This is a genomic window from Pradoshia eiseniae (assembly GCF_002946355.1).
GTDB lineage: Bacteria > Bacillota > Bacilli > Bacillales > Pradoshiaceae > Pradoshia > Pradoshia eiseniae.
In genome coordinates this window covers 1-230,686 of the sequence record NZ_PKOZ01000004.1, presented here as the reverse complement: position 1 = coordinate 230,686, position 230,686 = coordinate 1, and the positions used below count along the sequence as shown (strand labels likewise).

The window sequence follows — 230,686 nt, the reverse complement described above, 5'->3', positions numbered from 1 at the left end:
GTCGGCGGGCGTTCGGACCATGTATTCCTCGGCTATAACCGCGCAACCCAGCTGAAAGCACAGCCTGGCTCAACGATGAAGCCGCTTGCTGTATATACACCGGCGCTTGAGGAGGGCTACGGGATAAAGGATTTGCTGCTTGATGAGAAAACCGAATTTGCCGGAGGGTATTCCCCGAAAAATAACAATAACCAATACGATGGTGAAGTCCCGATGTTTGAGGCTGTTTATAAGTCGAAGAATATTCCGGCTGTATGGCTCCTGAATGAAATTGGAATCCAAACAGGAATGGATGCGGTCGAACGTTTTGGCATCAAACTTGATAAGGGAAACAGGCAGCTCGGTCTGGCACTTGGCGGAGGCAGTATTGCCGTATCCCCGCTCAAAATGGCTCAAGCCTACTCAGCGCTTGCGAATGAGGGTGTCATGCATGAGGGCCATTTGATTAAGAGAATAGTCAATAAGAGCGGAGAAACAGTCGCTTCCTTTGAAGGGAAAGAGAAGAAGGTGACAACCAAGCAAGTGGCCAAAGATATGACGACGATGCTAAAGGGTGTTGTCGACCATGAGTCGGGGACTGGCCGTTATGCAAAGGTTGATGGATGGGATATAGCCGGCAAGACCGGGTCAACCCAGGTGGATGGAGTCACAGCAGCAAACGCTATAAAAGACCAATGGTTTGTCGGCTATTCTCCTAATCTTGTCGGTGCTGTATGGTCAGGCTATGACAAGACGACCTCTCAGCAATATTTAGTCCGTGACAGCACGAAAGGGTCAGCAATTATCTTCCAAAAAATCATGAGTGGTGCGCTGCCGAATGTTGAAAATGAAAAATTCGACGTTCCTTCTGTTTATGAGCTTGAAAAAGAGGTCGAGAAAAAGACCTTAAGGGAGCTGTGGGAAGAGCAGAAGAAGAAAATCAATGACAGCTTTAATGAATGGATAGACAGATGGAGAGGAAATTGATGATTGCAAGGCAGTTTATATAGGTATAGCACAGAGAGAGCTATTGATTTTAATAGCTCTCTTTGTGCTAAATGGGAGTTTTACCTTTTTGTTATTAGCCAGATAAGTGGTTGCAGGAATTCAGTGAGGATATTTGGATGACAGGGAGGAATTCAATCCTTTTTGAAGAAAAGAATTTAAGATAATAGATAGTATTAAGGAGTGGAGCTAAGTGGAGAAAAATCTCATAGAGCATATAAGATCTTTAGAGGAACGTCATTTGAAACCGGCAATAAGGAGCTCAAAGGAAGAAATGGATAAGATCCTTGCTGATGAGTTTACTGAAATCGGAAGCTCAGGAAGAATGTTTGATAAAGAAGACTGTATGAATCGTGATCTTTCACAAGATGATTTGTCCATGCATCAGTTTACTATGCAAGAAGTGGCGGCGGATATCGTTTTAACTACCTATTATCTAATAAACAAGACACTTGGGCGCCATACACTTAGAAGCTCTCTATGGAAACGAATTGATGGACGCTGGCAGCTGTACTTTCATCAAGGTACTGTAACCAAGCAAGAAATAATCAACGGAAAATAAATTAGCACAAGAAAACGAACGGAATAGTGTTCCATGCGTTTTCTTGTGCTAATCGCTATAATTGCTTAAATAAGGGATTCCTTAGAATTAGAAAATGTAACATAATCCGTATTGCCTGAAATACATACTTCCCTGATTTGGTTAATGGCAGATTGAACATTTGGCCCATTGACATGAATGCTTACATTTGAGCCTTTTCGGATTGTAAGGAAGAATGCAGTCAGAGCGGGAATATTGGTCATATTAATTTCTTGTCGTCCGCGGACAATCTTAATGGAGCCGCTATATGATTTTGCATAATCAGAAATGCACATCAATTGTTTTAATGTAATTGTATCATTAATGGGAAGTATCGAAGAAACGCTTTCTATCTTTTTCATTTCTTTCACCATTCCTTTGTATTTTTTATATTTAATCATATGTACCCGGAAATAGTTCAGGAAAAACTGGATTGGGTGGAATGAAATAGTTTTGTAATAAAGCAATATATATGTAAAATTTCTCTTTTTGAATTGAAACTATCAAAAAGGAAAAAACTTCTCTATGATATAATTTGTATTTTTTGAATTTTAAGCGCTATCATTTGACCGTTTGCTTCCAGACAGAGTATGTTTTTACTAGAAAGACTTTTTAGGGTGATAGGAGGATTTTACGTGGAATATCGGATTGAGAAAGACACCATGGGGGAAGTGAAAGTTCCTGCTGAAAGTTTATGGGGTGCACAAACGGAGAGAAGCCGCAATAATTTCAAAATTGGTGAAGAAATTATGCCGCTTGAGATTGTTCGCTCCTTTGCGCAATTAAAAAAGGCAGCTGCCCACACGAATTATGAATTGGGCAATCTAACAGACAATAAGAAGAACGCAATCTCAAAAGTATGTGACGAAATTATAGCTGGTCAATTAGACGAGCATTTTCCTTTGAAGGTTTGGCAAACTGGAAGCGGAACGCAAAGCAATATGAATGTAAATGAAGTCGTGGCATTCAAAGGCAATCAATGGCTTCGTGAACAAGGGATTGAAGAGGTCCTTCATCCAAATGATGATGTGAATATGTCTCAAAGCTCGAATGATACATATCCAACAGCCCTGCATGTGGCGACTTATTCCATCATCCAAGAGAGGGTCCTTCCTGAGGTTGCTGAATTCAAGAAAGTGCTTCTTGAGAAGGAAGAAGAATTTAAGGATATCGTAAAGATTGGGAGAACCCATCTTCAAGATGCGACACCATTGACACTAGGCCAAGAAATCAGTGGCTGGAGATATATGATTGAACGTTCGGAGCAAATGATTGAGGAAAGTGCCAATAAATTGCTTTCCTTAGCTATTGGCGGTACGGCAGTCGGTACCGGCATTAATGCCCATATTGAATTTGGAGAGAGGACGGCGGCCCATCTAGCAGAACAAACTGGCTACGATTTCACGTCATCTCCGAATAAATTCCATGCTTTAACAAGTCATGATGAAATCGTCTATGTTCATGGTGCCATCAAAGCCCTTGCGATGGATGCGATGAAGATTGCCAATGACATACGCTGGTTGGCGAGCGGCCCACGAAGCGGTATCGGTGAACTAACCATTCCAGCGAATGAACCAGGAAGCTCTATCATGCCTGGTAAAGTGAATCCGACACAAAGTGAAGCTTTAACCATGGTGGCTGTTCAAGTGTTTGGCAATGATGCAGCGATTGGATTTGCTGCAAGCCAAGGAAATTTCGAATTGAACGTATTTAAGCCTGTCATTGCCTATAATTTCTTGCAATCGGCAAGATTAATGGCTGATGCACTTGAATCTTTCCGTGTGAATTGTCTAGTTGGCCTAGAGGCTAATGTGGAGAGCATCGCCAAGAATGTAGAATCCTCACTGATGCTCGTTACGGCGTTAAACCCGCATATCGGCTATGAAAAAGCAGCCGCAATTGCGAAGCTTGCCTTTAATGACAATAGCACATTGAAGGAAGCGGCTATAAAGCTAGGACATTTAACAGAAGAAGAGTTCGACCAATGGGTCAACCCAAGTGATATGGTCAAGCAGAAAGGGTAACAAACATTCAGAACCCCCATCCGAATCATTCGGATGGGGGTTTTTTAGCCAGTATATTCAGTTAGATGATTATTTTTGACCGCTAATTTGCTGTTCACCCATGCGGACAAGGCGTTTTGTGATTTCTCCGCCGACTGAACCATTTGCACGAGAAGTTGTCTCTGCTCCTAGGTTCACTCCGAATTCACTGGAGATTTCATATTTCATTTGGTCAATTGCTTGAGCTGCTCCTGGTGTAAGCAATTGATTAGAGGAATTGCCTGAACTATTTTGTGCCATGATAGATATCCTCCTTAAAATTTGGTTTGGCTGGGTCAGCCGGAATCGAACCGGCTTGTCACAGAAGAGAACGGTGTTTTCTCCTGTATGCCCCTTGTATGGCTTGACCCAAAGTGAATGTTTGATTGTAATGATAGTATAGTTTCGACAGTCCTTTTTCATACAGAATTTAAAAAGAGAAATTATGGGATAGGTGGAATTGAGGAGATTTGGACATTCTAACAGGAGATTAATCGATAAAGGAGCGGTTTAGGATGGAATGTCCTTTATGCAATGGACTTTGTGTCATGGAGGAGACGTGTACATCATGCGGAACTGATCTTTCTGATATGGGAAGAGTGATGGATTATGATGATGATTACAGCGCTTACCTAAATATTGCCACGCAAAAGCAGAATGATGGGGATGTTCATTCAACTAAGGAAAACCTATGCTATCATCTTTTCTTTTGCAAGGGATGTGGAAAAGATCTAACCGCAGCAATAGTGGAGATTTAGGTACCATAAAAAAGCCGAATGGCGATGACCATTCGGCTCTTCACTATTAAGGACGAATCCTTGCTTCTGTTTCTTTATCGAAGAAATGGGCTTTATTTAAATCCAACCCTAATTGTAGTGTGTCCATCGGTTTGATATCAGAACGTGAATCAATCCGAGCTACAATGGATTGCCCTTCTATAGAAGTATAGAGCATTGTTTCTGCTCCCATTAATTCAGCCACTTCAATTTGGCATTTAACGCTCGTTTCAGGAGAGGCATTGATAAAGACGGGCTCATCATGGATATCTTCAGGACGGATGCCTAAAATGATGTCTTTATTGATATAGCCTTGGGCACGAAGGTAGCTTAGCTTTCCTTCAGGAACGGCGATACGTGTATCGCCTGTTACGAAATATCCGTCTTCTTTAATGGTTCCGTTCAGGAAGTTCATCGCAGGAGATCCGATGAATCCTCCGACGAAGACATTTTCAGGGTTTTCATATACATCTTTTGGCGCACCGACCTGCTGGATGAAGCCGTCTTTCATGACAACAAGGCGGGTGGCCATTGTCATGGCTTCTGTTTGGTCATGCGTTACATAGATAGTCGTTGTATTCAGGCGTTGGTGAAGCTTTGAAATTTCAGCACGCATTTGAACGCGTAGTTTGGCATCAAGGTTAGACAAAGGTTCATCCATGAGGAAAACCTTCGCATCACGGACAATGGCACGGCCAAGAGCCACACGCTGGCGCTGACCGCCTGATAAAGCCTTTGGCTTTCTGTTCAAATATTCTTCCAATCCAAGAATGCGGGCTGCGTCTTTCACGCGACGGTCAATTTCAGCTTTATCAAATTTACGAAGCTTTAATCCGAATGCCATATTATCATAAACGGACATATGCGGATATAGAGCGTAGTTTTGGAACACCATAGCGATGTCACGATCTTTAGGCGGAACATCGTTCACGCGTTTATCATCGATATAAAAATCGCCTTTGGAGATTTCCTCCAGTCCGGCAATCATACGAAGAGTTGTGGATTTACCGCAGCCGGAAGGCCCAACAAATACGATGAATTCCTTATCCTGTATGTGCAAATCAAAATCCGTTACAGCTGTTACTTTATTATCGTAAACCTTGTAAATATGCTCGAGTCTTAATTCTGCCATGCTAATAGCCTCCTTGACCGTATCTAAAATATGTAACCCTTTTCAGATACTATATTACTAATACATAGGGTAAAAATATATGGTCATGGTGCACAAAGAAATATCCAAGTTTTGGGCTATTTGCTTACTTCTCTTCCAATCCTTCCAGGAGGCGGATGGCTAGATAGGCGCTTAAGCTATCTTCAAATTGTCTCATATCCAGTCCGGTAATCTCGAGGAATTTGTCCAGACGGTAATTTAGGCTGTTGCGGTGCAGGTATAGTTTTTTTGCTGCTACTGTGGCATTTGCATTTGACTCAATATAAACCTTGATTGTCTCAACCAAATCCATTTCATTAACGATGGAGCCGAGCATATTTCGTGCCATTGACTGACAAAGCTGCTGGTTTTGTCCGGTGAGAATCAAATCAATAAAGGCTTGGGAAAAGCTTGTTACCCGCAATTTGGGATTCGCAATTGACAGGACATTGAAGCAGGTTTCTTCTGCCTGGAAATTCTGAACGATTCTTTCATCAACAGGATAGTACTTCCCGATAAAAAGGCGCAGATGGGCATATAAATCGCTTTCAAGAGTATCGATAATCGCACCAAAATCTTTGTTAGTCATCATGCTTACTGTCGACTGTTCTATGACCACGCCGCTGGAGCGATCTTTCCAGCAAAGAACAGCATCAGGAAAAAGTGTATGGATAGCCGCACTGAAATCAACTCGGCTGGTATCATTGCTAGCTAAATAAAAGTGGATAAATCGGTAGGAACCTGAACCTGCTTCCTCTAATCTATTTAGGTTTCCCCTATATACGAGATCATGCCAGATGTTTTGTACAGCTGTCATGTTTAATTGGTCAGTATTCAAGGTAAACGGTTCTAAGAAGAATTCAAGGACCGCTTTTTGGTCAGCATTTATGGATTCTTTCGGGATGCCGATATATCCGTGCTGTTTGTTCAAATACCAATGGTAGGAGGAGTCCTTCAAAGGGTAGGAAACCTGAATTAAATCTGGAAATAGCTCTTGTAAATCATTGTTCATGTCGACTAGCCTCCATAATGCGGTAATACATGCTATTGATTGTCATATACATGGTAAAGCATCAATTCATGAAGTCTTGATTCCAGCTCTTTAAGGGAGCTTTCGGACGGCAAGTTGTTTGTCCATTCAATGGAGCCATCCTTATGGTAGACACCAGTATAGCGTTTTCCTTCATAATAGAAAGAGAAAGACCAGCCTGGTATTTTCTCTGTTTGATAGAGTGATTGGAAAGTAAAATGACTAATCATAGTATAGTGCTCCTCATCTTTTCTTTAATGAATTGTTTAATCAATGAAATAGCTTATTTAATGGATATTCATATTCTTTTTTCTATTTTATGTGGGAAATGATTCTATTAGATGGTTTGATTATTGAGAATATAAATAGGTAAAAATTATCTGATTTTATTATAAAACAATTTCTTCCGATTAGGCTTCTATCAGGGTTTATAAATAAATGAAAAAGAGTGCCGTTTATATTGCAATTAATAGCTATTACCGTCTAAACTATTCTTTATTAGCTTTTAAAAGAAGAAGGAGCAAAAAATATGAACTACTTTGTGACAATCGCGACAGTGGTCATCGTTGGGGCAGTCATAGGCGGAATTACCAATGCTCTTGCTATAAAGATGCTGTTTCATCCATATGAGCCTAAATATCTTTTTGGGAGACGCTTGCCCTTTACCCCGGGTTTAATACCGAAAAGGCGTGATGAGCTTGCTGTCCAAATGGGAAGACTGGTTGTCCAGCATTTAATCACACCTGAAAGCATCAAACAGAAATTACTCACATCTTCCGTCAAAGTAGAGGCGAAAAGAATGGCTGAGTTGATGCTGGATCGGACCATTTTTTCGGAAATGACGATAGAGGATGCCTTTCGAAAAATGGGAATAGATGATATGCCTGACAGGCTTGTCCACCGAATCGCTGATAAATCGTCTAATTGGGTGGAAGGCTGGTATCAATCCAACCAAGAGAAACCGATTATCTCTTTCCTGCCTGAAAGTTTAGGAGAAAAGGTAGAAGAAAAGTTGCCGGATGTTTCCCAATATATTTTGGATAAAGGGATTGCCTTCTTTGTAAGTACAGAAGGAAAAGCGAGACTTCAGAAAATGGCTGATGACTTTATGATGGAAAGAGGCAAGCTCGGCGGTTTTATGCAAATGCTTCTAGGTAATGTCAATCTTGGGGAGAAGCTTCAGCCTGAAATCATTAAATTTCTTGCCAATCCAGGAACAAAGGATACACTTACACAGATACTCGTCAACGAATGGAATAAACTAAAGAACATGACCGTGTCGGAGGCAGAACAGTATTATTCCCTTGCTGAACAAAAGAATCTTATTCATAAGGGAATTTTCTATGCTTATGAGCAGCTCGACTTATCCGCTATGCCATTGTCCAAATTGACAGGTGAGTGGAGCGAGATAATCAAGGGGCGCGTATTGCCCGAATTGATTGAAACGGTATCAGAACGAATTATTAATCAGGTGCCGGTCATTATGGAAAAGTTCAGGCTTGAAGAGATTGTTCGTGATCAGGTTGCCTCCTTCCCGGTAACTCGCTTAGAGGAGATGGTCTTATCCATTACGAAAAGCGAGCTAAAGATGATCACCTATCTTGGTGCCTTGCTTGGTGGGCTCATTGGCTTATTTCAAGGAATCTTTATGATAATCATGAATTAAACGAACGCTTTCGAATAAACATGGGGTGTATTGATTCTTCAGTTAATGGTATAGTTATGGAGACTAATTAGCGTTTAGCAAACAGGAGGTTTCCCATGTCAGTAAATTTATATGATCTTGCATACACAGTTGAGAATGGAATTCGCCAAAGTGCAGAATATGCCGAGTTAAAGAAACAGTATGAAGCAGTCATGGCAGATGAAAGTGCCAGAACGATGTTCCATAATTTCCGTGATATCCAGCTTAAGCTTCAAGAAAAGCAAATGACTGGCCAAGAAATTACGGAAGAGGAAGTGCAGCAAGCGCAGAAAACCGTTGCTCTTGTCCAACAACATGAGATGATTTCGAACCTAATGGAGGCTGAGCAGCGCATGAGCGTCGTGCTTGGCGATTTGAATCGTATCATCACCAAACCGCTAGAGGATCTTTACGGAACTCAAGGTTAATAAAAAAAAGCTGATCTGACGATTGTATCAGATCAGCTTTTTTTATGGGTCTCCTGTATATCGTGTTCTAATTTCCTTGCCTGATTCATAGAGAATTATATGGGCATCATGAAAGGTGGCAAAGACATCATGGTATACAAACTGTTAATGATAAATATGGATGGTGCGCTTTTATCTTCAAAAGGGAAACTGAACCCAGTCACGAAAGAGTCACTCGAATATGTAGCCAATAAAGGTGTCGAAGTGGCACTTATTACATCGAATAATTATGACCATGCCTTTAGAACGGGAAAGGCGCTAAAATGCAACCCTCATATCATAGCGCATCAAGGCGGCTTTATCTTGGAGGATTTGCAGAGACCGATATATGTAAAACGGATTCCAGAAGAGACAACAATTGATATCGTCCGCTTTCTGGAGAATATCTCAAGCCATATCCGTCTCATTCATGAGGATGTCACGATTGGAAACAGGGAGGACCTGCCAAGTTCTTTGTTTGCGAGAATCAAATGGACTCCTGGCGATTCAGGCATCTATGCTCAGCAGTTTGTTGATTCTCTATATGATTACTTATTGAAAACACCTCTATCTCCATTACAGATTGATGTATATATTCAACATGAGAAAGAACGGAAGGATACACGAGCGGGATTGATGGCGATGTTTGAAAATGTTGAAATTCAGGAGAGTTTTCCCGGGAAATTAACACTTATCCCGAAATCTGTCGCCAAGACGACTGCGGCCAGATACTTAGCCAAAAGCAGGGGCATCGCCCTTGATGAGATGGTCATCATTGGGTGTGATCCGGATGAGGAGGAGCTTGTCCGTCATGCCGGTCTAGGTGTAGCAGTTTCCAATGCGGCTGATGAGGTAAAGCGGCGAGCAAAATGGCTAACTCGCACCAATGATGAGTTAGGTGTAGCCTATTTGATCAAAGAGGTATTCAGAAGACAGCATCCAATCGGATTCTTAAAGAAAATGAATATAAAGGTCGATAGATAACAATTGATTGCCCATGAAACCAGGCGGAAGTAACCGCTTGGTTTTTCTGAATGAACTGAACAGGGTCATGATTTTGCCCATGTATGGGAAATCTAACAAGCAAAAACTCATCTTTGGCAATTGACCAGCCCATACAGGCTTAGTAAACTGAAAAGGATTGAATCATGGAAAAAGGGGATCAGCATGCATATATACGTAAAAGGTATTGAAGATGAACGGTTAATCCGACCTTTATCTCTTATTGCGGATTTATTCTTTGAGGAATCCAATTTATCAACGGAAAATGACGGTAAAGCAGACATAGTTATCACTATTAAGCAGCAAAGAATAAACGATGAGATGAATATAACGGCTATCTTAGAGGCGAGCTCTGATGACCGGAACCATAAAGCGTCCTATCAGCTAGAACCGAATGGGCAGCTGGATGAAAAAGCATTTTTTAAGCTAATCAAGAATGCTTACTTATATGTTTTTTTAAAGGTACTAGAGGATTATACAGGTATCGTGCAGAAATGGGGCTTACTGACAGGAGTTAGGCCAACGAAGCTCTGGCATCAATACCGCAAGCAAGGAATCGAGCCCGAGCAAGCGAAAAGGCAATTAAAAGAGCAATACTCCATCTCAGAAGAAAAATTAGATTTACTGGAGCGGATTGTCGACCGCCAGCTCGAGGCAATTCCGGACCTATATGATTTAAAGAGGGAAATCAGTCTTTATATCGGAATCCCATACTGCCCGACGAAATGCGCTTATTGCACTTTCCCAGCCTATGCCATCAATGGGAGGCAGGGGAATGTCGAATCTTTCCTCGGCGGTTTGCATCATGAGATGAGAGAAATGGGACAATGGCTGAAAGACAAGAATGTAAAAATTACAACCATCTACTTTGGCGGCGGGACACCCACTAGTATCAGTGCACAAGAAATGGACATGCTCTATGAGGAGCTTTATGAATCCTTCCCTGATGTAGAGAATGTCCGAGAAATTACGGTGGAGGCAGGACGCCCAGATACCATTACGGAAGAAAAAATTGAGGTTATGAAAAAATGGAATATCGATCGTATCAGTATCAATCCGCAGTCCTATACGCAAGAAACCTTAAAGGCGATCGGCCGCCATCATACAGTAGAGGAAACGATTGATAAGTACAAGCTTGCGAAAGAATGCGGGATGGACAATATCAATATGGATTTGATTATTGGTCTACCGGGAGAGGGTGTACCAGAATTCAAGCATAGCCTTGATGAAACGGAAAAATTAATGCCAGAATCTTTAACTGTCCACACGCTATCCTTCAAGAGGGCATCCGAGATGACCAGGAACCGGACTCGCTATAAAGTGGCGGGACGAGATGAAGTGGAGAAAATGATGGAGGAAGCACAAAGCTGGACAAAAGCTCATGGCTATCACCCATACTACCTTTATCGACAAAAGAACATTCTCGGCAATCTTGAGAATGTCGGGTATGCGAAAGAGGGCATGGACAGCCTTTATAATATCCTCATCATGGAGGAGCAGCAAACCATTCTTGGGCTTGGCTGCGGGGCGGCAAGCAAGTTCGTCCACCCAGTCACTGGGAAAATCACGCATTTCGCCAACCCGAAGGATCCTAAATCCTATAATGAGGGATATGAGCATTACACCAGGAAGAAAATCGATATCCTAGAGGAAACACTGTTCTCTAATTAAACTAAATAGGCATTCCATATTCAATTGATATGGGATGCCTATTTTTGTCTTGGTTAAGTATCCGCAGTCATAGGTCACGGCCAAAGGCAGCTGAATCGTGATAATCAGTCCAATGCCATACCGCATGTAAAAAAATTAAAGGATTGGCTAACAATAATAAAAATACACATACTAACAGGTGAAAGCACAATAATGAACTAAGGAGTGTTTGTATGGGTATTCTAAGTGGCAATCCAAAAGATGAACCGATGCACTGCGGAGAAGTATATGGTCTATCTGCTCAATTGGCGGCAGCTAAAGCAGCGAAAGACGGTTATCAGGTTTATTGTAATCACGCAGGTGATAAGGATTTAAAACAATATATAAAAGGTGTTATTAAAAACAGTATAGAACCATCCATTGAAGAAGTAGAAGCGGTCTTAATTGCAAATGACATCGTAGTGCCTCCTACCCCAGCTGAAAGACCTGAAGTGGATGTTGAGCAAATTCCGGCAGGAGCGAGATTACAGGATGCTCAAATTGCTTATGCGATTGCAAAAGATATCGCTACAGGCATCACGGCCATGAGTACTTTGATCACCCAATGTATCCGAGAAGACATAGCCATGATGCTTACGCAACAAAATGCTAAAGCATTGAAAGACGGGGCTGCTTTACTTCAAATCATGAAGGAAAAAGGATGGCTAGTTCCTCCTCCGCTTCATATGGATACAAAAAATAAGGAATAAATGTATGTGTTGGAATCCTATCCTGAGCGATAGGATTCTTTATTTTAAAACTCTTCTATTACTCTAAGCTTTTTCTCCTCAGAATTCGTTGTGTTAAAATTAGTCGACTCCATCTCTATCGAAAAAAATTCGGAAATTTAACAAATTTTCATATTAAAACGCTTACATAAACCTATATAATGAATGTACATTCATATATATTGGAAGGAGTCGTTGTTAAGTGGAATCTGCCTCTGTCGTTAAGAGTGTCATTGTGCAAAAGGACGGATCTGTCGCCACTGTTTCGTTGAATCGCCCGGAGGTATTAAATGCTCTTAATAAAGAGATGATGCAAGAGTTAAACAAGGAACTCAAGTCACTTAGCTTGGATGATGATATCTCCATTATCGTTCTCAAAGGAAATGGAGGGGCTTTTTGCTCCGGCGGAGATATCAAATCGATGTTTGATTTAGGAACTGAGAAGGACTTCTATCACATTATGGATTGCATTAATGAGCTGGCCATGTGTTTGTATACGATGCCAAAGCTCACCATAGCCGCTGTCCATGGTGCTGCAGCTGGACTCGGCTTCAGCCTGGCGCTCGCGACAGACTGCATCATTGCTGAAAAAGACAGCAAGGTTGCCATGAATTTCATCGGTATTGGGCTGATTCCTGATGGAGGAGGACATTTCTTCCTTGAACGCCGTTTAGGGGAATTAAATACGATGAAGCTGATTTGGGATGGAGAGGTCTTGAAGGCGCCGCAAGCATTGGAGATGGGTCTGATAGACATCGTCACAGAAGGCGGGCTGGAAGAGACTGTGAACGAAAAGGTGGCAGAATGGAAGCAAAAGCCGCTGCAAGCAATGATCCGGACGAAGAAAATTCTTGCGGAAACGAAACGGCCGCAATTATTGAAGACGCTGGAGCTAGAAAAATGCTCTCAGTTTGTTATGAGGCAAACAGAGGATCATCAAGAAGGCATTAAGGCATTTGTTGAAAAGAGAAAGCCTGCCTTTAAGGGAAAATAAATAGGACTGCCCCATATAGCTAAAAAAACGAAACAGGTGGAGAAAACTGAATGGTTTTCTTCACCTGTTTTTGATTTACAGAAGGCTTTTGTGCGTCCTGCTTAGAACAAAGGCTTCACGATTGTTATAAGGGAGAAGTTATGGTTCACCAGTAACGAAAATGACCACTTCTACTTATGGGAGTTGAAAATGCGAAAGGAAGGGCTATCCAGCCACAGTCGAACTTCATTGGCTTATGGAATAGCCCCATTTTTACTTAGCGGTGAAATAAAAGCAGTTTTCCAGCTGGGGATGTTAAACGATGCGTCATTTCTTCATAGCCCTTTTCTTGAAGAAGCTTGGAACCGATGTCTTTGGCAGTATCATCATTAGCAGCTTCGATGGATTCATCCATTACTTTCTCACCATTTGGTTCGAACACAGTCAGCTTATAAATACTCATAAGTCCCCTCCTAGTTAATTACAAAGTATCCACTAGTATTTTCCCACAATAGTATAAAAAATGTAAAGTTTTGAACATTTTGATAGTTAAATCCGGTACACTATAATTAGAGGATTTCAGTCTTTTTCAGTTAAGCTGGATGACAATTATAGGATGGAAAAACGTCGAGGGGAGCTGGTCATTTGACTTTAACGATTCATGAAATCACCAAGAAGTTTGGAAGTTTTACGGCTGTGGACAATCTATCTCTTGAGATAGAGAAGGGCAGCATCTTTGGTATGCTTGGCGCCAATGGAGCTGGAAAGACAACGACTTTCCGGATGATTCTCGGGCTTATCGAGCCGACTTCGGGAGGCATTCTATGGGATGGCAACGCGATTGATTACACCAATAGCGCTCATATCGGGTATTTGCCGGAGGAAAGAGGGTTGTATCCGAAATTAAAAACAGGAGAACAGCTTATCTATTTGGCAAGATTGCGGGGAATGGACAAATCATCTGCCGAGAAAGAAGCAAAGGAATGGCTGGAGCGATTCAATGTACCGGACTATTGGGATAAGAAGGTCGGTGATTTATCAAAAGGCAATCAGCAGAAGATCCAATTCATTGCATCTGTTATTCATAAGCCAGACCTGCTGATTCTTGATGAACCATTCAGCGGGCTCGACCCTCTCAATGTCGAACTCTTGAAAAAGGCGGTCCAGGATTTGCGAAAAGCGGGTATGACCATCGTATTCTCAAGCCATCGGATGGAGCATGTGGAGGAGCTTTGTGAGAATTTATGCATCCTCCAGCATGGAGAAGCAATCGTAAAGGGAAGGCTGAAGGAAATTAAGCGCTCCTTTGGAAAGAAGAATATCGTCATTCATGCCGATTATGACTTAAGCTTCTTGAATGAGTATCCTGGCGTACTAAGGATGAAGGAAGTGACGGAAGGCGTGCATGTGCAAATCTCTAAGGAAGAGGATGCGAAGCTAATTTTGGAGGATACGGTCAAACGCGGATTTATCCGCAAATTTGAACTCGAGGAACCTTCCTTGCAGGATATCTTCATTGAAAAGGTGGGTGCTCGCTATGAGTAAGTTTTGGATCGTTGCCATGCATACATACATCAATAAAGTAAAAAGCAAGTCATTCATCATTTCTACAGCCGTCATTCTTCTATTCATTGCGGCATTTGCCAATCTCGACCGGATCATTGGGCTATTCGGAGATGAAGAAAAGCCAATTGGTATTGTAGAGGATTCTGTCGATTATGGTTCTTCCTTGCAGGAGCAATTGGCCGCAAGCGGCAGTGAATTGCAGCTGAAGGTCTATGAATCGGAAGCGAAGGCTAACGAGGCAGCGGAGGAAGGTAGTCTTGCCGGATACTTGCTTCTTTCAGAAGAAGATGGTATCCCGGTTGGAATCTATAAAGCAGAGTCCATTGCCAATTCAGCGGAAAGCACGGAGCTGCAGAATGCCCTCCAGCAAGTGCAAACAATGATTATGACAAAGCGGGCCAACATCACTGATGAGCAATTAGCGGCCATATACACACCTGTAAACTTTGAAGTGGTCGCCTTGAATGAGAATGCGAAGTCAGAGGATGAGTTGAACCAGGCGAGAGGACTGGTTTACATCATGCTGTTTGTGATTTATTTCTGTGTCATCGTCTATGCGGGGATGATTGCCAATGAAGTGGCAATTGAGAAGTCTTCCAGGGTTATGGAGATTTTGATATCAAGCGTCTCGCCTATTAAACAGATGTTTGCCAAAATAACAGGGATTGCTTTATTAACTTTGACTCAGCTGGTTATTTTTGTCGCTGCCGGCTACCTGGTCTTTAAGAATAATTCGGAAGTTGGTCATGTGCTTTCTTATTTCGGATTCGATAATGTCGAGGCTAAGACAGTTATTTATGCAGTGGTGTTCACCTTGCTTGGGTACCTGTTGTATGCGACGATGGCTGCTTTTCTTGGATCCCTTGTGAGTAAGCTTGAGGACTTGCAGCAAATGATTTTGCCGATGACCATGCTCGTAATCTTCGGCTTCCTGATTGCAATGAGCGGACTATCCACTCCAGAGGCAGATTTTATTACGATCACATCCTTTATTCCGTTCTTTACACCGATGATTATGTTCCTGCGCATTGGAATGCTCGATATCGCCCCGCTAGAGATTGCTATTGGCATCCTGCTTATGCTGGTGACGATTGGGATCTTAGCCTATTTTGGAGCAAAGGTTTATAAAGGCGGCGTATTGATGTACGGCAACTCTTCATCATTGAAAGATATTAAGAAAGCGATTGATCTAACGAAGAATAAATAGGTTTTTAATATGTGATATAGAGACTCTAGGGTGCTTCGCTCCCAGAGTCTTTTTTAGTTTAGGCCAAGGAATCAGACGATAGACTCTTGAAGTGATGTGAAGGTTCTTAATAAGCGGAAGAATCTATTTGTAAGGACAAGGCAGCAGTTGTCTTTTATAGTAAAATAGGAAGAGGGAGTGAAATGAAAATGAAGAATATAACATTTATCCATGCGGCTGACCTTCATTTAGGCGGCATGTTTTCAGGATTTCGGCATTTGCCCGATCCCTTATTTGAAAAACTGATAACAAGCAGCTATAAAGCGCTTAAGAATTTAGTCCAAACGGCCATAAAGGAAAAAGTAAATTTCGTTCTGCTGGCCGGTGACATTTATGATGTTGATCAACGCAGCCTAAAAGCGCAAATTCAATTTCAAAAAGCGATGGAGGAATTGAATAAGGCAGAAATACCGGTTTACTTGATTCACGGTAACCATGATTTTCTCGAAGGTAAATACTTCAATTTATCCCTTCCGCCAAATGTTCATGTATTCGGGGAGGAAGTGGAGGTTGAAGAATATAGAAAGAATGATGGAACTACTGTCATGCTCTATGGCTTTAGCTACGAAAAGAGACATGTGCGAGCTAGAATGATTGATGGCTATATTAAGCAGACAGTAGGGGACTTTCATATCGGTCTTTTGCATGGCAATCTTGAAGGAGAAACAGCTCATGGCAATTATGCGCCCTTTACGAAGAAGGATTTGCTTGAAAAAGGGTTTGATTATTGGGCATTAGGACATATCCATAAACGGATGGTTGTACTGGATAATCCGGCAGCGGTGTATCCTGGGTGTCTGCAAGGACGGAACAAGAAAGAGACAGGCGAGAAGGGATTCTACCTTATCGAATTATCTGATGTCGGAACGAAAATGGAATTCCGTCCGGCCTCTGTTCTGGATTGGCAAGAGGAGATAGTGGACGCAAGCGGTCTGGAGATGAGTGAGCTTGTTCGCCGCTTAAATGAACGGAAGGAGTATTTACGCGCAGAAGGTAAGGATCTATTACTTGAAATTACGCTTGATGCCGCTGATGCGAAGGAAGAGGATTGGCTCTATTCGGACCTGGATGAAATACTTGAAGCGGTTCAAGAGGGAGAAGAAACAGAAGCTCCGATGATTTGGATTCATTCCATCAAGGTTCGTCCGCCTGTTTGGCTTGAAGAAGACAAACAAGTATCGGTGTCTTTCTTAGCTGAGTTGTTAGACGTTTCCTCAAGCATCCGTATAGAACAATATGAGGATTTCACCGCACCTCTTTTCATCCATCCGACGGCAAGAAGATATTTGCAAGGGTGGAATCAAGAGACCCGGCAGGAGATTATCCTCGAGGCGAATATGGAGCTTATGAAAAGATTAAATAGGAAATAAGGAGACAGGTCACGTTGTTTATTAAGAGAATACATATATATGGATACGGAAGACTCGAGAATTACCAGCTTGATTTCTCTCCGGGCGTTAACGTCCTATACGGAGAGAATGAGGCCGGTAAATCAACCATTTTTTCATTTATTCACGCTATGCTATTTGGTTTTCCGCAAAGAAGCCAATCAGCACCCTCCTATGAGCCAAATGGCGGCGTTAAGTATGGTGGCAGGCTGACGGTTGAATTGCCCGATAACGGAGAAATTATCATAGAGCGCATCAAGAATACACAAGGCAGTGAATGCAGGGTTTATCAAGACGGAAGGCCAATCGGCAGTGAACAAGACTTGCAGGAATTACTGAAGGGAGTTGACCGCGGATTCTATGAATCCATCTATTCCTTTAACTTGGATGGAATCCAGGAGATTTCGCGTTTGAATGAAGAAGAAATCGGACGATATTTATTCTTCGCGGGTATTTCAGGAAGCGAGCGGCTTTGGGAATTGGAGAATGGATTGCAAAAGCAAATGGATCAGCTCTTTAAGCCAAGCGGGAAGAAACCGGAGATTAATCAAAAGCTCACCCAGCTAAAAGAAAGCAGCCGTCAATTACAAAAAGCCATAGAAAGGGAGAATGAGTACAATCAGTTCCTTGAAAGACAGGAGCAGCTTTCAAAATCCATTGCAGAAAATAGAGCTCTCCTGGAGGAATCAAAAGATAAGCTGGTGCATCTAAGAGACTGGAAGCGTCTTTTACCAGGTATCCAGGAGCTGTCCGCTATTAATTCGAGGCTGAGAGAGCTTTCGGAAGGTCATTTTCCAGCAGGCGGCATCAAGAGAATGGACACCATTGAAGCGGAGAGATTGGCGAAGGAAACTTTGTTCAAAAGCCAGTCGAGTAAGCTGGCGGCGCTGAAAGCTGAGAGACAGAAGATTACCTATAATGACCAATGGTCTCAGATGGAATCAGCGGTTCATCGGATGGAACGCGTTATAGACAATTGGGAAGTCCAAGAGGGAGAAATAAAGGCGAAATCAATTGAACTGGAGCATATAGAAGCGCGCATGTATAAGCTGCAGGACGAATTGCATATGAATCTAGAAGAGGCTAGGATTGTCTCTCTTGATACAAGTGTATTTCGTAAAGAAGAAATTAAGCAGCTGGAGCTTGAGATGCGTACACTGCAAAAGCGAAAAAGCGAGCTGGATTCGCAGTTTGAACAGGAGAAAATCAAGCTTGAACAACTAGAAAGGACGCTTGCTGTTTATGAGAGCAAGCTTTTGCCAGATGACGAAAGAGCACGGCTGGAAGAAAGATATAAGGCCTTTCAGAGGTCCTTGGGATTGGGCGGTGAGAAAGAAGCGCTTGAGACGCTGGAGCGTTTAAAAAATCGCCGTGAAAAAGTAAAGGGAGCAGAACGAAAAGCGGTGGCAAAACAGAAGCAGGCTCTCGGTCTTGCTGGGCTTCTTATTATTACTGTCTCCATTCTTTTAATCATTGTAAGCAATATGCTGCTTGGATTAGGGATTGGGCTTGGCGGTATACTGTTGCTCTTCCTGTTTAAACAGCTTATGGGCAGCCAGGCGAAATCGAGTGAGCTGGATGAGGAAATCCTTTATTTCGAGGAGAAGGTTGCCCAATCCTCAAGGAGCTTTGAAGGTAGAGGAGATATAGGGCTGACTGAAAGACTTCTCATGGAGGATGCTCAAATTCGTGACCAATATGAAAAGGGACTAGTCCGCAAAGAACAGCAGGAAGAAATATTTGAAGGATTAATCCAAGCTTTTGAGAAATGGGAGCGGGAAAAGCAGTTATGTGAAAGACGTCTCATTGCCCTTGGCAATGAGTGGTCAATTCCGGAGGAAATCTCACAATCCATGCTTTCGGAGGCATTTGAGCGCCTTGAGAGCATGAAGGAGATTATATTAGAGAAAAACAGGATTCAAGCGTCTATAAATGAAGCGAAAAATGTGATTGGGACTCATAAAGCCAAATTAGAGAATCTCGCCCAGATTTTTGATGTCAGTGCTGATCAGCCTAATAAGAGAGAAATTTATAGTCTAATCAAGCAAAAGCTTGAAGCAGCCCTTCGAGTGAAAAGCGAGAGCATTCGTCTCGAAGAGCGAATCCATGATTTGACGGAGGAATTGGAGCCGCTTGAGGAGGTTTGTAAGCGATTGATGGCTGAGCGAGAGAAGCTGCTGAAAGAAGCTCATTGTACCTCTATTACAGACTTTTATCAATGCGGCAAGGAGGCAGAGGAGCGGGAACAGCTATTGGCCGCAAAACGTCAATTAATGATACAACTTGGAGACTTCGCGGATACTGAGCGCTATGTGAGCGCAAGTGCTGCAGAGCTCGATGACCAGATCAGCGGTGAGGAGGATTACTGTTCGTCGCTTGAACAGCTAATCGAAACGGGGCGCAAGGAGCTTGCCGCCATTCAATATGATATTAAAAGGCTTGAGGAAGATGGGACAGTAGAAGCTTTACAGTTCAATCATCAAAAGCTGCTGGAAGATTTCGAGGATATGTCAAGGAAATGGGCGAAGCTTGCCGTGGCTAAAGGCATCTTGCAAGAGACAATCCAGAAATATAAGAATGAGCGTTTTCCTGTTATTCTGAATAAGACAAATGAGTATTTGTTTTATTTGACCAACGGCAAGTATGAAAAAATGTTATTCGCAGACAATGGGGCAGGACTGATGCTTCAAGATTATAACGGCGGCTTCATCCATGCCAGAGATTTAAGCAGAGGGACGGCGGAGCTTGCATATGTATCGATACGGCTTGCTTTAGCGTTGACGATTGAAGGAAGAAATAATTTGCCGCTTATGATGGATGATACATTTGTCAATTTCGATGACAGAAGAACCGAGCGAGTGCTTTCTTTGCTGAGGAAAATCGGACAAGAGAATCATCAAATTCTCTTTATGACCTGCCACCAGAAAATCAAGGAGAATTTCACTCCTCAAGAAGTTATCAGCCTAATGCGATAAACGATAAAAACCATTGCCTTGCATGCTATAATAAAAAAGGAACAGACTGGGAGGGATTGAGATGAAGGGAATTGCTCATCATGAGGTAGGAGATACAATCGATCTCCATTTATTCATAAAGAACGCCATTAAAGGAACAGCCAGCAATGGCAAGCCTTTTTTATCATTAATATTCCAGGATAAAAGCGGTGAGATTGAAGCAAAGCTTTGGGATGTTAAGCCGGAGGATGAACAAATATATGTTCCGGAAGCAATCGTCCGCGTGACTGGCGATGTGCAAAACTACAAAGGAAAGCTCCAATTGCGCATTCGTGCTATCCGATTGAAATATGATAATGAAGCTGTCAACATTGGGGATCTTCTGCCAACCGCGCCACTGGGCAAGGATGAAATGGCTGATACGATTACCAAATATATATTTGAAATGACAAACCCGAATATTCAGCGCATAACGAGGCATCTGGTTAAAAAGTATTCGAAGGAATTCCTTGAATACCCGGCAGCGACGAAGAATCATCATGAATTCTTCTCTGGACTCGCATACCATGTCGTATCCATGCTGGATTTGGCCAAAGCCATTGCGGAGCTATATCCTTCCTTAAATAAAGACCTGCTGTACGCAGGGGTCATCTTGCATGATCTCGGAAAGGTAATGGAGCTGAGCGGCCCAATTGCCACAACTTATACCGTCGAGGGCAATTTACTTGGACATATCTCCATCATGGTGAATGAAATTGGCAAGGTTGCCGATGAGCTCAATATCCAGGGGGAAGAAATTCTTATTCTGCAGCATATTGTGCTTAGTCATCACGGGAAGGCGGAGTGGGGCAGTCCAAAACCGCCTTTAGTAAAAGAGGCGGAGATTCTGCATTATATCGATAATCTCGACGCGAAGATGAATATGATGGACAGAGCGCTTGACCGCGTGAAACCAGGTGAATTCACAGAGCGTATTTTCCCGTTAGAGAACCGCAGCCTCTATAAGCCGAATTTCAAGTAAAACCCATCCGCATAATCATGGTGTGCCCGCATATAATGGTTGAAAAGGGCCTGTCCCTTTAAGAAGGGAGATTGTCTTTTATGCCATTTTTCATGTGGTTCATCGTAGCAGGAATTTTTGTTAGTGCCTACATGACGATCAGGTCAATGAAGGAAGACAGGGAATTTGATGAAGCGTTTATAGAGGATGAAGGCAAGGTATACATCGAACGGATGGAAGAGGAAAAGAAGAAGCGATCCTTAACAGAAAAGGCAAATTAAAAAACTCGGCTGAATAGCCGAGTTTTTCTTTATTCGAAAGAACCTTCCAGCTCTTTATCCTTTACCTTAATGTCTGAATCATCAATAACCTTTTGGATTGCTTCTTGAGCTTTAGCGGAATCCACTTTTGCTGTCTTGACGCTTCTTTCGACATCAGCCTTCGCATCTTCATAGGAAGGGCTGTCATTCTTCACGCGATCAGTCACTTGGATGATGTGGAAACCGTAATCAGACTGTACTGGCTCAGAAATTTCATCTACTTTCAAATTATATGCCGCTTCTTCAAAAGCAGGAACCATTTTGCCGACACCAAATTCTCCAAGGTCGCCGCCTTGTTCTTTCGATGCCTCATCAGTTGAATATTCTTTTGCCAAATCAGCGAATTTCTCGCCACTATCTAGCTTTTTCTTTACTTCTTTTGCTGTTTCTTCATCAGCAACAAGGATGTGTCTGGCTTTCAGGTTAACTGTATACTTGTTCTCGTAATAATCTTTCAGTTCATCTTCAGATACATCAACTGTTTCTAGGGCTGCCTTTTCTTGGGCTAACTGATACTTTAGCTCTTCCTTGAAGTCTTCCTCATTAGCATAACCATTTTGGGCGAGTGCACTTTCGAAATTATCACCAAGGTTTGCCTTTGTTTCTTCAAGGCGCTTGTCTACTTCTTTGTCACTTACCTTATACTGATCAGTGAAAACCTTCTTATAAACAAGTTCCTGAAGGACTTGGTCTCCATATTTGTCTTTCAATTCCTCATAGAACTCATCTTTCGTTACATTGCCTGATTTCGTTTCTGCGATTGTCTCCTTGGACCCATTGTCGCTATTGCAGGCGCTGAGGCCGATTAGCGTTGAGACCGATGCTACCGTGATTAACCATTTCTTCATCCCTTACACTCCTTTTAGCATATTGCCAAAACATCCCTATATTTATAACAAGCATAACTATACCACAATTCCTCTTCTAAAAAAAGGATAAGCAGGCTAATTTAGCCTATTAGGCGGAAGGCATAATCAATTTTCACTTGTTGAGCATAGGATAATGAGACATTAGGAAGAGAAGGGAGAGCCTTCGCTTCTGAATCGTCCAGTCAAAAAAGTGAGCATATAAGCAATCAGCCCATTCCTTTCTTGCCAAGGATGAATAGGATAGGGTAGCAGCTCAAAAGGAGGTGTTATCATGGGTCAAAGTTACGGAGGAGGATTTGCCTTCATAGTCGTGCTTTTCATATTACTCGTGATTGTTGGTGCATCTTGGATTTATTAAGAAGTATACCAATCCATCGTGATTGAAGGGAGGATACAACAATGTCTGGAGGATACGGCGGAGGTTTCGCTTTACTAGTAGTTTTATTTATCTTGTTGGTCATCATCGGGGCGTCCTGGATTTAATCGCAGGAAGAAGAAAGACGAGTGCATTGGCATTCGTCTTTTATGTTGCATATAATATTTCGAGATAGGTTGAAACTAGCAGGATCGTGATGAGTACATTGATAGTACGATAAAACCTATCCTGTCTTTCTTCTGGGATTTCTTTCTTTATACAGAAGCTGGTGGATAGTCTATTAATATAGTACAGGAAAAAGAGAGCAAAAAAGGAAAACCAAATAAGAAAAATCATCCTGCTAACCCCCCCTTGGCGCGTTATCTCTCTTACATTATCAAAAAACAACCTATACTGCAAAGAGTATGAGGGCGGATAATCGATTATTAACATATTGTGGGGTTGTTTGGTTTATATTCTTGGTGAGGAAAAAATTGTGAGAGGATGAGCAAAAGGTATCAAGGCAAAAGCGGATTAGAAAAAAGTCCGCTTTAAATGGGATTGTCCCCGTATTATTGAATTGGTTCTTTTTCTTGGTGTTCAATTTTTTCGAGAAAGCCATTCACATCGGTAAATTCATGCTCAAGATTTGCAAAGGATTTTTCAAAAATATTCATGAAATCATCCCCATAAATGTTCTTGACGATTGCCATCATTTCCATCATATCCGGGAATTTGCCGTATAGTTCTTTTAATGGCTGAGCTCCAAGATAGACGGAGTTTTTGGAGGAATCAAATACTCTGACAATCTCAAGCAAAAGCTCAACGCCTTTGTCAGTCAATTCAATATACGTATTACGTTTATCGTTTTCTTTCTTAGAAAAACGGAGCAATCCGCGTTCTTCAAGTTTCTTGGAGAAATTAAAGGCAGTTGATACATGCATGACCCCAAATTTAGCGACATCGGAAATGGATGCACCCTTTAAGTGGTAAGCTATCCAGAGAATATGGTGTTCATTGATATTCAAATTATAAGGCTTGATCCACTGTTGCCAGTCTTTTTCAATTGCTTTCCATAAAGCCTTGCTCAACTGTGCGACACGCTGCGTGAATAACATGGCTTCTTTGACTGAATTTAAATTTTCAGACATGATTCATTCACCTACTTTTCTTTTTTCATTATTATCCTTACAAAATATTAAATAACAAAAAAGGTAATTTGCCAAATTTTTAGAAACTTTTTTTGCAAATTTGTATCAATTTTTCTATATAATGTTTTATTTTGCCGGCGTTGGTGAAATGGCGGCCTCTAGCTCGCTGATGGCTGTTTCTACGTCTTTGATTTGAACCTGTATGGCTTCTGTATGCTGCTTAGCATCCTTATTCCATTCCTGGATCAATTCTTTTGCATCTTTGATGAACAGATTGACTTGTGCTTTACTGATGTTGGCGGCTGATATACAGTCATTTTTCAATTGAATGACCGCTTGTTGTACATCTTTAAGAAGGAGGACAGTTTCATCTTTTGTCTCCTTAATATTAGTGCGTACTTCTTTGCCGGATGCAGGGGTGCTAAGCAGTACACCAACTCCGGCTACGGCAAAACCAGATATAAAACCAATTACTAAAGAATTTGCTTTCATTTGTTATTCACCCCAATTTATTCTTCCTTTAACAAATTTCTACATAAACATAAAAATTCCTTTAAAAAATAGCCCTTATATTAAACATTTCCTTTTTTTATATCATTTTAAACGTGAAATGTTATTTTCAGAAACTATTTCTATCTAAAAATTCATGTTTTTAATGTAAATCATCTAAAATGCCTCAAACTTGCCCCTTCATATCGCGAACAAGCCATGCATAATATTGAAAAAACAAGGATGGAGGGGTTACTATTATGTTGGCGCCAGTCTTATTGCTCATCCTGGCTAGTGGTTCTTTTGGCGTAATGCTTCATTCGGTTTATGTGCTTGGTCAGGGAGGAGTATATCCATCAAAGAGAATTGTGATGAAGAGATTACAAATTAGCGGAGGAGCGTTTTTAGGGGCATTTTTCCTTCTTATAGTGTTATGGATAATATAATGAAATCAAAAAGAGGATAACGACTGGGTTATCCTCTTGTAATTATTTATGAGGTAATTGCTACATTGGTCCTTCTTAGGATATTCGCTGCAATCGGGTAAATGATGACCATCATCACGGTGTTTATGACGAGTGCAGGTAGGATGGCGCCAGCAGCTAAGGTCAAAAATGGACCTGGCAGACCGACAAGAAGATAAGCTGATGTTAAGAAAATTGTCCCAGAAAGCAGGGTGCCGATTAAGGTTAAAAATAGGCTAGCAACTGCTGGTTTAACAAATTTCTTGACCAATGCATAGATTGCGTAAATAATTAGCGCTGTCAAAATCTTATCGATGATATTCGGTATTTGTCCTCCTGGGAATGTGGTGGTTAATCCGGAAATGATTCCTGTGACCGCACCTATTAAGAGTGCATTCTTCAAGTCTGGCAGTAAAAAGATGCCGAGAAACATCATCAGAAGCATTAGATCCGGCTTCATTCCAAAGGCAAATCCAGGTACAACCGTGTGTAAGACTGCACCGATTCCGACTAGCAACGACAGGGTTACCAATGATTTTGTATTCATTTTATCTCTCCTCTTCTAAGCTCAACTGTCTATTCGCTTCTTCGGCTGTGCTCTCTATGCCAGCCGCAAAAAGCTTATTCAGATTATAACATCAAATGCAGGAAGAATATAGCCTAACTGTTTGTTTTTTGAAAATTTTTCATGAATTCCGCCAATGTCAAGCAATGTTCGAGTGGGACGGCATTATAGATGGAAGCTCTGCAGCCCCCGACCGAACGATGGCCGCTAAGCCCGATAAAACCCTCATTAGCTGCTTCCTGCAGAAATTGTTTTGTCAATTCGCTTGAAGGCAGTGTAAAAGTGATGTTCATATCTGATCGGCTGTCTCGATCAGCATGACCGGTGTAAAATCCGCTGCTTTCATCAATCGCATTGTAGATAAGTGCTGATTTTTCTTTATTAAGCTTCTCTATTTGGCTTACGCCACCATGATCCTTTGTCCACTCAAGCACTAACGATAAGAGGTAGATTGCAAAGGTAGGCGGTGTATTGTATAAGGAACGGGAATTCACGTGGGTATCATAGGAAAGCATGGTAGGCAAACTGTCATCATGCTTGATTAAATCCTTGCGTATGATGACGACTGTCACCCCAGACGGTCCAAGGTTCTTTTGAGCCCCAGCATAAATGAGGCCGAAGCGGGATACATCAATCTTCTTGCTCAATATATCACTCGACATATCAGTGATAAGCGGAATATGCCCAGTTTGCGGGAACTCCTTCCACTGAGTGCCATAAATTGTATTATTGCTTGTTAAATGTACATAAGACGTCTCCTGTTTCCACTGGATATCAGCGAGGGCAGGAATAGCATGATAGCCGGATTCCTTCGTTGAAGCGGCTACCTCGACCGGCCCAACCTTTTTGGCTTCCTTTAGCGCCTTCTCTGACCATGAGCCTGTAAGGATATAACTCGCTCCTAAATTCTTATCAAGCAAATTCATCGGCACCATGGAAAATTGAAGGGAAGCGCCTCCTTGCAAAAATAAAACTTCATAATCCTCGGGGATTTCCATCAACTCTCGCAGCAGTGCACTTGCTCTATCATGCACTCTGCTGTACTCCTTGCTGCGATGGCTCAGCTCCATGACAGACATATGACTTCCCTCAAAATCAAGAAACTCCTTCTGCGCTTTTAGTAATACTTCCTCGGGTAAAGCGGCAGGTCCTGCATTAAAATTGTAAGCTCTAACCATTCCAAAGCTCTCCTTTCTCGTGCTAGTGAATACGACAATTTTACTTAAGAACGATGAAAAAGTAAAATTGAATTCTGATAATTTAGTCGATTTAGGGTGGACCTTGCGATAATAAGCTTTTAATTGTGAATTCTGGGTGTTTAGGGGAACGGTTATAATAGGCGAAGTTTTATATAGATCATATTCTATACATGCATTCCGAACACTTTCGTGGGACAGAATTCATGATATTTGCTTTTAGAAGTTCGATATCCAGGTTAAATTGTAAGTGAGTCATCTTTATTCCTCTTTTCGATGTGTTTTTTGGTCAAAAAACATTGTTTCCAAGAGTGAATAAAATGACTCTTTTTATTTACATAATTATATGGACTTAATCGGGAATGCCCAGCCTATGGCCATGCTAAGGGTATGAAGGGTGGGGAAAGGGTGGACAAAAGGTGGGGAAAGCCAGGCAATGCCCAGCCTTTGCCCATGCTTAGTGTATGAAGGGTGGGGAAAGGGTGGACGAAAGGCGGGAGAAGCCAGGGAATGCCCAGCCTATGCCCATGCAAAGGGTATGAAGGGTGGGGAAAAGGTGGACAAAAGGTGGGGAAAGCCAGGCAATCCCCGCTCTTTGCCCATACTTTGTGTGTGAATAGGGAGAAAGACGGTATCGACAGGTAAAGTCCCCTTCCCCCCTATGCAAAGGGATATGAAAAGCCAGTAATCCATCGTAATCCCCTCGCATGATTAGTATAAAAAAAGCCTCCCGAAACAAAGGAGGCTTCCTGACCATTAAATTAACTTATATGCTGACCAATAGCACCGGCAATCTTTGTTAGATCTTCTGGTGTGTATTCGCTCGTATGTGTTTTCCATACGGCGCCAAAGCCGTCTCCTTCGCCATAGCGTGGCAAGAGGTGGATGTGGAAATGGAATACGGATTGCCCGGCGTGTTCGCCATTATTGTTTAATACGTTCATGCCGATTGGGTTGAATTCTTGTTTGATGGCACGAGCAATTTTTGGAACGGCCTCAAATACATGGGCAGCAATTTCTGGTGTTAGCTCGTACACATTTTCTTTATGTATTTTAGGAATGACCAGGGTATGACCTTTTGTTACTTGGCTGATATCTAAAAAGGCGAGTACGTGTTCATCCTCATAAACTTTGGAGGAAGGAATATCACCGTTAATGATTTTGCAGAAAATGCAATCTGACATGGCTTTACACCCTTTCTTTCATATTTTTTTTAGTGTAGCACAATTAATTAATGGAAAAAAGAACATGATGCATGTGAGAAAAATAAAGAGGACGCAGCATGATGCTGCGCCCCTTCAGAGAGGAAGCTTATGCCTTAACTGGTTTTAACAGACGCTTCTTGGTACCAGGTACTCCACATCGCTATGAGTGAAGCACTTTTTATACCTTAATGCTTTGTTTCCAACGCTACCATCCCCTTATAACTTGGATAGGTCCAATTTCAGGTAATATGGCCTTTGGCAAACACCTCATTTTTTAGAAGTTATGACTGATCTACCTTAGGGTAAAGCCTACATTATCGCGAACAAACACCCCCGCTTACTGGTTAAGTGTATGTCGTTCCTCTCTGATAATAGATTGCCCGCTTTGATGGATTATATACAGTTGATACAAAAAATAATTTAAAAAGGGGTTAATTCACCTTTCTTTTTTAGGGGATGACTTTTCCGTATGGCGGGGAGATTTGTTACAATGATAGCAAAGATAAAGAAAAGGAGAATGACCGATGTCCTTGCTTGAAATTAATCATGTTACGGGAGGCTATACGAGAACGCCTGTCCTGAAGGATGTGAGCTTTGAGGTTAAGCCGAATGAACTAGTCGCACTGATTGGACTGAACGGGGCGGGTAAGTCAACCATCATTAAGCATATCATTGGGTTAATGAACGCTCGTAAAGGTGATATCAAGATAAATAATAAGAAGTTTTCTGAGGATATGGAGGCTTATCGAAAACAATTTTCCTTCATACCGGAGATGCCGATTTTATATGAAGAGCTGACGCTTGAGGAGCATTTGAGGCTGACGGCGATGGCCTATGGACTTGATGAGAAGACATTCCAAGAGCGGTCGACCAAATTATTGAAGGAATACCGGATGGAGAAAAGGCTGAAATGGTTCCCGGCCCATTTTTCAAAAGGGATGAAGCAGAAGGTTATGATTATGTGTGCCTTCTTAGCTGAGCCTTCGCTCTATATCGTGGATGAGCCGTTTGTTGGCCTTGATCCGATTGCGATTCAGTCCTTGCTTGATATGATGCGGGATATGAAGGAGCAGGGAGCTGGCATCTTGATGTCGACCCATATTTTGGCGACTGCTGAGAAATATTGTGATTCATTTGTCATTCTTCATGAGGGAGAAGTAAGAGCGAAAGGGAACTTAGAAGAGCTTCGAAGCCAATTCCAAATGCCGGGCGCTTCCTTGGATGATATTTATTTGCAGCTGACAAAGGAAGATCGCCATGAAGATTGAGTCATTATGGAGAGACCGTTTTAATCACTATCTAAAGGAAACCGGGAAATATTTGAAATACATATTTAACGGCCATCTAGTATTCGTGATGATTATCTTGATTGGCGGAGCGGGGTATTATTACAGTGAGTGGGTTAAGACTCTCACACCTGATTTCCCTGCATCGTTCATTATGGCAATCATTCTTGGGCTTGTGGTGACGATCAGTCCGCTCACGACGTTTTTCCGGGAACCGGATATCGTTTTTTTGCTGCCGATTGAGACAAGACTTGGCGCCTATGTGAAGAAATCCTATGTGTTTAGTTTGGTGATGCAGCTGTATGTATTACTTATTGTTCAGGCTATATTGACGCCAATGTATAGCCAGGTAATGGGGGAAGAAGCGCTTTCATTCCTTGGTCTGCTCATTGTGCTGCTTGTCTTGAAGGCCATGAATCTGGCGGGCCGCTGGTTTGTTTTGTATGACAGGGAGCCATATGCGCCATTTGTCGATACGCTTGTACGATTGGCCCTCAATGCGGTTTTGGTGTACTTAATCGTAGGTGGAGCGAATTTGCTTTTCATTTTGTTTGCTTTTGCCTTATTGGCTGGGCTATGTCTCTACTATGTAAAATCCTCACGAAATGCGGTTTTGCAATGGGAGAGATTAATTGAGCTTGAAAATGGAAGGATGGCAGCCTTTTACCGGGTTGCGAATTTATTTACGGATGTGCCGAAGCTGCGGGAAAAGATAACGGAACGCAAGTGGTTATCAGGTATTGTTCGCTTGCTGTCAGGCAAAACAAAGAATCCGTTCAGTTACTTATATGCACGTACATTTGTCCGGGCAAATGATTATTTCGGCTTATATGTGCGCTTATCAGTGATTGCCTTCTTGGTGGTTGCCTTTGCGGACCTAGGCTGGGGATCTATCTTTGTGTCCTTGCTGTTTCTTTATATGACAGGTCTGCAATTGCTGCCAATCTGGCATCACCATGATCAGAAAATGACGCTTGAACTATATCCATACGATTCTTCCTACCGGAAAAAGGCTGTTATGGATTTATTGACTGTCCTCTTGGTCATTCAGTGCTTTTTCTTTGCTTTTGGCATATTAATTGGAGGGAGCCTCCAATCGGCTGGAGTATCACTGCTGTTAGGATTGGTGGTTATCGTCTTTTTCCGTTCTTATGCGAGTCATAAAATGGAGGCTTAAAAAGGGGGAATGTGCATGGCTGATTCCTATGAGCAAAGAGTGAACCGGGAGATTGCTATTTGGAAGAAAAAGCTGTTCGCCAAACCAGGCAAGATGGAGCGAATATCCAAAAACGCACAGAACTTCATCAGCGCGAAAATGCCGAAGAAAATTAATCAAGCCTTCAGTTATTCCATCAAAACAATGGTTGAGGGGGTGCTTAATGGCTCTTCCTATGTACCGAAGGCGCAGCAAAGCTATCATACGCTTGCAGAAATGGATGAGGCTGCTGAAGGAACATTCACAGCTTACCGAAAGACGGCTGTGGTCGAAGGTGCGGGAACAGGCTTTGGCGGAGGATTCATTGCCATGGCGGACTTTCCTCTTCTTCTGTCCATCAAGGTAAATTATTTATATGCTTTAAGCAGGATTTACGGCTATAATCCAAAAGACTTGAGTGAGCGGGTTTTTATCCTATTGGTTTTCCAGCTGGCTTTTTCATCGCCGGAAAAAAGGAAGGAGCTCCTCCCTGTAATCTTGAATTGGGAGCAGAGTAAGGAGAGATTTTCGGAAATTGATTGGAATAGTTTTCAGCAGGAGTACCGGGATACAATTGATTTGGTCAAGATGTTCCAGTTGATTCCAGGATTCGGAGCCGCGGTGGGGGCATACGCAAACCGACAGCTTCTCGACCAGCTTGGAGAAACAGCTAAGAATGCATTCAGAATCAGAGTTATGCAAGAAGGAGGGGCTCATTAAAAGCCCCTCCTTCTTGTATTTATGCTTAGAAATATCGCCATTCCTGAAAGCCAATTGCAGCATATCCAAGTGTTTTGGCAGCTATGAGCATGGCTTCTTCGTTAAAGTCAAACATAGGGTGGTGGTGAGGAAAAGGACAATCGGTGTTTGCTGGTGCAGCTCCTGTGAGGAAGAATGCGCCGCGCACAGCTTCTAGGTAATGAGAAAAGTCCTCTCCAATCATGAGCGGGTTCAATGGGTGGACATGCTGGAACCCGACAACATCCTCTGCTTTGCTAAGGATATAATCTGCTTCCTTTTCATGATTAATCGTAGGTGGGTACCCCTTGAAATAACGGAATTCATAATCGCAATCATGAACCGTGGAGGCACCTTTAACGATGCGCTCCATCTCCTCGATAATGAAATCTTGAAGTTCTGTCGAAAAAGTTCGCACTGTGCCCTCAAGATAGGCTTCGCTAGGGATGATGTTGAAAGCATTTCCTGCCTTGAATTGTCCAACAGAGACGACTGCGGAATCCATCGGGTTGATTTTTCTGCTAGTGATCAGCTGTAAAAGAGATACAATTTCCGTGCCAACGACAAGGGCATCTTTAGTTGTATGAGGCTCTGCGCCATGCCCGCCTTTGCCCTTGATGGTGATTTGAAATCTGTCGGCTGCCGCAGTGATGGGACCTGGGCTGCAATAGATTTCTCCTGTTGGGTATGGGGCCCATAAATGTGTGCCGAAAATGGCATCCACTCCTTCGAGACAACCATCCTCAATCATGGGCTTGGCACCGCCTGGGGCTAGTTCCTCGGCATGCTGGTGAATGAATACATAATTGCCTATTAGCTCATTTTCCATCTCTTTTAAGGCTTTCGCTAACACAAGCAGGAGGGCGGTATGCCCGTCATGTCCGCAGGCATGCATTACGCCCTTTACATTGGAACGGTAAGGAACCTGCTTTTGATCCTGGATGGGCAAGGCATCAAAGTCAGCGCGCAGGGCAACCGTTCGGCCAGGCTGCTTACCTTCAATTGTAGCAACAATTCCGCCACCTCCAACTCCTGTGCGGACAGGGATATTTAAGTTTCTATAATACGTTTGAATAAACCGTACCGTTTCCCTTTCCTGGAAGGAAAGCTCGGGGTTCATATGGAGGTGATGGCGGATGGAAACCATTTCCTCATAATACTTTTCGAGCTTTCTATTTAGGTCTTCTTCCATTTTCCTTCCTCCCTTAACGTGCATCTTACTACCTTATTCACAGATTTTACCATATTCAAACAAATTAGTAGATTCTAGTCTGTAAAAACTTATTCGTTGAATCTCTATGAAGTTACTATAGCAAAAACAGAAATTCAGGTATAAAAAAGAGCCCCAAAATAGCGGAGCTTCTTTTTGATCATTCTTTTTCTTTATAGGCGTGAAATTTTGCTGTGTAGGGCTTTCCGGTAAAGAGAACCTGGGTATTAAATAAGCTTTCGAGCTTTTTGTTTGTGAGAACCGTATTCTGGTCAAATCGCGCATAATCCTGTTCCTTTGCCCAGTTCGTCAGGACAATATAGGAATCGGAAGAGGTGGGACGCAGCAAGCGGAAGGCTTTAATGCCTGGCTGCTGATGAATGGATTTTGTAGCTGCCTTTAAATCGAACTCGAAGGCTGGCCGGTCTTCTGGGGAAACCGGGATATGGTGCAAGGCAAAAAAGCCTTCTTGCTCAAGCTGCCCAGATTGATCAATCACCTCAAATGAACGCGGGGACTGAAAAAAGCTCTTCCCGCTTCCTTCATGGAGAAGCATGGAGGTACTGGGGTTATTCAATAAGATGATTTGGGCTTCTTGATGTTTTGTTTGAATGATTTTCAAAAATGACAAAGTTCCTGTCGTAATATAGAAGTTCATCGTTTGCCCCCTGTTAAAATATTTTAGTATAATGGAATCGCAATTGAGAATAATAGTTGATCTCACTGGCTTGTTTCGGGTATTTTACCTCGTTAAATAATCCACTAAACTGTGAGAATGAATGACAGATAGAATAAATGCGTCTATTTAATGACAGTTAGGCAGGAATCATATACAACAACAGATAGAGAGGATATAGTTGTTGTTGATGCCTAAATCTAACAATTTGCGAACGATTATTTAAAATAGAACGAAGATTGTGAAAGGTGGAAGAAATTTGACGAAAAAATTCAATGATACCTTCCTCAAAGCCGCCCGGAATGAAAAGGTTGATCACACCCCGGTTTGGTATATGAGGCAAGCAGGACGCTCGCAGCCTGAATACAGAAAAATAAAAGAGAAATATTCCTTATTTGAGATTACCCACCAGCCTGAATTGGCGGCCTATGTAACAAGGCTTCCGGTTGAACAATATGGTGTGGATGCGGCTATTCTCTATAAGGATATCATGACCCCGCTTCCTGGAATAGGTGTTCAGGTTGACATTAAGTCAGGCATTGGCCCGGTTATTTCAAACCCTGTCAGAACACTCCAGGACGTGGAGCGGCTTGGGGAACTGAACCCAGAGGAGCATATTCCCTATATACTAGACACAATTAAGCTGCTGACAGAAGAACAATTGAACGTTCCGTTAATCGGATTTTCTGGAGCCCCGTTCACGATTGCCAGCTATATGGTCGAAGGAGGACCCTCCAAGAATTACACGAAGACCAAGGCGCTTATGTACGGCGATCCGAAAGCATGGTTTACATTAATGGACAAGCTTGGTGACATGATTATCGTTTACGTGAAAGCTCAAATCAAAGCTGGAGCGAGAGCTATCCAAATTTTTGATTCTTGGGTAGGCGCTTTGAATGTCCAGGATTATCAATATTATATTAAGCCAATCATGACAAGAATATTCACGGAATTGAGGGAAGAGAATGTTCCGTTGATCATGTTTGGTGTTGGAGCAACACATCTGGCGCTTGAATGGAATTCCCTTCCGCTTAATGTGGTGGGTCTTGACTGGCGTCTTTCCATCACAGAGGCCAGGGAGCTTGGGGTCAATAAGGTTGTCCAAGGCAATCTGGATCCAGCCCTTTTGAAAGCGCCGTGGGAAGTAATTGAGAAGAAGACTAAGGAAATCATTGATCAAGGAATTATGCACCCAGGCCATATCTTTAATCTCGGTCATGGGGTATTCCCGAGCGTGGACCCAGAAGTATTGAAGAGACTTACCGCTTTCATTCATGAGTATTCTGCAAGAATGAAATAAACATAAAGGAGACTAGAATCATGTCTGCACGCAAACAAATCGGCCTGTTGGTAATGGCCTATGGAACACCTTATAAAGAAGAAGATATTGAACGTTACTACACTCATATTCGTCATGGGAGAAAGCCGTCAGAAGAAAGCCTTGAAGATCTGAGGTCAAGATACGAAGCGATTGGCGGGCTTTCACCATTAGCCAAGACTACGGAAGAGCAAGCTGCGGCACTTGAGAAAGCATTGAATGAAGCGCAGGATGAGGTTGAATTTGTTGCTTATATCGGTCTGAAGCATATAGAGCCATTCATAGAGGATACCGTTAAGAAAATGCATGACGATGGGATTACCGAAGCGGTCAGCATCGTGCTTGCGCCTCATTACTCCACATTCAGCATTAAGTCATACAACGGACGCGCGAAAGATGAAGCTGATAAGTATGGCATGAGGATTTCCTCTGTTGAAAGCTGGTATACACAGCCTAAGTTTGTTCAGTACTGGGTAGAGAAGGTAAAAGAAACCTATGCGCAAATGCCTGAACAGGAAAGAGCGAATGCCGCGCTAATTGTATCTGCACACAGCTTGCCTGAAAAGATTATCAGCATGGGTGATCCATATGCCGACCAATTGGCTGAGACCGCTAAATTGATTGCAGAGGGAGCAGGAGTGGAGAATTATGCGGTTGGCTGGCAGAGTGCTGGTCAAACACCAGAGCCATGGCTTGGACCTGATGTTCAGGACTTAACGAGGGATTTGCATGAAGAAAAAGGCTATAAAGCGTTTGTATATACGCCAGTAGGTTTTGTGGCTGAGCATTTGGAAGTTTTATATGATAATGACTATGAGTGTAAGGTCGTAACAGATGAGGTTGGCGCTTCATACTATCGTCCAGCCATGCCAAATACCGATCCATTATTCATTAACGCAATGGTGGATGCTATCACTGAATTGATGGGACGCAAGTAATCATTGAGAAAGAGAAGTGGATAATACGTGGACTCAAACAATCAACATATAGCCATCATTGGCGGAGGACTGACGGGGTTGGCGGCAGCCTTTTATCTGCAAAGGAAAATAGAAGAAGAACAATTGCCCTATCAGGTTGTTCTGATTGAAAGCTCTGACCGTCTGGGCGGAAAGATGCAGACAGTTGTACGCGATGGCTTTGTGATCGAACGGGGTCCAGATTCCTTCTTGGCCCGCAAAAAGAGCATGTCACAGCTCGCTAAAGATGTAGGGATGCAAGAGGCGATTGTTCCGAATTCAACCGGCCAATCCTATATCTTGATTGATGATCAGCTGCTGCCGATTCCAGGCGGTGCGGTAATGGGTATCCCGACTGAAATTAGTCCCTTCATTAAAAGCCGTCTATTCACTCCGTTTGGGAAGGCGAGAGCCGCGATGGACCTTGTCCTCCCGCGCTCTAAGGAAACTGGGGACCAGCCGCTTGGACCTTTCTTAAGGAGGAGGCTTGGTGATGAGGTTGTAGAAAACCTCGTTGAGCCGCTCATGTCAGGCATATACGCTGGGGACCTTGATCAATTAAGCATCTTGTCCACATTCCCTGATATGCTCGAAACAGAGCAAAAGCATCGGAGTCTCATTCTTGGCACGAAGAAGAATCGTGCTAGGAAAGCCGCTCCGCAGACAAGTAAGGCTGATCACCGTATAGGAATGTTCCGTACATTTGAAAAAGGGCTGCAATCACTTATTGATGCCATTGAAGCTAAGCTTCCTTCTGAGATGGTGCGTAAGAATCTCTCAGTTGAAAGTGTAACGAAGAAAGAAAAAGGCTACATGATTGAACTAAGTGATGGGGAGTTTATGCAGGCGGCTGCGATAATCGTAACGACACCCCATCAGGCTATTCCACGTTTGTTCCCGGATTATTCAATTTTTGAGCCATTTAAGAAAATGCCGTCTACATCGGTTGCGACTGTGTCGCTTGCCTTTGATGAGCATGCAGTTAAGCAGGATATTAACGGGACGGGCTTTGTCGTCTCTCGCAACAGTCCTTGCCGGATCACGGCTTGCACATGGACTCATAAAAAGTGGGCGCATTCTGCGCCAAAGGGAAAGGCCCTTTTGCGCTGCTATGTTGGAAGGCCAGGTGATGAGGGAATTGTCGATCTTTCTGATGAAGAAATCGTTCAGATTGTTCTCCGCGATTTGAAACAAATCATGAAAATTACCGGGGAGCCGCAGTTTTATGTTGTCAGCCGCTGGAGAGAGGCAATGCCACAATACAGGGTTGGGCATACCTCTACCTTAAGAAGGATTGAAAGCTCAATGGCGGAAGAGCTTCCTGGTGTATATTTGGCTGGAGCCTCCCATAAGGGAGTCGGAATGCCGGATTGCATTGATCAGGGAGTGGCTGCAGTGGGTAAGGTCCTTCATTATATGAAACAAGTAAATTTAGAAAAAGAAATGGTCCACATGAAGTAAAGTAATCTAAAAAGCCATGGAATCCTTAAGGGGGATCCATGGCTTTTTTATTTGGATAGTAGCTAATATGACAATTAAAGATTATCATACTGATTTTTAGGGGAAATAAATGTAATTCGATTATATATGGGAAATGCAGCACAGTTTCCGCGGAAGGACTAATAAGACTGTACTTATAGTGTAAAGCTAGCTGACTTATTAGTGATTTAATAAGCAAAAAATAGTTGTTAATTGAGGGTGAAGATTCAGGGAAGGATGGGATTAGGCTATAGTAACAGAGCATTTCAAATTAGGAATATAGCAAATTAGATATATTCTAAATTTAACCTGTAACCTCTTATTGCATACCTCAAAGCGCTGTACGCACTATTACAGGGATGTGATGAACCCCTGTAATGGCCAAAGCACAGTGCCATTCAAAAGAAAGCAGTTAAAGGGGAATGAATGTATGGATACTAAAATCATCAAAGTGATTAAGGGATTAAACAAAGGTGATTGTAAGCATATCTGCTATATTTACAATAATCGCGGCGGATACCTGGAAAACTTGTTTTCCTTCATATTGACCCGCATAAACGACGGGGACCATGTTTTACTGGTTGAAAATGATAGAAATATACTAACGATCAATAAAAGATTACAGAACGAGTTGAGCAGGAACCAACTTGATAAGGTACATTATATAAATAATTTCAACTTTTATTTTTCAAATGAGACCTTCCATCCACAAACCGTTTCATCGCATTTCCTTCATTACATCCAACCATTTATAGAAAATAACGTTTCATTTAGAACTTGGGGACATATTGAATGGAGAGATGATAAAGACATTGAACGAGATATAGAGAAATACGAGAGGGAGGTTGACCAGATTACTAAAGACAAATGCATCATCTCAGTATGTGCATATCCGGCTGCCCAAACTTCAGATTCATTAAGAAAAAGGTTAGAGAATTGCCATGAGGTCGTATTAAAGGACTGATGAATAGCTTCCTTTAATATTAAGACACAACTAATTTTATGACCATTAAGAGCATTGATCCATGACGATTAATGCTTTTTTTAGTTGAGCTCTATGGAATATAGGAGCAGCCGGCAATAAGAAGATAAAGAAAAGCGTTTAGGTTTGATTATATTAATATTGGTTCTAATCACTAGGTAAGATCGGGATATTTCCTTAATTCTGTTTATAGCACGTCATAACTAGAAGGGCCAGTCTTTTTCTAATAGAAATAGTAATCAGGGATGCAAGCTTTTAATGAAAGAATCCTAATATTTAGATGCATCATTGTGGTTCCTGTGATAGATGACAATTATTGTATTTTCAATTTAAATATTGACATTGAGAATCATTATCAATAATCTTGTTATAGTGATTATTTACTTTGTAAGGTGAGTGACATATGGTATTAATGATGATCCATAAAATAGGTCTCATGCTCGCGATTGTGTGTGGGCTTATTTATTTTGCTAAACGGACGGAGCGGAGCAAAAAGCTCCATCAATTTTTCGGTTTACTGACGATAGCAAGCTTCCTTTTGGATATTATTGTGAAAAGTTTCACGAACATAGGCTATTTGCTTTATGCCCTCCTTCTGCTGATGGCAGGCATCAGTCCCTATTTTTATAAGAAAAGTGGGAAAGTAGCTGTTCACTTAAGTCTGGTCGGAGCAGCCATCGTTTGGCTCGTACTGATTCATATTATTTAGGAGAGAGTTGAAATCAATGAAAAAAAGAGTGTTCATCTTTTTAGGCTGGATATTTACAGGGCTTGCTTTGATTGGTGTTGTCCTGCCTATACTGCCGACAACGCCTTTTATTCTTCTTGCGGGCTGGCTCTTTGCGAAGAGCTCAGAGAGGTATGAACGTTGGCTCAAGAGCACACGTGTCTATAAACGATATGCAGTCCCTTTTATGGAGGCAGGCGGGTTAAGCTTTAGGAAGAAGGCTGAATTGTTGATTACAGTATATTCTGTGCTGATCGTCAGCGGTCTTTTGATTGCTAATACTCATGTGCGGATATTCTTAGGTATCTTGGCGATTGTGAAGTTCATCGTTATCTGCCGTATGCCGACGGTTGATCATAAAAAGGAAATGGTGAATTCATGATTCAAAAGGAAATGCTTCAGTTTGCAAAAAAATATAATGTCATACAAATTGTCATGTGGATTACAATTCTGCAAGTCATTAATCTTTGCGTAAATATTATGCTCGCTTTTCTAATTGCGAGTGTTCTAAGTGATTTGATGTTTGCGGAGGAATGGACAATCACAGGTGGCTATGTAGGCTTTATCGCTTCATTATTGGTCGTAAAGGCGGTCTGCCATTATGTGTCGACCTACTTGACCCACTATACATCTCATCAATTGAAATATGCGATTCGCAGGGATTTGTTCAAAAAAGTACTGTCCCTGAAGCCGGCTCAGGTAACAAAGCTGGAGATTAGCAAGATCAGTCAGCTGAGTGTCGAAGGAATTGAGAATATTGAGGTGTACTACAGCCGCTATTTGCCCCAATTTGTCTATAGCATTCTAGCTCCAATCCTTTTATTCGTTATTTTATCGGCGATAAGCTGGAAAATCGCTTTAGTATTGATGATAAGTTCCTTCCTTATCCCTGTTGCCATTGTTGCTGGGGTAAAGATTGGAAAGAGAGTGTTCCGCACTTATTGGAATAAGTATTTAAATGTTGGCAAGCGGTTCGTTGAAGGTGTGCAAGGTCTGCATATATTAAAAATGTTTGATACTGATACGGAATATCAAAAAATCATGGATAGGGAATCGGAGGATTTCCGCAAAATGACGATGCGCGTACTGACAATGCAATTGCAGTCGATTACCATTATGGATTTAATCGCCTATGGCGGTACGGCAATCGGGATTGCAATGTCTGTAATCAGTTATCAAAATGAGAATATATCCTTCCTCGGCTTTATTTGCTTCGCTTTGCTTGCTGTGGAGTTTTTCCTGCCGATGCGTTTGCTCGGTTCATACTTCCATGTCGGCTTGAATGGAGTAAGTGCGATGGAAGAATTACAGCATCTCCTCAATCTGCCAATCAATCAAGAAAAGGAAAAGAAGAGCATGGACATAGAAGGAAACTTAATGATCCAGGAGCTCTCTTACACGTATCCCCAGTCATCAAGCTCAATCAAGGCAGAGCTGCTTACCTTTAAAAAAGGTCATTTGACCGGGATTACCGGTGTATCCGGTGCAGGGAAATCGACCCTTAGTCATTTACTGCAGCGTTTCATTGAGCCGGATGAGGGAGCTATCTTCCTTGGATCTATGAATCTTCAGGACCTTTCAACAGATGAAGTGCATCAGCATATTGGCAGTGTTGCCAGCCAATCGCATATTTTTGAAGGAACGATCCTATCCAATCTACAGATAGCCAAGGATTCGTTGACGGAGAAAGAGGCGGATGAACTGCTAGCCTTTGTCAGGCTGCCAGAATTTCAAGGGAAATTAGACATGCGGGTCCTCAGTGAGGGAGCTAACCTCTCAAGCGGCCAAAGGCAAAAGCTTGCGGTGGCTCGCATGCTTCTCAAAGATCCTGAAGTGATGATCTTTGACGAGGCTACAGCCAATATGGACTCTCAAAGTGAGAGAGAAATCATGGAGACCATCGCTTCGCTTAAAGAACGCGGAAAGACGGTAATTGTCATCACTCATCATCTTCAAAACCTTGTCCTAGCAGATTCAATCCTTGTAATGGAGAATGGCGTAATTGCTGAACAAGGCACGCATCAAGCGCTCCTGCAAAAAGGCGGATCCTATGCTGGAATATGGGATGAACAGTGTTCATTAAATACACTTCGTGATGTTTTGGGGGCGTAGAGATTATGGAGAAATTAACATTCAAAGATATTAGGCAGCTAGTCAGTATTCTTAAACCATTGCAGCCTTTAATGCTTCTAACGATAACGTTGGGGTCATTAGGGTATTTGGCGATTACGGCCATTAGCTTTGCAGGAGGGATGGGGGTCCTGCAAATAGCCGGTGTACGGGAATATGGCTCTCTAACGACTCTGATATTCGTTATTCTTGCGGCGGGTGTGTTAAGAGCGGTCTTTCGGCTTAGTGAGCAATATTGTACGCATTATATCGCTTTTCGACTCCTTGCTATCATTCGCGAGAAGGTGTTTAAAAGGCTTCGTTTATTGACGGAGAACCAGTTAAAGGAGATTCGCAAGGGTGAATTGATGAATATTGTCACCAAAGATGTCGAACTGCTCGAGGTCTTCTATGCCCATACGATAGCCCCCGTGTTCATTTGGGTGACGACTATGATTATTTATGGAATTGTATTATATAGCCTGCACCCATTGTTTGCGCTAATGGGGGTAGTAAGTTATTGGATGATTGGCTATATCATTCCATTCGCCGTCTATCGATTTGGACAGAAAACGGCAGAGGCTTATCGGAAGAAGTATGGTATGCTAAGCAGTTTTTTGATGGATTCGTTAAAAGGTATCAAGGAAATCATCATCTTTGGCAAGAAAAATCACACCCTGAATTCCATTGATGCATACAGCGATGAGCTCAATCATACGACGAAGAATTTGAAAAGGCATGAAGGACTCTTAAAATCCTTGAGCGATATGATGATCTATAGCACTGTCTTTGCGCAGTTATTCATATCAGCTTATCTCATTATGGGAAACAAAGCAGATATAGGAATGGTCCTGCTGGGATTGCTTGTCCTGTTCTCCTCTTTTGGACCAAGCCTTGCTCTTTCACAGTTAAGTGCTAGTTTGGTTCATACATCTGCCAGTGCTAAACGGGTACTGCGCCTTCTCAATCAACAGCCAGATATTATTTATAGTGGAAACAAGGAGCTAACGAAGGTTGAGAGCATCCGCTTTGATAATGTGAAATTTGGCTATGAAAATGGTCAGGAGTTATATCGCAACGTAAACCTTACTTTTCATAAGGGAGAGATTACAGCTATAAAGGGAGAGAACGGAACAGGTAAAACTACACTAATTTCCTTATTGCTGCAAAATCTGATTCCTAAAGAGGGGAGCGTATTGCTAAATGAGCATCCAGCTGTGAACTTTACCCATGAGAGCTTGCGGGAAAATATTGGGGTTGTAACAGCATCAACGATTGTATTCACTGATACGCTGCGCAATAATCTGACTCTCTACCAAAATGGTTATACGGATGAACAGTTAAAACAGGCTTGCTTTAAGGCGGGGCTTTCCGAGTATGTGGAAAGTCTGCCTGAAGGGCTTGATACCTTCATGGAGGAATATGCCGGCAATATGTCTAGTGGTCAATTGCAGAGGCTTGCTTTGGCAAGAGTGTTTCTGAAGGACTCCGCTATCCTTATTCTTGATGAACCGACGAGCAATCTGGATGCATTGAATGAAAAATCAGTGCTTGGGTCAATCAGGCGTCAAGCAGCTGATAAAATCGTCATTCTGATTAGCCATAATCAAGATGTGCTGGAACTGGCCGATAAAGTATATAAGATAGAGAATAAAACTATTCATATAGCATAATGAAAAGAGAGCCTGCTTGTTTAGAGGCTCTCTTCCTTTGTGTCCGCATTATCCGATGTGAGAGTAATGCTTTCTTGGAGCTTGTATAAGTAGCGGGTAATCGCTTCCTCTAGGATTACATAAAGAAGAAAAATTCCAATAGCGATTAGGATCCATTTCATCATATTGTTTCCCTCCTTGCTTCAGTTTTTATTTACCCAATAGACATTAAATTAAAATATTGCTTAACTATTGAGGTTGTTGTCTGCTTATAGTCATGTTCTGATTATATTTTGCCCTTAGCGGTTTTATTGCTAAGATCAAGCTTGTTTTGCCATACCACAACCAGTGCCAGAACTTTGCTCCCAGTAGACCAAGAAGTGGATGGGACGATAACTGACCGTATAAGAAAAGGAAGCTCCTCTCTATTAAATAGGATGTATTGCAACAAAAACAGCCTCAGTTAATGGAAATGGTTATCCGTTAACTGGGGCTTTGTTTTATTCAGGAATAGGAAAAAGTAAGACAAAAAAAACAGGCATTCATCTGAAAGCCTGGCTTTGCATCTGCAAATTAAAGGGAATTTTTAAATGAACCAGGACTGTTGTACAGTCCATTTACACCATCCTAACATAGGGGCGCTTGCGCATTTATAATCAAGGGATAATCCCGTTGATTCTTATTCAGATACATGACGCAGGCATCGATCACAGACGATTCCGTAGCATTCGTGCTGTTCTTCGATATTATCACCACATTCTGCGCATTTCTTAGGGGGCAAGTTTCTGAAGAATTCCATTACGTTTCGTACCATGCTCATAACCTCCATTTAATTGATTTATAACAGTTTTGTTTTTGGGAAACTGTTATATAACTATTTGTTAATAACAGTGTATTATAACAGATGTGGAATGTCAACACTGTTTTAAAACAATTTAGAAAAAGATGAAAAAATAGGCATTTTAGTTTATAGTGATTAAGGGAGATAGCACGTTTTGTAAGGAGGAATTTGATGCAATTAACGGTGGTTGGATTTTGGGGCGGGTTTCCTGCTGCAGGTGAAGCCAGCTCAGGGTATTTATTGGAGCATAAGGGGTATAAGCTGCTGCTTGATTGCGGAAGCGGGGTCTTGTCACAACTTCAATCCTTCGCATCACCTAGCGAGCTTGATGCTGTTTTGCTGACCCATTCACATCCGGATCATACAGCGGATATAGGTGTTTTGCAGCATGCGCTGCTGATAGGGCATATGTCCGGAGGCAAGGAAAGATGCTTGCCGATTTATACCCATTCAGATGATGCCCAGTTTATTGAAACACTTAACTATAAATCTTACACAAGGTGGGAGCCGGTTGCAGCGGGTACGACTGTCCAAATTGGACCTTTTGCGGTCACGGCTATGAGAACCAAGCATTCTGTCCCTTGCTTTGCCTATCGGATTGAAGCGGGAGGCCGCATTTTCGGATATACTGGTGATACAGCATTTAAAGAGGAGTTTGCTTCTTTTTTTCATGGGACACATGTCTTACTGAGCGAGTGCAATTTCTACAAAGGAATGGAAGCAGCTGAGAGAGCAGGTCATCTAACGAGTGAGCATGCCGCCGTGATTGCGAGGGATGCAAAAATAGAGCGATTGATTTTGACGCATTTGCCTCATTTCGGGAATATTAATCAGCTGAAGGATGAGGCAGCTGATATTTTTGACGGAGAAATTGGACTGGCCAGCACGGGGTTAACCATCGAAATATAAAACTAGTGGAGGTACTGGAAATGATTTTTTTAGATAACAGGGGAATTACAGACCCGCGCATTAACTTAGCAATTGAGGAATATGCGTTAAAGAATTTAGATATTAATGAATCTTATTTGCTGTTCTATATTAATCAGCCTTCCATCATCATTGGAAGGAATCAAAATACAGTAGAAGAAATTAACCAAGACTATGTGGATGAGAACGATATTATTGTCGTCCGCCGTTTATCTGGGGGCGGAGCGGTTTATCATGATCTTGGGAATTTGAACTTTAGCTTCATTACGAAGGATGACGGTGAGAGCTTCCATAACTTTAAGAAGTTCACTGAGCCTGTCGTAGATGCGTTGAAGGAGCTTGGGGTAGAGGCTGAACTTAGCGGTCGGAATGATTTGCTTGCAGGAGGCAGGAAGATTTCAGGAAATGCCCAATTCGCAACGAATGGAAGAATGTTCAGTCACGGCACATTGATGCTTTCAAGCGAGATTGAGAATGTCGTTTCTGCATTGAAGGTGAATAAGGATAAAATCAAATCTAAGGGGATTAAATCCATTCGCAGCCGTGTGGCCAATATCTCCGAATTCCTTGCCGAGCCAATTGGCATAGAAGAGTTCAAACAAAGAATCCTTGAACATATTTTCGGAGGACTGGACAAGGTCGAGCGCTATGAATGGACAGAAGAAGACTGGAAGAAAATCATGGAAATCTCAGAGAGCCGCTATCAGCAATGGGATTGGAATTATGGCAAATCTCCTAAATTTAATGTCCAGCACTCACAGCGCTTTGAGGGTGTTGGCCAAATTGATATCCGCCTAGATGTGGCCAAAGGCCAAATCGAGAATTGCAAAATCTTTGGAGATTTCTTTGGGGTTGGCAGTGTAGGGGAAATTGAGCAAAAATTACATGGTGTCCGCTTCTCAAAGGCTGAGATTGAAAAGGCGCTTGAGGATGTTAATATCAAGCATTATTTCGGTAATTTAACGAAGGAAGAGTTCGTCAAATTATTGTATTAAGGAATATAAGAGACAGGGGCAAATCTGCAGATCAGGCAGGTTTGCCTTTTTCTTATGGGTTTATTCCATTTTTGAAACAAAATTTCAAAATTTTGGTTGTAGAACGAAACTTTATTTTATATACTGAATAGTAAGAAAATTAATCAGAAGGATGCGACATACAGGTGATTTTTATTGAAGAGAGCTTTCATACATTTAAGCCGACCGAGAAGAAGGCAGCTGAATTTATCCTGCAGAATCCAAATATGGCGGTCAATCTTTCTATCCAGAAGTTAGCCGAACGAGCTGAGGTGAGTGAAGCATCTATTATCCGGCTCGCCAAGAAAATGAATTGCACAGGCTTTAAGGATTTAAAGCTGAAGCTTGCCTATGAGCTTGCCAAGAATGAGCATAAGACGGATCAATATGAGGATATTCCAGATGATGGCTCTATCAAATCTTACATACAATCAATCTCACAAAATAATATCCAGGCTATTGAGAACACAATGGTGCTGATGTCGGAAGAAACAATTGAAACGGCCATCTCGCTAATCACTGGCGCCCGTATGGTTGCAGTGTATGGAATAGGAGCTTCTGCAATCATTGCCCAAGATTTCAAACAAAAGCTGACCCGGATTAATTATTGGTGTGAGGCAGCCATTGACGGGGATACCCAGCTGACCGTTTCAGCCAACTTAGGTCCGCAGGATGTCGTATTTGGGATTTCCTATAGCGGGTTGACGAAAGACATTTGTGATTCAGTCTCATTAGCCAAAGAGAATGGCGCCAAAGTCATTACCTTGACGAAATCAGGAGATAACCTGCTTTCCCTAATGGGAGATGCCTGTCTATATACGACATCACTCGAGAGGAATATCAGAAGCGGTGCTACTAGCTCACGCATTGCCCAACTGAACGTCATTGATATTTTATTTGCCGGCATTACAAAGACAAACAAAGAGAAGAATATAGAGGCTCTGGAGCGGACACGCAAGGCAGTCGGGCGCTCTAAAAGAGAGGGATAACCGTTCATTTTCTTACAGTTCTATTGCTTCTTGTTGCTTTACTTCACTTTTATATAAAGGTGGAGCTAATAATAATATATGGGAGGTCACATGAATGAAGAGGATGGGGAAGGCTTGGCTGGCTGCTGTCATGGTATGCTTGGCCCTTGTCGCTGCAGCTTGTTCACAGGATGAGGAAACAGCTACGGGGAAGAAGGAAGACACGGTTAATTTGACGATTGGCAGCTGGAGAACGGAAGACACGGAAGGCTATAAGAAAGTCATTGAAGCCTTCGAAAAGAAAAATCCAGATATTCATGTAGAGTTTAAGCCGTCGAAGAATACGGAATACAACACAATCTTGAATACGGCGCTAAAAAGCGGTGAAGGCCCTGATATCATTCATTTGCGTCCTTATGCTCCTGGAATCGCGCTTGCTGATGGCGGTTATTTAGAGCCGCTTGATGATATAAGCGGGCTTGATATCTTTACAGAGGAAGCACTCGCGGCATCAAAGGGGTCTGACGGAAAACAGTATGGTGTACCTATTAATATGAGTACCACCCAAGTATTTTACAATAAGAAGATTTTCAAAGAATTAAAGCTTGAGGAGCCGAAGACATGGGATGAGTTTATTGAAGTGAATGAGAAGCTGAAGGATGGCGGTTATATTCCGTTGGCGCTTGGAACGAAGGAAGGCTGGCTACTGTCACTTACTCATGGAATTTTCGGTCCGGCTGTATACGGCGGCACGGAGTTTGTTGAAAAGGTTCAAAAGGGAGAGAAAAACTTCACAAGCAAGGAATTTGTTCAGTCCATCAAGGTGATGGATGACTTGAAGAAGTATTTCCCCGATAATTATGAAGGCGTTGGCATGGAGGATATGAGGACGATGTTCTTTACGGAACAGGCAGCGATGTTCCCGCTCGGCAGCTGGGAAATTGAAGTTGTGCGCGGAATGAATCCTGATCTTGATTTCGGCTACTTCCCGATGCCGCAGCAAAATGGCGGAGAACCGGCAATAACAGCATGGGTTGATGGATCGTATGCCGTGAATGCCAACTCTAAGCATAAAGAAGCGGCAAAGAAATTCGTGGAATTTATGGCAACGGAGGAATTTGGAAAGCTATTCACAAATGAGTTTAAGATGATTAGTGCTATTCCTGGTGTCACGTCAGAGGATGAGCTTGTGAACAGTCTTGGAAAAGCGATTACGGAGAATTCCACTCCATATATGATGGTTATTGATTTCGCGGAGGGAAATCCAACAACGAAGGCTACTTTTGAAACTGAGCTTCAAGGAATGTATCTTGGGGATCAAACGCCTGAGGAAGTGGCGAAGAAGGTGCAGGAAAGCGCAAAGAGTTGGTATAAACCGTTCCAATAATGAGCAGGAGGCGGGTAAGCTATGCAGCCGGAACCGATTATCGCAGAAGTGAGAAATCAACAAAGCAAGAAGCGCAGGAGATGGAAGATTCATCTCCTGCCCATTCCCGCCCTTATCATCTATGGGCTATTCATTGTCTATCCTCTTCTGGCCGCTTTAACCTATAGTTTTTTTGACTGGGAGGGAATAAAGCAAGGGGCCTTTATCGGGCTAAGCAATTATAAGGATTTATTTACGCTTGAGCCATTTCGCGGCATGTTCTGGAATGCCTTTGGCCATAATATCCTTTATTTTGTCATCCAAATGATTGTCCAAAATGGCATTGCCTTTTTGCTGGCGCTTGTTCTTTATCAGAAGATACGAGGGATGGAATTTTTTAAGATTGCCTATTTTCTGCCAAGGCTGCTATCAGTGATTGTTGTCGGATTCCTATGGAAGCTGATATTAAATCCGAATTATGGAGCCTTAAATATTTTGTTAGGGAAGTTCGGATTAGAATCCTTGCAAAAGGCGTGGCTTGGTGACCCGGATACAGCCTTAATAGCCATCATTTTGGTGAATTGCTGGTTTGGTGTCGGCTTTGCAGTTCTTATTTTTCTCGCAGGCTTACAGGCCATTCCGCATGAATTGATTGAGGCAGCTAGATTGGACGGGGCTAGAGGATTGACGCTAATCCGAAAAATCATGCTTCCATTGATGGTGCCTTCCTTGATGATTATGACCGTTCTGACCTTTATTCAATCATTCGAGGCATTCGAGCTTGTTTATGCGATGCAAGGCTCTCAAGGAGAACCATATCGCTCGACAGATACACTGGCGGTTTATTTCTACCGATTGGCCTTTGGGGGAAGCAGTGGAGATTCGACGGCTGTAGGTCTTGGGTCCGCACTTGCTGTTGTGCTGTTTATTTTTATCTCGTCTATTACGGCCATCATGCTGAAGTTTATTAATAAGAAGCAAATCGATTTATAGGAGGGAAACAGAATGAAAGCAACGATTTGGACAAGGCCATTTTATTATGTGATTGCATTCTTGTTTGCCTCCATTAGCTTGTATCCCATCATATTGATGGTGCTGTCCTCCTTTAAACCGAGTGCGGAGATATTCATGAATCCTCTCTCTTGGCCTGAGCAATTTAGTCTTGATACATACCGGACACTGCTCGAGCGCATTCCTTTTATGACCTACTTCTATAACAGCGTATTTACGAGTGTGGTTTCTGTTCTTCTCATTGTCATTACGACAAGCTTGGCCGCCTTTTACATTGCGCGATATACATTTTGGTGGAACAATCTCCTGTTCTTCTTCTTTTTGATGGGGATGATGATTCCCATCAAGCTTGGGATTGTTCCGCTCTTTTTGTTAATGAAGGATTTGGGATTGACGAACTCTTTATGGTCCTTGATTTTCATGTATACCGCCCAGGGAATTCCTTTATCCATCCTAATTTTGACCGGTTTTTTCCGGACGATGCCTATCGAGCTTGAGGAAGCAGCCCGAATTGATGGAGCCAGTGATTTACGAATCTTGTGGAATGTGTTATTGCCCATTATGCGCCCGGCACTTGCAACCGTCATCATCATCAATTTCATCCAGGCGTGGAATGATTTCTTCTTTCCGCTGATTTTCATTTCAGATGAAATGAAGAAGACGATTCCGGTCGGCATGCTTTCACTCTTTGGTGAGTACTCAGCCGATTGGGGATCCTTGTTTGCGGGTCTGACACTCTCCTCCTTGCCAATGATTGTGCTGTTCTTTATCGCCTCAAAACAATTTATGGAGGGAATGACTGCTGGTGCCGTTAAATAAGGAAATCATTCTTGCAATTGATGGGGGAGGGACTAAGACAGACTTGGCGGCAGGCGACATAAACGGCAATATCGGTTTTCTGGTAAGTGGCCCTTCAACAAATTTAAAATCTAGGCCAGCCGCTAAGGTGAAGGAAGACCTCTTTCGAATGCTCGATAGCCTGTTTAGGAATATAGGTGATCGCTCAAATGATATTGCGGGTGTGAGCGTGGCTGCAGCCGGTGGAGATAGACCTGAAGATCAAGCAAAATGGAAAGAGTGGTTTCATCAATATGGAATTAAGCCTAAGTCTATCACGGTCATGAATGATTGCCTTGCGCCGCTTGCGGCAGCGACTAAGAAAAGGGAAGGACTGGTCTTAATCGCTGGCACTGGTTCTATCGCCTATTATTTTAAGAAAAATGGGGAAACAATCAGAGCGGGAGGCTGGGGATATTTATTTGGTGATGAGGGCAGCGGCTACGATATTGGCAATCAAGCCTTGCGCCGTGTCCTAAAGGAGCATGATGGGAGGAGATATGATGGAGGGGCTTTATCTTTGCCGGTATTGGAGCATTTCGGGCTCGAGCATCCGATGGAGCTTATTACTCATCTATATGAAGCAAGTTACCCGAGGGAAGCCATCGCAAGTCTTGGAAGAAAAGTCATAGAACTGGCGAGTGCAGGAAATAAAGATGCGCTGGAAATAATGTTGGAGGCCATTCATGAGTTAGAGATGCTTCTGTCGGCTATTCATGCGAAGGATGAGGAAAGCAAGAATAGCTCACTCGTAATCTCTGGCGGGCTGTTTCAGTCGGCTTTCTTTAAGGAAGCATTCGAATCATCTATCAAAGGTACTGGAGCGGTTCAGACGATCGTTCAAGCAGACTATCCTCCAGTCATTGGAGCTTATATATGCGCTCTGCTGGATTTGGTCGGCGATATTCCTGATAAGGTCGAAAAGAGTATAGAGATGTCCTGGCAAACTGCTAAAAGAATAAAGATAGATGGAGGCCTGGATAATGAATGAGGGACAACGAAAAATGGTTACGGAGATGAAAAACGAAAATTCAGAGGGACTGCATCTTTTCTCGACCATGGAAATTATCGAATTGATGAATCGGGAGGATAAGACAGTTGCCGCTGCTGTTGAAAAGGCGCTCCCGCAAATAAAAGCTGCCATAGATGCGGCTGTCAGCCGTCTCGAAAACGGAGGGCGCCTCTATTATATTGGTGCCGGAACCAGCGGCAGGCTTGGTGTTCTCGATGCATCTGAATGTCCCCCAACCTTTGGAGTACCAGCCGAATTGGTGAATGGAATCATTGCTGGCGGTGAGATGGCTGTAAGGATACCAGTGGAGAATGCAGAGGATAATTGTGAGGAAGGACGAATGATTGTCAAGGAGCTGCTGGTGAAAGAGGATGTGCTTGTCGGTATCGCTTCGAGCGGGCGAACACCTTATGTGCTCGGAGCCATTGAGCAGGCAAATGAATTAGGCTGCCAGACAATCGGATTTTCCTGTAATTTGCAGACAAAGCTCTCTAAAGCGGCTGATATTATGATTGAAGTACCTGTAGGGCCGGAAATCATAACGGGCTCAACAAGGCTGAAGGCTGGTACGGCACAGAAGATGGTCTTGAATATGATTTCAACCGCAGTGATGATTAAATTAGGCAAGGTATACGGGAATCTGATGGTGAATGTACAAGCCACAAATGAAAAGCTGCGCAAAAGGTCCATATCTATTATTCAGGATATAACGGGTGCAGATGAATCACTTGCCAGGCAAATGAATGAGAAGGCAAAGGGCAATACACGAGCCGCTATTTTGATGATTCTGTATAAGCTTTCCTATGAGCAGGCGTGTAAGGAATTAACGAAGCATGGGAACCATTTCCCGAAGGCGATGATTGCTTTGGAAAATCAGCAGTAAGTGAAGTTTGTAAGGAGCGATAGATTCAGGTAAATGGAGTTAAATAAAAAGCTGATCAGAAAGCCTGCATATAGAGCGGGTTTTCTGGTCAGCTTTTTTGTTTACTTTCATTCCGTTTCCCCGGAAAGGAGGATTTTAGCTTTTTCAGCCTTTTTTTCAGCCGGAGCTTTTATGCTCGCAATGATACAGCCAACAGTAAAGCCGATTACAGCAAATGTGAGCCAACCCATAGATACCTCATAAAATGGCACATATGCTGCTAAAATACTGTCTATTGCTCCCAAAGAAATGCCGAAGCCATGAATCCCTTCCACGAAGCTCATGAAGAGTGTCGGAATCATTGTACAAATATAGACAATCTGGCGGCTCTTAAAGATAGAATCAGCCAGTACCAAGAAAATGAGCACGATGGTGATTGGATACAAGAACAGCAGTACCGGGGTAGAGAAGGTAATTAAGTTTGACAACCCTACATTGGCCACACATGCAGAGAACAATGTGAAAACAATTGCATACGTTTTATAGCTGAACTTTGGCGCTAATTTATAGAAATAAGCCGCACAGGCTGACGTCAGCCCAACACTCGTAGTCAAGCAAGCGATAATGATAGTGAAGGCAAGAAAGACTTGGCCTAGTGTACCCATGTAATGCTTGGAGGCTCCTGAAAGAATAGGTGCCCCATTATCAGCAAGTCCAAGTGCTGTTACAGATGTTGAGCCGATGTAAGCAACGAATATATAGACGAGCGCCAATAATCCAACACCGATAACGCCTGATTTAAGGACGGATGTAAAGATTGCCTTCTTTGATTTCTGTCCATATAATTTCACTGAATTTATGATTAGTATCCCGAATGCAAGTCCACCGAGTGCATCGAGCGTATTGTATCCTTGCAGGAACCCATTAACAAATGCGGTAGAATCATAGCTTTCTTGCGGAGCGGATTGTGAGCCGAGCGGGTTTACGAAGGACATGATGATAATAACTGCGATGAACAACAGCATTAACGGTGATAAGATTTTACCAATCCGATCCAAAATCCTAGAAGGATTTAAGGACAGCCATAAGGATATACCGAAAAAGAGAATCGTATAGATTAATAACTTAATAAAATGATTATCCTCGCCGATGAATGGGGCAATCCCAATTTCATAAGAGACAGTGCCTGTCCTCGGCAAAGCAAAGAATGGTCCAATGGTCAAATAGAGCATGACCGTGTAAATGATACCGTAGATAGGGTGAACCCTTGCTGCAAGCGGCTGGACATTATCCACGCCGGAAATGCCAATTGCTATGATGGCTAATAAAGGCAGACCTACGCCGGTGACGAGAAAGCCTGCAACGGCTATCCACATGTTCGTGCCGGATAATTGTCCTAGATAAGCGGGAAAGATTAGGTTTCCTCCGCCGAAGAATAAGGAAAACAGCAACAACCCAATGACTAGGTATGCTGATATAGGAAGTTTTTTGTCCATGAGCAAGTGCCCCTCTCTAGATGTTCGAATTATCTGAATATTTATTCAGATTAATATTTGTTCTCAGTAATTTGTGATTACTATAACAGAAAAAAATTCATCCGTACAATGAACAAAGATTTCCAGCGGATTTATTGACAGGGAATCATTTGCATGAATTTTAAAGTATAATTCGAAAAAATGCGGCAAGCAAGAAGGTTGATGATGAATACTTGCCGGAAGGACAAGCCGGCATATCGTTCATGTAGCATATATGTGCTGTTAAGGAATGGTTTACAGGTTTGATTGAGAATACGGACGCAGGCGAGGAGGGAATCTTTGAAGTGTTAAATGGGAGAATAGAGGACGTGATAGAAGGGGTTTGTCGATGGGCAGTCTTTATTGTTTCTATATATAGAAAAGAAGAAAATGGTTTAGTAGGAGTTTATATCAATTATCTTAACATTATAAATTCGCAAAATATTAACCGTAAAATAATGCTGGATTATGCTTTTAATATCCTGTTTTAACGCATGAATATTCTTAATAGTTGCATAGCGAAATCTCTTTTCCTATAATAAAAATTGGGTGTATTTGAATATTTTAGCAATAAAATACATCCTGCAAACAGGGAGGGAGAACGATGAATTTATCAACTCAGCTTCATGAAACGGCAGCCAAGTTTACATCAAAGCCAGCATTTATCTTTATGGATCAAGAAACAAGCTATGCGGAATTGAATGATGCAGTGACACGTTTTGCTGATGGCTTGCAGAGCCTGGGCATAAAACAAGGGGATAATGTGGCGCTGCTATTAGGGAATTCACCTCATTTCATCATTGGCTTATATAGTTTATTCAGGCTTGGAGCGACAGCCATCCCAATAAATCCGACTTATGCGCCGGATGAAATCTCTTACATATTGACCAATGGGGATGTTAAAGCGGTTATTATGCTAGATTTGCTTATTCCAATGTTTGAAAAGATTGATAGAGTTTTGCCGAATATTGGACATTATATCATCTGTCCATCTGAGGCCGCTGAGCGACCTGTGCCAGAAGAACTTTCTATCAGCTCTAAAATGAAATCGTTTACAAAAGTGTTTGCCCAAGGAACAAGCTCCTTGGCTGAGCCTACCATAGTGAAGGAAGATACAGCCATCATCTTATATACATCCGGCACAACCGGAAAACCGAAGGGAGCCATGCTTTCTTATGGTAATTTATATAGCAATGCGCGCGATGTAGCTGATTATTTAGGCATCAATGAGGATGACCGTGTCATCACTGTATTGCCAATGTTTCATGTTTTTTGTTTGACTGTATGTCTAAATGCGCCCTTGCTGAGTGGCGGGACACTTGTCATCATTCCGCAATTCAGTCCGAAGGAAGTCTTTCGTGTGGCGAGGAAATATGAAATTACCTTGTTTGCAGGTGTACCGACGATGTTCAATTATTTGCTGCAGTATCCGGAGGGGAATGCTGATGACTTACAGTCGCTGCGTTTTTGCATATCGGGCGGGTCTGCTATGCCAGTTGCCTTATTAAAGAACTTCGAAGAAAAATTCAATGTCATTGTCTCAGAAGGATATGGACTGTCAGAGGCATCCCCGGTCACTTGCTTCAATCCAATTGACAGACCAAGGAAACCAGGCTCCATTGGTACGTCCATTATCAATGTAGAGAATAAAGTCGTAAACGAGCTCGGCGAAGAAGTGCCGCCTGGACAAGTAGGAGAATTGATCGTTAAAGGGCCGAACGTCATGAAGGGCTATTATAAGCTCCCGGAAGAAACAGCAGCTACTCTCAAGGACGGCTGGCTCTATACAGGCGATCTGGCACGGATGGATGATGAGGGGTACTTCTACATTGTAGATCGCAAAAAAGACATGGTCATTGTCGGCGGCTTCAATGTGTATCCGAGAGAAGTAGAGGAAGTGCTCTTTGCCCACCCTGAGATAGCTGAGGTGGCCGTCATTGGAGCTCCTGACCCAAATCTTGGGGAAGTTATTCGCTGCTTTGTCGTTGCCAAAAGGTCGTCATTGACTGAAGAGGAATTAATCGATTACTGTAAAGAAAGACTGGCGAAATATAAAGTACCAAAATCGATTGATTTTATGGAAGAGCTTCCAAAAAACACAACCGGGAAAATTTTAAGGAGAGCATTGAAAAATGCTGTTTTGCAGCAATCATAAACGAAAATGCGCAATCATAGATTTTCAGACTGCAGACAAAAGAGGTTGAGATTAAAAATTATCTCAACCTCTTTTTTATTTTTCCTTAGTGGGCAGAACTCTCCTGCTTTTATTTCCAGGTCATTTTTAGCGTTTTTCAAAACCAATTGCTCATCTTTTTAGATTCATGGATCGAATCTTGGATCTTCAGCGCAGACAATTATTAAATTTGCTGAAGGTTGTCCGCAGCATTCCATCCTTTTCACTCGTATCAGATAAAAGGTGAGGCTGGTTTCTATCTCCTCGATTGTGCGGCAGAATGGGCATGACAGCCTTTATAGAAGGCGAGCTGGTGAATCAGCTCCCAAAAGGTCACTCTGCCCATTTTGTCGAAAGCAGCGTTAATATCATTATGGATTACAAGAGTATAAAAACACCATAGACTAAATCTTCCCTATTTTGTCTGTGATTTGGAACCGTAAATGAACGGCTTTTTAGATTTTGCTAAATATTCAAAATATTATTTGCAATTATAGGTCTACCAAGCTATAATTTAGCAAACAATAGCCTAAAAGTGTAAAAACTTAAAGGTATAAAAATGCCAAAAATCAACAAAAAGAGACAAAAAGATTCAGTGTGAGAGGGGACATAAAAATGAAAAAGAAATGGTTGGGGCTAACACTAGCAGTGGGGGTTTCAATGATTGTGACAGCCTGCGGATCTGATGATAGCTCATCTGGAGAGAAAGAAGAGGCGTTTGAGGTAGGTATTTCACAATATGTTGAGCATCCATCATTGGATGAAGCAACGAAAGGATTTAAAAAGGCTATTGAGGACGCTGGTCTTGAGGTGAAGTTTGATGAACAAAATGCACAAGGGGATGCAACAAACAATCAGACAATCGCAACCAATTTTGCTGGAGATGGGGTAGATTTAATCTTTGCTAATGCAACGCCTAGTGCCCTTTCAGCAGCTAATGCGACAAAAGATATTCCCGTTGTCTTCACATCGGTGACAGACCCAGTAGGTGCCGAACTAGTGAAAGACTTTGAAAAGCCGGATAAGAATGTGACGGGCACAACAGATTCACATCCTGATGCAATTCCCAATACAGTGAAGCTAATGGCCGATATGGGGTATAAAAAAATCGGCACGGTTTATAATTCTGGTGAGCAAAACTCAGAAGTACAGGTGAAACAAGCAGAGGAAGAGGCAAAGAAAAATGGCCTTACGCTGCAAAAGGTATCTGTTGCGACATCTGCCGAGGTGAAACAGGCAGCTGAATCCCTGGCAGGAAAAGTCGATGCCATCTTTATTGTGACGGACAATACGGTTGTTTCCGCTCTTGAATCAGTTACTTCTGTTGCGGAGGCGGAAAAAATCCCTCTCTTTGTTGGAGAGCTTGATTCAGTAGAAAGAGGCGGATTTGCTGCCTATGGTTTCAGCTACTATGATATCGGCTACCAGGCGGGCGAACAGGCAGTGGAAATTCTAAAGGATGATAAAGAAGTGAAGGACATTCCGGTTGAAGTGCCTGGAGATTTGAAGCTAGTCATTAATAAATCTGCTGCTGAGAAGATGGGAGTCGACGTCGAGAGTATTAAAGAAGAGGCTGAATATATAGAATAGATGCCAATAGAATGGATAGAGGGCTAGAATCCAAGCAGAGAGGAAGAGATATTTGTTTACATCTGTTTTTGGGTCGGTTGAGGCCGGCATAATCTATAGTTTAATGGCTCTAGGAGTCTATTTATCCTTCAGGATATTAGATTTTCCTGATTTGACGGTCGATGGAAGCTTTGTGACAGGAGCAGCGGTGGCCGCAATCATGATCAGCAATGGCACAAACCCTTTCTTGGCATCGGGCATGGCACTGGTTGCAGGATTTATGGCTGGAATGGTGACAGGTCTGCTGCATACGAAAGGCCGAATTAATCCTTTATTATCAGGGATTTTGATGATGATTGCCTTGTATTCTATTAATTTGCGAATCCTTGGTAAGCCAAATGTTCCCCTGTCCTCAGAGGAAACGGTCTTCACCGTCTTTCGCTCATGGTTTGAATCGCTTGGTATTGATGAAGGACTGGGGGCGTTTCTTAATACGGTTGGCCTTTCGGGATTTGTTCCTTCTACTTGGTCCATCCTTTTGCCTATGGCAATCTTTGTATTGGTAATCAAGCTCTTGCTGGATGCCTTCTTAAAAACAGAGATAGGTCTTGCCATTCGCGGAACTGGGGACAATGAACAAATGGTCAGAAGCTTTTCTGTTCATACAGATTGGACAAAAATGATTGGGTTAGGTCTGGCAAATGGGCTAGTAGCTTTCTCTGGAGGGCTTGTCGCTCAATATAACGGATTTGCTGATGTTGGAATGGGAATTGGCATGATTGTCATCGGTCTTGCTTCAGTTATCATTGGTGAGGCAATTTTTGGGGCAAAATCAGTTGTGCGAGCTACGCTTGCTGTCATTGGCGGTGCCATTGTTTACAGGCTTGTAGTTGCGTTTGCTTTGAAGGTTGAATTTTTGGAAGCGGGTGATATGAAGCTGATTACCGCTATCATGGTTATCATTGCACTACTTATCCCTAAATGGGTCGATTCCTATAAGAAATTTCGACAGAAACGCAGCCGCTTGAAGCTGAACATCCAAGCGAGAGCAACTGGAAAGGGAGGCGAGCAGCTTGCTGCAACTAAACCAGATCAGTAAAGTGTTCAATGAAGGGTCTCCGGATGAAAAGATCGCCTTGAAGGATGTTAATCTGGAACTGAACGAAGGAGATTTCGTGACGATCATCGGCAGTAACGGCGCCGGTAAATCAACCCTGATGAATTTGATTTCCGGAAAGCTGCTCCCTGATTTCGGGAGCGTATATATTAACGGTGATAATGTGACAGGCATGGGAGAGCATAAACGGGCACGCAAGATTGGCAGAGTCTTTCAGGATCCGCTTGCTGGTACGGCCCCTCATATGACTATCGAAGAGAATTTGGCAATTGCCTACGCACGTACGAAAAGAGTCGGCTTTAGGTTTGGGGTGACCAATAAGAGGAGAATACTCTTTAAAGAAAAGCTGGCTGAGCTGCATCTTGGGCTGGAAGATCGGTTGTCAGCCAAAGTCGGTCTTCTCTCAGGAGGGGAGCGGCAGGCGCTGTCTCTATTGATGGCAACCTTCACAGAACCGGATATCCTGCTTCTTGATGAGCATACGGCTGCCTTAGATCCCTCAAGAGCTGCCTTGATTACAGACCTTACAAAGCAGCTGGTTGAAAGGCATAGGCTTACGACACTGATGGTCACTCATAATATGCAGCAGGCGCTAGACCTTGGAAGCAGACTGATCATGATGGACGGTGGGGAAATCATTTATGAGGCAGACACAGTTGTCAAACAAACACTAACGGTTGAGAAGCTGTTGGCAGAGTTCCAGAAACTTAAGCGTGATTCTTCCATATCTGATAGGAGCCTGCTTGGTTAATAGGGTGGCCCTAAGTAAATGTCTGGCCTAGGCCAGACATTTTGCCGTATATTTAGCTAAAATGTTATAGGGAGGTTTTACAGCATGCAAGAACTGCAGGCAGGCTATGTGAAGACCTCTGACTTCATGAATGGCCTAAGGGCTGGAGTGAGCATTGCAATTGGGTATTTTCCAGTCGCTGTCACCTTTGGTCTCCTGTCCAAATCATCTGGGCTGTCCTTGGCAGAGACTTTTTCTATGAGCCTCATTGTCTATGCTGGGGCTGCACAATACATAGCGTTAAACTTATTATCACTTGGGATAGGAATTGCTGAAATTATCATGGCTACCTTTATCCTCAACAGCAGGCACTTCTTGATGTCTGCTTCTATACAGGCAAGAGCGGCAAAGGAACCGCTATGGAAAAAGCTGATTTATGCCTTTGGGATTACAGATGAAACATTTTCAGTCGCTTCCATGAAATCTGGCAAGATTACTGCAGGATTTATGTTTGGTCTTGGTGGGATTGCCTATGTTAGCTGGTTATTGAGTACACTGCTCGGATATCTGTTTGGGGCAAGCCTGCCGGATGTGCTTAAGGAGAGTATGGGAATAGCGCTATATGCTATGTTTATCGCCCTGCTTATGCCGGCACTTTCCAAGAGCCGAAAAATCTTAACCTTAGCACTGAGCGGTGCGGGGTTGAATTTTCTATTCACCTATTTTGAGTTTCTGACAACAGGCTGGTCACTAATCGTATCTGCTCTGTTGGCATCTATTGGAGTGGAATGGATGTATGGAAATCGAAAGGGGAGAAATGCAGCATGAGTGTTTCCATTTTCATTTTGATACTGGGGATGGGGATTGCAACCTATCTTCCTCGCATGCTTCCTTTTTGGCTTTTTAAAGAGGGCAGTCTGCCGCCATTTTGGATGCGTGTTCTCGAGAATATTCCTTATGCGACGCTTGGTGCCTTGATTTTCCCTGGTGTGCTTTATATCCAGGAGAACATTTGGGTCGGACTAGTAGGCGGCTTCTCCGCTGTGGTCATCTCTTTGCTTGGCGCAAATGTAATCGTTGTTGTGCTTGGCTCAATTGCTGTCTTAGCCGGACTCTCTATGTACATGTAAGTAAAACCCCGCCATTAATTTGGCGGGGTTTTACTTACATATTATTGCGCGGTGAAGATTTGTGTCCAGTAATGACGGTAATTACCGCCAGAGACATATCCGACACCGATATGGGTGTATTTCTTAGATAGGATGTTTGCTTTATGACCCGGGCTTTTCATCCAGGAGCTGACGACTGAAGCAGGGGTCGTTTGTCCGGCAGCAATATTCTCACCGGCTGCCTTATAAGAAATGCTAAATTTCTTTAGCATAGAAGGAAGATTACCATAGGTTGGGCTCGTGTGGGAGAAATAACCTTTGTCCCGCATATCCTTGGACTTCTTTTCTGCCACATTATTCAGGCTTGAGGAGCTCTTCAATGCCTTTAAGCCAGCAGCTGCTCGCTTTTCATTCACTAGCTTCACGACCTGTTCCTCAAAGGTTAAGGTGTATGTTCCAATCTTGAATTTAGAAGAAACAACCCAGCCGACAGTTGAACCTGATTTTACCTTATAACGCTCGCCTGACTTGCCGATGATCGTTACGTTTTGTTTGGCGTTTAACGTCTTTAGGACTTTGCTTTTGATGCTTGTTGTTTTATATATCTTTTGTTTGCTTAAAGAGTGGGCAGATTGACTGACCTTGCTCTTTAGTACCCAGCCTGTTTTGCCGGAGGTTTTCGTTTTATAATACCCATTCTTCAGTGTTCCCGTATCAATGGAAAGAGCTCTACCTGCTGATAGAGTGAGTAAAGTAGATGAACTGCTTTTCGCTGATGATTTCAATCCTGTTGAGGACTGGACGTATAATGTTTTCGCTGTTGCTGCTTCAGCGTCTGGGACACCGATTGAGGTAAATACCGATAGGATTAGAATAAATGATAGAAACACAGGCAATACCTTTTTCATTAAGCTGATTTCCCCCTTGAGTATTAGTAGCTAATTCTTAGATGCATAGTTTCTAGCAAAATGATTTAGCACCCTAAGAGTCTATTAAATTAGCAATGGCTGCACAAGGGTCTTTTGGATTAGATAATTAGAACAAATGAAGAAGGTGGGAGGGGGGAGTGGGGACCAATTCTTCTCGATATTCTAGTCTCATCAAGGTTACACTAAAGAAGTTCTAACTTGTCTATATATACATATATATAGATGGAAATTTAGGAGGGGGAAATGTTCGTGAGGAAAAAATGGTTTTTGGCCGCATTTGGTTTGTTTCTTCTTTATGCTTTCTCCATTTACATCTATTTGTTTCACGGGGCCGATACAAGCATACCGGATTCCTTAAAAGGTACAAGTGTTGACCCAATGACGTTTATGGACAGCAAGACACTTGAAAATAGCGAGACCTACTCAAAAATCAGGAATTTCTTCTTTTTCATCAGTACGCCATTGGAATGGCTATTTTTTGGAATGGTTCTCGTGTCAGGCCTTTCCAAGAGACTTGATCGCTGGGGGAGGGATTCGTGGAAGAGACAGTTCATGCAAACGGGCGCCTATGTTTTTTGGCTATCTTTATTGATGTTTGTCGTCTTTCTTCCATTATCCTATTTACGCTATAAGATATCCTTATCATACGGCATTTCCACGCAAGTGTTTTCTTCATGGATGAAGGATAACCTGATTGAATTCTGGGTGGATTATACAATGACTGCTATTGTCGTCATCGTTCTGTACTGGCTCATCCACAAGAGTCCTAAACGCTGGTGGTTGTTTGGCTGGCTTCTGTCGATTCCTTTTACGATCTTCGTGATGTTCATCCAGCCAGTTGTGATAGACCCGCTATATAATGAGTTTTATCCTTTGCAAGATAAGGAGCTGGAAGAAAAAATTCTGGCGCTCGCTGCCAAGGCGGAGATTCCAACCGATCATGTTTATGAAGTAAATATGTCTGAAAAAACCAATTCACTCAATGCCTATGTGACTGGTGTAGGCGCTAATTCGCGCATCGTCCTTTGGGATACGACACTTAGCAGTCTTGATGACGATGAGATTCTCTTCATCATGGCGCATGAAATGAATCATTATGTGGAAAAGCATATTTATCTTGGGATTGCTGGATACTTGCTCTTAACTTTGGTTGGACTTTGGCTAACAGATAAATGGATGAAGCGGGTCATTCGGAAGCGGGGAGAGCTTTATCAGCTTGAATCAATGCAGAAGATTTCCTCCTTGCCCCTTTTCTTACTGATTACATCTATTCTCCTGTTCGCGGCCAATCCAATCACAAATTATGTATCAAGAGTCCAGGAAACACGGGCTGATCAATATGCCCTTAAGATGACGGATAACCCAGAAGCCGCTGTCACATCGTTTCAGAAGCTTTCGGAAAGTGGCTTGAGTCAAATGAATCCGCCTTTCCTCGTAAAGCTGTTCCGTAATAGCCATCCCTCGATGCTCGAGCGTATCCAACTCGTTAAAGAGTATGAAAAAATGCAGGATAAATAGTGCTCACGGACTCTCTTGCTAAAATGACGGCAATGAAGAGGAAAACAGATGTCCTATCAGGAAATGAATGTGCTGTCACACGTTCCAGTGCTTCGGTCAGAGAATTTACCTTGACCAAAGAATCTTTAGTTGCTGGTCTATTATCATGATTAGGTTTGGAATGAGCTGCCCGTTCTTTTGGGGCAGCTTGTTTTACCTTCTGGGTCAAAAGGTAGAAAAAGTAGGAGGTGTAAAATAGAAGTTTATCTTTTGATTCTAACCTTATTATTTGGATATAAGCAGGGAATGGCAGGCCATCAAGAGATATGTAGAAGCATGTATTTTGCCGGTAGGGTTGATTGTGCTGATTATTGGCACAGGTGGCGGCTAAGCAAGTCTTGATTGAGAGCGGTGTTGGGGCATTAATTGGGGAGATGTCTGAAAGTATGCGCTTTTTCCATTCATTCTTGGCTTCTTGGCTGCCGGTTTGGTTCAGATTGCAACCGAGTTGGCAACTGTAGCTCTTACGATGGCGGCCGGAATCATGTCTCCGATTATTGTGAGCATGTCAGGGTCAAACTGAAATTGCTCATAATCGCAACGGGAGTGGGTTCATTGATGTTCTCTCATGTAAATAATGAAGGAATATTTGAGCCTGAGCATTGAGAGGACCTTCCATACGTGGATTGTATTTGAGACCATTCTTTCCTTTGCCGTCTTTGGCGGCGCTTTGCTGCTTGATTTGTTTTTATAGACCATAATAAAACCGCCTCTTTTTAAGGGGCGGTTTTATTGGTTCATTTATTAATTCCCGAAGTTCTTCTCTAATTCAATCAGCTCTGAGGATAATTGAAGGAAAAGCTCTTTATCTCTTTTGTCTAAGACCATGTCAATTTTGTCTTTTAGTTTTCGCTTTGCATGGGTTAATTGGGCTTCGTAAATCATCATATCTACTAATACTTCTTCTGTTAGTCCCTGGGCAGCAGTCACATCAGCATTGACCATATCTGTATTTGCTTTTTCGTGATTCATATGAATCCCCCCGTTGCTTTTTTTTATTATATAGCAGTCGGAGTGAAAAAACAACTGAATGTTTTAATAATTCTGAAAATTAATTTGTTCTATATTTTTAGCGACCTAATATTTGGATTTATTTGACAAATTATGACTTTTTTACTATGTGTTATGGTATATTGTTACTGTGGTAGTGAAATTGTCTTAATTAAGGAGGAAGTTATGGAAGAACGCTTCATAAATCAAAAAGAAGAATATGAAATAAGTCCTTATACCTTTGCGGTCATTCCGGTGGAATATGGCTATAAGACCTATTCGAAAATAATCGAATATAATGAAGAATTCTTAGTTCCTCAGAAGCCCTTGGATGTTGTCAAAACAAGCTGCAAGTTTTTCGGTTCCTCCTTCGATGGGAGATGTGAAGGGACGAAGGAGCTCTTGAATATCTCGCATAAGGTCCCGATCGCCATTGACCCGGCAAATGGTTTGTTCTTTTTTCCGACGACGTCGCCGCAAAGAGACACATGCGTTTGGCTTTCCTATGAACATATTGTTTCAAGGATTCGCCTCGCGCCTGCAAAAACGCAAATCAACTTCAGGAACAAGCAATCAACCATAATTCCTGTTTCCTATAGCATCATCGAAAATCAGATGCTGCGGACAGCTCTGCTGAAATCAAAGCTTCACCAGAAAATGCAGGAGACTCTCAGGCAGACAAATCATCTTTATAATTACATGCAGGTAAATGACGGGCATACTTCATTTCAGTCGAAAGGAACTTTATCGGAATCGTCCTGGAGTGGGTTTGATAAGCATTAATTATCGTTCTTTCCTTGCCATTGCCTAATGAAATAGTACTCTAATAATTCCTGGACCTTATTGCGTATACGCGGATTAAAGTAATTATGGTATTCCTCATACCCTTTATAAAGAAAGAGAAATAATGTAAAGGATTCATCCCGTTTCGATTCTTCAACCTTAAGTTGGTGAGCCCTCATATAGCGGCTCACTGCTTTTAATTCATGCTGGACTTGCTTCAATGTCTCCTCAATTAAAAGAACATAGGGCTGTTTAAGTTTAAATGGTGCTGATTCGACGGCCTTTAAGTCTCTGGTGAGAATGGTGAGTACCATTGGCAAATAAATGGCCTTTTCCATGATGTTTCGGTCTTCAGTGGGGATGCGGGTCATCGAACATCGCGTCCTTTCAAAAGTATTTATACGAACATACGTTTGTATATAGAATAATAGGTACAGCGATTTTTGACAAGTTTAATTTTTTCCGTGAGATGATATATAGTACAATAAATATAAAGGTAATGGGTTTTTCCTGCTAAAATGAGGGGAAATGAAATTACCTATTATGATTTGACTGACAGCAGTCATTAATTGGTGAGGAGATTTTATGGATCTAAGCTGGTTGAGCGAATGGCTAACAATGGAACGACTTGCGGAATTAATAAGCGATTACCGGAATTTAGGACCGATACCAGGCTTATTATTGCCCTTTTTAGAAGCATTCTTACCGTTTCTCCCTTTATTTGTATTCGTTACGGCCAATGCCAATGCATTCGGCCTATGGATAGGCTTTTTATTATCATGGACCGGTGCAGTGAGTGGTGCGATGGTCGTCTTTTATTTGGCGAGGATGTATGGCAAAAAGCGGACAACCTCCTTTGTGCATAAACATCCATCCGTCCAGAGAGCGATGAATTGGATTGATCGGCATGGGTTTGGTCCTTTGTTCATCCTGCTTTGCTTTCCGTTCACGCCGTCAGCGCTTGTCAATATTGTAGGCGGCTTATCGGGCATTAGTCTAAAACAATATATGCTTGCGGTCTTTGCCGGGAAGATGGTCATGATTTTCACAATCAGCTATATCGGTCATGATATTGTTTCGCTAATTCGCGAACCCGTTAAATCCGTTATTATGGGCGTAATCATCTTTCTTCTTTGGCTTGTCGGCAAACAGGTGGAGAATCGATTAAACAAGACAGGGCAAAAGGAGCATTCCTAAAAGAACGGAGGGGCAATATGTCTCGAAGGACCAAGGATTTGTTTTATTGGAGTCTTGGATTTGTCTGCGGAATTGCCCTGTTAGTGCAGGTGCAGAACCATTTGTACTCCAATTATCGAGTAGATGGTAAGTCCATGGACCCTACCCTGCAGGAGGGCAATCGCTTAATCGTCACCAAAGCAGGATTTGATGAGAGGGATATTGAACATTTTGATATCATCGTCTTTCATAAGACTAAGCAAGAGGATTACGTGAAACGGGTAATCGGCTTGCCAGGGGATGAAATTACATATAGAAACGGCTCGCTCTATATCAATCAGCAATATATAGAGGAATCTTACATAAGTGAAACGGCTCACTTGCGAACAGGGCTGGGGCAAGCGAATTCCTTTACTTTAAAGACATTAATGGGTGTTGAAAAGGTTCCTAAAGGAATGCTCTTTGTGCTTGGGGACAACCGAAATATGAGCTATGACAGCCGCCATTTCGGCTTTGTGCCGATTGATTCGGTTGTGGGAAAAGTGAACATGAGGTACTGGCCGCTCACGGAGTGGCAGGCTGATTTTTAGTTCTGTTGACCGATTTGAATATTCTGTATATAATGAGAATATCATTTTTGAGGAGGTGTAGAGATGAATCGTTCTGTTGAGGTATGTTTGCAATGGCTGGAAGACTTGTCATTAATTCGTGCCATTTTTCATGCTGAAATTCGCCAAGGGGGAAGTCTGCCCTCATTTACCGAATTTCATATGAAAACAGTACGATTATAAGTCTCTATACCCAGCGGAATCTTTAAAATAAAAAGCCATGGGAGTCTTATGATGACTTTCCCATGGCTTTTTATTATGGGTATGGGCTAAAAAGGAGTTCATACAAATGATGCTATGCAGTGTGCGTGATATCGGAAAAAGCTATGGCGGGACCTATATTTTTGAGAATATAACCTTTGAAATAAACGAGGGAGAGCGGATTGGCATTGTCGGACCGAATGGATGCGGAAAGTCGACCATCCTGAAGCTGTTGGCTGGGGAAGAGTCATTAGACCATGGAGCCATTCATCTGAAAAGAGGCACGGCAGCAGGACTTTTATCGCAAATGCCCGTCATCGAGAAGGAAACCGAAGTATATGATGCTTTGCTTGGTGCTTTTGCGAAAGAGCGGCAATTACAGGTGAGATTGACTGAAATAGAAGGGATATTGGCGAGAGAACATGACGAGTTGAAGATGCAGTCCCTATTAAGGCAGTATGGGGAAATCCAGGAGCAGTTTGAAAGGGCTGGGGGATATGAGCTTGACAGTCGAATCATGAAGGTCGCGGCAGGCTTAGGGCTTGAGCCTTTGTTGAGGAAGGCTTTTGGAGAGCTGAGCGGAGGGGAGCAGACCAAGATTGGGCTTGGATTGTTGCTCTTGCAGAAGCCGGACCTGCTATTGCTTGATGAGCCGACGAATCATTTAGACATCCTTGCAGTAGAGTGGCTTGAGAATTATCTCCTTACTTATGAGGGCACCATCGTGATTGTCTCTCATGATCGCTTCTTTTTGGATAAGACAGTCGGGAAAATGATTGATCTAGATGGCGGAGAAATCCATGTGTATACAGGTAACTATACAGCCTTTATCAAGGAAAAGGAAAAACGCCTGTTGATTGAATTTGCTGAGTTTAAGGAACAACAAAAGAAAATCAAGAAGATGAAGGAAGCAATCAAACGCCTGCGTGAGTGGGCGAACCAGGCAAATCCTCCGAGTGCGGCTCTTCATAGGCGGGCGGCCAACATGGAGCGTGCCTTGGAGAGGATGGAGAAGTGCAAAAAGCCAGTGCTGGAGAGACGCAAAATCGGGCTTGAGCTGGAAATGGCAGAAAGAAGCGGGAAGGATGTCATCCAGCTGTCTTCGGTTTCAAAGCGTTTTGGCGAGAAAGGATTGTTCCATGAAGCGAGCCTCCACCTCCAATTTGGTGAAAAGGCGGCAATCGTCGGAGCGAACGGAACGGGAAAATCCACTCTCCTCAAATTGATACTTGGTGAGGAAATGCCTGATGAAGGGGCAATAAAAAGGGGAAGCAATCTTAAGATCGGCTATCTGTCCCAGCATTTATCCAGTGATAAGGAAGGCATGACCATCCTGGAGAGATTTCGCAGTGAGGTCAGCGTGACGGAAGGAGAGGCCAGACATATCCTGGCGAGGTTCTTGTTTTATGGACCAAAGGTCTTTCAAAAAGTGACGCAATTGAGCGGCGGGGAACGGATGCGTTTGAGGCTTGCTGAATTAATGCATCAGGACATTAATTTTCTTATCCTTGATGAGCCGACCAACCATCTGGATATCGACTCAAGAGAGGTGCTGGAAGATGCGCTCGCCGAATTCACGGGTACAATTCTGGCTGTAAGTCATGACCGTTACTTGCTCAACAAACTTTTCCCCAAGACTTATTGGCTAAGCAATAAAAAATTAGCTGGTTTTGCCGGTGATTACTCCTATGCGCGTGAGCGAATGGAGGTCATGATTGTGAAAAAGGCAGAGGGGAAGCCAGAAGCATTGGAGAAAAGAATAGAGGATGCGGAAAATTCATTACGCCAGATTGCAAGAAGGATTGCGCGAGAAACAGATGGGAGGAAGGTGGAGCGGTGGAAGGCACAGCAGGAAGAGCTGGAGCGATTGAGAGATGAGCTATATGCAAAGCTGGAAATTATTTGGAACAATGAAAGGTAAGGTCTGGTTCATCCAGATCGGAGGGACCATTATGCAGGATAAATTTTATCATATCCGAAAATATGAGGAACAGGATTTCATTCATATTCAGCGGTTGAATGCTGAGGAACGATGGACGAATCTGGTGAAGCGAACAGAGGAGAGCCAGGCTGCGTGGAAGAACTCTGCTGTCGCCTTCGTGGCAGAGTACAATGGATTGGTGGCAGGCTATATACGAGGGCTTACAGATACGATGGTCACCCTTTATGTCTGTGAACTGCTCGTAAAGAAGGAATATCGAGGACAGGGGATTGGAGAAGACCTGCTAAAGTATGCGCATAGTCTCTATCCGGAGACAAGGGTGGAGCTTCTTGCGAGTTCTTCATCTAAAACCTATTATGAGCAGCTCGGATTCCGTCCGTTCAACGGATTTAGAACAACAATACGAGAGTGGTAGGAATAAGCAAAGCCCGCGAGAAGGTTTTATCTCGCGGGCTTTTCGTTATGCTGGCTTCAAATCTGATCCTCCCATATCTTTTGCTCATAATCCTTCACCTGTTTCTCCGAGCTTTCCGGATAGACGGTGCGGAAGGCATGATGCTCGGCAGGAATGATCTCGACCATTTTCGCAATCATCTCTTTCGGATCAAATTGCTTTTCAAAAGCCTTGGTTCCTTTTTCGTAATGTTCACGGGGTGTGAAGTGGATTTTCGGATCATACCATTTCCAGGGCTCTTCTACCATGCGGTCGTTGAAGCCGGTTTTGTATGGTCCAGGGTTGATGGTCGCAACTTGGACACCTAAAGGCTTTAACTCTTCCTTCATCGATTGTGCGATGGCTTCAAGGGCATGCTTCGTGGCCGAATATGGCCCCAAATGCGGAGCAGCGCTTAATCCGGCAATCGAACTGATGAACACAATCTTGCCGGATTGCTTCTGTACGAATTTTCTTGCAGCGATTTGCGCGGTTTTCAAGGTGCTGAACACATTCGTTTCAAAGATATCCTTCAGACGCTGAACCGGAATCTCAGCAATGGGGCCGCCTTCCCCGAGTGCTGCATTGGCCACGAATATATCAAAATCACAATGCTCCATCGCTCTCAAATCACCGGGATCATTAATATTGACTTTCATGACCTCGAGGTCGATTCCTTTTTCCTTTGCCTCCTCCCGTAAAGAGGTTACCTGGCTCGTGACTTCGACTGTTGCAATCACGTCATGGCCGGCCTGTGCCAGCCCAAGGGCGGTTCCTCTTCCGAGACCTGTACCTGCTCCGGTAATCAGTATGCGTTTACTCATTCTCCGACCCCTCCTAATAGTAGTGTAGGTTCTCTTCCCCTATTCCCTGTTGCTGGGAATAAAAAACAGAATGTTTGTTTGCATTTTTGGAGACTGAGCACGTGAGAAGCATGGGTATTATGGTAAAATAAACGGTAGATAGATAAAGGGGGAGTTGAGATATGTCCTTACAATTCTATATTGGAAAAACAGGCACGGGGAAAACCGCGTCTATATTTGATGAAATACGGACCAAGCTGGCAGAAGATCCAGAGGGTCCTTCTATTATATATATTGTACCGGATCAAATGACCTTCCAGGCAGAGCTCGAGCTAATCAATACACCGGGGCTTGGCGGGATGATCCGTACACAGGTGTTCAGCTTTAGCCGTCTTGCTTGGAAGATTCTGCAGGAAACAGGCGGAATGGGGCGCCGGCATTTGAGCAATGTCGGGGTCAATATGGTCATTCGGAAAATTCTCGAGGAAAAGAAGGAGGAGCTGACGACCTTTAAGCGCTCCAGTGATAAACAAGGATTTATCACGCAATTAAGCGAGATGCTGAAGGAATGTAAGCGCTACTGTCTGACTCCTGCCGAAATGGCGGAGAAATCAGGGGACGGGCTTTCTCCGATTCTTCGCTCGAAGCTGGATGACTTAACGGCCATTTATGAAGGCTTTGAACAGGAGCTCGCAGGTAAATATGTTGATTCAGAGGATTACTTCACCTTGTTGATGGAGAAGATACCGGAATCCTCTTATTTGCGCAATGCAGAAATTTATGTGGATGGTTTCTACAGCTTTACGACACAGGAGTATGGCATCATGGCAAGCTTAATGCAGGCATGCCAGAATGTAACGGTTTCCTTAACGCTTGATAAGCCGTTTAAGGATGAGATTCCGGACCCTCTTCATCTGTTCCGGATGACAGGGGAGACCTATTATGATCTTTACCAGATTGCTCGAGATAACGGTGTAGCGATTGAAGAGGACCGCCTCTTCATTGAACCTCACCGGTTTATCCGGAATGAATCGATGCAGCATCTAGACCAATGGTTCGCAAATCGCCCGGCGCCGGTATTTAAGGGTGAATCCCCATTTGAATTTTGCCCTTCCGGCAATCGGCGCGCAGAGGTTGAGGGAATTGCAAGGAAGATCTTAAAGGCAGTGCGCGAGGGTTATCGCTACCGGGATATCTTTGTCCTCACCCGCAATAGCGGTGAGTATGCTGAGGTCGTCGAGACCGTTTTCACTGATTATGGGATTCCTTTCTTTGTTGATGAGAAAAGACCGATGCTGAATCATCCGCTTATTGAGCTTATTCGTTCTACCCTTGAAATTCTTTCGACCAACTGGCGCTATGAGCCGGTATTCCGTGCTATTAAGACGGATTTGTTATTTGCGGAGGGCACAGATTTGAAAGAAGCGCGCGAGAAGGCCGCTTTGCTTGAAAACTATGTCCTTTCAAGGGGATATTATGGTGATCGCTGGACGAAAAAGCAGCCATGGACTTATAAGAGAAATCGCGGTTTAGAGCTTGTTGATACGGTTCAAACCGATGCCGAATTAAAGATGGAGGCAGAAATTAACGCTATCAAGGAAGAGGTGGCTGAACCGCTGCGTCGTCTTATGGGCCGTGTCAAGAAAGCGAAGCTGGGAGTTGAATATGCGCAAGCCTTCTATTTATATCTAGATGAGCTGGCTGTTCCAGCGAAGCTTGAACGGCTTGCTGAAATCGGAGAGGATGAAGGTCAGCTAACTCATGCAGCTGAGCATGGACAAGCATGGAATAGCGTGATAGACCTGCTTGACCAATTTGTCGAGATTACTGGTGAACGGCCCATTACAATGAAGAGTTTTGCAGCGATATTGGAGAGCGGATTAGAAACCTTGAACTTTTCCTTGATTCCGCCTTCTCTTGACCAAGTCGTTGTCACTAATCTCGATCTATCACGTCCGCAAAATGTGAAAATTGCTTTTATCGCCGGTTTGAATGAGGGCGTGATTCCCTCTAGGATGAGCGATGAAGGGATTTTATCAGATGCAGACCGTGAAAAACTGCAATCTGCGGGTCTGAAGCTTGCGCCTACCTCCAAGACGAAGCTGTTGGATGAGGAATTTGCTGCCTATAAGGCCTTCTTGCTCGCATCGGATTATACGTATTATTCCTATCCGCTTGCTGATGATGAGGGCAAGCAGCTGCTTGCCTCGTCTTATATAAAGAGAATCAAGGATTTATATGAGCATCATAAAGAAACCTTCTTTGTACATGACCCGGCAGAAATGAGCGATGAGCTGCAGCTAGAGTATATCGTTCATACGAGGTCCACACTCTCTTTCCTTGCCGGCCAGCTGCTGCAGAAGAAGAAAAACTATCCGGTTTCTGATATTTGGTGGGATGTCTACAATCAATACCGCCAGGATGGACCTATGAAAGACCAGGCGGCTTTTGTTCTCTCTGCGCTGTCCTATGAGAATAAGGCGAAGAAGATTGCTCCCGAGAAGGCGCAGGAGTTATACGGCGAGACCATCCAAGGAAGCGTATCAAGAATGGAGCTGTTTAACAGCTGCCCGTTTGCCCATTACACCTCCCATGGACTGCGTCTGCGCGACCGGGAAATCTACAAGCTGGAAGCGCCGGATATCGGAGAAATGTTCCACGGGGCACTCCAGTGGATGACAGAGCAAATCATTGAGAGCGGAATGACATGGGGAGCGATGACGAAAGAGCAATGTCTGACGCTTGCCCGTAAGGCGGTCGAATTGATGGCGCCGAAGCTCCAAAATGAAATTCTGCTGTCTTCCAACCGGTTCCATTATTTGAAGAGGAAGCTTGAGCTTGTGGTCGGCCGTGCGTCCATCACATTGAGCGGACAGGCGAGGAACAGCCAGTTTTCTCCGATTGGTCTTGAACTAGGCTTCGGGAAGCGAGGGACTTTGCCGCCATTAACCTTCTCCTTGAAGAATGGGGCAAAGATGGAGCTTGCCGGCCGAATCGACCGAGTGGATCGTGCGGATGTGGGAGACGGCACTTATTTGCGCATTGTCGACTATAAATCCAGCTCCAAGGATTTGAATTTCACGGAGATTTATTATGGATTGGCCCTGCAGATGCTGACCTATCTGGATATTGCGGTTACACACTCGCCTCTTTTAGTCGGCAAGCAGGCAAAGCCAGCGGGGGTACTGTATTTCCATGTTCATAATCCGATGATTAAGAATAATGGCGTCTATACGCTTGAACAAATAGAACGGGAAGTATTTAAGAGCTTTAAGATGAAAGGGCTCCTGCTTGGCGATGATGAGGTAGTCAAGATGATGGACTCTGATCTTGAAGGAGGAGAGTCGCTAATTGTACCGGCAGGGTTCAAGAAGGACGGCACATTTACGGCAGCGTCGAAAATCGCAAGCGAAGAGGAATTCTCCCTTTTAAGTAAGCATGTGAAGAAAATCTATACAGATACCGGTACAGCTATCACGAGCGGGGTTTCAGACATTACACCGTACAGGCTGCAGAATAAGATGCCTTGCACTTACTGTCAATACAAGACCGTCTGTCAATTTGACCCGTCTCTAGAGAGCAATGATTATCGACTATTAAAACCAGCGAAGAAGGAAGCCATCTTTTCCGCACTGAGGGAGGAGGAAGAAGCGGATGAATGAACGAAGACCATTGCCGGCAAAACCGGCCGATGCGTTATGGACGGATGATCAATGGAAGGCCATCGCCTCAGGCGGTAGCGATATTCTTGTTGCTGCTGCAGCAGGGAGCGGAAAGACTGCCGTCCTTGTTGAGCGAATCATTAAGAAGGTCATTTCAGAGGAGCAGCCTCTAGATGTGGACCGTCTGTTAATTGTCACGTTTACGAATGCATCAGCTGCTGAGATGCGTCACCGTATTGCCGAGGCTTTAGAGAAAGAAATCAAGCGTCAGCCAGGCTCAAGGCATTTGCGCAAACAGCTGGGCTTATTGAATAAAGCCTCCATTTCCACGCTTCACTCTTTCTGCTTGGAGATTGTCAGAAGCCATTATTATTTGCTGGATATTGACCCAGGCTTCAGAATCGGTGATACGACAGAAATGGAGTTGATTAGGGATGAAGCATTGGAGGAAATGCTTGAGGATGAATATGGCATTCCAGATAATGAGGACTTTTTCCGTCTTGTCGATGCTTTCACCGATGATAGAAGCGACCGGACGATTTTGGAGATTATCCGCAAGCTCGATGATTTTGCCCGTTCGAATCCTGACCCAAAAGCATGGCTTGATGGTTTGTCCCAAATGTATGAGGTCGAATCGGATGCAAAGATTGAGGAATTGCCCTTCTATCCGGTGCTTGAGTTTGATATAAAGATGCGGCTTCAAGCGGCTAAGGAAATGATTGAGGAGGGTTATCAATTGACCCTTCATCCTGAAGGACCAGCAGCGCTAGGAGAAACGTTCAAGGCAGACGAGGCTATGGTTGACGGGCTATGGCAATCTGTCCAAAAAGGCTGGTCAGTGATGTCAGATGCCTTTAATGGAGCGAGCTTCGTGAAGGCGAAGTCAATCCGTAAAGGTACATGTGACGAAGCTCTTGCCAAGCGTGCAAAGACGATTCGCGATAATGTGAAGAAGTCAATCAAGACAATCGCCGATGATCTCTTCTTCCGGAAAGAAGAGAGCTTCATTAAGGATATGGCTGATATGAAGCCGTACGTCACCACACTTTCTCGGCTTGTTCAAGCTTTCCAGCAAAAATTCACACAAGCGAAGCTGGAGAGAGGAATTGTTGACTTTTCCGACCTTGAGCATATGGCTTTGGATATCCTTGCCACTAAGGGAGATGGAAGTTATTTAATTCCAAGCCCGGTTGCGCTTGAGTACAGAAAGAAATTCCAGGAAGTGCTCGTCGATGAATATCAGGATACGAATATGGTTCAGGAGACCATCCTCCAGCTTGTTACCGAGGATGGGGAAGCGACGGGCAATATGTTCATGGTTGGTGACGTGAAGCAGTCCATCTACCGTTTCCGCCTAGCTGAGCCGAACTTATTCATGGGCAAATATGGACGTTTCCTGCCTAATCCGGGTGAGAGCGGAATGAAAATCGATTTAAATAAAAACTTCCGCAGCCGGCATGAGGTGCTCGCTGGAACGAATTTCTTATTCAAGCAGCTCATGGGCAAAACTGTCGGCGAAATTGATTATGATGAAGCGGCTGAGCTGAAGAAAGGAGCGGGCTATCCGGAGGATGAGGAGTATCCGATCGAACTCTATCTGATTGACAAGTCAGAGGAGGCAGCGGAAAGCGCTGACGGGGACGAAGAGGAGGATATTGAAACGGTCCTGCTTGAAGCACGGCAGATGGCGGAAATCATCAAGACATTAATTGAGGAACGCCGAAAAATATATGATGCGAAAACGAAGACTTATCGCAATATTACTTACCGGGATATTGTCATTCTCCTTCGATCCATGCCATGGGCTCCAGCCATCATGGATGAATTCAGGGCGCAGGGAATCCCAGTATATGCGGATCTTTCGACTGGTTATTTTGAAGCAACTGAAGTGGCCATCATGATTTCTTTGCTTCAAATCATCGACAATCCGTACCAGGATATACCGCTTGCCTCCGTGCTGCGTTCGCCAATGGTTGGGCTGAATGAGGAGGAACTGGCAGATATCCGCATCACGCTGCCGAAAGGCACCTTTTATGAGGCACTTAAAGAATATTGCCGTATTGGCTCTGTTGAGAAATATGGGTCTGCCTTTGTACGGGTGCATACCTTCTTTAAGCAGCTGGATACATGGCGAACAGCAGCCCGTCAAGGCGCTTTATCAAGTCTGATATGGCAGCTATACCGAGATACAGGCTATTATGATTTTGTAGGCGGAATGTCAGGCGGAAAGCAAAGACAGGCAAACTTACTGGCTCTCTACACTAGAGCGCGTCAATATGAAGAAAGCTCCTTCCGCGGTATCTTCCGTTTCCTTCGCTTCATCGACCGGATGAGGGAAAGGGGAAGTGACCTTGGGGCGGCACGTGCGCTTGGTGAACAGGAAGATGTCGTCCGTCTGATGACGATTCACAGCAGCAAGGGACTTGAATTTCCGGTTGTTCTCCTTGGCGGATTGTCCCGTAATTTCAACCAAATGGATCTGCGGAAATCCTATTTGATTGATAAAGACTTAGGACTCGCTTTTCGTTACGTGAATCCCGAGCTTCGCATAACCTATCCGTCATTGCCGCAAATTGCTTTTAAGAAAAAGATGCAGCTGGAGAACATTTCCGAGGAAATGCGGGTTCTCTACGTTGCATTGACCCGTGCCAAGGAGAAGTTGTACTTGATAGGAACGGTTTCTGATGGTGTGAAAGCAATGGATAAATGGTCAGCATACAGCAATAGGGAGGAATGGCTTCTTCCAGACTATGTTCGTGCAAATGCGGCCTCCTATATGGATTGGATTGGACCTGCGCTAAGCCGGCATCAAACCGTGACAGCGGGTGCGAGCGGAGAGGTTGCAGAGCATCCTTCGAGATGGAAAATTCATCTTCGAAACGGGAGCACGCTACTGGCGGCAAAGGAAGAGGAAAGCTTGGAGACGAAGCGGCTGTTTGAATCCATCAGGCAAATGGAGCCTGTCTCCATTGAATCGGAATATCATGACCAGGTTAAGCAGCAGCTTGGCTGGTCGTATAAATACAAAGGTGCTACGGCAGAGCGGTCGAAGCAATCAGTATCCGAATTGAAACGGATGAATGAGCCGGAGGACCCGTATAGCGCGGCAACACTTGTTAAGGCACGGTTTAAACAGGCTAATCTTAAGCGGCCCAGCTTCATGCAACAAAAGAAGATGACCCCTGCAGAGCGCGGCACGCTAGTCCATCTTGTCATGCAGCATATAGATGCGCGCGAGCAGGTGAATGAAGAATCAATCCGTACTGTGATGGAAAGACTCGTCATGAAGGAATTCATCACAAAAGAGCAGGCAGAGGAAATTGACACTGCTCAGATTCTAGGCTTCTTTGATAGTGAAATAGGACAGCGAATGAAGACAGCAAAAGTTATTCGAAAGGAAGTACCATTCACGATGGCCTATCCGGCAAGGGAAGCGTACCCTGATTGGGATGGCGGGGATGAGAACATCCTTGTCCAGGGGATTGTTGACTGCATGTTCGAGGACGAGCATGGCCTTGTACTTGTGGATTACAAAACCGATGCCATCACTGGGCGGTTCCCGAATGGATTTGAGGAAGCAGAAGAAGTTTTGAAGGCGCGCTATGAGAAGCAAATTGAATTATATACGCGCGCATTGGAGCAGATTTTGAAGAGGAAGATTCAGGAGAAATACCTGTTCTTCTTTGATGGAGCACATTTCATTAAACTATAGAAAGAGTGTATGGGACAGCCGGAGAGTTTCTGGCTGTCCTTTTTCTCTTTATTAGAAGAGACTTTTTCTGTATTCATAAAGTTTCCAACGCTATCTATTAATTCCTAATTTATTCAAAAAAATGAATGGAGATTTTTGAAATAATAATAACTAAGAGACTGATAAATTTTAGAGAGATAAGTATAAAGGTTCACAAATAATTCTGATTCCAATTTCAGAATAGTCAGTATCATTAATTTCGTGCAATCTTAGAGGGAATCTTCTGGCTCAAATTTCTCTTTTCCTATTCTTTGAGGTTATTGCTTTTAAACTGACTATGTCGGAAAGAAAGGGTATGGTAAAATATGTGTATATAATTATCATATTTTTCAAACAATTTGATTGTATCAATAAGGCTATTATCTATTTGAAAACTACCTATAGAAGAAGAGAGGGCTAAATATGACTGTTTTTGCTGCATATGAAGCGCATAATTCAAAAGAATTATTAGCGGGGTTAGAAGAGAAAGCTGACTATATCCTCATCAAAGGAGATTACTTCAAAGAGGTCAAAAAGATAATGGATGCTCATCTATCAGAGTGCGAGCGTCTATCCTTAGAGGTTGGAGGCGGGGGCCCGATGACGGTTCTGATTTATGCCATTGATAAAGTGCTGGACTTATTCAGCAATGAAGATAAAACAGATAAAACGATAAATCAAAAGTTAAAGTTATATAAAGTGAAGAAGATTACGGATCAAGATATATTGCTAAGCTTAAGACAGGTAGATTATTAATGTATGATTGTATTAACAAATAGTCTCTTTCGGTGAGAAAATTTGAGGGTCTTTCCATAAGTCCCTAATAAATGAAAGCGGGTGGATGGTTACTTCACCTGTTTTTGGTTTGACGGAGACATTTCCTAAACCGTCAAACCTTTTGCATTTTGATAGAACTTGAAAAAGTCGAAAGAAGGCTGTCCCTGGCATCATTTTCATTGATTTATGGGACAGCCTCTTAAAATGAATCAATAATTCCCCGTAATTGGCTGGTCCACACCATTTACGTCAATAATAGAGTTGGCGCTCAGGCCGTTTGTATCAAAAATGATTCCGCCATTGATACCTGACCCGGATCCATTGACACTTTTGGCTGCATGTTTTGGCGAGATGACGAGTGAATCACCGAATTGAATGACACCGTTGCCCGCATTCAAAATTTGTACGGAACCAACTAAAGCCGGCAATATTAATACCTCCCATCCTTCGTTTGTTTTCTTCTCAATAATTGCCTGATGTTCATCTTTCTCGTCTCATTGCGTATATGACGTCCGTTGCCAATCTGCAGCAAGGAAGAACTTGATATGGCCTGGGAGCGAATGCTGCCTACATATATATATGGATTGGCATTGATGAAACTCATTTGGATAGGTTCATAGATTGGCTCAAATTCGGGCTCCATATAAAACACCTTATAGTCCCCGAAATTCCCTTCATTTCCAAAAAAGAGTTCCTGTTCTCTTTGTATAGCAAGCACATTATCGGTCGTATGAAAAAATTGTAGTTCCCCAATTTCAAAGACGGCTCCCCGGGAAACAATTGATACATGGATATTGTTGACGATAGATGTTCTCTCCCACATGTTTTTACCTGGTCACAATAGGCTGTAATGGGCCAAACTCTAAAGCGCGAGGGGGTGTGTCAGAGGCGGTGAATAATTGCATGATTTCTGTGTCCCCAACCTTTATGGCAGAGGAGCTGGATACGGAAATCAAGTGGATGTTTCCAACACATACTTGTTCATTGACGACCTGGAAATTCATTGCACGTCCTCCTTCATGGATTCAGGGTAAACCTGCAAAAAGCGGTTAATCGCATTTTGTATATCAGTGTGAATGACTTCGAGTATTTGCTCGCGAACCTGCGGCAGCTTGTGATCATGCCTGTTATATGGAGGCGTTTGATCGAGATAATGGCTGATGCGCTGCGGGAGCTGCCTTGCTAAATCATCTGTGATGAATGACCGCATATCCCCATCTGCCCTTCTGCTGCAATACCGTTCAGCCTCAGAGAAGATGCCATCCTTGTTCTTATGGAAATCGCTCAGAATTTCATCCGATAGCTGTTGGATAAACTCTTCGCGGGCAGGAAAGAGGAAGGGAGCAAAGGGCGGCTGAGCATTAACGGCTAAATCATCAATGTTATTTAAATCTTGTGGTGATAGCCCAATGTTAAGCGTTCCGTCAAGCCGCTCGATTTTTAATTGATCGAAATTATACTCAATCTTATCGATGCGGACCGGATTTTGCTGCTTTAATTCAAGGAGTTCGCCTTGTAATTGGGTCAAATCATTTTCCAGCTTAGAAATGGCTTCTTTTTGACTTTGAACGGTTTGCTGCAAATATATGAGCAGCTGAGTCAGGTTGTACTGCAAAACTCAAATCCCCACCTTTCAATCCTGAACCTTCACATGCTGTGTATCCTCCCCCGTTTGAAATAGCGGGTGTTCTGGCTCTTGTGCCGGTTCAGTATATCCGCCGCTATTCGTTAAGTAGGATTGCGCCTTGATGATGCCCGTGCTCCCGATTTGAAAGACGGAGGAATTGGCAATGGCATTTATTTTGATCATATTGATGTTAATGCTTTGTTTAATGAAGAAATTCATAATGTTCACTCCTACAAGGTAAATGCGATTGGCTCATCAATGACATCAGCATCATACGTATTCGTGGCACTGTATGGATTATTGACGGCCACATAATCACCGGTATTGAAGGATCCTGCCCCTGAGAAGGTCTTTGCATTGGAATAAGGGGTCACCTTATAGATGTCACCAACATTGAAAACGCCGCTGCTTCCGATTTGGAGAATTTGCACGACTCCAACTATACCTGGCACTTGTTTCACCTTCTTACTGGATATGCATTATCGGCTCTATACCGAATTAGTATATGTCACATAGGCGATAGATGTGAGACAGTCAAGAGAGTGTTTGAGGAGTGCTTAATCGAAGGACTGTGGCTTATTTTATGCTGAAGTCTTTCGATATGTTTTCCTGAATATCTTTTGATAACGAAATAAGGAAGAACCTGCTAAAATAGGGGTAGTAGTTTGTCTATTCTGATTATTATAAGGGGGGAACCGAGTATACATGCGCTCAATAGCTGAATCGAATCGATTGACTGTTGTCGACCTTCTCAGAGGGATTGCCATTCTTGGCATCTTGCTTGTGAACATGATTGATTTTCATTCTCCATTTTTGTATATGCAAGCTGATTATTGGGACGGGGCTGATTTCTATACATATGCGTTTGTGGATATTTTTGCCCAAGGGAATTTCTATCCGATGTTCGCGTTTTTATTCGGATTTGGCGCTGTCTTGTTAATGAAGCGAACAATTGAGAAGGGCATGTCTTTTCCGCTGCTCTTTTCGAGAAGGATGGCTTTTCTGCTGCTTGTGGGAGTGTTTCATGCGTTTGTTATCTGGCATGGTGATATATTGATTACCTACGCGATTTGCGGCTGGTTTATCCTGCTAGTTTATAAGTTTTCTGGGAAGGCGCTCCTGATATTATCGGTCTTGCTTTATACCATTCCTTATGGATTACTTGGCTTCTTGTCCATTCTTCTTAGTGTCCTCGACCCGGCAGCAGCTCAGGTGAAAACAGACTGGAATTCGGCAGCAGAATCTATTCGGGTGTATGGGAATGGAAGTATTTCAGATATCTTCGCCTTCCGCTTTGAAGAGTGGATGGCCGTGAATGGATCAATGAACTTTATCTTGCTCTTTCTGACTATTTTTCCTTGTATGCTGGCAGGAATGGCCTTTGCGAAGCTCGGTTGGCTATCGGATGCTGCCGGCAATCGGAAGAAGCTGCAGATTATGTTTTGGTTTTCCTTCATCCTGGGATTGGGACTGAAGATATATCCTTATTTCGAAGGCTTTAATATGGGCAGCCTCATCATGCAGGATAGCTTTGGCGGTCCGATTTTGGCATTGGCTTATATTACCGGCATTACTCTTTTGTATGATCTATTTTCTCTTTTCCACAAGCTGACAGAGCCATTTGTTCCGCTCGGCCGAATGTCGATGACCAATTATCTGACCCAGTCTATTTTTTGGACCCTGATTTTTTATTCATACGGCCTAGGCTTTTATGGACAGATTGGGATGCTTACAGGGACTATTTTGGCCATTTTCTTTATCGCGCTTCAAGCCGTGTTCTCAGCTTATTGGCTCAAATCATTCCGGATGGGCCCTGTTGAATATGTATGGCGGCTGGCGACCTATGGCAGGAAGCAGCCGCTTAGAATCGCTGACAACGAGAAGAGAAGGAGCCAGAAATGGAGAGAGTTATGATTATCGGGAGCGGAGGTGCGGGGAAGTCGACGCTCGCCCGGGAATTAGGCCGGCGTACGGGCTTGCCGGTCTTCCATTTAGATGCTGTTTACTGGAAACCTGGATGGGAACCGACTCCTAGAGAAGAGTGGGCACAGAGAGTGGAAGAGCTTGCCGGCGGACCAAGGTGGATTATTGATGGAAATTATTCAAATACGATGGATGATCGTCTCAAGCATGCAGATACGATAATTTTTCTTGATTATTCTAAATGGATGAATCTCTATGGAATAGTAAAACGCAGAATCATCTATCGGAACAAGGTAAGGCCTGATATGAACGAAGGCTGCAAAGAAAGAATCGATTGGACGTTCATCCAATGGGTGTGGAAATTCGAGAAAGAGAAGGCTCCATCCTTGCGTGAAAAGCTGCAGGGAATCGCGCAAAAAGAGATGTATCATTTTCGCAATCGAAAAGAATTAAGAGCCTGGCTTGAAGGTCTATAAAAGAAAGGAATGGATGCAGAATGAAATTAGCAACAGTCTTAATCGAGGGAAGAGAGACAGGCGGGATCGTTGAGGGAGAGTTGTTCTATTCGCTAGATATGCTTAGGAAGCAAGTGGATGGGCTTCCGGAAGATTTACACGCGCTCATTGAGCAATCCTCACAGTGGATGTCCGCACTAAAGGAGTTTGACCTAAATACTTTAGAAGGATTGGCGGTGGAATCGCTCGAGTTTATTTCGCCAATCAAGCCAACTAAGAATATTTTTTGCATCGGAAAGAACTATGCCGCTCATGCGCGCGAGTTTGATGGAACTCCTCCAGAGAACATGATTGTGTTTACGAAAGCGCCAACCACAGTCATTGGACATGGGCACTCCATTCCGCTTCATGAAGAGGTGACAAGTGAATTGGATTATGAGGGAGAACTCGCTGTTGTCATCGGGAAGAAGGGCAAAGGTATCTCAAGAGAAGAGGCAGATGAATACATTTTCGGCTACACGATCTTGAATGACATTACAGCAAGGGACCTGCAAGCAAGACATCAGCAATTCTTCCTTGGGAAAAGCCTTGATGGCTCTTGCCCGATTGGGCCATGGATTGTGACAAAGGATGAGGTGGGAAATGCGGGTGACCTTGAAATTCAAACAAAGATAAATGGAGAGGTAAGACAGCATGCGAGAACATCCTTATTCCTCTTCCCGATTGATGAAATAATTGCCACCCTCTCAAAAGGAATGACTTTGGAGCCAGGTGACATCATTGCAACAGGAACACCAGCTGGAGTGGGAAAAGGTTTCAAGCCTCCGCGCTACCTGAAGAATGGCGATGTGATTGAAATAAGTGTCGAATCTATTGGAACATTGGTGAACAAAGTCCAACAATAGTGCTTATTCGTCGAACTGTAGTATATAGTATGCTACGATGATAGTGATGACAGTAGAAAGGTGGGGAATTCAAGTGGGCGGAACAGTAGAACATATTTCTATGTGGCTTTTGGCCATCATCTTATTTTTTGTATCCTTTAAGATGTCGGGCAAATCATTGAAAATTACGATGATGATTAATCGAGTGCTGTACATATTAATTATCGTCACGGGTGCGATGCTTCTCTTTAGTATTTCCAATATTAATGGGGAATATATTGGGAAAGCAGTCATCGGTCTTTGGGTCATCGTATCGATGGAAATGACCGCGGTCAAGCGCTCAAAGGGTAAGCCGTACAAATCATTCCTAATTCAATTTTGGATTTCATTTGTGCTTGTGCTGCTTCTCGGTTTCAGATTGCCATTAGGCATTCAGCTTTTTGGATAAGAGATGATATGAGTAGAAGCTCCACTGTTTGGAGCAAATAAGACTGAAGACAGGAACCTGCTGACAGGTGACGTCTTCAGCTTTTTTATGTTCTCCTGCGAAAGAAAAAAACAGGCAAGGTTCTCTTCTTAGCCTGTTTCATTCGATTTAGGATAATAATTTTTCTATAAGGACTTTCTTGCCTGTGTTCAATGTGAATTCAAAGCGGTTATGATCCTTCTCCTTTTGGTTGAAATGATGATGGACTGAGCATATATATTCTCCATTATCAAAAATATAAAAATTCGTTCCGGAAAGAGAGTCGGATGTTATGAAGGATAGTTGATTATATCCATAAATACAGTCATATATGGAGAAATCCATCCCATTTAAAGCCGTGATAAAATGGTAAAAAGTATCGTCATACAGCTCATCTAACAGGCGTTCGAGTGAATAAAGCAAATTTTTCTTGATTCGAACCCGGTCCTCATCCATGATGAAAATCAGCTCAGATCCGCATAAAAGCTTGCCATCCTCAACTAGGATACCCTTACGCCAGCGGTTGTTCCGGAAAATGGAGATTTCATTATTCATGTACTCCTCTAATGGATATGCCTCATCGGTCTCTTCATCGAAAAATACCCATTGGTCATTAATGTTTTCAAAAACTCCCTCTGTGTGTGCCCTCTTTTGAGCATTTAACAGTTGTGTTCGCAGCTGATTGTTCATGTTCGCGCCTCCAAATGCAGTAAACGGGGATTAGCCAGCCAAGAATAAACCCCGTAAGAAATATGTTGATTGGCACCTATCTTATTGATTGACATAAACGGCGCCTTTTATAACCCGACTCTTGAAACTCTGGACAATTAACCATCTATTTGAATCATGCATATCATGTAAGCAGGAATGGGCCACAGGCTTGTTTTGAAAGGATGATGCTATTTTGTGTGGTATTACTGGATGGGTAGAATACGACAGATCGATTAACCAGGAAAAAATGATTTTAACGGCTATGACAGATACCCTCTCCAAGCGGGGACCGGATGACATGAATATCTGGGATGATAAGCATGTTGGACTTGGGCATAAGCGGCTGGTCGTCGTTGACCCAAAAGGCGGAAAGCAGCCGATGGTCCGTGAAAAAAACGGCAGCAAATATGTCCTTTGCTATAATGGCGAATTGTATAACACGGAAGATATCAGAAAAGAGCTTTTATTAAAAGGATATTCATTTAAGGGTCATTCGGATACAGAAGTCTTGATAACAGCCTATATGGAATGGAAAGAAAAATGCGTGGATTTTTTCAATGGGATATTTGCCTTCGCGGTCTGGGATGGTGAAAGGGAGCAACTGTTTGCAGCGAGAGACCGACTTGGCGTGAAGCCTTTTTTCTATTCGCATCAGCGCGGTCAATTACTGTTTGGCTCTGAGATAAAGGCGCTGCTTGCCCACCCGGAAGTAAAGCCTATCATCACACGAGAAGGATTAGCGGAAATATTTGCTCTTGGACCTTCCCGTACACCTGGTGCCGGCGTGTTCAAGAATATTTCTGAACTAAGACCTGCCCATGCAATGACCTTTAGCCGAGATGGATTATCCATCTGGCGGTATTGGAATGTAAAGAGTGAAGCGCATGGGGAGAGCCTGGATGAAACGGTTGAACAGGTTCGCTACCTCGTAACAGATGCCGTAAAGCGGCAATTGGTTTCAGATGTACCTCTTTGCACGTTTTTATCTGGCGGTTTAGACTCAAGTGCGATTACCGCAATTGCTGCTAAGCAATTTTATGATGAGGGAAAACCGCCGCTTCATACGTATTCAATAGATTATGAGGATAATGCTTCTCATTTTGTGGCAAATGACTTTCAGCCCAATTCAGACGGATATTGGATTGAGCTGATGAGAAAAGAATTTGGCACGAATCATCATTATTGTGTCATCAGCCAGGAAGACTTAATTACGAATCTGGCTGAAGCCGTCATGGTCAAGGACCTTCCGGGTATGGCTGATATTGATTCCTCGTTGCTGTGGTTCTGCCGGAATATCAAAAAGGATTTTGTCGTTGGCTTGTCTGGGGAGTGTGCGGACGAAATCTTTGGGGGATATCCATGGTTCCATAATCCTGAAAGTCTATCAAAGGATGCCTTCCCATGGATGAGGTCCATCAAGGAAAGGCAAGCATTACTTAGAAGCGACTGGCAAGCAAAACTAAATCTTGAAGAATACATGCGAGCAAGATATAAAGAAAGCTTGGCAGAAACACCGCTTCTTGAAGGGGAGTCAGAGCTTGAGCAGAAGAGAAGGCAATTATTCTATTTGAATATGACCTGGTTCATGACCAATTTGCTCGACAGGAAAGACAGGATGAGCATGGGGGCGAGCCTTGAAGTGAGAGTACCATTTGCTGATCACCGGCTCGTTGAATATGCGTGGAATATTCCTTGGGAGATGAAGATGGCTGATAATCGGGAAAAAGGCATTCTAAGGAGAGCGCTTAAAGGGGTTCTTCCAGAAGAAGTACTCTACCGCAAGAAAAGCCCGTATCCGAAAACGCATCATCCCTTATATACAAAGCTTGCGAAGGATTGGCTGACAGAACTATTGGCTGATGGGGATTCTCCGCTATTGGAGTTCTTTGACAAAGAGCAGCTCAAGGCACTGGTAGAAACAGGCGGGGCATCATTTAAAACACCATGGTACGGTCAATTGATGAATGGTCCGCAATTACTCGCCTATTTAATCCAGGTAGACCTTTGGTTTAAACATTATCATATTCAAATTGAGGATTGATCTCACGGGCCTGTCGCTATTGCGGCAGGTCTTAATTTTTGCCATTTAAGCTTACAAGTAGGGTATGTTTATCGTGGATAATATTGGGGTTGGAGTGGTGAGGTGAGAGAGCAAGGGGATTTCTTAGGGAACGTTTACTATGTTGTTTTTCTATCGATTCTAGTTTGGCACATGACTTTATTGCTGCTTGCCTGGGAGAGCATACCTAGTGAGATTGGTTCTATAAGGAGGCTGTGGGGGAGGGTTACTCTATACAGCTTACGATTGCTGTCATCCTGATAGGTATTTGTGTGTTGATTCCTTTTAGTTACACGGTCTGGTCCGTGAGGCTAAAGGATTCCCGAAAGAAAAGCAGGTGCTAAATTCCCGCACCTGCTCAACATTTTATTTCTGCTTTATTAAAATGGCATATCCGCGCTTCGAGATGGATAAATGGTTTTCGTCCCATTTAGTTTCCGAATCGGCATAAAGAAGTTCAGATGCTTGCCATTCCTCTGATGAAAGCTCTTTTTCGTTATCACTGAGATTAATCAGAATGTAAGCATCTGCCTCGTCTGATTCTCGCTTGTACATAACGACCTCTGGGTCAATATGTACAAATAACAAATCTCCTTCATTGGCAAGAACAGGATTGTCCTTTCGCAGGGCAATCAGCCTTTGCACATGTGCAAACATATCCCGATTTTGTTCTTCCTCATTCCAAGGCATACATTTTCGGCATCCTGGGTCCTGATCCCCATCAAGGGCAATCTCATCTCCATAATAGATGCACGGTGTGCCCGTGAATGTGAGAAGGATGGTATAGATTTGCTTTACCTTCGCGATATCACCTTGACATTCAGTCAAAATTCTTGGCGTATCATGGCTGCCAACCAAATTGAAGGCGGCCTTGTTAACCGTATGAGGGTACATATGATAAACCTTTGTCATCTTTTCAGCAAATCTGGATGGCTCTAGTGTTTCTTCTCGGAACATTTCAAGAATGGCCGTCAGAAATGGATAGTTCATCACCGCATCGAATTGATCACCGCGCAGCCATGGCATTGAATCATGCCAAATTTCCCCCAGGATATAAGCATCTTCCTTTTCATTTTTGACGGTCTTCCTGAAGGAGCGCCAGAAATCAAAATCTACTTCATTAGCCACATCAAGCCGCCATCCGTCAATGCCGCATTCTTCAACCCAATATTTCGCTACAGTAAGCAAATAGTCTTTTACCTCTGGATTCTTTGTATTTAATTTTGGCATCGATGATACATATCCAAAAGTGTCATAGTTGAGGTTTTGTTCATCAAGCGGAAGGGAATGCGGATGGAACCAATCCTTGTATTTTGAGTCCTTGCCGTTTTGAAGCAAGTCTTGAAACGGCTTGAAATGATAGCCGCTGTGGTTAAAGACTGCATCGAGCATCACCTTGATTCCGCGATTATGCGCCTCTTCAACAAGCTTCTTTAAGGTTTCCTTCGTGCCAAATTGCGGGTCGATTTCCAGATAATCAATCGTATCATATTTATGATTAGAGAAAGCATGGAAGACAGGGGTGAAATAAATGCCTGTGATTCCGAGTTCCTTTAAGTAATCCAGATGGTCAATGACCCCTTCAAGATCGCCGCCAAAAAAATTCTCTGGCGTTGGTTCAGCACTTCCCCATTCAAGTGCGCCCTCTGGGTCTAAATCTTTATTGCCATTCGCGAAACGCTCGGGGAAAATCTGGTACCAAACCGTATCCTTGACCCACTCTGGTGCACTGAATACCTCTGTATGATGTAAGTATGGAAGGGCAAATAGAAGGCCCACTTCAGGCAGTTCTTCATAGAACCCCTTTTCAGTAAAGTAGGTTACTTTCCCGTCATGGTCAGTAAGACGAAAAGCATACCGTGCCCGAAGGTGAGGAAGTCTAATCGTCTGCCGATAGTAATCATACAGTTCATCACTTCCGGTACTACGCATTTCGATGTTTTCATGGATCCATTTTGGTCCTTCAAAATCATACGGATCCCCATGAAGAAGCTCCATTTTAGCTATATCCCCTTTTTTAGCCATAATCATGATGGTAATGGATTCAAGGGATGAACTGTATAAAAACTGGTCTCTAGCAAAATGTACAACTGAAGATTTATCCATACTTCCTCTCCTCTCAAAAGTGCAATCGCTTGCATGCCTCTGATGTTAATAATAGCGATTCACCCTATAAAATTCAATTAAATTAAGAATATATAAATAAACAGTTATAAATTACCCAATAATGGCGGATTTGTAACACTTTTAAAATTTTGGTAAAAAAGTATTGTTAATTATTGATAATTAAGTATAATTAAGGTGTCGAGATTGCAATCGCTTTCACACGGTGAATCTGTCGAACGTTGTTGTTTCAGTAATGATTTGCATTGTCACTTTGTGCAACCGTTTGTATTCTTGGCTACATAATAAGAGGAGGGGTTGACCCATGAAGAAAGCATACTCCATCTTTTTGGTGTTAATGCTTGCGGTAGGTATCCTTGCAGCCTGTGGACCAGATAGAGAAGAAGGCGCAGGAGGAAATGAAGGAAGCAATGCAGATGGTGCTAAACCTGAAAAATTAGTGGTTTGGGAAGACACAGATAGAAGCGTGGCTTTAGAACCAGCTGTTAAAGCGTTCGAAGAAGAGCACGGCATTAAGGTTGAATTCAAGGAATATGGAATGGCAGAGGATATGAGAAACCAAATCCGCCTTGATGGACCGGCTGGTAAAGGACCTGATGTTCTAACCTTGCCGCATGACCAAATTGGTATGCTTGCTGAAGAAGGAACAATCCAAGAAATTTCAGTCGAACAAAGCGTTCTTGACACTTTCACGGAATCATCCATCCAAGCACAAACCTATGATGGTAAACTATATGGCCTGCCAAAGGCAACTGAAACACCCGTATTTATCTACAATAAAGAATTGATGTCTGAAGCACCGGCTACAATGGACGAAGTATATGAGTTTTCCAAGGATTTCACAGATGGAAAGAAATTTGGATTCATCGCCCTATGGGATAACTTCTATCATGCATACGCCGTTATTGGCGGCATGGGAGGATACGTATTTGGGGAGAAAGATGGAGCTTTGCAAAGTGACGACCTTGGCATAAACAATGAGGGAGCGGTTGCTGGAGCAGAATACATCCAAAAATGGTATAAGGAAGGCTTGTTCCCTAAAGGAGTCATCGGAGAGTCCGGCGGTTCTGCACAGGATGGCTTATTCAATGAAGGAAAATTGGCCTCTGTTCAAAACGGCCCATGGGCATTCCAAGGGTATATGGATGCAGGAATCGATATTGGTGCGACACCAATGCCGAAGCTTCCAAATGGGGAGCCTATGACGACATTCATGGGTGTTAAGGGATGGCATGTATCTGCTTATACCGAAAATAAGGAATGGTCAACGAAATTGGTCGAATTCCTGACAAACTATGATAATGCGAAGATTCGTTTCGAAACAACAAAAGAAATCCCGCCTGTTAAAGAGCTAATTGAGGATCCGATCATCGCTGATGACGAATACTCTAATGCTGTAGCGGTACAGTCTCAATATGCAATTCCAATGCCGAACATTCCGGAAATGGCCGAAGTATGGGGACCAATGGCAACAGCCCTTCAAACATTGGCAACGAATAAAGCCGAGCCGAAAGAGGCAATGGATGAAGCGGCCAAAACCATTCAAACAAATATCGAAACAAATCACAGTAAATAAAGAACCTGGCGGGCATTATCCTTATGCTAAGGGGTAATGCCCATCCTTTTGCAGGGAAGCTTAAAAGATAAGGTTTCTTTTCATGGAAAGGGGAGTCTTCCGAAATGGAAAGTCTGCAGATGAATACCGGACCACAAGTAACGCGGACAAAACACGCAAGGAATGCCTTGCTGCTCTCAATCATACCTGGATTCGGACAGTTCTATAATGGACAGAAGCTAAAAGGATCCATCTATTTAGTCCTCACAGCCATTTTCTTCGCCACATTTTTTCAAACGTTGAATATAGGGTTCTGGGGCTTGATCACGCTTGGGGAGATTCCAAGGCTTGATCATTCGATTCGTTTATTGATTGATGGAATTCTAGCACTACTTATTACGGTTTTAGGGCTTGTGATATATGGGCTTAACCTTTTTGATGCGTATAAGGATGGAAAGAAAAGAGAGATTGGACTTCCTTTGAATAATTTGCGCGAACAATACCGTAATCTTATTGATAATGGGTTCCCCTATTTAATTATTTCACCAGGGGTCTTGCTGCTCGTATTCGTTGTCATTTTCCCTATTATCTTCTCATTCTTGCTCGCTTTTACAAACTATGACCTATATCATTCACCGCCTGCTAATTTGGTAGATTGGATAGGATTCCAAAACTTTATTGATATCTTCAAGATTGATATTTGGAGAACGACCTTCTTCAGCGTATTTGGCTGGACACTTGTTTGGACATTTGCGGCAACCACTCTCCAAGTGGCATTGGGAATATTCCTGGCAGTACTCGTGAATCAAAAGGATCTTAAAGGCAAAGCCATTATACGAACAGTATTCATTTTACCATGGGCAGTACCGGCATTTGTATCCATCCTGGTATTCTCAGGAATGTTCAATGAATCATTCGGGGTCATCAACACAACCATCTTGGCCAGCCTAGGTATTGATCCCGTCAGCTGGATGACGGAGTCCAATTGGACGAGGTTTGCGCTGATCATGATTCAAGGGTGGCTTGGATTCCCATTCATTTTTGCCATGACAACAGGTGTCCTGCAATCCATATCTGATGATTTATATGAAGCAGCCACGATTGATGGGGCAAGTGCATGGCAGAAATTCAGGAAGATTACACTTCCGCTTGTGCTTTATGCGACAGCTCCAATTATCATTACGCAATACACATTCAATTTCAATAACTTTAATATTATCTTCTTATTCAATAACGGCGGACCTGCGGTTGCTGGACAAAATGCATGGGGAACAGATATTTTAATCTCCTGGATTTATCGCCTAACGATGACTGCCGGCCAATATGGAAAAGCAGCGGCTATTACGATGATTCTTTCATTAATCGTCATGTCTGTGGCTTTATGGCAATTTAAGAGAACTAAATCATTCCAAGAGGAGGATATGATGTGATGAAGAGCAAGAACAGCAGAAAATTTGTCCGTTTATCATTGTCCTATCTTGTCATTGGCATCATGTTTGCCATCATCATCTATCCTGTTCTCTGGATTATCGGCTCTTCCTTTAATCCGGGCGACAGTTTATCAAGCTCCAAAATGATTCCAGATAATGCTACATTAAATCACTATAAAGAATTATTTGATTTAGAGAATAGTGACTATCTGCTTTGGTATTTCAATTCGATCAAGATAAGCTTAATGACAATGATATTAACGGTCATATCGGTTTCTTTCACAGCTTATGCTTTCTCCCGCTATCGCTTTGTCGGACGGAAGAACGGACTGATGACATTCTTGATTTTGCAAATGATCCCGAACTTCGCGGCCCTTATTGCCATCTATGTCCTGGCGACGAGAACAGGATTAATTGATACTCATCTTGGATTAGTCCTTCTTTATGTCGGCGGACAGATTCCAATGAACACATGGCTGATGAAAGGGTACTTGGATTCCATTCCACGCGATTTGGATGAAAGCGCTAAGATGGATGGTGCGGGCCATTTGAGAATCTTCTTCCAGATTGTTATGCCGCTTGCAAAGCCAATCATTGCGGTTGTGGCTTTATTCTCCTTCGTGGCTCCGTTTGGTGATTTTATCCTTGCGAAGATTCTCATTAGCTCAAGTGATAAGTATACGCTTGCAGTTGGACTGTACTCAATGGTTGGGAAGCAGTTTGGGGCTGAGTTTACGAAGTTTGCGGCTGGTTCAGTCTTAATCGCGGTACCAATTGCCATTCTCTTCTTATTCTTACAAAAATATTTTGTTTCTGGTTTGACGGCAGGAGGAACGAAAGGATAAGGTTATCCTGTATGGATAATCTTGGGGGGACAAAATATGTTGAAAAGATTTGCCTTTATTTTGCTAGTGCCGCTGCTTATCTTCCCGTTTCTGCCGGGGAAAGGAAGCGCGGAGAGTTGGCAGGATGAAACCATTTATTATGTGATGATTGACAGGTTTTACAACGGAAACACAGAGAATGATAATCAAGTCAACATCGATGATCTGAACAAGTATCAAGGGGGAGACCTTAAAGGGGTAATCTCCAAGCTGGATTACATAAAGGAAATGGGATTTACGGCCATTGCGTTTAATCCTGTCATCCAGAATATGGACGGCGATTATACCGGGAATTCCCCGCTTGATTTTATGGCCATGAATGAGAACTACGGAACCATCGATGAATTGAAAGAGCTTGTCAAGGAAGCTCATCATCATGATATGAAAGTCATTTTGGATTTTCAAGTGAATCATTTGGGGAAAGGCCATCCGTGGCTTGAAGAGAAGGGGAAGGAAAATTGGTTCCATGAAGAGAGGACCATTACTGAGACTAGAGAATCTAACAATCAAGAAAATGGCTGGGTAGATGGGAAGCCTGATTTAGCACAGGAGAATCCAGAGGTTGCGAGCTATTTAATCGATGCGGCCAAATGGTGGGCTAAGGAAACGGATATTGACGGCTACCGGCTTTTGTATATGAAATATGTGCCCAAATCCTTTTGGAATGAATTTATTGCTGAGATGAAAAAAGTCTATCCGGAATTTTATCTTCTCGGGGAATTGGATGCAGAAGCGATTCAAAGCTTGCCCCTAGATGGAGTGCTTGATAAGGGACAGCTGGAGAATCTGAGAAAGGCCTTTGCAACAACCGATAGAGAGATGGATTCCATATTTAATAGATGGGATAAACTCTTTGAAACGGTTGAGAATCCGCATAATACAGTTATTTCAATGGATACGGAGACGACAGAGAGATTTACGAAGGAAACTGAGAGAGCTAAACAATTCCCTGGGACACGCTGGAAAATGGCTTTAACTTATTTATATACAATGCCTGGTATTCCAATGATGACCTATGGGTCTGAAATTGCGTTGAATGGCGGAGAAAAGCCGGACAATCATAGGATGATGAATTTCCGGACAGATGAAGAGCTGATAGAATATATTACAAAGCTATCTGATTTAAGACAGGAATACCCGGCTTTAGCAGCAGGTGATTTAGAGCTGCTGCAAACAGATGGTGCAATGGCCGTCTTCAAAAGGGAAACGAAAGACCAGACAATGATTGTGGCAATCAATAATAGCTCGAAAACAAAGACAATCCAGCTAGATTCAGCCCTCTTTGAGAACAATCAGGAATTAAGGGGGAAATTGAATTCAGACCTAGTCAGGGAGCAGGATGGCTTATATGGCATCACCTTAGATCGCGAGACGGCTGAAGTCTATTTGGTCGAGGATGAATCAGGATTGAATATTGGTTTCTTGGCAATTCTAATTCTTATTCCAATCAGCTTTGTTGTTTTTTTGATTATGGCAAAGAAAAAGGGTAGACAAACAAATTAAATGTAGTGAAAATATAGGGGAGTGTAAGCGCTCCCTTGTTTTTGTTTGATTTACTAGTGTTTCGCAATCCTTTTATAAGGCTCGGAATGCTTCATGAATAAGACTTTAGTGAGGTAAATGTGCTTATGAAAAAGAAATGGTGGAAAGAAGCGGTTTGTTATCAAATCTATCCAAAGAGCTTTATGGATTCCAATGGAGATGGAATTGGTGACTTACAAGGAATCATTAGCAAACTGGACTATATACAGGACTTAGGTATTGATGTCATATGGATATGCCCAATCTATCAATCGCCTAATGCGGATAATGGCTACGATATTAGTGATTATCAAGCAATCATGAAAGATTTCGGTTCAATGGAGGATTTTGACCGCTTGCTTAGTGAAGTCCATGCTCGCGGAATGAAGCTAATCATGGATTTGGTCGTTAATCATACGAGTGATGAGCATCCATGGTTTATCGAATCGAAATCATCTCCTAATTCTCCAAAGCGAGATTGGTATATTTGGAGTGACGGGGCGGAGGATGTGCTGCCGAATAACTGGGAGAGCATCTTCTCTGGTAGCGCCTGGGAGTATGATAAGGAAAGCAGTCAATACTACTTGCATGTCTTTGCCAAGAAGCAGCCTGACTTGAATTGGGAAAACACAGATATGCGTGAAGCTGTCTATTCAATGATTAATTGGTGGCTTGATAAAGGCATTGATGGTTTTAGAATTGACGCTATTAGCCATATTAAGAAAAAAGAGGGCTTTCCAAATACTGAGGCGGACGACCAGTCACAGATTCCCGGGTTCTCCTTCTATACGAACCAAGAGGGTATTCATGATATCCTTCAGGAGCTTAAAGACAGAACCTTTTCTCGCTATGATATTATGACAGTTGGGGAAGCGAGCGGTGTAAGCAGTGAAAATTCCGATCCTTGGGTGAATGAGGAGATTGGCGCTTTTAATATGGTTTTTCAATTTGAGCATTTGGCCCTGTGGGAGAAGGAAGCAGAAACAGAGCTAGACCTGCCTGCTTTTAAAGCTATCATGAATAAATGGCAGACAGGCCTTCATCGAAGAGGGTGGAACGCCCTGTTCATTGAGAACCATGATAAGCCGCGAATCGTCTCCACATTAGGGGATGATCAGGATTACTGGGAAGAAAGTGCTAAAATGCTTGGCGCCATGTATTTCTTCATGCAAGGGACACCGTTCATCTATCAAGGGCAGGAAATCGGCATGACGAATGTCGCGTTTGAATCGATAGTGGATTATGATGATATTAGTATGAAGAATTTTTATTACATGGAGCTGGCTAAGGGCCGGAGCCATGAAGAATTAATGAAAATTATCTGGAAGAGCGGACGGGATAATTCAAGAACCCCGATGCAATGGAATTCCTCGGCAAATGCTGGTTTTACCCAAGGAGCCCCATGGATGAAAGTGAATCCAAATTATAAAGAAGTCAATGTGAAGGTACAAGAGGACAACCCTAACTCTATCCTCCATTTCTATAAGAGAATGATTCAGCTGCGTAAACAGCATGAATGTCTAATATACGGAGATTTCAAGCTTCATTTAAAAGATGATCCGAATATCTTTGCTTATTCTCGAAGTGAAGGGAAACAAACGGCATTGATACTCAATAATTTCAGCAAAGAAGAGCAGACTGTACGATTGCCCGAATTTTCCGGGAAGGTGAAGAGGGTAATCTTAAGCAATTATCATAAGGATAAGCGGCAAACAGATCCATTCATCCTCTCACCATATGAGACGGTAATGTATCTTCTGTAGAAGCTGCTAAGAAGGGAAGGCTGATTGTATGGCAGTGACCATAAAGGATGTTGCAAAATTGGCAAATGTCGCTCCATCTACTGTTTCAAGAGTGATTGCCAACAATCCGCGAATCAGTGAAAAAACAAAGAGAAAAGTTCGAAAGGCGATGAATGAGCTCGGCTATCACCCTAACTTCATCGCTAGAAGCCTTGCAAGTAAGTCTAGCGATGTACTAGGGATTATCATGCCAAAATCAGGGGACGGCTCCTTCCTTAATCCCTTTTTCCCAACAGTCATGAAAGGCTTGAGCCAGGCGGCACATGATGACCGTCTTGGACTGCAAATCACGACAGGCATCACGGAAGAGGAAATATACGATGAAGTCGAAAAGATGGTTCATGGCGGCCGGGTAGATGGATTGATTCTCCTCTATTCAAAGGTTGGCGATAATGTGCTGAACTATTTAAGGGAAGCCAATTTTCCATTTGTCGTGATTGGCAAGCCTTATCAATATGAAAGCAGTATTAGCCATGTTGATAATGATAATTTCCAGGCTGGCAAGGATGTGGCTAAATACTTGCTTGACAGCGGGCATAGCGCTATTGCTTTTATCGGGGGAAATGCAGAGCTTGTCGTGACCATTGAGCGGATGAAGGGTTACGAGGCAGCCCTTATGGAAGCAGGTATTCCAGTACGTAAGGACTATGTCATCCACGAGGACTTCATGCTTGAAGGCGGAAAGGAAGCGGTTAAACGGCTGATGAATTTGGAGAATTCTCCAACTGCCTTAATCGTTGCGGATGATTTTATGAGTCTGGGCGTATTGAATATGCTTGATGAGTTAGGAATAGATGTGCCGGGTGATATTTCAGTGTTCAGTTTCAATAATGTGCTGCTCGCAGAACTATCCAAGCCGCCGTTGTGCTCAGTGGATATTAATATAGAGTCACTGGGCTATCAAGCAGTAAAGCTATTGCTAACGCGGATTAAAGAGCCTGGCAGCCCTGCGATGAGGATGATTGTGCCCTATGAGCTCATTGTTCGATCCTCGGTAGCTAAGATAAAAAATTAACAGGCAAGAAGCTTGGGAGCTGCTCCTAAGCTTCTTTAAGTCTATATAAACCATTCATTCTAATTAACTAGTTGATAAACTATAGTCAATGATGTCTTTTACTTGTACGCTTTTAGCAGAAAACCTACTATACTAGAGGATTGGTGATTAGATGACAATCAAAATTGCGGTAGTCGGAAGTATTAATATGGATTTAGTGACGTCGGTAAAAAAGGTTCCAATCGCCGGGGAGACCGTTATGGGTGAAAACTTTGCGACCATGCCGGGCGGGAAGGGAGCCAATCAGGCTGTTGCGGCAGCAAGGCTTGGAGCAGAGGTATCCATGATTGGCTGTCTTGGAAGCGATTATTTAGGAGATGGCCTTCTTGAAGTCTTAAAGAAGGAAGGCATTCGGACAGAAGCTGTGAAGAGGGTCGAGGGCTCAAGCGGGACGGCAAGCATTATTCTATCTGAGGGAGATAATCGCATAATTGTGGTACCTGGGGCTAATCATGAGATGACCCCTCAATGGATAGAGGAGAATAGAAAGGTGATAGAGGACAGTGATCTTCTCCTCGTTCAGCTTGAGATTCCGCTCAATTGTGTGCAAAAAGCGCTTGAAATTGGGAAGGCAGCCAATGTTATAACTATCTTAAACCCTGCGCCTATGACAAAGCTGCCGGCTGAAATCATTCAATTAGCTGATTACATAACTCCGAATGAACATGAATATCAGACTCTTTCGGAGGAGTTTCCAATTGCGGAATTGTCTTCAAAATTAATCATCACGATGGGGGATGAGGGGGTCCTCTTTTATGAGGAAGGAAAAGAAGTGCGCATTCCAGCGTTCAATGTGCCTGTCGTTGATACTACTGGAGCTGGAGATACCTTTAACGGAGCACTGGGAGTAGCGATATGCGAACAGTTGGGTCTAAAGGAAGCTATCCGCTTTGCCAATAGAGCGGCCGCCCTGTCGATCACGCAAATTGGCGCCCAAAATGGAATGCCTACTAAAAAAATGATCCGGCAATTCTTTGAATAAATAAAAATCCCCTTCTTTGCCATCGAAGAAGGGGATTTTTCGTATTAACCGTTTACTACGGAGCCGCCATTGACATGGATGACTTGTCCGCTTACATAAGAGGAATCATCGCTTGCCAAGTAAACATAAGCCGGCGCAAGCTCAGATGGCTGACCAGCACGGCCAAGCGGTGCATTCTTGCCAAATTCTTTTACTTTATCCGCTGGGAATGTCGCTGGTATGAGCGGTGTCCAGATAGGGCCTGGTGCTACGCCGTTCACGCGAATCCCCTTGTCCGCAATATTATTAGCTAATGCCCTTGTGAAGGAGACAATGGCCCCTTTAGTTGAAGAGTAATCCATCAGCTGCGGATGACCTTGATAGGCTGTAATAGATGCCGTATTAATAATGGAGCTGCCTTTAGAAAGATGAGGCAGAGCCGCTTTTGTTAAATAGAACATGGAGAAGATATTCGTGCGGAATGTCTTTTCCAGCTGTTCATCACTGATATCTAATAGGCTTTCTTGTACATGCTGTTCAGCAGCATTATTGACTAGGATGTCAATCTTGCCGAACTCAGATTTCACTTGGTCGACAATTTCACGGCAAAAGGAGCTGTCACCCACATCTCCTGCAAGAAGCATGCAGCGAACGCCTTCATTTGCCACCATATCCTTCGTTTTATTGGCATCTTCATGCTCATTCAAATAAACGATGGCTACATCTGCGCCTTCCTTGGCAAAGTAAAGAGAAACAGAACGGCCGATGCCGCTGTCGCCGCCAGTGATGATAGCTGTTTTCCCTTTCAGCTTGCCGCTGCCTTTATAATTTTCATCTACTTCGATTGGTTGAGGGTGCATTTCCTCAGTATGACCAGGCTGTTCCTTTTGGGCCTGTTTAGGGAAACCGTCTTTTCCTAATTTGATATCTTCGTTCATTTCACAATCATCCTTTCCTAACAATCATCTATAGTCTGTTATTCCTCAAATCAGTAAAAACAAACCTTTTGATGAAAATATTAGGGGGGCACGAAAAAAGGGAAGCAGACATAAGAATGATCTGCTTCCCGCTTTTTGTATGTTGATTATCTGAAATTGATGAATTGGACTTCTACCGTTAAGTCAGCCTCGCGTATAGCTGCCATTACTTGCTGAAGGTCATCCTTACTTTTGCCTGTGACACGGATTTGGTCTTCCTGAATTTGCGATTTCACTTTAGTACCGGAATTCTTTACAATTAAGTTGATTTTTTTTGCATTTTCTTTGTCGATTCCCTGAACGAGTTTTGCGCGTTGGCGGACGGTTCCGCCTGAAGCGCCCTCAATTTTCCCGTAATCGAGATTTTTGATTGGTACACCGCGCTTGATTAATTTGCTGAGCAGCACATCTTTAAGCTGGCCAAGCTTATATTCATCATCAGAAACTAGGACAAGCTCTTCGTTATCGAGGTGGACATCACTTTTGCTTCCTTTGAAATCATAGCGGGTTTTTACTTCCTTCATTGCTTGAGTAACCGCGTTTGTTACCTCTGATAGATCAATTTTTGAAACAACATCAAATGAGTTCTCTTTTGCCATCTGGATTCCTCCATTTACTGATTTTGTATGTTTCTCAATACATATTCAATGCTAATTATAGGGAAAAATTTGTACTTCTTCAATTTCCACAAAAAATAGAGGATTTTAATTGAAATCCTCTACTTAGTCGTTATAAGATGTAAATTATGATTTCATTACAAATGATCTGTTTTTTTAGAGAATGATTTTTTTCCGGCTTTCCGGTTTTGTTCTTCTTGAATATTTTTGATTTCATGCTTTGCTTGGTTATCGCGTGCTTTCTTATCATTATCAGATGTATGATATGCCATTATTTATTGCCCCCTAGTACAAAATATTGATTCGTGTATGTCTAGTATGGAGCGAATGGGGAAAAATAATGTATGATTTATTCTGGCAGCTTATTTAAGAAAAAGATGGCAACGGTACCAGGTCCTGAATGAGCACCGATAGTTGCGCCGACTGATGTGATATAAATGGATTTAGGATGGAATGTCTCTTCAAAGAGGGCTTTGTATTCCATTGCTTCTTCCATGTCGTCACCATGGCTGATGCCGATAATTTGCTGGTCAAGTCGATCGCCTCGTTTTTTCATGGTATCAATGACAGCGCGCATGAGTTTTTTCTTTCCGCGGAATTTCTCAAGCGGAATTAACTTGCCGTCTTCCACGTTGAGTAGCGGTTTAATATTTAAAAGACCGCCGATAAACGCGGATGATTTAGAAATACGTCCACCGCGGGCCAAATATTCTAAATCAGCAACTGTAAATAAATGTTCCATATGAGTACAGTGATATTTGGCTATTTCGGTTAGTTCAGCTAAGCTTTTGCCCTTCGCTGCATGGTGAACAACTTCCATGACTGCCATGCCGAGGCCTAAGGAAGCACATTTGCTATCAATGATTTCAAGCTCAAACTCTGGAAACTCAGCCAGTACTTCATCACGCATCATGATGGCTGTTTGATATGTACCGCTTAACTCTGAAGAAAAAGCAATATACAATCCTTGCTTTTTATCCTTAGCCAGTTGCCTGAAAGCTTCATAGAAGTCTTGAGGGGAAGCCTGTGATGTTTTTGGGGCTTTTCCATTTCGCATAGCATCATAAACTGCCTTTGGCTTAATGGTTACTAAATCGCTATATTCTTCATTATCCATATGCACTTTTAATGGTATGAGGATAACATTGTTGTCATCGAAGTATTGTAATGGCAAGTCACTTGCGCTATCTGCTATAATTTGAACATTCATTTAAAGCACCTTCTTTTTTTAAAGTCATTTTAATTAAATCATTATAAAGAAAAATAGAAAATTGTCTACACTTTTATTTTATCATGTTTATGGTTAGATACCATCTAAGGAGGCACTAAGTTTGGTCTGGAGTGAAACAAAAAAAATTATTGCTGTCGTTGTGGGAGCTGTTTTAAATGCAATCGCCATGAACTTCTTCTTGATTCCGGCAAATGTTTTTGCGAGCGGGTTTACTGGAACGGCTCAAATCATTTCGGCTGCGTTTGGCATGTTCACCAATATTGAAATATCAACTGGGGTACTCGTTTTACTATTAAATATCCCAATTGCGATTTTAGCTTGGTTTAAGGTAGGGAAATCATTTACGCTTTATAGCTTTATGGCTGTTGTTTTAATGTCCTTCTTCCTGGAAGTCATTCCGGTGTTATCGTTTTCTGATGATATTTTGCTTAATGCCGTCTTTGGCGGTGTTATCGGTTCTGCAGGTGTTGGAATCACCTTGCGTTTCGGTGCCTCAACAGGCGGTATGGATATCGTTGCGATGATATTATCAAGAATTAATGATAAGCCAATCGGAATTTATTTCTTAATATTAAATGGCGCGATTGTTGCGATTGCCGGGCTCATGTATTCAGAAGAGCAGGCGCTATATACCCTTGTCTCACTCTACGTATCCACGAGAGTCATTGACGCCATCCATACAAGACATATTAAAGTAACCGCGATGATTGTCACGAAGCATGCGGATGAACTGAAGGAAGCTATCCATTCCAAGCTTGTCAGAGGAATTACGATGATTCCTGCCGTTGGGGCTTTTACAGGTGAGGATAAGTATATGCTAATGATCGTCATCAGCCGTTATGAGCTGTATGATTTGCAAAGTGTTATTCAGCAGGTAGACCCTGCAGCCTTCACTAATATCGTTCAATCAACAGGAGTCATCGGGTCGTTTAGGAAAGACTGATGATAGACAAAGCACCTTCTTCATATGAAGAGGGTGCTTTGTTATTCTCAATAAAGAAAGCGCTTACGACAAAAAATGATTTTTTTAGTGTGGTTGATTCAATCACCTTATATAATAAGATGGATTCTTTCCATTTCGGTTTATTAAAAAAATGATTTCAAGCTTGTTCGTTATATAGACTCCACTCTTACCGAATGAATATAATCTTAAGAAATATATGGGGATATGAAAAAATGATTGATAGGGAATTAAAAAACGGAGTGTTATATATTAGGGGTTGAGAATTGGTGCAAGTTTCGACAATAAAACCCCGTTTTCATTTTTTGTTATCTATACTACAATCAACATTAAGTTCTTTTTTAAGAACAAAATATGAAATGTGGAGGTAGGTATGGACGATACTATTAGTTTCAAAGAAATACTCAACTTGATGAAGAGGAGATTAAATCTAATAATCTTGATGACATTAACTGCTACCTTGGCAAGTGGCATAATTTCCTATCTTTTTTTATCTCCAATGTATGAATCTTCGACACAAATTCTCGTAAACCATACCACGAACTCACCCCAGGCTAAGGCGAATGATAAGAATAGCAAAAAGAGCGAGGATGAGACTAATTTAATCGATCCAAACCAGATTCGAACAAATATTGAGCTAATCAATACTTATACGGTTCTGATTAAAAGCCCTGCCATCATTGAGAAGGTCATTGATGACCTTAGTCTAGATGCGAGCTTTTTGGATATAAATGACCGAGTAACAGTCAACACGACTCAAAACTCACAAGTTGTAGAAATCGTTGTACAAGACAAGGATCCCAAAGCTGCAGCGGACATTGCGAATCGTATAGCAGAGGTATTTAAACAGGAAGTTGGCTCCTTAATGAGTGTAAATAATATCAATATTCTTGCAGCGGCAAGCGTTCAAGAGCCATACGGCGCTTTAAGCCCGGATATAATCAGGAATATCATGATTGGCTTTGCATTGGGATTGTTCTGTGCAATAGGAACAGCCTTTTTGTTTGAGTATCTTGACCCGACCGTTCGAAGTGAGAGGGACATTGTTTATGATATAGGGATTCCTATTATCGGCAATATTCCGGAAATTAAAGTAAGCCACAAGAGAATCAAAAAACATCAAACTGAAAGCAGTGGTGTAAGAATTGGAGGACGTACACTTGACTCATAAGGAAAATAAGGAATTAATCATGAGTAAAGAGCGCGCTAAATATTCAGAATTATATAAACAGTCTGTTATAAGCGAACAATTTAGGCTGCTCCGCTCTGGAATTACCTATTCCCGAAGAGGGGAGGACTATCAAACTATCATGATAACTTCTCCGGGTCATGGAGACGGGAAAACCACGACAGCCACAAATTTAGGCATCGTATTGGCCCAGCATGATAAAAAGGTAATCGTTATTGATGCGGACCTGCGAAAAGGCAAGCTTCATAAATTATTCGATATCAGTTATTCTCGGGGGCTGACAGATATCTTGGCGCGTAAAGCTTTTGTGGATGAAGCTATTTGTTTATCTACCATCCCTAATCTCCATATCATTCCATGTGGCACCATTATGAAAACCTCATATGAATTGCTAACAGCAGACCGAATGGAAGAAATTCTTTTAGTTTTGAGCAGGGAGTATGACATCATTCTATTTGATACTTCTCCAATCCTATACACAGCAGAAACCCAGATTATCGCAAATATGTGTGAAGCCTCTTTGCTGGTACTGATGAATGGAAAGACATTGAAGGAGGAGGCATCTAAAGCAACTACCATCCTGCAGAATTCAAAAGCTCAATTGCTAGGAGCTTCTTTAAACGGGAGTATGGTTCGTTCAAAAATGTATGAATTCCAGCAATAGCAAGAAGTATTAAGTAATAAATTCTTCATAAAGGAGTGATGTATCTATATGGAAGTCATTCTGCTATCCGGGGGATCTGGTCAGAGGTTATGGCCTTTATCCAATGATTCACGGTCAAAACAATTCTTGAAAGTGCTAGAAGGTCAAAGCGGGTGTGCAGAATCGATGGCTCAGCGGGTTTGGCGGCAGCTCGGAGAAGTAGGGCTGCAAGAACAAACTGTCATTGCGACAAGTGAGAAGCAAGTTGACATTCTTAAGAATCAGCTTGGTCGGCAAGCCCTGATTGTAGTTGAGCCGGAACGACGTGATACATTCCCTGCTATCGCCTTGACAGCTGTTTATCTATTCTCTGTAAAGCGAATTAATCCAGATGAAGTTGTGGCTGTCCTGCCAATTGATTCGTATGTTGAAAATGATTTCTATGAATCAGTAAAAAAATTGGAGAGTGTACTTAAACAGAGTGGTGCAAGTATAGCATTGATGGGAGTTAGGCCTAATAATCCCTCAGCGCGTTTTGGCTATATAATCCCAAAGAATAAGAAAAAAAACCATATCCAAGTGAGTCACTTCGTTGAGAAACCATCTGAGGAATATGCTCAAGGATTAATAGATGAAGGGGCATTGTGGAATTGCGGTGTATTTGCCTTCCATCTTGGTTTTATTTTATCCATTTTAGAGAAGATGGGATTTCCGCTAAATTATGCAGATCTTCTTTCACTTTATGGAAAATTGCCCAAAATCAGCTTTGACTTTGAAGTGGTGGAAAGGACAAATGATATCGTGGCTCTCCCATATGAGGGCATGTGGAGGGATTTGGGGGTTTGGAGTGCACTGACCGAGCAGATGCCAGAACAAGTTAAAGGGTCAGACATATTATCTCCAGATTCCATGAATACGCATATCATTAATGAACTGGACATCCCAGTGGCTGTGCTTGGGATATCAAATGCAGTAGTTGTATCTGGACCAGATGGCATTTTAGTATCTGATAAAGAAATAAGTTCTGATTTAAAGAAATTTATCTTCCAATTCAATAAAAGACCGATGTATGAAGAAAGAAGTTGGGGGTGGTATAAAATCCTTGACCATACGGTGTATCCAAAAGATGGAGAAGTCATTACGAGACGAATGGCTATCCGAGCTGACAGGTGCTTGAGTTATCAGAAGCATGAACAGAGAAATGAAACATGGACTATTCTCACCGGTGAAGGCTCCGTCATCTTGAACGATCAAGTGTTTGATGTAGCGGCAGGCAGCATTATTGAAATACCCGCTGGAACAAAACATGCCTTAAAGGCCAGTACGGACATGGAATTAATTGAGGTTCAACAAGGGTCTGTTCTAAGTGAAGATGATGTTTGTCATATCAGTATGAAATGGGAAGAGCTTCTCCCCTTTGGTAGCTCAGCAGTACTTTAGTATACTTGTTAAATTCGTTATTAAGAACAATGAGGAAGAGAAGTGAAGACAATGAAAATTAAGAAGGCCATTATTCCGGCTGCCGGTCTAGGTACACGGTTATTGCCGGCGACTAAGGCATTGCCGAAGGAAATGCTTCCAATAATTGATAAACCAATGATTCAATACATTGTTGAAGAAGCGATTGAATCAGGCATAGAGGACATATTGATTGTCACAGGAAAGGGAAAAAGAGCCATTGAGGATCATTTCGATCATTCCCATGAACTCGAACAACGACTGTTCCAAACGGAGAAATATGAATTATTAAAGAAGGTGCAGCATAGCTCTAAGGTGGATATCCATTATATTCGTCAAAAAGAACCTAAAGGGCTTGGGCATGCAATCTGGTGTGCACGTAAATTTATTGGTTCGGAGCCTTTTGCGGTGCTTCTGGGAGATGATATCGTGCAAGCAGAGATACCTTGCATGAAACAATTAATAGATAAGTTTGAAGAAACAGGTTCCGCGGTGATTGGGATTAAGGAGGTTCCCCGAGAACAAACGCATTTATACGGAATCATTGATGGCCCACTACTAGACAACGGTTTGGTTCATATTCAGAGAATGGTAGAGAAGCCAATGCTTAATCCGCCATCCAATTATGCCATAATGGGGAGATATATTCTGACCCCTGAGATATTTTCCTATTTAGAGACCCAAGAAGCAGGAGCCGGTGGGGAAATTCAATTGACAGATGCCATGGAGAAAATGGCGGCTAACCAATTGGTGTATGGATATGAATTTAGCGGGAATCGTTATGATGTAGGAGAAAAACTCGGCTATATTCTTACGACAATTAAATTAGCCATGCAGGATAAAGAACTAAGAGAGAAAGTAATCGAAGAAATAGAACTGTTCATGCCGAAAGTGAAAACAACCATATAGCAAGTTTAAAGGGGTGTATGTATTGGATTCTCCAAAGGCAGGAACTACCCATGAAGCTTACGTTGGAACAATAGAGTTATACGATAAAAAATATTATCTAATTTTAAAGAGGTATATGGATATCTTACTTTCGATTATTGGTCTTCTTTTGTTAGTCCCTTTGTTTGTTATTGTGGCGGTACTGATTAAGTTGGATGACCCGGAATCACCGGTATTTTTTAAGCAAATGCGTGTAGGAAAAGATGGGAAAATGTTTAATATGTATAAATTCCGTTCTATGGTCAGTAATGCTGAAGGTTTACTGGAATTCTTGATCGATCAAAATGAAACAAGCGGTGCGTTATTTAAGATGAAAGATGACCCGAGAATTACGAAGATTGGTCGTTTCATTCGCAAGACGAGCATCGATGAATTGCCCCAATTATGGAATGTCTTAAAGGGTGAAATGAGCTTGGTCGGACCAAGACCTCCATTACCTAGAGAGGTTGAATCCTATACAGATTATCATAAACAGCGACTTTCTGTGGTACCGGGATGCACGGGTCTATGGCAGGTTTCAGTAAGGAGCAGCGTCGGCTTTGAAGAAATGGTGGAGCTCGATTTGCACTATATCCAAAACAGGCATTTCTTTTATGACATTAAGCTCATTTGCAAGACGATTATCATTATCTTCTATCCAAATAATGCTTATTAGGTAGAAAGATGATGGAAGGAAAGATGTGATAGACATGCAAAATACATGTTTTATTGAACGGATGAATCAGGAAGTATGGTGAAAACAAGATGTTAAAAGAATCTGCATTGTTATCAATTAACCGCTTCGCCAAATCATTTGTGCAGATCATGGTGACCATTATCATTGCGAGGGTGCTCACTATAGTTGAGATGGGAATCTATCAGCAAATATTTTTGATTGCGGTCATATTAGGTGCATTACTCCCGTTTGAGATGCAGACAACCTTCAGTTATTACTATAACAAAACGGACAATGAACGTGAGCGGTCATATACAATAGCAAATACCTTTTGGGTTTTATTCACACTAGGTATAACCATGCTGGTAGTCTTGCTTATCGTATTCAATGTCCCGTTCCTGATGAAGGATAACTCACTGCACCAATATGCCTTATGGATTGGGCTTTGGAGCATGGCGACTATCATTGGCAGCTATTTAGAAAATTTATTCGTGTCCATTAAGAAAGCTAAAATTTACAGCATCATCAATCTGTCCTATTACTTTGGCTATTTTGTAATCATTGGTTTGACTTTATATACAACCAAAGAATTGCTGCTAACCATTGAATTAATTGCCTTCTTTGAACTAATGCGCGTGACGATTTTACACCTATATTTCCATATAAGCCATGGTATGTCATGGAAGGTCAATACGCCGTTATTAAAGGAACAGCTTCGTTATACTGGGGCTGTTGGGGCGGTTACTGCCATAGATGTCATCACGCAATCGAGCGATAAGGTCATTATTTGGTTGTTCTATTCCGTTGAATTATTTGCCGTATACTCAATCGCATCAAAAGAGATTCCCTTCATGTCTATTATCACGGTTGCAGTCATCACGGCAATGCTGCCAAGGCTTGGAAAACTGTACAGCATTAGAAGCCAGAAGATTGAGGCATTGAGATTATGGTCGGAGTCAAGCCGGATGTTAGCACTTGTGATGTTTCCAATTTTTTGGATCTTGCTTTTCTATCATCAAGAATTCATTACCTTATTATACTCTTCTGTCTACTTAAGCGGATCATCGATTTTTCTTATTTATTTATTGAAGTTTCCGCTCCGCTTTACCGTCTTTTACACACCTTTATTAATATCTGGCAACCAGAAGCTTTTGCTAATTAACACCATCATCACGGTCATCAGTAATATTGTCCTTGGGTTAATCTTCATGGCTTTGTTCGGTTACCTAGGAGTGGCGGCAGCATCCGTACTATCATGCTTTATCGGCATATACCTCCAACAAAAAGATGTTTGCAAAGTGTTCGAGATTCCGCAAAGAGAATTACTTCCGTATAAGTCAATTCTTACGACCTTCTTATCATCAGGTTTGACGGCTGGCGCGGTCTATGCGGTTCTCTCTCTCCTCCCTGGCAATCAGCTGTTTCACTTCATAGCAGGTGGTATTGTCACCATGCTCATATGCGGGATTCTAGCTTTAGCCAGAAAGGAAATATCCTATTCTTTCTTATTAAATAAACCACTGGCATTGAGGATGAGGAGATAAAAATTGGATAAGGAGTGATGACATGAAAGGTGTAATTCTTGCGGGAGGAACAGGTTCCCGTCTGTACCCATTAACAAAGGTGACAAATAAGCATCTTCTGCCAATAGGAAAGTATCCGATGATTTATCATTCGGTCTACAAGCTAAAGGAGGCTGGGATTGAAGATATCCTGATTGTCACAGGAAGAGAGCATATGGGAGATGTCGTTGACCTCTTAGGGAGCGGATATGAGTTCGGTGTTAATTTCACCTATAAAGTTCAAGATCGTCCGGGCGGAATAGCAGAAGCTCTGGGACTTGCAAGAGATTTTACTGGATTGGAGAAAATGGTCGTTATTCTTGGAGACAATGTATTCACCGGTACGATTGAGCCTTATGTCAGTAGCTTCATTGAACAAACGATTGGAGCAAAGATCTTGATAAAGGAGGTAAATGATCCGAATCGGTTCGGTGTCCCTGCAATATACGATGGACGCATTATAGCGATTGAAGAAAAGCCTGAGGTCCCAAAATCCCAATTTGCTGTAACCGGCATCTATATGTACGATTCTTCCGTGTATAACCTCATTGATCAAATTGAACCCTCCGCCCGCGGTGAACTGGAAATAACGGATGTCAATAATCATTATTTAAAGAAAGGCTTGCTGACATATGATGTGCTAAGCGGCAATTGGACTGATGCTGGTACACATTCTTCTTATGCACATGCAAATAAGGTCGCCCAAAATATTGACTTCAGCAATCTATTCGAGAGAGAAGCGATATTGATGAAATGAATCATGGCTATTCCGGAGAAAACAGGGATAAGGAGAGTTGTGAATGCCAAAAAGGCAAATAGGCAATGTAGCTATGGACAATATGAATGTAGAAGAAGGATTGGCGGCACTTGAAAGAAATCTGAACAGCCACAAAAAAACGACTGTCTATTTCTTGAATGCTCATTGCTATAACATTGCGCAAAAGGATTTTGAATACCGGAATATTATTAATCAGGCAGACTTTTTGCTCAATGACGGTATTGGAATAATGCTTGGTGCAAGAATGTTTGGTGTCCAGCTCAAGGAAAATTTAAATGGAACAGATTTTATTCCAGAATTACTTAAATTAGCAAGCGAGAAGCGTTACACAGCTTATTTACTCGGGGCAGGGAACGGAGTTGCCGGCAAAGCAGCCGACAAATTGAGGGCAACCATCCCTGGCATACGGATTGTTGGATCAAGGAGTGGCTATTTTAGTAAAAAGGCTAACGAAGAGATTGTACGCGAAATAAATCAATTAGCCCCAGATATCTTGATTGTCGGCAGGGGAGTGCCGATTCAGGAAAAATGGATTTATGATAACAAGGAATCCCTAAAGGCCACGATTATCCTTGGTGTTGGGGCCTATATTGATTTTGCTTCAGGCAGAATACCACGAGCGCCTCTTTTTATGAGACGATTGAAAATGGAATGGGTATATCGGTTACTGCTTGAGCCTAGGCGAATGTGGAAGAGATACTTAATTGGCAACATCCTGTTCTTTTATTATTTGATGAAGAACAAAATTTGATGAATAGAAAAGCAGAGATTCAAGGTCCATAAGGGAGGTAATGCCGATGCAGCCTAAGGTCTGTACAATAATCGTGAATTATAATGGAGCGCAGGATACAATTGCCTGCCTGGACTCGTTAAGTAAGATCACCTATACCAATCATATAGCGATTGTGGTGGACAATGCTTCAAAGGAAACCGCCCAACTGAAAGAATATGTGGAAGATAAGGGTTTTTACTTCCTGGAATTGAAGGATAATCGAGGGTTTGCCGCAGGGAATAATGCTGGAATACGCTATGCGATTGAACGTTTTGAAAGGATTGATTACTTTCTGCTGCTTAATAATGACACAGAGGTTGATCCGTATTTTCTTGAACCATTAGTAGAGGAATGTGAGCGGGACGAAAAAGTAGGGGCATGTGGCTCTCATATCAACTACTACACTAAACGGAACGTAACATGGTTCGGAGGAGGAGATATCAAATGGCTGACAGGCAGAGTTTTACACAAAACTCCGTCACGAGAAGAGGGGAAGCCAAGTGATGAAAATTTCTTGACAGGCTGCGTGTTGCTGCTTCCTGTTTCCATACTGGATAAAGTGGGATTCTTGAATGAGGAGTATTTCCTTTATTATGAGGATGCGGCCTATAGCATAGAGATTCGTAAGGCGGGCTATCGTTTAAGATATGTCCCAAAATCCCTTGTTTATCATAAGATTTCGGCTACAACAGGTTATCAATCTCCCCTTTCAAACTATTACGGTACGAGAAATAATCTCTTATTCATGTCTATTTATGCTAAGAAGCCGGTTTTCTTTATTTTCTTGCTTTATTTTTTCATGAAAAACATCGTGAAATACTTCTGGTATATCGGAAAGGGAAAACAATTTAAGCGAGTGAGCTTTGCCATAAAAAGAGCTTTCTACGATTTTGCTACAACAGCAAGCGGGAAGCGTGAATACCCATTTATGTAACAATGTTAACCAGTAAAGGGGGAGCTTATTATCAAATTAAATGGTGTGATTCCCCATTTTATCAAAAGGGGAATCAGGGGATATGCATTTAAGAAGAGGAATAGGTCGGTATTTATTGGTCCCTATGTTGAAGTTGATCCAGCTACAACAAGGGTGGGGAAGAATTGTACTATAAACTTTTATACTAAAATATCCCATACAGACGTTGGCGATTACACGTATTTTTCAGCAAATTGCCAGGTTATGCATGCAATTATAGGGTCATTTTGTTCGATTGGCCCAGGCGTTAAAATTGGGCTGGGCAGCCACCCGATAAACTTTATAGCATTATCTCCCATTTTTTATTCCACCTCAAAGGTAGTAAATAATATGACTTGGGTTGACAGGGATTATCATGATGAATTCTCGAATGTAAGGATTGGAGATAATGTATGGGTTGGAGCAGATGCATATATTATGAACGATGTTGAGATTGGCGAAGGAGCCATTTGTGCAGCAGGGTCGGTCGTAACGAAGAATGTCCCTCCTTATGCGATTGTAGGAGGGGTACCGGCAAGAGTAATTAAATACCGGTTTGATGAAGAGACGATTGAGCAGCTGATTCGATTAAAAATCTTTAAACGAAGTGATGAATGGCTGAAGGAGAATCTTTCGGGAGCTGTTACGCCGGAGGACTTGTTAAGGAGTGAGATAGCATTAAAAGCATAATTGAAAATCTTATAAGAGTAATAGGGGGCAAGTCATCTAAGGCAAAAAGCCCTAGATAAGGAGGAGCGATGTTTGGAAAAAGATTGAAGGAGCTGAGGGAGATCAGGGGACTCTCTTTGTCTGAATTGGCTGCGCAATCAGGAGTGGCTAAATCCTATATAAGCAATATGGAAAGGGATAAGATGACAAACCCAAGTCTTGAAGTAATGACAAAGATTGCTTCTGTTCTTGATATCACTCCGCAACTTTTAATATCGCAAGACAAGGATGTCAATAAGGAGCAAAGCGTGCTGGAAAGGCTTGCTCTAGCTGAAGGGATCAATCAAGAACAGTTGAAAGAATATAAGGAGTTAATAGAATTTATTAAATGGCGTTCAAGTAAAAAGGAGTAAATCAATGGTTCCGATAATCTTACAAGTCCGCTTGACTTTTCGCTTGAGTAACATGAAATTTTGGCTGCCTCTCTTTATTGTTATTGTGCTCCTGTCTATACTTGTTTTCAAATTGAAGCCGGATGAAGAGCTGAAGGGCTTGCTTAGGACAAACGATCCTGCCGAAGAGGAAATGGCTAAGACCATTAATCTCCAAGATGAAATCAATCAGGCTAGTAACAATGGAGGGGGAATTGTGACTGTTCCTAAGGGTGTCTTTACTGTGGATGAAACAATAATTCTTAAGTCTAATGTACACCTTAAAGGAGCCGGTATGGGAGAAACAACTATCCGCCTTAATCTAAAGAAAAGTAAAGGAAATGAGGAAGACTCAACCATTTTAAAGACGGAACATAATGCTCAAAATATTCAAATCTCTGACATGACTTTTGATGGAGAAAAAAATAAGCGCAAAAAACAGATTAATGATTCCTATTCACATACAGTTGTTCTGCAATTCGTTGATGGCTTTGAAATCAGCCGGGTGGAAGTCATCCGGTCCCCAAGTGCATCAATCATGCTCTTTAATTCGAGGAATGGGGTAGTGAACAATTCAAAAATAAAAGATGGTGGGTCTAATGGGATTATTGGACTGCAGAAAACCGAAAATGTTGAAATTATCAACAATGAGATTGACCATACAGACCATCAGAATGGCATTTTTATCAGCTATCAAGAAGGTAAATCAAGCAATAATGTCACTATAGAGGGCAATAAGGTTAAGGATGCAGGGGATTTTGGCATTGAGGTTGGCCATCTTGTTGAGGCTGGTGAAGAGCAGCATGTCAATATTACGGTGAGGGATAATGTGGTGACCCGTTCGAGAAATGCCGGGATTGCTTTTCGAACAGTCAGTGATGGAGTGATTGAAGATAATATCATAAAGGGCTATGGGAAGACAGGCGGATATGGAGGAGACGCTATATTCGTGGAAGGATGGAAAAATCAATCTGTCAATGTAAAAGTATCGAATAATATCATTGAGCAAACCTATCAAACAGGAGATGCAAATGCGATTTATGTGACCGGAATGGTTGATACAATCATTGAAAACAATGAAGTTAAAGGTAGCCGCGGCAAAGGATTATTCGTTCAGGCATCTGTCATTGGAGAAGAAACAGGAGATTTTCCGGAAGGGATTCGACTCTTCAACCAGCTCGCTATCAGGGGCAATAAAATATATAAAGGCAAAATGGAGGGAATTCATCTCCAGGGGTACAAGGCAGAAGGGATATCAATAACGAATAATGACATTAATCATAATCTTGCAGCGGGATTAGTCATCGCTAATTTAAATGTAATGAGCCGAGGGTTAGTGGTGCGTGATAATATCATAAAAGATAACGGTTTGGCGGGGATTGATATGTACAGCCAGGAGGATTTTGTCTTTGAAGGGAACCGCCTGATCAATAACGGGCAGAAAGCGAAGGATATAAAGAACCGGTCCGCGATTGTTTTGTTCAATGTGGGCAATGGCTTGCTTAGAAAAAATACATATGAAGAAGGCCAAAAGGTTCCGACTCAAAAGTATTATTTGCAAATAGCTGAATTGACAGGACAGGTGACCCAGCAGGATGCAGAATTCATTGGACTGACACCGCAATTAGGCAATTCAACGGATGATTATCTCGAATAATATAACTTCTTTATGATTTTTTAGAGAGAAATCCGAAAGGTGGAGAGATGTGGATAGTCTACTATTAAATAACCAGAGCAGGCATTTTAGGCAAGCGATATTGGCGGCCATTTTAGCGTTAGCGGTCGGGGCTTTTGCTGCCCTGCCGCTAACCTATCTGCCTATTATTTTAATCATTATAGCGGTTATCTTTTTCTTTCCTTTAACCGTTGAACGGGTTTTTCTCTTTATTGCTTTATCCATTTTTATTGATCGCTCGTTTATTACCTTTCAAGGATCTTATATACGAATCTTTCAAATCCTGTTTTTGGCTCTTTTTCTAAAGTTTACGATTGAATTTTTGCTTTCTAAAAGAGAATTGTTTAAGACTCCGTTATTTATCTTAATCAATTTGTGGGTTTTCAGTTACTTTTTCAGTATTGGCCATTTAATAAGTGTTAGCGATTTTTGGGTATCGGTTGTAGGACAGCTTTTTTTAAATCTATTTTATTTTATCTCTGTCCAATGCATTTACAATAAAGGGCTAAATTTCTTTTATAAAGTTTTAAAGTATACGCTGATCTCGGGTATCTTTGTAACAGCGGTTGGTATTCTTCAGTGGATTGGCTTCTTCTTAGGTTTTGAAATTGGTCTGAGTCATTATGAGGAGATTGGGATTCCCCGTCCTTCATCGTTTGCTCATGAGCCGGATTGGTATGGATTATTTGCAGGATATACGGCAGTCTGGTTTGTCGTGATGTATTTAAGCAGGGAGAAGAGTTTGTTTTCACCTCTATTCATTATAATTGGAATGTTTATGAGTTTCATAGGGGTGTTCATCAGTATGGCAAGGGCGAGTATTCTATCATTAGCAATTTCTCTAATCTTCATTTTTATCATCACAAAGAATATAAGGGCAATCAAACTCTTTGTGTCCTCTGTTCTGATTCTCATCTTTACAGCCATTATGCTATTTATTGTGAATCAAGAAATATTCGTGAATGTTTATGAGCGCCTTAATCCCAGCACTAGTCTAGAAACAGACCAAGGAGCAGGTGATAGCCGATTAGCATCCATTCAGGTGATGTTGGATTATATACCCAAGCACCCCTTTGTTGGTAATGGAAGCGGCGGAATGGCGGAACTGTCTATGAGAGATGATATCAGGCAGGAATATATTTATGGAGGAGAGCTCAATGCGGGTAAAGGGAATGCTAATTTATTTTTGACAATTCTATTCGATACAGGAATTATCGGGCTTATCATTTTCCTCTTAATTCTCGGGAGGCTAATTTGGATGATTCTATTTGTTTATCATAAATCAAGTTTTATTCCTCTAGGTTTTTTGGCTGCGAGCTTATTTATATTGATCGATTTTAATTTCAATAATGGATTTCGTATGGGATTTGTTTGGTTTCATGCAGCATTAATCACTAGTTACTTTCTTTTGATGAAAAAAGGAAGGAAAGATTTTAAGTCCATACCGAGGGGAGAAGGGTCATGATGGTTAAACACAGGGTTGGGATTATTGGGAGCGGTTTTATTGGGAAAGGATTAGTGAAGGCATTGAATCTTTTTGATGATATGGATGTCGTTAAAGTGATGACAAGAACTGTGTTGGGTGGGCGTAGTGACTTTCCTTATCCTCATTTACTAACTAATTCCATCGAGGATTGTATTGAGCATTCAGATGTCATTGTCGAATGTACTGGTGATGTTTTATTCGGTACAGAAATGATTGCTAAGGTGATGGATGCAGGGATTCCAGTTGTGACGATGAATACGGAATTACAGGTAACAACAGGTTCCTATTTTGCTGGCAAGGGATTTATAACTGAAGCAGAGGGGGATCAACCAGGATGTATCGCCGCCTTGCGTGAAAATGTATTGCAAATGGGTTTCGAACCCTTAGTGTATGGAAATATTAAAGGATTTTTAAATCCAACTCCTTCCTTCGAGGATATGCTTTATTGGTCAAAGAGAAACAAAATCAGCTTAGAGATGGTCACTTCATTTACGGATGGGACAAAAGTGGAGTTTGAGCAAACTTTGATAGCCAATGCTTTTCAAACAAAACTATTGCCAAGTGGCATCACTGGGATTATTTCTGAAGATTTGAGAGATGGAGCGAATGCTCTAGCAATAGAAGCAGAAAGATTAGGTAGTCCTATAAGTGATTACGTGTTATCGAGCAAAGCTCCTGCAGGGGTATTCATTACAGCAAAGCATTTAGATACAGATGGTCAGAGAGATGCCCTTCATTACATGAAACTTGGAGAGGGCCCTTATTATACATTAATCATGCCATTTCATTTATGTCATTTGGAAGTGATGAAAACTATAAGGAGGGTTGTTGAAAAGAAAGAAATTTTATTAAACAATACCTGTACGCCATCGTATAGTATGGGAGCGGTTGCCAAGAAGAGAATAGCTGCAGGGACAACTATTAAGAGAGGGATTGGGAGCTTTGAGGTTAGAGGAAAGGCGCTTAGGATAGAAGATGTGCCTAATCATATCCCAATAGGACTCCTGGAGCAGGCAACGATTATTAAACCGATGGAAGAAGGAGAAATGCTTACATTTGCGGATGTGGATATTCCTGATAGTCTAGCCTATCGAGCTTGGATGAAAACGAGGGAACAAAGGCTTATACCGCATGGCCTTTAGAGGAGATGGAAGATGAGAATTCTACATGTAATCAGGCAATATAAACCTGTGATTGGTGGTATGGAGAATTTTGTGGAAAATCTAGCTGTTTATTTGAAGGAAAAAGGAATTGAATCAGAGGTTTTAACATTAAACATCGATTTCTCTACTGGTGAAAGATTTCCGGAATCATCAATTATTAATGGTATAAGGGTAAAGAGGATTCCTTTTTTTGGATCTAGGCGTTATCCAATTGCTTTATCTGCTATCAATTATCTGTCAAACTTTGATTTGATTCATATTCATGGGGTTGATTTCTTGTTCGATTATTTAGCTGGGTCAAAGCGCTTCCATAAGAAGCCAATGATTTTGTCAACTCATGGGGGATTTTTTCATACAAAGAGGTACTATTTGTATAAAAAGATCCATTTTCACACATTGACGCGGCTAAGTTTGAAGAATATGAATTGGATTGTGGCAGCTAGTGAGCCGGATTATGAACTATTTAAGGCTATTTCACCAGCAAGAATTGGATTAATCGAAAATGGAATAAATTTCAATCATTACCACACGATTATGAAGCATAATGGAGAGCCTAACCGGTTTATATTCGTGGGGAGATTTTCTCAAAATAAGCGGATCGATAAACTCCTGACATTGATTACTCGATTAAAATCAGACTTTCCAGATATCCATCTATCTATTGTTGGAAGGGACTATGATAACTTAAAGGGTGGATTTGATAATCAGATTGAGAAATGCAAGATTGGCAAGCATGTTACCATTTATGAGGCTTCATCAGATGAAAATCTCTTAAAGGAAATGTCTCGTGCCACATATTTCATTTCAGCCTCTGAATATGAAGGATTTGGTCTTTCTTCTCTAGAAGCAATGGCAGCTGGAAGGATAGCCTTCCTAAGCCAAATTCCATCATTTATAAAGATGGTGTCAGATGGAAACAATGGGTACTTAGTCAATTTTGAGGATATGGATTCAGTAGTAGAGAAGGTAAAGTCGGTCTTAAAAATTGGTATACAAGATCAAGTAAGACTTGCAGGTGCAGAGACGGCTAAGAAAAATTCATGGGATGAGATTGTCAATAAATTCATTCAAATATATGAGATGGTTCAAACCGAGCCCACAGTCTCTGTATCTGATGTGAAATGAAGAAAGAGCACAAGGATTAATCCTTGTGCCCTTTCTTTATTGAATGCTGTTTTCCAGGGAATCAAGCAGATCTTGCATCTGATGAAGCTGCGCTTGTTCAGCAATGGTAGAATTGGCAAAAGCTGAGGAAAGTTCATTCCGTGCTTTGGCAATCAATTCAGGGCTTCCATTGCTGCTAGAGGCTAGTTCAACGGCTTTCTTTGCACGGCCAAATAGTTCATTTCTCATGATTAAAGCCCCGCAAAGGTATTTTGATTTCTGGATTCTGCTTCTGCCATTGTTAATCGGTACGGGAATTTCTCGCTATGCTTAGCGACGGCATCTTTCCCTTGTTGGACAAAACGTTTGGATTTATTTCTTTTTCCCATGAGAAATACCTCCTGCACTCAATGTTTGACGGAGTGAAATCACTTCGTTCACTACTATCATGTCCAGGAAGAATTCCTGTTAGTCATGCACTTTTAATGTTAAATTTCTCTTCCAGGAAAATGGCGATTCCATCCTCCTCATTTGACAATGTAATGTGGTTGGCCACTGATTTTAGTTGTTCAATGCCATTGCCCATCGCTACGCCGGTTCCTGCATAATCAATCATTTCCAAATCATTATCCTCGTCTCCGAAAGCGATGATGCGCTGTTTAGGGATACCCAAATCTTTCGCCACCTTGTCGATGCCGACCGCTTTGCTTAAACCGTTCCTGACGATTTCAATGACATGCCAAGGATCCGCCCATCGTCTATGGTCAATGACTTCTGCATGGACATCAGATAAATGCTTCCGGATTTGTTTCACATCTTCTTCATCCGTATGGATGAGCATAGAGGTAGGGGAATCTTGAAGGAAGCGGCGCAGATCGCCTGTTGTGATATTTGGATTTCCCATCTTGAAGACATTGATTAATTTCTCGTCATGGTAGTGAACGTAAACATCATCCTTTACTTCAGCTATAATATTGAAGTAACGGTACTCATCCAGTGCCTCAACGATATCCTTCGCTACTTTTATATCAAGCGGAGAATGGTGCATTCCCCATGATTTCGAAAGCGGATGGTGGACAAATGCCCCATTAAAGTTCACGATAGGAGTAGTCATTCCAATTTCATGATAATATGGTTCACTGGAACGGAATGGTCTTCCTGTTGCGATCATGACTTCATGGCCGTTGTTTTTTAAGGTTTGAAGAACGCTCTTTGTCCGCGGGGAAATGGTTTTATCATCTTTTAAGAGTGTGCCATCAAGATCAAGCACAATTAAATGTTTTTCTGACATAATGCTCTCCTTTGAATCATTGGGATTTTATGGGTTAAATCATTACCTTCATTGGTAATTTCTTATATAATCATATCAAGTATAGCCGGATAATGGTATTTATTGATTTGGAAAATATACGTAAAGAGGTGGAGAGGCATAATGATACAAGTGGAGAAAGTAATCGTGGAGGAAATTCCAATGCTTGTAGTAGGCAAACAGGACTTGAAGAATATACCGCTGCCAGGGTTAATATTTTTGCATGGGTTCATGAGCGCAAAAGAGCATAATCTTCATTACGCTTATCTCCTTGCTGAGCGGGGGTTCAGAGTATTTCTTCCGGAGGCGATTATGCATGGAGAAAGAGGAGATGATTATTCTGAAAGAGTGATGTCCAAATCTTTTTGGAAAATTGTTTTAACCTCTATTAAAGAATTACCTAAAATTAAGCATTATATAACGGAGTACGGGTATGTCATCCATGATAGGGTCGCCCTTGGCGGTACTTCAATGGGGGCGATTACCACTTTGGGAGCCCTTACTCAATATAATTGGATTAAAGCAGCAGTTAGCATGATGGGGACTCCCGCATACAAGGATTTCGCGCAAGGCCAATTAAATGAATTTGCCAAGCAAGGAATAGATTTAGGCTATAGCGAGGCAGAGAAAGAGGCTATTTTTAATGATTTGGCGAAGTATGACTTATCGATTCAGCCCGAAAAATTAAATGGCAGGCCTCTATTTGTTTGGCATGGCGAATCAGACCCAGTCGTGCCGATTTCAGGCATACACTCTTTCGTCGAAAGCGGTGCTTCACTATTTAAGGATGAGCAAATTACATATATGCCGGATAAGTATGCTGGACATGCTGTTACGAGAAAAGGTTTACTTGAGGCTATTAACTGGATTGAAGAAAAGGTCATATAAGGGTTAATCAATAGCCAGAGAATTTGAAATTTGTTAGGATTAGGATAATAGCTGTTACGAAAGGAGTTAAAATAGATGGATCAGGATATGAGAGATAGCATTATGGGTGCTTTAGAGGATGTATTAGACCCGGAGCTTGGGATTGATATAGTGAACCTTGGGCTTGTATATGATGTTGATATGGATGATGAGGGAAATGCAACCGTCACAATGACGCTTACGGCAATGGGTTGCCCGCTTGCAGGCACGATTGTTGACCAGGTGAAATATGCATTGAAGGATCTTCCTGAAGTGAAGGATGTTGAAGTTAACATTGTGTGGACGCCTGCTTGGACAAAGGATCGGATGTCCCGTTACGCAAAAATTGCTCTTGGCATTCAGTAAGACACATCTGTTTGCCCTGATAAATGATTTCTTTTCCTTTGGAGATAATAGTGTTTAAAGAGTTTGCTCTTTAATTATCTCAATAGGAGTGAAATCATGAATAACTATCAGGTGGCCCAGCTTGATGATAAACAAGTGCAGAAATTAAATGAATACCAAAAGAAATTTAGTGAGGAACTGGGAAGGGATATTATCCTGATTGCTCACAATGATGACGACATCGAAAAATAAGTTATTATGAGAGCCGGCGGTTAACCTCCGGCTCTTTTTATATGGGGCTATTATGTATGAGCTGAAATTTTCAGAACAAGAAAGCTGATATGGTTAAAAAATATTTGTAAACATCCTAATTAACTCTGTCTAAAGACGAAAGAGCCTTAATAAGGAAGGATTACAATTTGAAAAAGAGGGTATTATTCATAAATTGGGGGAACAAAAAATAACTTAATCGGAAATATTTGTACATATGGTGTTATAGGAGTAGGGTGAAAGTAAGATAAGAGTTCACAGGCGGGAGGAGACCATGAAGAAAGAGAATATTAAAGACATGCTGGACAGACCTCTCAGGGACTTAAGGATTTCAGTCATTGACCGCTGTAATTTAAGATGTCAATATTGTATGCCAGCTGATAAGGAGTATACATTCCTGCCAAAGGATGAGTTATTATCATTTGAAGAGATTACAAGAACGGCTGCTGTCTTTGCGGAATTGGGTGTGAAGAAGATCCGGTTGACAGGCGGAGAGCCGCTTCTTAGAAGAGATTTGCCAACTCTGGTGCATATGCTTTCTCAAATCAATGGAATTAACGATATTGCTTTGACTACCAATGGAATCTTGCTGCCAAAGCAGGCGAAGGCCCTCAAGGAAGCGGGGGTTAAGCGAGTCAACATTAGTCTTGATAGCATTAATGATTCTTTATTTAAGCTGATTAATGGAAGAGGCATTGGCACGAAGCCAGTGATTGATGGAATTCGTGCCGCAAAGGAAGCGGGATTTGAGACGAAGGTAAATATGGTCGTCAAAAAGGGAATGAACGATGATCAGATTATCCCGATGGCTGAATTTTGCTTGGAAGAAAAGGTGCAGCTCCGCTACATTGAATTTATGGATGTCGGCACGACAAATGATTGGAAAATGGATAAGGTCATCACGAAGAAGGATATCTTTAAGCAGTTGAATGAGCGATTCGACCTTGAACCGCTAAACCCGGATTATTTTGGTGAAGTAGCGAAGAAATATCGCTATAAGGGAACCGATATTATGGTCGGTTTTATTACGTCTGTTTCGGAATCTTTCTGCGGCAGCTGTACGCGGGCGAGATTATCGGCGAATGGTCATGTTTATACATGCTTATTCAGTGAATCAGGTCATGATATTAAGGAGCTTTTGCGCAGTACCAGCGAGGATGAACCATTGAGGGAAAGAATCGTATCCATTTGGAATCATCGCAGGGACCGTTATTCTGATGAACGGACAGAAGCGACAGCCAAACAGCGCAAGAAAATTGAAATGTCCTATATCGGCGGCTAAAAAAGCACCCTCTTTGCCGGGTGCTTGTCTTTATGTCAGGCTTTCCAGTTTTTTCGTTAATTGCTTGCGCCATGAAGCAGAGAGAGCTTCTTCATTCGCGACCCGGTTAATCTGCTCAAAGGTCGCCTCATGTGAGTACATAGCGGTATTTGCTTCGGCTATGGTAATGCCGCCTGTCCCTCTTTCTATAATGACGGCATTGTCGCCCGCCTTGAGTATGCCTTCTTTCAATACGCGTAAATAATAGCCGGAGTAGCCCGTTTGTCTAATCCAAATGGGTAATTGGAACAGGTTATGCCTTGCGGCTATCTTGTAGCATGGCTCACGAGGCTGGGATACTTGGAGGGTGCATTCACCGATAGAGATTATGTCACCGATCATGATGGTATCTTCCCTCAGACCGCTGATGGTTAGATTCTCACCAAATGAACCGTAGGGAAAAGCCTGTCCGATTTTTTCAGTGAAATAAACATAGTTCTCAGCTGCGTATGCACAAACGGCTTTATCAGGGCCGCCATGATGCTTTTTATCTGCTTGAATATCTCCTTCAAGGTTTGTGAGAGAGACATAGATGGAATGATGTACCTCCTCTTTGAAGATTGCAGATTGGACAATCTTGCCCCGGTAAGGCAAAGGTTTAGGTGTACCAATACGCACGCTTTCGATTTTGCCTTCTACCATAAACGATTCCCGCCTTTCATGTATACTCTTGGTTATAAGGATATCAGAAATTTCTAAATAGTGGTTATTAAAATAAGATGACGAGGTGGAAAGAGAGATGGAAATGAGGAAGCCGGTAGCAGTGGATAAGGCTGTTCAAAGAGTCATGAAACATGCCCTAAATGGAAGTGTCGAGTTTTTGCCAATACATAGATGTTTTAATGAAACGCTTGCTCGCGATATAGTCGCAACCCATGATGTTCCACATTTTGACCGTTCTCCCTATGACGGGTTTGCCATCCGCTCAAGGGATACAATTGGCGCCTCTAGGGATTTTCCTGTTGAATTTGAGGTGATTGAAGAGATTGGTGCAGGGAGTGTGGCGACAAGAAAGGTAGAAGCCAAACAAGCCGTTCGAATCATGACCGGTGCCCAAATGCCTGATGGAGCAGATGCGGTCATCATGCTTGAGCTTGTCCGAGAAATTGAGCGAGATGGAAAAGTGTTTATCCAGATAAGGCGCAGGGTGAAAGAAGACGAAAATGTATCATTTAAAGGCGAGGATGCGAAGCAAGGGGAACTGCTTGTCAATAAGGGAACCAAGCTGAATCCGGGCATTAAGGCGTTGTTAGCGACTTTTGGATACACGGAAGTACCTGTGGCTAAAAAGCCGGTTATTGGATTATTCGCAACTGGGACAGAGCTGCTGGAAGTGGATGAAGCACTTCAGCCCGGAAAGATTCGAAACAGCAACTCCTATATGCTTGCCGACCAGATTAAAAGGGCAGGCGGGGAGCCTAGATTTTTAGGCATCTTGCCGGATCACCTGGAGGGGAGCTACTCAGCAATTTCCGAGGCCTTGAAGGAGGTCGACTTACTGATTACGACAGGTGGGGTTTCTGTAGGAGACTATGATTATATGCCGGATATTTATGCTCGCCTTGGGGCTGAAGTATTATTCAATAAGGTTGCCATGAGACCTGGAAGCGTGACGACCGTTGCAGCGATGAACGGCAAAATTCTCTTTGGGCTATCAGGAAACCCGTCAGCGAGCTATGTCGGGTTTGAGTTGTTTGTTCGCCCGATTATTCGTAAAATGCTTCTATCCCCTAGGCCGCATTTAAAGAAAGTGAGGGGAGTGCTTGGGGAGAATTTCACGAAAGCCAATCCATTTACCCGCTTTGTTAGAAGCCGCGCTTATTTGGAGGGAGGCCAGCTCATGGCCGTGCCTAGCGGAAAAGATAAATCCAATATTGTTATGAGTCTGGCATCTGCGAATTCATTTGCTATTCTTCCAGGCGGCTCACGAGGATACCAACAAGGGGATGAGGTAGATATCCTATTGCTTGAGGATGATGAAGGGAGCGCTTGGCCATGGTGACGCCGGTTTGGCAGGTCGTGGGATATCAAAACAGCGGGAAGACAGTCTTTATCCTTTCCATGGTATCTTACCTAAAGAGCATAGGGGTGCACACAGCGGTCTTAAAGCATCATGGTCATGGGGGAACACCGGACCCTGCTGTCATGAAGGATTCTGATAAATACTTCAAAGCCGGAGCGGACGCGGCTCTCGTTGAAGGAGAAGGGGTTATCCATCTGCAGGGGCGAATGGAAGAGAATTTTTTGAGCAAAAGCCTAGCGATATTAATGGCATTTGAAACGGATGTCATACTTCTAGAGGGATATAAGAAAGAACCATACCCCAAGATTGTAATGATTCGTAAAGAAGCGGATCTATCTTTACTGGAGGAGGTAACCAATTGTCAGGCTGTTATTTTATGGCCAGGGGTAGCCTTAAGGGATAGAATAATTCATTTAAACTTGCCAATTTTCTCATTAGGGGATAATCAGCGGATTTTTGAATGGATGGTCGATGAGTTAGGAATAAATCATTAAGATATAAGCGCAATCGCCGTTATGAATCTGTTAATGGCGAGTGCGCTTTTTTATGTCTATTCATCCTGATTTATAATTATAAGGATGAATAAATGCATAAAAGGATGTTTTACCTGTAGCCAGAAAGGATAAACGAATAGCATGTGCCTAGTGAATAGGATAGAAACAAAGGGTGTTGAAGAATTAGTATTGGTCTCATAATGTAGAAATTTTTATAAAAATACATTTGATTTTATAATTATACAAAACTATAATAAATAGATATTACTGAATTATATGAAAGTTACGAGGTGACCGTAAAATGAATGTCTCTGTTGTTGGTGCAACTGGCTATAGCGGAATGGAATTGATCAGGCTTTTGGCTAATCATCCTTCTCTTTCTATTTCAGGTGTCTATTCCTCTTCGACGGCTGGTTCTAGGCTTGACGCAGAGAATAGGCAATTACATGGATTATCAGAGCTAGTGTTAAAGAAATTCGATGCGGAGCAGATAGCTCATACGAGCGAGCTCGTGTTTTTAGCTCTGCCAAGTGGTATTGCCAAGAACTTAGTGCCGGAGCTTTACGAGAAAGATGTGAAGATTATCGACTTATCGGGTGATTTGAGATTAAAAGAACCTGGTGAATATGAGAAATGGTATAAAAAGCCGGCAGCTAAACCGGAATATGTGCAAGAAGCCGTCTACGGTTTGTCAGAATGGAACCGCAAAGAAATAGAAAAAGCCAAGCTGGTTGCTAATCCAGGCTGTTATCCGACCGCCACCCTTTTAGGTCTTGCACCGCTCATAGCCCAAGGGTTGATTGAAACAGATGATGTCATTATTGATGCGAAGTCCGGTATTTCAGGAGCAGGCAAAAAAACATCAGAGGCTGCTCATTATGCTCAGGCGAATGAAAACCTGTCAATTTATAAGGTTCATCAGCATCAGCATATCCCTGAAATCGAACAGCAATTGAGGCATTGGGATTCTTCTTTTAAGCCCGTCATGTTTACCACACATTTAGTTCCGATGACAAGAGGTATTATGGCTACCATCCATGCAAAGGTGAAAAAAGGTGTTACATCTCAGGAATTGGCAGACGCTTTTGAGCTGAAATATGGCGAGGAAGCATTTGTACGGCTAAGAGGAGAAAATGAATTTCCGTCAACAAAGGAAGTCTATGGCTCCAATTATTGTGATATAGGCTTCCGATTAGATGAGAGGACCAATAGGGTAACGGTTGTGTCGGTTATTGATAATCTCGTGAAGGGAGCCGCAGGCCAAGCGGTACATAATGCAAATATCATGATGGGGCTTGATGAGACAGCGGGTCTTCACTTTGCCCCTATGTTCCCATAAAAATAATTTCGGAAAGGAAGAGTTGGATGAACGTAGAGGTGAAGGAGTTTATAAAGGCAATTGATGGAGGAATATTGACACCCAAAGGCTTTGTCGCAGAAGGGATACACGCAGGTTTACGATACTCCCATAATGATTTAGGGATTATTTATTCTGAAGTGCCTGCCCAGGCAGCAGCTGTCTATACTTTGAACTCTTATCAGGCGGCACCAATCCATGTTACAAAGGAGAGCATAGCTAAGAATGGCACACTGCAGGCATTGGTCGTAAATAGTGCCTGTGCGAATGCCTGTACTGGAGAGCGAGGACAGAAGGATGCGGAAATGATGCGGGCAGCAGTCGCCGAAAAACTTAGCTTACCCCCTTATGAGGTGGCGGTCGCCTCTACTGGCGTGATTGGGCAATATCTTGAGATTGACAAAATTACAGCCGGTATTAAGGAAATTAAGCTGACCAAGGATAAGGCAGGAGAAGCGGGCTTTGAAAAGGCGATTCTAACCACTGACACCTGCACGAAGAAATGTGCATTTGAAGCACAGATCAATGGGGTTACCGTCTCTATGGGAGGTGCCGCAAAAGGTTCTGGCATGATTCATCCTAATATGGCGACTATGCTTGGATTTATAACAACTGATGCAAATGTTGAACAGAAATCGCTGGAGCGAGCATTGAGAAAAGTAACCGATGTATCCTTTAATCAAATCACCGTTGACGGAGACACATCCACCAATGATATGGTTCTCGTCATGGCCAATGGAATGGCTGGAAATGAACCATTGACTGAAAAGCACCCTGACTGGTATGTGTTTATGAGCTTGCTGAAAGAAACATGTGAGTGTCTGGCGAAGAAAATTGCCAGGGATGGTGAAGGAGCGACTAAACTAGTGGAGGTCCATGTCACCGGAGCAGAAACGGATCAAGAAGCAAAGGCAATCGCCAAGACGGTCATCGCCTCCAATCTTGTTAAGACAGCCGTTTACGGAGCAGATGCCAACTGGGGAAGAATTGTCGGAGCAATGGGCAGCAGTAATATCCCATTTAATCAGGACAGAGTAAGTATTTCCTTTGGGCCGGTAGAGGTATTCCATCATGGCACACCAGTCATTTTTAATGAGGAACAAGCCCGTGAGTATTTGCTTGGAGAAGAGGTTCGAATCTATATCCAATTGGCTGATGGACTTGGAGCGGGAAAAGCTTGGGGCTGCGATCTGACCTATGATTATGTCAAAATCAATGCCAGCTATCGAACATAAGGAGAGGCGACGATGAAAACGATTGTAATCAAATGTGGAGGAAGCATTATTAGCCGTCTATCAGAAAAGTTCTTTGTCAGTTTGGGTGAATTGAGAGATGAAGGTTATTCCTTTGTGTTCGTGCATGGGGGAGGACCGGATATAAATGAGATGCTGGCTAAATTTGATGTTCCTGTCCAATTTGAGAACGGGCTTCGAAAGACGACAAAAGAAACGCTGGAGATTGCGGAACTGGTTCTTGCCGGGAAAACGAACCGTCATCTTGTCCATATGCTTCAGTCACATGGATTCAAAGCGGTTGGCTTGAACGGCTCAGACGGTGAGATTCTTAAAGCTGAGCATATTGATCAAGATGCTCTAGGGGAAGTTGGAAGGATTAACAAGGTTAACACTGACCTTCTTGAAGTTCTCTTGTCTAAGGAAATCTATCCTGTATTAACGCCAATCTCCATCAGCCAGTCGGGCGATAAGCTGAATGTAAATGCAGATACAGCTGCAGGTGCTGTTGCTGCTGCCCTCCATGCAGAACTTTGTATATTCATCACTGATGTAGATGGAGTCAGAAACGGGTCTTGCATAATCGAGCATTTAACCGAGCCAGAAATTCGGCAGTTGATAGACGAAGGTACCATTTATGGAGGGATGATACCGAAAGTGAATGCCGCCATACAAGCAAAGCAAGAAGGGGCTTCAAGGATATTAATAACGAGCGGGGTGTCCCAATTCTTTTCCAATAGTCAATGGAAGGGTACATTTTTGGGGGCCTAGAGAAAGGATGGATAGGATTGTCATCATTACTTCCGGTTTATAAAAAGTGGGGAATCACACCAGTTAAAGCCGAGGGAGCCTGGCTGACAGCAGCAGATGGAAAGGAATATTTGGACTTCACCTCTGGAATTGGGGTTATCAATCTTGGGCATGGCGATGCGGAAGTCATGGAGGCAGTCCAAGCACAGCTTGGTCAATTTTGGCATACCTCCAATTTGTTTCAGATTCCCATTCAAGAAGAGGTCGCCTCTCAATTGGCTCGATTAAGTGGGCTTGATAAGGTGTTTTTTTGTAATAGCGGAACAGAAGCGAATGAGGCGGCACTTAAATTTGCCAGAAGAGCAACTGGAAAAACAAATATCATTACGTGCAGTCAATCTTTTCATGGGAGAACATTTGGTGCGATGGCTGCTACTGGCCAAAGCTCGATTCATACGGGATTCGGTCCTGTTCTTGAGGGGTTCAGCTATCTCCCCTTTAATGATTTAGAGGCTTTTGAGAAAGCAATCGATAACTCGACGGCTGCTGTATTGGTTGAGGTCATTCAGGGTGAGGGCGGTGTCATTCCTGGAACTGAATCTTTTCTGACAGGGCTGACAAAGCTTTGCCAAGAGCATGATGCTCTTCTGATTATCGATGAAGTGCAAACGGGCAATGGGCGTACCGGCTATCCATTCGCTTATTTAAAATATGAAGGAGTGAAGCCTGATATTGTCACGACAGCCAAAGGGCTTGGAAATGGATTGCCGATTGGTGCTGTTATGGCTAAGGCTGGGCTGGAACAAGCATGCTCAGCAGGGGTTCATGGCTCAACCTTTGGCGGAAACCCGATTTCTTTGGCGGCAAGCAGGGCTGTTCTAGCAAAAATCAGTGATGAAGCGTTTCTTGCAGAGGTTAGAGAGAAATCTGCATGGTTTATGGGAGAGTTAAAGAAGATTGCCGAACGTACACCGGCAATTAAAGATGTTCGGGGAGATGGTTTTATGATTGGGCTTGAAATACAAGCTGAAGCTGCTCCTTATATCATGCGTCTGCAAGATAAACAGTTATTGGCTTTAACGGCCGGACCTAGTGTGGTGCGTATACTTCCACCGTTAACGGTCACAAAAGAAGAATTATCAATCGCTTTAGAGAAAATAGAGGAAGGGTTCCGGATTGAATCGGTTCTATCATGAAAGCTAACCAGGGAGAGGGGTAATGGGAAATTGCGAATAATGTATGGGATTAACCCTATATTGAATCAAAAGGATTTCTTGGAGATGAGTCAACTGACGCCAGAGCAGTTAGCAGACTTGCTTGATTTAGCAGGAGAATTAAAGGCGCGTATGCAGGCAGGGTTTTCTGACCTTCCACTTAAAGGAAAAATACTTGGCATGATTTTTGAGAAAAACTCAACGAGAACGAGGGTATCCTTTGAGACTGGAATGCTCCAGCTTGGCGGCAGTGCCATTTTTTTGAGCGGTCATGACACACAGCTGGGACGAGGTGAGCCAATCAGTGATACAGCTCAAGTGCTGTCTGAGTATGTGGATGGGTTAATGATTAGGACACATGAACATTCAAGGGCTCAAGCCGTGGCAGAATATGCGTCCGTGCCGGTTATAAACGGATTGACAGATTTTGAGCACCCCTGCCAAGCTTTGGCGGATTTATTGACAATCAAGGAGATAAAGGGTGAGCTTTCCGGATTAAAACTCGCTTACATAGGAGACGGAAATAATGTGGCCAATTCCTTACTGGTCGCTGGCGCACTTGCCGGCATGCATGTTGTTTGTGCGACACCAGCCGGATATGAGCCCAATAAAGAAGCGATAGAAGCAGCCCAAAGTGCTTCTATCGGTACTGGTGCCAAGGTGGAAATTGTCCACGATCCATATGAAGCAGCAAAGAATGCAGATGTCCTATATTGTGATGTCTGGACGAGTATGGGACAGGAGCTGGAAAATGAAAAAAGGCTAACGGATTTTGCTGATTATCAGGTCAATGATAAGCTTACAGCCTGCGCGAAAGAAGATTATTTGTTTATGCATTGCTTGCCGGCCCATCGGGGCGAAGAAGTGGCAGCCTCTGTTATTGATTCAGCGCATTCAGTCGTCATTAAGCAGGCCGGCAATCGCCTGCACGCTCAAAAAGCTTTGCTTGTTGATCTGATGTCGACACCAAGGCAGGCATGAATTAGAGGAAAATGGGGATTCTAGAAGAGAAAAGGAGGGATTTTCTTGGGACAGAATCGTCATTTTAAGCATGGTCAGAAGGCACCGAACAATGGTGAATATATTGAAATCGGAGAAACAGGGAGCAATGTTGTTAATCCGAAGAAAATTCGATTAAAAGCCGGAGACCCTTTTCCGGAGAACTCAAATCACAACCGACATTGGTCATATGTTAGAAAACCGTGAAGGACGGGAATAATCCCTATAGCATGGTAAAGAGCAAAAAGGACAACCAAATGGCTGTCCTTTTGCTTATTTGCTGCAATAAATTAATGATGCTCTTGTACAGGTTCATTCGGTATGATCGCCGCAACGAGAAGAATCAAAATGGTGATGGCAACAGCGAGAATTGAAGCAGTGCTAAATACATATTCTCCGCCTTCAACCATTGCACTCGTCACGTACATGACCATATGTGTCAATGCAAATGTCCAGATAAATGTAAAAATATATTTCAACTTGTTCACCCCGTTCATCTACAATCATTCATTATTCTATCATAGATTAAAATAACTGGAAAGAATTTAAAGCATTTCGCTAAGTTAAATTTTCCAAATATATATATGGTCTATCATTCCCTGCGTGGGTAAAAATTATGTCTCGAACCGATTTAAGGACAATTAGAAGAATATGCCCGGACATCTTCCTGCGCTCAAACATACATTATCAAGGTAACAACTATTAAGGGGAAAGTGCTGATGAACCAAAAAACATTTCGATTTAACAATGAATGGACAACCATCTTCTACCCGGAACGGCCGAGTGGATTTTCAATTCTTCTAATAGGCGGAGATAATTATTATATAATGGAGAAATCCAATTACTGGATGGAGCATCCTGGTAAGAAGCAAATGGTGGATCATTTGCTTGGAAAGGGTTATACCCTAGTCAGTTCTAACCTTGGTACACATTGGGGAAATGAAGAAGCAGCAGAAAGGCTTGCTGAATTGTACGCGTATTTTATTCGTCAAGAAATCATAAACGAAAAAATTCATCTTTTAGCAGAGGGGACAGGTGCGTTGCTCCTTGAGAAAGTTTGTGCACTTCTTGAAGGTAAAATCCGTTCCATCGGAATGATTAATCCTGAGCTATCATTAGTGAAGCGCTACCAAAAGGAGAAGGAGAATAAATTCTTTCATAAGAAATTTATGAAAGAGATTAGTCTTGCATATAAGATTGAATCAGATGAAGTCTCCCAGTGGATTAAGAGCCAGGGTGACTGTCATCTGCCAAAAGAAATCCCCATCTTTTTAATCCAAGTAATGAATCATTATGAAAGAGATTTAACGGCCTATTATCAAGACCTCACTCATGAACTTGCACATCTTGAAATAAACTATGTAACCCCAGAAAAAAGATATAGCATACCTTATCTTATGAATTCCTTTTTCAGAAGGCATGAAAAACAATTATAAGAAGCATAACCCCTGTTTCCGATGCATAAGGTTAAAAAAACTGGCGGGGGGTTTTACTATGCCAAGGAACATCGTTGTAGCGCCATTTTCTTATGTATCATTTGAACTTTGCATGAAACTGATGGAAAACGGTCAGGAAGTGATTGGTGTTGAGCCCTCTTTGCCATATTTAGATAAGCGAGAAAGGGAAGAGAAGGAGTTGTATTTGGGGAGAAATGCGAATTGGGTTTTATGCCAGTTGGAAGAATTTTTACTAAGGTCAGAAGAAGAGTCTGTTATTTATGTTTGTCACGTAAACCCTGGGTGGTCTGCCATTCAAGATTTCCTAGAAGAGCTTAAGGAGAATTCCTGCAAGATTGTTTACATTACCCATGCAACTCAGCGGCCTTTCATGAATGTAACAGAATGGTCTAAGTCCAATGTCTGGGTTCACTTGCCGTCAATGTATGGATCATGGCAGCCAGAGAACAGTTTTTTTGAGCATAGTCTGATTGATCGATCATTTCCTTTTGAAGAATATGAAAGGGAGGATCGGCGAGACGTTCTCTATATTGATGATGCTATCAATGCCATTATAGAGGTTGCTGAGCTGGAGGGCGGTGCTTATCAGCTCCGGTCTGGAGTGGAAAATCATTGGGATGAGGTACTAAAGGAAATTGGTTACAGCATCCTCTACGATAGTATCGGTGTTGCACAAGACAGGGAGTATATTGTGGGTGAACAAGTCCACTACGCAGATGCTCGCATAAAGCCTGAACAAGGGGTGGAGATGCTTCGAAGACATAGAGAAACCATAGAGAAAAGGATAAGGAGTGTCTTTTATCGAAAATAAGATCGCCAAGGAAACTCCTTTTAAATATATCTTCTTAAGAAATAACTTTAAAAAATACCCCTTTCTATATGAAAGGGGATTTACTTTTATGAGGAGGCTGTAGTATGGCGAAACGAAAGATTGATTATTTATCCCTGGCTATGAAATATTATCCGGAGATTAAGAAGAGGATGACTGAGAGTAATCTGGATATCCATAAGAGAGATCTACTGCCATTTATGGACTTATTCAAAGATATAATGAATGAGGCGTATGATAAAGGCTATAAAGATGGAAAGAACTCGCAAAAATAACGGCTATTTTGATATTAATTTTGAAATGAATGATGGTATTTTACGAAGGTACGGTGAAAGCTCTGATACGCTGTTGATTAGTGTATCTGAGTGCTCCATCAATTTTGTAATATCTATTTGGCTGCCCGATGACTGAGATGGCGGAGGTGACGCTGTCTCTTTTTTGTTATGGCGAGGACCAAACATAAGTCTATCTAATCCTCCTCCGTCTGATTGCTCGTTCCTCTGCTCCTTCTTAGGGAATAACTCCATTAATAAACCCTCCAATGCGCTTAGTTGTCTACATTAGGATATGAATAATCTGTCCAATTGGATAAGACATTTACCTTTATCCCAAAAATTTCTTGCAAAGCTGGGTGGCTTCTTTTAAAATTAGTACCAAGTCTTAATATCAATTAATAAACATGAATATTTAGGAGAGGTGCTATGATGAATGCTGGCATATTAGGAGTAGGGAAATACCTGCCGGAAAAAGTGGTCACCAATTTTGATTTAGAGAAAACCATAGACACTTCAGATGAATGGATTCGGACACGTACCGGAATTGAGGAGAGAAGAATTGCTGATGACTCCATTGATACTTCCGACATGGCTTATGAGGCGGCTGTTCAGGCTTTGCAAGATGCAGCAATCACGGCTGAAGAAATAGATTTAATTTTAGTCGCAACCGTAACGCCAGACAAGGCTTTTCCATCCGTAGCTTGCATTATCCAAGATAAATTAGGCGCAAGGAAGGCTGCTGCGATGGACATCAGTGCAGCTTGTGCCGGGTTTACATATGGCATCGTCACGGCATCCCAATATATAAAATCAGGCGATTATCGCCATATTCTAGTGGTCGGGGTAGAAAAGCTATCTAAGATTACCGACTGGAATGATCGAAATACTGCTGTGCTGTTTGGGGATGGAGCAGGTGCAGTAGTGATGGGAGAGGTTGGAGAGAATAAAGGGATTCTTTCCTTTGAGCTAGGATCGGATGGGGCAGGCGGAAAGCACTTGGAGAAAGCCGATCAATTCATTACGATGAACGGCCGGGAAGTTTATAAGTTTGCGGTCAGACAGATGGGTGAATCCTCCCTCAATGTGCTGCAGAAAGCTGGATTAACGAAGGATGATGTTAGTTTTCTCATTCCGCATCAAGCCAATATCCGTATCATGGAGGCTTCAAGGCAGCGCCTAGAGCTTCCTGTTGAGAAGATGTCTAAAGTTGTCCATAAATACGGGAATACATCATCAGCATCGATCCCGGTCGCTTTATGTGAAGAAGTAGAAGCCGGCAAAATCAATGATGGTGACTTAATCATACTGGTCGGATTTGGGGCAGGACTTACATGGGGTGCTGCTGCAATAAGATGGGGGAAATAATCACTGAATCAGAAAAAGAAGAAGGAGCGATCATTCATGGAGCTGAAGCGAGTTGTTGTGACAGGCATGGGAGCCATTTCACCATTAGGTAACTCTGTAGAAGAGAACTGGAAGAATGCTATTAATGGAGTATCAGGAATAGGACCCTTGACAAGAGTCAATCCAGACGAATTCCCCGCAAAGGTGGCAGGGGAAGTGAAAGGGTTTGAGATAACCGATTATGTGGACCGCAAGGAAGCAAGAAAGATGGATCGCTTTACTCATTATGCCATTGGGGCCGCAAAGATGGCTGTTAATGACTCAAAGCTTGAGATTACACCAGAGAATGCCGAACGTGTAGGTGTTTGGATTGGTTCCGGAATTGGCGGGATGGAAACCTTTGAACAGCAATACGATGTGTTTTTGAATAGAGGATATAGACGTGTCAGTCCATTCTTTGTGCCGATGCTTATTCCTGACATGGCGAGCGGACAAGTGTCAATTATGTTAGGGGCAAAGGGAATCAATTCTTGTACAGTTACTGCTTGTGCAACAGGAACGAACTCGATTGGCGATGCCTTTAAAGCCATTCAGCGCGGCGATGCAGACGTTATAGTAACCGGAGGAGCTGAGGCGCCGATTACAAGAATGGCTTTGGCAGGTTTTTGTGCAAATACGGCGCTTTCAACAAATCCTGATCCAAATTCAGCCAGCAGGCCGTTCGATAAGAATCGCGATGGCTTTGTTATTGGCGAGGGAGCAGGAGTAATCGTCCTTGAGGAGCTATCCCATGCACTAAATCGAAATGCTCCGATTTACGCTGAGATCGTTGGCTATGGTTCAACAGGAGATGCCCATCATATAACAGCCCCGGCTCCAGAAGGCGAAGGCGGTGCAAGAGCGATGAAGATGGCGCTTGATGATGCCAATCTTTCACCTGAATCGGTTGATTATATCAATGCACATGGAACAAGCACCGAATACAATGACTCATTGGAAACGATGGCCATTAAAACTGTGTTTGGTGAATATGCCCATAAACTGGCTATTAGTTCAACGAAATCGATGACAGGCCATTTGCTCGGTGCCGCCGGAGGAATTGAAGCCATATTCTCTGTACTATCGATTGCGAATGATATTATTCCTCCGACCATTCATTATCATGAGAAGGATCCGGCATGCGATTTAGATTATGTTCCTAATGAGGCTAGAGAGAAAACAGTAAGTTGTGCAATGAGCAACTCATTTGGCTTTGGCGGCCATAATGCAACGATAGTATTCAAGAAATACGAATAAGATATCTCTAATATAGGAGGCAAGCGATGCTCACCGGGGTAATGGATATTTATCACCGGTGCGGGTCTCTTGCCTTTTTTCATGTTTATATAGCCTTCACCATTCCCAAATCAGAAATGAGTTCATATAATGCAGAACCTAAATGAATTCGGGAAGTGAGTGCAAAATGGGCATAATCAGGACAGACCGGTGGCTTGATGAATCTTTTGGCGATACGAGAAAAGTAGAGGATTACATTTTGGATGCTGTCCATTCTAAGGAACAAGCACTGATTGAAACGTTAAAAAAGACGGGAATGTATCGGCCCAACAAGAGAACAAAGAGCATCTATGCGCAAATGAAGGAAAGGAATATCTGGGAGGAGGCTGAGGGTTACTATAATAAGTATCAAAAAGAATGGGATGGACCAGATATCCCCATCCTGATATTTCCCGTAATGATGGAAGGTCTCAGGCTTTTTAGACCGGCAGAGAAACGGAAATCAGGGCTGGCCTTTATAGACAAACTCTTCTTGTTTGTTTCGGCTGATATTACAGAAAAGGAATTAGAAGCTTTATTTGTGCATGAATATCATCACGCTACGAGACTGTCGATTCTTGCCGATAGGATGGAAAGTAATTTGGCTGGCTCGATTGTGATGGAGGGTCTCGCGGAATATGCAGTAAGCGAGTATTGCGGAATCGGATATTTAGCCCCATGGACCACACGGCATACGGCAGAGGAAGTCCGGTCGATTCTACAATCAAAATATATGATAAATATTGAACTGGAGAGAAATGACCCCTTACATGACCGTTTACTTTTTGGAGGCGGCGGGATCCCGAAAATGGCTGGATATGAGGCTGGATACAGGGTTGTGAAAGATTATGCGGAATATAAAGGGTTAAAGACAAAGGCATTATTCTCGCTCCCAGCCAAGGAAATCATTAGACAATGGAAGGAACTCGCGATTCAGACGGATTAATCTGCATTTCCCGTGGAATCAGGAATATTTTCCATGAATTCTGCCTATAATGATTGACAAATAGGATAGAAGCGAGGGATATTCTGGTATGTTGTATCTCCATGATGTATGGGTGAATTGGTTTGAAGGAGAAGAAAATAGCTACAATATTTGCAGTTTTCATGAATGGCGAAAAGAAGACACGGTTGAATTACTCGACCAAGTGCCTTTGTTAAAGCTCGAGCCTATATTGTTCCACTACATTGAAAATGATTTGTTGGAGCTGCCATCAAGCCTCTTAGAGGAAGTGTATAAGAAGGCTTATATTCGCAAAAATCATGAGCGGATTCCAATGGATTATTGCTTTGTTGCAACAGATGGGACAGGCATTATCGCCATCGATACGATTGGCTACAGCATTCCAATCCGCAAAAGCAGGCTCATTCCGCGCCAGGAACAATTAGCATATGAAATGATTCAGAATGTCGAACCGGAAAAGTATGATTATGCATCCATGATAGCTGATTATAAGAAAAAGGAATATCATATACTCTCTCCTTCACCAACCATTATGCTCGGACTTACGAGACGTGAGCGTCAATTAAAACAGCTTCTCTTTATGGCCCTTGACCAATTGAAAAATGCAGGCAATACTTCTGAAGTGCGTTATTGGTATACGGAATGGGCACCAGAGGAATATGCCAATGTTCTTGAAATGAGTTTTGATGAAATCTGGGGAAAATTGTTCGATGAAATGAAAAATGGCTGGTCAAGTAAACATACGATGCTGTGCGAACGCATGATTAAGGGACAGCCATTCTTTGAAAAGCTTTGGGAAATGGAAGTAGGAGACCGGCCATCCATGCTGTAGGATGGCTGTTTCTTATGAACCAAGCCTCCTTGATTAAGAGATGGGTAAAAAAGAGTGCAGACTGATAGGTTTACCTGTCAAATCTGCACTCTTTTTATATGGATTAACGTCTTTTTCTGCCTAATCCGACGGCGTTCTTCATTTTTCTTAATGTTTTGTTTGCTGCTTTATTTGCTTCTTCAGCGCCTCTATCTAGGATCTCATCAAGCTCATCAGAGTTCAATAGCTCATTATAGCGTTCTTGGATTGGACGGATGGCCTCAACGACAACATGTGCGACTTCAGCCTTGAAATCTCCATATCCTTTTCCTTCAAATCTTGCCTCAATGCTTGAAACCGGCTCACCGCTTAAAGCGGAGTGAATATCAAGCAGGTTGGAGATTCCTGGTTTGTTTTCGCGATCATACTTTACGATTCCTTCCGAATCCGTGACAGCACTCTTGATTTTCTTCTCGATTTGCTTCAAGTCATCCAATAGGCGGATAGTTGATTTTTGATTTGTATCTGATTTGCTCATTTTTTTGGTTGGCTCTTGCAGCGCCATGATTCTTGCTCCATTGGCTGGGAGCTGAATGTCTGGTATAGTGAAAATCTCTCCATACTTCTTATTGAAACGCTCAGCGATATCACGAGTTAATTCAACATGCTGCTTTTGATCATCGCCCACTGGAACGATATCGGTTTTGTAAAGCAGGATATCTGCAGCCATCAATGGCGGATAGGTAAGAAGCCCGGCTGGGATGGACGCTTGCTTTCTTGACTTGTCCTTGTATTGGGTCATTCTCTCAAGTTCACCGATATAGGAATTGCATTGCATAATCCATCCGGCTTCTGTGTGCGCAGGAACCTCAGATTGAATGAAGATGGTTGCCTTTTCAGGGTCGATTCCGACGGCTAAGTAGAGAGCAGCGAGGCTTTTAATGTTTTTTCTGAGCTCTAGACGATCCTGGGGGACCGTAATCGCATGTTCATCAACAATGCAGAAGTAGCAATGGTATTCATCCTGCAACTTTACGAATTGCCGCATCGCTCCAATATAATTTCCTAATGTAACAGTTCCGGTCGGCTGAATGCCGGAAAAAATCGTTTTCATCTTATAAAAACTCCTTTCAGTATTAAATCCAAACAAAAAAACCCATTCATCCACTAAAGAAGGGACGAATGGGATTCGCGGTACCACCCTAATTGCTTATGTTAATAACATAAACCGGCTCATATCATGCTTTCTTGAAAAGCATGATTGCCCAATAACGCGGGCAAATACGTCCATGCCATACTGTATGTTCCGGCAGGAGGCTCAGGTAAGTCCATTCAGGCAAGGGGGATGTTTGTTCGCAGCAACCACAAACTCTCTGAGATCCTTTCTATTGCCGTACTATTCTCCGTCATAGCCATTTTTATTTCGAATCTGTAAGTAATGATATTTTACTCAAATATCCGTCTCTTGGCAACTATCCAAAGAAAACTATTGAACAGATCAATGTAATCAGGAAAGAGAATACGCCTGAATAAATGAGCGGCCTGGTCCAGGAAAAGGTCAATACCTTAATGGTTGGACCTTTATCTTCAGTATCGCCTGCAAGCTCAGAAATATATTCTTCTTTTTTTGAACTACCCTTCATAACCTTTTTATAGCTGTACGCAAAAATACTGAAAAATCCGCTGCCCATGACAAACATCATTGCGCCGATGCTTAAATAAGTCAGTCCAATCATAAAGTATGCATTAATGAAGGATAGAAGCAGCTCCTGTTGGAATAAGGAATATCCAAATGCTATAAGAAGAGCCGCCGCATTCAGAATGAGATATTTTTTGCCGGATTTCATGCTAGTCCTCCAATTTTTATAGCGTTGTTAAAATAATAGTATATCTTTTTTCGAAATTAAAGTTTATTTTTTATATTTATGAGTTGCAAGATTTTAAATAAAATTTTAATATATTTATAAGTTTAAAAGATTATTTACAAGGTTTCTGTTTTGAATATTCTGAAAACAAGGAAATCTTTTCAGGTTGATTAACAGAAACTTAAGTAATAAAAGCTTTTTCAGGCAGTTTTGACTCTCTTCTGATACAGGAACTTAACGGAAATGTAAAAAAAGATTGCAAAATTGTCAGAAAGCATTTATTATTGGTTACGAAATCTTCTGAAAATTAGAAGAGTAAAAAAATAGGGAGGTCATAACTGTATGAAAGCAAAAAAAATGTCGTTATTTCTTGTAATGATTCTTGCTTTAAGTACGTTCCTGGCTGCATGTTCTGGCGATGACAGTTCATCAGGAAAAGGCGACGGCGGCAGTGCAAAGGATGTAGAACAAGTATTAAACGTGGTTGAAACGTCTGAAATTCCATCAATGGATACAGCTTTAGCAACTGACTCAGTATCCTTCAACGTTATGAATAACGTTATGGAAGGTCTTTACCGCTTAGGTGAAAACGATGAGGTTGTTGATGGTGTAGCTGATGGCGACCCAGAAGTAAGCGAAGATGGCTTAACGTACACTTTCAAATTAAGAGAAGATGCTAAATGGTCCAATGGAGACCCTGTCACAGCTAACGATTTCGTTTACGCTTGGCAAAAAGTAGCTAACCCTGATACAGCTGCTCAATATGCATACATGCTGTATGTAATTGAGAATGGTGAAGAAATTAACTCTGGCAAGAAGGAAGCTTCTGAACTAGGCGTTAAAGCTGTAGATGACTATACTCTAGAAGTTAAGTTGGCGAATGCAGTTCCTTACTTTAAATCCCTTCTTTCTTTTGGAACATTCATGCCTCAAAACCAAAAATACGTTGAAGAACAAGGCGATAAATATGGTTTAGAAGCTGATACAACAATCTATAATGGTCCATTCACATTATCTGAATGGAAACACGAAGAAAGCTTCAAGCTTTCCAAAAACGATCAATACTGGGATAAAGACACTGTGAAACTTGAAACAGTCAACTTCAAGATTGTAAAAGATACAAACACAGCGGTTAACCTTTATGAAACTGGTAAGATCGACCGTGTAGGTTTATCAGCTGAAAACGTTGATACTTATAAAGACTCCGAAGAATTCCTAACAGAACCTGATACATCTGTTTTCTACTTGGAATTTAACCAAGAAGATGAAGTCTTATCTAACGCAAAAATCCGTAAAGCCATTACTATGGCATTCGATAAAGAATCATTTGTTGATACTCTCTTAAATAATGGTTCATCAGCAGCTTATTACATCGTGCCGAAAGAATTCTACACAACTCAAGATGGAAAAGACTTCCGTGATGTAAACGGCGATATGCTGAAAACAAATAAAGAAGAAGCTGCTAAACTTTGGGCTGAAGGCCTAAAAGAGATTGGCAAAGATAGCATAGAACTAGAATTGCTAAACTATGATGGTGACTCTGCTAAGAAAATGGGTGAATACCTAAAAGAGCAAATGGAAACAACGCTTGAAGGGTTAACACTTTCTCTTAACCAACAACCATTCCAAAACAAACTCGATATTCAAGCTAAAGGTGATTTTGATATCTCCTACTCTGGCTGGGGCCCTGACTATCAAGACCCTATGACATTCTTGGATATGTTCACTACTGGAAATGGTAATAACCATACTGCATACAGCAGCAAAGATTACGATAAATTGATCAAGGATGCTAGCACTACACTTCTTGATGATTTAGAAGCTCGTGATAAAGCAATGGCAGATGCTGAAAAACTTCTTATTGAAGAAGATGCAGTAATTGCGCCACTTTACCAACGTGGAGCATCTTTCTTAATGAAAGATAAAGTTAAAGGTTTACTAAGCCACTCATTCGGTGGAGATTACAGCTACAAGTGGGTTTCAATCGAGGAATAATAGCTCGTGAGCCTAAATGGGAGAGTGCAAGCCTAAAAAAGGGCGTGTACTCTCCTTTTCCCTAGTTAGGGCGCTGTTTTCAGAATTAACTGTTAATTATTAAGGTTATTTGATGTTAAATGAGTTGTTGATAATAGTATCTATTTTCTGTGGAATGGGACGAACTATTCATTGATTACTTATGTGGCTGCTTTATAGTCCATATAAGTCCATTCCACAGAAAATACCTTATAAAAAGGACAACTACATATTTAACGATTGCTAGATAGAATAAAAAAGGGGGGCTAAATATGCTGCGATTTACATTACAAAGATTAACTTACATGATTATTACTCTTTTTGTTATCACAACTGCTACCTTTTTCTTAATGAAAATGCTTCCTGGTTCTCCTTTAAAGAATCAAGAAAAACTGACAGCAGAACAAAAAGAAATCATTTACGAAAAATATGGATTGAATGATCCTGTGCCAGTTCAATATGTCAATTATATGGGTGATTTACTTAAAGGTGATTTAGGCACATCTTTCAAATATGATAACCGCCCGGTTACTGAATTGATTGGGACTCGTATTGGAGCGTCTGCACATCTTGGCTTTCAAGCTTTAGTTTTCGGTACAATAGTAGGCTTGACGTTAGGTATACTTGCAGCTCTGCGGCATAATTCGTGGATAGATTTCATGGCTACGGTCATCGCTGTTTTAGGTGCTTCAATTCCATCATTCGTCTTTGCTGCTTTCTTACAGTACTTCCTTGCGGTTAAATGGGAGATATTACCTGTAGCCTTCTGGGAAGGCTTTGAGTATACGATATTGCCAACATTGGCATTGTCCGCTGCGGTAATTGCCTCGATTGCCCGTTTTATGCGCTCTGAAATGTTAGAGGTTATGGGATCTGATTATATTACTCTAGCAAAAGCAAAAGGTTTGTCTGGCGCTAGTGTTGTTATTAAGCATGGAATCCGTAATGCCTTAATTCCCATCATTACGATTCTCGGACCGATGGCGGTCAATATTATGACTGGAACATTGATTATCGAGCAAATATTCGCTATCCCAGGTCTTGGGGAGCAATTTGTTAGCTCTATTAATCAGAATGACTATACAACCATTATGGGGACAACCATTTTCTATAGTGCGTTATTTATTTTAGTCATATTTGTGGTAGATATCCTTTACGGTGTCGTTGATCCACGTATTCGCTTAGCAGGAGGGAAGAAATAATGGAAAAAAACACACAAACTACTAATCTCTCTCCTGATTTATTCCAAGTTGTCGGTCCGAAAAGCAGTGATGCGGAAAAGATTGAAAGAAAAAGTTTAACCTTCTGGCAGGATGCGAGACATAGATTGTTCAAGAATAAGGGTGCTGTAGCCGGTTTAATCATGATTATCATCTTTGTCCTTTTGGCTATTTTTGGTCCGATGGTATCCGGTTATACCTTCAAAGAACAAGATTTAGGCAAATCAAAATTGCCGCCAAGAGTACAAGGGCTAGAGAACATCTCGTGGCTTCCATTTGATGGAACCGACAAAAATGGTGTCAATCTATATGAAACGAAAGGCTATGAAGACACCTACCACTGGTTCGGGACTGATGATTTAGGTCGTGATCAATGGACAAGAATCTGGTATGGAGCGCGGATTTCTTTATATATTGCCTTGCTGGCTGCCGTTATTGAGTTCTTTATAGGAGTCGTCTATGGAGGAGTATCCGGTTTCTTTGGCGGAAGAATTGATGCATTTATGCAGAGGATTATCGAAGTGCTAGTTGGAATTCCGTACTTGATCGTTGTTATTCTGATGATTTTGATCTTTGATAAGCCAGGGGTGCTTTCCATCACTCTCGCCATGGTTGTGACAGGCTGGATAGGAATGGCTCGAATGGTCCGCGGGCAGTTCTTGAAGCTTCGCGATCAGGAATATGTGCTCGCGTCTAAAACATTAGGGGCCACAAACACAAGCCTTATCTTTAAACACTTATTGCCAAATACTTTAGGCCCAGTCATTGTTACATCTATGTTCACCATTCCAGGTGCAATTTTTACAGAGGCATTCCTGAGCTTTATTGGATTAGGGATTGCTGCTCCTGAAGCATCTTTAGGTTCCTTGGTGAATGAAGGATTCAGATACTTACGTTCATTCCCATATTTATTGATTATTCCTGCTCTTACAATCAGTGTTTTGATTTTGAGCTTTAACTTATTAGCAGATGGATTACGCGATGCGTTAGATCCAAAAATGAGAAAATAATAGGGGAGGAGAATAAAAATGGATAAATTGCTAGAAGTGAAAGATTTACATGTCTCCTTCAATACCTATGGTGGGGAAGTAAAAGCAGTCCGCGGTGTCAGCTTTGACCTTTTTAAAGGTGAAACATTGGCGATTGTCGGTGAATCTGGTTCCGGTAAATCAGTTACGACAAAAGCTTTAATGAGATTATTACCTCAACCAGCAGGCTTTATTAAAGAAGGTCATATCCTCTTTGGAGATCGTGATATTGCGAAACTAAGCGAGAAAGAAATGCAAAAGGTGCGTGGTAAGGAAATCTCAATGATTTTCCAAGATCCGATGACGTCCCTGAACCCGACAATGAAAGTCGGCAAACAAATCATGGAGGGACTCATTAAGCATCAAAATTTCAGTAAGTCGGCTGCCCGTGAGCGGGCAATCGAGCTTTTGAGACTTGTCGGAATTGCCCAGCCTGAGATTCGGATGAATCAATACCCTCACCAATTCTCCGGGGGTATGAGACAGCGTGTGGTTGTTGCGATTGCCCTATCTTGTAATCCGAAGATTCTCATTGCCGATGAGCCTACAACAGCGCTTGATGTAACAATCCAAGCGCAAATTCTTGAGCTGATGAAAGACCTGCAAAATAAAATTGACACATCCATCATTTTCATCACACATGACTTGGGAGTTGTAGCTAACGTGGCTGACCGGGTGGCGGTCATGTATGGCGGACAAATCGTTGAGACTGGTACTGTAGATGAAGTATTCTATGATCCACGCCATCCGTATACATGGGGGTTATTATCCTCTATGCCAAGCCTTGACAATGACGGGGATACGGAGTTAGTCGCGATACCGGGAACACCACCGGATTTAATTAATCCTCCTAAGGGGTGCCCATTCGCGCCTCGTAATGAATATGCAATGGAAATTGATTTCGTTAAAGAGCCGCCATATTATCAAGTCTCTGAGACGCATTTTGTGAAATCTTGGCTGCTTCATCCGGATGCGCCTAAGGTGACACCACCAGAAGCTGTTCAAGCACGCATACGCCATATGAACTCCAATTTTGACAAACCGGTAGAAGTAGGAGGGATTAACTAATATGGCTACAAAAGAAAAAATCATTGAGGTAAAAGGTCTTAAGCAATATTTCAATGTTGGTAAACCTAATATGGTCAAAGCCATTGACGGTGTTTCCTTTGATATCTTTAAAGGCGAAACGTTTGGACTTGTAGGAGAGTCTGGCTGCGGAAAATCCACTACCGGACGATCTATTATTCGCTTATATGAACTGACAGAAGGTGAAGTTCGTTTTAAGGGAAAAGAAGTCCATGGTCAGAAGAGCCGCAAGGATTTAAAAGCATTCAACCGCGGTATGCAGATGATCTTCCAGGATCCATATGCTTCCCTTAATCCGCGTATGACAGTTGCAGATATCATTGCTGAGGGTATTGATATCCATGGTTTAGCTAAAACGAAAGAAGAACGAATGAATCGAGTGTATGAGCTGTTGGAGACAGTTGGATTAAACCGTGATCATGCTAACCGCTATCCACATGAATTCTCCGGCGGACAAAGGCAGCGGATTGGTATCGCCAGAGCCTTGGCGGTCGATCCTGATTTCATTATCGCTGATGAGCCTATCTCTGCACTTGATGTATCCATTCAAGCTCAAGTCGTCAACCTGCTGAAGAAATTGCAAAAGGAAAAGGGATTGACATATCTATTCATCGCCCATGACTTATCCATGGTTAAATACATCAGTGATCGTATTGGTGTTATGTATTATGGGAAATTAGTCGAGGTAGCGGATAGTGAGGATTTATATAAGAATCCTATGCATCCATACACACAATCCTTATTATCTGCCATTCCATTACCTGACCCTGACAGCGAAAGAACCCGCCGCAGGAAAGGGTATGACCCAGCAGTTCATAACTATGGGGATAATGAAGAGGTAGAATTGCGTGAGATAGCTCCTGGACACCAAGTACTATGCTCTAAGAAGGAATTCGAGGAATATAAAAAGAAATATGTAAAATAAATTATGTACGACCATCCTGCTATTGGATGGTCTTTCTTAATGATAAGCCCATAATGAAATTGAGATGCTGGGGACCCTTAACGATCATAATTGAATCTCGGAAAGATATTTTTTATGTTTAATTTAGAAGGGATGCTAGCAATAGCAAGAATTACATGTTTTCTCATTATCTATTACCCTCTTTTTATCTGTAAAAAATATCCAAATAAAACACATATTTCAGCGTAAATTGGAGAATAGTGTATAATAGATGGTGGTAAATGGAAAAGAGAGGAGTGGATGGGAAGAATGAGAATGGTAAAACTTCTGGTTTTGCTGAACCTGATTGCCTTTTCAGCTTGGAGCATAGAGGCGAGTGCTGAAGGAAAACAGGTGAAATTACATAGTGAACAGAAAATAAGTATCGAGAATAAAGAATTGCCTGCTGACATGAATCGCTTTCCGGGGGGAAACTATTCCTTTACCTATCCTGATGCGGTTCGAGGGATTTATGTGACGGGGAATTCCGCCGGTGGGAGCAAATATCAAGAGCTCGTTCAACTAATTGAAAAGACCGAATTGAACGCCATGGTTATTGATATTAAGGACGACCTTGGCGACCTAACGTATCTGCCGGATGAGTCAAAGCCTTATGCGGGAGCAGGAAAGAATTTAATTAAAGACCCAGAAAAGCTGCTTAAAGACATGGAGAAGAGGGAGATTTATCCGATTGCCCGTGTAGTTGTTTTTAAGGATAGCTATTTAGCAAAGAAAAAGCCGGAATGGTCATTCAAGGACGGGAATGAGGTTTGGAAGAATGGGCGCGGAGAAGCCTTCGTAAATCCATTTGTGAAGGAAGTTTGGGATTATAACGTCGATATCGCCATAGAGGCCGCGAAGATGGGATTTGAAGAAATCCAATTTGATTATGTTCGTTTCCCTGAAGGCTTTGAAACAAGGGATGATGAGTTGAAATATTCGGTGGGCGACTATGGGGATAAATCGGTTGATAATGTACAGCATCGTGTTAATGCCGTAACAGATTTTGTGGCCTATGCTAAGGAGAAGCTAGAACCGTATGACGTGAAAGTCTCTGTTGATATTTTCGGCTATTCTGCGACCCTGCCTGAGGCGCCTGGCATTGGGCAGAATTTCTCGAAGATTTCTGAGAATGTGGATGTTATTTCATCTATGATTTATCCAAGCCATTGGACCTCTTATTTCGGAATCGCCAAGCCAGATCTCGAGCCTTACAAACTTATTAAAGAATATGCAAAGCTAGAAAATAAAAAGCTTGATGAACTGAAGACACCGCCTGTTTCAAGGCCGTGGATTCAGGATTTTACCGCCACGTGGCTAGGAAGCGGCAATTATAAGACATATGGCAAGCAAGAAGTAGAAGATCAGATCAGAGCGCTAAATGAAGAAGGAATCGATGAATTCCTTTTATGGAATGCTGGAAATCGATATACACCAGGGGTCGATTATACGCCTTAATCAAGAAAAGCAGCGAGTATCAGTAGGTATACCCGCTGCTTTTCTTATTGCTTTACTTTGCCGCCAACTGGTTTGAAGCCTTCCTGTGACAGCTCTGTTTGTCTGACGTAAGAGCTTCTCTTATGGCGAGGGGATAAAAGGTGACCGAGACCATTTGTAAGCGGTCCCATAAAGGCTGTTAAACCAATGACAAATAGGGCGAAAAGGGAGAAATCAATAGCATATTCTATCATTGCGGTTCCTCCTATGCATAACGTCAATGTAAATTTTTCTTTACAATTTCATTTTAGTTGGTTATTAAGCATATTTAAAGGGAAAATGTGTAAAGAACGTAAAAAAATGCTGTTGCTTTTTTCTTGAGTGCAACTAGATGCTAAAGGAGAGTAGACAAGACAGATGAATTGGTATGATAAATTAAAAGAATATTTTCCGCTGGAAGAAATGAAGTCTAAGGAACATTTTGAAGCATTATTGAATAATAAAGATAAGAATTATTTCCTTGATGAAGGAAATAATCATATCTTACTCTATGCTGAAAGAGAAGAATTTATCTTCATTGATTACTTATATGTGATAGGCAATGTGAGAGGAAATGGAATTGGGAAAAAACTGCTTGATGATTTGAAACTGAAAGGAAAGTCAATCTTCCTAGAAGTCGAACCAGCCAACGAAACAGAAGAAGACACGGAAAGACGACTAAAATTTTATAAACGCGAGGGCTTTGAGCATGCGAGCTCCGTTCATTATAAAAAGACTTCTCCCGTTACAGAGGAAGAAGTAGAGCTGGAAATTTTATATTGGTCTCCGGATCCTGCCTTCATGGACCATGAAGTTCTGAATGGCATGCAGGATGTATATAGGGAGCTTCATACGTATAAAGATATGGAACTGTACGGAAGATCATTTGAACCGACTGAGCAGGCCTTGAAAATACATGTTGATAAGACAAATATTTTAGAAGAAATTAAAAGCTGAGGATCTTTCCTCAGCTTTTTACCATATTTTAACCAGGTTTAGCTGTAATTTATAACGGGTATTTATATGAATAAGATTATTAGTAAATAGAAGAAACGGGTAAAGAGTAAAGATGTAGAAGTATTACAAACATTTCGCGCGTGTTATTTTTATGTAATATTGATAGATTAAGGCAGATTTTTCTAAAATAATCTACACAAGGTAAATTTTATCATGTATAATAAATTTAATGTTCCTATTTATAATAATTATAAATTAACGACATTTCAAATATTTTAAACCTATAACTTTACATAGTCGAATATAAAGCCATTGATGGATTTGCGAACTATAACGATAGGGAGAGTGACGGGGAATGGTTACACTATATACATCACCTAGCTGCACTTCATGCAGAAAGGCCAAAGCATGGTTAGAAGAACATGATATTCCATATAAAGAACGAAATATATTTTCAGAGACTTTGAGTCTAGAAGAAATCAAAGAAATCTTACGCATGACCGAGGATGGCACTGATGAAATTATTTCGACTCGTTCAAAAACATTTCAAAAATTGAATGTAAACCTAGATAATTTACCATTGCAAGAACTGTTCACTATCATTCAGCAAAATCCTGGCTTACTGAGAAGACCAATCATCATTGATGAAAAGAGACTGCAGGTAGGCTATAATGAAGATGAGATTAGACGCTTCCTTCCACGTAAGGTAAGGACCTTTCAACTTCGCGAAGCTCAACGCCTAGTGAATTAACAACAATATATTTATCCCCCTTGTATACCGCAAGGGGTTTTTCCTTTTTGATTTAAATGGGCGTTTTGTTTATTTTCATAAATATAGGTTATTTTGTTTCCCTCTGCCATATATTTATCATAAAATATAACTAGGATCACACTTGACGAAAGGTTCATCCATGATTAACATTTTTTAAAACAGGGAAAAGATATAACAACCTAGTTTGGGGGTAATCCCTTCAATTGACCTCAAACCAGAAGGGAGAGAGTGAATCATGGAAATCGAGCGTATTAATGAAAACACTGTGAAATTCTATATTTCATACGGAGACATAGAGAAGCGCGGTTTTGATCGTGAAGAAATCTGGTATAACAGAGACCGCAGTGAAGAACTATTCTGGGAAATGATGGATGAAGTGCATGAGGAAGAGGATTTTACAGTAGAAGGACCACTTTGGATTCAAATCCAAGCACTTGAAAAAGGATTAGAAGTGTTGGTTACGCGTGCTCAACTCTCCAAGGACGGCCAAAAGTTCGACTTACCGATTGATGATTCTGCCAACTCAGTTGATTTGAAGATTGAATCAATGCTGAATGAACATTTTCAATCGGAGCAATCAATGGATGAACAAGCTGTGGAAGACGAGGCGCTTCAATTTGTGCTTGTGTTCCAAGACTTTGAGGATATAGTGGCACTCAGCAAAACAAACGGAGTCAATGGAGTTATCACGAAGCTATACTCCTTTGAGAATAAATACTATCTTTATGTTGAATTCCCAGAAGGGGAATTTGAAGAAGATAAAATAGACAATATCCTATCCATCCTTCTAGAATATTCAGATGAATCAAGGGTAACGATTCATCGAATCGAGGAATATGGTTCTGTCATCATACCAGATGATGTTTTTAATACAGTTAATCAATATTTCGCGTAAATTTTATTAGCTAGTTCCTTATAAGGGGCTAGCTTTTTATTATTCTTTAAAAGCAAAAAGGGGTCAAAAATCCGAAAAATGGGTATAGAGGAAGGTCTTATAACATTTTGGGATTTGGGTGAAATGCATGAAATACACAGTAAATATCTTTTTGTTTTTATTTACAATCTTTATTTTGACCTATTTATATAGGGAAAATATTCAAAGTGACATTGTCCAGTATATTAGTATTGGCTTAACCTTATCGGTGGTTTTTATTGGTGTCATTATTTTTATGGAAAACCGTCACCCCACACAAACTGTCGCGTGGCTCGTAGTGCTGGGAGCATTCCCGGTAATCGGATTTATATTTTATTTATTGTTCGGCCGGAATTACAGGAAGGAAAGGATGTTCAAGAAGAAATTTTTTCTTGATAAAAAAGTATATTTAGGGAGCAAAATTCAGGAGGAGGGCAGGTACCATCGTTCGAGCGAGGATGATGAATACAGTAAGCTATTGGGGCTCGCTGAAAAACTGGGGAACACTAATATCTCGCACTCAACGGAAACAGAAGTCTTAACCAATGGCAAGGAAACCTTTAGTGCGATTAAGGAAGCCTTGCGCTCAGCAGAGAATCATATTCATATGGAATACTATATTGTGCGAGGCGACGAATTAGGGAATGAGATTAAAGATATTCTAATTGAGAAAGCAAAGCAGGGCGTAAAAATCAGATTCTTATATGATGATGTAGGATCTTGGAGGCTTCCGTCTAAATTCATCGGAGAAATGAGGGCGTGGGGCATTGAGGCTGTTTCATTTGGACCAGTCAAGATTCCCTTCCTTAATAATAAATTTAATTTCCGAAACCATCGAAAAATCATTGTGGTCGATGGATATGTCGGATTTGTCGGAGGCTTAAATATTGGGAATGAATATTTAGGGAAGGATGAATCCATCGGCTTTTGGAGGGATACTCATTTACGGTTAAAGGGAGAAGGAGTCAGAGACTTACAATTAATTTTTATTCAGGATTGGTATTATATGACCAATCATAGCTTCTTGACGGATGATTACTTAATGATGAAGGAGACACCAAATGAAGTTCATGGCGGAGTCCAAGTGCTTGCAGGGGGACCTGATAATGAATGGAGCGTCATAAAAAATATCTATTTTTCCATGATTACGTCGGCAAAGGAGTCGGTATGGATAGCCTCCCCATATTTCATTCCTGATGAAGATGTTTTCTCTGCGCTAAGGGTTGCTGCTTTAAGCGGGATTGATGTTCGTTTGCTTGTACCAAGCAATCCTGACAACCGAATAGTATTCCATGCTTCAAGGTCCTATTATCCGGAATTGCTCGAGGCTGGGGTGAAAATTTACGAATACAGAGAAGGATTTATGCATTCAAAAATCATGATTGTAGATGGGAAGCTTGCCTCCATTGGCACATCCAATATGGATATGCGCAGCTTTCATTTAAATTTTGAAGTGAATGTATTCTTATACCGTACCGGCAGTGTAAAGAAGTTAGCCCAGGATTATCTGCAAGATTTGCTTGTCTCAAATGAGCTTCATATCGAAACTTTTCAGAAACGGACCTTGTTTATGCGGTTATTTGAGTCCTTATCAAGATTGCTCTCACCTTTTCTTTAATGGAGAGGGAGAAGGAATATCGGCTCCATTCTAGAATTAAAGATAGGACCTTAAATCTAGAAAGGAGCTGTGTCGCATGTTAGTTGCAGCCAATCAAGAGGGCGAGCTTATCCATTCCACCCGTGTGGCTGATCGTAAAGGAGACGAGTTTAGCTGCCCGATTTGCCGAAAAAGGGTGCTATACAAGGCCGGAAGGAAACGGATCCCCCATTTTGCCCATCAAAGGGAAGAGAATTGTCCAGGTATGGAAGAAGCAGAATCCTTTATCCATTTGGAAGGGAAAAACCTATTGCATGAATGGGCCTCTCAATGGGCAGAAAGAGCAGTGTTAGAGAGATATTATGATTCCATCTGTCAAAGGGCAGATATTGAGGCAAATGCAGAGGGAAGGGTCTTCGCAATTGAATATCAATGCTCCCCTCTATCAGCCAAGCGCCTCACCGAAAGAACCTTAGGCTATAGGAAGATTGAAGTAGAGCCGATTTGGATATTCCATTCAAACTTTCTAAAGAAAAAAGGGAACCTCCTATGGTCCTTAACGTCTTCTCTCCAATCAGCTATCCGTATATCCCCTTCAGGTTTTCCTTACCTCTTATTCTTTGATTGTCATACCCCCAATACTTTAATCATGCTCACTAATCTTATTCCCATTACAAAAGAATTATTTTTTGGTCAAGCGGAGAGCGTTACTTTCACAGGCAAATCTTTGCCGCAAATTTTAGACCAGCAGGCTAGAACAATCTTATTTATCCCTGAATGGATGAGAAAACGGGAGAGTCTGATAAGAAATGAGTGGAGGTATCAAGGAATCACTAATCCGCTTCTTCGTAGCTTCTACTCTCTAGGCATCCAAAGTAATCTGCCGAGAATGATCGGTATCCCTCTTAGAAGCTCTGTTCTATTTGGTATTCCTTCTCATCACTGGCAAGGGTATGTCATCCTGGACTTATTAGATTGTCAGGTGAAGGAAGGGGAAATCAGAGCGGATGGAATCCGTAAACGTTTTATGGATAGACTACGTAAAAGGGAAATCCTCATCAGAGATTTGCCATCCGACTCTATTTCTTTGTTCACTCCTGTCGAAGAGTTTATGAGATTTCTTGAAAAAGCGGAATATTTAATTAAAAACGGTGAAAATAGCTATATAATAAAGGAAGGGTTTCCAATAAAAACGATACGGCAGGAAGAGCTTAATCATCTGCTTGTGGATTTTTTTAAAGAGGAAAACGATGCTTTATGGCGAAACTAGATAAGGGACGTAATTGATTGGAGGGAATGAAATGGCAACAGACGTAAACCAATTGCCAGAACGCAAAGATATCGCAGTAGAAGACACCTGGAGACTTGAAGACATCTTTGCAACAGATCAAGCTTGGGAGAATGAATTTAAGGATATCCAGGACTCACTTCCTAAAGGTGAACAATACAAAGGCAAATTAGGTGAGAGCGCGGATGTATTATGGGATGCTTTGCAATTTCAAGACGGAATAACAGAAAGGCTTGGACGCCTATATACGTATTCTCATATGAGATATGACCAAGATACAGGAAACACCTTCTATCAAGGCATGGATGACCGGGCTAAAAACCTGTATTCACAAGCTTCAAGCGTTTTTTCTTATATTGTGCCTGAGATTCTCTCCATTGATGAAGAAACAATTAATCGCTTTATGGACGAGAAAGAAGAACTAAAGCTATATGAGCATGTGCTAAAAGAAATTAATTTGCAAAGGCCGCATGTATTATCCGCAGAGCAAGAAGCTCTATTGGCACAAGCGTCAGAGGTATTAAGCGCTTCATCCAATACATTCGGCATGCTGAATAATGCCGACCTCCGTTTTCCTTCCATAAAGGACGAAAATGGGAAGGAAGTCGAGCTGACACATGGAAGATACACAAGATTCCTTGAGAGTGCTGACCGTCGTGTACGTAAAGAGGCATTTGAAGCTATGTATAAGACGTACGGTCAATATAAGAATACATTTGCCAGTACGCTTGCGGGTACGGTTAAAAAGGATAATTTCTATGCAAAGGTGCGCAATTATTCCAACGCTCGGGAGGCAGCTCTATCCGCTAATAATATTCCGGAAAGTGTCTATGAGAACTTAGTTGGTGCTATTCATGATAATCTTGACTTATTGCACCGATATGTTCGTCTTAGAAAGAAAATATTAGGTGTAGAGGAACTGCATATGTATGATTTGTATACACCGCTCGTTAAGGACGTCAAAATGGAGATTCCATATGAAGATGCGAAGAATTATGTTCTAAATGGTCTGGCTCCGTTGGGAGAAGATTATGTGTCCGTTTTGAAGGAAGGCTTTGAAAATCGCTGGGTCGATGTACACGAAAACCGCGGCAAGCGGAGCGGGGCTTATTCTTCAGGGGCTTATGGCACAAACCCATATATCTTGATGAACTGGCAGGATAATGTGAACAATCTATTTACGCTTGCGCATGAGTTTGGTCATTCTGTGCACAGCTATTACACAAGGAAAAATCAGCCGTACCAATATGGAGATTATTCTATTTTTGTCGCTGAGGTAGCATCAACAACGAATGAAGCCCTGCTGAATGATTATTTACTGAAGGAAATTGATGATGAGCAGAAGAGAATCTACTTATTGAATCATTATCTTGAAGGGTTTAGGGGAACAGTTTTCCGTCAAACGATGTTTGCCGAATTTGAGCACTTGATTCATAAGATGGCTCAGGATGGTGTCGCATTGACTGCGGAAAGCTTGACGCAAACCTATTATGATCTCAATAAAAAGTATTTTGGCGAGGATATCGTTATTGATGAGGAAATTGGCCTTGAGTGGTCGAGGATTCCCCACTTCTACTACAATTACTATGTTTATCAATATGCGACAGGCTTCAGTGCCGCCGCAGCCTTGAGCAGTCAAATCCTTGAAGAAGGGCAGCCGGCTGTAGAGCGCTATCTAGGCTTCCTTGAGGCAGGATCTAGTGACTTCCCAATTGAAGTGCTCAAAAAGGCTGGTGTAGATATGACATCTCCTGAGCCTATCAAGGCAGCATGCAAGGTATTTGAGGAAAAATTAACGGAGTTGGAGCAGCTCTTGGATATATAAGCAAAAAAAGCGGCAGGGAATTTTCCCCGCCGCTTTAATGTTTCAAAATCCTTTGAAGCGCTTTTTATAACGAAGTCCATAGATGAAAACAAGGAAAGACAGGAAGAGAATGGGGGAGGATACATATAACGGGATGACATGCATAATCCCGAGCAATTGCAGAAAGAACGATACGAAAATCAGGCAAAGCAGACTGGTGACAGTGACTTTTTTCATGCGGATGACATCCCTTTTTGGATATTATTAGTAGTACTTCTACTTTTATCGTATGACATGTATATAAAATTATGAAAAGAAATAATTTTTTTGTGAATATATGAACAAAACTCTTGTCAGCTAAAAAAGTTTTTGTTATATTAGTATTGTGAAGTTGATCACTAGCAAACATTTACCCCTTTGTTTGACCGTGAAAAATTTCTCCCATCCCCTTTGTTCGTATGAAGAAGAAGACTCTGTCCGATTACAGAGTCTTCTTCTTATTTATTCAGGTTTTTTATTATTATATACGAGTAAAAGGGCTATTTTTTTTTACATGTATCTCCAGAATGTTTCTGAACGCAATGGAATATGCTCGACAGCACGCTTTAGCATTAATTTCTTCATTTCATGCTCGACCTCATGAGATTCGATTTGATAAATATAGCTTATCTCAGATGTCGTAATGACCTGAAATTCCCTAGCGCACTCTTCCAAGCTTGGCAGAGGGTTTGCTTTAGGCTGGAATCCAAGAATCTCCTCTAAAATCTGCACATAAATCTCATATGGATAAGACCCGGCAACCTTGATGCCTTCTTCCTCCATCTTTTGATTGAAGAAGACAAGAGTAGGGAGCTCCTGGACATCCATTTCCTCCGTAATCCTTAAATCACATTCCAATGCTTTTATGGCCGCCTCTGATTGTAGATCACGAATAAATTCCTCATAGTCAATGTCTGCCTTCTCAGCACAAATTAGTAAGGTGTCGAGTGAATCTACGGATTCCTGGTTCATAAAGAGTGATTCTTGTATTTTCTTGAAATAACGGTAACCTGCCTTTTTTCCTTGAAGCTCAGCTGCTTTAATGGCGATAGATGGAACGTGACCGGCGAATTCCTCTTCAATCCATAGCTTTTCACAGGAGATGCCGGATTGTAGATTTCGTGATTGCTCAGTTGAGCGAGATTTGCGTTGTTGCTTGCTAAAGACATGCTTGAGTGCAAAATAATGGCCGTATTCCAGTTTTAACCGCTTGAGAATGCGGTCGAGCATAAAGCAGGAAGAACAGGTAGGATCGATGAATACATAGATTTCCAAAGGCTTTTCAAGAGGCTTGAAGAAATGGTGCACCGTTGACCAATCGTACCAGCTGGACGAGGAGGTCTTATGATTTGTCATAAGGATCACCACTTCCAAAGGATTCTTTTGTATTAATCATATGCTGGGCAGTCATGGTCAACCGCCCAAATATATACTCTCTTATTGGATCTTCAATTTTTACTGTGTCCATAGCTTCTTCCATACATTCCAGCCAGGCTTCTGCCCGTTTTGGGGTTATCTCAAACGACATATGCCTAGCACGTAACATTGGGTGTCCATGCTCGTCTGTGTAGATGGACGGTCCTCCAAGAAACTGGGTGAGAAACTGCTTCTGTTTTCGTGCTGTTTCACTCAGGTCTTCAGGAAAAATGGGAGCAAGAAGCGGATGGGATCCCACATTACCATAAAATTCATTCACTAATTCATGTAATTTTGCTTCTCCCAATGCCTCGTATGGTGTCAGATTTACATCAGCCATACATCATTCTCCTCTATTTATAATTGTTTTAAATATAACCATAATTTTAGCAAGGGGGACCTGAATTTTCCAATATCCTGCTTTTCATACGAAGGGAAATAACAAAAAAGATGAGCTTATTAGGCTCACCCTTCTTTAAGCATAATATTGATCAAGGACTTTGCTGACGTAGTTGTTTGTCTCCTCAAATGGCGGAATACCGCCGTATTTATCTACATTCCCCGGGCCTGCGTTATAAGCGGCAAGAGCGAGTGTGACATCTCCGTCATATTTAGTGAGCATATTTCGCAAATATTTCGTTCCGCCCATAATATTTTCATGAGGGTCGAACACATCATCTACACCGAGCCAGGAGGCTGTAGCTGGCATGAGCTGCATGAGGCCGGAAGCACCAGCCATGCTGACGGCGTTAGGGTCAAAGCCGCTTTCCTGCTTGATAACTGCTCTTATTAACTTTTCCGGTACATCATAGGCAGCAGCAGCTTCACGAATGCTATTATCAAATTTTGTGCCCTTTGGTGGTTCATTAGGTATGTTAAAAGGCAATTCGCCTGTTGATTCACCCATTTGGATTCCTGAACTAAACAAGGAAGCCATTGTCCCGAGTCCAAGTGCAGGTGTGCCGATACCGGATGTGCGGAGCGCAGAAGCAGAAAGGGCATCACCGAGCATGGCTTGGAACAGTGATGTCGAATCTGTCTGTGTGTTGCCTGCTTGGTCCCCAAGAGTCGATAGGGATTGCAAGGTTTGGATTTGCAGCGCGATAGGCAGGTGACTTACCTTCATGTGAATCACTCCTCTATTTTTTCACTCTTTGCATCTCGGTGAAAAAGCGTTTGACCTTATTATCGGTTTTACGCGGTGGAATGTTTGCCTTTTTGAGCAAATTATCAAAGATTCTTTTTCCATCCTCATAATGAGATGTTTCATATTCGAGCTCATAATCTGTGATGCTGAAATAGGTACTCTTGTCAAAGACGAGCAGACCGCCTTCATATGGAATCTCTGCTCTTGCTGTCGTCAATGTACCGAAGCAGGATAAATGATTAGCTTCAATTCCCAACAAACAAATTTTATTATGAATTTCGCTTTTTGGGAGAGGGCTGCCATTGAGGATAGCTTGTGCTTCCTCTGATCCGAGCTCAATATTGGTTTCCAACAGCCCTTGTCCTGTCGGGAGCGGCTGTTTTAGAGTCATTTCATACCGTCCGTCTTTTTCACGGATACGCAGGGCGCATGCCCGGTCCTTCAGCAAAAATTCCGGTGTATCGAAATAATGATTCTTTTGAGTAATGAATTGATCCCTGCTTATATGAAAGTTTGCGAGTAAGTGTTCGAATTCCGTTGCGGTTAATAAATTCTTAAATTCAATCTCAATTTGCTCTGTCATATTCCATTCCTCCAGATGTCATTAATACTCATTACTTATTATGACTTTTTGGGAAGTTTACATCAATCTTAGAAATGAGCTATCTTCTTGTGATAAAATAGAGAGGGTAAGCAGGAATGGTTATCACAGTTCGAAACATATTAAATACATAATGTTCATAAAGCACATAAATGTAAAAACAAAACAAATAAAAAATAGAACGGATATTGATAGTACCATATCTGGCCCGCTAAGGCAGATTTTATGAAAAGTAATTCAGGTGGTGGAATCCATGAGTAGAAATTGGGATGAATTTTTGGCCCCATATAAGCAGGCTGTTGATGAATTAAAAATTAAGCTTAGGGGTATACGGTCACAATGCGATTTGGAAAACGAGCACTCTCCAATTGAGTTTGTGACTGGACGGGTGAAGCCGGTAGCAAGTATTCTAGATAAAGCATTTCACAAAAAGGTGCCCGAAGATAAATTGGAGACAGAAATCCAAGATATTGCGGGATTGCGCATCATGTGCCAGTTCGTAGATGATATTAAGCAGGTTGTTCATCTTCTTCGCCAGCGCACCGATTTTACGATTCTTGAAGAACGGGATTATATCACCAATAAGAAGGCAAGCGGGTATCGCTCCTATCACGTGGTTATAGAATATCCGGTGCAAACGATTCATGGAGAAAAGAAAATCATGGCGGAGATTCAAATCCGTACACTTGCCATGAATTTCTGGGCGACGATTGAGCATTCGCTGAATTATAAATATAACGGACAATTCCCAGAAGTATTGAAAAAGCGCCTTGAAAGTCTTGCAGAAGCTGCTTTTCATATGGATGAGGAAATGACCCGGATTAAGCTTGAAATTCAGGAAGCCCAAGCTTATGTCGTGAAAAAGAGGGGGAAAAACACTTAACGGGTGGGGATGAATATGAAGTATGCGGTCACGTCAAAAGGTGATAATAAATCAAATGAATTAATGCAACAGATAAAAGATCAGCTTGATAGCCTAGGGGTTATCTATAATGAAGATCAGCCGGATATTGTCATTTCGGTAGGCGGAGATGGAACATTATTGTATGCTTTCCATCGATATAGTTCTCGCCTTGACCGTACTGCCTTTGTCGGTGTTCATACTGGGCATCTTGGCTTTTATGCGGACTGGATACCAGAAGAGATTGAAAAGCTTGCGACCGCGATTGCGAAGACACCATATCAGACGGTTGAATATCCGCTCCTCGAAGTCACGGTTCGCTATAGTCATGGAGGCAGGGAGTCAAAATATTTGGCTTTGAATGAATCGACTGTGAAGAGCGTTGGCAGCAGTCTTGTCATGGACGTGGAAATCAGGGGAGAATCCTTTGAGCGGTTTAGAGGAGATGGGCTTTGTGTATCCACACCTTCGGGAAGCACGGCTTATAATAAAGCGTTGGGCGGAGCTATCCTCCATCCCTCCATCCCGGCGATTCAATTGACTGAAATGGCATCAATCAATAATCGGGTGTTCCGTACAATTGGGTCGCCGCTCATTTTGCCGGGACATCATACATGCATGCTCAAGCCCGTGACAAGTGATGACTTCCAAATGACAATTGACCATTTAAGCCTTCTGCATAAGGACGTAAAATCCATTCAATTCCGTGTGGCGGATGAGCGCATTCGATTTGCACGCTTTAGGCCATTCCCGTTTTGGAGAAGGGTTCGAGATTCCTTTGTGACAGATTGAAAGGCGGAAATTTTTTAGGGACCGAAAGGATTTCGGCCCTTTTTTTATAGTTAGATTAAGAAAAGGATGAGTTCAATGGCAAAGCCGTTTACATTACGTTTCAACGCAACAGAAGAAGAGAAGGGAATCCTCCTGCGCGACTTTTTTGCGCGTAAAAGGATTTCCAAGGCAGCCCTGACTGATATTAAATTTAGAGGCGGAAAGATTATAGTCAATGGGCGCGTTGAAAACGTGCGTTACAAGATTCAGCAGGACGATGAGATTGTGGTTCAATATCCGCCTGAAGCAGGCAGTGAAAAAATGAAAGGAGATCCTATACCGTTAAACATTCGCTATGAGGATGATTATGTGATGGTCATTGAGAAGCCTGCCGGGATGAGTACAATCCCTTCAAGGGAGCATCCAACCAAAAGCCTCGCTAATGCGATCGTTCATTATTACGAGGAAATTGGCCATCAAGCGGCGGTTCATATTGTAACAAGGCTAGACCGAGATACATCGGGGTTAGTGCTGATAGCCAAGCATAGGCATATCCATCATTTGTTCAGCCTTTCACAGCGAGAGAAGAGTGTCAGCAGGGAATATCTCGCATTGGTCGAAGGGCATATCGCTCCTCTTGAAGGGAGTGTTGATAGACCGATTGGCAGGATGGGAGATAGCATCATTAAACGGGAAGTACGATCTGATGGCCAGTCAGCTTTAACCTTCTACAAAACAATCAAGCAATTCCCCTCTTATTCATTTGTGCGCTTGAAGCTTATGACAGGACGCACCCATCAAATAAGGGTTCATATGTCAGACCTAGGTCATCCGCTGCTTGGGGATGATTTATATGGCGGTTCGAGGGCTTTGATTGCAAGGCAGGCACTTCATTGCGGATTTTTGAACTTCCATCATCCGATTACGGGTAAGCATATGCGGTTTGAGAGTCCACTGTCAGCTGATATGCAGAAGTTGGTTAACTGAACAAGAAAGGGATGAATGGTGTAAGCCATTCATCCCTTGTTTCACTCACTGTATGTATGGAACTTTTCAGGAACGAAGGGCATTGAAGAGTCCACCTGAAAAAAGACCTTTTTGGGATAGCGAAAACCGGTTAGTTTACCCCCAAATACAGCTCCTGTATCAATATTATACGTATTGTTCTTGATTCTAGGCTCCAAAACGGGAGTGTGACCATACACAATCAATGGATCTCCTTTATGCCAAAGGGCCCAATCAAGCCGTTCCGGACGGCCATCCGGCAGGGCTTTGCCTGTAATATCTCCATAAAGAACAAAAGTTCGAACTTTCTTATTATTCAATCCAATGAGCTCTTTTTTGATGCCGGCATGAGCAACGACCAAATTTCCGCCGTCAAGGACGAGATAAAGAGGGGATTCCTCATAAAGCTGCATGAATCGCTGGCGAACTCTCTTTCGCACTTTCGGATTTAAGGCCTCCAATTCAGCAACAGTTGTCTCTAGGCCGTGTGTGGCATGTACTTTATTTCCAAGGAAATAGCGATATAATTTATTGCAATGGTTTCCAGGCACATAAAGAGCCATTTTCTTCTCGATAACAAGTTTCCATACAAATTCTATCATCTCAACGGATTTTGGACCTCTATCTGTAATGTCGCCAAGGAAAACGGGGATATATCCTTCAGGATGAAGGGGAGTGCCATCTTTCATCTGATAGCCCATTTTCTCGAGCAGCTGCAAGCATTCATCATAACAGCCATGTACATCACCAATACAATCATACATTACATAACCCTCCCTTCCATTTCACTTATTCTTTCCGATGATTGCCGCTTTTATGGCAATTGATTCATATAGAAACATTATATCGTTCAAACAGCTTGAAATAAAATTCAGCGACTTCGAGGTGTCCGAGGATTCTGTGTTTGGCGGGGAAGCCATTTCACTCTTGATTAGTTATTGAACAAATCTATATCGGTTAAATTTGGTAAATAGACTTTACATAATGGCGGTTCTTAGTATAAATTAGTATCAGGTACTAATAATATGTATTAAATTGGGGAGGAATCCTTTTTATGAACGTTAATGTTGATAATAAGACAATCGTCGTCATGGGAGTAGCTAATAAACGCAGCATCGCATGGGGTATCGCTACAGCCCTTTACCAAGCAGGAGCCAGACTGATTTTTACATATGCCGGGGAGCGGATGGAAAAAGGCGTACGGGAATTGGTTGACGGCCTTGAGGGTGGTAAGGATACATATGTTATCCCGTGTGATGTAACTAGTGATACAGAAATTGAGAAATGCTTTGCTGACATCCGTGAAAAATACGGGAAAATTGACGGAATTGCCCACTGCATCGCTTTTGCCAACAAAGAGGAATTAAAGGGCGAGTATTTAAACACGAACAGGGAAGGCTTCCTGTTGGCTCAAAATATCAGTGCCTATTCTTTAACAGCTGTTGCAAAAGCTGCCCGAGATATGATGAATGAGGGAGGAAGCATCGTTACCCTTACGTATTTAGGCGGAGAGAGAGTTGTCCAAAATTACAATGTCATGGGAGTAGCCAAAGCGAGCCTAGAAGCGAGCGTTAAATATTTGGCTAATGATCTTGGACCATCCGGTATCCGAGTAAATTCCATTTCAGCAGGAGCCATTCGAACGCTCTCAGCTAAAGGGGTCGGTGATTTCAACGCCATCCGGAAAGTATTTGAGGAAAGAGCACCACTCAGAAGACAAGTCACACAAGAAGAAGTCGGAGACACAGCCTTATTCCTCTTCAGCCCTTTATCGAGAGGGATTACTGGTGAAAATATTCATGTAGACTCAGGATTCCATATTTTGAGTCTGTAAATAGAATTGATTGATTTAAGAGGAGCGGAGAAAGCTTCTCTTTTTTTATTGGGATGGATTGGGCTGGGGGATACGAGCCAGGTATGGCCCACCCTATGCCCAGGCAATGGGTGGTAAGGGTGGTCAAAAGGTGGGCGAAGGATGGGACAAGCCAGGCAATCCCCACCCTATGCCCAGGCAATGGGGGTGAAGGGTGGTCAAAAGGTGGGCGAAGGATGGGAATCGTCAGGCAATGCCCACCCAATGCCCAGGCAATGGGGGTGAAGGGTGGGCAAAGGATGGGCGAAGGATGGGAATCGTCAGGCAATGCCCACCCAATGCCCAGGCAATGGGGGTGAAGGGTGGACAAAGGGTGGGGGAAGGATGGGAATCGTCAGGCAATCCCCACCCAATGCCCAGGCAATGGGGGTAAAAGGTGGGGGAAGGATGGGAAAAGCCAAGCAGTTCCCACCCTTCCCCCATGCTCCACAGACGAAACTAAATCAAAAGCCATGCAAAGAGCTACTGACCAAAATATTAAACTCCGCCCATTCTACTATCACTTAAATAACATTTCGCTCCTATTTATATGCATTAACTCTTTCATTTTCCCATAGAAATAGACAAATCGGCAGATTACTTTATAGAGGATATAAATAAGAAAAAATGTACAAACAAGGAAAAAATATTAAATAAATTGTAGTCAATTTCCAAAACCTGTGACATAATAAATCATAATATTTTAATAATTTATATAACTCAAATAATAATACATATTGTGCAGGAGGGAATTGTTTGGGGAACTCTGTAGTCTTAGATGTACAAGATTTGACAATCTCCTTTCGGGCAGACGGGAAAGAAGTCCCGGCTGTTGAGAATGTTAATTTTCAGCTAAATAAGGGGGAAATCCTTGGAATCGTTGGAGAATCAGGCAGCGGTAAGAGCTTGACTTCATTATCAATCATGGGTCTATTGCCTAAGCCGCCGGCTATCGTTGATCCTGCTTCTTCAGTCATATTTAATGGCGAAAATTTGCTTGAATTGTCGGATACGAAGATGAGGAAGATTCGGGGCAATCAAATTTCGATGATATTTCAGGAACCGATGACGTCTTTAAATCCATTGTTTACGGTTGGGCAGCAGATGACGGAAGCATATAGGCTCCACCATGAAACGAATAAGAAAAAAGCCTTTGCTGAATGTGTGGCCATGCTGAAGCTGGTTGGCTTGCCTAGGGCAGAGAGCATGATGAAGAATTATCCGCACGAGCTTTCAGGCGGTATGAGGCAAAGGGTCATGATTGCCATGTCCATGGTTTGCCAGCCAAATATATTAATTGCGGATGAGCCGACGACGGCCCTTGATGTGACGATACAAGCACAAATTTTAAAATTGATGAAGGATTTGAATGAGAAGACAGATACATCGATTATTCTTATTACCCATGACCTTGGGGTAGTTGCTGAGGTATGTGACCGGGTGCTTGTTATGTATGCCGGCAAAATTGTAGAGAAGGGCAGTGTCCGCGATATTTTCAAGAACCCTAAGCATCCATATACAAAGGGGCTGCTTAAGTCTGTTCCGGATATTCGCCAAAAGGACAGCAAGCTGTATTCGATACCGGGAAATGTGCCAAAACCAGGAACGATTGATAATGGCTGTGTCTTTGCACCGCGCTGTGAATATGCCATCCCCGCATGCGGTACCGTATCCCCGGCATTACAAAAAGTCTCGTCTGAAGGCCAGATGGTGAGATGCCTGCTATATCAAGGAGAGGGAGGGGAAGCTGCACATGGCGGAGCAGTTGTTAAAGGTTAACGGCTTAAAGAAGTATTTCCCGATAAATGGAGGAATTCTCGGCCGCAAGCAAGGAGAAGTTAAGGCGGTTGATGATGTTTCCTTTTACGTAAGAAAGGGAGAAACGCTTGGGATTGTGGGTGAGAGCGGATGCGGTAAATCGACGACCGGGCGCCTGCTCATGAGACTGATTGATCCAACTGATGGAAGCATCGTCTTTGAGGACAAGGAAATCATGAAAATGTCGAAAAGTGAGTTAAAGGCAGTGCGGCGTGATATCCAAATGGTATTTCAGGATCCGTATGCTTCCTTAAATCCCCGCCATACTGTAAAGAAAATCTTAGAAGAACCGCTGATTGTTCATGGCGTAGGCAATAAAGAAGAGAGAAGAAAGCGCATCCGGGAAATGATGGATGTTGTTGGGCTAAGTACATATCATTTGGACCGTTATCCTCATCAATTCAGCGGCGGGCAGCGTCAAAGAATCGGAATAGCGCGCGCCTTGATGACGAAACCGAAATTAATTATTGCCGATGAGCCAGTTTCGGCGTTAGACGTATCTATTCAAGCTCAGGTATTAAATCTGCTTAAGGATATCCAGACTGAATTCGGTCTGACCTATATATTTATCGCACATGATCTTGGGGTTGTCCGGCATATTAGTGATCGAGTCGGAGTCATGTATTTAGGGAAATTGGTTGAAATGGCGAATAGTGAAGAGTTATATACGAATCCGCTTCACCCGTATACTAAGGCTCTTTTAGCGTCCGTCCCGATACCAGACCCGGATATTAAAAGAGAGAGGATAGAACTTACGGGCGATATACCAAGTGCATCAAACCCGCCTAGCGGATGCCCATTTCACACCCGCTGCGCCTATGCGATGGATGCCTGCAAGTCTGTCATTCCTGTCTATCAGGAAATAGAGAGAGGTCATTATGCTGCATGCCATCTATATGATGATGCCATCAGCAATGATAATAAAATGATAAAATAGGGGGTTCGCATTTAATGAAAAAGAAGTTATTGCTAGCCATGGTAAGCATTATGATTGCCAGTGTGTTCCTTGCCGCCTGTTCGGGCAATGAGGAAACAGGAGGATCAAGTGAAAACGGCGAAAGCGGCAGTAAGAAAGATTCGCTCGTATATGGCCGTGGAGGGGATTCGACATCTCTTGACCCGATAACGACAACTGAAGGGGAATCTTATAAAGTAACAATCAATATTTTTGAAACGTTATTGACTTATGGAGAGCAGGATACAACTCTGCATCCTGGGCTTGCCGAGAAATGGGAAGCTTCTGAAGATGGTTTGACTTACACGCTCAAGCTTCGTGAAGACGTTAAGTTCCATGATGGCACTGATTTCAATGCTGAGGCGGTAGTCTTTAACTTTGAGCGTTGGATGAACGGTAATGATGAGCAGTTCCCTTACTACTCCATGTTTGGTGGTTATAAAGGGGATGAAGGTCATGTAATCAAAGAAGTGAAAGCAGAGGATGAATACACAGTTGTGTTCACATTGAATCGACCGCAAGCGCCATTCTTGAAAAACCTGGCGATGAGCTGCTTTGGAATTGCAAGCCCTACAGCACTTAAGGAACAAGGCGATGACAATTTCAGCAAAAACCCTGTTGGAACAGGTCCATTCAAATTTGCCGAGTGGAAAGCAAATGATAGCATCGTTCTAGAGAAGAATGAAGACTATTATGTTGATGGTCAGCCAAAATTGAATCAATTAATCTTTAAGGTTATCCCTGATAACTCGGCTAGATTAAATGCCTTGTCCACTGGTGAGATTGATTTGATGGACGGCGTGAACCCGACTGACTTGGAAAAGATTAAATCGGACAGCAATCTTCAAGCCATTGAGCGTCCTTCCATGAACGTTGGCTACCTTGGCTTTAATGTGACGAAAAAACCATATGACAATGCAAAAGTACGTCAGGCTTTAAGTCATGCCGTTGACAAACAAGCGATTATTGATTCCTTCTATTCAGGCTTGGCCGTCCCGGCGAAGAACCCGATGCCTGATTCAATCGAGGGCTACAATGATGAGATCTCCGACTATGAGTATGACTTGGACAAAGCCAAGAAATTGCTTGCTGAAGCAGGCTATCCGGATGGATTCAAATCAGAGCTATGGGCGATTCCGGTAGCACGTCCATATATCCCAGAAGGCAATAAAATTGCACAGGTAATCCAAGAAAGCTGGGGCAAAATTGGCGTAGATGTGGAAATCAAAACGGTTGACTGGGCAACTTATCTTGACCAGGCGGCTGCTGGGGATTATCCGGCTTACATGCTCGGATGGACTGGTGACAATGGAGACCCGGATAACTTCCTTTACACATTGCTAGATAAGGATTCAATCGGATCCAACAACTATTCTTATTATGCTAATGATAAGCTTCATGATGTCTTGATTGAGGCACAAACAGAGGTTGATCAAGAAAAACGGAATGCATTATATAAACAAGCGCAAGAAATCATTCACGAAGATGCTCCATGGATTCCGCTCGTTCACTCTACGCCTCTATTGGCAGCAACAGCTGATGTGTCCGGCTTCGTGCCGCATCCAACAGGCTCTGACTACTTCAAAAACGTAGAGTTTAAGTAAAAGTTTATGAGGAAGGGGCACCCGATAAGCAAGATGATATTATGGGGCTGCCCCTTTCATTATGGAGGTAAAGCGACATGCTATCTTACACGATCAGGAGATTATTATCCGTAATACCGGTTTTGATTGGCATGACTATTATCGTCTTTGCGATCGTACGGGCGATACCAGGTGACCCGGCACAGGTTATCCTCGGCCAAAGGGCAACGGCAGATGCGATTGCCAGCTTGACGAAGGAGCTTGGGCTGGATCGGCCTTGGTATATTCAATATTTCGACTATCTGAAACAATTATTCTCAGGAGATCTAGGAACCTCTTTGAGAACGAAAACACCAATTATGGAAGAGGTTTGGCCCTATATTGCAGCGACGCTGGAATTGACGTTTGTCGCCATGCTGCTTGCAGTATTTATTGGCGTAAATGCCGGAATTATCAGTGCATGGTTTTCAAATTCATGGTTTGATTACTTGGCGATGGTATTGGCATTGATTGGTGTGTCAATGCCAATATTTTGGCTGGGACTGATGGAGCAATGGGCGTTCTCCATCCAATTAGGCTGGCTCCCTACCTCTGGGAGAGAGAATATCCGAGATCCAATTGACTCCATCACCAATCTCTATTTAATTGATACATTAATACAAGGGAATTTCGGTCAATTTATCACTGCCGTTAAGCATTTAATTTTGCCAAGCATTGCGTTGGCGACCATTCCGATGGCCATCATTGCCAGAATGACGCGTTCCACGATGCTTGAAGTGATGAAATCAGACTTCATCCGCACGGCTAGGGCGAAAGGGGTCAGCATGTTTTGGGTGGTGTACAAGCACTCCTTGAAAAATGCCTTTATCCCTGTCTTGACGGTTATTGGCTTGCAGACAGGCCTCCTGCTTGGAGGGGCGATTCTGACTGAGACCATTTTTGCTTGGCCAGGGATTGGAAGATATCTATATGATGCGATAAATTATCGTGATTATCCTGTCATTCAATCAGGAATCCTATTGATTGCAACGGCTTTTGTGTTTATCAATTTAATCGTCGATCTTCTCTATGCTTTAGTTGATCCGAGAATAAAATACTCCAAATAGAGGATGTGAACCTAAAGTGGCGGAGTTGGCTAGAAATACCGAATTGCAGCTTGACACTAAACCAAAATCCCCCTGGCTTGAGGCTTGGGTGATATTCAAGAGAAACCGTTTGGCGCTAGTTGGTCTCGGCATTGTCACCTTTTTCGTATTACTTGCGATATTTGCCCCCCTCATAGCTCCATATGGTATTAATGAGCAGGATTTAAGTAAACGTTTGCTGCCTCCATCAGCAGATAATTGGTTCGGAACGGATGACTTTGGAAGGGACATCCTTTCCCGAGTCATACATGGAGCAAGGATTTCACTTTGGGTTGGGTTCTTTTCCGTTCTTGGCTCAGTCATAATTGGCGCATTGCTTGGCTTAATCGCAGGATACTATGGGGGCTTGATTGATACAATTATCTCTCGGTTCTTTGATATCTTGCTCGCATTTCCGAGCATTTTGCTCGCGATTGCGATTGTGTCTATTCTAGGACCTTCTCTTCAAAATGCCTTGATTGCGATTGCGGTCATTAATATTCCGAATTTCGGTCGATTAATCCGTTCGAGGGTATTGAGTGTGAAGCAGGAGGAATACATATTGGCAGCGAATGCCATTGGTATGTCGGATGGACGAATTATCTTCCATCATGTCCTGCCTAATAGTATCACCCCAATTATCGTTCAAGGGACATTGGCGATTGCGACTGCCATTATCGAAGCGGCAGCGCTTGGTTTCCTCGGTCTTGGAGCGCAAGCACCAACCCCTGAATGGGGCAAAATGCTGGCGGATGCGAAGGGATACCTCGTCCAAGCGCCGGGAACGCTCTTTTTCCCGGGGCTTGCCATCATGTTGACTGTTCTAGGGTTTAACCTTTTGGGAGATGGTCTTAGGGATGCTCTCGATCCGAAAATGAAGCAGCAATAAAGCAGATATGTCGCCTCGTTCATGTTGTTTACATGCGAGGCGCTTTTTTGTGTGTGCACGGCGTGAAATATTCCCGGCAGTTCTCGCATATGAATGAGTAGGTAGAGTTTGCGGGTCAGGAGGGTTTAGGATGAACAAGAGGGATGAGCGGGAAGAGATGCTGCCAGTCAATGCCTGGCTTGATAAGGAACAATTAAAATTACGCATAATGGAAGAAGAAATAGTGGAGATAGATGATTTTTTTACGAATTTGGCGGAAAAGGAGATGATGGAACAAGCTAAGGACAGGAATCGGCCAGAAGCGAAGGAAGGAATGGAGCCTCCGCCAGTGCTTAGTTTCGGCTTAGATAAGAAGAAGGATGAAGATATAGAATTACTGGATGCGGACCAAGCCGCCTCTTCCTATAATGGGACAAAGCGAAAGAAACTTGAAGATATGACGAAGGAGCAATTGGTTCGTTATTTAGCTCAAATTCCTTCCTTGATGCCTCGTCCAATCTGTGATTTTTTAATTGATGAGAAGAAATTAAGAGGAACAGTTGAAAAGGTAAAGGGAGAATTTGTTTATATTAAGGTTGCTTTCGGAAAGAAGTGGATCAAGCACCCAATCAGACAAATTAAAGGCATTAAAATCATTCGTTTTTAAGGATGGATAAGTCAAATAATTCGGATAGACATTTATAATAGACAAACCTCCTCCTTGTTTCATAATGTATATCAACATGAGAAACAAAGGGGGACCCAAATAGTGAAGGAAAAAAGAAAACTCAAGCCGTTACCTAAAGTAGAAACCACAGTGGCAAAGAAGAAGGGGTGCGGCTGCGGAAAATGGAAAAAGTCTGCAGCCAATAAACATAAATAAAGAAACCGTCGCATATGCGGCGGTTTCTTTATTGTAAGCAAGGCGGATAAAATGTCAAATCGAGCAAAGAATAACATCGAGTGAGTTTTATAGTAGGGGTGAAAATATGAGGAAAATCTATATGGTATCCATATCTATGCTTCTATTCGTCGTTCTTTTAGGGGGATGTGCAGGCGATTCGAGCAGCAAGGAAGCAATTCGATCGCTCATTTCCTCAGTGGATATGGAGCCTGTCTATTTAGGCGGAAATAAGGAAGCACCGCTTGAAAAAATTAAGAAGACGGTTGCTGATCATGATGAAATTTATGATGTGGCCGTCGTGCAAAAGGGCAAGGAAATTTTGGTTGCCTATAAAGTGAAGCATATGAAACGCTTCAAGATGGCATCCATTGATAAGGATTTAACGAAGGATCTTAACAAGAAATTCAAAGGATATGACATCGTCATCTCAAGTGATATGAAAATATTTCTTGAAGTCGTTGAATTGATTGTTCAGGTCCAGGATAAAGGCTATCCGAAAGAGAAAGCGAAGAAATGGTTTGGGAAAATTATGGATCTAGAAAAAGAAATGACATAGGTAGGTGATATAAGTGGCAAAAAACAATAAGACACCTGAGCAGAAACAATATGAACAATTAGAGCAAAAGTATGAAACAAAGCGTCCGGTTTTAAAGAATTGTCTGAAGGCTTTTTGGGTAGGGGGCTGCTTCTGCCTTGTTGGACAGCTTATTACGTACTTTTATATCTTTTTCTTTAATTTTACAGAGCAGACAGCGGGTAATCCGACTGTTGCAACGATGATCTTTATAGCAATGCTATTGACGGGATTTGGGGTGTATGACCGGATTGGCCAATTTGCAGGCGCAGGCAGTGCCGTTCCGGTGACAGGTTTCGGGAACTCGGTCATATCAGCTGCAATTGAGCATCGGACAGAGGGGCTCGTCCTTGGAGTTGGAAGCAATATATTCAAATTGGCCGGGTCCGTTATTGTTTTCGGGGTTTTCTCTGCCTTTGTCATCGCCCTGATTAAACAAATATATCAAATGATAATAGGAGGGTAATTATGCTGAGTGGCAAACAATCTTGGGTTTTTCAGAATCAGCCTGTGATTACATCCACGGGCGTCAGCGTAGGCCCCTTTGAAGGTCAAGGGAATCTTAGGGATGATTTTGACATTATCCATGATGATTTATGGCTAAAGGAAGATTCCTATGAGAAAGCCCATCGTGTCCTGCTTGAAGAAGCAGCAGGGTGTGCGATTGAGAAGAAAGGCTTAAAGAATGAGGACATCCAATTTTTATTTGCAGGAGATTTAGTGAATCAAATTACACCGACGAGCTTTGCAGCAAGGAAATTGGCGATTCCATACATAGGCTTATTCGGGGCATGTTCCACATCAATGGAAGGACTTGCCCTGGCAGCCTTTATCGTTAATTATCGCGGAGCTGAAAAGGTATTGACGGGAGCTTCAAGTCATAACGCCGCTATTGAGAAGCAATTCCGCTATCCGACTGAATATGGCGGGCAAAAGCCGCCGACCGCTCAGTGGACTGTAACCGGTGCAGGAACCGCATTGCTTGAGCAAAATAAGAATGCAGCCAAGAACCAAATTGTCGTCAAAAGCGCCACAATCGGGAAAGTGATTGATTTAGGCATGACAGACCCGTTTAATATGGGAGGGGCGATGGCGCCGGCTGCGGCAGATACCATCTCTGCCCATTTCAATGATTTTAACTTAAAGCCGGATCATTATGATTTAATCGTGACTGGCGACCTCGGCAAAATCGGTCAGGCGACCGCGCTTGATTTGCTTGAGCAAAAGGGACTGAAATTAAAGGATGGTCAGTTTCGTGATTGCGGTCTCATGCTGTATAAGGATGATCAGAACGTGCAATCAGGCGGCAGCGGGGCTGGCTGTTCGGCGACGGTCCTTTACGGCCATTTATTGAATGAGATGAAAAAAGGAACGTATAAACGGATACTATTGGCAGCGACAGGAGCCTTGCTTTCGCCGCTGACCGTGCAGCAAAATGAATCGATTCCGTGTATTGCACATGCTGTATCGATTGAGATGGAGTAGGGAAGGGAGGAAAGCTTATGCTAGCAATGTTTTTTTGGGCTTTTGTTGTAGGGGGGCTGATTTGTGTCGTTGGGCAGCTTCTCTTTGATATTGCCAAACTGACACCTGCCCATACGATGAGCTTATTGGTCGTTACTGGAGCTGTCCTTGGAGGCTTTAGTTTGTATGAGCCGCTTGCCAATTTCGCTGGTGCCGGCGCAACGATTCCGATTGTCAGCTTCGGGAATTCTCTCGTTAATGGGGCCATGCAGGAAGCGAACCAGCATGGACTTGTTGGTGTTTTGACAGGTATGTTTGAAATCACCTCATCTGGCATTTCTGCAGCAGTCGTATTTGGATTCTTAGCGGCGCTAGTCTTTAAGCCAAAAGGTTGAGCATATATAAGGATTGGTTAGATTAAAAAGACAAGGCGCAATTGCCTTGTCTTTTGATTTAGGCTTCAAGGCATAGCATAAGCTCTTCTTTTGAAACCTGGTTTATTTTTTTATATTTTTCTTCATACATTGTATCGATGATTTCTTTCGGATTAAGTCTTGCCTCTTTATCAAGAACTTTTATTTGAAGATACAGTGGTACAGGAGTTTGCCCATGGAACAGGGGCGGCTGTACATAGTCTGCTTCTGCAATGCGGAATCCTAATCCCTCGAAGAACTTCAGCCTTTTGAGGTTCGTTTTATACTCCTCCTCGTCATGAGCCAATGTTTCCTTTTCTGTTTCAAGGACGACAGCAGCGAGTGAATACCCGCTTTCTTTCGCATCCATTTCAAGCCGTCTTTGCATTTCTAGAAGGGTCTTCTTTCCTAATCCAGCGCCGCGGTTCTCGGGATGGGCAGCTAAATAAACGATATAGCCAAAATTCGCTTTAGCAAAATAATGAGCCGTCGCCATTGAGATTACCTTACCATTCTCAAGCCCAACGAGAAAGTGATATTTATTCTCCCTAGAGCTTAGTGCTATACTGCGGCGGAATAGGTCATGGCTTTCGCGCACTTCTTCAGGGAAGGATAAATCATATAAGTGGAGCGCTTCCGTATAGAGTGATTCACAATTATGCAGATCTAATTCTTTCCATTCAATTGGCATAGTGTCTCAAACCTTTGCTGTGTAGTTATATCTATTTTAGTGGAGGGCCTTAAAACAAACAAGGAAGAAACTAAAATAGGTATATGGAGCTGTAATTTAGCCCAGACAGACTGACCGCTTTTCACATATGTTATGAGTGTACTAAGCGAAAGCGAGGTGACTTACATGTTTGGATGCTACGGATACGGCGGCGGTTACGGCGGCGGATACGGTGGTAGCTGCGGAGGAGGCTATGGCTATGGCGGAGGCTATGGCGGCGGATACGGCTCTACTTTCGTGCTAATCGTTGTTCTCTTTATTCTTTTGATTATTGTTGGTGCCAGCTTCTGCTAATGGGAAGATGGTTGTAAGGGGTGGGTTGGCTATCTCTTATTACTGACAGGGAAAAAGGAATCCAGTCATGCTGGATTCCTTTTTTATGCCAAAATGATAAACACATCTTCAGGCTGGGAAACATATGATGGCATTATCGAGAAGGAGGCTGAAAAATGGATAACGGATTCTTTAAAAACATGGAAAAGAAAACAGGCGTGAACATGAAGGAGATTATGGAATTAGCTAATTCTCTCCAGAATGCAAATTTCAAAGATGAGAAAACAGTTCGTTCTGTCATTAAGAAGGTATCCCAAATTGCAAATAAGCCGGTTCCAAAAGAGATGGAGGACCAGCTGGTCAATTCCATCATTAAAGACGGGAAATCCCTTGATTTTAATACGATTGCTAACATGATGAATAAAAAATAAGGGGAGGAGCTCTTTATCCCGCTTGATATGGAAAACATCCGCATTTTCCCCGTATGCTTGGGATACATAGGGTGGATTTCCTTATCTTGCGGCTATGGGAGCTCCTTTTTTAAGATTGTTTATGAATCGGGAGGGTCGGGCTGTTTTGCCGCGTCTTTTTGCCGAAACTGACATATATAGCTCAGAGCATGCCCTTGTAACCGCTACATATAGAAGACGGCGTTCCTCTTCAATTGGCTTCCGATCCCCCTCACGCCATGCCTCAAGTGCATAATCATGCGGCATGCAGCCTTCCACACACCCTAAAAGGTATACATATTTATATTCCAGCCCTTTTGAGCGATGAATGGTGCCAAGCTGGATGGCAAAGGGTTCTGTTTTTGATCGTTTCTTTACTTCCTTGGACATGGCTACCATGTGAGTGGCATGGTCGACAAATGCCTGAACAGAATTAAATTTGCTTGCTGCGACCTTTACATCCTTGATTTCATCTGAACCTTTGTCCATTTTATTGCCCTCATTGCCGCGCTTTTTCAAATAATTTTGGAATCCCAATTCCTTTTCAATGGTCTCAATTGCGATATCTGGGCGGATATTCTTTAATGTGCCGATAATGGAAACAGCTTTCTCGATGGTCTTCTTTTGGAATGGCTTTAATCCACCGATATGGGGCAAGGCTTCAAGCAAGCTGCAGTCATTCAAAATGGATAACGCTTTTGCATCCTGCACGGCTGTCTTTCGCAAATAAAGAGGCGGAAGCAAATCATTTAACATGCTTGGGTCATCGGGATTAAGGCTTGCCTTCAAGAAGGCGAGGATTCCTTTAACGGCTCTTCGGTTGTAAAAAGAATCATAGTCAGCATCCACCCTGAAAGGAAGACTGGAGACAGCCAGGCGCTCAAAGATAGCGCGGCTCATTACATTTGTCCGGTAAAGTATCGCGAAATCACTCGGTGAAGCCCCATTCCGGATTTTTTCCATGATATCGGTCATAATCATGACGCTCTCCATCTCTTCATCATGCGGATAAAAAAGAACAGGAGCGGGTGACTGGTCATGAAGGGCTCTCATTTTCTTCTGGGTACGCACATGATTTTGGGCAATAATTTGGTTCGCTGTTTGGACAATTTTGTGACCTGAACGGTAATTGGCAGCGAGATAGACTGTTTCGAGGTCAGGGAAATCAATCTTTAAATTCAAAAGGAAGGAAGAGTCACTTCCGCGAAATGAGTAAATGGCTTGATCGTCATCACCTACAAAGCAGATATGCTCTGCTTTGTCCGTCAGCAGTCTCATAATCTCGTATTGCACTCTATTAATATCCTGGAATTCATCCATCAGGAAATAGCGGAATCGGTTTTGATAAGCACTGAGCAGAGCAGGATCAGATTTCAGCAAGGTGTAGCATCCTGTCTGCATATCATCAAAATCGAATTTATCATGGGTTTCCTTATATTGTTCATATTTCTTATATAGTTCTAAGGCGGAATGCTCAAAATCTCCGTCTGGGCGTACATCGCTCGGAAGGTATAAGTCATTCTTCCATTTGCCAATCTGCTGAATGCAGGCATCGAATGCAAATTCTCGCTCATCAATGCCAAGCTCGGAAGCTGCGATTTTAAGAATATATTCTTTTTCTCCGTCAAATTTAATCAGTTTTGAAGAATGCCATTTGTCAGGATCATAGTGCATAAGAATCCGGTAGAAAATAGCGTGAAAGGTTCCTGTATACAATTGCTGCAAGGTGGAAGGTCCCATACCCGGCATTCGCGTCAGCCGTTCCTTCATCTCAGAAGCTGCCTTCGAGGTGAAGGTGACAAGCATGATGGATTTTGGATTAACCCTCTTCTCAAGCAGGAGAAAAGCCGTGCGTGAAGTAAGCACTCGTGTCTTTCCGCTCCCGGCACCTGCGAGAACGAGCAAATGGCGAGCATCCGTCGTGACAGCCAGTGATTGTTCCTCATCGAGTGTCCACCCATGCTCCTTTAATGTTTGGGTGAATGGGTGGCAGCTAGATTGGTGATTTGCAGCTGACAGGACAAAAGGTTGCAGATTTTTAATATGATAGGGTGATTGCCAATCATTTTTCTCATTCTCTTCTTCTGCGGAAATGGACCTTGACTTTGGAAGACGGAAACCGCCATACTCGGCTGGCTCTTCTTTTGCCTGGGCAGCAGCATGACTGTTTTTCGGCAATTCTTGGCAAGGAGGGATAGTAGGATCTTTATGAATGAAATGGGGCTCATCATGAATCCCTAAATAAAAAATGACGGCCTGATGGCATGAGGAACAATGCAGTTCACCATTCTTACCAGCTTCATGAACACGTGTATAAGCCTCTTTCGGCCAATGTTCCAATGCAATATATTCATTCTTCCAATAAGCAGTTTTCATCATTCTATTCCTCATTTATTCATTATTTTACGTAAGGCAGACAAATATAATCTTAACAAAACGAACGATATATTACAAAGAGTCATGAGGGTTTCTTTTGAACGGAGAAAGGGTATTTGATAAGGAAGAGGTGGATAAACATGGGATATATGGTGCCGTTTACACAGTTTGAGTACGTTCAATATACGAATAGGACTGTATGTGCTGAGAGCCTGAGCAGAAACAATATCCCTGTCTCTAAGCGTGTCCAGCCGATTCAATTTCTTCGAAAGAGCGAGACCTCGTTTGATATGGAGAACAAGGAAGGTCATGAAAGCAGAAAGGGAAATCGAATTTCAGCACAAACAGTTGACCGCACAATGAGTGATATCACAGGCCTAGGGAAGTACATTAATTTAATTGTATAAGGATAAGATTCCTTTGGACTATCAGATAAAAAAGGAGGCAGAATCTCATGCATTGAGACTCTGCCTCCTTTTTTACTAAAGTCGTTTCTTCATGGTCCGATGCGGGATGCCGGCATCAAGGAATTCATCTGAAATGATGGCATAGCCGAGGGATTCATAGAACGGAATGGCTTGCACTTGTGCATTAAGCTTTGTGATTTCAATTTCCTGTGAAAGGGCATACTGCTCGATGGCTTCCATTAAAGCGCGGCCAACGCCTGACGTACGGGCTTCGGCGATGACACAAATACGCTCCACCTTTCCATAGCTGTCAACGATCCGGAAGCGGCCGGCACCAATTGGATCATTGTCTTCATTTGTGACGATGAAATGGGTCGAATCCTCCTCGAGGTGGTCAATCTCCTCTTCAATCGGAACCTTCTGTTCCTCCACAAAAACCGTTTTTCTTACATGATAAGCCTGTTGCAGTTCTTCGTCGGTGGTGACAATCTTGATGTTCATTTTTACAAATCCTCTCCAAGTAAAAATGTTTCATAAACCGTCCATGTTCCATTGTCGAGCTGATAGAGAAGATGGAAACGGTCAATGATTTCCTCATGCTCAAATTTCATTAAGGTTAATTGTCCGAGCACATCGCTCATTTCTTTGTCGGATAAGTTTTGACCAATCGTTAAATGCGGAATGAATGTATAAGGTTTTTCCTTGCCAAGCTCTTCGGTGTGAAGGGCTTCATGAAGCCTGACCAACTCCTCATTTGGGTCAATTTTTAAGTATATGACATTATTAATGGGCTGAAAGGTACTAACTTTTAATACCTTTAGGGTAAAAGGTTCATAGGCTTTTGAAATATCTTTTAGGATGGTAGAAATTCGTTTGATGTCTTCTTCGGTGGATGTAAAGGTTGACTTAAGCGTGACGTGAGGCGGAATTAATTTGTAGTGTGCATCATAGCGTTTTCGATAGCTATTGGTTAAGTCCTGCAGCTTTTTTGAAGGAAATATGGCAATGCCAAAGTTCATGATCGTACCTCCCCGAATGGTTAATTATAAGGTGATTATATTATAGCAAAAGTTTAAAATATGCACTATTCGGTTTATTTTCCGAATAGCCAAAGCAATGTGCGTTCCATATCCGCCTGCCAGGACTTCCAAGTATGCTCCCCGCCATCAATCTCTTCAAAGAAGGAAGGGAAACCCTGGCTTTCCATAAGCAGATTCAGCTCCCTGTTAGGTGTCAGGAAGTCGATAACATCCTGTCTGGTCGTTTCTACGGCTGTTTCTTTATTGCCAATAACATGATAAATGTGCATAAGATGGGGATATGAAAACTGTTCGACCGCTTCCATGACTCGCTCATTAACAAGCGGTGAATGGAGCGCCGCCTTTCCAAAGGTATGCGGATAATCAAGGGCGGTCATAAGCGAAACCGTCGCTCCAAGTGAATCGCCGATAAGCGCCCGGCTCATTCCCATATGATAGGTCGGATATTCTTCCTCTAAGTAAGGGAGCAGCTCACGCGCAAGGAATCGCTTATAAGCTTCGAATTTCTCGCCATCAGGATCATATTTATCCCATCTATCCTCGCTGTTCCGGTAAGGGACGCCGACAATGATAGTGTTCTCTATTTTATCCTCCTCTAGCAAGCGGTCTGCGACTCTACCAATCCTGCCCATTTGGAAATAATCCTTGCCGTCAGCGGCAATCAGCAGAGAATATTTATAGAGCGGGGAGAAAGCCGGCGGAAGGTATATAAGCAAAGGAACCTCCTCCTGCAAAGCCTCGCTATGGAACGTTTTGTCGATGATGGTGCCTGTTTGTCTGGACATTCATTTCACCTCTTGTAATCGTATACATATCTATTCTAGCATAAAGTGGAAAATTTAATATAATTGTGATTTCGAAATGATCTGAACTTTTAAAGTGGTATAATTAGAGAAAGCAACAAAAAGGAGTAATAAGGATATGACAAAAGAGCGAGTTCACAGTAAAACAGTTACAGAGGCTGCTAAGCAAGCATTAAATAAACGAGGGGTCAGCATAGAGTCCATAGCGAAAATAGTCTATCAAATGCAGTTGCCTTATAACGATAGCTTAACGATGGAGGATTGTGTCTATAGCATTGAACGAGTTCTCATGAAAAGAGAAATGCAGCATGCTATTCTGGTTGGCGTGGAGCTTGATATGCTGGCGGAGAAAAAGATGCTTTCTGAACCATTGCAATCCATTGTTGAATCAGACGAGCCTTTATTTGGAGTTGATGAAACCATTGCCTTTGGAGCGGTCCTTGGCTATGGAAGCATAGGAGTGACCACTTTTGGTCATTTAGACAAAAATAAACTCGGCATTATCAGATACCTGGATACGAAGAAGGAAGGAAGCGGTGTAAATACGTTTCTTGATGATCTTGTGGCAGCTATTGCCGCTAGCGCCGCCTCTAGATTGGCGCATCGCCTGCGCGACCAGGAGGAATCTCTGACTGAAAAAGAAATTAAAGACCTCGATCATGAAGAAATGATTGGCTGAAGTAATAGGCACTTGTCACAGGGTTGTGTGGCAAGTGCCTTTTTCTAGGTATGGAATAGTCAAGTGACAAGCCGCTTTTTCATATGCTGAAGGGGAGACTGATACCCCCGAGAGGAAGTGGATGTAATGAGCAATGGCTCACTGGCTTATCATGAGGCACTTGAACTTCATGAATTAGTCGCAATGGAATCCAATATGCTGATCACGCTGAAGAATGAAGTCGGCAATGTGCCGGATCAGGAATTGAAGAATTTATATGGTGCTACCATTAAAGTCATGCAGCGGTATTTGAAGGATCTTCTCGTTTTCTTCCCGAAAGCTCCGACTAGAATGGAAGATGCGCAGCGAGCTCGTCAGGAAGCTGGGTATTATGCAGGAAACATCTTAATTCAAGTGAAAACACTTATTCGGACATATGCGATTGCCATTACGGAAACGGCAACACCGGTATTGAGGAGAACATTGGTTAACCAGCTAAACGGCTTGATTGATCTTCACGCCCAAATATTCAGCTATATGAGCAAAAATGGGCTATATAGTGCTTTTGATATGAAGAAGCTAATTGACAATGATGTCAAGAATGCGCAGAAAGCAATTGATATGAAGTACTAGCGGGAAGCTCCATATGGGGCTTTTTTGCATGTTTGGGGAATTGCTTTGCCGTTGCTATAATGTAGGAAAAGAGGTGATTCCATGTGCGGAAGGTTTACACTGTTTTCAACGTATGAAACGATTATTCAGCGGTTTAGAATCGAATCAGCCATTGATGAAACAGACTATCTTGTGAGCTATAATATTGCCCCATCACAGCAGGTGGCTGCCGTGATTAATGACGGCAGCAAAAATCGGCTGGGTTATTTGCGCTGGGGGTTTATTCCATCTTGGGCGAAGGATGAGAGCGTTGGCTACAAAATGATTAACGCACGTGCTGAAACCCTGGGTGAAAAACGCAGCTTCAAGAATGCTTATCAAAAGCAGCGCTGCCTGATTGTTGCCGATGCCTTTTACGAGTGGCGAAGGATGGAGGAGGGGAAGGTTCCCTTCTGTATTAAGCTGAAATCCAGTGAACCTTTCGGCTTTGCGGGACTATGGGAATCATGGAAATCTCCTGAAGGAAAGATCATTCACTCCTGTGCGATTATCACGACAAATGCGAATGAAGCAGTCTCTTCTGTCCATGATCGGATGCCTGTCATTCTTAATCGGGAAGAAGAGAACAGCTGGCTTAATCCAAAACTCCGTGACACTCAAATCTTGAATCGATTATTGGTGCCTTATAATTCGGAGGAGATGGATGTCTATCCAGTTTCAAAAGATGTCAATTCTCCAAGGAATAATTCACCCAGGCTGATAGAACGGATTGGATAAGGAGGGATTAGCCTCTAGAAAATTCTTTTAAGGATGATAGACGAAACAAAGACCGTCAATGTGTTGGCGGTCTTTGTTTGGCTATTTTTCCGCTTAAAGGACATTTGTTTGTGGCCGGCTCGTTATCATCGGTTATCATATATTGCTTCCATTCACGCTTTTCCTTATCACCGTAGGCTCCTAAATCGGGATGGATCGGCATACGCTCGATGTGCTCAACCTTACGGCGAATGGCATCAATGGCACGCTTTCCGTGGACGGTCTCATAGCTGATGTCTGAAAAGATGCGGCGCGGCTGGAATATCAATACGAGGCATGGACCGACATTTCTTGTAATGTGCTGTTCATAAATGGGAGCATTGCCTGAAACGAATATCGGCTCGCCGCCAAAAGAAAACTCCCATAATGGATTGTCTGTGTCAATTGGAATATCCTCCGGCCAAGGAGCGGGGTCATGCTCATGCAAATAGGAAAGAATCTCCCAGAAATAATCATGATAATCATCGAAACCTTGCCAGGAATCTCCGGGCTTTATGAAAAGTATGAGGGCGTGCCGGATGGAAGGGTGGTCTTTTGAGATGGCCAGGAACTGGGTCATCGCCTCAGGAAGGGGTGAGAGGTCATCTTCCGCGAAGCAATAGCGTAAATGGCCGGCTCTTTCTGCCTGTACCCCAAAATGGCACGGGAATTGATAGTCAGATACTATCGTTTGCCACTTTTTAAATGCTTCTTTTCCCCAAGCGGGAATGGCTGATTCAGCTTCAATTTCTCCGCGTTCATAAATATGGGCTGTTTTCTTACTCATGAATACATACTCCTTATGGAAAGATATTTTTAAATAGGTTGATGTTCAAAGGATATGAAGAAGGGATGGCAACGGAAACTTGTATTCATTCATTTGATATAATGGACAAAAAAAGGATGTACATAAGGAGTAAGGTGAATGGCAAAACAAACAGGATGGCTAGTCTACAATGGCGGGTTAAATTCGGCTAAGTTTAAGGAAATTCATGAATGGTATCGGCAAACGGCAAAGAGCAAGGGAATTTCTCTTGAGCTCGTTGCCAATCATGAATTAATGAGTGTCATGGAGGATGGGGAGCCTGTCGTAAAATCAAGGATGAACTTGAATCAGCCGGATTTTGTCTTATTCCTGGATAAGGATATCCGTCTGGCAAGACAGCTGGAGCGGCAAGGGCTTCGATTATTCAACCGCTCTGAGGTGATTGAAATCTGTGATGACAAGACGTCTACCTTCCAAGCTCTAGCCGGTAAGGGGTTACCTATGCCGAAAACCATCATTTCGCCGCTAATGTTTGATGGAACGAAGGAGCAGGATGATTCATTTCTTGATTTGATTGAACAGGAGTTATCCTATCCAATAGTGGTTAAGGAAGCATACGGCTCATTTGGTGAACAGGTGTATTTAGTCCGTAAACGAGAGGAATTAGCTAAAAGGAGAAAGGAACTGCTATATGTGCCCCATTTATATCAGGAATTTGTGGAAAGCAGCGCAGGCAGGGACGTGAGAATCCATGTTGTCGGCGGGGAAGTCATTGCCGCTATGATGAGGGTTTCCGAGACGGATTTCCGGGCAAACGTAACGAATGGCGGGGTGATGAAATCGTATAAGCCATCACGAGAATTTTGTGAGTTAGCCATTGCCGCAAGCAAACATATTGGGGCGGATTTTTCCGGTGTGGATTTACTTTTTGGACAGGATGGAAAGCCGTTACTATGTGAAGTGAACTCCAACGCTCATATCAAAAATATCTATGACTGTTCAGGTATTGACGTAACCGAGGCGATTTTTGATCATATCATCCAGGTGGTGGGGAAATGAAGAACGGAATCATCCTTTATACACGGAAAGATTATGAAAAGAACCAATGGTTTGCGGAGCGTTTTATCAAAGAGGCACCCTCTTATGGGATGACCATCCGGTTAATCTTGACAGATTTCATGGCGCTTGGATCAGAAAATGGACATTTATTTATCCAGTATAAGAATGAGCGGTGGGATACAGCGCCTGACTTTGCCATAAACAGAAGCCGAAACTCTAGCATTGCTCGTCATCTTGAATTAATGGGCTGCAAAGTATTTAATTCAGCAGATGTGACGGAGGTATGCAATGACAAGGCGAGAACCCATCAGCTCATTAATGCTAACGGCATAAAGTCGGTCAAGACGATGTTCGAGCTTTCAGATTGGGAGAATCATGGCATGGAATATCCTCTCATTTTGAAGGAGGTCTCCGGCCATGGCGGCAAGGATGTGCATAAGATTGAAGACCCGGAGCAATTGAACGCATTAGTTAATACATATCAGGGAGAAAGGCTGCTCATTCAGGAAATGTGCAGTAATCCAGGCATTGATATTCGAGCCTTCTGCATCGGCGATGAAATCCTTGCTTGTGTGAAAAGACACTCAGAAGACAGCTATAAATCAAATTATTCCCTAGGCGGCAGAGCAGAACCGTATTCATTATCTAACTCTGAGCATCAAATCATTACAAGCATCTTATCGATCATGAAGTTCGATTTCGTTGGCATTGATTTTTTAGTCGATGAAAATGATGGGTTCCTGTTTAATGAGATTGAGGATGCTGTAGGGACAAGAACGCTTTATCAAAATTATGACTTTGGCATTGTGAAAAAATACTTAGGTCATATAAGGAATAATTTGGTAACATAGAGGGTAGTGGATGAAGAAATTCTAATGTGAGGGGATATCAATGGCAAAGAGGGTTGTGTTAGCAGGAGGAACCGGGTTTATCGGACAATACTTCGAGAAAAAATTCCGTAAGGCTGGATATGATATTGCTATCATATCCAGACAAGAGCCCCATATTAACTGGAATGATCGTCAACGCATTTTAAAGGCTGTGGATGGAGCGGCACTTGTCATTAACCTTGCCGGCAGGTCTGTCAACTGCCGTTATAATGAGAAGAATAAGAAAGAAATTATGAATTCTCGAATTGATACGACACTCATCATTGGCGAGGCAATAGAAAAGTGTCAAAATCCGCCACCGCTCTGGATTAATTCAAGTACGGCCACCATCTACAGAGATGCCATGGACAGGCCGATGACAGAGGATACGGGGGAAGAGGGCGATGGCTTTTCGGTTAATGTTGGAAAGCGCTGGGAAGAAACATTCTTCAGTTTTAAATTGCCTTCAACGAGGCAAGCGGCACTGAGAATCACCATTGTTTTAGGAAAAGATGGAGGGGTGATTCCGGTCTATCAAAATCTGGTCAAATTAGGTCTAGGCGGAAAGCAAGGATCAGGTGAGCAGATGTTTAGCTGGATGCACATAGAGGATCTTTACAGGGTTGTCCGCTTTATTGAATCAAGAGAGGATTTGAGCGGCGTTTTTGTATGCGGTTCACCTAACCCGGTTCCAAATAAGGAGCTTATGCGCTTATTGCGGCATACGATGGGAAGAAATTTCGGCATGCCTGCCACGGAGTGGATGTTAAAGGCCGGCGCTGTTGTCATTCGCACTGAGCCTGAATTAATCCTAAAAAGCCGCTGGGTTTTGCCTAGCCGCCTTATTAAAGCCGGATTTGTCTTCTTGTATCCAACATTGAAGCTCGCATTGGAAGAAATAAATTCAAGGCAAACAAAAAACACCAATACAGCTTAAATTGGTGTTCGATTGGAAGGCAGAGCATTACTGAGACTCATTTTTATGGTGTTCATTGTAAAAGTCGATGTAGATTTGAAGCCTGTTGCTGATCTCGGCAGTACGTTCATGATAAAATCCATACATGAAGATGCAGTCAGAATGTTTCCGTTTCAAATCAGTAATGCATTCCTTCAATTCCTCAGCAGACATCATTTTCAGTAGCAACTAAAACACTCCAAATAATCAAAATAGAATAATAACAATAGTACCATTGTTGATATAAAATGTAAATTTTAGTTGATAATTACACAGGGTGAAGTTGTTTTGACCCGTGCAGGGCTAACTTTATTACATTTCGTATCGATAATAACATAAATACTGGTAAAATGTAATTTTGATACATTTAAAAGGGAAACTGGGCAGAACATCCAACTATTTATTTAATCAATCCCGTTGCTAATTGATGGTTAAGGGTGTATTATACTAATACAAGCTGCGTTGTACGTGAATCATAATTAAGTTTTAACCTTTAAGCTGTATTAGGGAGTTTTAAAAATTTATGGGAATGACAAGCCTCTGTCTAGATGACTTGGAGGACACGCAGGAACATAATTGCGAACACCCACTTGTTGAAGTGGTGGTTTAAAACTTTCTTATAAATGTAACGGCAAAGGCGGCTGTAAACAAAAACGTAAACCAATTCCGATGAGGGATTGGTTTTTTTGTGTTTTAGGGGGAGGATCTGCACAAGGTAAACCTTGCAAAAAAGCGGAGGCAAGCCTCCGCTATACTGCTGTCATCAAATTTATCGGTTATCAACCTTCTCTGGATACATGTCATGGTTCATGAGGCGGTGCAGCGCCATATCCTCGAACTTTGTTCCCGGTTTACCGTAATTGCAGTAAGGGTCGATGCTGATGCCTCCGCGCGGGGTGAATTTACCCCAGACTTCAATGTATTTAGGCTCCATTAGAGCGATTAGATCCTTCATGATGATATTCATGCAATCCTCATGAAAATCACCCTGATTCCGGAAGCTGAAGAGATAGAGCTTCAATGACTTGCTTTCGACCATTTTTAAGCCTGGAATATAGCTGATATAAATGGCTGCGAAATCAGGCTGTCCAGTAATGGGGCACAGGCTTGTGAATTCTGGACAATTAAATTTTACCCAATAATCATTATCAGGATGCTTATTATCAAAGCTTTCAAGGATGGAAGGATCGTACGTATATTGATAAGTGGTTCCTTGATTGCCGAGCAATGTCACGCCTTCTAGTTCGGATGGTTTTCTGCCTTCATTATTCATTATTTCTTCACCATTTTCTTTTTTTGATAGATGTTAAGACCGTTTTGCCTGAGCTTGCAGGAAGGGCAGCTGCCACAGCCGTCACCAATGATTCCGTTATAGCAAGTCAGTGTATTCGTTCGAATATATTCAAGCTTCCCGAAGCTGTCAGCCATCTCCCATGTCTCCGCTTTGTCGAACCACATTAATGGAGTGTGGATGACAAAGGGATAGTCCATGGCAAGGTTCATCGTGACATTGAGTGACTTGATGAATATATCCCGGCAATCAGGATAGCCGCTGAAATCAGTTTCGCATACACCGGTAATGAGGTGTTTAGCACCCTTTGTTTTCGCCAGAATGCCCGCGAAGGTAAGAAACAGCATATTACGTCCCTCCACAAAAGTAGAGGGAGGTCCGCTTTCACCCTCTGTTATGGCAATCTCGGTCCTTGTGAGTGCATTTGGTGAAAGCTGATTTAATAGAGACATATCCAAAATATGATGCTCGATTCCAAGCTCGTCAGTGATGCTTGCGGCACACTCAAGCTCAAGCCGATGCCGCTGTCCATAATCAAATGTGACAGCAATCACCTCATCGAATTTCTTCATTGCCCAAAATAAACATGTCGTTGAATCCTGTCCGCCGCTGAAAATGACAACTGCTTTATTGGTCATTCCTTATCCTCCTGTCTATCGTATTTCTAAACACCACGCATGTCTTTTGGCCAAATTACTTTATGGACCTGGACTTGAAGTTTGATATCGTGCCACTTGCGGCTAATCATGAATTCAACAATCCGTTTCGGTTCAATGGATTCCACAACCGGGCTCAGAAAGACACGGCATCGTTTCGTTAGCTCGTGTTTATTCACAATTCTCCATGTTTCACGCAAATCGTTATCTGAAGCAATGACAAACTTATATACATCGTCACGGCTGACATATTCGAAATTCTTCTCCTTCATCGTCATCTGCATCCCGCTTGCAGGAAGCTTGTAATCAACAATAAAGTGGATGTTTCCGCTAGGATAACGATCCTTATACTGGCCGATATCGATTGCACCATTTGTTTCAATATGGATGTGAAGTGTTCTATCGCTTGAAAGAAGGTCTAATAATGGAATAATATCCTTCTGTAAGAGGGGCTCACCCCCAGTTAATGTCACATTGCGTGCTCCGCTTTCTTTAATATAGTGATAGATATCCTCTGTGCTTTGTTCCTCGTGGGGGCATGAGCCATCCCAGGAATATGCCGTATCACACCAAGTACAACGCAAATTGCAGCCTTCAAAACGAATGAAGGCTGCCAGCTCCCCAGACGTAGGTCCCTCGCCATCAATGGAAATGAAACGTTCGATTACTCTGAACATACGGGTCCCTCCGAATAGCTGCAGCTATTAGCGGGAGTTTCGAAAACCTCTACTTCACAGACTTGAACACCCATTTCCTTTATGAGCTGATAAATATGTCTGCTCATTTCTTCTGCTGTAGGCCGGTAAGGAACCATATACAAATCAAAATCAGTAGGTCCCTCCTTTAATTGGCGGGCAACTTCCCGTCCCTCATCATTATTCTCAATCAATAGCTTATGGTCGAATAGCTTTTCAATCTTTTTCAAAGCCTGCTTGATGGTTCCGAAATCTTCGACCATTCCTCTAAGCTGACCATCGGTATGTAAGGTGTTGCTTGCTACCTTAGCGATGACTCGGTACCGGTGGCCGTGCAGATTAGCGCATTTTCCGGTATACCCGCTTAAGAAGTGTGCTGTGTCGAACTGAATTTCACTTTTAAGAATAAACATGTCCTTCCTCCTCTATATACACATAAAAAAGGATTTGCAGCCTCAACAAAATCAGCATGCAAATCCTTGAGCGAAAAAGAAAAGAGGCCTAAAAAGGCCCCTATACGCTTCGGTTTACGTGTATATGCCTAGTTTTGTTTAGCGACAGGATGGTCTAACGAACTGTCGTATTCAATTTGAGCTAACTTTACCATAAATAGGTATTTGGCGCAATTCTGAAAAATGAAATTTGATAGGGTGATACTCTAAAAGATATGCTGCTTATACCTCGGTAATGAGGGAGAATTTTATTTGTAGGGGGTTGGGTAATCATGGGGACTTTCAGTTGTGCTAAACGAAAGAAATTTTGATAGATCATAAGCAATGAAGAGGACGGTCTTTTGGAATGATGGTATGATAAATGGGAAGGAAAACGAAATAATGGGGGCAAGGAAGAACGTGAATATAGTGATAATTGGCGCGTCGGGAAAAACGGGACAATTGGTTGTTCAGCAGGCATTAGATGCAGGTCACAAGGTGACGGCATTTATGCGTACGCCGGAGAAGCTTACTTTAGCTCATGAGCGGCTGACAATTGTTCAAGGTGATGCGACTGATAGCGAGGCCGTGAATTCCGCAGTAAAAGGGCAGGACGCTGTTATCTCCTGTGTCGGATCTAATAATGGATTAGGAAAGACGACCATCCTGCGTGAAATGGCCGGTACAGTGGCAGAGGCCATGGCTCGAAATGGTGTAGATAGAATCGTCTATATGGCTTCAGCCGGAATTGACAAAGAAATTCCTGGCATGATAGGAAAGATGACGATGAAGCTATTAGGGAATGTGCTTGAAGACCACCGTAATGCCGTTGAGGTTTATAAATCCTATGATTTCAGATGGACAATCGCAAGGCCGATGGGACTAACTGATAAGCCGTATACAGGGCGTTATGAAGAAACTTTGGAAGGGATTCCGAGCGGAAGCAAGAGTATATCCCGCGCGGATGTAGCGGAGTTTCTCGTCCGTGCCGTTTCTGACGACCAATATATTTATCAATCTGTTGGTCTCGCGTCAAAAGAGTAAAAGAGTAGGGTGCAAGCATAGGCTTGCACCCTTTTTTCATTGATTATTGATAATAGTTTTTCAAGATGTATTGCAAGGACGGCTTGAAATTGACATAGAGACTGAAATTCTCTTTATAGAGAATCTTAGCTATCCTTGGGTTGGCACCGATAAGCTGCACCTTATTTCCGTTCATTAAATGAATCGTTTTAAGGAGATCCATAAATTTATGGAGACCGGTTTCTTCAATGTTGGCAATAGAAGTCAAATCCACCAGGATGTCATCATACTCTCCAATAAAAATGGAGTGCAGAACATTTCCGGAAATGACATGAATCTTCTCCTCGGTCAAATCACCGAATAATGGGATATATCCCATTGTTGCTGTCAAGGGAATGAACGGACCAGATAGAGAGTTCATGCGGTAAATGGTATCCTCGAGTTTTTCCTTTTGCTCATAAAGCTCAAAATCGGTGTTGGCCAATCGGCTCTGCAGATGCATGATTTGGTCCGTATAAATTTGAGTCGTTTTATCCTTTGCAGCGAATAGGATATGCAGTTGATTCTCATGGTCCCAAGATATGAATAAATCAAACAGGGCAAGAGGGTTGTTCCGTGTCTTTAAAACGACCTCAATCGGATTCTGTTCATCCTGCTGCCAAGTGTTTGTGGTTAATTTATTCATACTTTCACTGTCAATGATGTCATCGATTTGCTTTGTGCGCAGGTCAAAGAGATTGAGTGCGCGTGAATTTGAACTGATAATTCTGCCATTTGAGTCAATCACGACATATGGGAGGGGAAGTGGAATATCAATAAGCTGCATTTTCTTTTTCTCCCATATTGTAATTTTTCAGCCAATTATCCAAGGTAGATAAATCGCTCGAAATCAGCGTATTACGGCTAATGTGATTAGTCAGGTCATATTTTGCTCCCAAACGTCCGCCGACAAAGATGGTAGCGGAAGGGGAAATAGCTTCAAGCTGGCTGCAATAGGTCTTCAGCTTAGGTAAGTGGGTGACAATGGAAACAGAAAGGCCGATGACATCTGGTTCCCATTCTGCCGCTGTTTGCAGGGCATATTCCAAAGGCAGGTTAGGACCAAAATATTTCGTGTCCCACCCGTGATCTACGAACAGATAATTAGCCATTTTAAGGCCAAGATAATGCTGTTCCCCTTCTAAGCATAGAAACATGGCCCGCCCTCGTGGAGCTGAATCTTGGCTGGACTTATGGACATTCGATAATCTTGAGAGGACAAAGTCACATATGGCGGTAGCTATGTGCTCATCTGCCACTGTGATTTTGTTGTTCTCCCACAGTAAACCTATACGATGCATGGCAGGAGTAATTATATCTTCGTAGATTGTCAGGATTTCTTCATCCTTGTATGCCTCGATATACTTCCAAGCGAGGACGGTATTACCTTTGAGCAGAATATCAGCAAACTCCGTTCCTTTGAACATAACCTATGCCTCCTCTTTTGCTTTCTCAGCCTCCAATAGCTGTATGCCTTCGGAAAGAAGGGCTTGGTATGTCTTATTTCTATTTGTCGAAAGCTCAGTCACGGGAACATACTGCAACTCTTCTTTCAGGATTTCGTAATTATCCAAAAGCGTTTGCGTTCCCATGTTGAATTTCTGCAAAATGCCGTTAAGCCACTGAGTATAATCAGTGAAGATGGCGATATCGTTCATTTCAGCGGCCGTATGAAGATGGTCGAGGTGATGCTGGTTATCTGCTTTGCATTTTTGGATGCCTTTCTCCCCATAGCGTTCATTTAGGGATGGGTCACGCTCATATATGCGGATGGTTACTTGATCGATTAATTTACTAGTATTCATTAAGTCGCCACCACCTTATATTTATTGATTTTCGGAATGATGGAGGCGAGTTCCTGATCTGGGTACTTCTTTTCGAGCTCATGGATTTGCTTGAATTCCTTGCTTCTTGCCCAATTCAGATAATCCTCTTTTGTTTCAAATAGAAGCTGGACAGTCAGTTCCCCAGGATGGCGGTCATTTTGCAGGAGCAGAAAATCAATAAAGCCTGCAGCTTTATCAACAAGTCTGGAACGTTGCTGATAGATTTGGATAACCTCATTGGCTTTATCGTCTGGAACAAGGAAAGTAGAGAAAACGGTATACATGGTAACCCCTCCTGAAAGAAAAATAATCTGTCATATAATCTATGGGAAAGCACAGGTCCGACTGAAGATGAATAGAAGATACGGTGATGTCAAACGCTAAATAACTTAGTAAAAAAAGGAAAATTTGAATCTATTATAGCATAGTTGATTTCATAACCCAATTATCCAATTTGTTTGCTGGAATGCACCACGTACGTCTTTAGTCGTTTTAGAATTCAAAAAACGTGTTAGATTTCATTACATGATAATAAAAGTAAATTTAAACCTCCTCTATAATTAACGGTAATCAACTCATTTATTCTGAAATCATTCAAGAGGGAGACGTGGTTCTTATGAAAAGGTAAGGTTATCTTACAATGGATTCTATTTGTCTTATGTAAAACATAGTGATAAGTGATGAAATGCTTTGTTTAATCATATTTTAATAGTAGGAGGATTGTGCATGGCGCAAATAGGGAATATTGTCATTTACATAATTATGGCCTGTGCGGTCGCTGGGGCGATAGCGGCGATACGAAACAGTGAGGAGGGACTTGGAAAGCAGTTTATGGAAGGCATACATGCTATTGGACATATCTTCCTGCCCACAGCGGGAATCATGGCCTCAATCCCATTTCTCTCCTGGTTCATTGATAAGGTTTGCGGGCCATTGTTTGCAAGTATTGGTGCTGACCCTGCCATTGCTGCTACGGCCATATTAGCGACAGATATGGGCGGCTATCAACTCGCAGAAGTGTTGAAAGAATCTTATGAGGGATGGATGATGGCGATGGTTGTTGGGTTCATGGCTGGCGCTACCATTGTCTTCTCTATACCGATGGGGCTTGCAATGCTTGATAAGCGAGACCATAAATATATGGCCTTAGGCGTTATGTCCGGAATTCTGACAGTCCCTATCGGAGCATTCATCTCTAGTGTCATCATTCTTCTATCAAATTCAAAGATTCGTGATATCATCTCAACGAATAGTTCCTCCACCTATGAATTTACCATTAGTTACTTAGCCATCTTGGCTAATCTTACTCCGTTATTTGTCTTTGTTATCATACTTGCTCTTGGTCTATACTTTCTTCCAGATTTAATGGTCAAGCTCTTCATGGTATTCGGTTACTTGATGGATGCTGCGATTAAGCTGATTCTTGTTTTCTCTATTGTTGAAATTTTTACCGGTCTTTTCTCTAAAACTATCGGCTGGTGGGGATTTGATCCGATTATTGCTGATGGAGAAGACCAATTCCGTGCCTTGGAGGTTGCAGGTAACATCGGAATCATGCTGGCGGGCGCTTTCCCGATGATTTACTTGATTCAAAAATATGCTGGCAAGCCTCTTGAATCATTTGGCAGGAGGTTCGGACTCAGCAAAGAAGGAAGCGCTGGCTTGCTTGCAACGGTTGCGAATATTTTGGCCATGTTTAAATTAATCAAGACAATGCCTCCTAAGGATAAAGTCATTAACATCTCCTTTGCGGTTTGTGCAGCGTTCTTGCTTGGAGATCATCTCTCCTTTACGGCGAACTTTCAGCCTACATTGATTCTGCCTGTCATTATCGGAAAATTAACAGCAGGAGTAATTGGAATTGCTTTTGCCTATTGGCTTTCTGTCCCAAAAGCACTGGAGCTCGAGAAAAAGGATAGAGCATTGGGGATTATCGGTGAGAACGAATACCTTGAAGCCAGGGTGGAAAAGGAGGCGTCAGCTGAAGTCAAAATAGGTTAAAGAGGTGGGAACATGGAACCTTATAATGAATCTCTGCTAAGCGCTGGAATCGATATCGGTACAAGCACAACCAAGATTGTCGTTAGTCTATTGTTCCTTTCAAATGTATCTGGATCAGGTCATGTGCCGAGGCTTGAGATTACAGGGCGGAAAGTTATATATAAGAGCCCTGTTTACCGAACGCCTTTGCAAACAGAATCCATTCTTGACTATCAGGCGATAATGGATATCATCCATCAGGAGTATCGGGAAGCAAATATTCATATAGAGGACATCCAAACAGGGGCCGTTATCATTACTGGGGAATCAGCCATAAAGGAAAATGCAAGACAGCTGGTCTCACAGCTGGCGTCAAGCGCAGGTGATTTCTTGGTAGCAACTGCAGGACCGGACCTAGAGGGGATTTTAGCTGCTAAGGGCTCAGGTGCCCTCTCGTATTCTCAAACAACAAAAAAGGTGACAGCAAATATCGATATTGGAGGAGGAACGGCTAATATTGCAGTGGTGAAGAATGGAGAACTTTGCGGTACCTGCACGTTGACGATTGGAGGGAGGTTAATTGAATATCGAGAGGGACTGCCGGTTGTATCGGAAACCATCCGTCCCCTTTTAAAAGAGAGGGGGTGGGACCCTGTAAGAGACCGAAAGATGATAACCACTTATATGGCAGATGTGCTTGCACGAGCAGTTAATCGATCTCTTGAGAAAGAGGATGAGATGCTCCTCCTTGGTCATGCTCCTGATTGGGAAGAGTCGGTTGAGGCCGTTATGTTCTCGGGAGGCGTAGCAAGCTGTATGTATCCTGATCCGGAAAAGAAGGGCTCTTTTGATGATATCGGTGCCGATCTGGCTTGTGCCTTACTTCAGTCAGCGGAATGGAAACGCTGGGATTGGGTAGAGCCAGTTGAAACGTCTAGAGCAACAGTCATTGGGGCGGGTACCCAGACAACCGAGGTCAGTGGTGCGACAATTATGGTCGATGAAGAAGATTTGCCTCTTTCTAATCTGCCAGTGCATAGGGTCAGCTTTTCTGAGGGCTTTAAGAAAGGAATCTTAAGCCTTCCTGCAGAAATTCGTAAAGCCAGCTCCATGCATGTTTTTTCAGGAGAGCCCCATGCTTTTGCTCTCTATTTAAAGGATTTACCGTATCTTTCGTATAAGAATATAAAAGAACTAGCCGACTGCTTGTTAACTCATCTGCATACCGAGCCGCTCGTAATCGTTCTCGAGCAGGATTATGCTAAGGTTCTTGGTGCTTCAATGAAGTATCAGGAACCAAATAAAAAGCTCGTATGTATCGATCAAGTTGATATGAAGCACGGAGACTATGTGGATATAGGAAAGGTATTGAATATGGGGGTCGCGATGTTCGTGGTAAAAACATTGGCTTTCGGCCAATAAGGAAGGGGAGAAGTCTGAATGAAAATGGATGTGACAATCGGAAATCATGCTTATTCTTTTTCCTCGCTAAAGGAAGTGTTCGCAAAAGCAAATGAAGAAAAATCAGGTGACAGGCTTGCCGGCATTGCAGCGGAAAGTGTACAGGAGCGGATTGCCGCTAAGAAGCTGCTGAGTACATGGACACTGGGGGATATCAGGGATCGTCCGCTGCTGCCACTAAAACAGGATGAAGTATCAAAAATTATCGAAGAGCAAATCGATGAAGAAGTATATGCGTCAATAGAACGCTGGACAGTTAGTGATCTTAGAGAGTACATATTGGACGATCGAACGGGTGATCCGGAAATCAAACGAATCGCAAGCGGACTTAACAGTGAGATGATTGCGGCCATGACAAAAATCATGTCCAATCTAGATCTGATTCATGCAGCTAACAAAATCGAGGTCATTACGACATGCTGCACGACAATTGGGCAAAAAGGGACGCTTGCCTCAAGGCTTCAGCCAAATCATCCGACAGATAGTGTAGAGGGGATGCTTGCTTCGTTGAAAGAGGGGCTAGCATATGGGGTTGGTGATGCTGTCATTGGTATTAACCCGGTCATTGATACGGTCGACAATGTTAAAAGGCTGCTGGAAGCCTCCAAGACTTTTATAGCAGACTGGAAGGTACCCACGCAGAATTGTGTACTTGCGCATGTGACGACCCAAATGAGTGCAATTGAAGCGGGAGCACCTGCTGATTTGATTTTTCAGAGTATAGCTGGCTCGGAGGCAGCCAACCGTTCCTTTGGAATTTCTGCTTCTATGCTGAAGGAGGCGAGCCATATGATGCAAGCATCTGGCAAAGGGGCTGGTGTGAATCAACTTTACTTTGAGACAGGGCAAGGCTCCGAATTATCAGCTGAAGCCCATTTTGGAATCGACCAGCTGACAATGGAGGCGCGGAATTATGGCTTCGCAAAATATTTTAACCCGTTCATCGTGAACACGGTTGTAGGCTTTATCGGGCCGGAATACTTGTATGACAGCAAACAGGTAATCCGGGCTGGTCTTGAGGATCATTTTATGGGGAAAATGCATGGCCTGCCAATGGGGGTTGATGTGTGCTATACCAATCATATGGTAGCTGACCAGAATGATATGGAGGATCTTGGTGTGCTGCTCTCGGCAGCAGGGGTCAATTTCTTGATTGCAACACCGATGGGTGATGACTGTATGCTAAATTATCAATCTCTTAGTTATCATGACATCGCAACATTGAGACAAACTCTTGGGAAGGAGCCGTCCCCAGAGTTCAAGACTTGGCTTGAGAATACAGGAATATTGGAGGGCGGCAAACTTAGCCGGATAGCGGGGAATCCACTTTTATTTTCTTGAAAGGAGGAAAATGATGAAACAAACGGAGAACGAGCTAAGAGCCTCAACCCCTGCACGGATTACGGTTGGGAGGGCAGGAGTAAGAGCGAAGACAGATGCGGTGCTGTCTTTTCGTTATGACCATGCGGCGGCAGTGGATGCTGTATATGGAGAGGTTAGTGAGACGGTGCTCTCTGAACTTGAATTATTTACGGTCAATACACTTGCGACTGAAAAAGATGTTTATTTAAGGAGACCGGATTATGGACGCAAGCTTTCTTCTGAAGCGGTCGATATCATCAAGAAACGATGCATTAAGGGAGCTACCGTTCAAATTGTTGTTTCGAATGGATTGAGTGCGAATGCCATTAATGAAAATGCAATTGATTTGTATGGAGCCCTCATACAGTCGCTTGAATTGGCAAATCTTGATATTGGAACATCGTTTTATGTTGAAAAAGGCCGTGTGGCTATTATGGATCATATAGGAGAGATACTAAGCCCGAAAGTAGTCGTTCTTTTAATTGGAGAGAGGCCTGGATTGGTTAGTGCGGAATCGATGAGTATTTATCTTTGTTATAGGCCAAATGCGAAGACGATAGAATCAGACCGGATGGTTATATCTAACATCCATCAAGGAGGCACGAACCCGGCTGAGGCAGGTGCCCATTTGGCAGATGTCATTCAAAAAGTCCTTCATTATGAAGCGAGCGGGATTCAGCTCGTTGAGATAGAACGTCAAAAAAAAGCTTGAGCACCCTTTAAAGTGCTCAAGCTTTTTTGCTTATTAGGTAGATTAATTGAAAGGGGGATTTTATATCTAACTTTTTACTTGGTGCTCAACATCTTTCTAGCTGATATTTTCTTAGCTTTATCATAACACTGAGCAATTTTCATATGCTCCTCTATCATTCCTTGGCTTCAATCGGCCGTTTGCTAAGGAAATGGAGGGTGATAGTGTAACCGTGGATTAAAGCCGGCATTTAAGTAATGATCCATTATTAAAAAATACTATGTCAGGCTAACTGCCTGTGTGAAAATCATTCTTTCGTATGAGTTTGAAGCATGGGGTCAGTATATATAGATTAGAAGATGTTATTAGATAATAGGGATATCGTTTGATTTTTGTTAAACCTAAGATAGATTTTTTGTGATTTTCAAACAGCGGTGTTATTCTATGTTCTATTATTACCGAGTCAATTACTAGGAATTAAGTGATGGTTGTAATGAAATGTTGAATATTAGAATAATTGGAGGTACTTATAAATGACGAATGTATTAATAGTAAAGGCCAATGATCGTCCGGCAGCGGAAGGCATCTCCAGTAAGATGTATGAGGTTTTCCTGGAAACCCTACGAGAAGAAGGGCAACTGAATGTTTCTACCTATGATGTTTTTAAAGAAGACACTCCATATTTCGGACAGACCTTATTTGATGCCTTTGGCAAGATTCAATCTGGTGAGGAGCTGACAGAAGATGAAGGTCGCTTACTAAAAGCAAGGCAAAAAGCCATGGACGCCTTTGCAGGTGCGGATGTCATCGTGTTTGCGTTCCCTCTTTGGAATCTAACCATTCCCGCGAAGCTGCAAACCTTTATCGATTATATTTATGCATCAGGGTTCACCTTTAAGTATGATGCTGAAGGTAATCTTGTACCATTGATGCCGGATAAAAAAATCATTCTTCTAAATGCGCGCGGAGGTATTTACTCTACTCGAGAAATGCAACCTATGGATATGAGCGTCAATTATATGAGAACGGTATTCGGGTCATTGTTTGGAATGGACATTGTGAACGAGGTCATCATTGAAGGCCATAACGCACAGCCAGACCGTTCTCTAGAGATAATTGAAGAAGGAATGGAGAGGGTGCGTGAGGCAGCGCGCGACCTGTCACGTGTATATCAAAACCAATAAAAAGATGAGATGCGCAATCGGCGAATTAGTCGGTTGCTTTTTTCTTGCTTGCTAAAAAGACAAAGCGATTCAAATCACTCTGCCTTCTTCTGCTGCTCACTATATAATTCATATTGATAGGCTACCCATTTACAGTGCGGATTCGTTTGAAGATTCTTCAGCAATCCTTGGACCACTGCAGGAGGTAAGGTCATTTCCTCCAGGTTATCACATAATAGTTCAATCGATTGCCTGATAATTACATCGCTTATGTCATTTTTCGTCTTCAACAGCAAATCGTTAAGCTGTTCTTTTGAAGGGGATAGATAGCATAGCTTAGAAGTGCTGAAATACTCTTCCGTGATAAAAGGAATGCTTGCATGCCGCGCGAGTATCGCTGTTTTCTCTGCAAGGGAACGACACAATAGTTCCAGGTCAATCGGATAATTGGATGTGACAGATAATTCAGGATAGAATTTAGAGAACCCCTTAATTGTATAGGCTAAATCTGCCCGCAGGTCTTCCTTTAGCTGCGGGAATTGTGTGTCAATGATTGAGAAAATAATCGTATTTATGAACTCATCGTATTTATTCATCGCCAGGAAGATATCGTGGTTGAGTGCAGGTATGTTTTCTTTCATGAAGATTTTCGCATAATGGGATTTTTCCTGGAATTGGCTAAAGGATGAATAGAAGAAGCTATAGAGTAATTGGTCTGTCTGTTGGGTTTGTCTGACTGCACGGTCAATCTCTGCGACAAACTCGCTGATAAAATGTTCGATTATAGCAAAAATCAGTTCATCCTTTGATGTAAAGGAAAGATAAAAAGCCCCTTTTGATATGCCGCATCGATCTGTAATCTGTTTGATAGATGTCGCTTCAATGCCGTTTTCAGCAAATAATTCCAATGCTGTATCCATGATTAGCTGTTTCTTTACCATGTGAACACTCCTGACTAAATTGTTGACATATGACCAGTCGGTCATTATTATAAGTAATTGTAGGAATTAAGTCAATTGCACAAAAGATGTGATTTGGCAGACAAGTAGAATGTGAGAAAAATTACATATATGAGGATGGTGTAAAATTGAAAGGTTTAGTCAACTTTGTCCTGAAAAATAAACTAGCTGTCTGGTTATTGACAATCATCATTACAGCTTCAGGTATTTATTCAGGAACGAGAATGAAGATGGAGTCCATTCCTGATATCTCCATTCCTTACCTAATGGTTATGGATGTTTATCCTGGTGCGACCCCAGAGCAAGTAATGAATGATGTTTCGATTCCAATGGAAAAAGCAGTGGAGAGCTTAGAGGATGTCAAGGCTGTTTATTCAACCTCTTCTTCAAATGTTTCCCAAGTACAAGTGGAATATGACTATGGCGTTGATATGGATGAGAAGAAGAGAGAGCTTCAGTCTGCACTCGATAACGTGAATCTCCCAGAGGACGCTGAAGAGCCATCCATCATGTCAATCAGTTTAAATATGATGCCAATCATAGCATTGTCTGTCAGCAGTACGGAAGAGGATATTGTGGAATTAACCTCAACGGTTGAAGACATCATCCTGCCAAAGATTGAGAAAATTGACGGAGTAGCATCAGCTTCTATCACTGGTCAGCATATTGAAGAGGTCAACTTCACTTATGATAAAGAGAAGATGGCTGAGCTGGACTTAAAAGAAGATGATGTCAAACAAATGATTCAAGCGAGTGATATGGCTATATCACTTGGATTATATGAATTTGAAGATGCTGAGGAAGCTATCAGTATTGACGGCAAGCTGAAAACGGTCGATGAACTGAAGGAAATGCTTATCCCGGTAACCCCTTCTCAAACAAACCCGGCTCCATTCGTGAAGCTTGGCGATATCGCTGAGATTGAAACGGTTGGTAAGGTAGAGTCTGTTTCCCGGACAAACGGTGAGGACGCCATTGCGATTCAAATCGTGAAAGGCCAGGAGGCAAACACTGTAACAGTAGCAAACGCTGTGAAGGATTTAATTGAAGAAGAGCAAGAAAGAATCGACGGACTTAAGATTGATGTAACCCTTGACCAGGGAGAGCCAATTGAAGAATCAGTCTTCACGATGGTTGAAAAGGCTTTGTTCGGCGGCTTGATTGCTGTATTGATCATTCTTTTATTCCTGCGTGATCTGAAGTCTACTATTATCTCTATTATTTCTATTCCAGTATCCGTGTTTATGGCCTTGCTGCTATTGAATTGGCTGGATATCACATTGAATATTATGACGCTTGGAGCGATTACGGTCGCTATCGGACGGGTAATCGATGACTCCATTGTCGTGGTTGAGAATATATACAGGCGAATGCATTTGAAGGATGAGAAGCTTCATGGTCGCGCATTAATTCGCGAAGCAACCCTTGAAATGTTTAAGCCGATTCTTTCATCCACATTAGTAACCGTTGCTGTATTTGCACCGATGGTTTTTGTTGGAGGAATGGTGGGTGAATTGTTTGTACCTTTCGCACTTACAATGACATTCGCGCTTGGAGCATCGTTGCTTGTTGCAATCACCATCGTTCCCGTCTTGTCACATACTCTGTTCCGCAAGAAATTGTATGGTGAGAGGGAAGAGAAGCAGCATAAAGAAGCTGGAAAACTCGCAATCTGGTATAAAGGTGTATTAGAAAAAGCCTTAAATCATAAAGTGATTACATCCATCATCGCGATTGTTCTTCTAGTGGGATCACTTGCTTTAATGCCGCTGATTGGTTTTAGTTTCCTAGGCTCAGAGGAAGAGAAAACGATGTATGTAACCTATACTCCAGCAACCGGTGAGCTTGAGGATAAAACACTTGCCAATATTGAAGAAGTCGAAAAAGAATTGATGAAGAATAAGGATATTGAAACCATTCAAGTATCGGTCACAGACAGCGAAAGTGCAGACCCGGCAGCCATGATGATGGGCGGCAGCGATGGTGCGTTAATGTTCCTTATCTTTGATCCTGATATGGAGGACTTCGCCTCAGAGAAGGAAAAAGTGGAAGAGTATCTCTTCAACCTCAATCAATCAGGTGAATGGAAAACACAAGACTTTACATCCATGTCTGTAGCATCAAATGAAGTAAGCTATACGCTTTACAGTGAAGACTTAGATGATCTGAATAAGGCAGTCAAAGAGGTCGAGTCAGCTTTAGCAGATATTGATGGATTAGAGGATATTGAATCCGATGCAGAAAATCCTTATGTAGAGAATACCTTTATAGTCGATCAAGAAAATGTGCTCCAATATGGATTGACAACTGCTCAGATTGTTCAGGCGCTTAATGAGGATTCCTCGAAGGAAGTATTGACAACTGTTGAAAGCAATGGTCAAGACATTGAGGTAATCGTTCAGCAAGAGGCAAAAACAACTGCGAAAAACCTGGAGGAATTACTGGAGACGGAGATTCCGACAGCAACTGGCACTCCAATGCCGCTGTCTGAGCTTGTAGAAGTAGAAGAAGGAACAACATTAAATACATTATCTCGAAACAAGGGAGAATATTATGCTACTGTGAGCGGAACAATCACAGATAAGGATATCTCGAAAGCTACCTCTGCTGCGGATAAGAAGATTGAAGAATTAGATTTGCCGAAGGGTGTTACGACTGGGGTTGAAGGTGTGGCAGCTGATATGTCTGAAACCTTTACACAGCTAGGAATAGCGATGATTGCCGCTGTTGCCATTGTGTATTTCATCCTTGTCGTGACATTCCGTGAAGGACTCGCGCCATTTGCGATTCTCTTCTCCTTGCCGTTTGCCGTTATCGGTTCATTTGTCGGTCTGTACCTAACCGATCTAACCATTTCCGTTTCTGTTATGATGGGTCTCCTAATGTTAATTGGGATTGTTGTCACAAACGCAATCGTACTTGTCGACAGGATTATCCATATGGAATATGAAGGAATGGAAATGCGTGAAGCGATTCTTGAGGCCGGAGTGACTCGTCTCCGTCCTATCCTGATGACAGCTATTGCCACCATCGGTGCCATGCTTCCAATGGCACTAGGTAATGGCGGAGGCGGCCTTGTTTCTCAAGACCTGGCCGTGACAGTTATTGGCGGATTGGTTTCATCAACAGCATTGACATTGGTAATCGTACCAATCGTTTATGAAATCCTCTCCAAAATGCTTAAGAAAAATCGTAAAGATATACGCGAAGATTGATCAATAAAATAATGAAGCTCCGCCGGTATTTACCGGCGGAGCTTTTTGCTGTTTAGAAGCGGGCGACTGCTTTATATTGCAAGCCCACTTTAGCAACCGCTGCGGGGTCTAGGCAATTTCTTGCATCCATGACAAGAGTGCCTTTCATCAGCTTCTTCATCCTCTTAAGGTCAGCTAGCTTGAACTCGTCCCAATCTGTCGCAATGATGACGACATCAGCATCAGTCAATGCCTCCTCCATCGCCTTATGTTCTGTCACGTTTTCAATTGAAACGGGCAGATGCGCTTTTGGGTCATAGGCGTGAATTTCTGCACCCAGATTGCTTAATTGCTCTATGAGCGCGATGGCTGGTGAATAGCGGGTATCGTCCGTGTTCGGTTTGAAGGCAATGCCGAGGACGGCTATTTTTCTTCCGGCCATATCAGGAAATGTTTCTTTTAATTTTGTTAAATAGAGGTCGACTTGGGTAAGGTTTATTTCTTGCACGGCTTGCAAGATGAGCGGCCTGATATTTTTCTTCAGTGCACTATGCTCCAGTGAACGGACATCCTTTGGGAAACAAGAGCCGCCATAACCGATGCCTGATTGCAGGAAATGTGGGCTGATTCTTGGATCTAGTCCGATGCCTGTTACTACATCCTCTATGTTAACGCCATATGAGTCACATATCTTTGCGATTTCATTGATAAACGATATTTTCGTGGCAAGAAACGCGTTGGATGTATATTTGATCATTTCCGCCCCGGATAAGCTCGTCACGACAAAGGGCGATGGCAGTTTTTTGTAGATTTCTTTCATGATATGAAGAGAACGGTCATCTGTATCCTTTTTTCCAATCACGATTTTATCAGCATGGAACATATCCTGTAAGGCGGAACCTTCACGCAGGAATTCCGGGTTTGAGACAACAGAGAATAGAGTTGCATCAAGTCCTTTTTCAATCAATTTATCATGAATCCACTCATTTGTCCCAGGGGGAACCGTGCTTTTCGTAACGATCGTTGTATATGAAGTAATCGTTTCGGCCAATTGGTCGATGACTGACTGCACATAGGTTAGGTCGGTTTGTCCGTCCGGCATGGCGGGAGTACCGACCGCGATGAAGATAACGGATGATTGCTTGATGGCTGCTCTTGGGGAAGAGCTGAAGGAAAGCCGTTCCTTGTTCTTCTTGACCAATTCCTTTAAACCGGGCTCATATATCGGGATCTCTCCTCGTGTAAGTGATTGTACTCTCTCTTTATTCGTATCCACGCAATAAACAGCATGGCCTAAATCAGCTAGCACGGCTGCCTGCGTTAAGCCGACATATCCGGCGCCGATTACACAAATATTCATAATGCTAACCCTCCCGATGATTTGGTACTCCTTATCTTATTAAGAGAGGTGGATAAGCGTCCCTTGCATATGCCTAATTTCAACAAATAACGTGTCCGCTTCCTGTTTTGTGAATATGATATAGCAATCGTGCCAAGAAAGGGGGAGAGATATTGATTAAAAAAGCCATCATCCCTGCAGCGGGATTTGGTACAAGGAGTTTGCCAGTAACGAAGGTCGTCCCGAAGGAATTATTCCCTATCGATAATAAGCCTTCCATCCAATATGTCGTTGAGGAGGCAGCTGCAGCCGGCATAGAACAAATCTTAATCATTGTATCCAGATCAAAGAATTTAATCATCGATTACTTTGACCACTCAATGGAGCTTGAAATGTTCCTGCAAAAGGCCAATAAATCGGCCTTGATGGAGAAAGTGAAATTACCCGATATTAAGTTTTATTCAACAAGACAGCCGTTTGCACGAGGGTTGGGAGATGCCGTGAGACTAGGGAGAGAATTCGTTGGGAATGATCCTTTTGCAGTATTGCTCCCAGATGACATCATTGTTGGGGGCGGATTAGAAGAATTGACTAAGGTATACAATGAAACGAAAAGCCATGTAGTCGCCCTGAAAACAGTGGAAGAAGAGTTTTTGAAGAATTACGGCGTTGTTCAAGTGAAACAAGAGCGAGATGATGTATATGAAGTCCTGGATATTATTGAAAAACCGCAGACGAATCCGCCTTCTAATTTAGCGGTCATTGGCCGTTACGTATTTAATCCTTCTATCATGGATGCACTCGATGAGCAAAAGCCAGGGGCAGGGGACGAAATACAGCTGACAGACAGCATAAAGAAAGTGCTTGATTCAGAGAAATGTCATGGGAAGCTTCTTTCAGGCGAGAGGTATGATATCGCTATGACGGAGGAATATATTGCCCTGCAACGTTATTTGCAGGATATGAAAAAATAATGTCTTAAGAGTGGACAAGACAGCTTAATTTAATGTAGCAACCGTCAGTAGATTGGCGGTTGCTTCAAAACGCCTTTTTAGCCTTTTTATGGACAAATGTATATACGGATGAAGGGGAGGGAGCATTTATTAAATTAATGGGGTGGTTGTGGAGTGTTTATCAGAGAATGCTATGCCAGTTGAAGGAGAGATTAAATTTAAGGAGGGATAAAATGGAACCTCGAGGTGGGTATTATTCCAAGAAATTACCAGATGTGATGAGCGAGTATAATTTGTCTATAGAAGATTATGAAATTATTAAAGAACTAAAGTATGATAAGGTCTGGCTTGTGAAGGATAAGAAGTACGGCAGGAAGTTGGTTGTCAAAAGGCTTGAAAAAACCAAATCCGTATTCCCCATCCTCTTACATCAGAAATTAGATAAAAGCAATCTGTTAGTACCTCCAGTTATTCTTTCTCGGGATGGAGAGGCATATGTTCAGATAAAGGAACGGTATTTTTATGTGAATGAATTTGTTGGATCATTGAAGAAGATTTCTACTGATAGGCGGATTGAGGCACTTGCCGCATTTCATAAGACGGCGAGATTCAAAGAGTTAAGGGGAATAGATGAAGGCTTAGAGGAAGAGGGACTGGAGGGATTCCTGAATGATTATTCCTTGAAAATCAAGCAAATGTGCGATTGGGGAGAATCAGTCAAAAATCCGGCTTTGAAAAAGAAATTAGTTGAGATGGAACGTATGGGCAAAAAGATTTATCAACTTATTCAAAGTTATGATGTGAAAAGTTACCTGCAAAAGATGAAAGACAAACATAGCATCTGTCATGCCGACTATAATATGAATAATGCTTATTTAACGAAAGAAGGCAAGTCCCTGATCTTGGACTTTGATTTCGCAAATTTTGGTCCTCCAATTTATGACTTTCGTTTCTTAATGGAATCGTTGATGCGTAAGGAAGACCAAGATATGAAAAAGATGCTTGTCAGCTTATTTACCATCTATTTCGATAAGCTTCCGGAAGATAGACGATATAGAGATCTCTATCTTCTTGATTCCATGTTTCCGCATGATTTTTATAGCCAAGTGTCAAGCATTGTCAATAAAGAAGGTTTAAATGGACTGGAGAAAAATAAAAAACGGTTGATTCAGTTGGCAGGTCGTGAAAAGAAAAAATATCGATTCCTATTGAAGGAGGAATTGAAGTGAAGACAATCGCCGTTTATATTAAGGAGAAGATAAAGAATCACCAACGGTTTATCTATAATCAAATTGTTCATATCAAGCGTTTTCGAATGATTGTGCTCGGTCCTTTTGATCAAACGAAGGATACCCAATATCCTTTTAAGAACTTCTACAATATTGATAAAATCGATGATTTACAGAAATTCTTTCATGAGATGAATGTCATTGCCATTCATGCGCATCATGGTGCACATGCTGTTGAAATTCTGCCCGTAGCCGAGAAATATAAGATTCCTTTGATTGTCAGCATCAGAGGAAGGGATGGGTCAGCAGAGCCTGAGATTATTGAGCAAAGTATGAAAAGATATGTATCATTGAAGGAATATGGAGCGATGTTTATCCCAGTTTGTGAATATTTGGCGGATGGATTGAAGCGTATGGGTTTTCCTGAGGAGAAAATTCATGTGTTATACGGTGGTATTGAACTTGACCTCTTCCCGTTTATTGAGCATACCCTGCCGAAGAAAGGGGAGATACGTATCCTTTCAGTGGGAAGACTAGTCGAGAAAAAAGGACATGAGGCATTAATCCATGCCTTTAACCTTATTCACTTTCTTTACCCTAACGCACGGCTTCATATCATTGGGGAAGGTCAAAATAAACAGAAGTTAGCGGCTTTGATTGATCAGCTCATGCTAAATGATGCTGTTATCCTGAGAGGAGCCTTGACCTCTCCGCAAATTGCTGAGGAATTAAAGAAAGCCCATATTTTCTGTCTAGCCAGCCAAAAGGCTTCAAGCGGTGATGTGGAAGGCATTCCGAATGCCATTAAGGAAGCAATGTCGATTGGGATTCCGATTGTCACGACATTGCATGCCGGCATCCCGGAAATCATGAAGCATTTGGAAACGGGCTATTTGACGACTGAGAAGGATGTGCTGGCGCTAGCGAGAGGATTTCTTTATTATATCGAGAATCCGGGCGTATGGAGGAGCATTACCCGGAAGGCCCGAGCTGTGATTGAAGAAAAATTTGACTTCAAGAAACAAATAAAAGAACAAGAGCGTCTGTATTCGCTCATTCAGTCAATGAAAACTGATAGCAGAAGTAGTGAGAGGCTCGAATAATAATTTCGAGCCTCTTTATTTGCTTGAACAGTCAGCAGCTCTTTGTTTTACTAAAAACTTTCGTATTGCAAGAAAGATTTCTAATCAAATCTGCTACATCTGAATTAAGGTAAATTGCATCTAGATAGGTCGATTTCATAGGGCGAATAGAAAAGGCTATCTGTATGTAGCAGATAGCCTTTTAATGACGCATTATTTCTTGCCGGAAGGCTCGCTTTGGAGCGATTGGATGACTAATGGCTTGGGATTGTATTTTCTCTTCAGGAATTCATTTTGCACAATCAAGAGCAATCCGCTTGTTGACCAGTAGAGCGGAAGGGCAGCTGGTGCCGAGAATGAAATGAACATAATCATCATTGGGGAGATAAGTCCCATAATCTTCATCTGTCCTTGTTGCTCAGCAGGCATCTGGCTCATGGACATCTTAAATTGCAGATAGTATACCGCACCAGCAATCAATGTCATAATCACATCTGATTCTCCCAGATTAAACCAAAGAAAACTGTGGGTAGCGATTTCTGCAGACCCTTGAATCGCATAGTAGAACCCCATAAGAATGGGCATTTGGATAAGCATTGGCAGGCAGCCCATATTGAGCGGGTTTATGCCCTGTGTTTGATAAAGCTTCATCAATTCTTGCTGAAGCTCGGATTTCTCGGCCATATCAGTCGCCTTTTGCAGCTTTCCTTGGATGGCCATAACCTCAGGCTGGATTTTTTGCATTTTAATCTTCATTTCCATCTGTGACTTTTGCTGTTTAGCCATTAATGGAAACAATAGCAGGCGGATCATCAAAGTTGCAAGGATAATGCTAAGTCCGTAATTGCCATTAAATAATTGTGCACTGAATTCCATTAGATGAGTCAGCGGTGAAACAACCATTTGGTGGAAGAAGCCATCTCCTTGAGCATTTGCTGAACAACCTGTTAACAATAATGGAATGAATAAGAGAGCCATTCCTTTTTTCACTTAAATTCCTCCTCAAAGTTTGTATTGGTTTATACAACTGAGAAGGAATGGTTATCTTCATTATCCGTAGGCATGACTTTTAATCGGAAAATCGTGAAGAAACGCTGTGTTTTTCTGCGATCGTCAATAATTCGTTTATCATTAAATATGTGTATGGATGTTTGGGACAAGCCGGTCGTCTGATTTTCTGCGTAAGTGCTGCTGTGATAGGAAACATACATCACAACAACCGGGAAGACAATCGTCAATAAATAGGCAGCTAGCATAGCCTGCCGGATGGCTTGATAATCAAAGTCCATGAGTAATTCAAACATGGCACATCTCCAATTTATCAATATGCGTTCGATTCTTTTTTTACATTATATCAGATGATCGTCCAAATGTTGAGGGGCTGATTTTGACACAAATTGAAAGCAATTTCTCAAAATGATTGATAATGATAATTATTTTCACTTATAATGATGGAAGAGGATTGGAAAATTGTTTATCGATCTTGAATAGAGGAGATAAAAATGAAGGAATTATTTGATATAACAATTATTGGCGGAGGCCCTGCTGGGCTATATAGTGCTTTCTACAGCGGTTTGAGGGGAATGAAGACAAAGATTATAGAATCTCAGGGTATGCTCGGAGGAAAGGTGAGGATATACCCGGAAAAAAGAATCTGGGATGTTGGCGGACTTCAACCTGTATTGGCGCAGGAATTCTGCGAAAACCTAATTGAACAGGGGCTTACCTTTAACCCGACGGTCTGTCTAAATCAAAAGGTTGAAAGAATTGATAAAGATGGAGATTTGTTCATAATTACAGCAGGAGATGGTACTCATCATTATTCGAAAGCCGTTATCCTGGCTAATGGAAGCGGCATCATTTCTCCGCAAAAGCTGGAGGTTGAAGGAGCTCATAAGTATGAGTTAAGTAATCTTCATTACACAGTTGGCAGGCTGGAGCGATTTCGAGGCAGACATGTGCTAATTTCAGGCGGCGGAAATACAGCCATTGACTGGGCAGTGGAGCTCATGTATGTGGCGAAGAGTGTGACCTTGGTTTATCGGAAGGAAGAATTATCAGCTCATGAGGCCCAGGTGGAGAAATTGCAGCAGAACGGTGTGAACATAATTCTCAATGCAAAAATCACCTCGCTGCAACCAAAAGAGGGAACGGATTGTATAGGTGCAGTCTTGATTAACGTGAATGGAAAGAATCAAATCCTCGAAATTGATGATGTTCTAATCAACCATGGCTATAACCGAGAATCATCTGTCAGCTTCGCTCCAGACATGGAGCCGACAAAGCAAGGGGACTATTATGAATGCACAGGGAGAGGTACCCTTTCCACCGAAGGGATATTCGCGGCTGGCGACAATATTGCCTATGACGGGAAGGTATACTTACTTCTTGGCGCTTTTCAGGATGCAGTTAATGCGGTAAATAGCGCTAAGCAATATATCGACCCATCAGCCCATCCATCAGGCATGGTTTCTTCCCATAATGAAGTGTTTAAGACGAGAAATGAACAAATTTTAAAAGAACGGCTTGGAAGCTGCTGATTTGGCAAGAGTCAGTGTTCCAAATTGAAAAAGCTCCTATTCATGCTTATATGAATGGGAGCTTTTTTTCAGTTAATTTCTATCCTGATGGAGCTTTGTCATAACAAGCGATGTAAGGAGTATCAACTCGAATGCATTTGTAATTGCGGCACTTTCAACCGGAATATCTACCATGCTGCCGACCAGCATAAGCGCTACCCCGATAAACATCCAAAACCATCCCGTCCGTTTCCACAGAATGATAGATGATACTAATAGGGCAAGCGTGACCATCAAAATCATGATAGGCGGGCCAGATGGAGAATTGGTTGATGCGTAGCTTAATACTCCGTATTTCACCTCAGCTTCCAGAGAAAGATTGAGCAGCACCGTAACCAGTTCGACCATAAAGGCAGCGAACGCATAAACAACAGTTATCCAGAGGGCAGCAGAAGTGTTGGCCCAATTAACTCGGGCCCGGCGCAGGATACCTAAGGAAAAAACAATCAATAGAGGGGTGAAAATGGCATGCATCCAATAGCGCGCTGTATTCAAAACCTCCAATGTTTGCCCTTCTCCTATCCATGATCCTACCCCAAGAATGGTATTGTCATAAATCAATGGCAAAATCACTAGGATGAGCACATTGGACAAGGAAGCAATCCCGTTACGTTTCATACTCCTAACCATGATAATAAAAAGAGCCAAATAAGCGAGAGCGTACATTAAATATAACCATATATCCATATATTAACCTCCTCCTATAGTAAACTTTTCCTAAAAACAGAGCGGTTCAAACATCTATTTAGTATATGCAGGATAATTTGCTAGTATATCTGTGGGGTATAGAGACTCTTTTTTCTAAATAATAGGGTCTGTATAAAACCCTAATTAGACGTTTGGAGTTTTTTATTTGTTCTTTACATATAAAGAGAACGTTCTTTTATCGCTCCTTAAGGACATGAGTTTTGTATAAATCTTCGTCTTCATATAAGAATCCATAGGTGAGGTTTAGCTATTTCAGTAATGCTCAGTTTTTTGGCCAAATCCGATGATTCGAGAGGGAGTAGAAGTAAGAGGAAAAAGGCAGCAAATGATATTTTCTCCTATTTGCTAATTTTCAATGCCTCCTCTGCATTTTTTAGGTTTTGGGAAACTTGTTCCTAAATATTTTGACTTGATATATTTCTCTCTAAATTATGCTTGGGTGGGATGGGTTGTTCGGGTATGAAATCAATGGAAAATAATGCGATGCTCAATCTGTCTACCACTGTCTAAATCCGAGCCTCAATAATAAGAAACAGGATAATGATAATGTTTAAGATGGCAAGAACCCCTATATAAAAGGCTTCAAGCGGGAGGAAATAAAGGTTCACCAATAGGAGCAATAGACACTCTGTTCCAAATGCCATAGTCACAAGGCCGATTCTTTTGGCCAAACCTTTTTCATCGGAAATGATACCCTCCTCATATCCGGCAATAAAATTGACCGTACCCTTACGCCAGATATAGACTCCAGCTAGGATAATAAGGGAACAAAAAGCAATGCCAATCAGTACAGTCAAGTAAGGTCACCTGCTTTCTTTATCTGTTGAATTTATTGTACCAAAAATTGGGTTATTAGTGCTCGCGTCTCATGATTGTGAGGTTTGAATTAAGCGGGGCAGAAGGAGAACCGATGATGTGCTGGATGCCTTAGAAGAAACTGCGAGTGATTAATTGACCGTGGTTTGACAACAAAGAAAAAAGGATTGAATCCTATCAATGAATTCAATCCTTTTAGATATTTAAAATCGATTATTCAACGACCACAGTACCTGTGAAAGGTGTATCTTCACTGGAAGTACCAGCATAGACTGTGTACTCGCCTGGTCTTACAACGAAGTCATGCTCGTAGTAATCCCATACACCCATTGGGTGGTTTGTCGCAGCTGGGTCAATTGTGATGGTAACTTCACGAGACTCATTAGGCTCAAGGTGAACTTTTTGGAAGCCAACAAGACGCTTAGGCGGCTGACCTTGAACAGGAATGCCTAGATATACTTGGACAACCTCAGCTCCAGCCACTTTTCCTGTATTCTTAACAGTTACCTTAACTGTGATAGGCGATTTACCATCCGTTTTTTCCGGTGTTACGGAGAATCCTGATAGCTCAAAGGATGTGTAAGATAGACCATATCCAAATGGGAATAATGGTTTAATTCCTTGAGATTGGAACCAGCGGTAGCCCATGTTCAGGCCTTCAGAATAACGGATAACCGGGAAGCCGTTGCCTTCATCAGTACCAGGGTAGCGCTCAGGTCTTCCTGCATACAATAGGTCGTCCTCTGAAGCAGCGTATGTAGTAGGTACTTTACCTGATGGATTCACAACGCCAAAGAGCAAGTCAGCAACAACGTGACCATCTTCAGTACCTTGGTTCCAAGCCTCTAGAACGGCTTTAGCCTTAGAAATCCATGGCATCATAACCGGGCTGCTGCTTTTCATAACGACAACGGTTTGCGGATTGATATCCAATAGTTCATCAATCATGCGATTTTGATCGTTCAGCATATTCGGGCTTGGTAAATCAAAGCCTTCAGAGGCAACCAAGCCAGCCATTAGAATGACCATGTCCGCTTTCTTCGCAGCTTCTTTTGCTTCTTCAAGGTTTGAAAGATCGTTCGCTACAGTTACCTTGCTTACTAGTGAATCTGAACCAAGTTCTTTAAGAACATTTTGCATACCTTCTACTGGCGGTACAGTATAAAGTGGCGTAACCTTAGAAGAACCACCGCCGCCATTGCAGGCGTCATCAACAAACTCAGATTGACCGATGATCACGATATTAGCATAGGCTTTCGGGTCAAGCGGAAGCATTTCATCTTCGTTTTTAAGAAGGACTGCAGCTTGTGCACCGATTTTTCTGGATCTAGCTCCATGAGCTTTTGCATCAATCTCACCTGGATTGTAAGGACGCTCGAATTGATTGAAACGGAACATTTGTGTGTAACGGCGAACCAATGCACGGTCAACCGTTTGGATCTCAAGGCTAGTGTCTTGAAGGGCATTCTTAACATTCGTTTCGTTCAACCATTTAGCATCTGGCATCTCATGGTCCATACCAGCGTTCAATGATGCAGCTGCAGAGCGGCAAGACCAGAAGTCAGATTGAACATATCCTTGGAAGCCCCACTCGTCACGAAGAATATCGTTCAAAAGGTAGCGGCTTTCTGTTGCATAGACACCGCGAACACGGTTATAAGCACTCATCATTGCTGCGATATCGCCATCTTTAACTAACATTTCGAAAGGAAGAAGGTATAATTCGCGTAATACGTGCTCATCTAACTCGACACTTGTGCGGAAACGCTCATACTCTTGATCATTCACGGCATAGTGTTTACCCATAGCGATAACATCATGCTCTTGAATGGCTTTCGTAACCTCGACGCCCATTACGCCAGAAAGGTATGGATCTTCAGAGAAATATTCAAAGTTACGTCCAGCAATCGGCGTTCTGTGTAAGCAAACACCTGGTCCTTCAAGAACGTGCTGTCCAAGTGTCGCCGTTTCAGAACCAATGATATCTCCGTACTCACGAGCCAGTTCCGGATCAAAGCCGGCAGCAAGTCCGATGGTCATTGGCAGTGCAGTAGCAGGCGGGCTTGGATGTCCGTCTCCCATACCTACACCAACTGGACCGTTGGTAATACGGAAACGAGGGATACCTAACTCATCAATGCCTTTTACATGGCGCTGTACTTGAAGCTGTGCCATAAGATTGTCTTGCTCCTCAGGAGTCATGGCATTCATTTCATCCATTGAAGGCATATCATAGATGTTAATTGTATTCATTGCACCGTGAAGCTGTGCAATTTTCTGCTCCAATGTCATGGCAGCTACAAGCTTCTCAGCTCGCTCACGAGGGGATAATGACTTGTCCATCCATGGGAACGTAGTCGTAGTTTCGTTATTCATGTTAAATTCTCCTTCCTTCAAACGCTTACATTGTTAAGGTATCCAGATAACCTTCATCGAATTATAGAATCCGCTAAAAGGGAAATATTTATATCATATCCGGATTAAAAACACTTTGTGAAATGTTTCACTTAATTAACTATATAATTTTTCTGGTTCTTTCTCTCGTACTATTTTTGGTTTATTAGTACAAATTTGTTGTGGATTAAAATTTTTTCAAATAATAATAGATTTTGAAAACTTGGGTTTTAATAGAAGAAAGAGGGCATGATCATAAAACATAAGCGATTCATGCCATCTACGGCATTTTTCTGTCTTCATTAAGAAAAGGTAAAAGGCTTAAACTTATTCGTTTAAGCCTTTTCAAAGGTATGTTACTACTCAAGTACAATCATTATTGATTTTCTTACCACACAATGTTTCACTTCTTATTACTCAATCTACCTGCTGCCGACCAAGACGAATCATATTCCACGACAGCTTCGGCAGTGCGGCCACCAATGTGCCGTTTTCAATATAAGATTGATTACTATTGCGAGGCTTCACCTGCTCATTCCCAATTGTATTGATGGCTTTCGGATCGTCATTCTCGAGCACAATATGTTCGACAAGCTGATAGCCATCAAAGGAGCGGATATCCACATCGACGACTAATGGATTCTCCAAATGGCGGTTGACCGCGAAGATGACTAGCTCATCCTTTTCTTCATTGTAGACGACTGACTGGTCCAAATAAGGGACATCTGTAAAGTCTTTGCTGTCATACTTCGGAGAATCAACAATTGAGTGCAAGGCCGTTCCCCGTCCATAGACGGACGTGTAGTAGTAAGGATAGAAGATGGTCTGTTTCCAGATGCCGCCGCCTGTTTCTGTCATGATTGGCGCGATGACATTCACTAATTGTGCCATGCAGGCCATCTTTACGCGATCGGAATGCTTGAGCAATGTATTGAGCATGCTGCCGACAAGGAGGGCATCTTCAAATGTATAAATATCCTCTAATAGTGGAGGCGCCGTGGACCAAGGTTCAACTTTTTTGTCCTGGTCATTAGAGTGGAACCAGACATTCCATTCATCAAAACTCAAATACATTGTTTTCTTGGAGCGTTTCTTTGCTTTCATATAATCACAAGTGGCGATGACGGTTTTAATGAAATTGTCCATATCCAATGTGCTGGCCAAATAGTTTGCCGTATCATTCTCTTTATTTCCATAGTATTGGTGGAGAGAAATATAATCGGCATATTCATATGTATGTTCGAGTGTTTCAGCTTCCCATTCAGGGAATGTTGCCATGCCAGAGCCTGAGCTGCCGCAGCTGACTAACTCAATGGAAGGGTCGACTAATTTCATCGCCTTTGCCGTTTCAGCCGCAAGGCGTCCATACTCATATGCCGTTTTCATGCCAATTTGCCAAGGGCCATCCATTTCATTTCCTAAACACCATACTTTGATTTGATGCGGATCCTCGAATCCGTGCTCTTTTCGAAGATCGCTCCAATACGTTCCGCCCGGATGGTTGCAATATTCGACTAAGTTTCGTGCAGCATCAATCCCCCGTGTACCTAGATTCACGGCCATCATCACTTCGGCATTGACCTTCTTCGCCCATGTGGCAAATTCATTGGTGCCAACCTCATTCGTCTCAAGGGAGCTCCAAGCCAAATCCAATCGTTTAGGGCGCAACTCTATAGGACCGACCCCATCTTCCCAGTTATAGGCCGATACCATATTGCCGCCAGGATAACGGATAATCGGTACCTGCAGTTCTTTCACCAATTCGATGACATCCTTACGAAACCCATGCTCATCAGCTGTGGCATGAGTTGGTTCGTAAATGCCGCCATACACGGCACGGCCTAATTGTTCGATAAAAGATCCATATATCTTCGGGTTAATCTCGGATATTTTAAACGACTTATCCAGAATCATTTTGGCTTTATGATGATTAAAAGTCATTTAGCTCACCTCTCCAGCAATAAATTCGTCATTCATTTTTCGATCGCTCTTCTGAAACAAATCCATAGAAATCCATATCCAGCCAAAAGCAAGGGCACTCATCGTGAAAAAGGGAAGAAGACCTGGGAACTTTAATGAAACATATAACACTGCAAAAATATAAACGATGACAGCAAGTGTATAATGAATCCGCCCAAATCCTATGATGATCGCATTCTTGAAGAAGTGTGAGATCCTCCCATCATAATGGGCGAGCTGCGGGAAAGACCAAATGACTAGAGTGAGATAGAAGAAAATCAGCAAATAAAATGCCACATAGGAAAGGATGCTAACGCTTCCCATGCTTTGAATGGCCAGATAATTAAAGTATAGAACCATTCCTGCCATAGCCAGTATCCAGCCGATAGTGTTGGACTTGCCAAATTCCGCTTGATATTCCTGTTTGAATGTTTTCCAGATAGGAAATTCAAAGTCTCCTAATTTCCATTTCCTGAAGATTTTCATAGCTGATAATGTTGCCGGGAAAAGCCCGAGAACGATTAGCCCCTTCAATGTATACAAAAACCATAAGGCATTAACAGCTGCTAATCTCATGATCCAAGTGAAAATTTTGTCTAGCGTATTCACTATGCGCTGGGCATTCATCCTACTGTCACCTCGCTATCATTCGTTAATTGGTTCATCCTTTAACACTGCCAGATGTTAAGCCAGCAACAAAATAGCGCTGGAAGAAAATGAAGAGAATAATGATTGGAATAATTGTCATGACAGCCCCGGCAATCAATGTGTCATAGTTGTTTCCGTATGGGGTTAATAAGGTAGCTAACCCGATAGGCAATGTAAATAAATCATTGGACCTAACGACGAGCAATGGCCATAAGAAATTATTCCAGCTGTTTAAGCCCTGCAGAATGGCCATGGCAGAGAAGGAGGGCAGCATTAATGGGCCCATGATTTTGAAGAAGATTCCATACTCTGTACATCCATCAATTCGGGCAGAGTCCATCAGTTCAGCAGGGAGGCCAAGTGCATATTGCCTGAAGAAAAAGACCGCAGTCGGTGCTACGATTAATGGGAGCATGACGCCTGTATACGTATTAATCAATTTAAGATCAATCATCAATTGATACAGCGGCAGCATGAGCACTTCAAACGGGATCATAATAATCACAAGAACAAAGAGGAAGAGCAGATTTCTTCCTTTGAAGTTATAAACGGCGAGAGCATAGCCGACCATAGACGAAAAGAAAAGAGAGAATACAATCGTTAAGGAAGAGATGATCAAACTATTTCCATACCATTTCCAATAAGCAGGAGATTCAGTGAATATATGTGTGTAATTGGCTAGCGAGAGCTGGCTCCAGTTTATTGAAAAGGATATCCCGTTTCGCATTAATTCAGAAGAAGGGCGAAAAGAGGAGATAATCAAACTCAATAAAGGGAATAACGCAATAAGCGCCACAATGATAAAAAATAGATTTACAATCAATTTAATGAGCATTTCATTCTTTTTCATCCTACTCGTCACCTCGTTTAAATGCACCTGTTAACAGCAAGTAGATGATACTTACAATAAAGATAATCAGCAAAAGTATGACACCAATGGCAGCGCCGAAGCCCATGTCATTTTGTTGTATACCTTGCTGATACAATAATCCAACAAGAGTCAATCCAATATTACCGGGTGAATTTCCTTGCCAAATCACATAGCTTTCTTCAAACACACGGAAACCTCCGATGATGCTTATGGTTGTTACAAATATGATGATTGGCTTTAGAAATGGCAATGTCACATGCCTAAACTTTTGATACATATTGGCGCCATCAATATCAGCAGATTCATATAATTCCTTTGGTATATTTTGCAGCCCGGCTAAGAAGTATAGTACATTGACTCCCATCCATCTCCAGGAAGCCATCATTACCATGAGAAACATTCCTGACCAGGCCGTGAATTGCCATTGGACTGGTTCAAAGCCAAGGAATCCGATTATCTGGTTCGCAATCGCGTTCTCTGATTCGGAAAAAACGAGTCTAAAAATGACACCCGCCACGATGATGGAGGTCAAGGCTGGGATAAAAAGCGCCGAACGGAAGAGGGTTTTGAATCTCACCAGCTTGGAATCTAATAATATAGCCAAAAGGATGGGAATCGAGATTAAAATCAGCACGGTTAGAATCATATAGATGGTAGAATTGGCTAATGCCTTGTAAAAAGTATCATTAAAAATCCTTGAATAGTTTTGCAATCCGATAAACTCAACATTTCCTGGCAATATTCTCTGAAAGCTCATGATTACGGCTTGGATTGTCGGATAAAGGGTAAGGATTGTAAAGGAAAGAATAAATGGAAAGACAAAAACATATGGGACGACTTTTTTGGAATTAAGAAATCTCAGAAGCTTGTTTTCTTTTTTGGGCGTCATCAAATGGGCAGGATTATCTCTTTTTTTTACATTTATGCCAAACATATTATCCCTTCTCACTTATTAAGATTAGAGATGATGGACATGTTTCGGCATGTCCATCATCTTGTGCAGATTTAGTTTTGATCTCCTATTTTCTGCCTGACTGTATCAGCTGACTGTTTTAACGCTTCTTCTGGTGTTTGAGATTTTTCTCTGAGCACCTTATGCATGATATTAGAATCGATTTCTGTTAAAACGTCAGGTGTATACTCAGAAAGCTGAATGCCTGCTACATTATCTTTGACACTTAATAGGACATCAAAAATATCATCGTGGAAGTATTGATAATACACATTGTCCTCTCTCATTGCAGGGTCTTCCCACACATCCCAGCGAGGAGGGTCGAAGCCTAATTCTTTCCATAGCTGAATGTTTCCTTCTTTGGATAACTTAGCAAAGTATAAAAATTCTTTTGCCAATTCGACATGTTCGGATTGGCTCGTGACAGCCGTGCCTGTTCCTCCCATTGTGACAGATTGATAGTCTGAATCAGACCATTTCGGCATAGGGCGGATTTGGATTTTGCCTTCAAGATCAGGCATATATGTTGTGAAGTCTTTCATATAGTACATCGGAATGACTAAGGAGGCCTGACCACCATCATTCATGAAGCCGTAGAATTCCTCGGTGTGGTACTGTCCGCCAGGAGCGAGTTCAGCGATTTTATGTTTGTTAACGAGGTCATTGATAAATTCTAAAGTCTCGATATTTTTTTCATTATCTAAAGTCAGCTTGCCATTTTCGTTAAAGAAATCCGAGCCTTTTTGAGCAACATAAGGCCAAATTCCATACCAGTTATCCGCAATGGTTGTCATCGGCTTGCCGGTCTTTTCAACGACTTTTTTCCCGGCTTCTACATAATCATCCCAAGTCTTGATTGAATCAATATCCACGCCAGCCTCATCCATGATTTCTGTATTATAGTAAACTACTGATGCGCCTAAGTGGGTTGGAGCCCCATAATACTTTCCGTCTTTCGCGTAGATGTTGATCCTTTCTTCCATGAAGCTGTCTAACTCAGGTTCAATCAAATCATTAAGCGGCTCTAGTTGAACATCGCCTTTTAGAAAATTCGGGAATTTGGCAAGTTCAATATCTGCTATATCTGGTGCGCCTGAGCCTGATTGCAAGGCCATTAGCAAGTTATTGTGCATCTGGTCAAATGGATAGTTTTCAACAGTCAATTTGATTGCTTTATCAGGGTTTTCTTTATTCCAGCGATCAGCAGCATTGGCATAGAAGGTAGCATGTGTTCCGGCGAAGGTCCAAAATGATAATTCCGTTGCATCTTCAATATCTTCACCAGCAGTTTTCACATCATCTGCATTCGCAGGGGCCGAATCTTCCGAGCCGCCACTGCATGCTGCCAAAAAGAATACCGAAAACAATAGTAAAGCACTAATTACCGAAAGCATTTTTTTATTCATTTTATTTTCCCACCTTTACTTTATTTGTTCATCGAACAAACTAAGTGAATAAAAACCGTTAACTTTTTATGAACCTTCGCCCCTCCTCCGGTAAAAGATTTCTAGAAAAGGAAATGAAAACGCATTCATTTCATAGTTAATTATAAAAACACATATACGTACATGTCAACATAGAATTGGGATTTAACGGTTAAATTGGTATTATTGTGGTTCGAGTCAAATTTTGAATAAACCGTCTCAGGTATATTAAGAAGAGTAAAAAGTAGAAGTTTGTTATGGGACAAATAGAAATAAAAACAGGATGAAATTCCTAGAGGTCTTTTCCTTTATAGACTATTGTAATATGTTTTTTCACGCAATTATTCCGTTCTATAAACTTAAAATTATCCGTACAAGTTTATGATAGGCTCTGTTAATACTGACCGTGGACTATTTAAACAAAAAATTCTATATGATGAGGGCGAAGTATCGTAATAATCAGCGGATGCAGGAGACACTGTCTTTTATTTAGAATAGACGAAAATGATTTGTAAAGAGTTTAAAATAGCCCGCCCGTGACACGGGCGGGCTATAGCTGTATCCGAAAGGGGAAAAGAAGCCTGGTTTTTATCTTTGATAATGATTCAGCCATTTTAACGTTTCGTCTACGAGTTCATCCTGCTGTTCTTTTGCTGAAATGGTTGCTTTTCCGTCCCCGTCTTGGATTCCATACATTCCGAATTGGGCATGGTTCCCGCCTTTAACTTCATATAGGGTTGCGTCAGACGAAAGTAAATAGTTTGTATCAGCTATTTTATCCGTTGTCGTTAATCCATCAAACTCGGCATAGAGGGAGAGGGTGGGGAGGTCAGTTTCCGAAAAATCATTTGAATCGCTCGGATAGGAACCCAATAAGATTAAACCCCTTACGTTTTCGAGATGATCGTAAGCATAAGATGCTGCAGCCACGCCGCCAAGTGAATGTCCGCCTACATACCAATTTGTGATATCGCTGAACTCATCTCTAATTAAATCCGCCTGATTAATATCGAGCAGGGCAAAGTTCAAGTTGACTTTCGGAACAATCACCAAATACCCTTTATCCGCGATACCTTGGGCATAGTAGCTATACGCTTCAGGCTCTACTTTAGCTCCAGGATAAAGAATGATCCCGCTTTTTGCTTTTTCTTTAGGTTCGAACACAAGCCAGTTTTCTTCCTTCTGGATGTTATCCAAATCTACATAAGAGGCAACTTCTTCCGATGCTTTGTACGTTTGTTGGGACCAAATATAGAAGCCCGAAAGCCCCAACACGGCAATAATCAATAGTATACCTACGCTAATAGTAATAATCTTCTTCATAAAATGCCTTCTTCTCTTTCATTTAATAGTATGCAAATCCAATTTTATCATAAAGAACTTCCGTGCTATGGATAAATTCTATCCAACAAAGAAGGTGGTTCTTTTCTTTAATCATATAAGATTTGTATGTGAAGGTGGCTCGGAATATTTATGTACGGTACCAAAATCGAGTAATTCAATGTGACTCCTCCTACGTGGATTGATAGGACATTGCACAATGGCTTTTACATATGATCGAGGTTTTTAATATTTTCTAAAAATATAAAATTTTATAAATAAATAATTTGTTGAATCGTGATTCTTGTTATATAATTTGAATTATCTGAAAAATAAAACTACTTAGTGGAGGTTCCATATGTTTACGCTTATAGGTGCTATTATTCTGTTGTTATTTGGTTATATTGTTTACGGTAAGTTTGTAGAAAAGGTGTTTGTGGTGAATGATGGAACTCCTACACCGGCTTATACAAAAACAGACAATTTGGATTATGTTCCGATGCCGGCGTGGAAGGGCTGGACCATTCAGTTATTGAATATAGCCGGCCTTGGTCCTATATATGGTGCGATTGCAGGGGCTTTATATGGTCCGGTTGCCATGGTTTGGATTGTTTTAGGATGTATTTTTGCAGGAGCGGTACATGATTATTTTGCAGGAATGCTTTCCGTTCGACATGGAGGTGCACAATTTCCTGCGCTTGTCCAAAAGTATTTGGGAAAAGTGATGCGTGTTTTTACAGACATCGTATCAGTCGTTTTGATGGTATTGGTTGCGGCTGCTTTCACGGCAGGTCCTGCAGCTGTCATTTCAGCTAAAACTGGCATTACATTCATGCTCGCAATTATCATTATTTTTGTATACTTCTTGTTGGCCGCTATTTTGCCAATCAATAAAATTATTGGCCGTATTTATCCTATATTCGGAGCTGTCTTATTGATTACGGCTGGGGCAGTTTTAATATCCTTACTGTTTTCCGATATTAAAGTGCCTGAATTGTCATTTGCTAATATGCATCCATCCGAATTACCTGTTTGGCCGCTATTGATGGTTACGATTTCCTGTGGTGCTATTTCTGGTTTCCATTCTACACAAAGCCCGATTATCTCCCGTACATTGAAAAAGGAAACGGAAGGTAGAAAAGTGTTTTATGGAGCTATGATTGGTGAAGGAATCATTGCATTGATCTGGTGTGCAGCAGGAATGAGTTTTTATGGAGGAACAGGAGAGCTTGGATCGGTTATTGCTTCGGTGGGTGCCGGTGGTGTAGTAGACCAAATTTCTGTTGGGCTGCTAGGAACGATAGGTGGTCTATTAGCGGTGCTGAGTGTCATTATCCTGCCGATTACGACAGGCGATACATCTCTTCGCTCAGCCCGGATGATTGTGCTCGACTTTTTAGGATCCCGTGTTAAAGGTAATCCAAAAACAATAGCCGTTGCGGCAACAGTTGCCGTTACGATTCCGTCATTTTATCTTTCAACAATTGATTATCAATTTTTATGGCGCTATGTAGGCATGACAAACCAAATGGTTGCAACCGTTATGTTATGGGTGGCTACTTCTTATTTGTTAAAAGAAGCAAAATTACACTGGATTTCAGGTTTACCCGCTCTGTTTATGACAGCGGTGGTCTTTACTTACTTGATGGTCGCACCTGAAGGGTTCGGATTGGAATATAATCTGGGGATGACTATCGGATTATCGGCTACGGTCGCTGTTGGTTTATTTTACGCCTATCAAATCATGCGGTTTAATAAATTGAATGTTCCTGCTCTAGCTAAAAAATAATGATGTGTGCATTCACATTCATCCCTGAACATGTGGGGGATGTGAATGCACTTTTCTTTTTACCTATATATATTTTAAAGTTGCGGTTTGATTGATTAATCCCAGGAATGCAGAAATAGTGGGGCAACAAACACTCCTTGAATCTATATGAATGTGCGTAATGCTGATTAGTAATAAGTACGTGTGTTACTGAAAATAGAAAAAGGCATAAACCTTTATAAACAAAGGTTTATGCCTTTTTAAGATGTATGATCCCGACTGGGTTCGAACCAGCGACCCCCACCCTGTCAAGGTGGTGCTCTCCCAGCTGAGCTACGGAATCACGTATGTAAATGTTTAAGACAATATTTAATATAAATGCTTATGAAATAAAAGTCAATATGTCTTGATAAACTTTTTTCAATAAAATATATTCCTCCATTGTTTCCTCGTGCTATGCCTTTAGGAGCTGTTCAATGATTCTACCAATCTAGCATCTGAAAATTTGCCGAAAAAATTAATTCGTTGTAAATTATTTTGTTTACATAAATATCTGATTGACAAGTTAAATTATAAAATGGTATTTTTATCCTATAAGATTCTTAATATAGAACTAAAATCCCAATGTCAAAACAACTAACTAATCATAATTTAGTATATTTATTTACAATTAGAGAATTCAAGGGTAGCTATGCAGCTTCGCCCGCAGTGATATTCTCGCTTTGTTCGGTCTTAATCAAGAACAAAAAAACATAAAGATGTACTTGCATAGAGGTCCGCTCCAGTCTTTCCTGAATCATGTTTTTAACGAGACAGCTGATAATCATAACGATACACAGAACTATCTTGCAGAATTATTTTTCCTATGACAACAAGGCATTCTATTTGATTTATAATAAGGATATTCCTTCTGATCCATTGTTAGGTTGCACGAACTAACCGAATATATAGGCGGTTGTGGTTCAGCTTTACAATGGAAGAAACAGATTATACTTTTCAACATAGTTCAGACTGGTATCCCGAATGATTAAATCAAAAGTAGGGTAGGAAGAATAATAAGTAACCTTTAGATTAACGTACATAAACCATTACCTGGGTGATTGCATGACATCTAAGTGGGACATCCGCTGATATTCTCATTTTCGCTTTGATAGTGGGGAAGTGTGGAATCTGCAATCAATCTGGAGTGGCAGGGTTTTAGCATCAGAGGGAGTTAAACAAAGGAGGCAGGCGACTGTGTTTTATTATGATGAGTCCGCTCGTATTCGAGGAGTGGGGCATAGGTGAATTATATATTAGTTGGGGATGGCGGACATAGCAGGGTTATTCAGGAGATGATTGAGAGTGCAGCCCCAAGCAGGATTGCCGCTTACTTGGATGATCGGTATAAAAAGCTGGTCAAGAGGGGGGATATTTATTATGGACCGATTAGTGCGGCTCGGTCAGTTTTAAGACATGTGTATTGTGGGAAACTGGTCATTACGGTTGCTGACAATTTGACGAGAAAGTCAGTGGTTAAGCGATTGAACCTTGCGGATGATTGTTATACATCGGTCATTTCCACACATGCCATCGTAAGCCCGAGTGCTGAGATTGGAGCAGGCACAGTGGTGATGCCTGGGGCAATCGTTAATGCGGAGGCGAAGGTCGGCAAGCATGGAATCATTAATACGGCCTCTGTCGTTGAACATAATTGCCGCTTAAGCGATTTTGCCCATATTTCATCAAAAGCCTGTTTGACGAGTGGGGTCAAGGTAAGGGAGGGTGTGCTGGTTGGCGCGAATGCAACCGTCATTCCGGATGTGGAAATTGGGCAATGGGCTGTGGTAGGGGCTGGAGCGACAGTGACGAGCGATGTTCCTGAATTTGCACAGGCTTTAGGGGTGCCGGCAAAAGTGGTTAATCAAGAAAAGGGCGGTGGTTTTAATGCCTATATGAGCTTCTAATATAGTAAATCCTTCTGGCACGGTAAAATTGAAGAGTTGACTGCCTGGAAACAGCCATGTCCATTTCGGAAAGGAGATTTTCATGATCGGAAAAAACATTCAACAAATAAGGAAGAGAAGAGGAATGACCCTGACTCAGCTGGCTGTAAATGCAGGAATATCGAAATCGTATTTAAGCAATATCGAGCGAGGCGTCAACCAGAATCCATCCATTGAAGTTCTGAAGAGGCTTGCGCTTGTCTTGCATGTTGATTTAAAGACATTGCTGAAGATTGAGCAGCAAAGACAGCCAGATGAGAACCTGAATGAAGAGTTGATTGATTTGATTGAGGAACTGAAAAAGACCGTGATTGAAAAGGAGGACATGGAGGAATATCGGGCCTTGATAGAATATATCAAATGGAAAACGAAGAACGTGAAAAGCTGAGCATAATTGTCCCTGTGTCTGAAACGAGGTTCTTTTTGAGGCGAAGGGTACATCCTATTTATAAATAGGCCATTCCTTGGCAGAGAATATGGTGAATGGTATGGAGACATTTGGGGCGGATGCAAGACAATCCGCTTTTTATTATGCCTTTAAGAGGACATACGGTGGGTACAATACTGACAATCCTTTTGGAGAAATTAAAATAAGCCTAGCCAGGAGGCTAAGCAAGCTCACTCCTGGCATAAGCGGAATAAAGGGCGGATAAATCTTTTGTCATACGATTCAAATCGATATCCATGAGGACTTGTGGGATTTTATAGCCCACAAATAGCGGAGAAACGACAAAGCGGGGAATGGCCTTGCAGATGATTTTGTCATTGAAGCGGTAAAAGAATAGATTAAAGCTATTGCAGCCTTTGTGAAATCCGTTCAGTATGTAACGAATTAGGACTTGGAGCATATCTGCGAAAGTATCGTATTGATTGTCTGCAGATGCTAGTAGATTAAATTCGGTAAACCCGATGATTGGATAAGCGGAGATGGTCAGCTCAACTCCGTTATGAGTGAAGGCATTGGTTCCCTCGAAGTTGGCCATCGTGATGTTTTGATGGTAATCCACCTCGTTCATGCCGATGATTTGCATATGCGGATGGCTGATGCTGCCGCCGGAATAGGGACCATGGTTTTTAAATAATATAACCGATCGATAACGGTCTGTCCCTTCAATTTCCTGCCATTTATCAAGGCAAAACCTCATTAATTTCCTCATATGAGATGTAGAGTATTGTCTCATATCTGACGTGCATTCATCTGTTTCAATAATAACTGTCTGATAGGTATCCTTTAATGTTGGGTATTTGTTCATGAGCCAGATGATATTTCCTTCCCTAGCCAGGATTTCTTCCAATTCCTCTGTCCGGCAAAAGGGGCAATCAGTGTTTTGGTTGCGGATGGTATTTGGCTTTTGGCTGATGAGGGCACTGGAAAAGAATAACTGCTGATGTTCCAATAAACACACCTTCCTTTAGGGAGCTATGTGAATCAATCACAGTTCTTTTCTTTGATTTTACCCAATATAAGGAAATTGTACAAATTAAAAAAATCACCCTTAATGTATAAACTTATCCCTAATTCTCCGATAGTAACTATAAGAGTGTTTATTTGACCAATAACATAATAATAAGTAAAAGGAGACTATGGCCTGTGTATACAGAAAAGAATATCGGCAAAATTGGTGATGTAATTCATTTTAAGAGAGACAACTTATTTGTCATTGGCCAAATTATTTCGTTAAGAGAAGTGACCTGTGTTGTTGAAATTTCGCAAGCATATGCTGATGAACTGAAGCTTGAAACGACTAGAACGGTGGTGCGGCATGGCAAATACAAAATCTTTGATATGAAGGAGAAAGGTAATCTCCCCTCCTGTGATTATATGCCCGAAACCAACGCTGTATTGCATACATAGGTGCGGTTCATGTTAGCTGAAGATCCATGCTAATGCGACAAGATAACATAAAATCATGAACACGATGGTATAGCTATAATTCACAACAAAGTCTTTTACGATTCTCATGATAAGAGAACTCCCCTTTTATCTAATTATCTATTTTTCTATGAACACATCAATAAAATTCGTGTACATATAAAAAAATATGTGGGTAAAAAGAGAATAATGTAAGTAATTTAGGGTATAAGTAATTTTTTTGCCTAGTTCTTTTGATTGTGTATATTTGATTAAAGACATGATTTCAATCAAAAAGGATAGCCGGATTGGCTATCCTTTTTAGCTATTAATGTGCGACTGTGTCATCATGATTGACGGTGACATATTTATTCGCAGCCCGTTGCAATATCCACATGAGAGCAGCTGAAAGAAAGCTGAGTGTGCCAATCAGGACCCAGGCAGATGAAATCGAGTGCGCGGAAATATAATTTCCCATGATCATTGGACTGGTTGCGTTGCCTGTTCCGATAAGCAAGGGGAGGACGCTGCTCATTCTTCCCCTGTGTGAAGCGGGTGTCATATTCGCCATGAAGGTCGCAGCATTAATGGCAATCAAGATCTCGCCAATCGTCATAATGAAAATAGATAGATAGAATAAGGGGAGAACCGTCGTGAATGCGAGCATGCCGAAGGCTATTGCATAGCAGAGGGCACCACTGGCAATAACGCGAATGGGTCTTGCTTTTTGGGTAATCCTCGTCAAGATTGGGGTAAAGATAATCACCAAAATTCCATTAAAGGAAGCGAGGATTCCGAAATGTGACGCACCGATATCACCGAATAATTCATTTAAATGAAGCGGGATGGAGAAGGCCCATTGTGTATAGGCGAACTCGATGCAGAGCAGAATCAAGGCAAACATGATCAGGATTGGCCGTGATAATAATACTTTAAAGATGGAGCCTTCGACATTCTGTTCGAGAACTCTGTCTGTCTCTGTGACAGTGCGCTTTGTTTCTTTAATGAAGATAACGATGAGGGTAGTAGCGAACAGGGTGCAAATGCCATCGATGATAAAGATAAGGGACAGAAAATCCTTGAACAGCAGCCCGGCAATCGCTGGGCCTATCGCAAATCCGATATTCCAGCCCATATAAACAAGGGAATAGGCACCTTTGCGATTGTCGGGACTCGTTAAATCAGCCAGTATGGCATCATAAGCGGGTGAACACATGATGAAAAAGAAGGATGCGGCCATAATCATGTACACCATCAACATGGAAGGGGAGACAAATCCGACAGCGATATAGATGAATGCTCCTAGTCCCTGGCAGGCGAAGATAATCCATTTCCGGTTGAATAAATCAGTAAGCTTTCCCCCTAGCAGCAAACCAGGAACGGCGATGACGGAGATGAAGGTAATATAGGTACCGGCAATACCCGTATCTAAACCGACCTTCTGCGTCAAAATTAGGACGAGCAATGGGTTGACGAATCCACCCAGGCTGTTCATGATCCTGGCAATAAAAATAATATAGATTTCCTTCGGCAGTCCTTTATAAGGAATGAATAATTGCTTAAGTCCGTTTATCATGGTTCCTCCAACGATGGTATTTTTTTCTATAATCATAGCATTCTACCGTGCTTCAGAAAAGATGAATATTTAGCAGCAGTTGCATTGAATGGGGGAAGGCTTGTATGTTTTAGCGGTTATGCGTTGTGATATAAACATAGGGGTGCTTTATATAGAAGGAAACGGAAGAGAGAAGGGGTTGAAAGTTGGCTTTTTTTAATGTATTAATTCCTGTATTTGCGATATTCATATTAGGCTATATTGGAGAGAAGAAAATCGGGTTCGACCCAAAATCCATCTCGGCCATGTCATTATATATCATGACTCCGGTGCTTGTATTTAAGACTTTCTACACGAACGTGCTTGATAGTGATTATTTGTACATTACGATTTTCGCATTGGGGCTTTGTGCTGCGCTCATTTTGCTTGTTTATTTTATTTCCTATATTCGAGGCTATTCCACTAGGGAGAAATGTGGACTGATTCTCGGTTCGGTCTTTATGAATAACGGGAATTATGGAACCCCAGTAGCTCTATTGCTTTTTGGGGCTGCAGGGTTTGATTACGCAGTCATACTGATGGTTATCCAAACAATCGTGATGGCGACTGTTGGCATCTATTTTGCTGCACGCGGCAGTGATATTGGAGGCGGCTTTAAGGATACGATAGGTGTGGTCATGAGGATGCCGATCATTTATGGAGCAGTGGCAGGCTGGCTTTTTCAAGTGACAGGCATTACGATTGGTTCCTCGTTCATGACGACACTTGACCTCGTTGGGAATGCGGCTATTCCGACAATCATGCTGGTCTTGGGAATGCAACTCGCAAAGATTTCCCTTAAGAACGTTGAAAAAGAGAAAGTGTTTTATGCTGTGACGCTCAAATTGGCGATTGCTCCTATCATTGCTTGGGGAATCGGGTATTTCCTTCCGGTAGATATGCTGCTGAAGCAATTAATGGTCGTTATGGCCGGAATGCCTGCGGCAGCTAATACAACGATGTATGCAATTCAATTCAATACCGAGCCTGAATTTGTTTCTGTCTGTACATTTGTATCGACGATTCTTAGCTTAGTATCGCTTCCGGTGATATTCGCCTTCATCTTGTAATGTGAATAAACTCACTGCGGGATCCGTTTAATAGTAGAGACGAATGCACCAGAGATTGACCAATTACAGTTTCATGCATCAGCTATTTGGGCAACTATAATTTTCTAGACTCCTAATCAATAAGGCTATTAATCGTTTTGACGAAAGCTGATCTTGAGAAGAGCAGGTTCCTAAGGAATAAATAAGCAAGCTTTAGACTCCTCTACCCGAATATAGTTTGGACAATTAACGTACGTTGTTTTTGTAACCAAGCTCGCTTCCAAAATTATCTATTCGCTCTCATCATAAAAATGGGCGGAGCAGATTATATATAGTAAGAAGAAATGGGAGGAGGAGATGGCTTGGAATATAGCGCTATCATTAAAGGGAATTATCGATATTCCCTCAAAAGGGAATGGGATGACTATAATTTAAATAAAGCCGTTTTCGTCCTTTTGAATCCTAGCACAGCAGATGACACCCTTGATGATCGGACGACACAGCGTTGTATCTCCTTTGCGAAGAAAATGGGTTGCGGATCCTTGGAACTCGTGAATGTTTTTGCGTATCGGTGCACGAATTGGAGGGAATTGAAGGAATTGTCCAAGGAGGAAGCGATTGGTCCAGAGAACCAATTTTACCTCGAAAATGCCTTACATAGCGGGGCGAAAATATTAGTCGGATGGGGAGAGAACTGCACGATTCATCATAAGGACTATCAAGAACTGGCTGAATGGTTCAAAGGCTATTCACCCTATTGTCTGGGTGTGACGAAAGATGGCCACCCAAGACATCCTTTATATGTGAAAAGTGATACACCAATAGAAATATACCGATTTCCGGAATGCTAAAACAAGTGAAAAGCTGCCGAATTGGCAGCTTTATTGGTTTGTATTTGGTGTTGTTGGAGCCGCATCACCGCTTCCGCTGTCTTCTTGTTCAGGAGGGAGTTCTGAGTCAGCGGGATCTTCCGGTTCCGCCTCATCTTCCTCATTGCCGGGCTCATCTGGTGTATCTGTTTCCGGCTCATCAGGTGTTTCCTTTTCAGTGTCATCGGCTGGTTCTTCTTGGTCAGCAGGGTCTTTCTCTGGATTTTCTTCAGGCAAGGCTTGTTCTGCCGCTTTTTCCTCCTCTATATCCTCCTCAGCCATCTTGTCCTCATCTGAAGAAGTTTCTTCTACCTCTTCTTCTTCCTTACCGCCATTTTGCAGACTCTTTATGATTTGATTTAATCCTTCCTCATTTTGGTCCTTCATTTGATTGGCATTGCCTGCTTCGTAATGTACGGAGAAGTTCGGTAATTCGGCGATATCAGCTGTTTGCTTATACGCCAGCAGTTTAACATCCTTCATACCAAGATAGCCGAGCTTTGGAATGAATAGGCCGCCTAATTCAATATTTGTAATCCGGACTCTCATTTTCTTTAATTTGGTTAAGCCGCCTGATTTAATTACGGTTGTGACCGGACCATTGGGTGTTTGGGTGACCTTTTTGATTACTAGGCCCTTAATCTCGAGATTATCCATCGCTAAGTCAATCATTGGCACCGCTTTACGGGTTGCGGTTTCACCAAAGACAATCAATGGAACACCCAATGTACCGGTAATTTCCTGAGCCTCTATGATGAAACCATCTGTGCCTGAAGAACTGGCCTTTATGGCAGGGGAAGAAGAGGTGAAAAGGTAGATTGTGAAGATGCCTATAATAGCTGCTAGTACTGTTTTTTTCGTTCGCTTCAATATCATCACCATTCCTAAGTGCCTAACGTTTTAATTTGTGAATAACCATATTCTGGCCGGCTGCGATTTGGTCCTCTGCTTCGTTTGTTTGTTTTTTTTGCTTTCGGGCTTTTGGGTATGGCCGCCATGCCAGGATTTTCGCGCCGCCGATAATCCCAAGAAGGGTGCCAATGACAAGACCGCCCATCGCTCCCATGATGGACAAAATGGCACTGACCATGATGAACAGCCCGAAGAAGACGGCAAATTGGGGCATAATAAGGGTCATGATACCGCCGAGCAAAACCATGCCTCCGAGGAAGAACCCTATGAAAAGTGTCGTTCCAGGCAGTGCGGCAATTTCAATGAGCGAAAGCGGAACATACAGAATGACTAAGCCAGAAAGGAGAGCAAGTATTGCTCCCCAAAATGGCCGGCTTTTCCTCCAATTACGGAATCGTTGTCTCTTTGTATTAGTTGATTGAGTTTTAACCATCGTTATCATCCCAATTCCATATTTGATAGATTATAATTTCTCGAAATACACTTTCATGCCAGGCAATGTGAGAGAATCTTGATAGAGGTAAAGCGTTTTAAGAGTGGCATCCGTTAAGATGATTTTTGGTGCCACCTGTGTGAATTCTTCTGCAATCTTTTCTTGCGGGTCTTTAATGTCCCCTACGTAGTTTTCCTGCATGGTCAGTTTCTCAAATCTAGCATCCCCATCAATTTGGGTGGCCTTTTGAATGAGTCCTTTAATTTCCACCGTTTGTTTTGGATCGGATTTAACGACAACCCGTACTCCCATAGCAGGAATATCCTTCGTAATGACCAAGCCTTGGATTTTTACGTCTTTAATTTTGTTTGTCGCGACAACCGCGCCATTTTTCTTCTCTGCCGTATCAGCCATACCGCCCAATAGCTTGAAATCGGTGCCTTCCATCCGGTCAAATTTGACATTAAACTCCCCCATGCCTCCAATTGCGGCAGCAAATATGGTGCCGCTCATGCCGAAGTAAGTTAAGAGTCCCCCAAAGAATATGAATCCGCTAAGAAGTGCTATCCAAAATGTTTTTCTGGCCGTGTGGCCGCCCAATTGAACTACCTCAGCATCATTGCTCATCAACATTCCTCCTCATTCATTCATCCTTAAGATTTTCAGAAGGAGAGAAAGATGCCTGTACGAATACCATTTTCGTAAGCGCTTCCACCTTCTTCCACAATTTTATGTCTATATTGTGTCTTAGTGAATACCTACATTTGTAGCGTTTTTCCATTATGGATTAGAAGAGTGACCTATTTTTGTCGAAAGGGCACGAATGGTTTTTTTGTGTGGAGGAATTTATCTAATGCTTGGCGAAATCATACAACATCAGATAAAGGGTTCAGTCGAAAATGGGGTGAATGATGAATGTCAAAATCATTAACTAATCATATGAACACATTACTATCAAAGGCAATTAAGCTAATGGCCGAGTATGATGATGAGCTGTTAGCGGAATGGAATCAGGTGAAGGATGATTTGGTGGAAATCAATGACCGCTATATTGAATCCTGTGAATTCATCATTGACCGCCTTAATACCTATATGCTTGCCAGCCGGTATGGAGTTGAGGCACCCGCCATTTTAAGCAGGATGAGGGAGGATGCGCTCGAGTATTTCGCCTATCAGCCGGCAGCAGAGAAGATCATTCATCTATTGAACCTGCTAGAAAATGCGACACATACCGTATTGAAGAGGCATATTGAATTTTCGTCCAAGCTTCATCCATCCATTCATTATTTGTTTACGAAGCTTAGTGAGGTATTAGTCAATCTGAATACGGAGGATGAGATGAATCTGGATAAATTATGTGAAAGTCTCATCCAAAATACGAACTTGACGATTGATTGGATTGCAAGAATTGAAGAACAGCCCGATTGCTTTTCGGTGAAAAAGGTTCACGGGAAGATAGGTAAGATAAAGAGGGAGGGGTATTCAACATGGTATGATATTTTGAATACCTTTGGTGTTGACCATTCCACACTCCCTGTCACATATGAGAATGAACTTTTACTAATCGGCTGCGAGAATGCCTTTTTGCATGAGACGATGTCCATGTTATTCAGCCTGATAGACCAGCATGAAAAATCATATTCGACCCAATGGAAGGATGCGGTCATTCTCTTCAATGAATGGATTATTAAGTCACAAACCTTAGAGCAGTCATGTGAGAATATTTGCTACGGATTTGGCGAATTTCTTCCGTTTGAGAGAAGTGCCCTTTTCCGTTTTTCGAATATGGAACAGATGGCAATCGGGCTTTATGCGCATCATTTGGATAAGGATGAAGTTAAGGCGATTCGTGAGCAAATGATTGATATACCAGCCATTCAGCATAAATTGAACCTGCTGAAGCCGGTTGGCCATACAATGAGGAACTTTCAGCCTATTTATATTGAAGATGCGGCATATGGATTCCCGGAGAAGGTAGTGAAACAATTCAATCTGGCCTCCATGATAATAGTCCCCATCTATGTTCCTGAAGAGGGGCAAATGATTGGGGGTGTCTTGCTCGACCAAGGCCCGGGTAAACATTTTCCGATTGATCGAACATTATTCCCGGCGTTAATGAAATTCGGGCAAAGTGCGGGTGAGCTGATGCTGAGGTATATAAAGCCGGATTATGTCAACACGGGTACGGACGTAAGAGAGGGGGTCAGTTTCTCTCCAAGGGAAATTGAAATCATTAAATTGCTGGCAGAAGGGGCTTCTACGACGGAAGCTGCCGTGAAGCTTTATCTGAGTGAGTATACGGTCAGGGATTATATATCTACTATAATGAAAAGGCTGAATGCAAAAAATCGAACGGAGGTGGCTGTGAAAGCGATTAGAATGGGGGTAATAGAATGATAGAAGGGGCAATCGGCTCAACTTTCCGATTGCCTTCTTTCATTAATAAATACCTGATAAATTATTTTTATATAATTTAAGGTCGTATTTGGTCGCTCATTTGTTTAGTTAATGACCTATGCCGAAATCAAGAATGACAATAATCCTTGGATATAAATGGGATAATATTAGGCTATTATTCCTTAAAATATCCTAAATTATGCTAGATAACGACATTTTGAAATATATTTGTAACATAACGATAACTTAATTGTTATGTTTACATGCTATACTTCTATTTGTTAGAACAACTAAGATTAATAGAAAAATTATGCTTACTTAATAGATAAATAGTATTCAGGGGGAAACTACATGTTGAAGAAGAGTTTTATTGCACTGAACACAGCTCTACTGATCGGTTTCGGAAGCTTAGCGGCAATTCCGTCGGCAAGTGCAGAGAAAGACCCAGCGAAGCAAGCTGCTGTTGATAATGCACAAGCATCACTAGATAAGGTGCAAGCTGAAATCGCTGCATTGAACAAGCGCATCAAGCAAGTTGATCAAGCGGTGAAAGACAATCAGGCAATGATTAGTTCAACAGAAAAAGAAATCAACTCAAAGAAAAAACAAGTTAAGCAGCTTGAAACAGAAGTTGCTGAATTGGAGAAACGCATCGAAGAGCGTAATGAAATCTTGAAACAGCGTGCAGTTACATACCAACAAACAAATGGTGATGCATCTTACCTGGAAGTTTTGCTTGGTTCAAGCAGCTTTGGTGATTTCATTGAGCGTGTCGGAGCTGTTTCCACAATCGTAAAAGCAGACCGCAAGCTGATGCAAGAAGCTCAAGAGGATCAAGAAGCTCTGGAAAAGAAAAAAGAAACAGTTACGAATACGCTTGCTGATTTAAATGACAAGAAGACTGAGCTTGTCGGCATGCAAGCAGATATTCTTGAACAGCAAAAACAAAACGAAACATTAAAAGCAACATTGAAAGATAAAGAAGCTGAAAGCAAACGCCAATTGGCAGAGGCTGAAGCTCAAAATATCGATATCGTCGTTCAGGAAGTAACAGAGGAAGCTGTCAATGCAGCTGCAGTAACAACGGTTGCTAATGCAAGTTCGACTTCATCCGAAACGACGAAAAAAGATGAAACGAAAAAGGAAAACTCTCCAAGTTCTTCTTCTAGCTCATCAAAACCAAGTTCATCAAAACCTAGTAGTTCTTCATCTAGCAGTTCTACTTCATCTAGTAAAAGCATCCAAAAGGTTGTTTCAGCAGGCTATAAATACATCGGAAATTCTGTTTATGTATTCGGCGGCGGACGTACTGCATCAGATATCGCGGCAGGACGCTTTGATTGCTCCGGTTTCGTAAGCTGGGCATTCAGACAAGGCGGTTACTCTGTACCAGCGAGCACAAGCGCGCTTGTATCAGCAGGAACAAAAGTGTCTTACAGCAACATCCAAGTTGGAGATATGGTATTCTTCAATACTTACAAAACTAACGGCCACGTAGGTATCTACGTTGGTAACGGTAAATTCATCGGATCCCAAAACTCTACTGGCGTAGCGGTTGCCGATATGAGCAGCGGATACTGGAAAAAAACATTCAGCGGACTAGTTGTACGTGTTCGCTAAGAATAGATAAAGAGAACCGCCTCCATTGGAGGCGGTTTTTGTTTTTATGGAGAAAAAGGTTCATGAATTGAACGAGTTTCTTCTATTATAATTAGTACTATTTTAGCATTCATGAAGACGTACCTAATGGGTTAGTGAACTGCACCCCGAATAGTGGACACTTTAAAAAAAGTGGACCCTATTCGGGGTTTTCCTATTCTCTTTCAGGAAAA

The 230,686-nt window shown here is 42.3% G+C and carries 237 protein-coding genes, 1 tRNA gene, 1 other RNA gene, 1 pseudogene and 1 other annotated feature (1 of these 241 cut by a window edge); of the genes and pseudogenes, 157 read left to right on the top strand and 83 right to left on the bottom strand.

Annotated elements, in window-relative coordinates; all coding sequences use genetic code 11:
* Positions 1-966, top strand: partial view of a transglycosylase domain-containing protein gene (locus CYL18_RS09740; RefSeq protein WP_104849308.1) — the final stretch only. 1,053 nt of this gene lie to the left of the window's left edge; only the last 966 of its 2,019 coding nucleotides appear in the window; its start codon lies off the left edge, out of view; it ends in the stop codon at positions 964-966.
* Positions 967-1,177: 211 nt separating this feature from the next.
* Positions 1,178-1,546, top strand: coding sequence for a nuclear transport factor 2 family protein (locus CYL18_RS09735; RefSeq protein ID WP_104849307.1), 369 nt, complete (start codon positions 1,178-1,180; stop codon positions 1,544-1,546).
* A 65-nt stretch (positions 1,547-1,611) separates the two neighbouring features.
* Here CYL18_RS09735 and CYL18_RS09730 read toward each other — a convergent pair whose 3' ends face one another.
* Entirely contained in the window at positions 1,612-1,926 is a 315-nt protein-coding gene (locus CYL18_RS09730; RefSeq protein ID WP_146102841.1) for an HPr family phosphocarrier protein, read from the bottom strand.
* A gap of 273 nt (positions 1,927-2,199) precedes the next feature.
* On the opposite strand from CYL18_RS09730, the gene fumC reads away from it, so the two are divergent.
* Positions 2,200-3,588, top strand: coding sequence for a class II fumarate hydratase (gene fumC / locus CYL18_RS09725; protein ID WP_104849305.1), 1,389 nt, complete (start codon positions 2,200-2,202; stop codon positions 3,586-3,588).
* A gap of 69 nt (positions 3,589-3,657) precedes the next feature.
* On the opposite strand, the gene CYL18_RS09720 is transcribed toward fumC, so the two are convergent.
* The gene (locus CYL18_RS09720) at positions 3,658-3,867 is read right to left on the bottom strand and encodes an alpha/beta-type small acid-soluble spore protein (RefSeq protein WP_049671927.1); all 210 of its coding nucleotides are present in this window, start codon (positions 3,865-3,867) and stop codon (positions 3,658-3,660) included.
* Between the two features lie 254 nt (positions 3,868-4,121).
* On the opposite strand from CYL18_RS09720, the gene CYL18_RS09715 reads away from it, so the two are divergent.
* Complete coding sequence (locus CYL18_RS09715; RefSeq protein WP_104849304.1) at positions 4,122-4,364, top strand: hypothetical protein; 243 nt, start codon at positions 4,122-4,124, stop codon at positions 4,362-4,364.
* A gap of 46 nt (positions 4,365-4,410) precedes the next feature.
* On the opposite strand, the gene CYL18_RS09710 is transcribed toward CYL18_RS09715, so the two are convergent.
* From CYL18_RS09710 to CYL18_RS09700, 3 genes are all read right to left on the bottom strand, one after another.
* Positions 4,411-5,514: an ABC transporter ATP-binding protein gene (locus CYL18_RS09710; protein WP_104849303.1), complete on the bottom strand. Its 1,104-nt coding sequence runs from the start codon at positions 5,512-5,514 to the stop codon at positions 4,411-4,413.
* 124 nt (positions 5,515-5,638) lie between these two features.
* A complete protein-coding gene (locus CYL18_RS09705) occupies positions 5,639-6,544 on the bottom strand; it encodes a PucR family transcriptional regulator (RefSeq protein ID WP_104849302.1) in 906 nt (301 codons plus the stop codon).
* Positions 6,545-6,576: 32 nt separating this feature from the next.
* A complete protein-coding gene (locus CYL18_RS09700) occupies positions 6,577-6,792 on the bottom strand; it encodes a YheE family protein (RefSeq protein WP_104849301.1) in 216 nt (71 codons plus the stop codon).
* A 299-nt stretch (positions 6,793-7,091) separates the two neighbouring features.
* Here CYL18_RS09700 and CYL18_RS09695 point away from each other — a divergent pair, with 299 nt between their 5' ends.
* From CYL18_RS09695 to CYL18_RS09670, 6 genes are all read left to right on the top strand, one after another.
* Positions 7,092-8,228 (top strand): DUF445 domain-containing protein, encoded by a 1,137-nt coding sequence (locus CYL18_RS09695; RefSeq protein WP_104849300.1) that lies wholly within the window; start codon positions 7,092-7,094, stop codon positions 8,226-8,228.
* A gap of 95 nt (positions 8,229-8,323) precedes the next feature.
* Complete coding sequence (locus CYL18_RS09690; RefSeq protein WP_104849299.1) at positions 8,324-8,674, top strand: YlbF family regulator; 351 nt, start codon at positions 8,324-8,326, stop codon at positions 8,672-8,674.
* Between the two features lie 129 nt (positions 8,675-8,803).
* Positions 8,804-9,676, top strand: a complete 873-nt coding sequence (locus tag CYL18_RS09685) for an HAD hydrolase family protein (RefSeq protein WP_161497116.1) — start codon at positions 8,804-8,806, stop codon at positions 9,674-9,676.
* 183 nt (positions 9,677-9,859) lie between these two features.
* Complete coding sequence (locus tag CYL18_RS09680; RefSeq protein WP_104849297.1) at positions 9,860-11,365, top strand: coproporphyrinogen III oxidase; 1,506 nt, start codon at positions 9,860-9,862, stop codon at positions 11,363-11,365.
* Between the two features lie 212 nt (positions 11,366-11,577).
* Positions 11,578-12,093 (top strand): DUF3231 family protein, encoded by a 516-nt coding sequence (locus CYL18_RS09675; protein ID WP_104849296.1) that lies wholly within the window; start codon positions 11,578-11,580, stop codon positions 12,091-12,093.
* A 220-nt stretch (positions 12,094-12,313) separates the two neighbouring features.
* Entirely contained in the window at positions 12,314-13,105 is a 792-nt protein-coding gene (locus CYL18_RS09670; protein WP_104849295.1) for an enoyl-CoA hydratase, read from the top strand.
* A 256-nt stretch (positions 13,106-13,361) separates the two neighbouring features.
* Here the strand turns inward: CYL18_RS09670 and CYL18_RS09665 are convergent, their stop codons facing one another.
* Positions 13,362-13,547 carry a YhzD family protein gene (locus CYL18_RS09665; RefSeq protein WP_104849294.1) on the bottom strand — a complete coding sequence of 62 codons (186 nt, stop codon included), beginning with the start codon at positions 13,545-13,547 and terminating at the stop codon, positions 13,362-13,364.
* 182 nt (positions 13,548-13,729) lie between these two features.
* Between CYL18_RS09665 and CYL18_RS09660 the strand changes: the two genes are divergently transcribed.
* The 6 genes from CYL18_RS09660 (at position 13,730) to CYL18_RS09635 (ending at position 21,519) form a co-directional block, all read left to right on the top strand.
* Positions 13,730-14,629 carry an ABC transporter ATP-binding protein gene (locus CYL18_RS09660; protein WP_104849293.1) on the top strand — a complete coding sequence of 300 codons (900 nt, stop codon included), beginning with the start codon at positions 13,730-13,732 and terminating at the stop codon, positions 14,627-14,629.
* Complete coding sequence (locus CYL18_RS09655) at positions 14,622-15,857, top strand: ABC transporter permease (RefSeq protein ID WP_104849292.1); 1,236 nt, start codon at positions 14,622-14,624, stop codon at positions 15,855-15,857. Before CYL18_RS09660 ends, CYL18_RS09655 begins: the two co-directional genes overlap by 8 nt.
* Before the next feature lie 188 nt (positions 15,858-16,045).
* Positions 16,046-17,266: a metallophosphoesterase family protein gene (locus CYL18_RS09650; protein WP_161497115.1), complete on the top strand. Its 1,221-nt coding sequence runs from the start codon at positions 16,046-16,048 to the stop codon at positions 17,264-17,266.
* A gap of 14 nt (positions 17,267-17,280) precedes the next feature.
* A complete protein-coding gene (locus tag CYL18_RS09645; protein WP_161497114.1) occupies positions 17,281-20,259 on the top strand; it encodes an ATP-binding protein in 2,979 nt (992 codons plus the stop codon).
* A 61-nt stretch (positions 20,260-20,320) separates the two neighbouring features.
* Complete coding sequence (gene yhaM, locus CYL18_RS09640; protein WP_104849289.1) at positions 20,321-21,259, top strand: 3'-5' exoribonuclease YhaM; 939 nt, start codon at positions 20,321-20,323, stop codon at positions 21,257-21,259.
* A gap of 80 nt (positions 21,260-21,339) precedes the next feature.
* Positions 21,340-21,519, top strand: a complete 180-nt coding sequence (locus tag CYL18_RS09635; protein WP_104849288.1) for a sporulation YhaL family protein — start codon at positions 21,340-21,342, stop codon at positions 21,517-21,519.
* 29 nt (positions 21,520-21,548) lie between these two features.
* On the opposite strand, the gene CYL18_RS09630 is transcribed toward CYL18_RS09635, so the two are convergent.
* Complete coding sequence (locus CYL18_RS09630; RefSeq protein ID WP_104849287.1) at positions 21,549-22,406, bottom strand: peptidylprolyl isomerase; 858 nt, start codon at positions 22,404-22,406, stop codon at positions 21,549-21,551.
* Between the two features lie 292 nt (positions 22,407-22,698).
* On the opposite strand from CYL18_RS09630, the gene CYL18_RS09625 reads away from it, so the two are divergent.
* Together CYL18_RS09625 and CYL18_RS09620 are read left to right on the top strand one after the other, a co-directional pair.
* Positions 22,699-22,785, top strand: a complete 87-nt coding sequence (locus CYL18_RS09625) for a YjcZ family sporulation protein (protein ID WP_104849286.1) — start codon at positions 22,699-22,701, stop codon at positions 22,783-22,785.
* 41 nt (positions 22,786-22,826) lie between these two features.
* Entirely contained in the window at positions 22,827-22,910 is an 84-nt protein-coding gene (locus CYL18_RS09620; RefSeq protein WP_104849285.1) for a YjcZ family sporulation protein, read from the top strand.
* 40 nt (positions 22,911-22,950) lie between these two features.
* On the opposite strand, the gene CYL18_RS19500 is transcribed toward CYL18_RS09620, so the two are convergent.
* From CYL18_RS19500 to CYL18_RS09580, 6 genes are all read right to left on the bottom strand, one after another.
* Complete coding sequence (locus CYL18_RS19500) at positions 22,951-23,139, bottom strand: hypothetical protein (protein ID WP_104849284.1); 189 nt, start codon at positions 23,137-23,139, stop codon at positions 22,951-22,953.
* A gap of 215 nt (positions 23,140-23,354) precedes the next feature.
* Positions 23,355-23,933 (bottom strand): HTH-type transcriptional regulator Hpr, encoded by a 579-nt coding sequence (locus CYL18_RS09610; protein ID WP_104849283.1) that lies wholly within the window; start codon positions 23,931-23,933, stop codon positions 23,355-23,357.
* Between the two features lie 126 nt (positions 23,934-24,059).
* The gene (locus CYL18_RS09605; protein ID WP_104849282.1) at positions 24,060-24,425 is read right to left on the bottom strand and encodes a YtxH domain-containing protein; all 366 of its coding nucleotides are present in this window, start codon (positions 24,423-24,425) and stop codon (positions 24,060-24,062) included.
* A gap of 489 nt (positions 24,426-24,914) precedes the next feature.
* Positions 24,915-25,433: a tryptophan transporter gene (locus tag CYL18_RS09595; protein WP_104849280.1), complete on the bottom strand. Its 519-nt coding sequence runs from the start codon at positions 25,431-25,433 to the stop codon at positions 24,915-24,917.
* 113 nt (positions 25,434-25,546) lie between these two features.
* Positions 25,547-26,629, bottom strand: a complete 1,083-nt coding sequence (serC, locus tag CYL18_RS09590; protein WP_104849279.1) for a 3-phosphoserine/phosphohydroxythreonine transaminase — start codon at positions 26,627-26,629, stop codon at positions 25,547-25,549.
* 779 nt (positions 26,630-27,408) lie between these two features.
* Positions 27,409-27,831, bottom strand: coding sequence for an HIT family protein (locus CYL18_RS09580; protein ID WP_104849277.1), 423 nt, complete (start codon positions 27,829-27,831; stop codon positions 27,409-27,411).
* 545 nt (positions 27,832-28,376) lie between these two features.
* Here CYL18_RS09580 and CYL18_RS09575 point away from each other — a divergent pair.
* Genes CYL18_RS09575 through CYL18_RS09565 form a run of 3 tightly spaced genes read left to right on the top strand, consistent with a single transcriptional unit; the run spans position 28,377 to position 31,053 of the window.
* Positions 28,377-29,120 carry an ABC transporter ATP-binding protein gene (locus CYL18_RS09575; RefSeq protein ID WP_104849276.1) on the top strand — a complete coding sequence of 248 codons (744 nt, stop codon included), beginning with the start codon at positions 28,377-28,379 and terminating at the stop codon, positions 29,118-29,120.
* The gene (locus CYL18_RS09570; RefSeq protein WP_104849275.1) at positions 29,110-30,315 is read left to right on the top strand and encodes an ABC transporter permease; all 1,206 of its coding nucleotides are present in this window, start codon (positions 29,110-29,112) and stop codon (positions 30,313-30,315) included. Before CYL18_RS09575 ends, CYL18_RS09570 begins: the two co-directional genes overlap by 11 nt.
* A 15-nt stretch (positions 30,316-30,330) precedes the next feature.
* Entirely contained in the window at positions 30,331-31,053 is a 723-nt protein-coding gene (locus tag CYL18_RS09565) for an EcsC family protein (RefSeq protein ID WP_104849274.1), read from the top strand.
* Between the two features lie 25 nt (positions 31,054-31,078).
* On the opposite strand, the gene CYL18_RS09560 is transcribed toward CYL18_RS09565, so the two are convergent.
* Together CYL18_RS09560 and CYL18_RS09555 are read right to left on the bottom strand one after the other, a co-directional pair.
* The gene (locus tag CYL18_RS09560) at positions 31,079-32,263 is read right to left on the bottom strand and encodes an amidohydrolase (RefSeq protein ID WP_104849273.1); all 1,185 of its coding nucleotides are present in this window, start codon (positions 32,261-32,263) and stop codon (positions 31,079-31,081) included.
* A gap of 178 nt (positions 32,264-32,441) precedes the next feature.
* Entirely contained in the window at positions 32,442-32,939 is a 498-nt protein-coding gene (locus CYL18_RS09555) for an antibiotic biosynthesis monooxygenase family protein (RefSeq protein WP_104849272.1), read from the bottom strand.
* 277 nt (positions 32,940-33,216) lie between these two features.
* Between CYL18_RS09555 and hemE the strand changes: the two genes are divergently transcribed.
* From hemE to CYL18_RS09515, 8 genes are all read left to right on the top strand, one after another.
* Entirely contained in the window at positions 33,217-34,257 is a 1,041-nt protein-coding gene (hemE, locus tag CYL18_RS09550; RefSeq protein WP_104849271.1) for a uroporphyrinogen decarboxylase, read from the top strand.
* A 20-nt stretch (positions 34,258-34,277) separates the two neighbouring features.
* On the top strand, positions 34,278-35,213 hold the full coding sequence (gene hemH, locus CYL18_RS09545) for a ferrochelatase (protein WP_104849270.1): 936 nt from the start codon (positions 34,278-34,280) through the stop codon (positions 35,211-35,213).
* Between the two features lie 27 nt (positions 35,214-35,240).
* Positions 35,241-36,692 (top strand): protoporphyrinogen oxidase, encoded by a 1,452-nt coding sequence (gene hemY, locus CYL18_RS09540; protein ID WP_104849269.1) that lies wholly within the window; start codon positions 35,241-35,243, stop codon positions 36,690-36,692.
* 448 nt (positions 36,693-37,140) lie between these two features.
* Positions 37,141-37,674 (top strand): MEDS domain-containing protein, encoded by a 534-nt coding sequence (locus tag CYL18_RS09535; RefSeq protein ID WP_161497113.1) that lies wholly within the window; start codon positions 37,141-37,143, stop codon positions 37,672-37,674.
* Positions 37,675-38,095: 421 nt separating this feature from the next.
* Positions 38,096-38,401 carry a hypothetical protein gene (locus CYL18_RS09530; protein ID WP_104849267.1) on the top strand — a complete coding sequence of 102 codons (306 nt, stop codon included), beginning with the start codon at positions 38,096-38,098 and terminating at the stop codon, positions 38,399-38,401.
* A 16-nt stretch (positions 38,402-38,417) separates the two neighbouring features.
* Entirely contained in the window at positions 38,418-38,801 is a 384-nt protein-coding gene (locus tag CYL18_RS09525) for a YbaN family protein (protein WP_104849266.1), read from the top strand.
* Positions 38,798-40,531 carry an ABC transporter ATP-binding protein/permease gene (locus tag CYL18_RS09520; RefSeq protein ID WP_104849265.1) on the top strand — a complete coding sequence of 578 codons (1,734 nt, stop codon included), beginning with the start codon at positions 38,798-38,800 and terminating at the stop codon, positions 40,529-40,531. Before CYL18_RS09525 ends, CYL18_RS09520 begins: the two co-directional genes overlap by 4 nt.
* A gap of 5 nt (positions 40,532-40,536) precedes the next feature.
* Positions 40,537-42,201 (top strand): amino acid ABC transporter ATP-binding/permease protein, encoded by a 1,665-nt coding sequence (locus tag CYL18_RS09515; RefSeq protein ID WP_104849264.1) that lies wholly within the window; start codon positions 40,537-40,539, stop codon positions 42,199-42,201.
* A gap of 20 nt (positions 42,202-42,221) precedes the next feature.
* Here the strand turns inward: CYL18_RS09515 and CYL18_RS19260 are convergent, their stop codons facing one another.
* Both CYL18_RS19260 and yhfH read right to left on the bottom strand, forming a co-directional pair.
* Positions 42,222-42,365: a hypothetical protein gene (locus CYL18_RS19260; protein WP_161497112.1), complete on the bottom strand. Its 144-nt coding sequence runs from the start codon at positions 42,363-42,365 to the stop codon at positions 42,222-42,224.
* A 494-nt stretch (positions 42,366-42,859) separates the two neighbouring features.
* On the bottom strand, positions 42,860-42,994 hold the full coding sequence (yhfH, locus tag CYL18_RS09510; RefSeq protein ID WP_104849263.1) for a protein YhfH: 135 nt from the start codon (positions 42,992-42,994) through the stop codon (positions 42,860-42,862).
* A 198-nt stretch (positions 42,995-43,192) separates the two neighbouring features.
* Between yhfH and CYL18_RS09505 the strand changes: the two genes are divergently transcribed.
* The 8 genes from CYL18_RS09505 (at position 43,193) to murQ (ending at position 51,038) form a co-directional block, all read left to right on the top strand.
* Positions 43,193-43,930, top strand: a complete 738-nt coding sequence (locus tag CYL18_RS09505) for an MBL fold metallo-hydrolase (protein ID WP_104849262.1) — start codon at positions 43,193-43,195, stop codon at positions 43,928-43,930.
* Between the two features lie 20 nt (positions 43,931-43,950).
* Complete coding sequence (locus CYL18_RS09500) at positions 43,951-44,943, top strand: lipoate--protein ligase (RefSeq protein ID WP_104849261.1); 993 nt, start codon at positions 43,951-43,953, stop codon at positions 44,941-44,943.
* A 164-nt stretch (positions 44,944-45,107) separates the two neighbouring features.
* Complete coding sequence (locus CYL18_RS09495; protein WP_236636352.1) at positions 45,108-45,950, top strand: MurR/RpiR family transcriptional regulator; 843 nt, start codon at positions 45,108-45,110, stop codon at positions 45,948-45,950.
* Positions 45,951-46,044: 94 nt separating this feature from the next.
* On the top strand, positions 46,045-47,316 hold the full coding sequence (locus CYL18_RS09490; RefSeq protein WP_104849260.1) for an ABC transporter substrate-binding protein: 1,272 nt from the start codon (positions 46,045-46,047) through the stop codon (positions 47,314-47,316).
* 21 nt (positions 47,317-47,337) lie between these two features.
* Entirely contained in the window at positions 47,338-48,288 is a 951-nt protein-coding gene (locus tag CYL18_RS09485) for a carbohydrate ABC transporter permease (protein WP_104849259.1), read from the top strand.
* Between the two features lie 12 nt (positions 48,289-48,300).
* Entirely contained in the window at positions 48,301-49,125 is an 825-nt protein-coding gene (locus CYL18_RS09480; protein ID WP_104849258.1) for a carbohydrate ABC transporter permease, read from the top strand.
* Positions 49,112-50,134 (top strand): N-acetylglucosamine kinase, encoded by a 1,023-nt coding sequence (locus tag CYL18_RS09475; RefSeq protein WP_161497111.1) that lies wholly within the window; start codon positions 49,112-49,114, stop codon positions 50,132-50,134. The genes CYL18_RS09480 and CYL18_RS09475 overlap by 14 nt, the downstream gene beginning before the upstream one ends.
* The gene (gene murQ, locus CYL18_RS09470) at positions 50,127-51,038 is read left to right on the top strand and encodes an N-acetylmuramic acid 6-phosphate etherase (protein ID WP_104849256.1); all 912 of its coding nucleotides are present in this window, start codon (positions 50,127-50,129) and stop codon (positions 51,036-51,038) included. The genes CYL18_RS09475 and murQ overlap by 8 nt, the downstream gene beginning before the upstream one ends.
* Before the next feature lie 107 nt (positions 51,039-51,145).
* Here the strand turns inward: murQ and brnQ are convergent, their stop codons facing one another.
* Positions 51,146-52,513, bottom strand: a complete 1,368-nt coding sequence (gene brnQ / locus CYL18_RS09465; protein WP_104849255.1) for a branched-chain amino acid transport system II carrier protein — start codon at positions 52,511-52,513, stop codon at positions 51,146-51,148.
* Between the two features lie 622 nt (positions 52,514-53,135).
* Here brnQ and CYL18_RS09455 point away from each other — a divergent pair.
* The 6 genes from CYL18_RS09455 to CYL18_RS09430 all read left to right on the top strand — a co-directional run bounded on the left by CYL18_RS09455 (position 53,136) and on the right by CYL18_RS09430 (position 59,250).
* The gene (locus CYL18_RS09455; protein ID WP_104849253.1) at positions 53,136-54,686 is read left to right on the top strand and encodes a fatty acid--CoA ligase family protein; all 1,551 of its coding nucleotides are present in this window, start codon (positions 53,136-53,138) and stop codon (positions 54,684-54,686) included.
* Between the two features lie 633 nt (positions 54,687-55,319).
* On the top strand, positions 55,320-56,294 hold the full coding sequence (locus CYL18_RS09450; RefSeq protein WP_104849252.1) for an ABC transporter substrate-binding protein: 975 nt from the start codon (positions 55,320-55,322) through the stop codon (positions 56,292-56,294).
* 52 nt (positions 56,295-56,346) lie between these two features.
* A complete protein-coding gene (locus tag CYL18_RS09445) occupies positions 56,347-57,372 on the top strand; it encodes an ABC transporter permease (RefSeq protein ID WP_104849251.1) in 1,026 nt (341 codons plus the stop codon).
* On the top strand, positions 57,347-58,141 hold the full coding sequence (locus tag CYL18_RS09440; protein ID WP_104849250.1) for an ABC transporter ATP-binding protein: 795 nt from the start codon (positions 57,347-57,349) through the stop codon (positions 58,139-58,141). Before CYL18_RS09445 ends, CYL18_RS09440 begins: the two co-directional genes overlap by 26 nt.
* A gap of 84 nt (positions 58,142-58,225) precedes the next feature.
* Complete coding sequence (locus CYL18_RS09435) at positions 58,226-58,948, top strand: AzlC family ABC transporter permease (RefSeq protein ID WP_201741263.1); 723 nt, start codon at positions 58,226-58,228, stop codon at positions 58,946-58,948.
* On the top strand, positions 58,945-59,250 hold the full coding sequence (locus CYL18_RS09430) for an AzlD domain-containing protein (protein ID WP_104849249.1): 306 nt from the start codon (positions 58,945-58,947) through the stop codon (positions 59,248-59,250). The genes CYL18_RS09435 and CYL18_RS09430 overlap by 4 nt, the downstream gene beginning before the upstream one ends.
* Before the next feature lie 41 nt (positions 59,251-59,291).
* Here the strand turns inward: CYL18_RS09430 and CYL18_RS19705 are convergent, their stop codons facing one another.
* The gene (locus CYL18_RS19705) at positions 59,292-59,816 is read right to left on the bottom strand and encodes a CAP domain-containing protein (protein WP_407984526.1); all 525 of its coding nucleotides are present in this window, start codon (positions 59,814-59,816) and stop codon (positions 59,292-59,294) included.
* A 591-nt stretch (positions 59,817-60,407) separates the two neighbouring features.
* On the opposite strand from CYL18_RS19705, the gene CYL18_RS09420 reads away from it, so the two are divergent.
* Together CYL18_RS09420 and CYL18_RS19495 are read left to right on the top strand one after the other, a co-directional pair.
* Positions 60,408-61,676, top strand: coding sequence for a M48 family metallopeptidase (locus tag CYL18_RS09420; RefSeq protein ID WP_330847578.1), 1,269 nt, complete (start codon positions 60,408-60,410; stop codon positions 61,674-61,676).
* A 295-nt stretch (positions 61,677-61,971) separates the two neighbouring features.
* Positions 61,972-62,409 (top strand): annotated as a pseudogene (locus CYL18_RS19495) (GntT/GntP/DsdX family permease); the annotation flags it as partial.
* A 50-nt stretch (positions 62,410-62,459) separates the two neighbouring features.
* On the opposite strand, the gene CYL18_RS09415 reads toward CYL18_RS19495, so the two are convergent.
* On the bottom strand, positions 62,460-62,687 hold the full coding sequence (locus tag CYL18_RS09415) for an IDEAL domain-containing protein (RefSeq protein WP_104849246.1): 228 nt from the start codon (positions 62,685-62,687) through the stop codon (positions 62,460-62,462).
* A 204-nt stretch (positions 62,688-62,891) separates the two neighbouring features.
* Between CYL18_RS09415 and CYL18_RS09410 the strand changes: the two genes are divergently transcribed.
* Positions 62,892-63,488, top strand: coding sequence for a competence protein ComK (locus CYL18_RS09410; protein WP_104849245.1), 597 nt, complete (start codon positions 62,892-62,894; stop codon positions 63,486-63,488).
* On the opposite strand, the gene CYL18_RS09405 is transcribed toward CYL18_RS09410, so the two are convergent.
* Positions 63,485-63,859: a hypothetical protein gene (locus CYL18_RS09405; RefSeq protein ID WP_104849244.1), complete on the bottom strand. Its 375-nt coding sequence runs from the start codon at positions 63,857-63,859 to the stop codon at positions 63,485-63,487. The two genes, CYL18_RS09410 and CYL18_RS09405, sit on opposite strands and share 4 nt — an antisense overlap.
* 214 nt (positions 63,860-64,073) lie before the next feature.
* Between CYL18_RS09405 and CYL18_RS09400 the strand changes: the two genes are divergently transcribed.
* From CYL18_RS09400 to CYL18_RS09385, 5 genes are all read left to right on the top strand, one after another.
* Positions 64,074-64,685, top strand: coding sequence for a TVP38/TMEM64 family protein (locus CYL18_RS09400; protein WP_104849243.1), 612 nt, complete (start codon positions 64,074-64,076; stop codon positions 64,683-64,685).
* A gap of 17 nt (positions 64,686-64,702) precedes the next feature.
* Positions 64,703-65,254 (top strand): signal peptidase I, encoded by a 552-nt coding sequence (gene lepB, locus CYL18_RS09395; RefSeq protein ID WP_104849242.1) that lies wholly within the window; start codon positions 64,703-64,705, stop codon positions 65,252-65,254.
* 63 nt (positions 65,255-65,317) lie between these two features.
* Positions 65,318-65,455 carry an RAxF-45 family protein gene (locus CYL18_RS19255; RefSeq protein WP_161497110.1) on the top strand — a complete coding sequence of 46 codons (138 nt, stop codon included), beginning with the start codon at positions 65,318-65,320 and terminating at the stop codon, positions 65,453-65,455.
* Positions 65,456-65,561: 106 nt separating this feature from the next.
* Positions 65,562-67,394: a ribosomal protection-like ABC-F family protein gene (gene abc-f, locus CYL18_RS09390; protein ID WP_104849241.1), complete on the top strand. Its 1,833-nt coding sequence runs from the start codon at positions 65,562-65,564 to the stop codon at positions 67,392-67,394.
* A gap of 31 nt (positions 67,395-67,425) precedes the next feature.
* Positions 67,426-67,830: a GNAT family N-acetyltransferase gene (locus tag CYL18_RS09385; protein ID WP_104849346.1), complete on the top strand. Its 405-nt coding sequence runs from the start codon at positions 67,426-67,428 to the stop codon at positions 67,828-67,830.
* 56 nt (positions 67,831-67,886) lie between these two features.
* Here CYL18_RS09385 and CYL18_RS09380 read toward each other — a convergent pair whose 3' ends face one another.
* Positions 67,887-68,672 carry an SDR family oxidoreductase gene (locus tag CYL18_RS09380; protein ID WP_104849240.1) on the bottom strand — a complete coding sequence of 262 codons (786 nt, stop codon included), beginning with the start codon at positions 68,670-68,672 and terminating at the stop codon, positions 67,887-67,889.
* A gap of 161 nt (positions 68,673-68,833) precedes the next feature.
* On the opposite strand from CYL18_RS09380, the gene addB reads away from it, so the two are divergent.
* From addB to CYL18_RS09365, 3 genes are all read left to right on the top strand, one after another.
* On the top strand, positions 68,834-72,313 hold the full coding sequence (gene addB / locus CYL18_RS09375; RefSeq protein WP_104849239.1) for a helicase-exonuclease AddAB subunit AddB: 3,480 nt from the start codon (positions 68,834-68,836) through the stop codon (positions 72,311-72,313).
* Positions 72,306-76,025: a helicase-exonuclease AddAB subunit AddA gene (gene addA, locus CYL18_RS09370; RefSeq protein ID WP_104849238.1), complete on the top strand. Its 3,720-nt coding sequence runs from the start codon at positions 72,306-72,308 to the stop codon at positions 76,023-76,025. The genes addB and addA overlap by 8 nt, the downstream gene beginning before the upstream one ends.
* 441 nt (positions 76,026-76,466) lie before the next feature.
* Entirely contained in the window at positions 76,467-76,799 is a 333-nt protein-coding gene (locus tag CYL18_RS09365; RefSeq protein WP_104849237.1) for a hypothetical protein, read from the top strand.
* 230 nt (positions 76,800-77,029) lie between these two features.
* Here the strand turns inward: CYL18_RS09365 and CYL18_RS09360 are convergent, their stop codons facing one another.
* Genes CYL18_RS09360 through CYL18_RS09335 form a run of 6 tightly spaced genes read right to left on the bottom strand, consistent with a single transcriptional unit; the run spans position 77,030 to position 78,899 of the window.
* Positions 77,030-77,248, bottom strand: a complete 219-nt coding sequence (locus CYL18_RS09360) for a spore germination protein (protein ID WP_104849236.1) — start codon at positions 77,246-77,248, stop codon at positions 77,030-77,032.
* Between the two features lie 2 nt (positions 77,249-77,250).
* Positions 77,251-77,643 carry a spore germination protein GerPE gene (locus CYL18_RS09355; protein WP_104849235.1) on the bottom strand — a complete coding sequence of 131 codons (393 nt, stop codon included), beginning with the start codon at positions 77,641-77,643 and terminating at the stop codon, positions 77,251-77,253.
* Positions 77,644-77,647: 4 nt separating this feature from the next.
* The gene (locus tag CYL18_RS09350; protein ID WP_104849234.1) at positions 77,648-77,824 is read right to left on the bottom strand and encodes a spore gernimation protein GerPD; all 177 of its coding nucleotides are present in this window, start codon (positions 77,822-77,824) and stop codon (positions 77,648-77,650) included.
* Positions 77,821-78,435, bottom strand: a complete 615-nt coding sequence (gene gerPC / locus CYL18_RS09345; protein ID WP_104849233.1) for a spore germination protein GerPC — start codon at positions 78,433-78,435, stop codon at positions 77,821-77,823. Before gerPC ends, CYL18_RS09350 begins: the two co-directional genes overlap by 4 nt.
* A gap of 18 nt (positions 78,436-78,453) precedes the next feature.
* Positions 78,454-78,666, bottom strand: coding sequence for a spore germination protein GerPB (locus CYL18_RS09340; RefSeq protein ID WP_104849232.1), 213 nt, complete (start codon positions 78,664-78,666; stop codon positions 78,454-78,456).
* 11 nt (positions 78,667-78,677) lie between these two features.
* Positions 78,678-78,899: a spore germination protein gene (locus CYL18_RS09335; protein ID WP_104849231.1), complete on the bottom strand. Its 222-nt coding sequence runs from the start codon at positions 78,897-78,899 to the stop codon at positions 78,678-78,680.
* Between the two features lie 253 nt (positions 78,900-79,152).
* On the opposite strand from CYL18_RS09335, the gene CYL18_RS09330 reads away from it, so the two are divergent.
* The 4 genes from CYL18_RS09330 (at position 79,153) to CYL18_RS09315 (ending at position 82,157) form a co-directional block, all read left to right on the top strand.
* Positions 79,153-80,361 (top strand): DUF418 domain-containing protein, encoded by a 1,209-nt coding sequence (locus CYL18_RS09330; protein WP_104849230.1) that lies wholly within the window; start codon positions 79,153-79,155, stop codon positions 80,359-80,361.
* Complete coding sequence (locus tag CYL18_RS09325; protein ID WP_104849229.1) at positions 80,346-80,846, top strand: DNA topology modulation protein; 501 nt, start codon at positions 80,346-80,348, stop codon at positions 80,844-80,846. Before CYL18_RS09330 ends, CYL18_RS09325 begins: the two co-directional genes overlap by 16 nt.
* Positions 80,847-80,866: 20 nt before the next feature.
* Complete coding sequence (locus CYL18_RS09320; protein ID WP_104849228.1) at positions 80,867-81,730, top strand: fumarylacetoacetate hydrolase family protein; 864 nt, start codon at positions 80,867-80,869, stop codon at positions 81,728-81,730.
* 73 nt (positions 81,731-81,803) lie between these two features.
* Positions 81,804-82,157 carry a YisL family protein gene (locus CYL18_RS09315; protein ID WP_236636350.1) on the top strand — a complete coding sequence of 118 codons (354 nt, stop codon included), beginning with the start codon at positions 81,804-81,806 and terminating at the stop codon, positions 82,155-82,157.
* A 147-nt stretch (positions 82,158-82,304) separates the two neighbouring features.
* Here the strand turns inward: CYL18_RS09315 and CYL18_RS09310 are convergent, their stop codons facing one another.
* Complete coding sequence (locus tag CYL18_RS09310; RefSeq protein ID WP_104849226.1) at positions 82,305-82,865, bottom strand: DUF2777 family protein; 561 nt, start codon at positions 82,863-82,865, stop codon at positions 82,305-82,307.
* A gap of 214 nt (positions 82,866-83,079) precedes the next feature.
* Here CYL18_RS09310 and asnB point away from each other — a divergent pair, with 214 nt between their 5' ends.
* Positions 83,080-84,927 (top strand): asparagine synthase (glutamine-hydrolyzing), encoded by a 1,848-nt coding sequence (gene asnB, locus CYL18_RS09305; protein WP_104849225.1) that lies wholly within the window; start codon positions 83,080-83,082, stop codon positions 84,925-84,927.
* A 384-nt stretch (positions 84,928-85,311) separates the two neighbouring features.
* Here the strand turns inward: asnB and CYL18_RS09300 are convergent, their stop codons facing one another.
* Entirely contained in the window at positions 85,312-87,051 is a 1,740-nt protein-coding gene (locus CYL18_RS09300) for a glycoside hydrolase family 13 protein (protein WP_104849224.1), read from the bottom strand.
* Between the two features lie 322 nt (positions 87,052-87,373).
* On the opposite strand from CYL18_RS09300, the gene CYL18_RS09295 reads away from it, so the two are divergent.
* From CYL18_RS09295 to rbsK, 7 genes are all read left to right on the top strand, one after another.
* Positions 87,374-88,645, top strand: a complete 1,272-nt coding sequence (locus tag CYL18_RS09295) for an extracellular solute-binding protein (RefSeq protein ID WP_104849223.1) — start codon at positions 87,374-87,376, stop codon at positions 88,643-88,645.
* A gap of 119 nt (positions 88,646-88,764) precedes the next feature.
* Positions 88,765-90,054 (top strand): sugar ABC transporter permease, encoded by a 1,290-nt coding sequence (locus CYL18_RS09290; protein ID WP_146102842.1) that lies wholly within the window; start codon positions 88,765-88,767, stop codon positions 90,052-90,054.
* Positions 90,054-90,899, top strand: coding sequence for a sugar ABC transporter permease (locus tag CYL18_RS09285; RefSeq protein WP_104849221.1), 846 nt, complete (start codon positions 90,054-90,056; stop codon positions 90,897-90,899). Before CYL18_RS09290 ends, CYL18_RS09285 begins: the two co-directional genes overlap by 1 nt.
* 36 nt (positions 90,900-90,935) lie before the next feature.
* The gene (locus CYL18_RS09280) at positions 90,936-92,441 is read left to right on the top strand and encodes an alpha-amylase family glycosyl hydrolase (protein ID WP_104849220.1); all 1,506 of its coding nucleotides are present in this window, start codon (positions 90,936-90,938) and stop codon (positions 92,439-92,441) included.
* 125 nt (positions 92,442-92,566) lie between these two features.
* Entirely contained in the window at positions 92,567-94,222 is a 1,656-nt protein-coding gene (locus CYL18_RS09275; RefSeq protein ID WP_104849219.1) for a glycoside hydrolase family 13 protein, read from the top strand.
* 28 nt (positions 94,223-94,250) lie between these two features.
* Positions 94,251-95,276 carry a LacI family DNA-binding transcriptional regulator gene (locus tag CYL18_RS09270; protein ID WP_104849218.1) on the top strand — a complete coding sequence of 342 codons (1,026 nt, stop codon included), beginning with the start codon at positions 94,251-94,253 and terminating at the stop codon, positions 95,274-95,276.
* Positions 95,277-95,427: 151 nt separating this feature from the next.
* Complete coding sequence (gene rbsK / locus CYL18_RS09265; RefSeq protein ID WP_104849217.1) at positions 95,428-96,297, top strand: ribokinase; 870 nt, start codon at positions 95,428-95,430, stop codon at positions 96,295-96,297.
* 44 nt (positions 96,298-96,341) lie between these two features.
* On the opposite strand, the gene CYL18_RS09260 is transcribed toward rbsK, so the two are convergent.
* The 4 genes from CYL18_RS09260 to CYL18_RS09245 all read right to left on the bottom strand — a co-directional run bounded on the left by CYL18_RS09260 (position 96,342) and on the right by CYL18_RS09245 (position 99,080).
* Positions 96,342-97,214, bottom strand: coding sequence for an SDR family oxidoreductase (locus CYL18_RS09260; protein WP_104849216.1), 873 nt, complete (start codon positions 97,212-97,214; stop codon positions 96,342-96,344).
* Positions 97,215-97,360: 146 nt separating this feature from the next.
* A complete protein-coding gene (locus CYL18_RS09255) occupies positions 97,361-97,852 on the bottom strand; it encodes a YajQ family cyclic di-GMP-binding protein (protein WP_104849215.1) in 492 nt (163 codons plus the stop codon).
* A 155-nt stretch (positions 97,853-98,007) separates the two neighbouring features.
* Positions 98,008-98,142: a DUF3941 domain-containing protein gene (locus tag CYL18_RS09250; protein ID WP_104849214.1), complete on the bottom strand. Its 135-nt coding sequence runs from the start codon at positions 98,140-98,142 to the stop codon at positions 98,008-98,010.
* Positions 98,143-98,219: 77 nt separating this feature from the next.
* The gene (locus CYL18_RS09245) at positions 98,220-99,080 is read right to left on the bottom strand and encodes a DegV family protein (RefSeq protein ID WP_104849213.1); all 861 of its coding nucleotides are present in this window, start codon (positions 99,078-99,080) and stop codon (positions 98,220-98,222) included.
* A gap of 121 nt (positions 99,081-99,201) precedes the next feature.
* On the opposite strand from CYL18_RS09245, the gene CYL18_RS09240 reads away from it, so the two are divergent.
* From CYL18_RS09240 to CYL18_RS09165, 16 genes are all read left to right on the top strand, one after another.
* Entirely contained in the window at positions 99,202-100,044 is an 843-nt protein-coding gene (locus tag CYL18_RS09240) for a YitT family protein (RefSeq protein WP_104849212.1), read from the top strand.
* A gap of 391 nt (positions 100,045-100,435) precedes the next feature.
* Positions 100,436-101,233 (top strand): YveK family protein, encoded by a 798-nt coding sequence (locus CYL18_RS09235; RefSeq protein ID WP_104849211.1) that lies wholly within the window; start codon positions 100,436-100,438, stop codon positions 101,231-101,233.
* On the top strand, positions 101,223-101,915 hold the full coding sequence (locus CYL18_RS09230) for a CpsD/CapB family tyrosine-protein kinase (protein ID WP_104849210.1): 693 nt from the start codon (positions 101,223-101,225) through the stop codon (positions 101,913-101,915). The genes CYL18_RS09235 and CYL18_RS09230 overlap by 11 nt, the downstream gene beginning before the upstream one ends.
* A gap of 48 nt (positions 101,916-101,963) precedes the next feature.
* Positions 101,964-103,334: a sugar phosphate nucleotidyltransferase gene (locus CYL18_RS09225; RefSeq protein ID WP_104849209.1), complete on the top strand. Its 1,371-nt coding sequence runs from the start codon at positions 101,964-101,966 to the stop codon at positions 103,332-103,334.
* A gap of 51 nt (positions 103,335-103,385) precedes the next feature.
* Positions 103,386-104,261 carry a UTP--glucose-1-phosphate uridylyltransferase GalU gene (gene galU / locus CYL18_RS09220; RefSeq protein ID WP_104849345.1) on the top strand — a complete coding sequence of 292 codons (876 nt, stop codon included), beginning with the start codon at positions 103,386-103,388 and terminating at the stop codon, positions 104,259-104,261.
* A 22-nt stretch (positions 104,262-104,283) separates the two neighbouring features.
* Entirely contained in the window at positions 104,284-104,955 is a 672-nt protein-coding gene (locus CYL18_RS09215; protein WP_269089188.1) for a sugar transferase, read from the top strand.
* Between the two features lie 89 nt (positions 104,956-105,044).
* Positions 105,045-106,499 carry an oligosaccharide flippase family protein gene (locus tag CYL18_RS09210; protein ID WP_104849208.1) on the top strand — a complete coding sequence of 485 codons (1,455 nt, stop codon included), beginning with the start codon at positions 105,045-105,047 and terminating at the stop codon, positions 106,497-106,499.
* Between the two features lie 22 nt (positions 106,500-106,521).
* A complete protein-coding gene (locus tag CYL18_RS09205) occupies positions 106,522-107,274 on the top strand; it encodes a sugar phosphate nucleotidyltransferase (protein ID WP_104849207.1) in 753 nt (250 codons plus the stop codon).
* Between the two features lie 43 nt (positions 107,275-107,317).
* Entirely contained in the window at positions 107,318-108,046 is a 729-nt protein-coding gene (locus tag CYL18_RS09200; RefSeq protein WP_104849206.1) for a WecB/TagA/CpsF family glycosyltransferase, read from the top strand.
* A gap of 46 nt (positions 108,047-108,092) precedes the next feature.
* Positions 108,093-109,001: a glycosyltransferase family 2 protein gene (locus CYL18_RS09195; protein ID WP_161497109.1), complete on the top strand. Its 909-nt coding sequence runs from the start codon at positions 108,093-108,095 to the stop codon at positions 108,999-109,001.
* A 369-nt stretch (positions 109,002-109,370) separates the two neighbouring features.
* Complete coding sequence (locus tag CYL18_RS09190; protein ID WP_161497108.1) at positions 109,371-109,709, top strand: CatB-related O-acetyltransferase; 339 nt, start codon at positions 109,371-109,373, stop codon at positions 109,707-109,709.
* Positions 109,710-109,777: 68 nt separating this feature from the next.
* Complete coding sequence (locus CYL18_RS09185; protein ID WP_104849203.1) at positions 109,778-110,101, top strand: helix-turn-helix domain-containing protein; 324 nt, start codon at positions 109,778-109,780, stop codon at positions 110,099-110,101.
* A gap of 4 nt (positions 110,102-110,105) precedes the next feature.
* On the top strand, positions 110,106-111,776 hold the full coding sequence (locus CYL18_RS09180; RefSeq protein ID WP_104849202.1) for a right-handed parallel beta-helix repeat-containing protein: 1,671 nt from the start codon (positions 110,106-110,108) through the stop codon (positions 111,774-111,776).
* A 49-nt stretch (positions 111,777-111,825) separates the two neighbouring features.
* Positions 111,826-113,259: an O-antigen ligase family protein gene (locus tag CYL18_RS09175; protein ID WP_104849201.1), complete on the top strand. Its 1,434-nt coding sequence runs from the start codon at positions 111,826-111,828 to the stop codon at positions 113,257-113,259.
* Positions 113,256-114,422: an NAD(P)-dependent oxidoreductase gene (locus CYL18_RS09170; protein ID WP_104849200.1), complete on the top strand. Its 1,167-nt coding sequence runs from the start codon at positions 113,256-113,258 to the stop codon at positions 114,420-114,422. The genes CYL18_RS09175 and CYL18_RS09170 overlap by 4 nt, the downstream gene beginning before the upstream one ends.
* Before the next feature lie 12 nt (positions 114,423-114,434).
* Positions 114,435-115,568: a glycosyltransferase family 4 protein gene (locus tag CYL18_RS09165; RefSeq protein ID WP_104849199.1), complete on the top strand. Its 1,134-nt coding sequence runs from the start codon at positions 114,435-114,437 to the stop codon at positions 115,566-115,568.
* Positions 115,569-115,604: 36 nt separating this feature from the next.
* Here CYL18_RS09165 and CYL18_RS09160 read toward each other — a convergent pair whose 3' ends face one another.
* The 3 genes from CYL18_RS09160 to CYL18_RS09150 all read right to left on the bottom strand — a co-directional run bounded on the left by CYL18_RS09160 (position 115,605) and on the right by CYL18_RS09150 (position 116,838).
* The gene (locus CYL18_RS09160; protein ID WP_104849198.1) at positions 115,605-115,796 is read right to left on the bottom strand and encodes a DUF3813 domain-containing protein; all 192 of its coding nucleotides are present in this window, start codon (positions 115,794-115,796) and stop codon (positions 115,605-115,607) included.
* Between the two features lie 2 nt (positions 115,797-115,798).
* A complete protein-coding gene (locus CYL18_RS09155) occupies positions 115,799-115,936 on the bottom strand; it encodes a competence protein (protein WP_104849197.1) in 138 nt (45 codons plus the stop codon).
* 83 nt (positions 115,937-116,019) lie between these two features.
* A complete protein-coding gene (locus CYL18_RS09150) occupies positions 116,020-116,838 on the bottom strand; it encodes a Cof-type HAD-IIB family hydrolase (protein WP_104849196.1) in 819 nt (272 codons plus the stop codon).
* 141 nt (positions 116,839-116,979) lie between these two features.
* Here CYL18_RS09150 and CYL18_RS09145 point away from each other — a divergent pair, with 141 nt between their 5' ends.
* The 4 genes from CYL18_RS09145 (at position 116,980) to moaA (ending at position 119,659) form a co-directional block, all read left to right on the top strand.
* Positions 116,980-117,744: a prolyl oligopeptidase family serine peptidase gene (locus CYL18_RS09145; RefSeq protein ID WP_104849195.1), complete on the top strand. Its 765-nt coding sequence runs from the start codon at positions 116,980-116,982 to the stop codon at positions 117,742-117,744.
* A 75-nt stretch (positions 117,745-117,819) separates the two neighbouring features.
* Positions 117,820-118,128: a metal-sulfur cluster assembly factor gene (locus CYL18_RS09140; RefSeq protein WP_104849194.1), complete on the top strand. Its 309-nt coding sequence runs from the start codon at positions 117,820-117,822 to the stop codon at positions 118,126-118,128.
* Between the two features lie 96 nt (positions 118,129-118,224).
* Positions 118,225-118,359 (top strand): hypothetical protein, encoded by a 135-nt coding sequence (locus CYL18_RS19600; RefSeq protein ID WP_269089187.1) that lies wholly within the window; start codon positions 118,225-118,227, stop codon positions 118,357-118,359.
* 292 nt (positions 118,360-118,651) lie between these two features.
* Entirely contained in the window at positions 118,652-119,659 is a 1,008-nt protein-coding gene (gene moaA / locus CYL18_RS09135) for a GTP 3',8-cyclase MoaA (protein ID WP_104849193.1), read from the top strand.
* A 30-nt stretch (positions 119,660-119,689) separates the two neighbouring features.
* Here moaA and CYL18_RS09130 read toward each other — a convergent pair whose 3' ends face one another.
* Positions 119,690-120,340 (bottom strand): MOSC domain-containing protein, encoded by a 651-nt coding sequence (locus CYL18_RS09130; RefSeq protein WP_104849192.1) that lies wholly within the window; start codon positions 120,338-120,340, stop codon positions 119,690-119,692.
* A 97-nt stretch (positions 120,341-120,437) separates the two neighbouring features.
* Here CYL18_RS09130 and CYL18_RS09125 point away from each other — a divergent pair, with 97 nt between their 5' ends.
* From CYL18_RS09125 to CYL18_RS09090, 8 genes are all read left to right on the top strand, one after another.
* On the top strand, positions 120,438-121,700 hold the full coding sequence (locus tag CYL18_RS09125; protein ID WP_104849191.1) for a molybdopterin molybdotransferase MoeA: 1,263 nt from the start codon (positions 120,438-120,440) through the stop codon (positions 121,698-121,700).
* Positions 121,694-122,215 (top strand): molybdopterin-guanine dinucleotide biosynthesis protein B, encoded by a 522-nt coding sequence (gene mobB / locus CYL18_RS09120; RefSeq protein WP_104849190.1) that lies wholly within the window; start codon positions 121,694-121,696, stop codon positions 122,213-122,215. The genes CYL18_RS09125 and mobB overlap by 7 nt, the downstream gene beginning before the upstream one ends.
* A 301-nt stretch (positions 122,216-122,516) precedes the next feature.
* Positions 122,517-123,554, top strand: a complete 1,038-nt coding sequence (argC, locus tag CYL18_RS09115; protein ID WP_104849189.1) for an N-acetyl-gamma-glutamyl-phosphate reductase — start codon at positions 122,517-122,519, stop codon at positions 123,552-123,554.
* Positions 123,555-123,580: 26 nt separating this feature from the next.
* The gene (argJ, locus tag CYL18_RS09110; RefSeq protein ID WP_104849188.1) at positions 123,581-124,807 is read left to right on the top strand and encodes a bifunctional ornithine acetyltransferase/N-acetylglutamate synthase; all 1,227 of its coding nucleotides are present in this window, start codon (positions 123,581-123,583) and stop codon (positions 124,805-124,807) included.
* Between the two features lie 12 nt (positions 124,808-124,819).
* The gene (gene argB / locus CYL18_RS09105) at positions 124,820-125,575 is read left to right on the top strand and encodes an acetylglutamate kinase (RefSeq protein ID WP_104849187.1); all 756 of its coding nucleotides are present in this window, start codon (positions 124,820-124,822) and stop codon (positions 125,573-125,575) included.
* Between the two features lie 17 nt (positions 125,576-125,592).
* Positions 125,593-126,750: an acetylornithine transaminase gene (locus CYL18_RS09100; protein WP_104849186.1), complete on the top strand. Its 1,158-nt coding sequence runs from the start codon at positions 125,593-125,595 to the stop codon at positions 126,748-126,750.
* 39 nt (positions 126,751-126,789) lie between these two features.
* Complete coding sequence (gene argF / locus CYL18_RS09095; protein WP_104849185.1) at positions 126,790-127,749, top strand: ornithine carbamoyltransferase; 960 nt, start codon at positions 126,790-126,792, stop codon at positions 127,747-127,749.
* A gap of 45 nt (positions 127,750-127,794) precedes the next feature.
* On the top strand, positions 127,795-127,974 hold the full coding sequence (locus tag CYL18_RS09090) for a YjzC family protein (protein WP_104849184.1): 180 nt from the start codon (positions 127,795-127,797) through the stop codon (positions 127,972-127,974).
* 83 nt (positions 127,975-128,057) lie between these two features.
* Here CYL18_RS09090 and CYL18_RS09085 read toward each other — a convergent pair whose 3' ends face one another.
* Positions 128,058-128,246: a YjzD family protein gene (locus tag CYL18_RS09085; RefSeq protein ID WP_104849183.1), complete on the bottom strand. Its 189-nt coding sequence runs from the start codon at positions 128,244-128,246 to the stop codon at positions 128,058-128,060.
* Positions 128,247-128,486: 240 nt separating this feature from the next.
* Between CYL18_RS09085 and CYL18_RS09080 the strand changes: the two genes are divergently transcribed.
* The 3 genes from CYL18_RS09080 to CYL18_RS09070 all read left to right on the top strand — a co-directional run bounded on the left by CYL18_RS09080 (position 128,487) and on the right by CYL18_RS09070 (position 130,328).
* Positions 128,487-129,203, top strand: a complete 717-nt coding sequence (locus CYL18_RS09080) for a hypothetical protein (protein WP_104849182.1) — start codon at positions 128,487-128,489, stop codon at positions 129,201-129,203.
* Between the two features lie 58 nt (positions 129,204-129,261).
* Positions 129,262-130,035, top strand: a complete 774-nt coding sequence (locus CYL18_RS09075) for a hypothetical protein (RefSeq protein ID WP_104849181.1) — start codon at positions 129,262-129,264, stop codon at positions 130,033-130,035.
* A 104-nt stretch (positions 130,036-130,139) separates the two neighbouring features.
* Positions 130,140-130,328, top strand: a complete 189-nt coding sequence (locus tag CYL18_RS09070; RefSeq protein ID WP_104849180.1) for a ComZ family protein — start codon at positions 130,140-130,142, stop codon at positions 130,326-130,328.
* A 3-nt stretch (positions 130,329-130,331) separates the two neighbouring features.
* Here the strand turns inward: CYL18_RS09070 and CYL18_RS09065 are convergent, their stop codons facing one another.
* A complete protein-coding gene (locus CYL18_RS09065) occupies positions 130,332-130,580 on the bottom strand; it encodes a hypothetical protein (protein ID WP_104849179.1) in 249 nt (82 codons plus the stop codon).
* Positions 130,581-130,757: 177 nt separating this feature from the next.
* Between CYL18_RS09065 and CYL18_RS09060 the strand changes: the two genes are divergently transcribed.
* The 4 genes from CYL18_RS09060 (at position 130,758) to CYL18_RS09045 (ending at position 134,782) form a co-directional block, all read left to right on the top strand.
* The gene (locus CYL18_RS09060) at positions 130,758-131,693 is read left to right on the top strand and encodes a beta-ketoacyl-ACP synthase III (protein WP_104849343.1); all 936 of its coding nucleotides are present in this window, start codon (positions 130,758-130,760) and stop codon (positions 131,691-131,693) included.
* Between the two features lie 36 nt (positions 131,694-131,729).
* On the top strand, positions 131,730-132,968 hold the full coding sequence (fabF, locus tag CYL18_RS09055) for a beta-ketoacyl-ACP synthase II (RefSeq protein WP_104849178.1): 1,239 nt from the start codon (positions 131,730-131,732) through the stop codon (positions 132,966-132,968).
* 166 nt (positions 132,969-133,134) lie between these two features.
* Positions 133,135-133,932, top strand: coding sequence for a DUF2268 domain-containing protein (locus tag CYL18_RS09050; RefSeq protein WP_161497107.1), 798 nt, complete (start codon positions 133,135-133,137; stop codon positions 133,930-133,932).
* Positions 133,933-134,020: 88 nt separating this feature from the next.
* Positions 134,021-134,782, top strand: coding sequence for a YjbA family protein (locus CYL18_RS09045; RefSeq protein ID WP_104849176.1), 762 nt, complete (start codon positions 134,021-134,023; stop codon positions 134,780-134,782).
* Between the two features lie 103 nt (positions 134,783-134,885).
* Here CYL18_RS09045 and trpS read toward each other — a convergent pair whose 3' ends face one another.
* Together trpS and CYL18_RS09035 are read right to left on the bottom strand one after the other, a co-directional pair.
* Positions 134,886-135,875, bottom strand: a complete 990-nt coding sequence (gene trpS, locus CYL18_RS09040) for a tryptophan--tRNA ligase (protein ID WP_104849175.1) — start codon at positions 135,873-135,875, stop codon at positions 134,886-134,888.
* A gap of 57 nt (positions 135,876-135,932) precedes the next feature.
* Positions 135,933-136,180, bottom strand: a binding site (T-box leader).
* A gap of 53 nt (positions 136,181-136,233) precedes the next feature.
* Positions 136,234-136,608: a DUF3899 domain-containing protein gene (locus CYL18_RS09035; protein ID WP_104849174.1), complete on the bottom strand. Its 375-nt coding sequence runs from the start codon at positions 136,606-136,608 to the stop codon at positions 136,234-136,236.
* A gap of 360 nt (positions 136,609-136,968) precedes the next feature.
* Here CYL18_RS09035 and CYL18_RS09030 point away from each other — a divergent pair, with 360 nt between their 5' ends.
* The 6 genes from CYL18_RS09030 to CYL18_RS09005 all read left to right on the top strand — a co-directional run bounded on the left by CYL18_RS09030 (position 136,969) and on the right by CYL18_RS09005 (position 144,374).
* A complete protein-coding gene (locus CYL18_RS09030) occupies positions 136,969-138,621 on the top strand; it encodes a peptide ABC transporter substrate-binding protein (protein WP_104849173.1) in 1,653 nt (550 codons plus the stop codon).
* Between the two features lie 290 nt (positions 138,622-138,911).
* Positions 138,912-139,841, top strand: a complete 930-nt coding sequence (gene opp3b / locus CYL18_RS09025; RefSeq protein ID WP_104849172.1) for an oligopeptide ABC transporter permease — start codon at positions 138,912-138,914, stop codon at positions 139,839-139,841.
* The gene (gene opp3C, locus CYL18_RS09020) at positions 139,841-140,869 is read left to right on the top strand and encodes an oligopeptide ABC transporter permease (protein WP_104849171.1); all 1,029 of its coding nucleotides are present in this window, start codon (positions 139,841-139,843) and stop codon (positions 140,867-140,869) included. The genes opp3b and opp3C overlap by 1 nt, the downstream gene beginning before the upstream one ends.
* A gap of 18 nt (positions 140,870-140,887) precedes the next feature.
* A complete protein-coding gene (locus tag CYL18_RS09015; RefSeq protein ID WP_104849170.1) occupies positions 140,888-141,955 on the top strand; it encodes an ABC transporter ATP-binding protein in 1,068 nt (355 codons plus the stop codon).
* 1 nt (position 141,956) lies between these two features.
* Positions 141,957-142,898, top strand: coding sequence for an ABC transporter ATP-binding protein (locus tag CYL18_RS09010; RefSeq protein WP_104849169.1), 942 nt, complete (start codon positions 141,957-141,959; stop codon positions 142,896-142,898).
* Between the two features lie 288 nt (positions 142,899-143,186).
* Entirely contained in the window at positions 143,187-144,374 is a 1,188-nt protein-coding gene (locus CYL18_RS09005; protein ID WP_104849342.1) for a putative glycoside hydrolase, read from the top strand.
* 44 nt (positions 144,375-144,418) lie between these two features.
* Here CYL18_RS09005 and CYL18_RS09000 read toward each other — a convergent pair whose 3' ends face one another.
* Positions 144,419-144,607 (bottom strand): hypothetical protein, encoded by a 189-nt coding sequence (locus CYL18_RS09000; protein ID WP_104849168.1) that lies wholly within the window; start codon positions 144,605-144,607, stop codon positions 144,419-144,421.
* A 163-nt stretch (positions 144,608-144,770) separates the two neighbouring features.
* Between CYL18_RS09000 and CYL18_RS08995 the strand changes: the two genes are divergently transcribed.
* From CYL18_RS08995 to pepF, 6 genes are all read left to right on the top strand, one after another.
* Positions 144,771-145,349, top strand: a complete 579-nt coding sequence (locus CYL18_RS08995) for a GNAT family N-acetyltransferase (protein WP_104849167.1) — start codon at positions 144,771-144,773, stop codon at positions 145,347-145,349.
* Positions 145,350-145,704: 355 nt separating this feature from the next.
* The gene (gene spxA / locus CYL18_RS08990) at positions 145,705-146,100 is read left to right on the top strand and encodes a transcriptional regulator SpxA (protein ID WP_104849166.1); all 396 of its coding nucleotides are present in this window, start codon (positions 145,705-145,707) and stop codon (positions 146,098-146,100) included.
* Positions 146,101-146,356: 256 nt separating this feature from the next.
* On the top strand, positions 146,357-147,016 hold the full coding sequence (gene mecA, locus CYL18_RS08985; protein WP_104849165.1) for an adaptor protein MecA: 660 nt from the start codon (positions 146,357-146,359) through the stop codon (positions 147,014-147,016).
* Positions 147,017-147,143: 127 nt separating this feature from the next.
* A complete protein-coding gene (cls, locus tag CYL18_RS08980; RefSeq protein ID WP_104849164.1) occupies positions 147,144-148,652 on the top strand; it encodes a cardiolipin synthase in 1,509 nt (502 codons plus the stop codon).
* A 76-nt stretch (positions 148,653-148,728) separates the two neighbouring features.
* Positions 148,729-149,901: a competence protein CoiA gene (locus CYL18_RS08975; protein WP_104849163.1), complete on the top strand. Its 1,173-nt coding sequence runs from the start codon at positions 148,729-148,731 to the stop codon at positions 149,899-149,901.
* A 31-nt stretch (positions 149,902-149,932) separates the two neighbouring features.
* Positions 149,933-151,744, top strand: coding sequence for an oligoendopeptidase F (pepF, locus tag CYL18_RS08970; protein WP_104849162.1), 1,812 nt, complete (start codon positions 149,933-149,935; stop codon positions 151,742-151,744).
* Positions 151,745-151,786: 42 nt separating this feature from the next.
* Here the strand turns inward: pepF and CYL18_RS19380 are convergent, their stop codons facing one another.
* The 5 genes from CYL18_RS19380 to CYL18_RS08945 form a co-directional block, all read right to left on the bottom strand.
* Complete coding sequence (locus CYL18_RS19380) at positions 151,787-151,960, bottom strand: hypothetical protein (RefSeq protein ID WP_201741262.1); 174 nt, start codon at positions 151,958-151,960, stop codon at positions 151,787-151,789.
* Between the two features lie 312 nt (positions 151,961-152,272).
* Positions 152,273-153,118: a DsbA family protein gene (locus CYL18_RS08960; RefSeq protein WP_104849160.1), complete on the bottom strand. Its 846-nt coding sequence runs from the start codon at positions 153,116-153,118 to the stop codon at positions 152,273-152,275.
* Positions 153,105-153,518, bottom strand: coding sequence for a globin domain-containing protein (locus tag CYL18_RS08955; RefSeq protein WP_104849159.1), 414 nt, complete (start codon positions 153,516-153,518; stop codon positions 153,105-153,107). The genes CYL18_RS08960 and CYL18_RS08955 overlap by 14 nt, the downstream gene beginning before the upstream one ends.
* Positions 153,519-153,653: 135 nt before the next feature.
* Positions 153,654-154,304, bottom strand: coding sequence for a lytic transglycosylase domain-containing protein (locus CYL18_RS19665; protein WP_104849158.1), 651 nt, complete (start codon positions 154,302-154,304; stop codon positions 153,654-153,656).
* A 13-nt stretch (positions 154,305-154,317) separates the two neighbouring features.
* Entirely contained in the window at positions 154,318-154,908 is a 591-nt protein-coding gene (locus tag CYL18_RS08945) for a CYTH domain-containing protein (RefSeq protein WP_104849157.1), read from the bottom strand.
* A gap of 271 nt (positions 154,909-155,179) precedes the next feature.
* On the opposite strand from CYL18_RS08945, the gene CYL18_RS08940 reads away from it, so the two are divergent.
* The 3 genes from CYL18_RS08940 to CYL18_RS08930 all read left to right on the top strand — a co-directional run bounded on the left by CYL18_RS08940 (position 155,180) and on the right by CYL18_RS08930 (position 157,585).
* On the top strand, positions 155,180-155,809 hold the full coding sequence (locus CYL18_RS08940) for a GTP pyrophosphokinase (protein ID WP_104849156.1): 630 nt from the start codon (positions 155,180-155,182) through the stop codon (positions 155,807-155,809).
* Positions 155,810-155,824: 15 nt separating this feature from the next.
* Positions 155,825-156,619, top strand: coding sequence for an NAD kinase (locus CYL18_RS08935; protein WP_104849155.1), 795 nt, complete (start codon positions 155,825-155,827; stop codon positions 156,617-156,619).
* Between the two features lie 75 nt (positions 156,620-156,694).
* Entirely contained in the window at positions 156,695-157,585 is an 891-nt protein-coding gene (locus CYL18_RS08930) for an RluA family pseudouridine synthase (protein WP_104849154.1), read from the top strand.
* A 41-nt stretch (positions 157,586-157,626) separates the two neighbouring features.
* On the opposite strand, the gene prpE is transcribed toward CYL18_RS08930, so the two are convergent.
* Positions 157,627-158,367 (bottom strand): bis(5'-nucleosyl)-tetraphosphatase PrpE, encoded by a 741-nt coding sequence (gene prpE / locus CYL18_RS08925; RefSeq protein WP_104849153.1) that lies wholly within the window; start codon positions 158,365-158,367, stop codon positions 157,627-157,629.
* Positions 158,368-158,657: 290 nt separating this feature from the next.
* Between prpE and fabI the strand changes: the two genes are divergently transcribed.
* From fabI to spoVAE, 12 genes are all read left to right on the top strand, one after another.
* Entirely contained in the window at positions 158,658-159,437 is a 780-nt protein-coding gene (gene fabI / locus CYL18_RS08920; RefSeq protein WP_104849152.1) for an enoyl-ACP reductase FabI, read from the top strand.
* 193 nt (positions 159,438-159,630) lie between these two features.
* Positions 159,631-159,849 carry a hypothetical protein gene (locus tag CYL18_RS19105; protein ID WP_146102839.1) on the top strand — a complete coding sequence of 73 codons (219 nt, stop codon included), beginning with the start codon at positions 159,631-159,633 and terminating at the stop codon, positions 159,847-159,849.
* 362 nt (positions 159,850-160,211) lie between these two features.
* Positions 160,212-161,234 carry an ABC transporter ATP-binding protein gene (locus CYL18_RS08910; RefSeq protein WP_104849150.1) on the top strand — a complete coding sequence of 341 codons (1,023 nt, stop codon included), beginning with the start codon at positions 160,212-160,214 and terminating at the stop codon, positions 161,232-161,234.
* Entirely contained in the window at positions 161,209-162,210 is a 1,002-nt protein-coding gene (locus CYL18_RS08905) for an ABC transporter ATP-binding protein (protein ID WP_104849149.1), read from the top strand. Before CYL18_RS08910 ends, CYL18_RS08905 begins: the two co-directional genes overlap by 26 nt.
* 14 nt (positions 162,211-162,224) lie before the next feature.
* The gene (locus CYL18_RS08900; RefSeq protein ID WP_104849148.1) at positions 162,225-163,832 is read left to right on the top strand and encodes an ABC transporter substrate-binding protein; all 1,608 of its coding nucleotides are present in this window, start codon (positions 162,225-162,227) and stop codon (positions 163,830-163,832) included.
* Between the two features lie 77 nt (positions 163,833-163,909).
* The gene (locus tag CYL18_RS08895; protein ID WP_104849147.1) at positions 163,910-164,917 is read left to right on the top strand and encodes an ABC transporter permease; all 1,008 of its coding nucleotides are present in this window, start codon (positions 163,910-163,912) and stop codon (positions 164,915-164,917) included.
* A 16-nt stretch (positions 164,918-164,933) separates the two neighbouring features.
* The gene (locus CYL18_RS08890; protein WP_104849146.1) at positions 164,934-165,824 is read left to right on the top strand and encodes an ABC transporter permease; all 891 of its coding nucleotides are present in this window, start codon (positions 164,934-164,936) and stop codon (positions 165,822-165,824) included.
* A 130-nt stretch (positions 165,825-165,954) separates the two neighbouring features.
* Positions 165,955-166,470 carry a CotO family spore coat protein gene (locus CYL18_RS08885; protein WP_104849145.1) on the top strand — a complete coding sequence of 172 codons (516 nt, stop codon included), beginning with the start codon at positions 165,955-165,957 and terminating at the stop codon, positions 166,468-166,470.
* Positions 166,471-166,792: 322 nt separating this feature from the next.
* Entirely contained in the window at positions 166,793-167,263 is a 471-nt protein-coding gene (locus CYL18_RS08880; RefSeq protein WP_104849144.1) for a YhcN/YlaJ family sporulation lipoprotein, read from the top strand.
* Between the two features lie 13 nt (positions 167,264-167,276).
* Positions 167,277-167,747, top strand: a complete 471-nt coding sequence (spoVAC, locus tag CYL18_RS08875; RefSeq protein ID WP_104849143.1) for a stage V sporulation protein AC — start codon at positions 167,277-167,279, stop codon at positions 167,745-167,747.
* 2 nt (positions 167,748-167,749) lie between these two features.
* Complete coding sequence (spoVAD, locus tag CYL18_RS08870; RefSeq protein WP_104849142.1) at positions 167,750-168,766, top strand: stage V sporulation protein AD; 1,017 nt, start codon at positions 167,750-167,752, stop codon at positions 168,764-168,766.
* Between the two features lie 17 nt (positions 168,767-168,783).
* Entirely contained in the window at positions 168,784-169,140 is a 357-nt protein-coding gene (gene spoVAE / locus CYL18_RS08865) for a stage V sporulation protein AE (protein ID WP_104849141.1), read from the top strand.
* A 58-nt stretch (positions 169,141-169,198) separates the two neighbouring features.
* On the opposite strand, the gene CYL18_RS08860 is transcribed toward spoVAE, so the two are convergent.
* Positions 169,199-169,849: a GNAT family N-acetyltransferase gene (locus CYL18_RS08860; RefSeq protein WP_104849140.1), complete on the bottom strand. Its 651-nt coding sequence runs from the start codon at positions 169,847-169,849 to the stop codon at positions 169,199-169,201.
* Between the two features lie 165 nt (positions 169,850-170,014).
* Here CYL18_RS08860 and CYL18_RS08855 point away from each other — a divergent pair, with 165 nt between their 5' ends.
* Entirely contained in the window at positions 170,015-170,182 is a 168-nt protein-coding gene (locus CYL18_RS08855; RefSeq protein ID WP_104849139.1) for a YjcZ family sporulation protein, read from the top strand.
* A gap of 155 nt (positions 170,183-170,337) precedes the next feature.
* Positions 170,338-170,592: a stage VI sporulation protein F gene (locus tag CYL18_RS08850; protein ID WP_104849138.1), complete on the top strand. Its 255-nt coding sequence runs from the start codon at positions 170,338-170,340 to the stop codon at positions 170,590-170,592.
* Between the two features lie 81 nt (positions 170,593-170,673).
* On the opposite strand, the gene CYL18_RS08845 is transcribed toward CYL18_RS08850, so the two are convergent.
* On the bottom strand, positions 170,674-172,989 hold the full coding sequence (locus CYL18_RS08845) for an ATP-dependent helicase (protein ID WP_330847577.1): 2,316 nt from the start codon (positions 172,987-172,989) through the stop codon (positions 170,674-170,676).
* 137 nt (positions 172,990-173,126) lie between these two features.
* On the opposite strand from CYL18_RS08845, the gene CYL18_RS08840 reads away from it, so the two are divergent.
* Positions 173,127-173,393 (top strand): hypothetical protein, encoded by a 267-nt coding sequence (locus CYL18_RS08840; RefSeq protein WP_104849137.1) that lies wholly within the window; start codon positions 173,127-173,129, stop codon positions 173,391-173,393.
* A gap of 75 nt (positions 173,394-173,468) precedes the next feature.
* Here the strand turns inward: CYL18_RS08840 and CYL18_RS08835 are convergent, their stop codons facing one another.
* From CYL18_RS08835 to CYL18_RS08825, 3 genes are all read right to left on the bottom strand, one after another.
* Positions 173,469-173,894, bottom strand: coding sequence for a GNAT family N-acetyltransferase (locus CYL18_RS08835; RefSeq protein ID WP_104849136.1), 426 nt, complete (start codon positions 173,892-173,894; stop codon positions 173,469-173,471).
* A 2-nt stretch (positions 173,895-173,896) separates the two neighbouring features.
* Positions 173,897-174,412: a YjcG family protein gene (locus CYL18_RS08830; RefSeq protein WP_104849135.1), complete on the bottom strand. Its 516-nt coding sequence runs from the start codon at positions 174,410-174,412 to the stop codon at positions 173,897-173,899.
* Between the two features lie 74 nt (positions 174,413-174,486).
* A complete protein-coding gene (locus tag CYL18_RS08825) occupies positions 174,487-175,218 on the bottom strand; it encodes an alpha/beta hydrolase (RefSeq protein WP_104849134.1) in 732 nt (243 codons plus the stop codon).
* Between the two features lie 136 nt (positions 175,219-175,354).
* Here CYL18_RS08825 and CYL18_RS08820 point away from each other — a divergent pair, with 136 nt between their 5' ends.
* The 3 genes from CYL18_RS08820 to CYL18_RS08810 all read left to right on the top strand — a co-directional run bounded on the left by CYL18_RS08820 (position 175,355) and on the right by CYL18_RS08810 (position 177,283).
* Complete coding sequence (locus CYL18_RS08820) at positions 175,355-175,915, top strand: phosphatidylglycerophosphatase A family protein (protein ID WP_104849133.1); 561 nt, start codon at positions 175,355-175,357, stop codon at positions 175,913-175,915.
* Between the two features lie 126 nt (positions 175,916-176,041).
* On the top strand, positions 176,042-176,527 hold the full coding sequence (locus tag CYL18_RS08815; protein WP_104849132.1) for a spore coat protein: 486 nt from the start codon (positions 176,042-176,044) through the stop codon (positions 176,525-176,527).
* A gap of 81 nt (positions 176,528-176,608) precedes the next feature.
* Positions 176,609-177,283: an SOS response-associated peptidase gene (locus tag CYL18_RS08810; RefSeq protein ID WP_104849131.1), complete on the top strand. Its 675-nt coding sequence runs from the start codon at positions 176,609-176,611 to the stop codon at positions 177,281-177,283.
* A gap of 55 nt (positions 177,284-177,338) precedes the next feature.
* On the opposite strand, the gene CYL18_RS08805 is transcribed toward CYL18_RS08810, so the two are convergent.
* A complete protein-coding gene (locus CYL18_RS08805) occupies positions 177,339-178,088 on the bottom strand; it encodes a YqcI/YcgG family protein (RefSeq protein ID WP_104849130.1) in 750 nt (249 codons plus the stop codon).
* Between the two features lie 138 nt (positions 178,089-178,226).
* Here CYL18_RS08805 and CYL18_RS08800 point away from each other — a divergent pair, with 138 nt between their 5' ends.
* Genes CYL18_RS08800 through CYL18_RS08790 form a run of 3 tightly spaced genes read left to right on the top strand, consistent with a single transcriptional unit; the run spans position 178,227 to position 180,932 of the window.
* Positions 178,227-179,126 carry an ATP-grasp domain-containing protein gene (locus CYL18_RS08800; RefSeq protein ID WP_104849129.1) on the top strand — a complete coding sequence of 300 codons (900 nt, stop codon included), beginning with the start codon at positions 178,227-178,229 and terminating at the stop codon, positions 179,124-179,126.
* Positions 179,123-179,977: an ATP-grasp domain-containing protein gene (locus CYL18_RS08795; protein ID WP_104849128.1), complete on the top strand. Its 855-nt coding sequence runs from the start codon at positions 179,123-179,125 to the stop codon at positions 179,975-179,977. Before CYL18_RS08800 ends, CYL18_RS08795 begins: the two co-directional genes overlap by 4 nt.
* A gap of 40 nt (positions 179,978-180,017) precedes the next feature.
* Complete coding sequence (locus CYL18_RS08790; RefSeq protein WP_104849127.1) at positions 180,018-180,932, top strand: TIGR01777 family oxidoreductase; 915 nt, start codon at positions 180,018-180,020, stop codon at positions 180,930-180,932.
* 27 nt (positions 180,933-180,959) lie between these two features.
* On the opposite strand, the gene CYL18_RS08785 is transcribed toward CYL18_RS08790, so the two are convergent.
* A complete protein-coding gene (locus CYL18_RS08785) occupies positions 180,960-181,139 on the bottom strand; it encodes a hypothetical protein (RefSeq protein ID WP_104849126.1) in 180 nt (59 codons plus the stop codon).
* Positions 181,140-181,401: 262 nt separating this feature from the next.
* On the opposite strand from CYL18_RS08785, the gene ssrS reads away from it, so the two are divergent.
* A non-coding RNA gene (gene ssrS, locus CYL18_RS08780) (6S RNA) lies at positions 181,402-181,597 on the top strand.
* Positions 181,598-181,719: 122 nt separating this feature from the next.
* On the opposite strand, the gene queF is transcribed toward ssrS, so the two are convergent.
* Genes queF through CYL18_RS08760 form a run of 4 tightly spaced genes read right to left on the bottom strand, consistent with a single transcriptional unit; the run spans position 181,720 to position 184,005 of the window.
* Positions 181,720-182,223, bottom strand: coding sequence for a preQ(1) synthase (queF, locus tag CYL18_RS08775; RefSeq protein WP_104849125.1), 504 nt, complete (start codon positions 182,221-182,223; stop codon positions 181,720-181,722).
* The gene (gene queC, locus CYL18_RS08770) at positions 182,223-182,879 is read right to left on the bottom strand and encodes a 7-cyano-7-deazaguanine synthase QueC (RefSeq protein ID WP_104849124.1); all 657 of its coding nucleotides are present in this window, start codon (positions 182,877-182,879) and stop codon (positions 182,223-182,225) included. Before queC ends, queF begins: the two co-directional genes overlap by 1 nt.
* Before the next feature lie 26 nt (positions 182,880-182,905).
* The gene (gene queE, locus CYL18_RS08765; RefSeq protein WP_104849123.1) at positions 182,906-183,574 is read right to left on the bottom strand and encodes a putative 7-carboxy-7-deazaguanine synthase QueE; all 669 of its coding nucleotides are present in this window, start codon (positions 183,572-183,574) and stop codon (positions 182,906-182,908) included.
* Positions 183,562-184,005 carry a 6-pyruvoyl trahydropterin synthase family protein gene (locus tag CYL18_RS08760; RefSeq protein ID WP_104849122.1) on the bottom strand — a complete coding sequence of 148 codons (444 nt, stop codon included), beginning with the start codon at positions 184,003-184,005 and terminating at the stop codon, positions 183,562-183,564. Before CYL18_RS08760 ends, queE begins: the two co-directional genes overlap by 13 nt.
* Positions 184,006-184,368: 363 nt before the next feature.
* Here CYL18_RS08760 and CYL18_RS08755 point away from each other — a divergent pair, with 363 nt between their 5' ends.
* Positions 184,369-185,067 carry an NAD(P)-dependent oxidoreductase gene (locus tag CYL18_RS08755; protein ID WP_330847576.1) on the top strand — a complete coding sequence of 233 codons (699 nt, stop codon included), beginning with the start codon at positions 184,369-184,371 and terminating at the stop codon, positions 185,065-185,067.
* A gap of 43 nt (positions 185,068-185,110) precedes the next feature.
* Here CYL18_RS08755 and CYL18_RS08750 read toward each other — a convergent pair whose 3' ends face one another.
* The 4 genes from CYL18_RS08750 to CYL18_RS08735 are packed head-to-tail and all read right to left on the bottom strand — an operon-like array spanning position 185,111 to position 187,195.
* Positions 185,111-185,872 carry an STAS domain-containing protein gene (locus CYL18_RS08750; RefSeq protein ID WP_104849121.1) on the bottom strand — a complete coding sequence of 254 codons (762 nt, stop codon included), beginning with the start codon at positions 185,870-185,872 and terminating at the stop codon, positions 185,111-185,113.
* Complete coding sequence (locus CYL18_RS08745) at positions 185,859-186,512, bottom strand: cobalamin B12-binding domain-containing protein (RefSeq protein ID WP_104849120.1); 654 nt, start codon at positions 186,510-186,512, stop codon at positions 185,859-185,861. The genes CYL18_RS08750 and CYL18_RS08745 overlap by 14 nt, the downstream gene beginning before the upstream one ends.
* A gap of 3 nt (positions 186,513-186,515) precedes the next feature.
* The gene (locus CYL18_RS08740; protein ID WP_104849119.1) at positions 186,516-186,890 is read right to left on the bottom strand and encodes a hypothetical protein; all 375 of its coding nucleotides are present in this window, start codon (positions 186,888-186,890) and stop codon (positions 186,516-186,518) included.
* Entirely contained in the window at positions 186,890-187,195 is a 306-nt protein-coding gene (locus tag CYL18_RS08735) for an antibiotic biosynthesis monooxygenase family protein (protein ID WP_104849118.1), read from the bottom strand. The genes CYL18_RS08740 and CYL18_RS08735 overlap by 1 nt, the downstream gene beginning before the upstream one ends.
* 442 nt (positions 187,196-187,637) lie before the next feature.
* Here CYL18_RS08735 and eutH point away from each other — a divergent pair, with 442 nt between their 5' ends.
* From eutH to CYL18_RS08710, 5 genes are all read left to right on the top strand, one after another.
* The gene (gene eutH, locus CYL18_RS08730) at positions 187,638-188,912 is read left to right on the top strand and encodes an ethanolamine utilization protein EutH (RefSeq protein WP_104849117.1); all 1,275 of its coding nucleotides are present in this window, start codon (positions 187,638-187,640) and stop codon (positions 188,910-188,912) included.
* A gap of 12 nt (positions 188,913-188,924) precedes the next feature.
* The gene (locus CYL18_RS08725; RefSeq protein ID WP_104849116.1) at positions 188,925-190,313 is read left to right on the top strand and encodes an ethanolamine ammonia-lyase reactivating factor EutA; all 1,389 of its coding nucleotides are present in this window, start codon (positions 188,925-188,927) and stop codon (positions 190,311-190,313) included.
* 18 nt (positions 190,314-190,331) lie between these two features.
* The gene (locus tag CYL18_RS08720) at positions 190,332-191,693 is read left to right on the top strand and encodes an ethanolamine ammonia-lyase subunit EutB (RefSeq protein ID WP_104849115.1); all 1,362 of its coding nucleotides are present in this window, start codon (positions 190,332-190,334) and stop codon (positions 191,691-191,693) included.
* Between the two features lie 10 nt (positions 191,694-191,703).
* Positions 191,704-192,426 carry an ethanolamine ammonia-lyase subunit EutC gene (gene eutC, locus CYL18_RS08715; protein ID WP_104849114.1) on the top strand — a complete coding sequence of 241 codons (723 nt, stop codon included), beginning with the start codon at positions 191,704-191,706 and terminating at the stop codon, positions 192,424-192,426.
* A gap of 512 nt (positions 192,427-192,938) precedes the next feature.
* On the top strand, positions 192,939-193,589 hold the full coding sequence (locus CYL18_RS08710) for an FMN-dependent NADH-azoreductase (RefSeq protein ID WP_104849113.1): 651 nt from the start codon (positions 192,939-192,941) through the stop codon (positions 193,587-193,589).
* Positions 193,590-193,663: 74 nt separating this feature from the next.
* Here the strand turns inward: CYL18_RS08710 and CYL18_RS08705 are convergent, their stop codons facing one another.
* Entirely contained in the window at positions 193,664-194,509 is an 846-nt protein-coding gene (locus CYL18_RS08705; RefSeq protein ID WP_161497106.1) for a TetR/AcrR family transcriptional regulator, read from the bottom strand.
* Positions 194,510-194,655: 146 nt separating this feature from the next.
* Between CYL18_RS08705 and CYL18_RS08700 the strand changes: the two genes are divergently transcribed.
* The gene (locus CYL18_RS08700) at positions 194,656-197,742 is read left to right on the top strand and encodes an efflux RND transporter permease subunit (RefSeq protein ID WP_104849111.1); all 3,087 of its coding nucleotides are present in this window, start codon (positions 194,656-194,658) and stop codon (positions 197,740-197,742) included.
* 52 nt (positions 197,743-197,794) lie between these two features.
* On the opposite strand, the gene CYL18_RS08695 is transcribed toward CYL18_RS08700, so the two are convergent.
* On the bottom strand, positions 197,795-199,081 hold the full coding sequence (locus CYL18_RS08695) for a UDP-glucose dehydrogenase family protein (protein WP_104849110.1): 1,287 nt from the start codon (positions 199,079-199,081) through the stop codon (positions 197,795-197,797).
* 152 nt (positions 199,082-199,233) lie between these two features.
* On the opposite strand from CYL18_RS08695, the gene CYL18_RS08690 reads away from it, so the two are divergent.
* The 3 genes from CYL18_RS08690 to CYL18_RS08680 all read left to right on the top strand — a co-directional run bounded on the left by CYL18_RS08690 (position 199,234) and on the right by CYL18_RS08680 (position 202,345).
* Complete coding sequence (locus CYL18_RS08690; protein ID WP_104849109.1) at positions 199,234-200,034, top strand: UTP--glucose-1-phosphate uridylyltransferase; 801 nt, start codon at positions 199,234-199,236, stop codon at positions 200,032-200,034.
* Between the two features lie 212 nt (positions 200,035-200,246).
* Complete coding sequence (locus CYL18_RS08685; RefSeq protein WP_161497105.1) at positions 200,247-201,242, top strand: phosphotransferase; 996 nt, start codon at positions 200,247-200,249, stop codon at positions 201,240-201,242.
* Complete coding sequence (locus tag CYL18_RS08680; protein ID WP_236636344.1) at positions 201,239-202,345, top strand: glycosyltransferase; 1,107 nt, start codon at positions 201,239-201,241, stop codon at positions 202,343-202,345. The genes CYL18_RS08685 and CYL18_RS08680 overlap by 4 nt, the downstream gene beginning before the upstream one ends.
* A gap of 192 nt (positions 202,346-202,537) precedes the next feature.
* Here CYL18_RS08680 and yidC read toward each other — a convergent pair whose 3' ends face one another.
* Both yidC and CYL18_RS08670 read right to left on the bottom strand, forming a co-directional pair.
* On the bottom strand, positions 202,538-203,314 hold the full coding sequence (gene yidC / locus CYL18_RS08675) for a membrane protein insertase YidC (protein WP_236636341.1): 777 nt from the start codon (positions 203,312-203,314) through the stop codon (positions 202,538-202,540).
* 29 nt (positions 203,315-203,343) lie between these two features.
* Entirely contained in the window at positions 203,344-203,628 is a 285-nt protein-coding gene (locus CYL18_RS08670; RefSeq protein ID WP_104849107.1) for a hypothetical protein, read from the bottom strand.
* A 198-nt stretch (positions 203,629-203,826) separates the two neighbouring features.
* Between CYL18_RS08670 and CYL18_RS08665 the strand changes: the two genes are divergently transcribed.
* Complete coding sequence (locus CYL18_RS08665; protein WP_104849106.1) at positions 203,827-204,864, top strand: NAD(P)/FAD-dependent oxidoreductase; 1,038 nt, start codon at positions 203,827-203,829, stop codon at positions 204,862-204,864.
* A 72-nt stretch (positions 204,865-204,936) separates the two neighbouring features.
* Here the strand turns inward: CYL18_RS08665 and CYL18_RS08660 are convergent, their stop codons facing one another.
* From CYL18_RS08660 to CYL18_RS08620, 9 genes are all read right to left on the bottom strand, one after another.
* Positions 204,937-205,590 (bottom strand): hypothetical protein, encoded by a 654-nt coding sequence (locus CYL18_RS08660; protein WP_104849105.1) that lies wholly within the window; start codon positions 205,588-205,590, stop codon positions 204,937-204,939.
* A 527-nt stretch (positions 205,591-206,117) separates the two neighbouring features.
* Positions 206,118-206,408, bottom strand: coding sequence for a hypothetical protein (locus CYL18_RS08655; RefSeq protein WP_104849104.1), 291 nt, complete (start codon positions 206,406-206,408; stop codon positions 206,118-206,120).
* Between the two features lie 232 nt (positions 206,409-206,640).
* Positions 206,641-208,803, bottom strand: coding sequence for a beta-glucosidase family protein (locus tag CYL18_RS08650; RefSeq protein ID WP_104849103.1), 2,163 nt, complete (start codon positions 208,801-208,803; stop codon positions 206,641-206,643).
* 435 nt (positions 208,804-209,238) lie between these two features.
* Positions 209,239-210,762, bottom strand: coding sequence for an arabinosylfuranosidase ArfA (gene arfA, locus CYL18_RS08645; RefSeq protein ID WP_104849102.1), 1,524 nt, complete (start codon positions 210,760-210,762; stop codon positions 209,239-209,241).
* The gene (locus CYL18_RS08640) at positions 210,763-211,407 is read right to left on the bottom strand and encodes a YesL family protein (RefSeq protein WP_104849101.1); all 645 of its coding nucleotides are present in this window, start codon (positions 211,405-211,407) and stop codon (positions 210,763-210,765) included. It abuts the gene before it with no gap.
* Positions 211,408-211,441: 34 nt separating this feature from the next.
* Positions 211,442-212,278: a carbohydrate ABC transporter permease gene (locus CYL18_RS08635; protein ID WP_104849100.1), complete on the bottom strand. Its 837-nt coding sequence runs from the start codon at positions 212,276-212,278 to the stop codon at positions 211,442-211,444.
* Position 212,279: 1 nt separating this feature from the next.
* Positions 212,280-213,188: a carbohydrate ABC transporter permease gene (locus CYL18_RS08630; RefSeq protein WP_236636365.1), complete on the bottom strand. Its 909-nt coding sequence runs from the start codon at positions 213,186-213,188 to the stop codon at positions 212,280-212,282.
* A gap of 116 nt (positions 213,189-213,304) precedes the next feature.
* Entirely contained in the window at positions 213,305-214,657 is a 1,353-nt protein-coding gene (locus CYL18_RS08625) for an ABC transporter substrate-binding protein (RefSeq protein ID WP_104849098.1), read from the bottom strand.
* A gap of 606 nt (positions 214,658-215,263) precedes the next feature.
* The gene (locus CYL18_RS08620) at positions 215,264-215,998 is read right to left on the bottom strand and encodes an alpha/beta fold hydrolase (RefSeq protein ID WP_104849097.1); all 735 of its coding nucleotides are present in this window, start codon (positions 215,996-215,998) and stop codon (positions 215,264-215,266) included.
* A gap of 355 nt (positions 215,999-216,353) precedes the next feature.
* On the opposite strand from CYL18_RS08620, the gene CYL18_RS08615 reads away from it, so the two are divergent.
* Entirely contained in the window at positions 216,354-217,784 is a 1,431-nt protein-coding gene (locus CYL18_RS08615) for a carbon starvation CstA family protein (protein ID WP_104849096.1), read from the top strand.
* A 249-nt stretch (positions 217,785-218,033) separates the two neighbouring features.
* Here CYL18_RS08615 and CYL18_RS08610 read toward each other — a convergent pair.
* Positions 218,034-218,106: transfer RNA gene (locus tag CYL18_RS08610), tRNA-Val, on the bottom strand.
* A gap of 940 nt (positions 218,107-219,046) precedes the next feature.
* Between CYL18_RS08610 and CYL18_RS08605 the strand changes: the two genes are divergently transcribed.
* The gene (locus CYL18_RS08605; RefSeq protein ID WP_104849095.1) at positions 219,047-219,709 is read left to right on the top strand and encodes an acetyltransferase; all 663 of its coding nucleotides are present in this window, start codon (positions 219,047-219,049) and stop codon (positions 219,707-219,709) included.
* A gap of 82 nt (positions 219,710-219,791) precedes the next feature.
* Positions 219,792-220,136, top strand: coding sequence for a helix-turn-helix domain-containing protein (locus CYL18_RS08600; RefSeq protein ID WP_104849094.1), 345 nt, complete (start codon positions 219,792-219,794; stop codon positions 220,134-220,136).
* A 220-nt stretch (positions 220,137-220,356) separates the two neighbouring features.
* Here CYL18_RS08600 and CYL18_RS08595 read toward each other — a convergent pair whose 3' ends face one another.
* Positions 220,357-221,145, bottom strand: coding sequence for a DUF4931 domain-containing protein (locus CYL18_RS08595; RefSeq protein WP_104849093.1), 789 nt, complete (start codon positions 221,143-221,145; stop codon positions 220,357-220,359).
* A gap of 194 nt (positions 221,146-221,339) precedes the next feature.
* On the opposite strand from CYL18_RS08595, the gene CYL18_RS08590 reads away from it, so the two are divergent.
* The gene (locus tag CYL18_RS08590; RefSeq protein ID WP_161497104.1) at positions 221,340-221,603 is read left to right on the top strand and encodes a DUF2187 family protein; all 264 of its coding nucleotides are present in this window, start codon (positions 221,340-221,342) and stop codon (positions 221,601-221,603) included.
* Between the two features lie 325 nt (positions 221,604-221,928).
* Here the strand turns inward: CYL18_RS08590 and CYL18_RS08585 are convergent, their stop codons facing one another.
* Entirely contained in the window at positions 221,929-223,176 is a 1,248-nt protein-coding gene (locus CYL18_RS08585; protein ID WP_104849091.1) for an MFS transporter, read from the bottom strand.
* 185 nt (positions 223,177-223,361) lie between these two features.
* Here CYL18_RS08585 and CYL18_RS08580 point away from each other — a divergent pair, with 185 nt between their 5' ends.
* Together CYL18_RS08580 and CYL18_RS08575 are read left to right on the top strand one after the other, a co-directional pair.
* Complete coding sequence (locus CYL18_RS08580; protein WP_104849090.1) at positions 223,362-224,264, top strand: AEC family transporter; 903 nt, start codon at positions 223,362-223,364, stop codon at positions 224,262-224,264.
* Between the two features lie 341 nt (positions 224,265-224,605).
* Positions 224,606-225,094 carry a DUF1643 domain-containing protein gene (locus CYL18_RS08575; protein WP_201741261.1) on the top strand — a complete coding sequence of 163 codons (489 nt, stop codon included), beginning with the start codon at positions 224,606-224,608 and terminating at the stop codon, positions 225,092-225,094.
* Between the two features lie 30 nt (positions 225,095-225,124).
* On the opposite strand, the gene CYL18_RS08570 is transcribed toward CYL18_RS08575, so the two are convergent.
* Genes CYL18_RS08570 through CYL18_RS08560 form a run of 3 tightly spaced genes read right to left on the bottom strand, consistent with a single transcriptional unit; the run spans position 225,125 to position 227,084 of the window.
* On the bottom strand, positions 225,125-225,982 hold the full coding sequence (locus CYL18_RS08570) for a hypothetical protein (protein ID WP_146102836.1): 858 nt from the start codon (positions 225,980-225,982) through the stop codon (positions 225,125-225,127).
* Between the two features lie 22 nt (positions 225,983-226,004).
* On the bottom strand, positions 226,005-226,457 hold the full coding sequence (locus CYL18_RS08565) for a DUF6114 domain-containing protein (protein ID WP_104849087.1): 453 nt from the start codon (positions 226,455-226,457) through the stop codon (positions 226,005-226,007).
* 30 nt (positions 226,458-226,487) lie between these two features.
* Entirely contained in the window at positions 226,488-227,084 is a 597-nt protein-coding gene (locus CYL18_RS08560) for a DUF6230 family protein (protein WP_104849086.1), read from the bottom strand.
* A gap of 288 nt (positions 227,085-227,372) precedes the next feature.
* On the opposite strand from CYL18_RS08560, the gene CYL18_RS08555 reads away from it, so the two are divergent.
* Positions 227,373-228,854, top strand: coding sequence for a LuxR C-terminal-related transcriptional regulator (locus CYL18_RS08555; RefSeq protein WP_104849085.1), 1,482 nt, complete (start codon positions 227,373-227,375; stop codon positions 228,852-228,854).
* A 351-nt stretch (positions 228,855-229,205) separates the two neighbouring features.
* Positions 229,206-230,474 carry a C40 family peptidase gene (locus CYL18_RS08550; RefSeq protein ID WP_236636338.1) on the top strand — a complete coding sequence of 423 codons (1,269 nt, stop codon included), beginning with the start codon at positions 229,206-229,208 and terminating at the stop codon, positions 230,472-230,474.
* The last annotated feature ends 212 nt before the right edge of the window (positions 230,475-230,686 follow it).

Excerpts from the sequence above, each read along its gene's own strand:
- CYL18_RS09730 (WP_146102841.1), bottom strand. The coding sequence starts at position 1,926 with ATGAAAAAGATAGAAAGCGTTTCTTCGATACTTCCCATTAATGATACA.
- CYL18_RS09720 (WP_049671927.1), bottom strand. The coding sequence starts at position 3,867 with ATGGCACAAAATAGTTCAGGCAATTCCTCTAATCAATTGCTTACACCA.
- CYL18_RS09715 (WP_104849304.1), top strand. The coding sequence starts at position 4,122 with ATGGAATGTCCTTTATGCAATGGACTTTGTGTCATGGAGGAGACGTGT.
- CYL18_RS09710 (WP_104849303.1), bottom strand. The coding sequence starts at position 5,514 with ATGGCAGAATTAAGACTCGAGCATATTTACAAGGTTTACGATAATAAA.
- CYL18_RS09705 (WP_104849302.1), bottom strand. The coding sequence starts at position 6,544 with ATGAACAATGATTTACAAGAGCTATTTCCAGATTTAATTCAGGTTTCC.
- CYL18_RS09700 (WP_104849301.1), bottom strand. The coding sequence starts at position 6,792 with ATGATTAGTCATTTTACTTTCCAATCACTCTATCAAACAGAGAAAATA.
- CYL18_RS09695 (WP_104849300.1), top strand. The coding sequence starts at position 7,092 with ATGAACTACTTTGTGACAATCGCGACAGTGGTCATCGTTGGGGCAGTC.
- CYL18_RS09690 (WP_104849299.1), top strand. The coding sequence starts at position 8,324 with ATGTCAGTAAATTTATATGATCTTGCATACACAGTTGAGAATGGAATT.
- CYL18_RS09685 (WP_161497116.1), top strand. The coding sequence starts at position 8,804 with ATGGTATACAAACTGTTAATGATAAATATGGATGGTGCGCTTTTATCT.
- CYL18_RS09680 (WP_104849297.1), top strand. The coding sequence starts at position 9,860 with ATGCATATATACGTAAAAGGTATTGAAGATGAACGGTTAATCCGACCT.
- CYL18_RS09675 (WP_104849296.1), top strand. The coding sequence starts at position 11,578 with ATGGGTATTCTAAGTGGCAATCCAAAAGATGAACCGATGCACTGCGGA.
- CYL18_RS09665 (WP_104849294.1), bottom strand. The coding sequence starts at position 13,547 with ATGAGTATTTATAAGCTGACTGTGTTCGAACCAAATGGTGAGAAAGTA.
- CYL18_RS09655 (WP_104849292.1), top strand. The coding sequence starts at position 14,622 with ATGAGTAAGTTTTGGATCGTTGCCATGCATACATACATCAATAAAGTA.
- CYL18_RS09650 (WP_161497115.1), top strand. The coding sequence starts at position 16,046 with ATGAAGAATATAACATTTATCCATGCGGCTGACCTTCATTTAGGCGGC.
- yhaM (WP_104849289.1), top strand. The coding sequence starts at position 20,321 with ATGAAGGGAATTGCTCATCATGAGGTAGGAGATACAATCGATCTCCAT.
- CYL18_RS09635 (WP_104849288.1), top strand. The coding sequence starts at position 21,340 with ATGCCATTTTTCATGTGGTTCATCGTAGCAGGAATTTTTGTTAGTGCC.
- CYL18_RS09630 (WP_104849287.1), bottom strand. The coding sequence starts at position 22,406 with ATGAAGAAATGGTTAATCACGGTAGCATCGGTCTCAACGCTAATCGGC.
- CYL18_RS09625 (WP_104849286.1), top strand. The coding sequence starts at position 22,699 with ATGGGTCAAAGTTACGGAGGAGGATTTGCCTTCATAGTCGTGCTTTTC.
- CYL18_RS09620 (WP_104849285.1), top strand. The coding sequence starts at position 22,827 with ATGTCTGGAGGATACGGCGGAGGTTTCGCTTTACTAGTAGTTTTATTT.
- CYL18_RS19500 (WP_104849284.1), bottom strand. The coding sequence starts at position 23,139 with ATGATTTTTCTTATTTGGTTTTCCTTTTTTGCTCTCTTTTTCCTGTAC.
- CYL18_RS09610 (WP_104849283.1), bottom strand. The coding sequence starts at position 23,933 with ATGTCTGAAAATTTAAATTCAGTCAAAGAAGCCATGTTATTCACGCAG.
- CYL18_RS09605 (WP_104849282.1), bottom strand. The coding sequence starts at position 24,425 with ATGAAAGCAAATTCTTTAGTAATTGGTTTTATATCTGGTTTTGCCGTA.
- CYL18_RS09595 (WP_104849280.1), bottom strand. The coding sequence starts at position 25,433 with ATGAATACAAAATCATTGGTAACCCTGTCGTTGCTAGTCGGAATCGGT.
- serC (WP_104849279.1), bottom strand. The coding sequence starts at position 26,629 with ATGGTTAGAGCTTACAATTTTAATGCAGGACCTGCCGCTTTACCCGAG.
- CYL18_RS09580 (WP_104849277.1), bottom strand. The coding sequence starts at position 27,831 with ATGTCAGATTGCATTTTCTGCAAAATCATTAACGGTGATATTCCTTCC.
- CYL18_RS09575 (WP_104849276.1), top strand. The coding sequence starts at position 28,377 with ATGTCCTTGCTTGAAATTAATCATGTTACGGGAGGCTATACGAGAACG.
- CYL18_RS09570 (WP_104849275.1), top strand. The coding sequence starts at position 29,110 with ATGAAGATTGAGTCATTATGGAGAGACCGTTTTAATCACTATCTAAAG.
- CYL18_RS09565 (WP_104849274.1), top strand. The coding sequence starts at position 30,331 with ATGGCTGATTCCTATGAGCAAAGAGTGAACCGGGAGATTGCTATTTGG.
- CYL18_RS09560 (WP_104849273.1), bottom strand. The coding sequence starts at position 32,263 with ATGGAAGAAGACCTAAATAGAAAGCTCGAAAAGTATTATGAGGAAATG.
- CYL18_RS09555 (WP_104849272.1), bottom strand. The coding sequence starts at position 32,939 with ATGAACTTCTATATTACGACAGGAACTTTGTCATTTTTGAAAATCATT.
- hemH (WP_104849270.1), top strand. The coding sequence starts at position 34,278 with ATGTCTGCACGCAAACAAATCGGCCTGTTGGTAATGGCCTATGGAACA.
- CYL18_RS09535 (WP_161497113.1), top strand. The coding sequence starts at position 37,141 with ATGGATACTAAAATCATCAAAGTGATTAAGGGATTAAACAAAGGTGAT.
- CYL18_RS09530 (WP_104849267.1), top strand. The coding sequence starts at position 38,096 with ATGGTATTAATGATGATCCATAAAATAGGTCTCATGCTCGCGATTGTG.
- CYL18_RS09525 (WP_104849266.1), top strand. The coding sequence starts at position 38,418 with ATGAAAAAAAGAGTGTTCATCTTTTTAGGCTGGATATTTACAGGGCTT.
- CYL18_RS09520 (WP_104849265.1), top strand. The coding sequence starts at position 38,798 with ATGATTCAAAAGGAAATGCTTCAGTTTGCAAAAAAATATAATGTCATA.
- CYL18_RS09515 (WP_104849264.1), top strand. The coding sequence starts at position 40,537 with ATGGAGAAATTAACATTCAAAGATATTAGGCAGCTAGTCAGTATTCTT.
- CYL18_RS19260 (WP_161497112.1), bottom strand. The coding sequence starts at position 42,365 with ATGATGAAATGGATCCTAATCGCTATTGGAATTTTTCTTCTTTATGTA.
- yhfH (WP_104849263.1), bottom strand. The coding sequence starts at position 42,994 with ATGGTACGAAACGTAATGGAATTCTTCAGAAACTTGCCCCCTAAGAAA.
- CYL18_RS09505 (WP_104849262.1), top strand. The coding sequence starts at position 43,193 with ATGCAATTAACGGTGGTTGGATTTTGGGGCGGGTTTCCTGCTGCAGGT.
- CYL18_RS09500 (WP_104849261.1), top strand. The coding sequence starts at position 43,951 with ATGATTTTTTTAGATAACAGGGGAATTACAGACCCGCGCATTAACTTA.
- CYL18_RS09490 (WP_104849260.1), top strand. The coding sequence starts at position 46,045 with ATGAAGAGGATGGGGAAGGCTTGGCTGGCTGCTGTCATGGTATGCTTG.
- CYL18_RS09485 (WP_104849259.1), top strand. The coding sequence starts at position 47,338 with ATGCAGCCGGAACCGATTATCGCAGAAGTGAGAAATCAACAAAGCAAG.
- CYL18_RS09480 (WP_104849258.1), top strand. The coding sequence starts at position 48,301 with ATGAAAGCAACGATTTGGACAAGGCCATTTTATTATGTGATTGCATTC.
- murQ (WP_104849256.1), top strand. The coding sequence starts at position 50,127 with ATGAATGAGGGACAACGAAAAATGGTTACGGAGATGAAAAACGAAAAT.
- brnQ (WP_104849255.1), bottom strand. The coding sequence starts at position 52,513 with ATGGACAAAAAACTTCCTATATCAGCATACCTAGTCATTGGGTTGTTG.
- CYL18_RS09455 (WP_104849253.1), top strand. The coding sequence starts at position 53,136 with ATGAATTTATCAACTCAGCTTCATGAAACGGCAGCCAAGTTTACATCA.
- CYL18_RS09450 (WP_104849252.1), top strand. The coding sequence starts at position 55,320 with ATGAAAAAGAAATGGTTGGGGCTAACACTAGCAGTGGGGGTTTCAATG.
- CYL18_RS09435 (WP_201741263.1), top strand. The coding sequence starts at position 58,226 with ATGCAAGAACTGCAGGCAGGCTATGTGAAGACCTCTGACTTCATGAAT.
- CYL18_RS09430 (WP_104849249.1), top strand. The coding sequence starts at position 58,945 with ATGAGTGTTTCCATTTTCATTTTGATACTGGGGATGGGGATTGCAACC.
- CYL18_RS09415 (WP_104849246.1), bottom strand. The coding sequence starts at position 62,687 with ATGAATCACGAAAAAGCAAATACAGATATGGTCAATGCTGATGTGACT.
- CYL18_RS09410 (WP_104849245.1), top strand. The coding sequence starts at position 62,892 with ATGGAAGAACGCTTCATAAATCAAAAAGAAGAATATGAAATAAGTCCT.
- CYL18_RS09405 (WP_104849244.1), bottom strand. The coding sequence starts at position 63,859 with ATGACCCGCATCCCCACTGAAGACCGAAACATCATGGAAAAGGCCATT.
- CYL18_RS09400 (WP_104849243.1), top strand. The coding sequence starts at position 64,074 with ATGGATCTAAGCTGGTTGAGCGAATGGCTAACAATGGAACGACTTGCG.
- lepB (WP_104849242.1), top strand. The coding sequence starts at position 64,703 with ATGTCTCGAAGGACCAAGGATTTGTTTTATTGGAGTCTTGGATTTGTC.
- CYL18_RS19255 (WP_161497110.1), top strand. The coding sequence starts at position 65,318 with ATGAATCGTTCTGTTGAGGTATGTTTGCAATGGCTGGAAGACTTGTCA.
- abc-f (WP_104849241.1), top strand. The coding sequence starts at position 65,562 with ATGATGCTATGCAGTGTGCGTGATATCGGAAAAAGCTATGGCGGGACC.
- CYL18_RS09385 (WP_104849346.1), top strand. The coding sequence starts at position 67,426 with ATGCAGGATAAATTTTATCATATCCGAAAATATGAGGAACAGGATTTC.
- CYL18_RS09380 (WP_104849240.1), bottom strand. The coding sequence starts at position 68,672 with ATGAGTAAACGCATACTGATTACCGGAGCAGGTACAGGTCTCGGAAGA.
- addB (WP_104849239.1), top strand. The coding sequence starts at position 68,834 with ATGTCCTTACAATTCTATATTGGAAAAACAGGCACGGGGAAAACCGCG.
- addA (WP_104849238.1), top strand. The coding sequence starts at position 72,306 with ATGAATGAACGAAGACCATTGCCGGCAAAACCGGCCGATGCGTTATGG.
- CYL18_RS09365 (WP_104849237.1), top strand. The coding sequence starts at position 76,467 with ATGACTGTTTTTGCTGCATATGAAGCGCATAATTCAAAAGAATTATTA.
- CYL18_RS09355 (WP_104849235.1), bottom strand. The coding sequence starts at position 77,643 with ATGTGGGAGAGAACATCTATCGTCAACAATATCCATGTATCAATTGTT.
- CYL18_RS09350 (WP_104849234.1), bottom strand. The coding sequence starts at position 77,824 with ATGAATTTCCAGGTCGTCAATGAACAAGTATGTGTTGGAAACATCCAC.
- CYL18_RS09340 (WP_104849232.1), bottom strand. The coding sequence starts at position 78,666 with ATGAATTTCTTCATTAAACAAAGCATTAACATCAATATGATCAAAATA.
- CYL18_RS09330 (WP_104849230.1), top strand. The coding sequence starts at position 79,153 with ATGCGCTCAATAGCTGAATCGAATCGATTGACTGTTGTCGACCTTCTC.
- CYL18_RS09325 (WP_104849229.1), top strand. The coding sequence starts at position 80,346 with ATGGAGAGAGTTATGATTATCGGGAGCGGAGGTGCGGGGAAGTCGACG.
- CYL18_RS09320 (WP_104849228.1), top strand. The coding sequence starts at position 80,867 with ATGAAATTAGCAACAGTCTTAATCGAGGGAAGAGAGACAGGCGGGATC.
- CYL18_RS09310 (WP_104849226.1), bottom strand. The coding sequence starts at position 82,865 with ATGAACAATCAGCTGCGAACACAACTGTTAAATGCTCAAAAGAGGGCA.
- CYL18_RS09300 (WP_104849224.1), bottom strand. The coding sequence starts at position 87,051 with ATGGATAAATCTTCAGTTGTACATTTTGCTAGAGACCAGTTTTTATAC.
- CYL18_RS09295 (WP_104849223.1), top strand. The coding sequence starts at position 87,374 with ATGAAGAAAGCATACTCCATCTTTTTGGTGTTAATGCTTGCGGTAGGT.
- CYL18_RS09290 (WP_146102842.1), top strand. The coding sequence starts at position 88,765 with ATGAATACCGGACCACAAGTAACGCGGACAAAACACGCAAGGAATGCC.
- CYL18_RS09285 (WP_104849221.1), top strand. The coding sequence starts at position 90,054 with ATGAAGAGCAAGAACAGCAGAAAATTTGTCCGTTTATCATTGTCCTAT.
- CYL18_RS09280 (WP_104849220.1), top strand. The coding sequence starts at position 90,936 with ATGTTGAAAAGATTTGCCTTTATTTTGCTAGTGCCGCTGCTTATCTTC.
- CYL18_RS09275 (WP_104849219.1), top strand. The coding sequence starts at position 92,567 with ATGAAAAAGAAATGGTGGAAAGAAGCGGTTTGTTATCAAATCTATCCA.
- CYL18_RS09270 (WP_104849218.1), top strand. The coding sequence starts at position 94,251 with ATGGCAGTGACCATAAAGGATGTTGCAAAATTGGCAAATGTCGCTCCA.
- rbsK (WP_104849217.1), top strand. The coding sequence starts at position 95,428 with ATGACAATCAAAATTGCGGTAGTCGGAAGTATTAATATGGATTTAGTG.
- CYL18_RS09260 (WP_104849216.1), bottom strand. The coding sequence starts at position 97,214 with ATGAACGAAGATATCAAATTAGGAAAAGACGGTTTCCCTAAACAGGCC.
- CYL18_RS09255 (WP_104849215.1), bottom strand. The coding sequence starts at position 97,852 with ATGGCAAAAGAGAACTCATTTGATGTTGTTTCAAAAATTGATCTATCA.
- CYL18_RS09250 (WP_104849214.1), bottom strand. The coding sequence starts at position 98,142 with ATGGCATATCATACATCTGATAATGATAAGAAAGCACGCGATAACCAA.
- CYL18_RS09245 (WP_104849213.1), bottom strand. The coding sequence starts at position 99,080 with ATGAATGTTCAAATTATAGCAGATAGCGCAAGTGACTTGCCATTACAA.
- CYL18_RS09235 (WP_104849211.1), top strand. The coding sequence starts at position 100,436 with ATGGACGATACTATTAGTTTCAAAGAAATACTCAACTTGATGAAGAGG.
- CYL18_RS09225 (WP_104849209.1), top strand. The coding sequence starts at position 101,964 with ATGGAAGTCATTCTGCTATCCGGGGGATCTGGTCAGAGGTTATGGCCT.
- galU (WP_104849345.1), top strand. The coding sequence starts at position 103,386 with ATGAAAATTAAGAAGGCCATTATTCCGGCTGCCGGTCTAGGTACACGG.
- CYL18_RS09210 (WP_104849208.1), top strand. The coding sequence starts at position 105,045 with ATGTTAAAAGAATCTGCATTGTTATCAATTAACCGCTTCGCCAAATCA.
- CYL18_RS09205 (WP_104849207.1), top strand. The coding sequence starts at position 106,522 with ATGAAAGGTGTAATTCTTGCGGGAGGAACAGGTTCCCGTCTGTACCCA.
- CYL18_RS09200 (WP_104849206.1), top strand. The coding sequence starts at position 107,318 with ATGCCAAAAAGGCAAATAGGCAATGTAGCTATGGACAATATGAATGTA.
- CYL18_RS09195 (WP_161497109.1), top strand. The coding sequence starts at position 108,093 with ATGCAGCCTAAGGTCTGTACAATAATCGTGAATTATAATGGAGCGCAG.
- CYL18_RS09190 (WP_161497108.1), top strand. The coding sequence starts at position 109,371 with ATGACTTGGGTTGACAGGGATTATCATGATGAATTCTCGAATGTAAGG.
- CYL18_RS09185 (WP_104849203.1), top strand. The coding sequence starts at position 109,778 with ATGTTTGGAAAAAGATTGAAGGAGCTGAGGGAGATCAGGGGACTCTCT.
- CYL18_RS09180 (WP_104849202.1), top strand. The coding sequence starts at position 110,106 with ATGGTTCCGATAATCTTACAAGTCCGCTTGACTTTTCGCTTGAGTAAC.
- CYL18_RS09170 (WP_104849200.1), top strand. The coding sequence starts at position 113,256 with ATGATGGTTAAACACAGGGTTGGGATTATTGGGAGCGGTTTTATTGGG.
- CYL18_RS09165 (WP_104849199.1), top strand. The coding sequence starts at position 114,435 with ATGAGAATTCTACATGTAATCAGGCAATATAAACCTGTGATTGGTGGT.
- CYL18_RS09160 (WP_104849198.1), bottom strand. The coding sequence starts at position 115,796 with ATGAGAAATGAACTATTTGGCCGTGCAAAGAAAGCCGTTGAACTAGCC.
- CYL18_RS09155 (WP_104849197.1), bottom strand. The coding sequence starts at position 115,936 with ATGGGAAAAAGAAATAAATCCAAACGTTTTGTCCAACAAGGGAAAGAT.
- CYL18_RS09150 (WP_104849196.1), bottom strand. The coding sequence starts at position 116,838 with ATGTCAGAAAAACATTTAATTGTGCTTGATCTTGATGGCACACTCTTA.
- CYL18_RS09145 (WP_104849195.1), top strand. The coding sequence starts at position 116,980 with ATGATACAAGTGGAGAAAGTAATCGTGGAGGAAATTCCAATGCTTGTA.
- CYL18_RS09140 (WP_104849194.1), top strand. The coding sequence starts at position 117,820 with ATGGATCAGGATATGAGAGATAGCATTATGGGTGCTTTAGAGGATGTA.
- CYL18_RS19600 (WP_269089187.1), top strand. The coding sequence starts at position 118,225 with ATGAATAACTATCAGGTGGCCCAGCTTGATGATAAACAAGTGCAGAAA.
- moaA (WP_104849193.1), top strand. The coding sequence starts at position 118,652 with ATGAAGAAAGAGAATATTAAAGACATGCTGGACAGACCTCTCAGGGAC.
- CYL18_RS09130 (WP_104849192.1), bottom strand. The coding sequence starts at position 120,340 with ATGGTAGAAGGCAAAATCGAAAGCGTGCGTATTGGTACACCTAAACCT.
- CYL18_RS09125 (WP_104849191.1), top strand. The coding sequence starts at position 120,438 with ATGGAAATGAGGAAGCCGGTAGCAGTGGATAAGGCTGTTCAAAGAGTC.
- mobB (WP_104849190.1), top strand. The coding sequence starts at position 121,694 with ATGGTGACGCCGGTTTGGCAGGTCGTGGGATATCAAAACAGCGGGAAG.
- argC (WP_104849189.1), top strand. The coding sequence starts at position 122,517 with ATGAATGTCTCTGTTGTTGGTGCAACTGGCTATAGCGGAATGGAATTG.
- argJ (WP_104849188.1), top strand. The coding sequence starts at position 123,581 with ATGAACGTAGAGGTGAAGGAGTTTATAAAGGCAATTGATGGAGGAATA.
- argB (WP_104849187.1), top strand. The coding sequence starts at position 124,820 with ATGAAAACGATTGTAATCAAATGTGGAGGAAGCATTATTAGCCGTCTA.
- argF (WP_104849185.1), top strand. The coding sequence starts at position 126,790 with ATGTATGGGATTAACCCTATATTGAATCAAAAGGATTTCTTGGAGATG.
- CYL18_RS09080 (WP_104849182.1), top strand. The coding sequence starts at position 128,487 with ATGAACCAAAAAACATTTCGATTTAACAATGAATGGACAACCATCTTC.
- CYL18_RS09075 (WP_104849181.1), top strand. The coding sequence starts at position 129,262 with ATGCCAAGGAACATCGTTGTAGCGCCATTTTCTTATGTATCATTTGAA.
- CYL18_RS09070 (WP_104849180.1), top strand. The coding sequence starts at position 130,140 with ATGGCGAAACGAAAGATTGATTATTTATCCCTGGCTATGAAATATTAT.
- CYL18_RS09065 (WP_104849179.1), bottom strand. The coding sequence starts at position 130,580 with ATGGAGTTATTCCCTAAGAAGGAGCAGAGGAACGAGCAATCAGACGGA.
- CYL18_RS09060 (WP_104849343.1), top strand. The coding sequence starts at position 130,758 with ATGAATGCTGGCATATTAGGAGTAGGGAAATACCTGCCGGAAAAAGTG.
- fabF (WP_104849178.1), top strand. The coding sequence starts at position 131,730 with ATGGAGCTGAAGCGAGTTGTTGTGACAGGCATGGGAGCCATTTCACCA.
- CYL18_RS09050 (WP_161497107.1), top strand. The coding sequence starts at position 133,135 with ATGGGCATAATCAGGACAGACCGGTGGCTTGATGAATCTTTTGGCGAT.
- CYL18_RS09045 (WP_104849176.1), top strand. The coding sequence starts at position 134,021 with ATGTTGTATCTCCATGATGTATGGGTGAATTGGTTTGAAGGAGAAGAA.
- trpS (WP_104849175.1), bottom strand. The coding sequence starts at position 135,875 with ATGAAAACGATTTTTTCCGGCATTCAGCCGACCGGAACTGTTACATTA.
- CYL18_RS09035 (WP_104849174.1), bottom strand. The coding sequence starts at position 136,608 with ATGAAATCCGGCAAAAAATATCTCATTCTGAATGCGGCGGCTCTTCTT.
- CYL18_RS09030 (WP_104849173.1), top strand. The coding sequence starts at position 136,969 with ATGAAAGCAAAAAAAATGTCGTTATTTCTTGTAATGATTCTTGCTTTA.
- opp3b (WP_104849172.1), top strand. The coding sequence starts at position 138,912 with ATGCTGCGATTTACATTACAAAGATTAACTTACATGATTATTACTCTT.
- opp3C (WP_104849171.1), top strand. The coding sequence starts at position 139,841 with ATGGAAAAAAACACACAAACTACTAATCTCTCTCCTGATTTATTCCAA.
- CYL18_RS09015 (WP_104849170.1), top strand. The coding sequence starts at position 140,888 with ATGGATAAATTGCTAGAAGTGAAAGATTTACATGTCTCCTTCAATACC.
- CYL18_RS09010 (WP_104849169.1), top strand. The coding sequence starts at position 141,957 with ATGGCTACAAAAGAAAAAATCATTGAGGTAAAAGGTCTTAAGCAATAT.
- CYL18_RS09005 (WP_104849342.1), top strand. The coding sequence starts at position 143,187 with ATGAGAATGGTAAAACTTCTGGTTTTGCTGAACCTGATTGCCTTTTCA.
- CYL18_RS09000 (WP_104849168.1), bottom strand. The coding sequence starts at position 144,607 with ATGATAGAATATGCTATTGATTTCTCCCTTTTCGCCCTATTTGTCATT.
- CYL18_RS08995 (WP_104849167.1), top strand. The coding sequence starts at position 144,771 with ATGAATTGGTATGATAAATTAAAAGAATATTTTCCGCTGGAAGAAATG.
- spxA (WP_104849166.1), top strand. The coding sequence starts at position 145,705 with ATGGTTACACTATATACATCACCTAGCTGCACTTCATGCAGAAAGGCC.
- mecA (WP_104849165.1), top strand. The coding sequence starts at position 146,357 with ATGGAAATCGAGCGTATTAATGAAAACACTGTGAAATTCTATATTTCA.
- cls (WP_104849164.1), top strand. The coding sequence starts at position 147,144 with ATGAAATACACAGTAAATATCTTTTTGTTTTTATTTACAATCTTTATT.
- CYL18_RS08975 (WP_104849163.1), top strand. The coding sequence starts at position 148,729 with ATGTTAGTTGCAGCCAATCAAGAGGGCGAGCTTATCCATTCCACCCGT.
- pepF (WP_104849162.1), top strand. The coding sequence starts at position 149,933 with ATGGCAACAGACGTAAACCAATTGCCAGAACGCAAAGATATCGCAGTA.
- CYL18_RS19380 (WP_201741262.1), bottom strand. The coding sequence starts at position 151,960 with ATGAAAAAAGTCACTGTCACCAGTCTGCTTTGCCTGATTTTCGTATCG.
- CYL18_RS08960 (WP_104849160.1), bottom strand. The coding sequence starts at position 153,118 with ATGACAAATCATAAGACCTCCTCGTCCAGCTGGTACGATTGGTCAACG.
- CYL18_RS08955 (WP_104849159.1), bottom strand. The coding sequence starts at position 153,518 with ATGGCTGATGTAAATCTGACACCATACGAGGCATTGGGAGAAGCAAAA.
- CYL18_RS19665 (WP_104849158.1), bottom strand. The coding sequence starts at position 154,304 with ATGAAGGTAAGTCACCTGCCTATCGCGCTGCAAATCCAAACCTTGCAA.
- CYL18_RS08945 (WP_104849157.1), bottom strand. The coding sequence starts at position 154,908 with ATGACAGAGCAAATTGAGATTGAATTTAAGAATTTATTAACCGCAACG.
- CYL18_RS08940 (WP_104849156.1), top strand. The coding sequence starts at position 155,180 with ATGAGTAGAAATTGGGATGAATTTTTGGCCCCATATAAGCAGGCTGTT.
- CYL18_RS08935 (WP_104849155.1), top strand. The coding sequence starts at position 155,825 with ATGAAGTATGCGGTCACGTCAAAAGGTGATAATAAATCAAATGAATTA.
- CYL18_RS08930 (WP_104849154.1), top strand. The coding sequence starts at position 156,695 with ATGGCAAAGCCGTTTACATTACGTTTCAACGCAACAGAAGAAGAGAAG.
- prpE (WP_104849153.1), bottom strand. The coding sequence starts at position 158,367 with ATGTATGATTGTATTGGTGATGTACATGGCTGTTATGATGAATGCTTG.
- fabI (WP_104849152.1), top strand. The coding sequence starts at position 158,658 with ATGAACGTTAATGTTGATAATAAGACAATCGTCGTCATGGGAGTAGCT.
- CYL18_RS08905 (WP_104849149.1), top strand. The coding sequence starts at position 161,209 with ATGGCGGAGCAGTTGTTAAAGGTTAACGGCTTAAAGAAGTATTTCCCG.
- CYL18_RS08900 (WP_104849148.1), top strand. The coding sequence starts at position 162,225 with ATGAAAAAGAAGTTATTGCTAGCCATGGTAAGCATTATGATTGCCAGT.
- CYL18_RS08895 (WP_104849147.1), top strand. The coding sequence starts at position 163,910 with ATGCTATCTTACACGATCAGGAGATTATTATCCGTAATACCGGTTTTG.
- CYL18_RS08885 (WP_104849145.1), top strand. The coding sequence starts at position 165,955 with ATGAACAAGAGGGATGAGCGGGAAGAGATGCTGCCAGTCAATGCCTGG.
- CYL18_RS08880 (WP_104849144.1), top strand. The coding sequence starts at position 166,793 with ATGAGGAAAATCTATATGGTATCCATATCTATGCTTCTATTCGTCGTT.
- spoVAD (WP_104849142.1), top strand. The coding sequence starts at position 167,750 with ATGCTGAGTGGCAAACAATCTTGGGTTTTTCAGAATCAGCCTGTGATT.
- spoVAE (WP_104849141.1), top strand. The coding sequence starts at position 168,784 with ATGCTAGCAATGTTTTTTTGGGCTTTTGTTGTAGGGGGGCTGATTTGT.
- CYL18_RS08860 (WP_104849140.1), bottom strand. The coding sequence starts at position 169,849 with ATGCCAATTGAATGGAAAGAATTAGATCTGCATAATTGTGAATCACTC.
- CYL18_RS08855 (WP_104849139.1), top strand. The coding sequence starts at position 170,015 with ATGTTTGGATGCTACGGATACGGCGGCGGTTACGGCGGCGGATACGGT.
- CYL18_RS08850 (WP_104849138.1), top strand. The coding sequence starts at position 170,338 with ATGGATAACGGATTCTTTAAAAACATGGAAAAGAAAACAGGCGTGAAC.
- CYL18_RS08845 (WP_330847577.1), bottom strand. The coding sequence starts at position 172,989 with ATGATGAAAACTGCTTATTGGAAGAATGAATATATTGCATTGGAACAT.
- CYL18_RS08840 (WP_104849137.1), top strand. The coding sequence starts at position 173,127 with ATGGGATATATGGTGCCGTTTACACAGTTTGAGTACGTTCAATATACG.
- CYL18_RS08835 (WP_104849136.1), bottom strand. The coding sequence starts at position 173,894 with ATGAACATCAAGATTGTCACCACCGACGAAGAACTGCAACAGGCTTAT.
- CYL18_RS08830 (WP_104849135.1), bottom strand. The coding sequence starts at position 174,412 with ATGAACTTTGGCATTGCCATATTTCCTTCAAAAAAGCTGCAGGACTTA.
- CYL18_RS08825 (WP_104849134.1), bottom strand. The coding sequence starts at position 175,218 with ATGTCCAGACAAACAGGCACCATCATCGACAAAACGTTCCATAGCGAG.
- CYL18_RS08820 (WP_104849133.1), top strand. The coding sequence starts at position 175,355 with ATGACAAAAGAGCGAGTTCACAGTAAAACAGTTACAGAGGCTGCTAAG.
- CYL18_RS08815 (WP_104849132.1), top strand. The coding sequence starts at position 176,042 with ATGAGCAATGGCTCACTGGCTTATCATGAGGCACTTGAACTTCATGAA.
- CYL18_RS08810 (WP_104849131.1), top strand. The coding sequence starts at position 176,609 with ATGTGCGGAAGGTTTACACTGTTTTCAACGTATGAAACGATTATTCAG.
- CYL18_RS08805 (WP_104849130.1), bottom strand. The coding sequence starts at position 178,088 with ATGAGTAAGAAAACAGCCCATATTTATGAACGCGGAGAAATTGAAGCT.
- CYL18_RS08800 (WP_104849129.1), top strand. The coding sequence starts at position 178,227 with ATGGCAAAACAAACAGGATGGCTAGTCTACAATGGCGGGTTAAATTCG.
- CYL18_RS08795 (WP_104849128.1), top strand. The coding sequence starts at position 179,123 with ATGAAGAACGGAATCATCCTTTATACACGGAAAGATTATGAAAAGAAC.
- CYL18_RS08790 (WP_104849127.1), top strand. The coding sequence starts at position 180,018 with ATGGCAAAGAGGGTTGTGTTAGCAGGAGGAACCGGGTTTATCGGACAA.
- queF (WP_104849125.1), bottom strand. The coding sequence starts at position 182,223 with ATGAATAATGAAGGCAGAAAACCATCCGAACTAGAAGGCGTGACATTG.
- queC (WP_104849124.1), bottom strand. The coding sequence starts at position 182,879 with ATGACCAATAAAGCAGTTGTCATTTTCAGCGGCGGACAGGATTCAACG.
- queE (WP_104849123.1), bottom strand. The coding sequence starts at position 183,574 with ATGTTCAGAGTAATCGAACGTTTCATTTCCATTGATGGCGAGGGACCT.
- CYL18_RS08760 (WP_104849122.1), bottom strand. The coding sequence starts at position 184,005 with ATGTTTATTCTTAAAAGTGAAATTCAGTTCGACACAGCACACTTCTTA.
- CYL18_RS08755 (WP_330847576.1), top strand. The coding sequence starts at position 184,369 with ATGAAGAGGACGGTCTTTTGGAATGATGGTATGATAAATGGGAAGGAA.
- CYL18_RS08750 (WP_104849121.1), bottom strand. The coding sequence starts at position 185,872 with ATGCAGCTTATTGATATTCCACTTCCCCTCCCATATGTCGTGATTGAC.
- CYL18_RS08745 (WP_104849120.1), bottom strand. The coding sequence starts at position 186,512 with ATGTTCAAAGGAACGGAGTTTGCTGATATTCTGCTCAAAGGTAATACC.
- CYL18_RS08740 (WP_104849119.1), bottom strand. The coding sequence starts at position 186,890 with ATGAATACTAGTAAATTAATCGATCAAGTAACCATCCGCATATATGAG.
- CYL18_RS08735 (WP_104849118.1), bottom strand. The coding sequence starts at position 187,195 with ATGTATACCGTTTTCTCTACTTTCCTTGTTCCAGACGATAAAGCCAAT.
- eutH (WP_104849117.1), top strand. The coding sequence starts at position 187,638 with ATGGCGCAAATAGGGAATATTGTCATTTACATAATTATGGCCTGTGCG.
- CYL18_RS08725 (WP_104849116.1), top strand. The coding sequence starts at position 188,925 with ATGGAACCTTATAATGAATCTCTGCTAAGCGCTGGAATCGATATCGGT.
- CYL18_RS08720 (WP_104849115.1), top strand. The coding sequence starts at position 190,332 with ATGAAAATGGATGTGACAATCGGAAATCATGCTTATTCTTTTTCCTCG.
- eutC (WP_104849114.1), top strand. The coding sequence starts at position 191,704 with ATGATGAAACAAACGGAGAACGAGCTAAGAGCCTCAACCCCTGCACGG.
- CYL18_RS08710 (WP_104849113.1), top strand. The coding sequence starts at position 192,939 with ATGACGAATGTATTAATAGTAAAGGCCAATGATCGTCCGGCAGCGGAA.
- CYL18_RS08705 (WP_161497106.1), bottom strand. The coding sequence starts at position 194,509 with ATGGTAAAGAAACAGCTAATCATGGATACAGCATTGGAATTATTTGCT.
- CYL18_RS08695 (WP_104849110.1), bottom strand. The coding sequence starts at position 199,081 with ATGAATATTTGTGTAATCGGCGCCGGATATGTCGGCTTAACGCAGGCA.
- CYL18_RS08685 (WP_161497105.1), top strand. The coding sequence starts at position 200,247 with ATGGAACCTCGAGGTGGGTATTATTCCAAGAAATTACCAGATGTGATG.
- CYL18_RS08670 (WP_104849107.1), bottom strand. The coding sequence starts at position 203,628 with ATGTTTGAATTACTCATGGACTTTGATTATCAAGCCATCCGGCAGGCT.
- CYL18_RS08665 (WP_104849106.1), top strand. The coding sequence starts at position 203,827 with ATGAAGGAATTATTTGATATAACAATTATTGGCGGAGGCCCTGCTGGG.
- CYL18_RS08660 (WP_104849105.1), bottom strand. The coding sequence starts at position 205,590 with ATGGATATATGGTTATATTTAATGTACGCTCTCGCTTATTTGGCTCTT.
- CYL18_RS08650 (WP_104849103.1), bottom strand. The coding sequence starts at position 208,803 with ATGAATAACGAAACTACGACTACGTTCCCATGGATGGACAAGTCATTA.
- arfA (WP_104849102.1), bottom strand. The coding sequence starts at position 210,762 with ATGACTTTTAATCATCATAAAGCCAAAATGATTCTGGATAAGTCGTTT.
- CYL18_RS08640 (WP_104849101.1), bottom strand. The coding sequence starts at position 211,407 with ATGAATGCCCAGCGCATAGTGAATACGCTAGACAAAATTTTCACTTGG.
- CYL18_RS08635 (WP_104849100.1), bottom strand. The coding sequence starts at position 212,278 with ATGAAAAAGAATGAAATGCTCATTAAATTGATTGTAAATCTATTTTTT.
- CYL18_RS08630 (WP_236636365.1), bottom strand. The coding sequence starts at position 213,188 with ATGACGCCCAAAAAAGAAAACAAGCTTCTGAGATTTCTTAATTCCAAA.
- CYL18_RS08625 (WP_104849098.1), bottom strand. The coding sequence starts at position 214,657 with ATGAATAAAAAAATGCTTTCGGTAATTAGTGCTTTACTATTGTTTTCG.
- CYL18_RS08620 (WP_104849097.1), bottom strand. The coding sequence starts at position 215,998 with ATGAAGAAGATTATTACTATTAGCGTAGGTATACTATTGATTATTGCC.
- CYL18_RS08615 (WP_104849096.1), top strand. The coding sequence starts at position 216,354 with ATGTTTACGCTTATAGGTGCTATTATTCTGTTGTTATTTGGTTATATT.
- CYL18_RS08600 (WP_104849094.1), top strand. The coding sequence starts at position 219,792 with ATGATCGGAAAAAACATTCAACAAATAAGGAAGAGAAGAGGAATGACC.
- CYL18_RS08585 (WP_104849091.1), bottom strand. The coding sequence starts at position 223,176 with ATGATAAACGGACTTAAGCAATTATTCATTCCTTATAAAGGACTGCCG.
- CYL18_RS08565 (WP_104849087.1), bottom strand. The coding sequence starts at position 226,457 with ATGGTTAAAACTCAATCAACTAATACAAAGAGACAACGATTCCGTAAT.
- CYL18_RS08560 (WP_104849086.1), bottom strand. The coding sequence starts at position 227,084 with ATGAGCAATGATGCTGAGGTAGTTCAATTGGGCGGCCACACGGCCAGA.
- CYL18_RS08555 (WP_104849085.1), top strand. The coding sequence starts at position 227,373 with ATGTCAAAATCATTAACTAATCATATGAACACATTACTATCAAAGGCA.
- CYL18_RS08550 (WP_236636338.1), top strand. The coding sequence starts at position 229,206 with ATGTTGAAGAAGAGTTTTATTGCACTGAACACAGCTCTACTGATCGGT.